This window comes from Paenibacillus sp. FSL M7-0802 (assembly GCF_038004945.1).
GTDB classification, from domain to species: Bacteria; Bacillota; Bacilli; order Paenibacillales; family Paenibacillaceae; genus Paenibacillus; species Paenibacillus polymyxa_B.
The window spans coordinates 1-230,686 of sequence record NZ_JBBOSD010000001.1 but is presented as its reverse complement, the minus strand read 5'-3'; the positions used below and the strand labels follow the sequence as shown (position 1 = coordinate 230,686).

Sequence of the window (230,686 nt, the reverse complement as noted above, 5' to 3'; positions counted from 1 at the left end):
TAATCAGCGTTCCACCTTTTTTTAAGACACGCGCCGCTTCTTGCAGTGCTTTTACTCGTTCCTTCTGTTCCGTTAAATGATATAAAGGTCCCATCAATAGCACGATGTCCGCGCTTTCATCTTTACGATCAAGATTTCTGGCATCCGCGGTTTCCAGCTTGCTGATGATGGGTTTATTCAGTTGCTGCTGACGAGCGAATTCAATGGCTTGGGAAGATAGATCAAATAGATGAACTTCGTATCCCAGCTCCGCCAGCCACGAAGAGTAGACCCCTACACCGCCGCCGATATCGTAAATAACATGAGTAGACTCCCTGAGATAACGTGAAATGATTTCTTTTGATCTTTCCAGTTCTATTTTTCCTATGCCTCGCTCTAACCTGCCTATTTCTGCACCGCCATCATAATAAGCCAGAATTTCATGCGTATCTTTTTCGAGCATAGCGCACCTCATCTCAAGTGATTGGAATAATATAACATTATCACTTACATCATGAACAAGTCTACCGTGTTTAGGATTAAGAAACCATCGGAAGCATTGGGAAAGAAAAAAGCTGTTCCCCAGTAGCTAAACCTACTTTTTGGGAACAGCCATATTTAAATGATGTTTGTTTCCAGCATGCCCTCGAGATCTTCTTTGGTAAGATGGTAGTGTGCGTTACAAAAGTGGCAATGAGCTTCAGCCTCTCCATCGGTATGGATCATATCTTCTATTTCCTTATTCCCTAAGCTGATAATGGCATTGGTAACGCGCTCTTCTGAGCAGGGACAATGAAATTGTACAGGCATGGTTTCCAGTATGTTTATGTTGCTTTCTCCTAAAATCTGACCCAGAATCTGCTCTGGTGTAAGACCTTCCATGACCATTGCGGAGATGCTTGGAATGCTCTCAATACGTCTCTCGATAAAACTGATAACCTCTTCTGGTGTATCTGGCATCAGCTGAATAATAAAACCTCCAGCCGCCTGTATAGAGTTATCCGGGTTAACAATAACTCCCGCTCCCACAGAAGAAGGAATTTGTTCGGATTGGACGAGATAAGATGTGAAGTCCTCGCCCAGTTCACCCGATATGAGAGGGACCTGTCCAACAAACGGGTGTTTTAAGCCGATATCTTTGGATACAATTAGCGCTCCATCTGTTCCTACAGCTCTGGCGACATCCAATTTCCCTATCTGATTAAGCTCAAAATGGGTTTGTGGATTTTTTACATAACCTCTAACTTCACCTTTGGAGTTGGTATCGACAAGAATGGTGCCGATAGGTCCGCCACCGTTGATTCTGATCGTCAGTTTATCCTCATCTTTAAGCATGGCTCCCAGCATGACGCCGACCGTCATAGAACGTCCCAATGCAGCCGATGCTGTGGGCCAGGTATAATGACGCCGTTGGGCTTCACTTACCGTTTCCGTTGTTCTCACGGCATAAGCCCGTACCTGATTGTTGTAGGCAAGAGCTTTTACTAAATAATCGTTCATGTTCATATTCCTTTCTGTTAATTAGAGTTCTTTACAAGACCATTTTTTCCTGAATCCAGTTCTCCAAAGAAGTAATTTTGTCATCATATCCTTCTTTAAAAAAGTCAGCGGATAGTGACGCGATGGTTTCTCTTTTCAGAACGGCCTTCCAGGAGGCTTCCGCTTCTTCCATCAAATTTGCCAGTAAACAACACTGATCGTCTTTCTTTAATTCAAGCATTTCGTTGTATATACCACTGGAAGAATAAAGGGTTTGTTGTCCCTCAATCGCTAGATAAATATCAAATACCCGTATATCCTCAGGTTTTTTCTTTAATTTGAACCCGCCCTTGACACCAGGTACAGAAGTAATCAAATCGGAGCTAACCAATTTTCGTAACAGTTTATGAAAATAAGTAGGTGAAGCACCTAACTGCTGGCTGATGGCCTCCCCAGGTAAAACGGCTTTGTCCGGCAGCATCGTGAGTAGAAGAAGAGCGTAGACAGATTGTTCGACACCTGTTTTCATATGCACTAGCAATCACCTCAATATTTATAACCAGGCTAACGTGGATAAATATTATCCACATATATTGCATAATAGATGAGCTTATTATAAAAGTAAACTGTTTTTTGATAAAAACTAAAAATTTAAATCATTTGCAATTCATAACGGAACACATTATCATAATTGACGTATCAATTGATGGGTCAAAGAATTAAGGCGTTGAGGGAAATATGTAAAATAATATTTTGACAGGGGGTTTATATATAATGACTACGCGTAACGTTGCACTATCTATATTAGATCTTGCACCTGTCATTGAAGGCGGCACTCCTGCCGATTCCTTCCGCGACACGGTGGATCTTGCCCAGCATGCTGAACAATGGGGGTACCATCGGTACTGGCTAACGGAGCATCATAATATGCAGGCGGTCGCCAGTGCGGCTACGTCCGTGATCATCGGGCATGTAGCTGCACATACAGACAAGATTCGGGTCGGTTCAGGCGGTATTATGCTGGCTAACCATGCTCCACTCATGATTGCAGAGCAGTTTGGAACCCTAGAGTCGCTCTATCCGGGACGAATTGATCTGGGACTTGGCCGGGCTCCAGGCACGGATCAACCCGCGATGAGGGCACTGCGGCGAGGGCTTCACAGTACTGGGGAAGATTTCCCCGAGCAATTGAATGAGTTGCGTTCTTACCTGAATCCAGCGCTAAACGGAGCCGTTCCGGGAGTAAGAGCGATTCCTGGAGAAGGGCTGAACATTCCCATCTGGTTACTGGGATCAAGCGGATTCAGCGCACAGCTGGCAGGTCAGCTTGGGTTGCCGTTCGCGTTCGCCAGCCACTTTGCCCCGACTCATTTGCTACAGGCTTTAGAGTTGTATCATCGCAATTTTCGGCCATCCAAAGCACTGGATAAGCCATATGTGATGGTCGGTGTTAATGTGCTTGTTGCAGATTCTGATGAGGAAGCAAAATGGCTCTTTACATCACAAGAACAACAGTTTCTAAATGTGCTGCGCGGGCACAGCGGAGGACTGAAGCCACCAGTGGATGACATGGAAAAGCTTTGGAGTGAGCACGAGAAGGAGATGGTTCGTGGTAATATGCTGGGGTATTCAGCCATCGGCAGTCCTGACACCGTCAAGCAAAAGATGGATTTGATAATCGACCAGACGAGAGCCAATGAGCTGATTACAACCTCTCAGGTATATGACCATCAAGCGCGCCTGCGCTCGTACGAGCTGCTAGCCAAAGTGATGCGTATAGTTGGGTAATTAGATGAGTTAAACAAATGAGGCTGTGCCAGAAAGGTTCTTATAACCGATTCTGACATGGCCTTTATTTTCTGCGTGGAAATGATCGTTTTACAATGAATATATCCGTTTTATAGATGGGTAAAAATTAAAATTTATTTTTGATTATTTTTGTATTACTTATTTTCAAATTAAAACAAAAGTGTTATAGTCTCCATAAACAAAGAATAACCACTGTAATAAAGCCTTTCAAAACTAAAACTAAACTTGGAGGTCTTTTTCCTATGGTACAAAGTCTGTGGATTTCTTCACAAGCATCTGAGCAGAAAAGCACGCTGGAACAGCTCGTATACCGTTCTAACCTGATTGGCACAGATAGGAGTGTGTGCAACTGGGGAGGCGGCAACACTTCGGCCAAAACGATGATACAAGATTTTCGTGGGCGTGAAGTAGAAGTGATGTACGTTAAGGGCAGCGGTTCCGATCTCGCAACAATGAAAGCGTATAACTTCACAGGGCTTCGTATGGAGGATATTCGTCCTTTATTTGAAAGGGAAGATATGTCTGACGAGGATATGGTCGCATATTTGGCGAACTGTATGATAGATGCCAAGCATCCACGGGCTTCAATTGAGACGCTATTGCATGCTTTTCTGCCTTTTAGACATGTGGATCATACACACCCGGACGCGATTATTAGCTTGTGCTGTGCGCACAACGGCAAGGAAATCGCTAAGGAAATTTTCGGTGACCGTTTTGTATGGGTGCCTTATATCCGTCCTGGCTTTAAGCTATCGAAAATGATTGCCCAAGGTGTACTCGATCATCCACAAGCTGAATTGGTATTGATGGAAAAGCATGGTCTGGTTACGTGGGGAGAGACATCCGAAGCGGCTTATGCGAAAACAATCGAAATCATTCAAGAAGCAGAAAGCTATATTAAAGCTCGTCAAGAGGAAAAGCAGGCATTTGGAGGCACAAAATATAAAGCGCTTACTTATAAAGAACGCCGTAGCATTGCATCCCAGGTCATGCCATCCGTCCGTGGTGCAGTCAGTGATGAGAAAAAGATGATCCTCACCTTTGATGACGCGGAGGATGTGTTGGAGTTTGTGAACGGCCGGGATTCTGCTGCTTTATCCCAGGTCGGGGCTGCGTGCCCGGATCATCTGGTCCATACCAAGATGAAGCCACTCTATGTAGATTGGACACCGGATGTGGAGGATGTAGAGGGCTTGAAAGTTAAGCTTGCCGAGGGTATAGCAGCCTATAAGGAGCAGTATCAAGCTTATTTCGAGCGCAATCGGCATGAGGGAGATGTTATGTTTGAGGCTGCGCCACGTGTAATTTTGATTCCGGGTATTGGTATGATCAACACAGGAAAAAGCTGGAGCAACGCGCAGGTAAGCGGCGCCTTGTATCATCGGGCTATTGCTGTCATGCGAGGAGCAACGGCGTTAGGAGAGTTTGTTTCACTCAGCGAGAACGAGTCATATAACGTGGAATATTGGCCGCTGGAGCTTTATAAGCTGTCACTCGCGCCAGCAGAAGCTGAATTTTCCCGTAAAATTGCGTTCATTACAGGCGGTGCAGGCGGAATTGGCAGTGCAACCGCACGTCGTTTGGTAGATGAAGGCGCACATGTCGTACTGGCAGATCTGAATCTGGAAGGCGCGCAAAAGGTAGCCGCAGAGATAAATAGTAGCTACGGAGAAAATCGTGCCATCGCCGTAAAAATGGATGTGACGCAGGAGGAGCAAATTCAGGCTGCCTATGCAGAAACGGCATTGACCTATGGCGGTGTAGATACCATCGTCAACAATGCAGGCCTTGCTACATCCAGTCCGTTCGATGAAACATCGTTAAAGGAATGGAATTTAAATGTGAATGTGCTGGGAACGGGTTATTTTCTGGTTGCACGAGAAGCGTTCAAGCTCATGAAGGAGCAGACACTTGGCGGCAGCATGGTGTTCGTCGGCTCCAAAAACTCGGTCTACGCAGGAAAAAATGTAACAGCCTACAGCTCGGTCAAGGCGCTGGAAGCGCATTTAGCCCGTTGTATTGCCGCAGAAGGCGGTGAATATGGTATCCGTGTGAACACCATTTTGCCGGATGCCATTCTGCAAGGCTCGGCAATCTGGAACTCCAATTGGCGCAACGAGCGCGCTGCCGCCTACGGGATTGAGCCCGACCAGCTGGAGGAACATTACCGCAAACGGACGACGCTGCTGGTCAACATTTACCCGCAGGATATCGCCGAGGGCATTGCCTTTTTCGCCTCATCCAAGGCAGAGAAAACGACAGGTTGTATGCTGACCATCGACGGTGGCGTTCCCGCAGCATTTACACGCTAGCCGAATTAAAATGAACCTATGTAAGCGATAGACTCATTTCAACGGCTCAACACTTAGGATTATAATGAACTAATTTAATGTACTAATCTATTTCACTAAACCAAGCCACATGACGATAGTTTCGAAGGGCTTATACACACTAACACTTTAAAAATAGAAGTGACTTTATGGGTGGTCAGCAGCAGAGCGGGCGGAATTGTTCTGAAGAAACGATGTGTTCGCCTTTGCAACGGGATTTTAACCTTATCATGTGTTATAAAATGAGAAATCCCGTTGCAACAGCGATCGGAAGAATAATCCGCACGCGAAGCGGCCTCCCGTAACTCACTTCATTTTCCAAGGAGGAACCACGATGAGTGACAAAGCGTACGCCTTATTCGAGGAGCAACAGCAACAACGGGGCATTGACCTGGAGCAAGTAAAGGCAAAGCTGAAAGCGCTTAGCATAGAAACACCATCCTGGGGATATGGCGACTCAGGTACACGGTTTAAAGTCTTTCAGAAAACAGGCGTGCCGCGTGATCCGTTCGAAAAGTTGGAGGATGCTGCGCAGGTTCATGCCGTGACAGGCCTATGTCCATCCGTTGCGATCCACATTCCGTGGGATACAGTAGACAATTACGGCAAGCTTCGCAGTCATGCCGAAAGCTTGGGACTACAGATTGGGGCCGTGAATCCCAACCTGTTTCAAGACGAGGACTACATGCTCGGCAGTGTCACCAATGTAGACCCGGCCATCCGCCGCAAGGCCATCAACCATTTGCTGGAATGCGTGGATATTGCGAAGGAAACGGGCTCTAACGATTTTAGCTTATGGTTCGCAGACGGAACGAATTATCCCGGCCAGGGGGACATTCGCAAACGGAAAAATTGGATGCTGGAAGCGCTCAGTGAAATGTATAAGGCGCTTACTCCTGACATGCGCATGTTGATTGAATACAAGGCGTTCGAGCCAGCCTTTTACCATACGGATATTGCCGATTGGGGTATGGCGTACAATTTCGCAACCAAGCTGGGGCCGCAGGCACAGGTGCTGGTGGATACAGGGCATCATCTGCCGGGAGCCAACGTGGAGCATATTGTCGCGTTTCTAATTGATGAGAAGCGATTAGGTGGTTTTCATTTTAATAGCTACAAATATGCGGATGATGATCTGATCGTGGGCTCCGCGAATCCGTATGAACTGTTCTTGATTTTTTATCAGATTTTGAATGCGGCTCAGGATGCGGATGCGGATATTCGCCATACCGTCGATAAAATTGCTTATTTGATCGACCAATCGCACAATATTGAACCCAAAATTCCGGCGATGATTCGCTCGGTGCTGAATGTGCAGACTCAATATGCGAAGGCACTTCTGATCAATCATGCAGAGGTGGAGGAAGCGGCGAGTCGCCAGGATGTGCTGGGTGCGGAGGATGCCGTGCGCCAAGCGTTTGAGTTCGATGTGGCACCATTGCTCAGAGCGATCCGTGAAGAGCAAGGGTTACCGGCAGACCCGATGAAAGCCTATTTAGCGTCTGAGTATGGCACGCAGATTTTGCAAAGAGGCAAGGGTGGTGCAAGCTGGTGAGCATCCTCGCTTATGATTTGGGGGCAAGCAGCGGCAGGGTTCTACTCGGAGAATTGACAGATTCACGTATAGTGGTGGAGGAAATTCACCGCTTTTCGAATGATCCGGTCAAGGTTGGGGAGCGTCTGCACTGGGATCTGTTGCGTCTGTATCACGAGGTTCAGCAAGGCTTGCTCAAAGCCAAGCATATGAGAGTGAATCCGTCCAGTCTTGCGATTGACTCCTGGGCGGTCGATTTTGGATTAATTGGGAAAACCGGAGAATTGCTGGGGAACCCTTATCATTATCGGGATTGGCACACCCACGGGGTGATGGAAGAAATACAGGAACGGCAGGGAAAAGACTTCATTTTTCAGCGTACAGGCATTCAGTTTTTGACGTTTAACACGATTTATCAGCTGGCTGCTATGCGAAATGCGAGTTCACCGTTGCTGGAGCAGGCAAAGCATTTCTTGATGATTCCAGATCTGCTGCGGTATTTTCTGACAGGTGAAATGTACAATGAGTTTTCGAATGCGACCAGCACGCAATTATATAATCCGTTGCAGCAAAAATGGGATGATGAGCTTTTGTCTGGAATCAATATTCCCCGTTCCTGGTTTGGTGAGGTACTGGAGCCAGGAAATGTTGCAGGAACTATCCGCTCGTCGGTCATGACCGATCTGGGTATTGGGGCGATTCCTGTAATTGCAGTAGCAGAGCACGATACGGGATCTGCTGTGGCTGCCGTGCCTGCGCTGGAGCACTCGTTTGCGTACTTGAGCTGCGGAACATGGTCCCTGATGGGAACGGAAACGGCACAGCCTGTAATCAATGACGATACGCTTCGTTTTAATTTTACGAACGAAGGTGGGGTCGGTCGAACTTACAGGCTGCTTAAAAACATTATGGGCTTGTGGATTTTACAGGAGGCGCGCAGAGAATGGGAGCGGCAGGGATACTCCTATTCCTTCCCCGAACTGGTTCATATGGCAGAACAGGCTCCAGCATTCACTTCTTTGATTGACCCGGACGATGAACTGTTTCTGCACGCCGGGGATATGAAAACACGTATTCGCCAATATTGCCGCAACACCGGGCAGCCATTGCCCGAGACGCCGGGAGAAATCACGCGCTGTGTTTTGGAGAGTCTGGCGTTAAAGTACCGTTACATTTTGGAGCTTACGGAGCAGGTGTCAGGACAACGGTTTAATGGTTTGCATATGGTCGGAGGAGGGATTCAAAATCGCTTGCTGTGCCAATGGACAGCTAATTCGATTCAAAAACCAGTGTGGGCGGGACCTGCAGAAGCGAGCGCAATCGGCAATCTTGCGGTACAATGGATGACACAGGGAAAGTTCGCCGATATATGGGAAGCACGCCGGGTCATCGCGGATTCTATTTCCGTGGAGGAATATGAACCTGCCGAGTCAGAAGCGTGGGAGGATGCCTACGGGCAATTCCGGCGGGTGCGGGACTTTTTGTACATTAAAGATGTGGAGTGAGATTGCCATGCTGGTCGCAGAAAGATATGAGATGATTGTGCAGCTCGTTAATGAAAAAGGAAGCATACGGGTGTCCGAATTGAGTGAGTTGTGCAAAGTAACGGAGGAAACGATCCGCCGTGATCTGGACCGCCTGGAGCAGGCGGGACGACTGCGCCGTTCGCATGGGGGAGCGGTCAGTGTCAAAAACGAGCAGCCTGAAACGCCCTATGCGGTACGGGAAATTATGAACGCAGAGGAAAAGCGTAGGATTGCCGAGGAAGCGGTCAAGCAGATTCAGCCGAATGATCGTATTTTGCTGGATGCCAGCACAACCGCCTGGTATATGGCGTCAAGTTTACCGGATATTCCTTTGACAATATTAACAAATTCAATTCGGGTAGCTACAGAGCTGGCGGGTAAGGAAAAAATCGAGGTCATTTCGACGGGCGGGCAGTTGCTTCAACGCTCGTTGTCATTTGTAGGCCCGCTCGCAGAGCGTTCACTAGAAACCTATTATGTGGATAAATTGTTTTTCTCCAGCCAGGGGGTTCATCTGGATCGCGGTATTAGCGAATCAAATGAACTGCAAGCTCGTTTGAAGCAGAAAATGGTCAGCATTGCAGACCGTGTGATTTTACTGGCGGATGCGAGCAAATTTGGGCAACAGGCGTTTACGCATGTCGTGAACCTGTCGCAGGTATCCGAGATTATTACGGATTCGCGGTTGTCGGACCCGATTCGCAGTCAACTTGCGGAGCTGGCTATTCCAGTCACGGTTGTGTGAAGCGGGGAGTTTCCAAGGTGAAGGCCGCTTTGCGTTTCATTTGGTCTTACGATCGCTATTGCAGTGGGATTCTTTGATGATGTAAAAAAGTTATAAGTGAGAATCCCACTGCAAGCTTCTAAAGTATCACTTCCCCCGGATTTTTAGCATTGAGTAAAGAATCTGGGGGCAACAGCGATGGGAAGCACCATCTGACTGCGCAGCGGCACTATAGGTAACCTTTCAGTTATAAAGTAATAGCTATTCCATGGACGGAAGGGTGTTCCGTATGAAGGTATCTTTATTTATTACCTGCCTAAGTGATGCGATTTATCCCAAGGTAGGGGAAGCGATGGCACGCTTGCTTGTCAGATATGGTGTTCAGCTGGATTTTCCGAAGATACAGACATGCTGCGGACAGCCATCCTATAACAGCGGCTATTGGGATGAAACGAGGGTTGCGGCTAAAACGATTTTGAAAGCGTTTAACGACAGCGATTTTGTCGTATCTCCTTCCGGCTCTTGCACATATATGATTCATCATTACCCGGAGTTGTTTAAGGATGAACCCGAATGGCTCGATTCGGCACGGAGGCTGGAGCAAAAGACGTATGAGTTTACGCAATTTATGGTGCAGGTGCTTGGCGTGACCGATGTGGGCGCGTCTTTTCCGCATACGGTAACCTACCATCCGTCTTGCCATGGCACACGTTTGCTCGGCGTGAAGGAGGAACCGATGAAGCTGCTTGGCAGTGTAAAGGGGCTGCAATTAGTACCACTTCCCTTTGCTGAGGACTGCTGTGGCTTTGGCGGGACTTTCGCGGTGAAAATGCCGGATATTTCGGGAGCGATGGTGACTGAAAAAGTGGACCACATCAGGGAGACCGAAGCCGAGGTACTGGTCGGACTAGATATGGCCTGCTTGATGAACATTGCTGGAAATCTTCGGTATCGGGAGGAGCCAGTTCGGGTGATGCATCTGGCTGAGCTGCTGTACGAAGGGGTGAAGCACGCATGACCGCCGTACACTCACATTCCATGAACCAAAAGGTCAAAAAACGCGCAGAGCTGGCCCTAAATGATGATTTTCTGCGGAATGCAGTTCGTTTCACTACGGAGCGGCTGCGCAACGGCAAGCGGGTGGCTTCAGAACAGCACGGAAATTGGGAGGAATGGCGGGAACGGGGCCGTCAAATTCGTCTGCATACCATTGCCCATCTGGACTATTACTTAAATCTATTTGTAGAAAATGCCCGTGCCAACGGGGTGCATATTCATTTTGCCGACACAGCAGCCGATGCTGTACGTATTACACTGGATATTGCTGCGCATAGCCAAGCCCGCTCCGTCGTCAAATCCAAGTCGATGGTGTCGGAGGAGCTGCATTTGAATCAGGCACTGGAAGGGGCGGATATCGAGACGATTGAAAGTGACCTCGGTGAATATATTATTCAACTGGCAGGAGAGCCCCCGTCTCATATCGTCATTCCGGCGATTCACAAAAACCGTTATCAGATTGCCGAGCTGTTATCCAAAGAAGCAGGGGAGAAATTGTCCGCGGATACGACGATTTTGGCGGGCTTTGTCCGCAAAAAGCTGCGTGAGAAGTTTCTAGAAGCGGATATTGGCATGACCGGGTGTAATTTTGCCATCGCCGAGACAGGCTCCATGGTCCTGTTTGAAAATGAAGGCAACGCACGAATGGTATCCACTTTGCCCAAAACGCAAATTACGCTGATGGGCATGGAACGGATTATTCCATCCTGGACGGATTTGGAGGTGATGGCTACATTACTGCCACGATCCGCTACTGGACAGAAGCTGACCATGTACATGTCTGGTATTTCAGGCCCTCGGCGCAGCCAAGATGCCGATGGGCCTGACGAAATGCACATCATCATCGTAGATAACGGACGTTCACTACAGCTAGGCAATCCCGAGTTTCAAGAGTTGCTGAATTGCATTCGCTGTGGGGCTTGCCTGAATGCCTGTCCAGTGTACCGACACATTGGCGGGCATGCGTATGGCGGGACATATAGTGGCCCTATCGGTGCAGTGCTTACGCCTGCCCTTCATGGCAACATCGAAGAGTGGAACGATATTGCGAGTGCATCCAGTCTGTGTGGTGCGTGTTATGAAGCCTGTCCGGTCAAAATACCGCTGCATGATATGCTGGTATATTTGCGTAGACGTAAGGTAGAGGCGGGACAAGGAGATAAGCTGGAAACAGTAGGAATGAAAGGTTTTGCGACCGTGGTTTCCAGCTCGAAGCGATTCGCAGCGGCGATTCGGCTAGGGCAGATTGCTCAGAAAGCGGTCGTTCGTAAGGGCGAAATTACCCTAAAGCTGGGCCCCCTAAAGGGATGGAATACGTACCGTGTGGCTCCCTCTTTGGCGAAAAAATCCTTCCGTCAGCAATGGAACACGCTGGAGCATAAGCTGGAGCAGGAACGCAATGTGATGCAGCCGGATGTTCTCAGTCGAATGGAGAAGATTTTGGCAGATAGAAGTAAAGGAGGGACGCAGCATGAGTGAACAGAGTAATCCTTCTGCGCAAGCAAAAGCGGCCCATGAAACGTGGCTTCATCAAATGGAAGCAGAATCCCGTGCCAAGCAGGTACGCTTTATGGACGACATCGCGACGCGGCTCAAGCGTCCACGACAAACGGAACCGCCAGTTCAGCCGTTTCGCGGGGCACCTGCATTTTGGCACGAATTCGAATGGAGCGCGGAGCAGCGCATCGAAGAGTTCACCGCCAACTTTACAAGTGTTGGCGGGCATGTCGTGCGTCTGTCGGATTTGGAGCAGACCGCAGACTGGATCGCGCACAAAGCGCGAGAGCTGGGAGCGGCCTATATCGTCCGGCAGAATGAGCCGGACCTGGATGCGCTCCAGCTGGAATTGGCGCTGCCGGAAGTCCGTTTATCGGTGTGGAACACCGATCCAGTCGAGGATTGGAAGGCCCGCGCCGCCGAGGCGGATATCGGCATCGTCATCGCCGACGAAGCGGCTGCTTACACCGGTTCGGTAGCGGTGCTATCCTCGCCGGAGAAAGGCCGTGCGGTCAGCCTTTTGCCAACTGTACTGATCATTCTTCTGCCAGTAGAGCGCTTGCGAACACGGCTGGGCGAAATTCTAAGCCATTTTGACGAAGCCGGGCGTGAGCAACTGCCCGCAGGCATTCATTTTATTACTGGACCGAGCCGCTCGTCGGATATTGAAAATGATCTGACGATCGGTGTACACGGGCCGGGTATCGTCTATACACTGTTGATTGGTTAGTTTGTAGATGGATTAGCAGGTAGACTGGCGGACCTTCAATTCAAAAGCAAGGGAGGCTGGCTCCAAAGGCTGCCCGTTCAATTGCTGATATAATGTACGGAACATTTCCTGTCCGATTCCCTGCAACGGGTTCGTAATATTGGTCAGTCCCATGGCGTCGGCTACCTGACTTTCGTCAGCTTCAAAGCCGACCACTGCCAAATCTCCTGGAACCTTCCACCCTTTACTACGAGCAGCTGAGATAATACCGCATGCCACCAAATCATTGGTTGTCATGATGGCATGGGGACGTTCCTTTAAAGACTCCAGCTTGGCGAACGCTCGCATTCCGTCCTGCACCGTATGGATACCACTGAGCAACCATTCCTCATTCACTGGCAGCTTCCTTGCCGCGAGCAGGTCATAATAGGCCTGGAGTCTTCTTTGGCTGTTTACGCTGTTTTTTCTGCCTACGGTGCAGGCGATTTTTTCAAATCCTAGCTCGGCCAAATGCTCTAATCCAATCCGAAATCCTTCATAATGGTCGAGATAAATGGATGAAATCTCTTTATTTTTTAATGGCTCGCAGGTCACAATCGGCCCATACTTGGTGTAATGCCTCACAGCAGACCAATCCAGCATACGCCGTAAAATGACGATCCCGTCCACTTTTTTCTGCCTCAAAAGCTCTAACGCCGCGCTTTCCAAATCCTGATTTTCCTCCGTCTGGTAGATCAAAACCTGATAATCTTGCTCTTTACCCGCATTGGATACTCCCTTGATGATTTGCATGTAATAATTATTAATCGTTGGGGTCATGATCCCAATAACCTTGGTACGGCCTACTTTCAACTGCACCGCATTAATATTCGGAATATAATCCAGTTCCCGAATGACTTCCATCACCCTGGTCCGCGTTGCTTCACTGACATATGGATGATGATTAAGCACACGAGACACGGTACTTGTCGATACCCCCGCAATTTCAGCAATTCTTTTTATATTATGCATGACATTCAACTCCAAAAATTTAGTTCTTGACCTGGAATGCATCCCAGATTGTAGCATGAAAGCATAAAGCGTATGCAGCAATCCGGGATGCATTTGAAGGACATGGGTTCCGCATACTTCTTCACAAATTATAACCTACTTGGAGGAATGCAACATGCAACAGGCAAAAGGTTTTCCCAAGAACTTTCTATGGGGCGGGGCAGCCGCTGCCATGCAGATTGAAGGGGCTTACAACGTAGATGGAAGAGGACTCTCGATTTCTGATGTATTTACCTTTGATCCAGCACTCGACAAAAAGCATTGGCTGGATCAGTGGCATATGATGACCCATGCGCAGGTCAAGGAAGCATTGGACCCAAACAGCACCAAAAATTATCCAAAACGTCGGGGAAATGATTTCTATCACCGTTATGAAGAAGATATTAATCTGCTGGCCGAAATGGGTTTTAAATGCTTCCGCACTTCCATTTCCTGGACACGTATTTTCCCGAATGGCGACGAGACAGAACCCAATGAGAAAGGGCTGCAATTCTATGACAAGGTTTTTGATGCCCTGCTGGCCAAAGGAATTGAACCTGTCATCTCGCTGACCCATTACGATATGCCTTTGTATCTTGTCACCGAATATGGTGGCTGGAAAAACCGGAAACTGATTGAATTTTTCGTCCGTTTTGCCGAGACTGTATTTACCCGTTACAAGGATAGAGTAAAGTACTGGATTACGTTTAACGAAATGAACTGTGTCAAACACCATCCGTTTGTCAGCGCGGGGATCATTGAAGAGAATCACCCGAATCTGGAGCAGGACAAGTATCAATCTGCCCATCATCAGTTTATAGCTAGCGCGCTGGCAGTCAAAGCCTGTCATGAGATTATACCGAACTCCCAGATTGGGTGTATGATCAGCTATCTGTTGCTTTATCCGAATACTTGCAATCCGGATGATGTGCTTGAATGCCAAAAGGAAGAACGAGTGTCCTTCTTTTTCAGTGATGTACAAGCTAGAGGGTATTATCCGTCCTATACCGCACGTATGTTCAAAGAAAAGGGTGTTGTTCTGCATAAAGAACCTGGCGACGATGAAATCTTGCGAGATAACCTCGTGGACTTCGTGTCCCTGAGCTACTATATGTCCAACAATGCCAGTGCCACTGCCGATCAGCATGCCAAAGCAAGCGGAAATCTGATTGGTGGCGTGAAGAATCCTTACCTCGAGCAGTCCGAGTGGGGATGGCAGATTGATCCTAAAGGATTACGTTATGCGCTTAATAACCTGTATGACCGCTATCAAAAGCCACTGTTCATCTCAGAAAACGGCGTGGGTGCGACAGATCAAATGAATCCTGACGGCACCATTAACGATGATTACCGTATCGACTATCTGAAAAAACATATCGAGCAAATGAGGAAAGCCATTGAGGATGGAGTGGACCTGTTCGGCTACACCGCCTGGGGTCCCATCGACATGATCAGTGCTTCGACCTCACAGGCATCCAAGAGATACGGCTTCGTCTACGTCGACCAGGATGATCTGGGCAACGGAACACTGAACCGCTACAAGAAAAAAAGCTTTGACTGGTATAAAAAAGTGATTGAATCGGGCGGAGAAGTGCTCTAAACGGAGGCGTATGATGCATGAAAGGCTTGAGCCTGCTCTTATGCCTGATCTGGGGCTTTAATTTTGTTATCATGAAATTGGGCAATGGAGCCTTTGAACCTGTTCAATTTGCGGCTCTCCGGTTTCTCACAGGGACGCTACTTCTGTTCGGAATTCTGATGTGGAAACGGGTTCCGAACCCTGACAGGCACACGATAAAATGGTATATACTCTGCGGGATTCTCCAGACTACCTATTTTAATATTGCGATTCAGATATCCCTGAACTACATTAATGCGGGCTTAACCTCCGTGCTTACGTACAGCATGCCGCTGTTTTTATCCATTATGGCTCATTTTATGATTCCAGGTGAGCGGCTGAATACACGCAAAACGATTGGAATTGCTACAGGGGTCCTGGGGCTATTATTTGCTATGGACATTCATTTGGGCGGCAATTTGTGGGCCATGCTGCTTGGGGTGAGTTCAGCGATTGCTTGGGCACTTTCGAACCTGATTATCAAGCTCAAGCTCCAGCATTGCGATAAAACCCAGTTCACGACCTGGCAGATGGCATTCGGTGCGCTCGGATTGTTATTGTACTCCCTGTTGTTTGAGCGATGGGAGCCGAACTTTAGCGCTGCGTCGATCTTTTATATCTTATTTTCCGGCATTGTGGCGTCTGCTCTTGCATTCCTGCTGTGGACTCATATTCTCACTAGAATGGAAGCTAGTAAAGCTTCTGTTACGCTGTTGCTGGTTCCTATCATCGGTGTTGTGTCCGGCTGGATCTTTCTTCACGAGGCGCTCAAAGCGGCTACCTTGCTTGGCATTTTCTTAGTACTGGTGGGCATCTGGATTGTGAATCGTTCAGGGACTCCGAAGCCGCAGTAAGCGGATGGAAGGCTTTTTTTAATAAAGGGTTGACAGAAAAAAAGAAACTCTATTATAATGAAGCCAAGAAAACGATTACAAAAATGAATTTCATAATTTTCAGGGTGTTACTATTTTAGGCATAACCTGAATGGAGTTCCGGTAAATGGGCGATAACGTCTATGAAGCGGTATTCTGTTCAGGTTTTTTAGTGTATGCACATTTTTTAACAGAGTCTCTTTAAAAAATGGCCTTCCAGTAAATAAAAGCAGGTGGTCGCATGATTTTGAAGAAAGCGCTTAACAACAATGTCGTTTTAGCAGAGGAAGAGGACGCCCAAGAGGTCATTGCGACAGGAAATGGAATCGCATTCAACCTGAAACCGGGGGATACCATTGATGAGCGGAAAATCACGAAGCTGTTTGTAGTCAAAACTCAGGATTTATCCGCGAAGCTGGCGGATTTGCTGAAAGATGTGAAGATGGAATGTATTGAAATCGCGGATGAAATCGTGGAGTATGCCAGACCGAGATTGGCTGGAGACATTAGTGACTATATTTACCTAGCCCTGATCGACCACATTTCATTCGCCATCCAAAGGCATGAACGGGGAACACCGATTGAAAACCGATTTCTTTGGGAGATCAAGCGGTTTTATCGCGAAGAATTCGCGATCGGAAAACACGCGCTGGAGATGATTCGTAACAGGATCAACATCACGTTCGATGAGAATGAAGCCGGGTTTATTGCCCTGCATTTCGTCAACGCCCGCCTGGATAACCAGAAGCTTGATCTGACGCTAAAAACGTCAAAAGTCATCAAGGATATTATGGATATTGTAAAATACCACTTCAATGTCGAGATTGATGAAGATTCATGGAATTACAACCGTTTTGTAACCCATCTTAAATTTTTTGCCCAGCGGCTTTTTGCCCACGAATCGGCAGACCCGCAGTACATGAATTTGTTCGAAGACCTGAAAATCAAATTTCCAGAAGAGCACAGATGTGTGCAAAAAATAGGGGTGTATGTGAATAAGCAGTTTGAGCAGAAATTAACCAATGATGAAATGATGTATCTTATGATTCACATTTCCAGATTGGTCAACAGAACTGAAAACTAACAGGGTGTTACCATTCGTGGGCATTACCTGAGTGATTTCGATACTAAATTGCATTTTGGTATCGGGGATTACTCAGGTTTTTTTTATATCAACCAGAGAGCATTGGAGGCAGGCATTATGAGCAAACATGATGAATTAGCGAAATTCATTGTAACTAATGTAGGCGGAGAAGAAAATATACGTGATCTGTACCATTGTATGACCCGTCTGAGATTTACACTTAAGGATAAGCAAAAAGCCAATAAACAGGCTTTGGAAAATTCCGACAGTGTCATTTCTGTGATAGAAAGCGGAGGGCAGTACCAGGTGGTGATCGGCAATCATGTTAACGAGGTTTATGATACGATTGCGAAGAACTATAACCTTCAGGTAAAAAGCGGCAACGAAAAGAAAGAGGATAATGCAAAGGAAGGTAATTTCATCAGTCGTGCTTTTACCGTCATGAGCTCTATCTTCCAGCCGATTGTACCTGCTTTGGCTGGTGCAGGGATGCTGAAAGCTATCCTGGTTATTCTTACACAGTTAGAGTGGTTGGACAGTGCCTCCAGTACCTATGCTATCCTTGCTGCCGCAGGCAACGGCGTATTTTTCTTCCTGCCACTGATGTTGGCGTTTTCAGCTTCGAGAACATTCAAGACCCAGCCTATCGTATCTGCTGCCATTATGGCCGCTCTGCTGGAGCCTAACTTCACCAAGCTGATGGAAAACACGGGGGATATTGCTTCCTTTATCCACATTCCCGTTGTCCTGATGAGTTATACGACATCCATTATTCCAGCAATTTTAGCCATTTGGCTGTATTCATATCTGGAACGGTTTCTGAAGCGGGTGGTTCCGAAAAGCATTGAATTGTTTATGGTCCCGCTTGTTTCCTTATTAATTATGGTTCCGCTTACCGCCATTGTGATCGGTCCACTGGGAGTGTACACCGGTAAAGGTATTGCGGATGGTATTGAATTTTTGAGTACGCAAAGCGGTCTCTTGACTGGAGCCATTCTGGGAGGCGGCTGGACCTTCCTAGTGATGTTTGGTTTACACTGGGGGATTGCACCTGCGATGATCAACAATCTTTCCCTCAAAGGGTTTGATACGATTCGACCTATGATGGCTTCTGCGACCTTCGCCCAATCCGGTGTCGCTCTTGGGGTCTTTCTGAAAGCCAAAGACAAAAAGCTGAAAGCTTACGCACTGTCATCTATTTTCCCTTCACTGTTCGCTGGTATTACAGAACCTATCGTTTACGGATTGTCCGTGAAGCTGAAAAGACCAATGATTGCCGCCGTCATCGGGGGAATGATCGGAGGGGCCATTGCCGGACATTTCCAAACGACCGTGCTTGCTTATGTGTTCCCGGCAATAACTACTATTCCGGCATTCTTTACGAATACAATTGCTTTTTATTTGATTAGTATCATCATTTCATTTGTGGTTACTACCTTATTGACTTATATTCTGGGCTTTAATGAAGGAAACGGGGCAACGGATGCGGAGACAGGAAAGACGGAAGCAGAAAAATCCGAGCCTGCCTTACAAACTGAACCTGGACATACCGAAGTCACCGAGAATGTCTATGCGCCTATCCATGGCCAAATTGTTCCGCTTCATGAGGTTCCTGATCCTGCGTTCTCTACAGAAGCGATGGGTCAAGGAATAGCCATTCTACCGAGTGAAGGAAAGGTATATTCACCGGTTTCCGGGGTTGTCTCGCTCGTATTTCGAACCGGCCATGCGATAGCCATCACCTCAGATAACCATCTGGATCTGTTAATTCATGTGGGACTAGATACGGTTAAGCTGAAAGGCAGCTATTTCACGAAGCATGTAGAACAAGGGCAACGGATTGAACGAGGCGATTTGCTGCTTGAATTTGATATTCCGAAAATCCAGGCAGCCGGTTATGACCTGACCACTCCAATTATTGTTACCAACAGCACTGCTTACCAAAAGGTTACCCAGACACAGCAAAAATCCGTAGATTTGCAAAGTATTTTGCTCACTGTACATTAAATAAAGGAGGAAATGAGTTATGACAGCACAAATAGCCAAAAGTTTTCCTGAGAATTTTCTATGGGGTGGTGCTATAGCAGCGAATCAAGCTGAAGGGGCATGGAACGAGGATGGTAAAGGGCCAGCAATCAGCGATGCATTTCGGGGAGGAATAGTAGGCGGGACGTTTGATGATACGATTGATGAAAACAAGTACTACGCCAGCCATGAAGCGATTGATTTTTACCATCGTTATAAAGAAGATATCGCCCTGTTCGCCGAAATGGGCATGAAGTGCTTTCGGACTTCCATTGCATGGTCCCGAATCTTTCCGAATGGGGATGATGCCGAACCAAATGAAAAAGGGCTGCAATTTTACGATGATCTGTTTGATGAGCTACTGAAGTATGGAATTGAGCCGGTCATCACCATTTCTCACTTTGAGCTACCTCTGAATCTGATTCGCAAATACGAAGGCTGGAAAAGCCGCGAGCTGATTGGATTCTATGTAAAGTATGCGGAAGTTGTCTTCAAACGTTATAAAAACAAAGTGAAATATTGGATGAACTTCAACGAAATCAACCATTTCCATACCATTCCTTTGGCGGCAGGAGGCATTGTTGTTCAAGACGATGAGCACAAACTGCCGACTATTTATCAGGCTAGTCACCATGTTTTCGTTGCCAGTGCCCTGGCTACTAAACTGTGTCATGAAATTATCCCAGGAGCGATGATGGGCGCTATGTTATCCCTGAGTCCGATCTATCCGAATACCTGTAATCCGGACGATGTGTTTGAAGCCTATGAGCTGAGAAGAAGATCCTTATTTTATTCCGATGTGATCCTTAGAGGCTATTATCCAAGCTATGCCAAACGGATCTGGAAAGAGCATAACATCATGGTCCAAATGGAGCCCGGAGATGAACAATTACTGCGGGAGCATACAGCGGATTATTTAGGATTTAGCTATTATCGAAGTACGACACATAAAGCAGGTATGCCCATCTTGGGCAACACAGGGGGAATTATGGGACTCGACAATCCCTATTTGGAAAAAACGCCGTGGGGATGGCCAATTGACCCGAAGGGCTTCCGCTATGTGTGTAATGAGATGTACGACCGATATCAGAAACCTCTGTTTGTTGTAGAGAACGGCTACGGCAGTCATGATGAAATTTTGGAAGACGGTTCAATTCATGATCCCGAGCGGGTAGACTATCTGAACAAGCATCTGATCCAGCTGCATGAAGCTATTGAGGATGGCTGCGAAGTGCTCGGCTATACCTGGTGGGGTCCAATCGACATTGTCAGTGCGGGAACGGGAGAAATGAAAAAAAGGTACGGCTTTATCTATGTAGACAAAAACAACGATGGTACGGGTACGCTGGAAAGAAGAAAAAAGAACAGCTTCTACTGGTACCAAAAGATTATTGAATCCAATGGGGAAGTATTATTTGAACAAAATAAAGGAAAATAGTCCTGTATTAAATAAAAGTCAGAAATGAACCGGCCAGAGATACAATCTTTGGCTGGTTCGTTTGTTTATGTGTAGGAGTAGAGGGGAAAACGGGTTTCAAAATCTGTTTGTCTGCGATTGCTCCTAACCGAAATGCGGCCATCATGCAGCTCGGTAATACTTTTTGTAATCGCAAGGCCCAGTCCGGTGCCTCCGGTTTCCTTGGAACGTGATTTGTCCACCCGGTAAAACCGCTCAAACAAGTGCGGGACATCTTCCGCAGGAATTGGGGTGCCGTAGTTAGTGCAGATTACCACCGCCTCGTCGTCTTCGCGTCCTATGGTGATATCGAGGCGTTTGCCGTCTTTTCCGTATCGAATAGCGTTGGAAAACAAATTTTCATACAGGCGTACCAGCTCGTCGGTATCGGCTAGAATCCGAACAGGCTCGACGATTCGGACACGGTAGGACATGTCCGCCTGTTCCAGCGAGGGTACAAATTCCTCAGCAAGCTGGGTAAGCAATTTGCCGAGATCTACAGGCTCCAGCTCCAGTGGCAGACTGCCACCGCTCACACGCGTGTATTCAAACAGCTCATCGATCAGCTTTTTAAGCGTCAATGACTTTTCATAAGCAATGTTCACATAATAGCGCAGCTCAATTTCATCCCGATAGCGGTCGGTTTCAATATATTCCAAAAAACCGATCACGGATGTTAGCGGGGTACGAAGATCATGAGATACGCCGGTGATCAGGTCGTTTTTGGCTTTGGCGGAAGCCCGTTCTTCTTCCAGTGAGAGACGGAGCTTGTCCGCCATGGTATTCATATTTTTCGCCAAGGTACCCAGCTCGTCCGCTGAAGAAACAGGAATCGAATAGGACAGATCTCCATCAGCAAACTCCTGCATCCCCGTCGTAATTTCGCGAAGATAGCCAATCGTATTTTTGGTAAAAAGGAAAAAGAAATAAATATATAAAGGCAGCCCTCCAATCAGCATGATGAGTGGGGACCCAATATGATTCACGGTCCAGCGAATTAGACGAGTGCCAAAAAATGAACGGGAAGGGTTCAGCCATAGTAGCAAAGATGCTCCATAATAAAACACCATCAAAATCAGTCCGGTTAAAGTGAAGGCGGCAAGAATAAGGGCTGCCAGCTTCCATCCCAATGTGTCATATCGTTTTGCCTTCAAGACGTGAATCCTCCATTAATCGAATTTTTCCATTTTGTAGCCGATTCCCCACACCGTTTTCAGGTATTTAGGTTTTCTCGGATCAGCCTCAATTTTCTCGCGAATTTTACGCACATGAACCATCAGCGTGTTGTTGGATTCCAGATATTGCTCCTTCCACACTTTTTCATAGATCTGCTCCATGCTCAGCACTTGACCACGATTACGTGCCAACAGCTCGACAATGGCAAATTCACGCGGGGTCTGCTTAATGGATTCTCCGGCGAGAGTGACCTCATGCGTAGCAGAATTAATGGAGAGTTCATCCAGTATCATTTCATGCTCCAATGCAGGGGAGGAGTGGGTGTATTTCCGTACTCTGCGCAGCTGGGATTTGATGCGTGCCACCAGCTCCAACGGGCTGAACGGCTTAGTGACATAATCATCGGCCCCAACGCTGAGTCCTGTGATTTTGTCCATATCTTGTCCCTTCGCAGACAACATAATAATCGGAAAATGCTCGGTTTCTCTGATCTTCATGCAAGCTTCAACCCCGTCCATATTGGGCATCATCACATCAAGCACCATCACATCTATCGATTCCCGACTGACTTGCTCCAGCGCTTCCAATCCGTCTCGTGCCATAAGCAGTCGATATCCTTCATTTTCCAAATAAATTTGCATCAGCTTAATAATTTCAGGTTCATCGTCTACTAATAAAATGGTTCCGTTATGCATGGTTGTGCACCCTTTCTGTTCTTTCCAGCAGTATACAATATGGGCGTATTATATACCTTTGATAAGATACTACACATTATATTATCTTAGAAACTCCTTATGTACCAACGTTTTTTCATGTTTTATGTGCTTAATAAACTCTATTGGTCACGCTTCTGGTCACAGAATTTATCTTCTATTTCTAGTGGATCATTTTCTTCATTTCCGTTTAATAGATTACTTAATCCAACTGCCGCATCTGATTGCATATTCTTGAGTAAATGTGAATAAGTATCCAATGTTATAACTACACTACTATGACCCAATCTTTCTGAAACTACCTTTGGATGTATTCCTATAGACAACATTAATGAAGCCGAAGTATGTCTGAGATCATGAAATCTAATATAAGGCAATCTTAATATTTTTATTCTTTTGCTCATTATTCTAGTTAAGGTATTATGGAAGATAGGCTTACCAATTTCAGTGCAACACACCAGATCATTGTCTACATACATTGACCCAGCCAATCTCTTTTCTTCATTAATTCTTGCCTCTTGTTCCTTTAGTACTTTAATCACATCATCTGATATGGTGATTGTGCGGACTCCAGATGAACTCTTTGCTCCTTGTTTAAATCCTTTTGTATCCTGTTCAAGTGTTTGGGTGACCACAATACATCTATTCTTATAATCAACATTGCTCCAAGGAAGTCCGAGTATTTCACCTTTTCTCATACCTGTATGGATTGCCAAAAAAAATGCAATGTAATGCCGATGATCCTCTAATGTACCCAAAAAAGTCTGTATTTGGTCTACTTCCCACACAATAAGCTTTTTTTTAGCAATCCTTGGGCGCTCTACTTTATTTGATGGGTTGTCTTTTATCAACTCACTTTTTACAGCATAATTCAAGGCGCATACCACAATATTGAAATTCATTTGAATAAATGAGTCAGAATACTCTTTATTCTTTTTTTTCTTTTTCCTTATTTCACTTATTAGTTTCTTTATATCATTTGAGTTCAATTCACCGAGTGTTTTATTTTTTAAAATCGGCTTAATATGATTTAATATTATTGAACGATATGAATCTGCCGTTAAACGAGTCATGCGTCTATTTTGAACTTTTTCTTTGATCCATACATCTAACATATAATCTGTAAATTTTATCTTGCTTGGTTCAATGTAGTCTCCACTATTTACCTCAGCTAGTACTTTCGTCATAGCTGCATGAGCATCTTTCTGCCGCTTAAATCCTCGTTTCTTTTTCTGCTTTCTGATTCCGTCCTTTCCAACATCCACAACGTAATAATATAATCCTGTTTTTTCATCAAGCTTTACAGAACCTTTCGCCATACATATCCTCCTCAAATAATTAAATATAATGAAAAAAATGAACAAAATAATCATATCATATATAGTTATTTTTGCAATAGTAAACGACAAGATGCTTGTTTGAATGATAGAACAACAACATGTAGAATAAGAATAACAACGTATTAAGGAGACTATAGATGTTTAGATCAAAGAAAAATGACATTTAAATATTATATTCTGTGTCGCTTTTTTATATGTACTTATCTATACTTTAGATTTCCAGCAGAAGGGAAGACTGTATTTGGATATATCGCGACTGAACCGTTTCAATGGCTATGGGAAAAGCTGATGTTATCGTTATAAGCTGCAAAACCAGTATTTAAAGTATATTGACATTGCAGATCCCAGTGAGCCTGACGCACTACACAACCCAGTCATATTGAGGGTTTTGTCAACTTGTTAAAAGCCAATTGAATATCATATAAAGTAAAAGAGGACTCCTTTTGATTTAGGAATCCTCTTTTTTGTCTGTGTATTGTTTAAACCGTTTTTCAATATCGTCAATTCTATCGTCGTATTCTTTCATCTGCTTCATAGTAGCTTTAATAAATTTATCAAAAGTATTCAAATCTCCTTCACTGGTTGTTTCAAACAAAAACCCTAGTTTCTCCTGTTCAAACGTTTTTAATTTTTTACCGTCATATTCAATCCCTCGTGCCAACCAATCAATAGAAACCCCCAAAATGTCACTTATAGCCGTAACAACATCAATAGAAGGACGTTGTTTGTTATTCTCAATAAGTGAAAGAGAAGTCTTTGTATAGTTCTTGTGAGTAACAACATTCCCATCCTTATCGAACACAGGAATCTTTATCATTTCAGCCAATTCGCCAATCTTAAGTCCACGTTTAGTTCTAATAAGGTTTATTCGTTCTCCAAGTGTTTCGTTCAACAATAATCAACCTCGCTTTGTACAGATAGGTAATAAAGCTTTTCCATATTAACAATATTATTATAATCGATAATAAATGAAAAGTATACTTACTGAAATCGATAAGTATACTTGACGGATAATAAAAAGGTATGTATAGTTAACCTCATAAACTAAACTATATGGAAACATATATATGACAACTATAGTTACTAGAAAGGAGTCTACAACTAAAATCTAAAATTCATCCTAAATTCATCCGCAATACAGCAAAAAACCACCCTGCAATTTAGGATGGCATTGTATGCTTTATATTAGTCATTGGTCAGAATTTCAATCATGTCGATAATTTTTCTTTTAGTGATAGTATCAATAAGTCGTCCTCTAAATGTTAGAAAGTCAGCATTTTCTATCATGTCTTCCAAGTCGTTGTTGGTATTCGTTTTTCTATTCAATTCATAATATGATTTTGATTCTTCAATTGTCATGTACCGGGTAGCACCAGGATTTTCCATATCAAAGGCAAGTTGATCACTAATGTAACCAGCATACATCAAAAGTTCTTCTTTGGGTACTCCGTAAGCAAAAGCAAACTTTTCTAAAATTTCTGGTGAAATCTTTGGAGGCTTTTCGGTGCTTGGATGAACACCTTTTTCAATTAAGCTGATATATGAAACGCTGACACCGACTTCTTCAGCAGCCTTTCGTAGCGACCAGCCTTTTTGTTCTCTGAGGTGTCGAAGATAAGTATAAATAGCACTATTCATAGAAACTCCTTTCATTTCTTGACATAACAAATAAAGCAGTGTACATTACTATTGTAGACACGTTCACTATTGTAATACAAGATGAAATTTAGAAAAAGGAAGAGCATATGCTGCCGCTTTATGTAGAGGGTAAAAATTGATCATTATTCATAACTCCTTCTTGGTAAGTATAACATGTCAACCGAATCTTATACACGATGAAGAACATAGTTCCATAAAAACAGATTTCTATTCACAAAATCAGATACACGTGTAAAAGAAGAGGATATCTCCACATATCACACAATAATTCATCTAATCTTCATACAGTCCCAAATATTTGAAACCACGTAGGTGTATCGTCGTATATCCATATATAACCTTTGACGCATGGAATTACATGCATTCAATGAATTAAACTTCGCAGATGCGAAAAGGAGACAGAATAATGACCATTATCTTGAGAAAAGAAGCAAAAAACTACCCGAAGAATAATATTTCTTATACATATACTACTGGAATCTCAGACAAATCACTCTATAATAATGAAATCACTTTCGAAAGTGTTTTAGAGAAGTTCGGAATTGGGTCTAATTGTACAATACTAATTAGCAAGATGAGGTTTTTTCTGAATACAGTTGAACAGTTGTATGAATTTATTGAGAGATTACCTTTGGAAACAGCCGACCTGCCTGAACAGTCTTTACTTACAAAAATGAGAAAAGAAAGAATTGATACCTGTAGCTACATTGATGTTAGCAGTTTTCTTTGTGATTTTTATCGCAACAAGAGACTAGCGTTAGAAAAATTGTTCCAAGAACCAATCAATCAATTCAAAATGAATAAGCTTGTATCAAAAGATCCTTCAGAAATTTATAATGCTCGCCAAGAAAAAGGGAAGTACTGTACTATGTTGGAGGTGTCACTACTTCTTATGTAAAACAAAAAGCCCTTTACAGGAGTACATTCTTGTAGAGGGCTAATCATTTTTAATCTGAGTGAAATTATCATTTTACTAGGTATCTTAAGCACATATATGAAAAGTATATGTTTTTGTTCCAAAAGATGGTACAATCAAAAACAATAAAACAAATGTATTTTACTACTTGTTTCATAATTATATAGTATATTTATCTGTGCATCATATAGTGAGTTCACGCTGAAAGGGTGGTTTATCCATGAAAATTACACCCACGATTAGAGCAGAATTGGAACAATATCTAAAACAAGAAGGCTTAAGCCTATCGCAATTTGGACAAATTACAGGGATGAATAGGGGAATAATAAGTAGTATTGTGACAGGCAATAAATCTATGTCTGTTAACCAGCTCGACCTAATTACTGAGGCTATGGGTTTACCTGAAGGTCACTTTTATGATCTATTTATAGAAAACTTTATCATCGACCATCCCCCGAATATGAGGCGAATCGAGCCATTTTTATTTCGCTGTGCGGAGTTGGACAAACTAGATGCGATCCGTCGAGTGGTGGGAGCCATCATGGACAATCTACTCTATTCGCCCAAGCTATTCGAAATTGCAGAAGGATTGTTGGCGCAGGGACGACTAGAAGCGGCATTGATACTCTATGAGGGGGTAGCTGAAACGGAGAGATATCAACATTCTGAACGTTTGGCCATCTGTCAATATCGCATATTTAAGATTCAGATTAGTGATGATCAAAGCCAAAATGTCGGGGTGGCAGCCGTATTTGAAGCTTTTGTCGAACGCCTAGATGAAATAGACCAACTTGACGCATTGAAGGATTTGGCGAACGTGTACAGGTCTTTGCGTAAATGGGATAAGGTTGACGAGATAGCGAGGAAAATGAGAGCTAAAGCCGAGATCCAATATACAATAAAACATCAACAGAACAGCCGAGAACAGACCGAATCTAGCGACAAGTTGAGTCGTCCCTTGTTTGTGTACATTGCTTATGCAGACTTGCTCTGTGCTAATGCATGTGAAGAGCAGGGTAATTATGAGCAGGCATTACACTATACATATGCCTACTCCAATTTAGATTGGGTTAGAGAGACCAATGAGGATACCCAGCACTGGATTGGTTTGTTTAAACATTGGTCACAAGCTAATATACTTGCTTATAGGCTTTTATCTGGTGATGTGAGTGTGCTTCATGAATATCTAAACTATATTGATGAATCATCAGATACGATTCAAGAAGATAGGGTTACTCAACTACTTAACATAATGATGGCAGCTAACCGTTATGAGCTTGATTTAAACGATATACTTAAACGATTCGAAACAGAGATTGGGTCTTTATCTCAACGACCATTATCAGATGATATGTATACCCAGCAAGTAATACCGGAATACTCGGCACTGTGCGGATATGAATTGGCCTATTACTATTTAAATCATGGGTTGCATTATGATGGCTTTAATCATTTGTTTTGTTCAATGGTAAAAGCACATATACTAAATAATGAGACATATTTTATAAATTGTATGGGGTTGTTTGTGCGTTTCAAAGCCCATGCGGTTCCTGAAACTAAAACAGAGTTTTACAATCTCATTGAAAAGGTGTGGTTAAACAATGTTGAAAAAAGTGGTAATGCTGATCGTTGCGAGTAGTTTTTTGTTTACCTTAGCTGTGCCTATTTATGTGGATAGTCATAATGGAGGATTTCAAGTCTTTGCAACACATGGAGGAGCTTAAATGCTAATTGATTTTAATAATTCGTTAAAACTGTATTCCTGAAATAGTTCTACTTACGAACCCAACAGCACATCGCGGTGAAATTTAATCTTTTCTAATATGGATCAATGGCAAACAGGGTAGCACACTAAAGTATATGATCAGTTTTGGAAGAGGTTAGATAGGATTGTCCGTCTAGCCTCTTTGATATGAAATAAAAATACAGTTTAAACCATTAATAAACTTCTTATTGAAATATATCGAAAAAATTACCTTTATTGTGAAACTTTTGGTTCGTATTATGAGTATAATTAGTGTGGTAACCAAAAATTACAAAAAGGAGATGGTACATAGCAATTTAATGGTATAAGGAGTTACCACATCAAACTATTTTCTGAAGGGAGTTTTCTGTTAATGAAAGGAAGTAAGTTTTTCGCATTAATGATATCGTCATTGTTATTGGTTATAGCTCCTCTTTCTGTTACTGCTGCTTCTGTTCAGTCTGAAGAAGAATCTGCTAAACAAGCCGTTGTAAATTATATCGATGCTATTAATAACAAGGATGCCGATGAGTTAGCCAAGTGGGTTGATGATTCAAGATTTACATCTCCAGATGAGCAAAAAAAGCAATATAAAGAACTCTTTCAAAATGATGAATTTTCATCATATTCTATCGGGGATTTCAAGCAAGACGGAAAAGAATATGATGTGACTATTGATTTAACACGTAAAGATAGTGGAGAAGTAAACACCGTAACATTGCCTGTGGTTAAATATGGAGACCAATGGAAATTGGTTGTGGTCGGTGAAGAAACTAAAAGCGAACAGGTGAAATTGCAAATTCAAAAAGATAGAGAAGAAAATGATAAAATTGAACTAGACAAAAACAAAATAATTAAGCCACAAGCAAGCGCTATTGCTAACTGGGACTTTTCATTGACAAAAAATGATGGAGGACTTTATTCAAGGACTACGGCATACAGCACTAGTTCATTCAATATGACGGGCAATTCAGTAACAATGAATGGATGGCAGGAACTACCTGGCACCACCAGTGGTGTGAGTCTTGTGTATCAAATTGTTAAAAAAGGTTTTGTAGGTGATGATGTATACGGAGAAAAAATGCTGTCGGGTAGATATCGTGAAAATGGTAGTTGGTATTCTTTCTCTTTAAGTAAAAGTGGGCTTGCACCTCAAACCGGGCTTTACATTAAAATTTCTAACTCAAGCGGTGAGCATGGCGCTATGGGCGCAGGAAATGCATATCAGTAATCTTAATTGGAAAATTTTAAATCTACCCTTTTTTGTGGGTAGATTTATTTTTATAATACACATAAATATTTTGAGCAATTTAATGAGGTGAAAGTATGACAGATATTCAAGAAAAAAATATAGAAGGCTTACAGGATGAATTTTTGAATGAATTAATGAAGCATAATGAAAATGAACAAAAAAAGATTTTAGTTAGAGCCATAGAAGATATTAAAAAAAAGAAATATTTGAAAAAAGAAACTGAAAGTTTAAGGGATATTCTTTCACTAAAGATGGTAGGAATAATTCTGATTGTTGGAATATCTCTTCCAGTTATTTTTTATGTTTTATTCATTTGGATTTCTCTGTTGGTTGAGGATTAATGCAGTTTTTACAACTTGTATGTAACAGTGACGAATCTAAAACTAGATAATACACCCCAAAGATTAAATAAACTATTAGAAAAATTTTAATACTTGTGACATTGTAGATGAAGCTGCTGCCTTTGAAGTGAAGGTGTTGGGAATAAATATTTCATTCAATAAATATAAGGCAACCGAAAGCCACTTCTCATACATGGAGGTTAAAGTAGGCAGTCTAATTTACGATTCACAACCTTTTTTCATAGTAGGATTAAAAGAAGGAGCGTAAATGCAGATACCACTATACTTAGTGACTACTTCAATCCGACCACTCGATGCTTTTAAGGTGTTGCTAAAATAATTGAAGAAAAACGGACGTAATAGTATCAATCTACACGATACATGCAGAACTTTCGTTTCCTTTATATGCATATCTCATCTAATAAACAAAAAAAGGGGGAACCCTCATTTAGTATTGAGAGTTCCCCTTAGTTATTATTTTGTAACTGGTGTTGCTGCTATCGATGTATTCATTAATCGAATACCTTCATGGACTAGAATTTTAATTAACTTTAATTCATTTTCAGTTGGGTTCACATTTAACTTGTTTAGCAATTCATCTACTGTATCAGAAGTTACCTTTTCTTTTTGTTCAAGTGTCAAAGCATCATTAGAGTAGTTATGTACATATTCAATTACTTCGGATGCTACATCTAACACAAAATTTGCTTTACCTTTATATTGTTCAGTAAGTGGAACCACTTCTAAAACTAACTTACTAATATCGACACTCTTCAGGATATTATCCGTTTCACTCAGTTTAATACCTCGCTTACGAAACCAAGTCATAACTAATACACTCAATAGAACAAACAACACTGTTCCACCAATAACATATATATCATTCATTAAAAATCATCCTTTGTTATTATATTTGCGTATTAATTGAAGAATCCCTTGCGGTACAACACAGTAATTAACCGATAAAAGTCATAACTGCCGCCAGAAGTCGTATCTACAGCACCAGCATTTTTAGCAGCGACACATGCTTCTGAAGCCCATGTTGGAATAGTATCCATTTGTAAGTTGACTGTTAATTCTTTTACTTGTGCTTGTAGTGCTTCAAATGCTACTTTTTCTTCTTTTGTCATAGGTTGATCTTCCTCACTTACTGTGGTTTTATTTTTATTTTTTAATTGATCTAACTCTGCTTGAATCTGAGGTAGAAAGTTTTTCTTCGCTGCTGCGACTGTATTACCGTCACCCCAAAATGCAGTACCCGGACATGTCTTACTTGATTCACCGGGAGTATAATCTGTCAGTCGTGTACCCCCATACGTAAACCATGCGTGATAGACTATATGATTTGTATCAATAAATAGATTAAACTTTTCAGCTAGACAGGCATAAACATGAACAATGGCGTTCTTTTGATTGTTGGTCATAATGTCATTGCCTTTGTCGAAGTAACCAATGATCTCAATACAAATGGCTCCACTGTTGGCATTACGAATCCCAGCAGGTGTTTTATTTAGGTTTCTGTCTAATGAAATAGCTACTTTTCCATCTTCAAATATGGTTATATTTTGACCTGTCCCAGACCATCCCTCACTTAAATGATATCTTCTCATTCCTTCAAGACACTCAAAATGATCTTGTTGAGCAACACCATTAACCATTCTGCGCGTTTTATAATTAGGCGAGGCTGTATGATGGACTTGAAGACGGTCAATGTTTCGAGTAACGGCTTGTTTGCTTAGCCATTCACGGAACTCATCCCGATCCATGAGTAAAAAGTTACCTAGTTGAATCATTTGAATCATTCCCTTCTGAGATGTCGTTGTCTTCCATAAACTCTTTTTTCTTCTTTTTAACTAAAATTAGAAACCAAGCCATATCTGTATGTCCTGCATCAATTAAGTTTTCGGCAATACTTTGTGTCTCTCTAAAAAACATGAATCCATAACAAATCGAAGTAATTGCGATAGCTATTTGTGGTAGAAACTCAGTGAATCTCATAAAAAGACCACAACAAATCATAACCATCAAAACACTTACAAGCTTTTTCTTTGTTCCTCTCCACATGGATTCAGAGGATATCTTTCTTGTTATAATTGCATTTCGAAAACCACCATTTTGCATTGAAATAGCATAATATTTCGTAGCTATATCTAAAATAAGTGCAACAAAGAGGCCAACAGTGGGAGCCACATATGCTTCATTGGGGAAAAGTAAATACGAAACAATGGTTGAAATAAACACAAAAACAGGTCTAACATACTCGACTGACTTATAGGCATACTCATAAGCACCAGTCATTATTTCTAAAAATTCATTCTCTTTCATTGGTTAAACCTACTTTTCAATAATATAAAAGACTCCTCATTAGAAGAGTCTTCGTAAAATGTCTCTTTTATAAAATGTACCAATACACACCAGATGAACGTCCCTTAACTATAATGAAGCTACTTAAGTCACTTACATCTCTTTTTCTGATCTGTGCTACAGCATTTAAATCATTTGTTCTCGCCAACCTTGGATACAGGAAGCCGCCCAAATCTGGTCTACTAATCATCACTTCAGATTCAATATTGTGAACATTCTTGATATCTACAATTGAATCCAAGTCACTCTTCTGGCGAATATCAATGGTTGCCTCTAAGTATTCACGATTCTTTACATATAGAGTACCGTCAACATCGTAAAAGATCTTAACCTCAATCCATGATCCCAAGTCTGGACGTGAAACAATTACATTAGCATCGCAATAATCAAAGAAAGGCACTTGAACAAATGAATCTAAATCATTGTTTCCAATAGCTCTGACAACAACACTACTACCCAAATCTGGTTTAGTTACAATTAAGCTGCTATCAATATCTGAAAATCTTACGCCTTGAATCATTACAGTGGATTCAATATCACTATTTATACGCTTATACTTAGACACCGTTAAACTTGCATTCATTTCTGGTCTAGATACAGTAATGAAGCTATCGATTGCAGATTCTCTTCTGTATGCTACGGTAAGTTCACTTTCAAGGCTCATGTTAGGATCAACTGTTAACCTTGCTCCTAAATCAGGTCTAGATATCATCATCGATGAGTCGGGAGCAGATGTTCCAAAGTTGGCAACACTAATAGATGCAGATAGGTCATTATCTTTGCGATATACAACTTTTAGTGAACTGTTTATGTCTGGTCTGGAGATTGCCAATGTTGAGTCGGTATCATGCTGCATAAAGTCTTTGTACTTGTGGACATATAAAGAAGCAGGGAGATAGTTAAACCCAAAATTACTTTTAACCGTAAGACTACCCGTCACTTCTTTTCTTCCTGCACCATAGACGAATAGAGTAGAATTTAAATCCCCTCGTCCAAAACTGTAGTTCTGTGACGTAATATATTTAAGCTGGAGAATAGGAGGTTTAAGTGATTCTCTTGTATTAAAATAGGTTGGATGTGAACTTTCCGATTTAATTATCAATCCGTAGTTGATTAGCGATTCATCCTGCCAACGTTTGACCAAATCAAACGCGTCAAATTCAATGTATCTGCTTGTCCTATTAACTGTGTAGGAATCTAATAATAATTCTGTTCCATATGGCTTGTTGGCATATGTAATACCATACTCTCTCCACAATGTATTGGGCTGATATACCTTAATGTCTGTATCATCGGCAAAGTTTCCACTATAGTAGAGACGCAATTTAGCTTCTTCGAGCTTATTTAAGTCAGGAACTACAACTTTCAGATCACCGAAATTAATGAAAGATTCAAACTGCTCAGTGTCTGATTGCCCAATCATCATGGATTGCGTATCGCCGTAGTTTACTGTTTGTAAATCTGAACGACTTCGTGTTGTGGCATCTTCGATAGGGTTTAGATCTTTGGTGACTCTAGGAGCTTCCATTAACTCAAACTTACCCAATAATCGATTATGTGGTCTGACTTCTAGTGTTCCAGCTAGATAGTTGACAGAGGTTGATTCCAATACTGAATTAATATCAGTATTACCTCTATATTTGATATCTAATTGACTGCTAACGTCTGCTGATCGCTGAACACGTATAGTAATCGTTGCATCTACAGTTGTTTCCCTGCGATAAGCAACCAGCATTTCCGAATTTACTTCAGATGCTTCCTGCCGATAGAGTACAAACTTACCCTCCATACGATTGGAGGGCGATTTTATAAATATTTCACCGCCTAAATCATTATATGTATCCAAATAGTCACTTCCTAACACCGCATTGTATTGCGATTATACCGCTGCTTTGTTTGAGTTAATCTTAAGTTCGAATATACCGTTGGGTACTGGTTTGGCTTCAATATCTGCAACAATCCTAACATAAAATTCCTGCGTCTCTAGTGGTTTAGTTAACCCGTATGTAATATAATCTGTTGCTAAAAATGGGGATTGTGCACGTGATAGTTCCACAGTTACACCTTCAGGCAACTTTTCTTTATTTACCTCAAGCAACAAATTGTCGATAAAATATCCCAATTGATTTTTGATTACAACTTTTTGATCAAGTGTAGTTTGACCTGCAAAAATCATACCAAAATCCAAGTACTTGAGGATTCCTCCAAATGTATCGGATAGATACTCTCCAGACTCATCCATAAACATTAGCCCTGTGTATGTTCCTGCAAAGGTTGTTTGCCAGTAATCTGTGTTGCCCCAATAATCCTTAAACTCTACACGAAGCTTGTTGTCTTTATCAAAGAACATATCTCGTTCGGATACATTGAGATTGATATCAACAGGTGATGGTGCTAAACGAGTAAATGAACCATCATTCGGGAAGTAGGGGAGATCGTTCAGTAATACACGGTATTGTACTTTACCCTTATCTTCGTCATTAATTTGTCCAAGAATCTTACCGCTGTTAAACGTAATTTGGATTGTCGCTTCAGTATTGAGAACATAAAAAGATAAGTTCTGAAATTTAGTGTCATCAACGTTTGATTTGATGACCAGTTGAGTGGCATCAATTTTTGTTGGGTTCAGTGATTCTTGTTTTTTGTCTTCTATGCAATATCCAAATCTAACTTTGTCACCTTGATTCTTAAAACTGCTTTCAACTAGCTGAGAGACTTCTTGGTATGACATTGCTTGCTTACTAATAGTGCTCATATTATCTACACTTACTTCATTCCATTTTCCATTACGATAAGCCTTCCAAGATTGTCCTGAATCAAATGAAAGTAAAAACTTTGCATTATTACTAGCGTTCTTGATTATAGTAATCGCCTGAAGAGATCCGGGTAGAGTGAAGTCGTTAGATTGCTTAATGAATTGACTGACGGGTAAAGCACCCAGTGAAAGCTTAAGTGGGTTATTTGATTCATCTGTCCACGTGACAACTTCAAAATTATTATGGATATCATCTAATGGGGAATAATTAGCATTATACTCTATAGAGGCTGCTGTCTTAGTTAATTCATCGGTGTAGTAGAGGACATCAACATTGTCACCAAGTTCGTCGTAAAGGATAAAAGATTCAGTTTCTAGTGAGATGGACGATTCGGTCTGTAGTGTATCATCTGTATATTCAACAATATTAATCTCTTTATCTTGCCATTCCTCAGCAAAAGTAAATGGGGTAGTCTCAATAATGAATTGAGTAGACGTTGTAGAAGGATCGTCTGAGTAATAACATAGTTCAACATCTCCTTGAAGTTGTTGCCAAGCTGATTCAGGAATAATTGAAACATCAATCATACCTTTGGTAATATAATCGCTTTCCGATGGAGATGTTCCAGAAATACTAACTTCAATAAAGTTAGAACCATCATAGACTTTATATTTGCTGTCATTGTAAACCATGCATCGCTTATCAAATACAACACCAAACATTTCAATCTCATAAATAAACAAATAATAAGTGTGTCCATTGTTTTGTGTTACATTTACTCGATAACTTGTAAATCGTTTATCATTGGAGATTGAATACTCTCTCGTCGTGACTGATCCCCATCCAGCCGAAGCCCAATCAGTCTGATTGATCTGTGTATCTAGCACAATCCAATTAGTACCATCATTTGAGCCTTCGAACGTCCAATTCTTTGGAGCTAATCTACCGTCTTCGCCCCCAGCTTTAATAGTATACTTTTTTATTATCTGCGAAGATGGAAATTCATAATAAATTCTTGCACTAATTACACCCCTAGAAGTAGACCAGTAAGTATTAGCTTTTCCATCAAATGCACACCACCCATCTGTAGAAGTGTTCTCAACAGAAGTGGCACTCACTTTTCCGCTTGGAGCGGTATTTGAGGTCATTGCTGGAATCAAATTCTTTAAGTACATAGGCTTCCTCCTTTCTGTTACGTGATAGACACATTTTTAATAGTATTTTTTTCACTAATGGAATGCTTAAAAACCTTTCCTGAGCCAACTGAACTATTTTTCGTTGTTTTTATAAGTATGTGACTATGCTTTTTTTCTAAGTCAATCTCATCTTCCTTGACGAAACCATAAGTCGAATAATCGTTTTCTTCAAGGGTCGGAGTAATGATTACTGGAGTGTGATCGTAGAATTGTACTGCATTGAATTGAATCCAATCGCGAACACTGGTCGCTTTTGTCGTCTCCAGCTTGTAGTAGTAATAGGGTGAAGCTTTCGGAACGATGTAAGATTGTACTGTAGTCATATTGACAGGAATGTTACTCCTTGTGTCTAGTGTGACCCACGAAACCCCATCATTTGAGGCCATCAATTTAAAATCTATTAATCCAACTAAAAATTCATATCTTTTTACTGTTGCGGGTGTGTTGAATTTATATCCCACATAGGCAGGTGCACCGACAGATGGAACGAAATTCGTTGTGTAAACTGTACTCTTATCCCCATCAAATGCAAACCAATTAGATGTATATGCACCTGAGCTAATGACAGACCCATTGCTGCCAGTAGCAGATGTGAGTATTGGAATTAACGGTAGCGAAGGGATTGCCCCATAAGCAATTTCATCTTTTAATATCAAAAACTTATCTACTTTTTCCCACGCATAGGGCAGATACCCTGTAGGCGGCGTATATTTAAAAGTTGATGCTCCAAAATTAGCGGTCATTACAGTAGCATCACCACTACTTTGTCCAGAAGAAACAAAAGGATATACTGCTCCCATAGTGAGAATATTAGTATGTGAAACGCCTTGGGTGATTCCATTTTTCCAAAATTCTAAGTTTCCGTTATCTAAATCAAGCAATACGGATATAGTGTCAGTTGAAATATATTTGGCTCCATAAGTTACCCATTCAGGACTTTTCCTACCATCCACATAATAACCACGTACATATGTAGAGCTAGTATCATTCGAGTTCAAATTAGAATAATCATTTAATATGCCGATAAGAGGGTTGCCAAAAGTGCCTGAGAAACTTATCTCCCAATACCATTTTCCGCTGGTTTTACCTACAGAACACCTTGCCTTAGCTGAAGAACTTGGCGTAGTTGCTGACAGGTTTCCATTGGAAAGGACTGTGGTGGAACCCTTATTAATTGAATCCCAAGTAATCATTGAATTGATTGCCATGATAACATCCTTTCTATTTGAATATAATCTTACCTACCCTTTTTTCGTTTAGATCTGCTTTGTGTTTAAAAACTTTACCCAGCCCAAAAGCTGCACTCGAACTCTGAATATCCGTATACCTATTTAAACGACTGCTGAGGTTTAATGCACTGTCAAAATTCATTCCGTATTTTTGAAATGAGGATTCATTATTATCAGTCATTGCAATTAGACTAGGGATACTCAACAACTCAAACATTTTTAACTCCCCAACACTGGTGTAATCTGTAGCGCCATTATTTGCTGTCCAATTGATTCTATAAGCCGTAAACGCCTTAATATTATCAATTTCAAAAACCTTGTCAGTTATAGGAGTATTCCAAGTTTGCTTAGATCGCCTATCAAGGACTTCCCATGTGCCATCAAGTCCATTAGTACTGTTATTTGAACCTTCAAATGTCCAATTCCTAGGTAAACGCTTAAAGCTAGTTAGAGTCCCATTTCGAACGACATATTTAGCAATGATTTTAGGTGCTGTGAATTTATAACCTAAAAACCCAACCCCACCTGAACTATTAGTTGAACAATAGCCTTCATTTTCGTCAATTTGGTTGAAAGCGAGATACGCTTCATTTGTGCCATATGCACCTTTTGAAAAGGCCAATCCAGACGGTGCGGCGTTGTTTGTCATCTTAGGGATGATTGTTGTATCGGAAATTTTACTTGGAGTAGTAGAATAAAACCTTTTATTCGATGAAAGTATTACTTTAATATACTTCATACTTCCCCAAGCAAATTCGCCGTTGTATACGCCGTTCGTAGTTGTTTGAGTAGTTGGATTATAGTCAGCATCAAAAGTAGTAACTATGTTTCCAACATCAGACGTGAAATTATTTGCTATTGCACAATTAATAAAGTCGCCTTGCGTTGTACGAGTATTAACATCTCTGTCTGAAAAGGTTGGAAGAATACAACAATTAACATATTCTAATTTTATAATGGTTGCGCCATTCGAATTGCCTGAATACATCAAATAGCTGGTAGGAGAATAAGGTGTTTTATCCCAAACGCAGTTTTTAAATGATAAATTTATCGTAGTTCCATCAAATAAATACTCAAATATTCGTGCATCGCCAGCACTGTTTTGTTTTTGAATAATTAGACCAATTATTCTATTTAACTTTTTCATAGCTATAGTTCCACCTGAAATACTAGTTAGGTTCAATATTACTCGTTTGGATTTATCTCTAAGAGTAATGGTGGCAATGGTTATTTCATAAGTTACATTAAATATTGCCGAAAGTTTAGTCTCTGTATAAACTCCTTCTTTTATAATATAAATCAAGGTATTATCCATAGTTACAGATGAAACGGCTTTACTTATTGTTTTAAATGGTGAAGCAACAGAGCCATTATTTATGTCATTGCCCGTTGTACCATCCACATATAAAACCTTTGCGAATGAATCAATAAAACTACCAAAACTGGCCATTTTTTATCACCACTTTCTCTATAAAATCGTTATTTTATTATGATGCTTGTAATGTCGAAGTACTTCTTCAGGTCAATTGTAGATTTAAATACTTTACCTGATACCAATGTCCCATCGTCGCTCATGGGTTGAGAAATTGTTTTGACACTACGATCCAATACACTTAAATCATCTATACCCTTTGTTATAAAGTTGTCTTTAGTGGGGGAGGATGTAGTTACTGTTTGCCATGCTCCATTTAGATAGGTCTTATACATTCCGTTGTCATTAATTAAATGTTTTTGCATTACGTAAAATCCTCCTAACTTTGAACACTTGATAGAGAGTCAATTTTCTTCCAAATAGACTTATCAATTGTTACTCTATGTAGTTGCCCATCTTCAGTCCAAGCCGAGTCCTTGACATAATCTAATATGTAGCTTCGTTTCATCTCCAAATAGTCTTGAGAAGTATTCAAAAATGCATTGTCGTAGTGATTGTCATTGAAGTCATCAACAGTGAAGATTAGATTCTCAGTGGGAGAGCTAAACAATTCAATCTTAATACGTGCATATGTATTTGTAGGTGATTGGACAGAACCATCAGTACCAACTTCAACATAGGGAGACCATTCGGTGCCATCAATAGATGATTGGGTAGATATCTTAAATGTTGAAGTTGTTCCACTAACAATTGTATTTTTTACAACCTTTTCAAAGGCTTTGATCTTGTCGGCAATGTAAATTATCTCAGATTGCCAAGAACCATTTGAAGCATAAACTATCTTACCCGTATCACTTTTCTGTAGTTCTACTAGCTGAAGCTTACCGTCTTTATAAATTGTGTTTTCGTATTTACCTTTTGTTAAATCTATAGGTATGCCAATCTCAGTTATAGCCATCTATCTCAACTCCCAATGAATGTTACCACTCATGTTGGCTTTAAGTGGAGCATGTATTTCTTCTGAAACAATCCCATTGCAACGGATAATGATCTTACCGTCCAAGTCTTTATTGGATGTAATTTTAATTTGAAAAAATGTAGTATTTCTCAATGGAATAGAACAGATACATTGGAAATTTATATTTACACCCTCCAAAAGCATTTCTTTTTTATAGCCGATATTATACTGCTCAATTTGACTATCAAATCTTCCGTATTCTTCTCTCAAAAGCAAATTAGCATCGCTTGAAGCATTCTTATATTGAATAATATCGTTATAGAGAAAAGTCCTCCCCGTTAACGGATATTCTTCTTCTTCAGTTTTATAGGAGATCATAAAACGATAACCGTTAACATTGAAGATGCCATTGGCTACATCGAAGTAGATCTGAGTTCCTTCTCCGATATACCCAAAAGCAAGCAACTTATTTTTTTCGATAGAGGCAAATTCATTATGTTTGTTGTTGCGTGTATCGTATTCAAGAAGAGATGTAGAATCCCAGTAGTCCGCAACCCAGATAAAATTTTGAAAGGGAATGGGAGAACGGTTATATTGCATGTTGCCTAGAATCATATGTAACCTCCCTAAAAATAGAAATAGACAGGGACATTATCCCTGCCTAGATGATTGATATAAATTTACTGTATTTTATACATAGCGATATGAAACACGTATCTTAAAGCTTTGTTTGCCACTTGAAGCATCCAAAGGTACAGCACATTGTAGTGTAACAGTTACATAATTACCTGCCGCATCTAATGGTGTACCGTTATTGGCTACACCAAGAATCTCTTTTGCTCCCGGCTTAAATGGTGTAGGATAAACTGTCCCATCCCAATTTTTTGTTGTACTTCCTGTTGTTCCAATGGGTTTGGACGCGATTTTGCCGATCTTTGAACTATCTTGATCAAGGTCAGTTTCATTCAGGGTGTCTACCTGAGCATGAAACCAACTATTTTTTACTACTTCTACTACATTGCCAACTGTATCACCTGTACCACCTGTCATGTCACGGGTGGTTATAGTACAGTCTTCCATTTTTGCTACATCGACTTTCCCTGTGCCTTTTGTAGCGTCATATCTGTTATTCCAAATATTAAAAGTAAAAGGTGAAGATTTTGTATCTGCATCTATCACACCGAAATCTTGTGTGATAATTTCGGCTGCATGCGTTGAATTTCGATATTCTATCACGGGTTGTAATGCCATTATGTATCACTCCTAAGTTCTAACTGTTATTGTTACTGTTAAATTCTGAATATTAATTCCATTCTTAATTGTGTTGACTCTGAACATATCTCCTGCGTTTACTGTCTTCGTTTTGACTTCTAATGTCTTGTCATCGAAATGCTTTAGTGCTTCAAAGTGAATCTTTTTATTCAAGATACTAGTCCAAGTATTTAAATCTCTTGATTTTTCAATATCTAGTTCTGTTTCTGTATCGCCCTCTACACCTAAATAAGCCTTGATTTCAACGATCTCACCATTAAAAGGAAAGGCTGCTAATCCAAATGGTTCTACAAATACATAAGAATCTTTGCATAAGACAATAACTCGATCTTGTACTTCTAATGGAATGTCATTTACCTTTTCAAGCAACGCTACCGTCATTAACCCATCCTTATCCTTGCTAACTGGCTGAAGATTGTCTCCAAACAGGTCAATTGCTATCCAGCGATTACCATCATAGCGATATCGAATACCATCTTTTGTGGTTTGAACTGTCCAACCAAGTTCAGGGTGAGGGTAAGTAGCGGTCAATTCTTGCATGTCTCTAACATAAGGTTTGAATGCAAGTCTTGTAGTATTGTATGCATCTATTGCATTGTTAGCTGCACTATTAGCTAAGTCTGCTGCTTGATTGGCATTGTCTGCTGCTTTTTCTGCTGTGCTTGTTGCTATTTGAGATTGCTTGATTATTTCTTCAAGTCTGCCAATTGCTAATTGAGTGTCGTTTAATCGTTGATATGCTTCATCTACAATATCTTGTAGAGTCTTCACAATGTCTGGATGACGTTGAATCATAGCATAGATACGTGATGCAGGTTGCATAACTAAGCCTTTGCCCATATAACGACAAAGTTTAGTTGTACCTTCAAGGGAAGGGTGGACTTGAATTGCTCCAGTTTGATATTGTACAAGGAATTCATTTTCATTCAGATAGGGTCGATTCTCAAATACTTGTTGACTAATTTCAGTCATACCTGCAATTGATACACCATGAGCAGATGAGGGGAGTTCAAGTAGTGTGATTAAACCATTGAGTACAGGTAAAGAGTCTGCACGATTAACAAAAGGATCTTCTGGTGTACCCTTGCGAGTAATCATTATAACTGGGTCATTTAATTCTAGATAAGTATGTAACTCTGGCAAAAATATTTCACCTCCTAACTTGATATATTTATCTTATCGTTTCCCGTTTCTATGTTCGTGTCTGTGTCTAGCATGGTTTTCACAGATGAACCAATTAAAGCAACAGCTTTACCATTATAAAAAACTTTTGCGCTACCTCCCGAAACTTCGCCTACGCCAGAACCCGATCTACCAGGAGTAACAGAAGTAATACTACCTCTTGGGGCAGAGGGGGAAGGATTAGCTTTCCAGTTTTCCTCCGTTTTGTCTCCTACCGTAGCCACAGAAACACCATTTAAATAGATTTGATTAGCACAAACAACTTTTCCCGTTACATCAGCATCAGTTGATCCACTACCAGTTTTAGTATGATAATCTCCATCATTATCTTTTTCACGCCACTCATATCTAAACTTAACATAGTCATTTTTTGTTGATAGATTTATTTCTGAACCATTCAAAGCTACACCAGCCATATATCCTCCTCCTTAAATCCGTTTAAACTGGTACCTAAATTTAATATCAGCATAACCATCAATCTTGAATACATTTTTCCCAACAGGTAGATTCAAGTAATTATCATTGAAATCTTTGTATCTATATGTGACAGCTAAAGTAGTCTCGATGTCTTGTCTCTCATTGTTTATATACACCGTTTCACCATCCACAAGTCCAGTAAACTTAAACTGCTCGTTGTTATGAGATGTATTGGTCATAGTAAAATCACCGCTACCAACTTTAGCGATCCATATTTCAGGCTGACAAGGGAGATCGCCTTTGTTGAGGAACACAAGAACTGGTTGAAAATGTAGGGTTATATTGGGGTCAAAGAAGGGACGAATACTGTAATCTGTAGTTTGGATGATTACACGAATACTCAATTTCGTATTATAGAGAGGAGTATCTTCATTTATTTCTGGTATTTCACCACCATTAACGCAGTTACGCCATTCAGACCAATTGTATCCATCGTCTGATTTACGAGACTGAACAACTATCGTTGATCCTTCAGGCATGATTTGATTCCAACTAATCTTGCTTAAGGCACCGTCTGTAACAACAGGTATAGTGACGGGAGGATATGTATAGATTCCATTTTTATTCGTAAGTGAATTCCAAGTAGCCATAGCTATTCAATCTTCCCATAAGGTCTAAAGTTAGATGCTACTCCAGCTTCTTTCCACTTCAACCTCTTATAGCTTACCCAAGAAGCATTTTTATCGTATATTGTTTGACCGTCAGCCAATCCCCACGTAGGTTCAACATCACCTGATTCACCAGCTTGGAGACAAACATAAAATCGACCATTATCAATAGTAGGAAGAACGATATCATCCTTTTTATATTGTGTGGTTGCTTGCCAAGTGTTACTACCACGAACATCACCAAATTCTATTTCTACTGATACTGGAAAAACAGGTTCAGTTAAGCCTGAGTATCCTGTTTGAATACATTTATAAATATGTCCATTATCTACAGTAGGAACGATTAAATCGCCATTGGTATATTGTTTGAGTTTTTGCCACGTTGGGGCGCTAGTACCAGTTCGAGTATTTACCCATCCGATATAGTCGCCAGATTTAGGTGTTTTCTTGTAAAATCGCTTTGCAATTGGATACGCCCCAGATAGGGGAAGGAAATCAACATAATCATCACTATCATCATCAAGCTTTTGAAAGTTGTCAGCTAATTCGTTTAATGTATTTTCGATATCATCTGTTGCAAAGTTGGGCTTTTTAAGACCAAGTTTTGTTGTCGTTGTTGACATAGAATTCTCCTTTCTTATTTAGTTTGAAATTTCATACCACTTCTTCCCACGAAATTCAGTCCACATTGTCTTGTTTGGGTTTAAGGTAAGTTTGCCATTCTCGATGATAACCTTGTGTTTATCTCCATTAGTATCGTTCACCTGTACATCAAAAGGTTGATAACGCCATTTATATACTGGTGGATTATAAATAGAAGAATAGGCGTAGGGAGCATCGCAACGGAAAGCGAGCGTAATATATCCCTGTCTTAAGCAGTTGTGTACGAGATTTATGTCATCAACACAAAGTGCATAATATATTTTCTCAGGATCTTCAGAAAAGAAGAGAGGTTGATAATAAGACTGTTCCGTTAGCCATATGGCGACTTCTCTAATTTTTACATCATCCCATTTATCTTCGAAAGCAAAGGAAACATTAAACTTAAGTGGTTCTTTTTTTGTGCTTTGAAAGTAGGGCTTATCTCTGCCTTTGATGGATACTTCGTTAATAGATCGTGATGCGGCGAAAACTTCTTCTTGCATCCCACTGGACATATTAACGTTTACGATTCCATAGAAATCGGATTGGATGCCAGCATATGAAAAGTAGAGGGATTCGCGTATTGTAATCTTGATCACCTCCATATTAAATTTGGACATAATAAAAAAGCCTTTATTTATAAGGCTTTTAATTGGGGAGAAACACTATAAAATTGGGATTTTACTGTAATACTAAAGATCAAATCTTATAAAAGTGATAAATCAATAGCAAAAACCAGAAAGATTTCGAAAATTTTAAAAGCAGTCTCTGCTCAAGATAGACTGCTTTTAAAGTTTAGGCTGGATTAGGAGATGAGTATGATATTATTTTCATGGTCAAATTCATGAGAACCGTCAATCTTAATCGACACACTTCCATCACTTTTAAGTTCCGAAGTGACGACTGTTCCATTTTCATATTTTACAATAAGAATCGCTCCATTATTTGATGGAGTCATTATTCTTTCAATTACTTTTAGATCATTCTTAGTTTTTATTGTCCAGCTAGTCATTTTTTATCCTCCAGTCATTTAATTTTTATATAGTTTTACACATACTTACAATATATATCGGATAGGAGAGGGTAGAAGTTTATAGGGAAATAAAATATTCAACCAAATATAAGGAGATATTCCATCTCCCTAAAAGAGACAGTTGTTAAAAGTTAAACACAAAAACAACATAAGTGGAATCGGTTTCGATACATTTTTATTAACTTTCCCGCATTGTCAATGCTGATAAAAATGTGATAAAATATTACCAAGAAGTATATAATAAAAAAGAGCAAGGATGCGACAACATCCCTACTCTTTTACAACAGCCGCTTATAAGGGCGGTGGCTGTGCAACATAGGTGTAGAAATAGATCCGCTACCTTAGTTGGGAGGGCGGTCTATTTCTTTTTGTTTTGGTTCAATGCAATAACAATTGTGACGATTAATCCGATCAACGCTACAATCAACGTACCGAACATCATCATTAATGTTAGAGCATCTTTAACCTCCACAGGCATCACCTCCTTTGCAGGAGACTAGCCGACCGCCCATCTAAGCCATTCTGTTGTTAGGGATATTATACCATATTGATAGATAAGTGAAAATGATACATAAGGTACGTTACTTAGTTGGAATTATTTGGATGAATTTAAAGAAGATTCATTGTAATCTTTCTGATTCTGTTCTTTTTTCCATTCCATAAACTGATTAAACTCTTTGTTGGTCATTTTGTCAATAGATTTTGAATCAGGAGCGCTATTGTCAATACACGAAGAAATTAGAGAGAATATCCCCAACACAAAAAGAATAGTCGCTAATAACAAAATCATTTTGAGAACAAATTTTTTATCTAAACTTAATTTAGGTTTTTCATAACCTATTGTGTCATTCCTCTGATCATATAGTAAACTTCCACAATTGGCACAATGAGTTGTACTATTTTTATACTCTTGTCCACATTTCAAACAACGAAACATAGTAATATTCCACCTCTCAAATAATACCAATAGTTTACCATGTCTCGGGTAATGGGTCTATAGTAGTACAAGAGAGGAGGAGAGGCTAGATGAACAAAGCAACCTGTAGAGATGCTGAATATTTACCTCTTGTCCATTTGTTTTATTTATTTGAATGCTTCTCTTGAAGCCATATATACATCAAGTGAAATGGCAACTCCCGAATTCTTATCTGTCACCAAATCATAAGCTCGTTGGCCGTTTTTGTTTTTAATCTTAGGATCAACTTTCATACTCTTAAGCTCCCCCATGTAAGTGGAATTATCATATTTTACCACATAATGTAAAGCCGTATTCCCTTCATTGTCCTGTAAATTCGGATTCAATGCGTTTTTATGAATGATTTGATATAATGCGTAGTCGTCTTTTTCAACTACGTACATCAGCAAGCTTTTCCCTGTAGCTGCATCCTGACTGTTAATCGTTAACTCTCCCGAAGCAATGGCTGCTGCAATCTTCTCCGAATCTAACTTATCTCCTTTTGTGTATTTATCCACGTTAAAGGTTTTTCCTCCTTGCTTAACCGCAGTTGTTTTCGTTGTTGAAGTTTGTTCCGTTGTTGTCGATTTACTCGACTGCAAATCTCCACCCTGAACTAATTCAATTTTATTGGTACTTGCACTTGCTACACTATAGCCCATTGCTGAAGCCGTATCACGTAAAGGCAAATAGCTGCGTCCATTAACCGAAATAGGCTGATCGTTCAATTTAGCTTCTGAACCGTTCACAATTACTTTTGTGTTCAACAATGTTGCTTTAACAAAGTTAGATGCACCTACAGAAACACTAGCTGTTACGAGTATTCCGACTCCAAGACCGAGAAGGAATGTTGGAATTCTTCTTTTCATAATATCTACCCCCATAAATTAGATAGTCTTTATACATTATTATCGGTCTTTGGAGTGGAAAATTTTAGATGCGACTACATAAAGTCGTAACGCTTACCATTGAATTTGAATTCTCCAGCAGCAGTAATTTCAAGTATTGCTCCAGACGTTGTTTTAAATGTAATATCGCGTCCTTGTACAATAACTGAACCACCATCGCTGTTTATAAAAACCCCTTCATCCATTAACTTCACAGATCTATCTTTTGCAGTATTAGAAGCAGCATAGCTCAATTCGAATGACTTCTTCTTTTTATCTAATCTCCCAATAGAGCCACCTGAGCCATCGCCTTCGCCACCTTGTAAATAGAACTCTGCATTTTCGCCGTCGCCTTCAAAACCAATCTTGCCTTTAACCTTTTGGTTCTGGCTCGTATCGTACACATACACAGGCCAAGGTGTTTCATTAATGGTATACTTGCCAGATTGAGCAGATGTTTCCCAATACAATAATCGACCATCAGGAAGCTTCTTTTGTTCGCCCTGAACAACTTTACCTGTAATCCATTTTGCTTCATTTCCTTGGATAGTAATATAGTTCGACCAATTGGTGATGGCAGCATTTGTCAAAGTAGATAACCTTCCTGCTGTGAGATCTGTAATCACTCCAGAATCTCCAGCAAATATATTAGCTGCCATTAACTGGGCATCTACCATCCCTGCGCCTATAATATTGTGATTATTGGCGTACCAGTCGCCATTAAATGAGTTTAGCAGCTTGGTTCCATCTGGTTTTGTAATCTCTACGTTTTTGAATCTAGCTGAACCGTCCATTCTGATTACTGCATTCGCTAAATTTTCATCAGCGCTCCCTAATCTCAACCCGTTCTGGTCGATAACAACAATTCTGTTTCCTGATCCAACTTGGAATTTACTATCGACAACTACAGAGTCACTAATATCAGCATTCACGGCATGGAGCATGTTCATCCATACATTACCAAGGTAATCTGCGTGGAACGGTGCTTCGCTCCATCGGGACGCTCCTAATGCTAGCCCGTCTTTATCTATTCTGAAAACTCTTTCACCTTCGCCAGCTTGAAAGTTGCCCTTCATAAACAAATCGCCATCGGGAGAAGTATACAATGTCTTTTCAAATGTACCGTTGCGATTACGCTCTAACTTAAAGCCATCTACATTATCGAACGTAAACTTATTCAAAATCTTCTCGTTACCACATACATTCGGTTCTTCAAATCGATTAATCGTCATACCGAACACATCAGGATTTGTACTTAGCAATCCAATACGTTGAACTTCACGATGACAGCGGTCGAATATCATGAATTTTGGGCCTGTTATTTCCAACAGACCATCAATATCACCCAATGTAAGTCGTTCACCAACAAAAAGTTTGCCCCATACATTATCTGCGACGATATGCGTTGGTGTTATAGCTGTGCGGTAAGACAAGCCGCCATTATCAGTTAATCCAATTATCCCGTTAGTCATTCTCACGAACTTCAACTGATCATCTGTCGAAGTCAAGGTAATTCCTTTTCTATCAATAGTCACAGTTTGATTATTTGCTATATTAATCTCATTAGTAACTTTATTACGGAAATCTTCGAATTGTTTCATAATGTCATTTGAATCTACAACAGCCTGACCCCATTTATTCTTCTTGGCGTCTACTGTGACAGAAGTCGTATTTGCATTCTTTAAATAGGTCTCTAATTTCTTGAATTCATCTGTAACTTTATTTACATTCGCTACAACTAAACTTATATTTGAATTAGAATAATCATATGTAATTTCTGTTATTTTAGCAGTTACATCAACACCTGTTGGTTCATACTTTACATTAGCATAGTCACCAAGATTCAACTTCTTCCAATCGAACTGGGCTTCTACAATTTCCATAAAGTTCACAATGTCAATTTCCATACTTAACTGCGGTCTTTGTAACTCTGCAAATTTTTCTTGTGTAGCTTTAAATAAATCGTCTTCGTCTATATACTTACTATCCGAAAACTCACGTTCTACTACGTATCGATTCAATTCATGAAGTTGTTCATTGGTAAAGTTGACACTTTCGCTTGTATCATGTTGTAGACTACTGATTCTTTTTTTTACATCTGTTATTTTATCTTCTACAGATTGTATTTCTTCTTTTTTAATTCTTATCTGATTTTCTTTATTGTCATAGTTATACTTATCAATTATTGTATCAGCATTATTTGAGGCTTCAAGTTCTTCGATGGGAATAAAAGCTACTTGCATAAATACTTGTGTATTGCCACCTGAGACGTTAATTGTACTGGAAGTTTTTGATCTAAACTTATCAAGCATTGCCCATTTACTTGATTTTACACTTTTGCCTGAACCGTCAATGCTAACACTCACGCCATTTGCATTATCAACCTTAATCATGACAGCATAGCCCAACTTTTCATTCAGGGGGAACGTTCGAGAACTATTACCGCTGTGCTGATATTTCTCAAAGTACATTTTCCCATCAAATTGTTGAGAAATTTGTAACTCGCCTAAAACAGAATTATCATTCAAAAGTTTATTTAATTCCACATTGAGCTGATTCAGTTGTTTTTCGTAAGCTCGACGTTCTTTTAGATAACCATCAAACAATCCTTTTTTGGATTTTAGCAATTCAGCATAATCGAGTAGGGCATGACATAAAGAATCAGACATATAGTAACTAGATTGAATTACATTCCTATTTACGTCACGTTTAAAAGGGTAAATCCAGTAAGTAAAATCTTCGATATAGTTTTGGCCTGTTGGATTTACATTTTGAATTCCCATATCATCTTGACCAAACGCTTTTAAGCGAGTGACTATATCTTTTACGTCAGACGTAATATTCATTGTTTTGAGGTATTTGTTATAGCTAAAAGTAAGCCCTCTGTTTACACCGAATTCTTCTGGTTTAATAAGGTCAATAGTTCTCTTATCTGTATCAAATCGCACTATCGCATTATAGGTCTCTGCTACAGAATAAATTGCATCTAATACAGATGTGCTATTAAAACTAAACGTTCTATATGTAAGTTGAAAATCTGCATCAATTGTACCAATATTCCAAATTGTATTAGCCAATAAATCGTCCATAACCTGTTTAGCATGATAAGCTTGGACTTCATAAATTTTGATTGCTTTATCTTTTAGTTCTGCACTTAAAGAATCGCATCTAACTGTCTTTGCGTCATAATCATCAGTCGATTCATCAATAACTTCCTTAATAATGAACCATTCAATATTGGAACCTTCAACAACTTTAATTAAGTATCTCTCAAATATTTTATCAATGTTCTTATTTCTAAGTTTTCTATGATTGACATCCATTGAAAAGGGAATTGTTAATTCTAACGTCGATACTTCGTTGATTTTTATTGTTTTTTTGTCGTTATACGCTTCACTAATTTTACTTATAATTTCTCCATTGGGTTTACATAGGAAATATTGAGGACGAATTGGTTTAATATTAAAGTCAATGTCACCTATCATATAGTTGTATCGAACACACCTTTCAAAAACAGAAGGGGCATAAGCCCCACAATTTATATTATGTTACTCTTAGGGTTACTCCATTACGCTCAAAACCTTCAATTAAAGTTTTAATTGATTTTTTATCAGTCTGTGCGTTTCCACTTGAACTCATATCAATATTCAAATAATTAGTGATAGTAGTTGTATCGTTTTTATTTGAATTAGAGATAGGAGAGACCTTTGCAAAATCAAATCCACCTTTAATCTTATCTATGATTCCCCTAGTTATATCGACTAACTTCAACATATTAGAAGTATCGCTTTTATTTAAGATCAATTCTTTCTCGTGAGCCAACAAAAATTTTCCTTTCGCACCCATATTGTTAGGTGTCATGCCGCCCGTTTCAGCAGAAAACGGCTTGATTCCTTTGAGATAGTCATAACTACCATCTGGGAAGCCCCACTTACTACGCATAGCATCGTTCTGTTGTTTAAGCGATTGGAATTGTGCTTGAAGGCTTTTTATTTTATTCGTATCAGGTTTCTTTTCACGCTGTAATTGGACAACTTGCTTTGAAATATTCTCAGCTTGTTGTTTATTGGATAGATATTTGGACCAATCTGCTTTCTGATTACTATTATCTTTTCCCTTGCCTGAACTGTTACCGTCACCGATCCCAATGCTAGAGCCATTACCTATTCCGCTGTCTAAATTCAGAAAGTCATCGAGCTTTCCTTGATCCATACTAATACTGTCCAGCATATTTTGGAGTTGCTTGCTAGTTTCTAACGATTGATCTTGTAAGAAAGTGAAGAAATTTAAATATTCTCCCTTGAGTTCATCTATAACAGATTTAACTTTACTTTTATCATCGCTCATAAGATTTTGTTTCATCTTATAATAGCGCTGCTCGTCTTCAAGGATGTCATCGTACTTCTGCTCAGTTAGTTCTTTTTCTTTTTCGATATTATCCGTAATAGAATCGTGAGTTTTATCTTCGGCGTCTTTAGATTTGTCTAAATACTTTTTGCGATCTTCAAGTTGATCTTGTAGATTTTCTTGTCGTAATTCTCGTTCACGATCTAATTTGAACTTATCAATTTCCTCATTTTTAGCATCAATTTGTTCTTGTAAATCTTTTCGTCTAGCTTTGGCTTCAAATGAATTATCCAACAGTTCTTTATTAAATCTATCCTGTAACTTTTGGCGTTCATCTAATTTTTTCTTAAGTTCCGTCTCATAGTCATCGGCTTCATTATTACGACTCAATGCTTTCAATCGAGCGTTGATCATGTCTTCAAAACGCTTTTCTTCGTCGTCTAAATTGCTAACAACTTGTTCATGCCGCTTATCTTCCGCATCCTTTTGCTTATCAATCGCTTTGAGAGCGATATCTTTCTGCTTTTCAACCATCTTCTTGTAAGCTTCAATAATCTTATCGGCTGCATCGGATTTAATGGCGTAGATAGCATTGTTATACTCAAGATTCTTCAGAGTTAAATCTTGTAGACGTTTAGATAATTCCTCTTTATTCTGTAGACTCAACTTTTCATTTTTCAATTGTCTCTCTACGGCTAAAATTTCTTTTTCTGTAGCAACACGCTGCTCATTAATCAGCCCAATCTGAGTAACAAGTTCCTTCTGATACTCCTTAGAATTTTCGTCCAACGATTCCATACGAGCCTTAGACAGAGATATCTTATCAGCAGCAGCATCAATCTTTTTCTCATATTCATCAAGATTGCTCACTATAACAGCATAATACTTTTCCTGTTTTTGCTGCTCAATCTCCCACCACTTGCTACTGTTTGAAGCCTTTTGCTTATCGAACTCACCAGATGTAATCTTGTTTTGCTTAACCAAGTTATCCAGATTAATATTCTGAGCAACTAACTCTTTTTGCTGTGCAGTTAATGACTTAATCTGAGCAGATTCTTCGTCACGCCAGTTTTTCGATACTTGATCATATTTCGCTTGTCTACCTTGCGACTTCGCTATTTCTGCATCTAAACTATCAAGCTTGTTTTGACCGATTGTTACATAGTTATCAATGTAATCAATTCTTGCTTTATAAATGTTGTCGTATGTAGTTGTTCTTTGTTCACGTGCATCAGCTTGAGCTTTATCCATATCAGAAGCAGAAGGGAGGGTGTACTTGTTTTTAGTTTTGCCACCTAAAACAGAGGAGGTATCACCATCATAGTATCTCAATACGTTGCCAACATAATTGACATCGCCATAAACCTTGCTTCCCGTCTTGCTTTTTTGCATAGCAGAGAATTTTTTCATATTCTCAACGCTGTATCCACCGTTTTTATTAAAATAGTCCAGTATTCCCGGCCCCATGTTGTACATAGCCAAAGCAACGTCTACATTACCCGTTTGATTGAGATACTTAGCAAACATTGAAGTTCCAGTTTTAATACTACTTTCAACACTAGTGTTTTTACCAAGGCTGCTCACCTGCATAACATTTTTGATGCCTTTAGCGCCATTACCTGACTCTTGTTGAATGATAGCTTTGATTAGTGCAGGATCTACACCGTTGGTTCCAGCATATTTATTAATCAGGTCAGCATTTTTACCAGTTACTTTTGTGGAAGTGGAAGTGGAGGGAGGTTGAACTTCTGGAATAGCATTTGCACCGGGAATACGTCTAGCACCACTGTATTTATCTGCCCAATACTTGTCGTTCAGGTTCCCTTGCTTTAAGCCAGAATTGCCCATCTGCATAAAGTTACCGTCACCCATATACACACCAACATGTGAATTAGCTTTACCTTTGACAGTGTTAAAGAATACAAGGTCGCCTTTTTGCAAATCCTTTTTATTGGTTACGGCTTGTCCTTGTTTAACTTGCTCCTGAGTAGTTCGAGGCAGTTTAATATCAAGGAACTCTTTGAACATTTGCTGTACAAACAGAGAACAGTCGGATACAGCAGTAGCTGTAAATTGATCGTAGCTAACATTAGATTTAGCAGCTTGACTATACTTAAATGTTTTAGACGATGACAAAGAAAGAGCTTCAGATATCATCGAGTCTAAGCCAGTTCCACCTTTTGTAGTAGTGGTAACTTTCGTGGATACCAATTTCGATGGATCTTTAATTCCTTCAGTTAGCAAAGCGGCTTGCTTTTCAAGAAGTTTAATTTCCTCTTTAAGAGCTTTACCGTATTCCTCAGATCCTTTTTTCAGACGACTCTTTTTACTATTCAAAGCATCTTGAGCAGCTTCGACAGCTTTAAGTTTCTTCTGAGTTTCAGTTAAAATCTCGTTTGTTTGAGACATAGAATCATTGTATTGATCATTTTTCTTTTTTGATTCTGTGCTAACACCATAATTCGGATCATCAAACAATTTCCCTAAATCATTTAACTGTTTATACAAATCAGAAACTGTTTCAACTTGGCTCTTGGTGTCGTCAATTAACTTATTATGTTCTTGGGCTAGCTTGGGTAGGTAGCCATCCATAATGGGATTCAAACCCGGTAGAATACTTGGAGCTTTAACATTCATCCCATCAGACGTGGGAATTTTTTTGGAATTAAGTTCGTCGATTGCCTTTTGCTTGTTCGCGATTTTATCTAAGGCATTGACTTCAATGTCATAAATTTTCAACCGATTCAGAGTGGCTTGGAGCAGTTGGGTAGTTTTTGTCTTCTCTTGTTCTAGAGTGTATTTAGTTTCGGTAATCTTAGCTTTTTGTAAAGCTTGTATTGCTGATTTCTCTATTGTCCACCCATCAGCAACTTTTTTGATGTGTCCAGCAAGAGAAGGGTACTTGACTATTAATTCAGCTACTTGATCAGCATTAAGGGCATTACCTTTGCTAATGTCTGCCATAACCTTGTTTAAATCTTTAATCTCGGAACTAGTATCCTTATACGCAGATTGAAGAGACTTTTGTAATGACTCAATTTGTCCCGATGTTTTAGCAAATTGTTGAGCGGCAACGTCTGCCATACTAAAAGCTGGGAACATGGCCATTACAGATTCTTTGTAATCTCCAAACATTGGAACGCCATTAGTTACAGTTTCCAATAGCGCAGAAATATCGTTGCGGACTTTCAATATCTCATTATTATTTTGAGTTGAGGGGTCAAGCTTAAAGGCATCGCTTAGTTTTTGATATTTTTGAATTAAGCCTTCAATATTACTGTTATTAAGACTATCAACTACTTGGCGAATTTGATTTTCTTGTACATTAAGACTCGAAGAGTTACCAGCAATGGATTTCACCATCTCTTGAACAAAGGCGCGCTGAGAATCAGATACTGTTTTACCTTTGTCGGTCAATTCAGATATATATTGAGTCGTGGAATCTTGGAGAACTTTTATTCTTCCACTTAATGCTTCATATAATTTTCCATTGGACTCAGACATTTTACCTTGCAATTCCGCGTCTGTCCGATTGTACTGCTCCAACAATCCTTTTGCTGAATACTGAAGTTGATCTAAGTCCTTACCAAAAATAGAATCAGAGGTAGCCAAATCGCCATATTTTTTAAGAATGTCCGATGTATTAATTTTAGTGTCAGGAGACAACTTTCCTGATTCTAAGTCCTTTTTAAGCAATTCGATTTGTTTCTTAGTTGTATCTATTTTCTTTTGGTACTCATCAACTTCTTCTTTGCTATCTTTTATTTTTGTTGTGCTTTCATTATCTTGACCAGCCAATTTGGATCGATTAAGCGAATTTTCCGCTTCGATTTGCTTCTGTAGTGCTTCAGTACGAGTATTAATTGCGTCTACTGAATCAGTATAAGCCTTACCTTCAGCATTTATTTTGTTAGCAGCAACACCATATTGCTCAACCAACATTACTTGAATTTCTAATAATCTTTTTTTCTGATCTGTATTGATTGTTTGATTGCTTTCAGCTTCTTGGAGTGTACTCATTTCTTGAGATAAATCTTCAATAGACTTCTTTTGCTCTCTATACGAGTTTACAGTGTCATAGTTAATCGTCCTAGCTTCTCTGGCGGCTTCGTTGGATTTTGTAATCCAAGAAAACAATTCGGTCAAAGCCCAAGTAACACCCGTAATAATTGCTAATGGAGCAATGGTTCTTCCTAAAGCAGCAAAAGAGGTTCCAAGTATTTTAAGGGAAGCGGAGGCGAGTCCATTGGTGGCAATAAGGGAACGCAGTTCAAGTTTAAATAGGTTCAATTTCAAAGGAATAGTAGTCAAGAGTGTGTAGAGTGGAGTAAGCCCAGTTTTTGAAAATAGCATAAATGCTAGTGTAGCAGCTCCTACAACTGTAGGAAGGAATCCAATTGTGCTAGACACTTTACCTAATACGTTAATAAGAGTAGTTCCTAAATCAACAACACCCTTTAGGAAACTAGCACTAATTGAGTGCTCCCAGAAAGCGCTGACTGCATTGGTAAAGGTGTGAATTCTTCCTTCCAATGATGCTAGATATGTATCATTTTCCTTAGAGGCCGAGCCGAATGAATTAATACCTGCTTCTAAAGAAGCTTGAGCATCTTTCCAGTTACTAATCATGGAAGCAGCAATATTACCTTGCATTTTACCAGCTACCAATTCAAGAACATCGGCTTGTTGAATATCGCTCAGGTTCTTCCATATCTTGGACAGGTCATCGAATATTTCATATGTACTCTTAAAAGTTTTATCATCTTTTTTTAAGGTTAATCCAAGCGATTGAAACTTTTTCTCAAGCTTGGGAACGAGTCCATCGATTGCTTCTCCATCTTCTCCCACACCACGTAGACGCATTGACAATGTTTTGAGTGCATTACCTACTTTAGCTGGATCTTGTACTGTACTGTTTGCTGCTGTAATTAGTGCTACAGATTGTTCTATTGTATTGCCAGCAGAGGAGAGGGAGGATGCTGATCTTTGTACAGCTTGACCAATACCTTCGGTAGAGATAGCAAATTTATTACCAACCTCATTATAAACATCCACGACATGTTGAATGTTTTTGCCTTCATTGTCTACCTCAATGCCAAAGCCTTTTATAGAAGAAATAAGCTGTTTAGATGCTTCTTGGGCATTTGTGATATCACCAACATTTTGGTAAACCAATGTTTGCTTGGCTAATTGCTGTGATTGCTGAATAGTGTAACCTAATCTAGCCCACTCAGTAGTGGAGTTGATTACATCTAGAGTCAAACCACCAATCTCATTAGCCGTTTTAGACGAATTTAAAATGACTTGCTGGTACATTTCGTTTGTTTCGTCTGTAACTTTTTTGAGATTGGTCATTGCTTTGTCTAGCTCATAGATATGTTGAATGCCTTCTTTAAAAGCGTTAATTGGAGCGTAGATCGCAGCAGTTACTGCTGACCACATGATCATACTTTTAAGTATGCCTTGAATAGAACTACCAAAAGTTTCAGAGCTTTTACTCGCTTCATTAAAACCTTGTACAGTTCTTTTTAAATCGTTGTTCAGATTTCCTAGAGGAGACTTAAAATCACCAATATTACGTATACCTTTTAATCTATTTTCTAATTCGGCTAAACTATTTTGAGCTTGAGCATTTCCGCTAAATTTACTTCTGGCATCATTAATCTTCTGTTGAGTATTTGCCACAGACTGAGCATATTGCTGATCTCTTTTAGTATTTTGCTGTAATGCTAGAGCATGTTGTTTTTCCTGTGCAATTTGTCTTTCACTATTACTCTTAAGAGCCTGATAGTGAGCACGATCCAGTGATTCAGCAGCTTTCAACGATTGTTCTTGACTTCGTCTGTCGATTTCTCTATTTCTTTGTAGCGCTTGATAATGTAACTTATCCATAGCTTCAATACGTTGCTTATTGGACTTCAGAGCATCATAGTGTGCTCTGTCCATAGTTTCAGCCGACTTAAGAGCAGTCTGTTGCTGTTTCAAAATCTCATTGATCTCGCTATAATTCTTAACATTACCTTGCTGATCTAACTTTACGGATATCTGCTGTCCAGAATCATTTTTATATGTATTAGTTGTGCTATTTGTTTCACCAAGTTTATTCTTGTTAGCTCTTGTTTTCGCTAAGGTATAGCCTTCTAGTTCTTTTTCTAATTGCTTAAGTGTACGAATCTGATCTTGTAGAGACTTGGATTCTGCATTTACTGCATTTTTATTAGCATCATGAACCGTTTTAGTCTTTTCGATTACTTCGCCATTTTTTAATACTTGTTGAGTAACCTGTTTTACTGTGCCGTCTAAATTCTTATACACATCTTGTGTTTCTTTTACAACTCTATTTTGCTGCTCCATTGCTACATTAAGTTTCTTTGTAGCATCAATAAATCCCTGAATTGACTTCACAAAACTTTGATCAACATTGATTTTTAGATCAAGCCTCTGAAGTGAAGGATGCTTGCTCAACGCTTTAATGGAAGCATTGACATCCCCAATTGATTTACCTACATTTAAGCCAGCACTTATTAATATACGCATATCTGCCATTATGTTTTAAGCCACTTCCTTTTTTTACTTTAGATAAAATAGAAAAAAGAAGAGACTTAATATCTCTTCTTACTCATCTTTATATTCAATTTGTTCAACAATTTCACAGAAACGAACGTACCAGTCTCCTTCGATACCAGTAAACTCGGTGGGGCCACGATTGATCACCGACTCTTTAATAGATAGGAGCATTGCTTTTCGTTCTTCTGTTTCATCAATCACGATTTTTTCATTATATAGCTTGTTTAATTCATCAATTCGCTCATTGTCTTTCTCGAAGATATACTTGCCGTTTTCAACAATGGGATTGCCTTCTGCATCTTTAATCACATAATCTAAGTTAATATCATTTGTATCATTTAAAAAATCTGTATAATGGTCAGCAAGCAAAACTTTGAATTTAACTCTATGTCTAGTATCAGTTCGGTCTGTTTTTAGTTTATCGAGATAAGCTATAAAATTTTCAAGTTCAAATTTGTATAGTTTCATTTTGACTCCCTTTAAATTAAGATATGTAATTGTGATAAAAGGATAGTTTTATCTGCGCTTTTTACCGAATGAACCATTCGAAGTTGTTTCGGGTTCTTGCGATTCATCCTTAGTGAATGTGGCATTTACATCGAATATCTTATTCTTTTCTTCTTCAAAATCCCGTAAATCATATATCTGAGTTGTTGAAATATCGTTGTGATGTGCAACATACTTAGAGACAAGGTGCATTGGGACACCCGATTCAAGTAGGTAAGTAATGCAAGAATTCTTAAATATATGCACGTTGATTCTACGTTCTAAGATATCTGACAAGATGTTGGTGCAAAAATCATTTGCCCAAGCTGAAGACATAGCTTTTATTTCATGATCATATTTAGTAGTGAACACATATTCACTTTCATATCCTCGTTCGTCGATCCATTTTTTCCAGTAGGGGAGAACTTCTAGGGGAATCATGTACTCCAATTTCTTACCGTCGAAACTAGCGCCTTTTCCTCGGACTACATGAGACATAACGTAGTTTTGACCATCTATCAATGGGTAGTCCAATATCTCTGTTTTAAATTGAACAATTTCTGCTCGTCTTGCACCAACCAAGAACGCGGTAGCTAACCAAGCCATTCCTAACCAGTTTTTGTCACCTTCGAGTACGCTCATCATCATATCAAATTCGTCTTTGGTAACTTTAACTTTCTCATATACACGATTTCGGGGAATAGGAGGGAGGCCACGAGTAAAGTTTCTAAATAACTTATAGTTTTTATCATCTTCGGCAACTACGTTTTCAATGTAATTACAAAGACTTGAAACTACAGATTTACGCATTCCTATAGCAGACGAAGACATCATTCTCTTGTCACGAATATAGCTCAGATAACGGATAAAGTCTCGCTTACTGATTTCGTAAAACTGCTTATTGTTCATGGAATTATACATATACCAACCAAACTGTCTTAAAACGCTTGTATACTGCTTTTTAGAAGCTGGACTCAAATCTTGTACAGTAAGAAACTCCTCGGCAAGTTCTCTATATTCGCTGTTTACCTTCGTCCACATTTCATCGGTAACATCGTCAAGCTTTTTTGCTGGTTCACGCAAAGTGTTCTTTTTTACTTCTTTTTTGCTCATTCACACATCAAATCCTTATGTATTATTAATGAGTAACTAAGTAAACTCATCACGAAAATTCATTTAAATGCACACCCCAAATTTTTATTGTTGTAGAGACGTTCCGTAAGAAATAACATCAACATTGTATTTGCCAAAATAATAATACATCTCTGCGAGGTCTTTTTTATTGTATAGAAATCCTTCATCTAAAATTACTTTATTAAGTTTGATTCCTCTCGTCTCAGCAATTGTGAAAATTCTATTCCTTAGGTTACGGGGGTAAAACTTAGTCATTTTTTTGTAAGGAACAATTAGAATTTGATTTAAATCTTCATTCATCAATTCAATTACTTTAGTTGTTTTACCTGAACCGCGCTCCATATCATGAATTTCAATCACTTACAACACTCCTTATAATTGATAAAATAGCTCTTTTACTTTATTTCTGTACATCTAATCCTTTTTTACGCAATCCCTTATAGAAAGCGGCTTCGATAGCACCATTATTCTCCAACTCTTCTCTGGTCGCTTCGGTAAAAGGTCTTGCCACTCCAGCAAAAGGGAAACTATACTGATATCCTTCGCCTGTCTCAACAATTTCACTTACATTTCTACCATCATCCATTCGGACACTTTCAATAGAAACCGTATCCTTGCCAATCATTTTTACTTCGATATTTTCGTCATCAGTTAATCCACCATGTTCGCCTTGGCGTTGATAAACGGTAGGAGTATATACGGAATACACTTCTTCTTTGATCTTCTCTTTCATTGTCTCTCGAACAGTTTTGCCTACATCAACCTCTAGTGACTCAGCAACCTGTTCATTCAGATGGTTCAGTAGATCCGTCAGGCTGTTGAAGTCCACTTTTATCACCATCCTGATTTAAAGCGTTGGCTAACATAATTTCTCCTACAACTGATTTAGCACTTTTTGCAGCCAGTTCAATCTTGTTGACAATCTTTTTATATTCACCTTCAGGAAACTTACTCAATAGTGCCTCTATAATACCTTTATCTGCAAGCAATTCAGACAGCCCAATAATATCCTTCAGTGTTGCCTTTTTTGGAACAGGAATATTAGTGAATTCTCGAAAAGCTAGCACAGGAACTATCTTCAATGTTCCTTTAATCAACTCATTGTCTAATTCATCATTTCTCGATGTTTCGCGTAACTCTTGAAGATAGCCAATGTAAGACATAGCAACATTCTCAATTAGAGAATCTCGGAATTCAACGCTTACAGCAACTTCGTATTCTTCGCCATCATTGGTTTTGATGTACTCATTTTTCTTTTTATTTAGACTTGATTTCAGTTTACCAAGCTCTGAAGCAGTAAGTTTCTTAGCCATCTAATTCGCTCCCTTAACGACAATAATAAGCATTAACTACTTGCGATGCTCTTATGTCGTAATTGTGATATTTATAAACAAATCTTTGTGCTTTTTTTGCTTTGATTTTTCGCTGTCTATCTGTCATATTAAGAACTTCGTTGACCATTTGAATCATTTCGTCAGTCGTTTTAGGAAGATAGACTAAATCATGAAATAGATATTCCTGAGCTTTAGTCCACGGGGACACAAATATCCCTCCACCTATGGCTACTGCCTCAAAGGGTCTCATTGAAGTTTGTGTAATAGAATGATCATCTAAATTTTGACCGATGACAATTTTAGATGAAGAGTAGAGTAGGGGGAGATATTCATATGCTTTGTACCCCTTATATACATGCGGGTGACTAACTAAATTTATCTCACGGTTTCGATCCATCCACCAGTCATTACCGTAGACAGACATATCAAATCCTTGTTCGATTAAAGGAACAATAAAATCTTTTGTTTGTTTAGATCTTCGTTCGTAGTTATTAGCTACTAGTGAAATATCATAACTTATCTCAGTAGATACTGTCTTGTGGAAAGAGGGATTACACCCAAATAGCATTAACTCTGCCTTTTTACCTTTGTTCCAGTAATTTGGTAAACATTCGGCGGTGGTGGTAAAGATATGGTCAGCATAGTTTGACCAGTAGTCGCCTATCCAGTGGTCATGAGGAGTATCTTCGATTGCCCAATAAGCATGGAAAATGCCTTTTTCTTTAGTGTGCTCAAATATATCTTCAGCAAAGTTCGCGAAGCATTCCGAAAAAACAATGTCGGGTTTATAATTTTCAACTACCTCTTTGAATAACTCACTCTGGATTTCCTTAGACTTATCCCACAGTTGGTACCTACCATCCATAATATAAGTGTCACATCCAAGGTTTTTAAAGCCTGAAGCAATACCATACTTGATTAACGCTGCATTATTTGTAAAAAGCACTTTCAATTTTTTAGTCAAGTATAACACCACTCTTTAAACAGTAATCATTAATGGCTTTAAGCATCTGTTCAGAACGTTTCTCCCATGTATTTTCTTTAGCGTGTTTAAGGCATATATCCTTATAGGTGTCCATTTTTCCAAGTTCGATTGCTTTGTCGACTTGGGCTAAAAATTCATCGTCATTATCAGCAACTAGAACAGCTTCATCATAAATCTCTGTTTCCATCCATTTGGTAGCTACAGTGATTTTACCCGCAGCCATATGTTCGAACATTTTAATAGCACATGCTGCTTGTGTAATTTCCAATTTAGTATTGAAGGGAAGGAGACATACATCAGCATGAGCATAATAGTTGTAAAGGTCGTCATGATCCTTGGTTCCCAATTTAATAACATTTGATGGGCATTCCTTGCCAAACTCTTGTCCCACAAGTACAGTAGTATATTTCTCTGCAACTTTACGAATCAGACGAGTATCCACCCAAGAGCCAATAGCACCTGAAAAGAGGGCGATTGGGCCATTTAATTTTTTATATTCATCAGGAATTTGTGAGGGTTTATTTATATATGATTCTGGACAAGCATTTCTGACTAAATATGTACTTTCACTGCTTTTGCTTCTAAGGTCATACAGAAACTGACTAGATGTTAACACAATGTCGGCTTTCTTAATGGCATCATCTTCATATTCATACCAATCACTAAAACTATCAACTGAATCATAAATATTAATCTTTGCTTTTATATCTTCGACATATTGAGCCGATTTTGCCCAAGTGTAATAAAATATATCTACTTTAATACTTCTATGCTTAATTAGTTTAAGTACTTCTTCGAAATTGTGATATACGAATAGATTGGTTTCAACTTCCTCCGGTGGCTTGTCTGATTGGGTGTTATTGCAGAAAACCACTGTCCAACCTCTTCTAGCAAACTGTTTTACGATTTGTTGAGGTCGTTGAGTGAGGAAATCCCAGTTAAGGGTGGGTGGATAAAGTATTATTTTTTGTTTCATTTAAGAACTCCCTTAAATATTCTGGACTCATAATATGATTCGAAAACACACTTAAATCACAAAAAAGCTCAAACCCTTTGTCCTGAGCCATTTTACAAAAATATGCGTCCTCGCCTTGTGGATGAAATCCGTATTTTACTGACTTGTAGACTTTACGACTTAGCAAAATTACCGCTCCCGTTAAATCAACCTCCATAAGAGTAGGAGAGGGGAGGGACGGGGCATTTTTGACGTAACTGTTAACTATATGTTTGTACATTCCTCGTTCAGTTATCTTCATGATGTTTGGATAAAGGTAAGGCTTATCTGCGCTGGCAATATATCCATTCCAAATCAAACCTGAAATAATATCCTTATCTGATTTGAGTAGATTATTAATGATATCAGGTTGAATGAGGATATCCGTGTCAATAAACATCAGATGATCAGTTTTAACTTTTGACATGATATAATTCCGTAATTTACTCAAGTGGTCATATATATAATTATTTCTTACATTCAAATCTCTTTTGTCTTCTGGAGCATTGCGATTATATACATCAATTCGTATATTCTTATATGTGTGTTTATTTTCTTTTTTGAAACTATTCAAAATATCCAACGAAATATCTTCAGAATCGTTTACTACGAATAATAATTCCATCTTTGCTTTTGGATAATCAATGTCCAGAATATGTTGTAAATAAGAAGGAAGAATCCAAGCTCTATTTCTAATTGGTGCAGCCATTGTAACTGTTGGTGTATTCAAAACTATCTCCTTTTATTGCATAGCCAAGCCCCGAAGGACTCAGCTATAATTTTATTGTTTAAATCATTTCATTCGCGTCATAAATGGTCATAGTATAAAGCTGTGTGCTATTTTGTGGTTTTAGAATTTCCAGTGGAATGTCAAATACCGAAGGATCACCATCGGCAGCCATATCAATTTTCCATCCATCTTCCATCTTGGCATTTGTTATATCAATCTGAGCTGCATAATCCTGTTTGTCTCCAACTGCGCGAACAATAACATCAAGTACAACTCTATATGTTCCAGCAAACTTATCAGAAGAGACGGTAATAGTCTTCGCAGATGCGCCTGATTGAGTTTTGTAATATGCAACGATTTCTGTGTTATCTTCAAACTCTCCATCGGAAAAGGTCAGTTCTTTACCAGTAATGGAATACGTACCTTTACTCAAGGTTCCCACGGCGAATTCAATCTCTTTTTCGTGAACACCTTCATTTGAAAGCAGATATATGCTATTCAATCCTTCGACTGGAGTTGCTGGAGTGTAGTTAAGTGTAGCTTTATTGTTAACGATTTTAATTTCATCACGTTGAATAATTGGTGCAACACCTTTTTGGATATCATTTCCTGTCATCATCGCAATTACTTCATTTGTAAATACCGCATCTTGCAAAGGAACCTTTGCACCTCTGTTACCAGAAAATCCAACAATTTTGTTGTTTCCTTCACCGCCTTGGGCATAAACAGTATCCGCGGAATTCTCAATTCCAGAGGTCTTTAAATTTTTAAGTTGAACTTTTGCTTTACCCGTTTTCAGGTCGTAAAATGTAGCTTTGGCAACTGCTCGAATTGCCCAAATATCTGGCGTTGACATTTTATAAATCTCTCCTATGTATAAGCTATTGTTTTAATTTGTTTGCCCAATGAATATCAGACAATTTAATATTTTTACCATCTATTGTTCCTGCATAGAGTGCGGTAATGGTATGACGGTAGTTATCAATATTATTTGTGACATACAATCCATTGTAAATTTGATATATATTTAACTTAAATAAATCAAAAAGGCTTAGTCCATTGTTTTTCCAAGCTAAACCAGCGACGATACTGTGCAAATCTACTTTTTCTTTTGGTTTTGGTCTCTTAGCGTCTTCTTTTAACATTTCTTCTATCATTTTGGCTGCTCGTGAATTTGCTGGATTAAACTCTGGCTCATTTTGTATCTCAACGTTATTCCCAAGCTTAATTACTGTTTGTATAGTATCAAAATTGTTGTGGTTTATCTGTCCTTGACCAATCCCAATAAACACATTATCTTCACCCTCTAGTAAAATAGCTTTTTCATTAAAAAATAATTCAATGGCTGCAAAGGCGTGATATTTAAATATTTCGTCTTGATAGCAATAAGCAAAGAAAATGTCGAAGTTAGAAAGTGATTTAGCCCAATCACTTTTTATGGTTTCTTTGTCAATTAACATAGCAGCCAGATAAGCATTGTATATCGACATATTTAACTCAGTTATGGTTTGAAGAGTAGGGATAGTTAACGTTCCAGCTTGATCAATTTCGATAGGCAAGCCACCCAACAATTTGAAATGTAAATCCATTTCATTCAAAAAACCACCTACTTAAATTCATACAACTTATATTGGATGTAATATCCAACATAGTTTGTATTTACAAACATTTCGTCCATTCGATAAAACTCCAGTTTACCAATACCTAAACTTTGCTCTTCATTAAAGAGTTCATCAATGGCAGCAATAATTTCATCGTATCTTAAGTTTTCATAGTCAGTTCTAATTAAATCTTTGTGTACTATCACTTGAAAATGAAGTAGGGCTGACTTAAATTCTAAATTGTTTGTTGGTTTATATTCTTTAAATGAAAAGGTGACATATGAAGAAGCATCGCTAGATAACTCTGGAATATGGTTGTAAGGGTATATTTTATTAAACAACAGAGATGAAGGATCATCGATATTGTCTCGATCTAAATAATTACTGTTGTCGTAATGTAGGGCTTTGCACAGTTCTTCTGAGCTAATCAATTTTTCTAAGACTTTTGTTCTAATAGAACCTAACTCTCTGAAACGAGACATATTAATTCACAATAAAATCTCTGGTCAATACATATTCCAGAAAACCGCTGGTGTTCATATCCCTTGTATCATCAAATGTAGCGACGACCTTATCTACCTGATCTAGAGTAAGTGGAGTAGTACGGTGAATTTCCTCGCCAAGACTATTTCGAACTTTAACCTTGTAGTAGTTACCGTTTGGTTGAAGATTGCCCAATTCATACGTAAGAGCAATACATTTTAGTGCTTCAAGTGCAGATCCTTTATCGGTATATGTTTCCTTAGCGAATGCCAATTTAAGTTTGTTATCAGTAGCAATCGAATAGGCGTATTTGAATTGTGGGTTAATGGCTACATCCAGATCAGCATCAATGATTTCAACTGTGGGTGTTGCACTGATAATTACAGAATTATCAATCCCAGATGAGTGCTGAATAGAGTAGGGAAGGGGAGAGAAGATGAGCCAATTATTCGTAGCTCCTTGCATAAATTGCTCAAGTTTAAGTTCTCCAAAACGGATGATGGCTTGCATGGATACACTCCTTATAGTAATGATTTAATTTCAATTGCTTTTGTTGTATAAGCTAATCTAGTAGAGTTTTCGACATGCAAAATAACTCTGCCTTTTTTGTTGTTAGCTTTAATTTTACAAACCTGTCCATCTTGTTCGATCAAGGTAGCCAAAGTAGTAGGTGTTACACTGTCTGTTTCAGTTAGCCAAAATCGAGCTTTTTCTTGTCGATCAATTCCATTATCCTTAAACGAGCAAGTGAAGGATTTAGTCATATTATATTTAATGAAGTCGTCGCCTATAATTTGAGCTGTATAATTATTTGTAGTAGAGGACGTAACATTAATTTGAATGGTTTGTGATATATTTCTGAATGAAATGGTTATTTTACTTGTTCCCTTTTTCAAAGGACTTACTAAACCCGTAGGGGAGACTGATATAATAGTTTCATCAGCGACAGAGTATGTAATTTGCTCATAAACTTCTATTACCTTTGAATTGTTCGTAAGTTCAACGTTTAATTGTAAAGTCTGATTTTCTTCTATAGCAACAATGTCCTTAACATTCAAAACCCTCAGTTGGTAGTCAGCAATGTTGCCCATAAAATCGGCAATACTCAAATCTAAATTGTCGGCAGGGATTAAATCCTGCTCTTCTAATGTCAAATTTATTAACCCATCAATTAAACGATTAATCCCCACAGTTTTCCAAGCACGACCATCAATAATAAAACGTCTATTTTTCTTTATTTTCTCGGTCTGATTATTCTTTTGAACCGTTATTTGTCTTCTTTCATTCGGCATCATCAAGATTCGTCCCTCTTGAATACCAAAACTAGAAGATGTATCGGATTTAAAGGAAAATGGAGTTTCTTGAATTTCTCCTTGATCGTCTAACCACTTAAGAGTCGAATAACAAATTAGAATCACGCCACGATGGTATATATCCATATCATCAACATGATTACATAGCCAAGTCTTATCTTTCCATATAACCAAATCACCCAATTTTAATGGACAATTTAATGTGACTATATTTTTCTGTTCTCGAACATCTCCATCATCAGTAATCCAAACTTCCTGATTTGATTCTCCATTTATATTCACTTGAAAATAACTAGGAGATTGCGAAAATGTAGAGCTCATAACTTGTTTCGAATGAACGGAGTTTCTATCTCTAACATTTATTTTAATGTTAGACAAATATGATTTGTATGCCTTGTAATCCATGCTAATTTACGCTCATATTTTTTAAATAGTATTGCATCATCAGCGAATCAGCACGTTCAATGGCTTTATCTCGCAATACAGCTTTTTCTTTAAAGTTTTGAGACTCGCTGTATCTTTTCCAGTCAGACGAAGATATCGCTAATCTCATATCTAGTATATTATTTACTTCTTTTTCAAACCATTCACCAAGCATGAGCTGTGATAGTATTTCTTGCTCTAATTCGGTTAAATCAGCAGCAAAGTATTTATTTTCTTCATCTCTGTCAAACAGATCACTTTTACTGTAGCTAAACTTAACCAAGCCTGATTTAAGAAATCCTGTAAGATAGTCTTCGTAATCTTCAATTGAGCTTAGAAACATTTCATCGATTGTATAATCCTGAATTTTACCTTGAAATCTCTCAAATATTTTTGAATATGGGGTCATAATTAATCCCCCTTTACACGTTATTCTTTACTTTAGCCAGTTCATACAGGTCTTGTTTGATCAATTTACCAATAGAGTCTATTTTGTATCTATCTTGGAATCTACTATCATTAGCCGCAATACCAACCACAATTCTTTCAATGATATTTTCTTTTAACGTTGGAGATACAGAATTCAATGTATCAATTATTTCTTCAATATCAAGAGAGATAATATTATCAATTGTTTCACGACTCACAAATTTCTGATAAACATCATCTAGATACAAGGCTTTAACCGCTTTTTCACTTTGAATCAAGAATGCCCCTTCATGAGCAAACTTAGTATGGTTGTCTACAATTGCCCGTACATCTTCAAAGGTAATCGTCTTAGAACTCCCAAAATCATTGAATCTAATAGTAGATGTAGTGCCTGTTAGATTTAACCCACCATTGGTTAAAGAGATAACTCTAATGTATTCACGGGGATCAATATCTAATTTATCCTCAACAGATTCGAACAGAGAGTTTACTTTTTTAGTTTCTGTTTTGATTTCCTCATGAGAAGTTTCAATTTTTTTATTTTTCTCCAGTAAGTCTTCAACTAAAGAAGTGAGTTTAGCAACTTGATCTTCTAATGCGATTTCTCTTACTGTTTTTTGAGTAGGTTCATTGTTTGTATTTTCAGTATTAGCTATCTCCATTTTCTTTGGTGCTGCCATCTATATGCCTCCCTATTATTTAATAAAAAAGGTCGATAAGAATGTACTTACCGACCAATGGAATTAAGAGAATTTATACAATCCATAAGCTGCTGCTGTAATCAACTGCACATCATAATTCTGTGATACAGAATATCCCATTGTTTGATCTGCATTATCTTCAGGTTTAGATTGAGTAATAATTGTGTTACCCTCAAAACCAATTTTGACCAGCTTATCAGAGCCAGAAGAGAGTACAACAGCGAAGTCACCATCGATAGCAAACTCATCGCTATTTGGCTTCAAACGTTGACCAATTTCAAAAAGCTCAGTGCCTTGGAAGTTACCCAGATGTCCGGTCTTATTAAATTCTTGTCCAAGACCAAATTGAAGGTACTGATTCTCTGGCAAGATACGAGCAAGTGCAGTTTTAGTGCCGAATACCACACTCTTGTCCGTATTGTTTGCAGCAGAAACACGTTGAACCAGATTGTTAAAAGCTGTAGAAGTAAAGGCAGCATTTTCTTTATATTTAGCACCCAGAGTAGTAAAAGAGTCATAAATCGAAGAGTAAATGCGAGTAGTGATATCAGTTTCAATTGCTTGAGCTACACGTGCAACCCATGCGCCCCAATTTGTTTTTCCTGCAAGCACACGATACAGTTCTTCATAAATTTCTACAGTACGGCGTTGAGGAGTAAGTGTTACATCTTTTCCGAACAGGCGTTGACGTTGATTGCCTCGTTGACCATTAGCTTTTGTGCTAACCACAAACAGATCAGGACTATCTACGTGAAACAGGAGTTGATCTCCCCAGTTTACATTTTTAACTTCTGCGAATTGGTAGAAACTATCCAAAACAGTTTCAGGAATTACAATATCCAGCGTTTGAGCCACCAAAGCAAAAGTTGCCCATTGAACATTTGGGTTAGATGCCATCATACCTTCAGTAAAATTAGTATCAGACGGAATGCCTGCTAGACGGTAAGCTTCTTTTTTCAAGCCTTTGGTGAATAGTTCTTGTTTTGCATCAAGGGTTACACCATCATTCGCATATTGAGCATACTTATTAAAACGACCATCTTTGTTACGGTTTTGATAACAATAGTGGTACCAAGCTTCTACACCAGCTTGTACAACATCTTTTTCATTTTGCGACATATTAAAAAACTTAAGATTACCATAGTTTTTCATACTAAATTAGTTCCTCCGATTATTATGTATTAGGCTTCTTTAATTACTTGCAGTTTAGTTGCTGGCACACGAGAACGACCAACAGAAATAGTTGTTTTTTCAAGAACCAACAGCGCCACTTTGGTTGTTCCAAGGGTTGCGCTAGCAATGCCTTTATATTTACCATCCTGTGGAATAACGTATTGATCAACAGCTGTTGTGCCATCGATACCGTCATCTGTAATAGTGAATGTGTCACCATTTTTAAGACGAAATGCACGAGCAGGGGTATTAGCTTTATTAGTGAATAGAGCGGGGTCACTTACATCAATTCGAAATCCGTTAACCTCTGGAATTTCTGGACTTGCAACCAACAACACTTCTTGAGCTGCTACATCGGTTGGAGTTGCAGCAATACGAACTTCTGGATTGCCAGCCAATACTCCCTTAAGAACCACAAAACTACCGTTATCAACCGCTACTGGCAGTTGAACAGACTGAATAAAGCTGTCTACTTTTGTACCAGCCATCAGATTAAGATTTACAATTGTACTCATTAAATATATTTCCTCCTATTAATTGTTTTGTTGAGAAAGTCTATCCCATACTGTCTTAGGGACATCTTTACTTCCTTCGTGATCATCTGGAAGTCCCATTGAAATAAAGTTGAAATTCTTCGATTTTGTAGTTTCGATAATACGATCACATACGTAAGATTTGACTTCCTTTTCAAATTCAGCAAAAGTAGTAAATGTGGAGCGCTTTTCTGTAAATTTAGCCTTCTCATCTTCTGTGAGTAGAGTAGGGTAAGAGTTGAATAGTTCATCGATTTTTTCTACATCTTCAGCTTCTTTAAACTTTGAAATTTCTTCTTGAAGTTCATTAATTTTCTCATCTTTAGCTGTAATTTGAGATTCTACTTCAGTGAATTTCTCTTGAATTTCAGTTAATTTTTGATTCAAAGAAAGAATGGCTTCATCTTTACCCTCGATTTTTTCAGTAAACTCTGCTACCACAGTTTCTTTCTCAGTTTTTTCTTTGTTCAACACTTCTGTTGCTTCGCTGTTAATTAAATCAATAGTGGATTTAAAGGTGTTGATCTCGTCATCAGTTTCTTCGCCATCTACCCAATCAACAGGGGAATATTTGATTCTTGTCAGAGTGTCGAAATCAATTACAACGTTATCTCCTTGCATACTGTAGGATGCTTTTTTATTTTTGTAACCGTCTTGAACATCGCAAAGATAGATGAAATTTTCATCAAAATCACTAAGATAATAAGAACATCTTTCTACTGAATCGCCATACCAATTTGTACCTATGTATGTTTTTTTACTAAGAGTATTTTCAATTTCCGAGTATAGTTGATTAGTAGTCAATTTAAAAAGAGCTGCAATTTCTTTTTTGTTTTTAAGCAATTGAACATTATCCTCCTTACTGTCATTTGTTTGTGCATTACCATCCTTAAAATGATGCAGAAACGAATTTAATTCTTTCATTTTTTTGTTAAAATCATCGTCCAAAGAAAAATGCTCGATTTTTGCATGAGCATCAATCATACCAGTGCCATATTTGTTCCCTAAAAGAGTAATACCAGTATATCTAAACGATTTGATATCCAATATTTTTGTCTCTTTGTCGTACTCAGACTCATCAATTACAATTTCGATTGACAGCTTTGTTTCTTCTTGGCTGCTGATGATAGCCATCTCATCTTGTGCATAGACATTCCATATGTATCCATCTACAACAGCATAATTTCTTCCATCGATTTCTTCATAATGATAGTTGTTATTAACGGCAGAAATTAACCCAATGGGCTTTTCAATATATGTAATTTTATCTTCGTCTTCGTCGTACTCCATTTCATGCTCACCAAAATCATTGCCTTCAATATGAGCAAGTATGGGAATATTGATTACAGATGACTCTGCGCTCTTTAACACATCAAAATCAATGTTGCTTTTATTGTTGTTAACACCGTCATGAGATATCCACATTCTTAATCTTGAAAATCTAGAATCATTAAGAGGTTCAATTTCGTAGTTTTCGACAAATAAAGTAACTTTTTTATTCTTATTTTTTATAATTATCACCTCCTCAAAAGAAACTAACGATTATTCAAATCTAAATCCCTTGTCTTTGCTCCATCGTCACTAATATTACTGTCAGACACTTTTGGACGACCGCCATCCTTATTACCGTTTTGTACATGAGAACTAGAAAGGGGAACGAGATACTTTTCAACAAGATCGATACTGTTTTCATAAGCGAGTAAATTTTGCATGTCTTCAGGATTGATTCCCATTGCAACTGATACTAATGTTTTAGAGTATCCAAATTGTGCAGCTTTAAGATACGCCTCCAGCTTTTCGTTCCAATTGAACACTGTGATATCTGGAAAAACAACTTTATGACGATACTTTCCTGTTTTACTTTTTAGATAGCTATTAATAAAACGTTCAAATTGGCGATACATATGAAGTACATAACCTTCATCTACCTTGATTGATGCTTGAAGACCAGAAGCATTTACAGTTCCCGAACCAAATAATATAGGAGTAGAACCAGCAGCTTGATAAAAATTATCCTGACTAAAACCAACTATGTTATTTTGAGTTTGTGATTGATTAAAATCTACCGTTTTCAATTCAAACGGGGTTGTGGCAACTTTTACTCCATTCGGAACACCAGCTTGGAGAATAGCGGTATACTGACCTGCAACATTTGGATCAATAGCAAAGTTATTAGCTACCGAAGCTCCTTTAGTGTCACTTTTCATTGGAATTTGCCCAACAATTATCTTCCAAGTTTCAAGCTCGGTTTTTGTTTTCAGTAAACCTTTATAATGTTCTATTTCAGCACTATCTAAAAATAACCCCATTAAAGGAGGAGTTAGTCCAGCTCTTGTTTCATCGAATTTAAATACTGGAGCTTTTATGGGATCAAGAGGTTGCCAATAAAAATAACGATCTTTCCTGTTTTTATCAACATTAACAAAGTCACTATAATATTCACTGAATTCAGGCGCAAAATCATTAATATTCACACCTGATTGTAAAAAGTAGTACATATTAAAAGCATATTGATATCCATATTCGGTTTTATTGATGATCTTGCAATATTTTGCTGGCATTTCTTGCAAAGCGACAGAATCACCAAACTCACGTACGTAATAGAATTTAGCATCTTCCAAGATTACACCTTTTAAAATATTTGGAAAGGTAGACTTGGGCGATAGTTTTTCAACAATGTCTACAGCTTTTCTTCTAGATTTTTTAAAAGCTGTAGATTTCATATCTTCATCATCAGCGTTAGTGGCAACTAGAAAAGAGTCAAAGGTAGGTATGGTAGAATAATAGTTAACCAGTCGATTAAACTGCATTACAACATTAAAAAGATACTGACTTAAATCCTTTAAAGCGTCTTCGTTAGCTTTTGGATTCTTAATCATTTCTTCAATCTTTTTTCGATCAAATGTAGTAGGGGACATATTTAATGATTTCAATAATTCATTTTGCCATAGGGGACTGAATAACGAACCACTCTGATAACTGTTAGAAAGGGCTTTTGCGAATTGCAATGCATAATCTTCACTATCGTCTATTTTAGGTGGATTTGTATTTGCGTTGGGTGTATCCTTATTACTTTTTCTGGTCATCGTTCACATCCTTTCTTATGAGTATTGATAATCCTAAGATATGTATAGATAATCAAGGACGTTGCTTACAAAAGCTGGTTGGATTTTGTTATTTTGCTCCTTTAAATGTATCCAAAATAATCCATACATTAAAGCGGAAAATTTATCTTTTTTAATTCTAGAAGAAACGCGTTCAACTTTAGTGTCATTTCCACTCTGTTTATATTTAAGATTCATTATCTCTTCGCAAAGTATATCTGTTAACACATAAGGAATTTGCAATCTTGATATCTCATCGCTGTCTTTGATCTTGTGTTTCGTCTTCTTTTCTAAATCTTTAATACCTTCGTGCGGAGATTTTAACAATCCAACATCCATTTTGGCGAATGTTTGCATGAAATGATTTATCATATCGCTTTCTCGTGTTTCTTTATTTTGGGATTTCAACGCAAACACCATAGGTATGCTATTTTCCGCTTGGTATTTATCGTATCTATCGTCGTTAACTACTGAGTACGGGGGGTTACCATCGTCTAAGTCAAGCACAAGATTATCAACCACAGAAACGCCTAAACCATTGGCGTCGATCACAAGTATACTTGCTTTAAATTCGTTCACTTTCTGCTTTAAAAACTTTGCCTGTAATTGGCTATGTTGTCCTTCCATTGAGAAGATATTAACCACTTCTTTAATGTAGTTACCATTGCTTTTGGGCGTAATCTTGTAAACTACAAGACATGACAGGGCATTTTCATCACCCTCATTACGACTGACATCGTACGCAAGGACATATTCAATATTTTCACTTCCGCAATGTTCCCATTCGGCTACGCCTACGATTCTCGTCTTATTTAGTTTTTCATCAGATACCAAACTATCAGATGAACTCCCTGTCCAAAGGGACTCGTACTCCCGCATAAAATCCATAATTGAATATGTAGGAGAGTCTTTGAGTGCCTCAACAAAATCAATGTCTAATTGTTCGTAAAGGCAAGGAAGTTCATAAGAATTTCCAATACAAAAGGCGGACTTTCCGTCCATCATTTCATTGTAAACTTCTCTTAGTTTCTCAAAAGCAAATTGCTGTTGAGTTCCTGCGGTTGTAATGTATATCTCAGATTTATGTAATTCATTTGGATCTATAGACCCACTCATAGATGTTCTGTTGTTAGCCATTAGAGGGATAATGACGCTGTTAAGAACATCTCCATTAAACTTTTTGTCAGCAATTTCTTCTATTGCTCCACCAAATCTTCGTCCGCCACGAGTTGCATCTGACATTTGAACAACATCGTATCTTGACCCATTATGAAAAATTACTCTAATATAATCTTTTTGCAAACTAATGTCTTTTACTTCACTTTTAAGCATTGGGTAGTGATCAAAAATTTCATCGAGTTTTTCAGAAACGATTTTTGTGGCTTGTTCCTTACCGGGGGCGCAAATGAACAATCTGGTTTTCGGATAAAAAATACATTTTAAGATATAAGCTAAATTTTGAAGATAGCTTTTCGAAGTCCCACGAGTAGCCGTGAGATATACTTTTCTGTAACGTAACATTATTCGCAAATAAATTCTTTGATAAAAATATAATTGGATTTTTGAATCGGGAGAAGAGGTGAAGTCTAAAAAGTGATCGGGGTAATGCCTAAAATAACTGCAATACTCTCTCCATTTATCTTTCATGTCGTCAAAACTCTTCAACATTAATTCATTGACGTTATTCGTTTCAAAGTTTTCTGGTGATTTGAACGCATCTGCGTCTAGGTGTTTTCTGTCTCGTTGACTGTAGTTTTTATGTGAAGCCATGTTTACTCCATCACATCCTCAGAATGTATCTTAGGAGTGTCAGATGGAGGCTCAGACATTCGATCTATCTTATTTAGTCTTAAAGTGAAATTTTCTATATGCATAATCGTTTTGTCAACCATATCTTGATCAATTCCCTTGATTTTACGATAATGCTCCCAAGGAGGAATGTGCCCGTCCTTTTCTACCTCCGCATAGATAGTACTGAAGTTTCTGATTCCACCTGTCTTATCTGCTTCCGTTTTGTCGGATGCACGAAACTTGCTGTCTGCCATGTATTTTGAAAATAAATCTCCAAGCTGTTTGACTTGTCCATATCTACCAGCCTCTAATTCCTTATCCATCTTCAAAGAGATAACAGATAGTTTTTTAAGATATGTTTCGTCACTAGGTGTTTCTATTTTATTGGAAGTTTTCATTTTTTGATAAAAGTCTTCTAATTTGATAAAGTCTTCTGCTTCATAGTTTGAACCCCACCGCAAAATTATTTCTGGGGTGATTTCAAAATCAAACTTATATTTTTTATTTTCATCGTCTTGGTAATTCTCAATATCCATATCATCTTCAAAAATAGAGTCTTTCCAAGTTAAATGTCTATTGTGAGCAAGTTGCACATTCTTCATATACACTCCAAAAATAGTCATTTTACGTCTTACAGCTTCCTCTTTTGAGGATTCCCATAAATTATAGACAAATGGACGATTTAGTTTCATAAGTTGGTCTTGAACTTCGCCTATATTTTCTGTGTTAACACTAGTTACTACACAGTTTTTGCAAACGGGGTATAACTTGTCCGCATATTCGTCTGATTCTGATTTATAGTATTTATCTACTGTTTGAGATTTATTGCATTTCAAACATACTTTCTTCAATCTATCCGATTTATCGGCCAATATTTCACCTTCTTTACTTAAAAGAACCTAATAAAATTCCCATTTGATTGTGAAAAAGCATGGGGTAGGAGGGAGTAGCCTGTTTAAAGACGGAAGTCTCCCCATGAGAAACAAATAATAAAAAGCCTGATAAGACTCAGGCATTTGATTTATGTATTCCTCAAACTCTTGGTTATTTCAATTTATTCACAATCTTCGTAATTTCCTCAGGAGTGACAATTTGTTTTGCTCTTTTGTCAGTTCGATTGCCATAAATAAATGCTGCTCCATCTTCGGCATAATAAACCACTGATTGTTTGTTAATCACTGGGTATCCGTGTTCTTCTTCAATATCTACTTCAACAATTTTCTTGTTTAGGGCGTACTCTTCAGCTACCTCAAAATCATTTACTACATGTAAAATTTGATATTTGTCTAAATATGCGTACATTTTTTCCTCCAATAGTATGTATGAATTTTATTTTATATCTTGTAAATTGATATCTATTTTGTACTCAATTCGTCCATCTTCATTAAAGATATGCATTTTTTGCATTGCGTCCGCATACATACGCTTACTGATTGCGTAAGAATCTGCGCCGCAAAGACTGCCGTTAGAAATTACGGTTGTCCTACCAAAATCCTTTACGGTGTCATGATGAATATGACCTTGGAAGAGATATTGAGGAATTACTCCGAGGAATTGAGGTAGTTGTCGAGCTGAGCTTGAAACATGATCTATATCGCCGTGAACATAGGCATGTGGCTTCGAAAATGTAGTATCTACATAATACCCATCTTCACCTTTTAGGATTTCAATATTTCTAAAATTACGTAAACGACTCTCCATAAACCAAGGAATTAGATTTTCAAAGTTTTCCTTAAGTAGAGAGTCGTTTTTATTTGCTATTGTTCTTGAGTGATTTCCGTTTAGGCAAATAACTCTGACTTTGGGAACATACTTAGATATTTCAACTACAGCTTCAGATAATCGCTCTGATATGTATTGAATTTGAGATATAACATCTTCGCTTTGTTCAATTCTTGATGTTAAATGGATAAAGCCAGCAATTTGGTCTCCAATAGAAGCGATTGTCAACTCATCAACATTGTGTTTTTGGCAGTAATGTATTGTTTTTGATACTAAATGACTAAAACGTATATCAAATATTTCTGGATTGTATTTATTTAAAGAATTATCAGATCCTTGCCCATAGTGAAAATCACTCCACAACACATTCGCCCTAATGAAAGAAGAACTCTCCTTGACTGGAGAGTAGGGGAGAGGCTTAACTTTTTCAAGTTGCTTTATGCTTGATGAAATTTCTTCTTTCAGATGCTCAAACTTAGCAATCATCTTAATTTTGTTATTTAATTCGCGCTTTTGATCTTGAAATTGATACTTTTGCTTTTGTAATTCAATAGTTTTATCTTGAATTTCACGTATATATTCATCGGTTGACGACTTTTTTAAGCCAATTGAGATGCCACGCGTAAGTAAATGAAACTCTTTGCGATATTTAGACTCTGTAAAATCTTCGTTAAGAAACTCATTCATATGCGTAGCAATTTTACTCCAAGACAAGCCCAACTCATCTTTATTGGAACCAATTCGTATAAGGTATTCCTCGTATGTTTCGTTATCTAATGATTGAAGAGGAGTCATTCATTTACTCCTCTTCGGTTTCTAGTCCAACTGGAATTTCATAATCCTCAATCGGAGCAACTTTGATTTTTTCACCATCAATTGTAATGGTGATCTTAGAGGCATTAGGGTATAGCCCAAAGGCTGCTTCCCGAATTCCATTCAAGCCAACCAATTTCTCTTTATTTGATTCCATATATATTTGCTCCCTATATTATGTATTTTTTGAGTCTAATCTAAATCTGCTTTTTGTAGCTCATCTTGTTTGGGTGAGATAGAGGGGGAGATTCTCCCCTCTTAAAGTATTACAGCTTGTTTTCATCAGTCATCAGTCTGCCATGTCTCATCTTGCGGGTTCCTTTGTTCAAGGCTTAGTTAAGAATGAAGTCAATGCAGGGCGGCGTATCCTGATCTCTGGTAACTTCCATATTTGCATATAGTAAGCGCGTAGATTACCTTTTCTACTTCATTGACTTATATCTGGCTTGCGCCAACTTTACCACTTACTCTTCTATGGTGGTGAAACACCGATTTTTCTGATCCTTGTATATTTTCATCTACCCACATGATCCAGTGAGTAGACGTTTTACTTTATGTATAATTAAAATAAAATTACTGTTTTACTGTATCTTTTAGCGCTTTAGCGGCTTTAAATGCAGGCTTTTTCGACGCAGCGATAGCAATAGTAGCTTGTGTTTTGGCTGTTTCGGTATCTACGCCTTGCTCTTTGAGTTCTGCTAGCAGTTTCGGATTAATGCCATTTCGAGCAGCGGTTTCACGCACCTCAAATGTACCAAAGCCAGCAATCTTAACTTCTTCGCCTTTGGCTAATTCACTTGTAATGGTAGCAATTGTAGATTCGACTACAACTTCAACGTCTTTTTTTGTGTAACCTGTAGTTTCTGCAATCACTTTTACCAATTCTGTTTTGTTCATAGTTATATAATCTCCCTTTATATTGTTTTTTTTGTTTGTTTAGTGGGGGAATGTAAAGATCTCTTCGCTTTGTATATCAGTCAAAACTTGTCCCCCTTAAAGACTATTAAGCGAACTGAATAAAAGTTCAAAAAATCCTTTTAAACATTGGGTTTTATGTATATTGTTATTTTTATGTCTCACGGGGACAATTTTTGCTTCTTTGCTTTCTCTTTTTATCTCGCTCTTTTTCCTTTCGCACTATTCTAAAACAGTCGTCACAATAAATTTGACGCTGTTTAGTTATAGTATAATTAACTCCACATCTTTCGCATGTTCCCAATTTATTTAGATTTCTCAATAAATTCTCTACAATAATATCACCGAATGACGACCATAAAGTTGTTTTGAAATTGCTTTTTTTGTTGTTATACAAGTACTCAACTAATATATCTACAATTTCTTTTTTATTCTTTTTACTACTTGAAAATATATTTTCTCTTATTAATGAATAATGAAATAAGTCATCATTTGACTTTGTGCCTCCATCATTAGAAAACATAAATTTCTTGTTCTTATCTAACTTTGTATAAGTGTCAATTACATTCTCATCGATTTGTACTGGCTTTGTAGGGTCACTCAGCAAAAGGTTATAGTTAAATTTACCAAGACCAGCATTTTTAAAACTAACCCTAGGATTGGGCACAAGGTTTGAAAGACGATTCATTACACTCTTATTAGAAACTTCAACTTTATTCTCATCTTTGTCTTTTGCATACATAAAAAATTTAGGTGCTTTTGTTTTAGTGTGATTTAAGATAATTTTCTTTATCTGTTCTGGACGTTCTGGTTTGTACAGTGTTTTTGCATAGTCGATTGTAAAGTTGTTTTCCATACACAGTATTTTAATAACATCAAGATCAATATTATCACTGTTCCAAATCTTAGTAATGTCGTTGCTAATAATTCCAATGTTCCCGCCCGTATAAGCAGCATTTAATCCATCAAATATACTTTTACTATTAATAAGTTCCGCTCCTGCTTTAGCCATCTCATAATATAAGGGGTATATATCTTGCATATTTCTTTTTGCGGCATTAACAAGCGTTTTGTCACAACATACTAATGCTTTGTCACCATCATTATCAAACATTAGAATCTTACTTATAGGATCATGAATGCTGGTATACAAGCTCTTAGTTACAAACCATCGTTTCATCTCTTTATTTTTGGTGTTTTTCCTTACAGCGTGCTCCCTATAAAGATGAGGACTTCTCAGGCAATCTAGTTCAAGAGCATTTTCGAATAAATCGCAAAATACTTCTGTATTCTTTAATAACCCTTTGGGTTGGTCAATTCCCAAGAAAAGATACTCACAAAAAGCATACAGGTCAGGACTTATAAAAGTATACTTGCCATTTACATCAATCTTTCCTGCTTTAGCATGTTTAATTAAGCTTTTTTTCACTTGTTTGATTGTTTCTTTGCTATAGGTATCGTTTAGTAGATCTGGATAAACTTCTAATGCTTTTTGAAAATTATTTTTATTCCTGTTGTAGCTTGTAACTCCCAAGGTTTTCAGCATTGTATTTTTGTCAGTTCCAATATTATAAATATCTTGTATAGTTTCAGAGCTTATGATTTTTAGTTCTTGATCTGTTATATCGGTTAACGTTTGCAACATTTGATAATTCAATTTTGCATTCCCAATAGTATCATCCTCTTCATTACACTTTCCAGCTTGACAGTTGTGATTCAGATATTTATCTATGTATTCTGACCAAGAATTATAGTATTTCCACATTTTAAATTGACTCTTTGTAAAAATAACCTCGATTTCCTCTTTTAATATGTCATGCTCTTTACCATAGATATCCTTGATAATTCCATACTTACTGCAACCTTGTTGTTTGTTTTTTTCTCTTAAAAATTTATCAAAGGGAAAGGGGACTAGTAACCCTTTGACCCAAGGAAGACGAATCATCATTGCTTTTTTACTTTTGCGCGGTAAAATCATTCCGCAACCATCTGTATGCTCAATGGGGACATCCATAGTTTTGCGTTCAATCTCATATGTTTTATCTGAAATGAAGTCAACGGTAGTTTTTAAAGTTGTAGTCATATCATCCACAACAATGGATTTATTAATATCAAAATCAAGCCATTGCTCAGTTGCACTATTACAAAGAGCTAGGTATGCCAAATACTTGTTAATGTTTACGCCACCAAGTTCATTGATTCTATCAATCGTTAGTCCACACATTAATGTGTGCTGATGCCTATGAAAAACCGATTCTTTTATAAAAACTGTTTTTTTTGTTCTAATTTGTCCAGCACTTGCTGTAAAACAAACATATTTCTCATCATTATAAAGGAATCCGTTAATAATAATATCCTCCAGTACATCGAAAAAGTATGTTTGAACTATAATTATATCTCTAAACAAACTATTTTCTTTGACTTGAAGCACTCTAGTCAGAGTTGAGTCAAATACAGATACAATATTCTTCAGATAATTGCTATCTGCTTCGCTTGGACGAAGAGACCTAATGGTTTTGTTGGATCTAAAAAGCATATAAAGCAATTCTTTTGATTTCTTTATTCGTCTATTGGTGTATTTTATGTAGCAGTTAACTTTATTTAATAAAAGTTCATCATTTGATTTCTTATTTTTTATTTCTTTTAATGTAGATCTAAATTTATAATTTCTTTTTTGTCTTCTATGTATTTTCATTTCTTCTTCATTATAAAACGCGCTAGTATCAACACTAAATACATGTACTTGTTTGTTCAAATTAATAGTTTATTCTCCTTTCCATTGATAGTAGTTGGCTCATATGGCTCTCTATAATACTTCTTTTGCGCTTCATTCTTTAACCAAATTACTTCATCATCCATATATGTATAATTTATTTCTTCAATATCTCTTTCTAGCGAAATATCTCTTTCATCATAATAATCTAACTCATATCCATCATAGTATAAATCCTCCCATGTAATAATTGAGTGATTTCCTTTATTCTTTTTGTGCATTATGTATTTTATTCCTCTCAAGATATATTTTCAGAGACAATCAATCTCTGTATAAACAATATAACACGATGGATTTATAATCGTCAACAAAATAATTATTTTCATTATATTTACTTGTATAATCATAAGATGTATAATAGATATAAAGATGAAAGGGGGTTGCGCGATATGAGCGTAGCATCGACTAATAATGTAGTAGGATTACATACTAATAGAGTATTTGAGAGTATTTCAGCCTATTTAATGAAGGTTGAGAGAAGAAGTGAACATACGCGTTATAACTATGAAGTTGCTATTCGCAGATTCTTTATGTGGCACGCAAAAAAAAGTATAGAGGACTTAGAAGTAAAAGACCTCGATATCTTAAATGAACAAATGATTAGGTATCAGGCTCATTTATTGGATGATTATGATTATGGTCATAACTATGTAAATGCACTGGCAGCTCCAATCGTTAAGCTGTATGAACATTTGTCTCGGAACAGATATAACGTAAAGGCAGAAGATGTTCGCTTAGACAAACTCCCAGACGATGGAGAGAGCTATGGCAAACTAACCGTAAAAGAAGCGGAGACAATGGCGAAGTTAGCAATGAAACAAAAAAAGGGACAAGAAAAAGCCACTCTCATTAGGGTTGCATATACAACTAGCTTCAGAAAATCTAGTTTGCTACATATAAAATGGTCAGATATATATTTAGACGCGAATAGCCAAAATTATATTGTGAAAATAATTGGTAAAAGAAATAAAAAACATTCTCGCCCTTTGTCTCCTGATCTATATAATGAAATGTTAAAAATAAAAGAACAGACGTATTATAAAAAGTATAATGATAACTATGTATTCCACCTGTCAGATAATACAATCCTAGCGATGATGAAAAATTTAAGAGCTGAAATGAACATTTCTGAAGATAGAAACATAGTTTTCCATAGTTTTAGAAACGTTGCGGCTAACTACATTAAAGAGACAGGGGGAGATATTGAGGAGATTAGAAGTCAACTTGGGCATTCAAACTATGCATCACTAAAACACTATATGTCTGATGACGAAGATTATGCGAATATGGCAGGTATTCGGATGCTAGAAGACATTGATGATAATATTTTAGAGAACCTAAACAAGGAAGAATTACTGCAAATCATTAATAAGCAAAGTGAATCCATTAAAACTATACTGCAAAGAGAAGCCAAAAAATTAATTAGTGAAAAGGAGGAAGGGTAGACAGATAAGATTAAATGCTTATCTGTGTAAATGATGGAAGATAAATATGAATGAAAACAAAAAATCAGTAAAACAGACCATTCTCATTAGAAACGATGTAGTAAGAGATCCCAATTTGAGCGTAAATGGATTTGCATTTGTATTGTACCTGAAATATTTATATTGGAAGACAGGGAGCAATTTCGAGTTTGAAGTATTTACTACTGAAGTAAAAGATTATCTTTGTATCTCAGATAATAAAACGATAAAAGCTATATTGAAAGAACTGTACAATCTGAAGTATTTATTGAAAGGAGTTGAAGAGTTAAAGCAAAATAAGCCCATATTACTTGCCTTGAACAAGGAAAAGTTTTTGACCGCTACCAGCAAAGAAGAGACGGAATACTTTACTCAATTACCCATAAATGTTCTATATGCCATGAGAGATCGAAAGTTAGACAGAAAAGAAGTAAGAATATTATATTATTTAAAAAGTTATATAAATCATACTGATAGCAAAAAGATGTATTGCTATCCGGGGATTGAAACGACTATGACTAGAGAGTTGAATATGAGCAAGAATACAATTCCTAAATATGCGAAGCAGCTTGAAAATAAGGGATTAATTAGTATTGAAAAGAATGTGATACATACCAGTTATCAATATGACGATCATGGCAATCTATTATTCAATAAATATAACAACCATTACTATTTGAATTACGATAGGCTAGAAACCCTATAAATACACCTAGTCCCAATTTATCCAAGAACTACTCCCAAATAATCCAACATCCACTCCCAATTTATCCAAGAACTACTCCCAAATCGTCCTGGAGAAATTGGGGGCTAGTAAGTTAGTAATAGATATATAGATATTAGATATGTATATACAGTATTTAGAGTATGTCTTCGCTAACGCTTATCCAACTCTCTGTTGTTGCTTTTTAGTTGTCGTTGGATTCATAATTAAATAAACAAATATAATGAATTATATTGATTGTAATACGATTGTGTGGTATTGTTGAATAGAAGTGAAAATAAAATTAGCAAAGGTGGATTAGATAGTTAGATGCAAATGATAGATATTCATAAATTACTTCCTCATCCAAGAAATCATGAATTCTTTGATGATATTGAAGGTAGTAAGTGGGAGGACTTTAAACAGTCTGTTGTTCGTAGAGGGATAGTTGAATCTATTGTAGTCACTCAAGACCTTATGATTGTTTCAGGACATCAACGTACAAAGGCGTGCAAAGAGTTGGGTATACTTGCTATACCGTGTAGAATTACACACTATCCAGATTTCGATTCTCAAACTAAAAACTCAAAAGAAGACCAAATTTTAGAAGACCTTATTTGTACTAATATCATGCAGCGTGGAGTAGGAAATGTTAATCCATTGAAGCTTGCGAAATGTATTGTTGAGTTGGAGAGAATTTATGGTGTCAAAAATGGAAATAATCAGCATACTGACCGGGAGTCAAATAATTTTAATCCCTATGCTAAAACACAAGCTGATATCGCTCAGGAACTTGGTATCACGAAGCAGCAGCTACATAACTACAAAAAACTTCTTGCGCTTATTCCTGAATTGCAGGATATGGTTGGGGATCAAAATTTAAAGGCAACCACTGCTACATTGATTGCCAAAAAATTAAAAAAGGAAGAGCAACAGAAGCTGTTGAAGGAGGTGGGAATTGACCAACTATCGGAAATGACACAGAAAGAAATATCGAAGAAAATCGATAAATACATCAAGGAAATTGATGAAATCAAAGAAGAGAAAAAAGCTTTGCTAGATACTATTGAATCTTTAAAAGAACAGAACCCAATTATTGAGACAGTAGAGAAAGAATTTATACCGGGACATATAACTGATGAATTAACCACTTTAAGAGAGCAAATTAAGGAAATCACTGAGGAGAAATTAAGTTTAGAAGAATACATAAAGTCAGACGAGTATGAAATTTTATCTAATGAAAGAAAAGAAGAACTTTTAAAGCAGCAAGAGAGACTAACAAAAACGAAGGCTCATATAGATGTTTTTGAATTGAAGATTAAAATTAACTCATTTATAAAAGAAGCTTCACCAGATATATATCTTCAAGGTGCTATGAGCATTTTAGATCAGAGTGTAAAAAAAGATATGTTAGAGGCATTAGCAGCTCTTAAAATTTATTATGTAAATTTAGAAAATGTTTTGTATGGGAATGTTAGAGAAGTTAAGAGTGTAATTGATTGTAATTAAAAAAATGACAAAAGGGAGATAATACAATGAAAAATATGAATAGCGTTGAAAATATGATGATTCTTAAAAATCTTCTGGATAATAATAAAAAACTAACTCAAGCCGTAGACAATCAAAATGAAGTCACTTCAAAAATACTCGCTAAAATGATAAATGAAGCCAATAGAGCTGAAAAATCTGAAACTGTTGCGGTTATAGCAGCGGAAATTGCACTGGACTCACTTAATGAGATAAAAAACCATGAATGTTTAAGTAATGCACAGTGTGCCTTGCTTTCACTGGCAATCAAAGATAAAACTACCGAAATTACAAATAAACTATACCCAAATTACGATGGTAAAGAATTCAGTAAAAAATGGGGATATGTGAATAGAGGTTTATGGACAATATTTAAAAATAACGTAAATGGAGGAAGTAAAGCTCCATATAGTACAACATTAAAAATAAAATTCAAAGCTGCAAAGACATATATCGAAAAGTTAAACGTTAAAGATTATCTTTCACATAGAAATGGCGAATTTTTTAAGATTCAAAAATTTCACTTTGAACTAGCGATAGAAGAAAAAGCTAAAACTATTCAAGATATCATTAATGAAAGACTAGATAATAAGATAAGTCAATTGAAACAGATCAATGAAAGTGAAAGTGAATTAAGATTAATAAATTAGAAAATATAATACATACCTGAGAAGGCATCCTCAATGTAGGATGTCTTTTTCATTGCTGGTAATGTATTGAGAGCATTTCCATGTTCAATCGTGATGAAAAAAAAGTTGAATCGTAAATTGAGGATATATGGATAAAAAACATATATGTTATAAGGGATATTGGAGTGTTTTGGTTCATTTTTAGTGATGTTGAATCGCAAAAGCATAGACAGTGAAAGGTAAATTTGATGTTGAAAGGGTAAAAATGATCAAAAAGGGCGTAGTTACAGAGTTGTAATGACAGATAAAACATAGGTAAGATAAGGAGTTTGACGATTCAAGTTACGATTGTGATGAGGTAAAAAAATGATGTAATAGTTACAAGTTTGTAATTAATGAAAACGATGACTTGGAAAAATGACTTGAGCGTGGGAGTTGAAGTGCTGAGGGTATATTTGTAAAAAATAGGTGTCTTCTGGATGTAAACTACCCCCCACCACCCTATTCTAAATGAGGTAAAACCATAGTTGTAGCCCATTTAGGTTTATCTATCAATCAAGCATTGAATAGCAATATCCATACTCTACCAGTTAAAATAAATGGAAATTATTTTCAGAAATATATTGAATCTCATTTTTAAATTTGAACTTTCACGCCATTGCCTATAGAGGGGAAAGCGCCTATACAGTAACTCAATCGAGCCGTAACGATAATAGCGTAAGATAAGACTTATATCCACAAACTATCAATCAACTCTAATCTATCTATTATATCTATATATTCGCCTCTACCTATAACTTACCATACATCTATAACTCATCCTATCATATTCCTCAATTATTCTACCCATCTATCAAATTTATATACACAAATATAATGAAATGTGTTATAATAATATATGTAAGGAGGTGATAACATGATTGAAACAATAAGTAAAATACTTGCAACGGTTGGGGCTGCTTTAACAACAACAATACTGGCAATGAACTTCTTCCCTGATAAGGCTAGAAAAATTGCTGATACTGAAAAGGTTAAAGCTGAAACAGAAAAGATAAAGGAGGAGACAAGAAGACTTAAACTAGAGAATGACAAACTAGAACGTGACAATCAGGCATAATACATACATCCTGTCTAGGTTGAAGGGGTCAATTGACTCCTTCAAGTCTCTAGGCTACAATAACAATAAGTTTGTTATGATACGGCATCAAGTGTGAAAGGAGACTTGTGTATGACTAACTCTAAAGCAATGTTGACACGTACATTATCGGTCATTGTATTTATAATTGGATGTGTCTTATTAGGCATTAACAATACATCATTACCTGGCTTTATTCCTTATGTATTTATCTTTATAAGTGTAATCACCTTTGTAGCTTCAATCAGAAAGTAATAGAAATTAATAGATATATGCGAGCCTAGACATAAATATCTAGGCTCTTTTTGTGCTTACTGATTATAGGATCATATAAGCGATCCACTTACTTACTGCCATTCTCATCCGATTCCTCTACTGTAAACAACTCTTCTACACTCACTCCTAACGCTTTAGCCACTGCAAATAAATTACTTATATTATGTTGCTCAGACTTATCAAACCTCGATATATAAGGTTGTGGGACTCCTGCATCTACTGCTAATTGCGATTGCTTTATGTCTCTATCCTTTAGTGTCTCTCTTAGTTTACCTTTGTATTTGAGCATTATAATATCTCCTTTAACGTGATTACTACAGTATACAATATTGAATAAATAATTGAAATTATATTGACTACTGAATATACAATACTGTATAATATAAATATAAGAGGTACACTAAAGGAGGGACAGCAAAATGAAGCATATACGAGTAGTTAAACAAAACGGCTCAACCATCATACATACACTAGGCACTGACATGGATATTCTTGAGCTATCTACAGCCTTTCAAATGGACAGAGTAGACTACCAAGGGAAATATGTATACATCCACCTGAAAGGATGAATAACATGAAGTCATGGAGACTTAAAGATAAGGTAACTATAGTAACAAGCTTATTACTTTGGCTTATAGTAATAATAAAGATTAAATATTAATCTTATACAAATGAATATAATGATTTGTTCCACGTGAAACAAAAATAATAACTAAGGACGTGAATACATATGAATCAATCTATTAAGATTACAAAACTTATAGCCAAAGCATTAAATGCCGTAGGATGTGCTATAGGAGTTACTTATAATGAGTATACATCATCGGAACTCAGAAGAGTCATGCTTGAACTAGCAGAAGAAGGAGCGTGTGGCAGTCAATATGAAGGTTGTGGCTATTTCAATCTTGGCTTAGTAGATAGTGTTCATATTGATGAAATGTCGGATGTTTTTATAGCTAAGAATCTAATTAGAAACTATAAATAATAATCTATGATAACCGTCAAATAGGTGGTTTATTTTATATAAATCTAACAAATGAATATAATGAAATACTATACAATATATAAATTTTATGATATAATTATATATGTAAGGGAGGGAGGTGAAACCACTTGGACAACTGGCAGAAAACAGCAGTCATCATATCCATTCTAACTTTCTTACGACTTGTGTATAAGGATATCACCGAATACATAGCATCAAGAAAGAAGAAGCGGAAAAAGAAAAAAGCACCTACGTCCCGCAACAGACGTAAGCGCTAATCCAAGTCGCTAAACTTGAAGACATTGCTAGGACGGAAACTAACACCGTCCTACCCTTTTCTCTTACAATTGTATTATAGGAGTTAAATAAAATCAACTTATATAAGGGAGGATTATAAATATGAAAACTGAAGCAGCCACAAGGCTATCTATTGCTATTATCATGTTTGTGCTTGCGTCATTCATGCCTAATTGGTGGTCAATAAGCATTGTTTCATTTGTAGGGTTGTATTCACTGATCACTGGTTTTATTAAGCTCAGAAAGGTTGATGAAGATAACTAAGATTAAAGTTGTAGATTCTATAATGGGTTCAGGTAAAACATCCGCAGCTATTCAAATGATGAATAAAGACGCAGACCATAAATATATTTTTATCACTCCGTTTTTAGATGAAATAGATCGTATTAAGCATGCCTGTCCTAACAAAAGATTTTTCGATCCTAAGAACTATGATGCAGAAGGGCATTTTACGAAAAAACAAGACTCTTTTCATGACTTACTGGCAAAAGGGGGAAATATTGCTTCTACTCATGCACTATTTAAACAATCAAACGAAGAGACGAGAGAACTTATACAGGCAGGTAATTATGTTTTAGTTCTTGATGAGGTTATGGATATAGTAGAATATCTAACTATTAAAAAATCTGACAAAGAACTTCTATTTGATAATAAACTAATTTATGTTGATAATGAGGGTTATGTTTGTTGGAACAATGAAGATAAGAAAGCAAAGGAGTATGATGGAAAGTTTAATGATGTAAAAAATATGGCCAATAATAGAAATCTGCTATTCTATCGTGGAGCTATATTAATATGGACATTCCCACATTCCATATTCAATGCTTTTAAAAAGGTATACATTCTCACATATAAATTTTCAGGGCAAATTCAAAAGTATTATTATGACTTAAATAATATAGAGTATGAATATTTCCATATCAACCATATTGATTCATCTTTTACTATTCATGAAGGAAAATCCAATGACAAAGAGGTTAGAAACAGGCTTAAAACATTGATTAATATATATGAAGGGACACTTAATGACATAGGTAAAGAAAAATATTCTCTGTCTAATAGTTGGTATGAAAAAAGGAATCAATCTTTGATTAGACTTAAAAATAATGTGTCTAATTATTTCAAACACAAGATGAAAGCAAAATCAAATCAAATTATATGGACAACTTTTAAGGATTATCAAAGTAAGATTAGTTCACCGGGTTATCAAAGATCATTTGTTTCGTGTAATATAAGAGCCACTAACCAATACAAAGATAGATCTTATTTGGCATACACAGCAAACCGATTTATGAATCCTATTGTAGAAGGATTTTTTAAAGAAAGAAAAATAGAGATTGATCAAGATACATGGGCAACGGGTGAACTAATTCAATGGATATGGAGAAGTGCAATTAGAGAGAATGGTCAAATACATATCTATATACCATCTCAGAGGATGCGTGATTTATTGTTAAGATGGTTAGAGGAATAATGATTGGGAGATTTTACATTCCAAAGCTAATAAAAAATACATTTAAATAAAGGGTTTTTTATACCTAAGTGTTAAAGGAAAAATAATAACATATACTTATATCGAACATAAAGGGAAACTCTCTCACCATCTCGATAAAGCACTGCGCTACGCTTAGTGAACGCATTATCGACCTGCCGCCGTTTCCCTCTTGCCTTTGGCAATTCACCCTATGCGGCTATTTTGTTTTTTTCATCTAACCATCTATTCATCTGATAGGTGGTTTATTTGTCGTTTACTCAAATTATATAATTAAATATAATGAAATATATTGTTTATAATATAAAACCGTGCTATAATAAGTACATAAAGAACATGAGATTAACGAGGTGAAAACACAATGAGTCAAACAAAATTAGCAGTATTAAAGAGCCAGTGGCAACGCAAGCAAGCTTTAAAGGCTCAAACAGTATACGGTCACTTAGTATTGAGATAAAACGAAAAATATAAATAAAAATAATGATAAAAAGGTGGTTATTATTATGTGGTACGGAGACAAACAAGAGGCAAGAGTTAAAATTGCAATGGCTTTAGTACAAAAAGGTTGGAAAATTTATGGATTTAAAAACGATGAATCAGACGCTATGATTGATTACTTTAGTCCTGCTGATTGGGATGGAATTGCTGAAAAAAATGGATTTGTTCTTTGTATCGATCAAAATAATTTGCGCTATAGCGGATATGAACAAAAAGAATACATATGTGGCAATGCTGTATATAAAACTAACGACCGCATTAAAAAACTTGAGGCTATGATGAATGATGCTGCGTCATCAGAAAATGAGAAAGCTTCTTGTGCTGTATTGATTGAAAAAGAAAAGGAAAAAGTTGGGGCAATTGAAAAGTATAAAGTTGTTGAAACGTATCCTAAATTCTCTTTTGCTAATCCACGTGGTACAAGCTGGCACATTGAAAAAGATGGTCAAATAATTGCGAAGGGCAAAGGTGTATTCGCAGTCAATGACTACGATTGGGAGAACAAAGAGAAGACCGAGAAGCAGCAAAAAGCTGAGAAAGTAGAAGCATTGATCAATAGATTTGAAAAAGTTATTAAGAATACTGATGCATTGCAAGCAGAAGTAATTCAGGTGCCTGTTACAGTCACAAAAGAAATTGAAAAGACAGTTACAGAGGTAACAGGAAGTGATATTAAAGACGGGTTCACTTTTATTATGAAAGTTGGATATACACATGGTAAGTACAAAGGAAATAAATATACCTTTTCCTATAAAGGTGAACACTATAACGCATTTGCACAATTAACCAAAAATAATAAACCATCTACGAGTATGGGAAAATCATGGAGTCTTACAGTTGACAGATTAAATGAATTACTTAAAAAGGGACACATTGTAGTAATTGAATTTGTTGAAGTGACAGAATATAAAGAAAAAACAGTATATAGAAAGACAGCTCGTAAACAAACTGTTTCTAATGTTCCTACAATTGCTACTGATATTATTATCAATGAAATTACTGAAGAGTTCGAGGTGACAACTCAAGGGGACAACACTAATGTGATTTATCATAGTTTTAAAACAAATGAAAAAGATACGGAGGACAAAGAAATGACTACCAATTCAATGGATAGTGTGTTTTCTAAATTCGATAGTTTTGAAATTTCAAATGATCAGAGAATTTCTTCTGAGGATATGGAGTTCTGTCAAGAGCAGGAACGTACTTACAAAGCCGTTCTGAATGCTTATGTAAATTTTAAAAAGGAACTTGATGGGGTTTCGCACAGTTCATTTTATGGAGTTATGAGTAATTACGACTATGAAAAAAGTTTGCTGGAGATTAGAAATAGTTTTATCAACAATATATGTTTTTATTTTCAAAAAAATTATAATGTCACAATCAACGGCGATAAAGTTATGAAAGGATTGGATTTTGATGTTACCCATAAGGATATCGTTGATATTATATTTATCCAGTTAGACGGATTTACTTTCAACGAAAAAGCCGAAAAAGAAATTAAAGACGCTACTAAAGAGATGTTTAAGCATGGAGACAAGATAACTTTAAAAAACGGAAAACTTGTTCTTGATGGTTATTTTGCTCATTTCGATTCGATATGGAGAGAATATAGACTAAGTGAAAAAGTAGAAAAAATATTTAAGTCGTTACAGCTTTTTGATAACGGATCACTTACCAGTAACGAAGAATTAAAATCGAAATATTGTGGATATGATAATTCAAAAAAAATAGATAACTATGAGCGCTATTCTCCTAGTACCTTAGATAAAGTAAAATCAATTAAATTTTTTAAAAATGGAAAAATGGAAATTGAGTTTGATACACACCAACAAGCGCGCGCATTTGCTACAGAATACTGTGGTTATAAAAAAGTAGCTGTATAATACGCAGATTAAAGAGGAGTGTAAATATAGATATGTCATATCAAATATCCAACATAATGATTCCGCAACATAAAAGAAAGGAAATTAACGATAAAATAATTCATCTTATAGATAACAACTTAACTGCTAAACATGGTATAACATCTCAGATAATCTATAACACATATACAGGCGATGGTGGTTTACATAGACTTTCCTTTAATGATTATGGTAATTTTCATTTATTTTCAGAAGCGAAAAAGGAATTAGAAAACGGGCAATTTTTTACGCCTCATCATGTATGTAATTTTATTATTGATTGTATTAAACCATCTAAACATGATTTGATAGCCGATCTGACCGCAGGTATAGGTAACTTCTTTAACTTTTTACCCAATCTTAGTAATGTCTATGCTAATGAAATAGATATTAAAGCTTATAAGGTTATGAAGTATCTATATCCAGCAATACATATATCAAAAGATGATATTAGAAATTATCACCCAGATATTTCCTTTGATTTAATTCTGGGGAATCCGCCTTTTAATCTTAAATGGACTGTAGAAAAAGACGAATATTTAAGTCAATTGTACTATTGTATCAAGGCTCATGAACTTTTAAAACCTGCTGGACTTCTTGGATTAATTGTTCCATGTTCCTTCTTATCTGACAACTTTACTGACGGTGGAATGATCAAAGAATTGAATAATAGATACAATTTTGTTTATCAAGTTGCCATGCCTTCAGATGCTTTTAAGTCCGTTGGAGTTGATAACTTTAAGACAAAAATAATGTTTTTTCAAAAAAAGAGCGAACACATTGTAGAGGAAAATTCCTACCATACTGATTTCTATATAGCAGAATTAAATTCAACAAGTAGTGACTATATATATAACAAATTCATTCAGCCTATCATATCTACTAAAGAAAAAATTAAACACAAACTATTCTTTGAACAAATTCATAGTAATAATGAAGATAAAAACTTTAGTTTCAAAGTAACAAAATATTTGTTTGATATTAAGCGAAATCCTAAGATTAATTTGAATTATGCAAAGTGTGTTGATTACGTCAATAGATATTATGCACAAATTAGACCCAATGAAATGAAATTCGATGAATGGGAACAAGTTAGAATTACAAAAAGGAAAGTGTTATCGTATTTAAAGCGTGTTTTAAAAAATCAACATATCATAGAAAAGGATTCCATAAAACTAGTAAAAACTAACTACGGTTTAAAGCTAAAAGGATATTCGCATAAAAACAAAATTTATCTATCTAAGTTTACGGAGACAAAAGAAGTATCTTTCAGTGACATGATTGTTAAAGGAGAATATCCTTTTGAAGACCAGTCATATAAAAAGTTTTTCGATAAAAAAGTAAGAGCATTTAATATGCAATCGAAGCAATTTAAGAATATAGAACTTGATGCAAAAATAACAACATTCTTAGATGATTTAGTTATTGTTGACTATGAAAACGATGAAGAAATTAGGCTAAATCCAATTCAAAAAGAAGATACAAATAAGATATTACAGAAGCAATATGGATTTTTACAATGGGGGCAAGGTGCTGGGAAATCAGTCTCGGGAATTGCAAATTTGCTTTACAGACTAAAATACAAAAATGTTCGAAATGTATTTATTGTTAGTACTGCGATTGCCATTAATAATACATGGCAAAGCATTTTAGAAGATTACAAAATCAGTTACATTCGAATTAACGAACTATCAGATATAAATAAAATCCAACAAGGCCAAATTGTTATAATAACTTTAAATATCTTATCAAAATATCAGAAGTTCATTAAGAAATATATTAAGATTCAATCTCAAAAAGTTGCTTTAATTTTAGATGAAGCTGACAATATCTCAAATCCTAATTCTAAACGCACCAAAGCCGTTCTAAGCGTTTTTCGCAGAGTGAAGTATAAAACACTTATGACTGGCACAATGACGCGTAATACAATTACTGAAGCTGCAACACAATTTGAATTACTTTACAATAATAGTATCAATATGTTGAGTGAGTCAGAATACATCTATAAGCCAGATAAAGACGATAAAACTAAACTTAATGAAACAAAAAACAAGTTATATTTAAAGCCTATACCTGCATATCATAAAGGCTACAAATTGTTTAATGAATCGCATATACCTGAGAAGATTACCGTTTTTGGGGTGGGTCAGCATACTCAAGATATTTTTAACAGTGAAGTGCTAAAAAGAATGATTGATAAAACGATCATTACACGTACTTTTGAAGAAGTAAGAGGACAGAAGATATATGAAATTTTCCAAAATACAAGCAGATTTTCGGCTAAAGAGAAAGATTTGTATAGAAAAGCAATTGAAGAATTTTATTCAATGAAACATCTCTTTAAAAGTACTGGCAATCTACGTAAAGACCGAATGATGGAAATACTAAACCAATTGATGTTGATGCTTAAAATTTGTGCAGCACCACAAGCATATAAAGAATATTTGGGGGACACGCCAAACAAATTCAAAGTTATATTATCTATGCTTAATAAATGGAATAATGAATATGTTGCCATTGGCGTACGACACATTAAAACAGTTAATGCTTACGTTGAAGCTATACGCGATAAATTCCCCAATAGGCCGCTTTTTGTGATTACAGGTGACAAAGTAAACCTAAACAAACGAAAAGAGATTGTGAACGAATTGCGGAAGTCCGGAAATGGAATTTTATTGAGTACACAACAAAGTTTAAGCAGTAGTATGAATATAGGATTTGTTAACAAAGTGATTATACCAGAGTTGTCATGGAATGAGGCTACAATGTCTCAGTACTACTTTAGATTCGTTCGTTATAATAGTAAGAATTTGAAGGAAATTCATTTTGTAACGTATGAGAACAGTATAGAAAGCAATTTACTAGGGTTGATCCTAACCAAAGAAAAGTTAAATCTCTTCATGAAAAATCAAGAGATTGATGATGATGAGCTATATGAGAAATACGGTGTTCATTTTGATTTGCTGGATATGTTAATGACCAAAGAAAAAGATAAAGAAGGAAAAACCTATATTCGATGGGGAAGACAAGATATTGTGTAAAACTGATATTTTACTTAAATATATTCGGTGATTTAAAATAAAAAAATAATTAAACTATTCAATATAATGAAATTACGTGATATAATAAATCCATAAGATAAATACATAGGAGGCGGTTAGAATGATAAATGAACAATTATCATTTGCTCCAGTTGCAACAAAGTGTAAATGTGAGAAGTGCGGATCTTTCCTGTATGAAGTAGATTATAGCGATGCGGATGACAACTATACTTTGCAGTGTACAAACTGTGGTATAGAAATTCGACTACACTACGCTGTTTATGATGGCTGGAGGGACGCTATCGAAAATGAGGAAATTTTTGAATCTACCGCAAAACCTATAATAAAATTTCTACATAAGTATTGTACTGTGCGTGTGAATAACCGGGATGATTTCAAAAATAATATTAGAAATAAAGGCACTCTTATTCAAAAAATAGACTCCATGGACGACACAGATGAATTTTATATGTTAGAAGGTCGATACTATAGGATTGGTTTCAACAGTGGAGAATTCCATCCTAACAGCGACAGTGATTTCAATAGCTTTGTAAGAGAATTAACGAATCTAAAAGAGTCGTCAGAGCGACAATAAACCGCATTAGGCTCTGAGCGTTAGCCAGTAAAAGCTGGCTAGGTTGCAACTGTAACAATGTATTGTAACGAGTAACGATGTACTGGAACTTAGATATAAATATGAAGTGGAGGAATTGACGATGCTAAAACTATTTAAAAGGCTAAAGGGAACTAAAAAATCGATTCAGTTGAATATAAAGTTAAATAATGAATTTATGTTTATCGATAACGAACAGGTCCTAAAAGTCGCAATGTCTCGTATGTAAAATACTCATTTCATCAGATTATTAGGAGGAATAAACAATGAAAACAAAAGAAGAATTGATTAAGTATTATGAGAAACAATTGGAAAAGGTCGTTGGTGCATATGGAAATGATTCTAGAAAAGAAGACTATATTAATCACGCGAAAGGAAATTTAGAAGCAGTGATAAACGGTAGAGGATGGTAGCTACAAGCGAATGAGTTACTCAATTTTATATAGGAAGTGAAATATGGAATTGTATAGAATTTACGAAGGAATTATAAAGGCAATGCAAAACACCCCTTGCAAAGTTGCTGTATTCACAGATGGTAAAAATATTAAGGTGTTCCAAAAAGCCTTCTATAAAAATAATTTAAATAGACCTAATTGGGTCAGGAACAACATCTTAGAGAGAAGCAATGTAAATTCGGTTGAAAGTGTACTTTTTTCTTCTGGTTACAAGAGCAAATAAAAGAGTGATTTCATAAAAACCCCAAGGGAGTTGTTAATGATGAAGAATATTCAGATCAAAGGAATTGTTACGGCGAAAGCTGATTTGTCGGCAAGTGAGCTTATGGATAAATTTATTCAATGGATCGAAGATAATGGTTTTGAATTCAATGGAGGAACAAGTGAAATTTCAACATTTGATTTTTATGAATCACGTCATTTTGAAACTGATCCAGAGGACAAATATGACATCGTAGATATCGAAGGTTGAATCTAAATAAAATTCTTGTTTTACATAGATGCAATTGTATGAATATTCAATATTGAAAGTATAACACTCGCAATTAACGATATTTTCATTCATAAATATGTATAATTATAAAAGCACTGAGATAGGAGCATGAAAATAATGAAGATTGATAAATTGGTGAAACAAATTACTAAGAAACTTGATGCCGAAGGATTGTATTATGAAGTGTCTGGTGATCAATATACATTCATCATCTCTCCTACATGTACAATACATACTAATCATTGCACAATTGAGATACACAAGAATAGTATTACGGTTAATGAGCGGCCTGTAGCAGATATTGAAGAAATGATGGAAGAAGTCATGGAAGTTGAAGGTGGGGTATATGTGGATTAAGTTTATGTAAAATGCTTATTTTATTCCTCAAATAATTGAGTGAAGTAGCAAAATAATATTTATTCCTAAGAGCGAAGTGTACTTATTGTAACCAATCTATTATTATTATTGATGTGGGGTGATAACGAGATGAGTGAAGGTACAAAGAATGATCGTTTAAAGAGCTATATAATCTTTAGATTAGAAAGCAGAGCATTGAGAAGATTATATTTGCTAACAGTGTATGCTTATGAAGGAACACAAAAATCGATAAAAGATGATTTAAGAGATGGAACAATTACAATGGCTTCAGAATTCTTTTATAATAACGAAATTATTGCTAGATCGCCGAATGAGATACAAAGAAAACTGAGTGATACATATAGAGGTTTCTTAAGAGAGTCTCTCCTTGTACGTTTAATTTCATCACTTGAGATTTTCTTTGGTGACACTTTAAGAGAGATATCAAACATCACAACCAAACCATTTGAATCACAAAAAGAGAAGACTTATAAAGTTAGTGAGTTACTTTCAATAGATAGTATTCTTCGAATACACGATGACATTCTAGCTAATGAAATAAGAGCAATTGTTTTGGGGGGATTCAAAAATATTAGAAAATTTTTCAGTCGAAATCTGAATGTTGAGTTTGGAAACTCTGGTTTAGAAATTAAGTTAATTGAACAAGTGTATGATATAAGGAATTTAATTGTACACAATAACGGTAATTTGGATGATCTGTATGTCAAAAAGTATTTAAATGGCATAAAGCCTTCGAAGAAAAAAATCACAATTGATGAAGACCAGTTTATTAAATTTATTGAATTGATTTTAGAACTGGCTACTTATGTTAATCGAGAAATAACTAAAAAGTTTGTTTTTCCAGAAAAGAACATAAGGCAAAAAGACAAATCGCAAAGAAATAATGAAGTACGTAATGTTAATTTCTCTGGAACCTTTAAAGAAGGACAGAGGGAGATCGTATTGGATGAAGATTTTCAATTTGGTTTTAACGAAAAGTTCTTATTTTCAGAAATTCAATCTAAAGTGAACTTTGAGAAAAAGCACAGTGCAAGTTGGACAGTTGAAGGACCGAGATATAAAGTTGGAACATATATAGGTTATATAAAACGTTTAGCAAAATTAGGTATAGTAGATAATCTTGTCATTGATTGATTATCTACTAATAGTTTTATACATTTAATAAAACCAGTCTTTTATATAGACTGTACATCATATTGAACCATATGTTATAATTAGGAAAAAGACATAGGTGAATTATATGAGAATGAACGCAAAAAACTGGTTTGCTCTATTGGGAGCTAGTTTATTTCTAGGGTATACTATTTATTCTTTTCAAAATCCAGATACTAGCTCGGAGAACGTTGCCAATATAACGTCTGCTGTTATGCAAAATCTTATTGGAGTTATTGCAACTGCGGCAAATGTAACGCATATAGTAATCAATTAGGCAGCCTTCAAGGTTGCTTTTTGTTTGTGTACCATGAAATGAGGGGACTTAAATATTTAATGAATAGAAGACTCACATACTATATAGATTTCTGCCTATCAACATTATTTTACGTAGTTGCATTAGTATATTTAGTTTTATCATTAGTTTCAATTTGGATTAACGTATTAACTGGTTTAACAATAACAACAGGATTTGTGTCAATACTACTAACAACTTTTGATTATTTTAAATCTTCTTACAAAATATCGAAAAGAGAACGGAATAAATTTGAGAAGGTGCTTTCAGGAATATCAATGATCATTGTAGTTTTGTTGATATTATTTATAACGATATATGTTCCAATAGAGCTTTATGATGTCCCAGAGAAGATATTGACCGAAAAATTTGGGAAATTGATGAATGCCATAACTTACGCAACTCTAACTATTGGATTTATAACTAAAGGATTAGAGGCAAGAACCAAATATTCATAGTAAAATGTTACTTTTACTAATAAGAAGCGCGAGAAAATATCTCTAGCGCTTTTTTTAATTATAGACGTTTATTTTAACAAATAAAAATAATGAAATGTATTGACTACATTGAAATGAAATGTTATAGTAAGTCCAAGAGATAATTAAAATAAATTTTAACGGAGGTGAGTGCATGACACTAAGAGAAAGAACGCTACAGTTAATTAGTGAAAGAGGAATTAAAAAATCATTTATTGCTAGTAAATTATCAATAAGTAATTCTTTATTCTCACTATTTATTAACGATAAGCAGCCATTACAAAAGCCTGAAATAATGAAACTTGAAAAATTGATTAAATCTTATAAATAAATGAAACTTGGAGGAGAATAAATATGGGAGCTTTGCTGAAGACAGATAACTTTGTTGAGGATAAGAATGTAAGAGATCAATACATAGATAGAACTGAAGTACTTGAAAAAGTGAAATCTCTTTCTATGTTGCCTGATAAGAAACATATGACTGTTAGAGCAGTTGCAGATTTTTATGAGGTAGAATACGCCGTAATAGGTAATATGTTTACCAGATACAAAAAAGAGTTTCAAACAGACGGTGTTCATACTTTAACAAGTAAGGATGAGGCTTTTAACAAGTTGACAAAAGCCTTGCCCAGCAAGCAATTTGTAGTGAAGTTACTTCCTAAAAGAGCGGTATTGCGAATAGGAATGCTATTAAGAGACAGCGAAGTAGCAGTCAAGGTAAGAGACTATCTCTTGAAAGTTGAAGAAACATCTACTATAGATCAAAAGAGAGGCGTTTGGACAGATGCCGATTTGATAACACTTAACGAGATAATGAAAGACGAAACTAATAAGGGGAATAGTAAATGGGGTGCTATTAGAAAGGCAGCCAAAGTCATTAAAAAGAATCCTCATGCAATTTATCAGAAGTATAAAAACGTCAATAAGAAACATGGAACATTAGAAAAATATATTGAGGGAAATAATCTGATCTATTTGAATAAGCAATCCAAGGAATCTCAAGAAGAAGTATTGTTAGTGACTAAATCAACAGCGCATGAAGAGCAGCAACAGAATATAGTAGTAGGAACTTTTCAAACAAAGATGAATAAAATGCTTAATGATATGAAAAATATAAGTGATTTGGAATCAACTATCCATGATTTAAAACTAGAAGTCAGAGATCTAAAACATCAATTAGAAATAAAAGAAATGGAATTATCAGCTAATACTGAAAGCATTACTAAGAAAGATAAGATGATTAGTAAGTACAAGAAAGAAAAGTTAACCTTAGAAGCAAGTATAAAAGCAATTCGAAAAATAGTTTTAAATGGTGTAAAAGTAAACAGTAGTGAGGTACAAGATACATTAGAATCAGAAGCTTCAGGTCGTAAGTTTACACAGGATAAGAGTGGACTAATACAACTAAAATAGCTATTGAGAACTGAGTCTGTTAAAAGGCTCAGTTTTTTGATTAGTTTAATAATTAAATATAATGAATATTGATTATAAAATAAAAGTGTGATATAATAACATTATCGAAAGAGTAACAATGTATTGGATCAGGAAACGCTGTATTGTAAAACAACGATTTCATAAGAAATAGATATGAACAGAAGCATACGATAAAATAACCGGTGTGGAAATTTAAGGAGGATAAATTTATGAATAATGAAAGCTTTGAAATCGGCTCTGGACAGTGGTTTGTACAACAAGCACCGAAAAAAGATCAAAATTATGATGAATACAGGGTTGAAGTCGTTGGGATTTGCAATGAAAGGTTCAAAAAATATGGTGTGCAGGTTGGAGATAATGTAAAGATTGAAGTCGTTGGAAGTAGATCATACAAAGGGGTTGTTGGATATATCTTCGATGATCCTTCAAGTAAAGAAACCATTGTTTCTATAAAACAAAACAAAGGCTACAAAGACATAAAGAGCACTCTTATGGGAAAAATCGAAAAATTGTAGGTAGATGTATGAAATTTTTATCTGAGTTTATCACTAGAGATTATGAATATACCACTGAAGAAGAGAGAGCATACCACAAGAAAGCAATGATTCGAAATGGATGGGATCAAGTGTATGACTATAAAACAATTAACAACGATACTAGATGGGTTTATTGCGCTAGATATGAAAGAGATAATTGAGTGTCTAAGTAAAAACAGTATTTGATAATCTTTTGAAGGGAGAAAATTACGTATGAAGCACTACTCAAAATACAAATATGTTTATAATAACTGGTATGTAGCTAGTTGCGAGAAGCATGGTGAAAAACCAATTGATTTGACATCTACTTTGAAATTGTTCCTGAATGTAAAATGGAAGAAATGAGACAGTTGTTGCATCGATGGAGTAACACCATAAAAGCAGGATTTTACATAGAAAATTAAAAGGAGAACAATTATGACCAACTATAAAGTGTTTATCCTCGACGACGAAGAATTTGCTGTAAAGAGTAACATACAAATTTACGAAAGTGATTGTTTTGTATTTAAAAATGAAAGCTATTTTGTTAATAAAAGAGAAGGAAACAATCTGTTCGTAAAATGCATAAACAAAACAGTAAATGTATTCGAATGAAACAGTTATTTTATCTGATTTTTCTCGTACATATGTTCTCTCTCTATTGGGTTACATGATATAATATAAACTAATTGCGCATAACAGGGGGAGATATATATTTCTTGGTCATTTAGTCGGCATCAAAATAAAAAAAGATTAGAACCTATTCTTATAAATCAAATTTTCGAAATATATAGGAATATCGAAGAGTATGGTATGCATCCTAGGGAAGGTCAAGAAAATATGTCATTGGACATAGCAGAAGCATTTATTGACGATAATAACCTGATAATTGAAGCAGGTGTTGGAATTGGAAAGTCATATGCCTATTTGATTCCTTCGTTATTAATCAACAAAATGATTGGTAGACCTATTGTTATAGCGACTTCCTCAATTCAGTTGTCTGAGCAAATTTTTGAAGACATAGATGATATCTCTCAGAAATTGGGTTTTGATAACATTAAAGCAGTTATTGGCAAGGGGATGGGGAATTATTCATGCCAAGAAAGAACGGAAAAGATAATTGAAATGGGTTTATTAAAAAATGAAGATCAATTATTTGAAACTTTAGTTTCTGCAATTTCTTCTGGAAAGGTAAAACAAAGAAGTGATTTATCTTTTAGTATACAAGATAAAGATTGGAATAGGGTTGCTGTACAAAAGTGTACTTATGAAAAATGCACTTATAGAAATACGTGTGAATTTTATGAGATGAGAACCTTAATAAAGTCTGATTCTTGGCAAATTGATTTTATTGTAGTAAATCAAGATTTGTTAATTAGAGATCTAATTCGAAAGTATGAAACAGGAAGAGGATTTATAACAAGCAATAATGCACTGACAGTAATTGATGAAGCTCATAATTTCGAAGAGAAGGTTAGAAGTGCATTAACTCTTACATTCAATTTATCAGAAGTAAAGTGGTCTATAGGGAATGTTTCGAGATTGCTTGATTCTAGAGGTGTTTATACACACATGAAGAATATAGCCCTTCTTTTAAAGGATGTGGATAATTTATTCGAATTAATTGAAAAACAAATTTCAGATTTTGGAGTAACAGAGTCTGAAAGGTATGCTATATCACCACTCACTACAATTGATTTTAAAAAGTTAACTGAATTTACGAAAGAATTAATTACCTCTACGTCTTTGCTTGATACAGGCAAAAAAGAAAGACAGATTGATGATTTGTTACAAGATCTGAGAAATTTCCATACTCTATTTGAAGTCTTAGGACATCTCAGGACAGACCATCTAATATGGTCTCAAAAATCAAATAAAAACAAGGTAGAAATTAGTTACTGTCCGAAAAATATAAAAGATGTTTTGAGTGATAGACTGTTTGCAGGTAGGAATTCAGTTACCTTAACATCGGCTACAATGTGTCAGTCGGGAGAGCTGCTTGAAGAAAAGTACGATTACATTTCAAAAGCATTGGGGTTTATGGGCGTATTTGGTGAGCAGCAGTTCTCTCCTTATAATTATCATGATAATGCTTTGATGTATATCGCTAATGATATGCCCTTGTATAGAATTAACGGGGAGGATAACAGGAGTAACTTCCTAAAAGCTGCTTTAGATAAAATTGTATATCTTTGTGATTTAACTAAGGGAAGAACGCTGGTTTTATTCTCTGCAAAAGAGGATCTTAGATATGTGACTGACAATTTATCTTCAATGGACGTTAATTGGAATATCCTTATACAAAAAGAAGGATCTTCGCAAGAATCAGTATTAAGTGAGTTTAAAGAAAGTAAAGGTGTACTGTTTGGAACGGGTATTTTTTGGGAAGGGATAAATATTTCTGGCCCAGATCTATCGCAAGTAATAATAGTAAGGCTTCCTTTCCCTGTTCCAAATGATCCAATTACCGAATATAAGATAAACAATTCAAAAGATCATATGAATGAAATTTTACTTCCTGAGATGCTGATAAAGTTACGTCAGGGTACGGGGAGGCTTATTAGATCAGAGGTAGATACAGGTATTATTAGTATTTTGGATTCTCGAATCAGTGAAAGTCACAAAAAGTCATATAGAGAGGCTGTACTTAGTTCTTTGCCATTTAAAAAACATACGGAAGACATTGAGTTGGTGGAGCAATTTGTAAGAGAAAAAGTAATACCAAGGTTTTGACAGGGTTGAATTTTAGGGCGTGACCACTAAATATTTGGTTGCGCCTCAAGATAAAAGTTGAATTTTACAATGTAAAAAACACATAAGGAGTGGCATATTTATGAACCCACAAGCAATGCAAGAAGCTATGACATTGATGGAAAAGGCAAGGAAGTATGACGAATTAATCGCTTTTCCAGAAAGAGACTATGAGTTGCGCTGTTCATTTTGTGGTAAGGGTCAATCTGAATTAGATAAAATGGTGACAGCGAAGAACGTGTGTATTTGCAATGAATGTATTGGAGTATGCGTAGAAATTATTGCTGAAGATGAGAATGAAGGAGTCAGTACTAATGAATAGGCAGTGGTTTGTAAAAAGGATCATTCCTATAAGCGTAGTAATCTATGCGATTCTGTCAATTGGAATAGCGTTAATGTCGAAGTAATTCAGAATACATAGAACACCTAGTAAAAGCTTGAACAAAAAACGTTGATTCGTTTCATGAATATTAGCTCTTTACAGTTAGGAAAACTTATGAGCTAATAAGAGAAGTGATTCGTCGCAAGATTTGGTATACACACTACACTGATAAACAGCTTAGAGGTGAACAGCATGACTTTACATAAGTGCAAGAATGAATTTTGTTCAGGAAACATTGTATCTGATTATAAAGAAGCTGAATATTGTCTTAAATGCTATATGGATATGTTGAAAATTCTTCCCTTGTTTCACATACCAGTTGGAATTATGCCATATAAATCGGCAGAACAGATGAGAAATAACCCAAGTCAATGTAAGATGAAATTTTGTAAGAATAAGGCGCGGTTGAGAGGTAGATGTTTTAAGTGTTATATCGAGTTTACCAAAAAGCAAGAATCTGAGATGAAAAAGCTATAAAAGATTAATTTGACCAAGATCGCTTAGGCGGTCTTTTTTATATAATTAAATATAATGAAATTATAGAAAACCTATATACAAAAATAATTAAATGAAGTATAATAAAAACATAGAAAAGAACAATACATATGAGGTGATAAGCATGTGCAAGGTAACCGTGTTTGAGAAGGTGCTAGGTAAATTAGAGGCGAATATATATTCGTTCGATGATAAAATAGAAATGGCTAAGTTTGCCGCTCTATGTGAAGCAAATGGTGCAATGGTTGTTATAAATATTGGTTCAAAACAAACGGTGTAAAACTATATTTTTATTGGGAGTTGAAAAAATGAAATATTCTGAAGTAATAGTTCAACAAGGTATCATGTATGGTTGTCCCTGCGTTCTGTTCAAACATGACGAAGGCTTTGCTTGGTCTTATGGGCAGGATACAAAGGACCTCGGCAATATTTCAAGGGAAGCTGCCATTCAACGTTTTAACAGCAACTTTGCTTTGGATATATAGATAAAATGATCCTTTTAGGAGAAGTGATTAAAAATGTCTCAAAGAAAACAATGGTTTGAAAAGTTCATTGGCTGCTGTTTTGGCATTGATGGTGAAGAGTACATATTTCAAGGAACATACTCTAACACCGAAACAAGCAACGGAAAGCCCTATCAATACGTTTTCGAAGCCGAGGGGAAGCCACAGGTATTAGTGACTTATAAAGAAGCCCGTTCAATTATGGGAGCGATGATTGATAATTATAGTAAGGGGAGATAGATATGTTTGTTGTAAAATCAGAAGATTGGTATGTAAAATTTGATCGTTGGAATAAAAGGGTTGAGAGAGTAGAAGAAGCGACTCAATTCAAAACAAAGAAGATCGCTGAACATGCAGTTAAAGAGCTTATTAGAAATAATTGGGCAGAGATTTCTATTGAAGAGCTTTCTGAGTAGATCAAATGAATAATTTACGAGGAGATGTAATTCATGAGTAAGAAGTACTTGAGTTATGAAGAACAATTTAATGAAGTTCTAAATCAGGAAGAAATAAATCGTATTGAAAACGCCGAACTTAGAGACATTAGAATGAAGTACTGGAAATTACAGCGAGACGTATTTCTTGATGAAAAAAATATATCAGACGAAGAATTAAATGAAGTTTCAAAAGAATTGCTACGTAAAGAGATGGAGGAAATACAACGATTCAGAAACAATAAGTGAGTGAGTTTATAAAAGGATTCTTTTATTAAAATAAGGAGATGAACTAATGAAGCGTTTATTCAAAGTAAATTGGAATATGCCTTATGCAAAATATGAGACCTATGTATATGGTGACGATTACGAAGAAGCTCTACTGATCTTTAATGAAGAGATTCAGAAAGAAGTCTCAACCTATGATTTTGATTATATTAACGAAGTACCAATGAGTGGAATTATAGTAACAAAGCATATTAAATAATTTGATGAAAGAAGTATTTCACAGGACGAGAAGGAGGAGTAATGAAATGAAGACTAAGGTTTTTATATGTTCTAATGGAAAAGAGTTAATTGTTAAACATAGAAAATCAGCAGTGATTTTTGAAATGAATCAAAATCAGATTAACAATAAATATAATGTTACATATAATTTTGAGCTAAAAAATTTCGTTGAGTTGTTCAATTACATTAAAATGATTTCAAATGAAGCTTGGACTAATTTATCTCCCAAAGAAGCTTACAGTTTAGGAGCAGACTATAATGAATACTATGACAAAGAATTCGACAATAATGGCTATCTTCGTATTCATTAAAACAAAGTTTCTATAGATAGACCAGTTTTAGATAGCTATAAATTATATCAATTCAATAAGAAAAAAATGGAGTCATTTATTTATGATTTCGAAAAGATTGTTGTTTCCTAATATTAAGAGTAGTTCTTATAAAATAAGTCTTTTAATAAATATAATTCATATAACAACGGAGGAATAACTATGTTTACTGTGATCAATACAGAAACCAAACAATACCTTAGAGCAGATTGGGAAGAACATCGCGGTCAACTATATACTCATGACATTGATCTAGCTGCAAAGTTCGAAAGTTGGCACGATGCTGAAGATATTATAGAAGTAACAGAACAAGTAGTACCTTTGTTCGATTAAAAAATAAATATAATTAAAGGAGTGTTTAAAATGGATACATATATGATAGTCGTAGACGGAAAAGTAAAAGAAGAGATCGAAACCGCTGGACGTTCCAATGAAGCAATGAGCTTTGTGTTAATTGATCGATTCTATCATTGGAAAGGTTTATCTGGTAATGTCAACATCTATAGCTCTTTGACAGGGAGTGAATATCGCTATGTTTAAAGCTGGGGCATTAAAAGATAATAAGCTGTATGTTAGGAATAATCAGGGCAAGTGGATTGAATTACATGAAGCAGCTAAACAATATGAACAGCACAGAAATTTGAAGCATACATAATAAAAATAGCCATAATGTGGTCTTTTTAATAAACAAAAATAATGAATACGTTGAATAACTAAAAGAAATGTGTTATGATTTATTTAACGATAGGTAAACATTGTAAAGGAACTAGTAACATAGTATTGTAGAGTTTGAAGAATATTGCACAGAGATGATAACAGAATGAGTCAGGATAAAAAGAAGCTATTCGTATACGACGAAGCAACTAAAAAGGAAATGGAAGTAGATGTTTCACGTATTGTCACTTTTCAAGCTAGGACTATTAAAAGGAAGTCAATGTTGGTGGCTTTCATGGATGATGGCAATCAATACATTATGTTGTAGTAAAAGGTTTATTTTATAAAGAAAAGTGGTGAACGATGTGTCGGAGATGACTTTTAGTTTAGAAAGATATTTAATAAATGATATTTACGATAAAGAAACTATAATAAAATATGTCATGACGATGACTGAACTTGAAGAAATAGATTTGTTACTACAACAGAATGAAAGGTACGTATTAATCAGCAAGTCACATGAGATCGTAACTTTATCAGATCTGCCGACTGAATATTTGGACACATTACTTGAAAAGACATCTAAAGACCCCAAGAACGCTATGGTTTTAACTGAGATCCATCGTATTATCAACGCAAGACAAGATTCTATCAAATAACTATTTTAGGGGGAAATAAGCCTAATGAATCTGATTAATGAACAAATTGAATTGCTAATTAAATTAAACCAATCAGAAACAGAGAAGAACCAATCTCTTCAAAATATCTACGGTGACGAAATAATTGAAGGCTTGAAGGCTCTTGAATTAATTGAATTTGAACAAGTATTGCGCCTAACTGAGAAAGGAAAGTCTATTGTCAATGAAGCTTAAAAGGGAGGATAAATATGTATACGGTCATAGTGGGATTCGATAATATTACAGAAGTGTATCAAGTTGAAAAATATAATGATGAGATTAAAAATGCAATCGAATATCTGAATACATATGGGGTCGATTCAATCGAGTTTGTATGTGAGGGTGAAATTGTCGAGAATGTTTATCAATTATATTCAATTGAATATATGATTAATAGGTTTGAGAAAAGTGATTTCTTTGAAAATTATTGTGACTTAAGTGAAAAACCATTGATGGAAAATTACAAAGAGTTACTAAGGAAAATGGCTGCAAGATAATTTGTCTTACATAAAAAAAGAAGAGGGAATATGGGTGTTGTGATCTTTATGATGAATCTCAATCGCTTCTAGAGTGGCAAGATCCATTTCAATTAGGAACTACAAACTTTTTTCATTGAGCTTTAGCCTCCAAGGGTATATTAAAGTATTTGTGTCGATAAAGAAGAGGAAAAGAAATGGGAGATGTTTTTATGACAAGAGAGGATATAATAAATGATCGCATTAAGAATATCACACAGGAGGTAGAATCAATTGATAAGAAAATAAAAGCAGAGGCTAAGAAGTTAATTGAATCCGTAACTCCAAAGAGCCTTGAAAAAATTGTTGAACTGAAATCAGAGAGAGAAAAACTTGTTAAAGCACAATATGAACTATATGTAATTATCGGGACGAGCATAAACTGATCAAATGACTGTTTTATCACAATTTATAGAAGGAAGGTGTTTAGATATGACAAAACATTTATGGGAAGTTGAGCATCCTTATTATTGCAATTTGAGCAATTATCGTACAAAAGGAGACGAAGGAGGTTACGAATATAGTTCGTTTGAAGAGTTTTTGAAAGAATGGGATGATGCCGATATGGATTACCATTTGCTCTTTAGATGGGATTGGAAAGTGTATGACGAAGGTAGCGATGAATTACATATGTTTTGGATGCTTCAGCGGAGAGGCGATTATCAATACTGTACAGTTAAAGTAGACAAAGAGGATGAGGATAAAGTAAAAGAGTTCTTGCAGCCAAGATGGGAGTATATGAAGACATTATGGGAACCTTTTATTTAAATCTCATGATGAAGAAGTGATTCATGCGAAGGAGCATTGCCATGACAAATAAGATTAACCTCTACGTAGATGACCTCAGAGACTGTCCAAAATGGATTTGTGGTCGCTCGTACATACTATGAAGCAATACATATCCTTGAAACCAGAAGTATTGGCATTCTTACGTTAGACCATTATTTAGGCGAAGATGTTGATGGTAAAGAGCTGCCTAATGGATATGATTTGGTGAAGTACTTCTGTGAGCATGGTTTGAGGGCTGATAAGATCTATTTACATACAGATAATCCTGTGGGACGTAAAAGCATGTATGAGACGTTGTTGGCTGCTCAAAGGAGAGGTTTTATTGAACAGGATATTGAAATTTACTATTATCCAATCACAGGAAATAAGTATTTAGGCTAACTCATGACAGGGAGAGGAGTGTTTGTCCATGGGTGAAGATAAAAATCGGGGGTTCCATATTGTCTGTGAAAATTGTAAGAGTGAAGACATTTCATTTAGTTGTAATCCGGGCGAATTTGAAAATGAAGTTTTTATAGAGTGTAATCAATGTGGGAATAGGCAAACAGAGTACTGTTAGTTGGTAAAAGGCATGTTTTATCCAAAAACAAAGGGAGTTGGACATATGAATATTAAAACGATCTCTAAAGAAATTCGTCAGGATCTTTATAATGTTGAATTGAGCGAAGAGGAAGTCGATGCTCTTTATCGCTATATCAATCTTGGTGATTATGGTATTGAATTAACTGAAGGAATAAATATCTTAGAAAAGGATACATTATGGTTAATTGTGGCTGAACTTAATAACAAGAAGGATTTTCCCAATATACTTTATATCAATATCTTAGCCCATCTTAAGAAGCTTTTGTATCCAATCGAATAGTAGCTAAGCTATTTCTAATGATCGAATGCAAGTTTGATCATCTCTTTTTTTTATTTTAAACGGAAGGGAGAAAGTAGGTTGGTATCAAATAGGCTAATAGACAACTTAAAATCTAAACAAAATAAATGGAGCTACAACCAACGTATATGGTTAAGAGGTGCTAGCATTGGATGGATAAAGGGCTATTGTGACATCAAAGATAAATATGCGGTTGAGAGATTGGTGAATGGAAAATTAGTATTAAGATTATATTTGTCAGAAAATATTCTCGAGTATGATCCTTGGGATGAAGAAAAGAAGAAACAAAATAAAGAGCGAATAGATAACATAAATAGACAAAAGCGTATAGAAGGTTAATTAAGATTTTTGATGGATGGCAGTGCGAAATGCAGATTTAACTAAGAGATAGGTGAATTGTAAAATGTATTGTGAGAAGTGTGGTAAGAAACTAGAGGATGTGTTGGAACACGTTAAGCACATCCTCCATGAGTGCAATGGATAAAATACATACAAGTAAGGGGAAGCAACAATAATGGATGAGAAGACTAGAGAAGCACTTAGGAAGGCTGTATGTCTAATTGGTATTGGAGAAGGGCTGAAGGCAAGTGAATTGATCAAAAAGTTATTGGTTCAACAAAATTGAAATATGAGTTGATTTCATGCTTAACGAAAAGTATAATTAAATTAACAAAGAACGAAGTCGTAGTGGCAAGACACACGGCTACCGTTTTATAAAATTATCCGTAGAAACAGCCTAGTCCCCGCCAAGAGATAGGCTATTTTCTTTTTTTACAGATAAAATATAATTTTTATTAAGAAACCTGCCAACTTACATGGCAGGTTCTTTGTGTTGAGGCATGTTTTTTTGTATTTGACCCGCTCTATGCAATATTTTTAATAAAGTGTCTAAATCATCACTGGCAATAGGCCGTCGATCTTCTTTATTGCTTTCTTGAATTTCTATAGTTAATTCAGTTATTTTATTATTCTGTGTACGTATTATCTCTTGCATGTTAAGATACTCAACTCGTAAATTGTTTAGAGCTTGAATTGCATTGTCTATTTCGTTCATAAAATTTATATCAGTCTTTTGAATTAGTGATGGAGTGCTAGCACTGTGTATTGAGCTTTTCTTATTGTTCATTCTTTCTTCTTTTGCTGCTTTTATTTCATTGTAGTACTTATGTCTTAGCGCGCTATTCCATCTAAATCCACAAGCTGCTGCTGTACGATTAAGTTCTTTCCCAACCTCCTGAAATGCAGTTAGTTGCGTTTTGTTAATACGTATATGGGTTAGCACTGTTTTAGTTAGTAGATCATCATCAAATTGAGTCCAAGCGTCTTGTCGCATCTATATTCCTCCAATATACTTTTTAGTAAGTATATCCAGTTGTCAAGTTTTCTATGCAGTAAAATTGCGAATATACACATGGTGTTTAATTTACTTGACAGAACAAACGTTCCGTATTGTATTTTATTATTTTTATTTGTATAATTACCAGTATAGAGAGCAAGAAAAGAGAAGTATTGTTAGAGTTAGAGTCAAAGTAGATGTTGTAGATATATATAATGAGAATAAATATGAAAATAAGAACAAGAAAAATAAGATTCAGTAATAAGGAGTGTGTACATAATGGCAGTAGCAATTGAAAACGTAACTAGAGAATTTAAGAGATTGGATGTATGGATTGCCAATCTAGGAGAAGTAAACGGAGGACGAACGAACGTACAAAAAGGACAAAGACCTGTGTTGGTTATAAGTAATAATGTAGGAAATAAGTATTCTTCGGTAGTGATGGTTGTACCTTTATCTGCTCAAACTCAAAAAGCAAATATGCCAACACATGTCTTATTAGACAAAGATAAATGTGGATTTGACAGACATTCTGTTGCGTTGTTTGAGCAAATGCGAGTGTTAGATAAAAGTGATTTAGTATGTAAAGTAGCAAGTGTGCCGTTGGAGTATGAAAAAAGTCTAAATAGTACATATAAAGTAGTAGCAGGAATTAGTTAAACTTAACAAAAATGAAATAAAAGAAGGAATCACCTTCTTTTATTTTTTATTTAAAGTAAGTAATTCTGAAATATCAATTCCTAGTTCATCGCATAGAATAGAAATATTCTTTAAAGAAATTTGTTTCACATCGTTGTTACACATATTGTTGATAGTGGCTTGTCTAATACCTGTTCTTCTAGCAATTTCTCTTTCACTAATTTCAAATTTTATAAGTATTGATTTGAGATTGATGTCAACCCAAGACATACACATTTCCTCCATTAATTACAAATAGGGGTTGACACGAAAACGGATAAATCCTATAATATAACACAGGTGATACGTTTTTCGTGTCACTAACATAATAAGACAAATACACTCCCTATGATTTGGGCGTAGGGTGTATTTGTCATTTTATTCTAGCAGAGTTTTCGGTGAAATAACAGTAAAAAAATACATCCTTAGAGGGCAGCTACCATGAAAAGATATCGTTTAATGAAATTAACAGCTTACGATAAAGAGCACAAATTGAAAACATGGAGATTTGTTAATATTGAAGCAGAAAAAGCGCATGAGTTAAATAATTTTATGGCTAATGGTTTTCGTATATGGGACTCAGACAGAAATAAAGTAGTAAAAACAAATCTTGATCTAGATAACTGGATAAAGAATCATCATGAGGAGTGAATGGAGAAATGCCCCAAATTCTAACAAGACATATGATTGAAACCGCTTATAAATACTCTAGAAAGGTGTATCATAATGAGTTGGAGCTTAGTTCTGCGCTCAGTCATATTTCACTGCTATCAGGTATGCATAGAGGGACAGCTTTGGCATACATCTCTGATTTTTGTTCAATGATGGAAGGCCAAGCATTTAAGAGAAAGATGACCGCAGATGCAACAAAATATTACTTGTTAAATATCTATAAAGATTATGGTATAGAAGCTTTAAATGGAGCTGTAGCAGCAGTCAAGTTACATATAAAATATTTTAAAGAAGAGAAAAGTTTGAATCTGGTTAGACTTACAATGGTCGTTAAAGAGTTTGACAAAGGGTTGGTTAATAATGAAATAGTAATTGAAGAATAATTAAAAGAAATACTAGAAAGCGGGCATAAATTATGCTACGCTTATTTTTTTACTCTTTGATAATAATTATCGCTTATAGTATATTTAAATGGGGGTGTATTATGGGAACTAATATTATGACCTACACGCTAAATAGCGGTATTAAAGGAACTATTAGCCTATCCACGAAGCAAATACAGGACTGGATAGAATCGTATCGTGTAGGCAGTAAATATGTAACCACAGTAGGCAAAGAGCATTTTGGATTGAATCCTGAGCTTGTAGCAGATTTTAAAGTACATAATGAATTTTCTGAGCAGCGGGAACATGTAGCAGCTATTCAACCTACAGTCGCAAGTAAGGCTAGCGAACAGTTATCGGAAGCATACAGCCAGTATAAAGCATTAATTCAGGTGGAATGTAAATGTGGAGCTTCTTATATAGAGGAGCCAGCGTATAAGAGGAACAAATGGGGGTGTAAAGAGTGTGGCGATATTGTGTTCCTGGATAGTAAGATGGGTATGGTTGATACAGTGAAGGGTAAGGCTTGGTATATGACTAATAGGTATTTTGTTGAGAGGTGAATTATAATATGAGTATGGAACTTGAAAATAAGTATATAGCTGAAGCAAAGCTGGCGGCAAAGCAAGCAGGAGGATACCTTACAGTTGAACTCTTTGACTTATATAGAGACAAAGAAAAAACTACTACATGGGATACCTACAATAGAAAAGCTAAAACAAATTTTAAAGATTTTTTGAAAAAAGCTGATATCCCAACAAAAGAAGAATATTTATTAGAAAAAAATAGGATTAAAGCAATTAGTAATTTCAAATTATTAAATGTATTAAATGGGTATGTAGATAAAATAGATTATGAAGAAGGTAATTTAGAGCCTGCTTGGGATTACATATCTGACCACTTTGGGATAGAGAAGATATGTAAAGCTGCTGAAGTGAATTTGAAAAACAAATATACAAACGTTGAATCGATGATTGTTGATTTAAAAAATTCTATAAAAAAAATAGGCTATATCCCAACAAAAGTAGAATATGATAGTTTGAAACTCAAGCCATCTTCTAGTGCTATGAACAATAAAGGGTTGAGCTGGACTGAAGCGATGAAAAAAGCAGAATTTTCTCCGAAGAAAGTTGGAGAAAAAGTGTGTGAATACGAAAGATGTTATTCGCAGTTTCCATATATTGAAGAGAAGAGATTCTGCATCACTTGTGAGAATAAAATAAAGAATGAAATTCTAAATAAAATCGAATTAATGAATACTAAAGACTTAAAAGATGTGACTAAAGTTCTGGTTTTGGAAGGTAATAATCACAATTTGTTAGATAAACTTAGGAAAAAATGATCGTGTATATTTATTATATTTATGTGTTATAATTCTTTAATAAAGGAGTGTATCACATTTGAAAACTGATCGTAGAGAAGTAGAAAAGATAATTACTGAAATACTTGACGAACATAAGACAAATAGAAAGAAGATACTTAGTGTAAATGACAGATTAAACTCACTAGGAGTTCCATATGGAACATTAAACGAGATTGTTTTGAAAAAGAAAAGTATTGAAGAGGTCAGCCTACCCTTATTATGTGTCTTTACTGACTGCATTAATAGTGTTTTTAGTGGTATAGATCCACTTGAGCATTTTACAGCGACTGAAATTAGAGAAGCCAAAGAAAGTGTAGCATCAGAATTTGTTAGTGAAACAATAAGTCTACCTTTGACTTTTAATGCAATACAAATTGACGAAAAAGCATATTCATCAAAAATATCAGCTAAACTTTTAAACAAGATGTTTGAATCACAAATGATAATATATGATCCAAGGTCTCAAAGAGGACTAAAATATAAAGGTAATCGTAATGAAGGGATTATTGAAACCCCAATTGTAAATCAGTCATCAGTTAGAACTATTGCCAATAAACTTGTTGCGAAAGACTATCTAACTGATACCATAAGGTTTAATGTTTATAACTTTGAATCAGAGCCAGTAACTTGGATTCCAAAAGAAGACGACTTTGGACAATTAGTAATAAACAAAGACGCTACAATAAGTATATTAGATGGTTTTCACCGTTTGCAGGCTACTGTCAAAGCAATGAATGAGAAGAATGATTTAGATTTTAATTTTGAATTATCGATTAGAACTTATGATCAACAGACCGCTTCTAAATTTTTTGGTCAGATAAACACAATCAACATTCTAAATAAAGACAGAAAGAAAGAATTGTCATCGGAAGGGCGTTCAGCTTCTGTCGTAAAAGAATTGCAAACAAACCAAGACAGCGAACTCAAGGGTATTCGAATTGCTTCTGCAACCAAGCCTAATACTGCTGTTGGACAGTTAACAACTTTCAGTATCTTAAATTTAGCGATTGAAAGAACCTTTAATCCTCAGACGTATCTTGATTATCAAAATGTATCTCACTATCTTGTGAAATATTTTGGTATTTTGATAAGTCTATATGTGGATGCTTTTTTGGAAAATAGAGAAAAGTATGATAAAAGCTATATAAATCACCCTTTAATGTTTTTTGGATACACGGTGATTGCTTATAGAATGTATCAAAAAGATAATCAAAACATCAGTCCTAAGGAGTTAAATAAAATAATTGATAATCTTGATTTAAGTAACGATAAAATACTGATAGATTTATTTGAGGCTAAAAGAGCTTATTCGTCTACTCGCATTCAAGTGGACATACTAAAACATTTCGAAAATTTAATTAAAGAGGTGTAACAAATTGAATAATATATATGGGGATAGCCTATATAATCCAGAAATCAAAAAAAGATTTTTAAGCGAATTCAGAGAAAACACTCGTAAAAACTATGAAGGAAAGCTAAAACGAGCAAGTAGAGTAGAAATGAGATTAGGTAAAGACCTCTACGATTTTACATTAAGCGAATTTGAAGAGGTTATTTACCTCTTGGCTCCCACAAAGTTAAGTAGTGCCATGAACTATGGGTCAATTCTCAGAAAATATGTTGAGTGGGCAAGTGGGCATGGTCTTAGAAAAGATAAAATGAATCCACTTGCTTCAATGAAAGGGAAAAGCGATTTTGAAAAATTTGTACCACAGCAAACATTAATTCGAAAAGATCACCTAGACGATGCTTTATCAGAGTTGGATAGCTATAGAGATATAGCGATAATACTATCAATATTTGAAGGTATACTGGGTAGAAACAGTTCTGAAATAAGAACTTTAAAAGTGGGAAATATCGATAAGGTCAATAATAAAATAAAACTAACAAATGTAGACCGCTATGAAACAACAGAAAGAGAAATCATTGTTAGTGATTTTTTAATTGATGCTCTTTTAGCAGCAGATCAAGAGGAAGTGTATAAATCTAATTTTGGTGAAGGCAGCAAAAGGAAAGACACTTCCAAATTAAAAGACAGTGATTATATAATAAAGAGCACAAGAGGAGAAGAAGTTAAGCAGTCATTAATAACATTTGTTATTACTAAATTTGGTGAAAAGCTGAATAGACCAAGTTTATCTCCAATCGATATAAGAAATTCAGGTATGTTAGAAATGGCAAGAAAAGAATATCTCCGTGAGAATAAAAAAACTTTAGATCGTTCAGATATTCATAAGATATGTAAACAATTTAATGTTGGTTTGCGTGATGGTGGCATAATCAACAGTACAATGTATACTCAAGATTTCCTCAATGAAGAAACCATAAAAAGAGTTTACCCTGAAGTAGAATAAGTTTTTCTTATTCTACTTTTTTTTATGGAAAATTGTGTTGACATCAACGAAAACGCATGATATATTTAGGGTACAAATTCATTATATTTAATTATAAGAACGTGAGGGCTAACATGGAAACGGCTAAATACATAATATTTTCAATGTTGGATGGTATGGCAATTTTTATTTTTGGATTTGGTATGTATTCTATAAAGCTAAGAGACTACTGGGTTCAATTTATCGTTTCAAGTCTGTGTATTTCTGTAGGTACCTTCTTGTATGTGGAATACGACCTTCCGACTAGAGTTGCACCGATTGCCAATTTATTATTATTGATAATATTTCTCGTGATTTTATTTAAACTATCTCCCCTTTCATCATTGAGGATATCGGGAATAAGTTTTTTAGTGCAGATGATTTTACAAACTTTAACTGCGCTTATACTTGCAAGTACACTTAATATTGATTTTTTTGAAACAACAAAAGAATATGGAATACTGATTCAATTCTTGGGTGACACAGTAATGGTCATCATAAGTTTGATATTAAGGAAACGATCTATCTTCTTTACAACATTACCATATCAATATACATTAAAATTCAAAATTAACACCTCGAATATAATACTTTTTATTGTGTCTCTGCTCGGTATAGCTTTAATGACAAAGCCTACTTTCAACAATATGACTTCAAGTGTAGTTTTCTGGATAGCAATATTCGTATTATTGATTCTAATAGAAAGAAGAAAGGAAATTAAAAATGAATATGATTGATCAAATAGCCGATAAGTGGAGTTGTGCAGCTAAAAGTAAATATCCTGATGAATTACCGTCACAACAAATAGTGAGATATACATTAAAATTTATAATCTCGAATACCATTCCCATATTTATAGTATTAATTGCATCGATGCTATTAGGCATTACTAAAGAAACAGTATTTGCATTAATAGGGTTTTCATCACTTAGAATGTTTTCAGGTGGTTTTCACTTTAAATCGGCAGATATGTGCATAGTTTTTTCATCGCTATTAATAATTTTAATAGCATTGGGAGGCAATTATTTCGAGAATTACTCTTTTGCTATGTATCTAGCCAGTGTAATATTGGTAATGATATATGCACCAAGTAAGATAGAACAGCAAACAAGAGTGAAACCGGAAAAATTTAAATGGTTTAAAATTATATCCTTAATAATAGTTTCGCTGATATATATAATAAATATTCCAGTAATGAATTTAGCTGTTTTAGTACAAAGTCTCCTCTTGATACGCTTGAGAGGAGGTGAAAAGTTATGAAATTGAACAAACTTATGCTGATTGTTGGTAGTTTTTGCTCTCTGTTGGCAGTAACAGTGGTAAGCACTGCTAGTTGGACATTGATCCATGGAGAAGCAGTGCCAGAAGAATTGAAATAATATATTTGGGGTCCCGCTCTTTCTTCTGGGTGGGGCGAGACCCCAAATGAATTAAGAGGTGATAATATTGAAGTCAACAGACACTATAAAAGTAGTAAAAAAAATAGGTGACAAAATAGATGAAGTAGCAATTATGTTACCAGTGTCAGAAGTTCAAGGATTTAGAACTGAAAAAAAGAGCGGAAAAACAGGACAAACACGGATTGTATACATAACAGATAATGGTGAGTTTATTGATGAAACAAGAACAGAACAGACAATGCGTTTATTTGAGAACATTGAAGGATTCGTAAGAGTTGGGAGAGGAAGTATGGCCGATGTGACTAAGATTGACGAAATCGATGAAAGGGTATATGAGATATATTTTGATAAGAGTAAAAAAAGCTTTGTGGAAATCGCAGCGGTACATTTGGCAACAGTAAAAAAAATGTTACAGAGACTAAGAAACAATAAAAAATAAATGTTATTTTTGGTTTACTATTGCTTATACCTTTTGGCAGTAGTATAATTTGAATAAACACGAACATAGGTTCCCTAAATAGCGATTCGACAAAAAGTGACACACTATATGGACATTTTTCCAGTATATTGATTAAGTCAATATATTTAGACATGGTGTGTAAAGTTGTTGCCTAATTATAGTAATCTCGTATAATAAAAGTATAGAATTCGACAGCAAGGAGATAATGCTATGCAGCAAGACGAACTAATATATCGGCTTGAGATACCACAAAGAGCCACAATAATAATAACAAAAATGAGTTTTCTTCTAAGAAGTGACTCTGACAGACAAAAAATGTTTACATTTTGCAATGATAATCCCGGCTCTGAGTATGTATTTCTCGCTGAGAAAAGAAAACAGTTGATTGACGAAGAAGGTTATAAAGACAAGAATGAATTTATTAGTGATTATAATGATAATAATATCAAGGCGCTTGAGAAATTATGTCAAGAAAAAGTTGATGGTTTTAAGTTGGCTAGATTAAAAGTAACAGATCCAGAAACATTATATAGCTTGTATGAAAAAAATAAATATTCAAATTTGCTGCATTTAGCCTTGTCTTAGATAACCTTTGCCGAGCGTATTGGTTCGGCTGATTACATACTCCACAGATAGAGATAGAAGTTGTAAGGATGAATTAAACAAATAAATATAATGAAGTGTTGACTTAACGAAAACATCGTGATATATTTAATTAGCAAGGTGATTGACCTCATAAAAGAATACTTTTATCATGAAAGTACAATTACCAAAAGGCAATACATAAGGGTCTTTCGTCTAAATGGTTAAGACACCAATCTCATAAATTGGCTGATGCCCGTTCAAGTCGGGTGAGACCCACCAAAAATAACACACTATAAAGTGTGATTATATAGATAAAGTACAATTGAAAGGAGATGCTGAAACATGAACAGATATTACGATAGTGGATTTACTTAGTCTCAATGAAGAAGCCAACAACAATTGTCAAAGAAGTACATACATAATAACGTGCCTAGCGCGATTATATAGATGCAACACATCTCACTTTACCAGGTGGTGATATCAATCAAAAACAAGCTAAGAAGCCCTCCCTTTTATGATTGGTCAGAGTCCGATTAATCAAATAAAAATAATTATACATAAAAGGGAGATATAAAATACATATGGCAGACTATAAGATTAAAGTAAACAAAAAACATGGCGGTAAAGAATTTAAAAATAACTTTAGATTTATCGGTAAAGTAAGCCAAGTAAATAAAAAGAATCAAGAAACTGAAAGTTGGGATAAACTACCTTACTTTGAAGAAAAGCTGACACGTTCAGAAAAACCGAAAGCGCGACGTGTTCTGCAATTTAATATTGAAACAGCATTAAGCAACAATCTCAAAGTGGAAATTGCTGGCATGGAGCAACAGTACGTTTATGCTTACAGTAAAAAACACAATAAAACAGCCAAACTTGGCTGGAACGTTCGATTTGATAAAGAGAAGTGGAAGGACTTGAACGAGAAGATTAAAGAAATTGATGAAACGTATCACCTAATTGAAGCTCCTTGGGATAAAGCGAAAGAACTATCTGATTATATCCAAGATGATGCATGGGTAGAAGTTAAAGGAGTATATGAGTTCGAAGAGATTGCAGGAGACAATGGTAGTGTAGAGTTTAAAAAGAGAACTATTACATCTGTTTTGCCAATTGTAGATGGAAAGATTGTCGATAAGGATGGAAACGCTGCTGCCATCAAGGTTGATAGAAAAGAAATTAATTATGTACAAGATTTGAAATCTTCGGAGTTTATTGAAGTTAACAATTTTAGTATGCAACTAGGAATTAAGAGTACTTATCAAGATGAAGCTACTGGAGACACTAAGATTAATGGAGTTTTTCTGAAGAACGGCAAGGAACGTTCAGAGCCTATGGATGTTGAGCTTATCGTTTATCAAGCAGAGGCGGCAGAAGGTAAAGTGTCGATGGCTAATGCATTTGCATCTCTTAATACATACGATTTCATTGAAGTAACAGGGCAAGATAATCAACGCGCAACATATGCGTATGTAGACATTGTAGAAGAGCTGCCATCCGATGACCCATTTAACGATGTTGATGACTCTCAAAAGGAAACAAGACAAGAGCGAGTTGTTAATGGAGACAAAAAGGGACTTGAAGTAATTAGCTATGTACAGGGAAGCCTTATGCGTGAACTGCTTACTGAAGAAGAGTTCAAGAAGTCTGCTGTTTTGACAAATGAAAACCCATTTAGTGGAAGTGTTGCAAGTGATGATCCGTTTAATCAAACAGCCAATCCATCCGATGATCCATTTACAGCAAATAACGACGATCCTTTCGCGTGAGAGTAGATTCTTACAATTTATTAGAAAACGGTCTGTGTGTAAAAGCGCAGACCAAACATAAATACATATAACAGGGAGAGATTCATTTAATGAGTTGGAGAAATAAAGTTGTAGGTAATACGCCTAAAGTTGAGCTGCATTCTATCACAAGTCTGGTTGCTGGTACGTATAAAACAGGAAAAACGCGACTTTGGAAAGAACTGACTGAAATGCACTACAAAAATCCAGTAGAAGAAACACTACTTATCGCGTGGGAACCAGGATTCGAGACTTGGGAATTGGAGAAAAATGTTCTACCCATTTTTGAAGAAGGGTCGGACGAAGATGCTTGGAAGCAATGGGAGTTTTTTAAAAAAGATGTGGTTCCCGGTCTCGTACAAGAAGCAAAAGAAAACAAAAAAGTTAAGTTGATCGGATTCGATACGGCAGATCGTTGTATTGATGCAGCAACGGCTTGGTTGCTAAAAGATAGAGCTAAAAAATATGGGGTTGCTCGACTTGTTTCATTGCAAGAACTAACTGAAGCTTCTAAGGGAGCAGAAAATGGATACACTGCACTTTATGATGAAATGAAAAAGCCCATTGACGCTCTTAAAGCAGCCAAATATGGAATTATGGCAATGGCATGGACTAAAGAAAAAGAAACTACTCTGTACAATGGTATGAAATATAATTCTGTTGAACTTATGATGCATCAAACAGGAAGAAAGATATTTGAATCTCAAGCAAGATTGATTTGCTGCCTATTTAATGAAGTTGTGGTCACAGATAAAGCAGGTAGTGAAGTTTCAGAAAATGTTAAGACTAAAGCAGGAAAAGAAAAAGGTCACAACTTTCATGAAACTCGTACGGTAATGGTCTTTAGACCAACTGAGTACATCTCTATTGCTGGGGGAAGCTACACAGATCTTCCCGAAGAGCCAGTAGAGTATAGTGCGGAAAATTTCATGAAGGTGTTTGAGGATGCTGTTAAGGGACAACTCAAAAAAACAAAGAAGAACATTGAAGAGCTGAAGGTCGAACAAGAACAAGAGCGTAACGAACGAGCTAAGGAATTTGCAACACAAGAAGTAGAAAAACTAAATGCGGAAGATTTGATAAATAAGATTAACCAACAAAAAGAAAGATACACTAACGATCAACTAGCAAAATACATTGTTCCAGAGTTCAAAACAATTCTTGGAACAGCGGCATATCCAACAGTTGCAGATGTGGATGCTCTTGCTAAAGCACTTAAAGTAATTACTGAGTTCCAGTTACCAGCTTAATACATATAGAGTGAGTAAAAGACAGATTTTATCATAATATAATGTCTATATGTAGTACGTATTAAGTGAAAAAATTTCTACATATAGACAATTGGAGGGATTTTTAATGGGGATTACTAGAGATACAGCCATCAATATTTTAAAACAAGAAAATGCAAAAGCAAAAAACAATTTAAGTATCCAGCCAATCACAAGATTGAAATTTATCAATACAACAGGTGATTTTGAAAGTGTTGATGATTTTTCCTTGATTGTTAAAAGAGGATCGATTAGCGAAGAATTACAGGACGCTCTTAAATTTGGGCAAACACTTACGACAAAGTTACAAGCTGAGTATGATTCGTATGTTATAGAGAAAATATATGCTGTTGTCAATCCAGCAGTCAATGAGACAGCGTTAAATAAACAACAAGTTGAAGACATTTTGAGAGTATTAGACTTTGTGAGAGGCAACAACAGGACTTCATTAACAGCATTAATAAACAATGAATCCGTTAAAAATAATAATAGTCAAAGTAACAAGACTATGAAATTTAGTGTTGAAACAATCAAAGGAGTAAAATATCTTTTTGACGTAAAAAATATGGAAGAAGTACTGAATGCTTTAAAAACTAAAGATAGAGATGAGTTTATTAAACTGGGAAGCGATGTAGTTATTAGAACTAGAGAAATAGCAGTTATTAGCAAGATTAATTAGATATTTTGGCCTCACTGCAATAGTGGGACTTCATATTAAATCAGGAGCGTGATACGTTGGGTGAGTTAATCCTCTCTCTGCTATTGACACTATCAGTATGGAACAACACTGGAGCGCAAAGTGTCAATCAAGTACGAGAAATGAAAAACACGACCATTAAGCAAGAAGTAAAGGTTGCTAAGTTGGATAAGATTAAACAGGTTAAGCATAAGAAAGATACATATAGATGGGATCGTTTTGAGTTAACTGCATACACAAACAATCAAGGTCGCAGCGTCAACGATAGGGATTATGGAAGAACTGCTTCGGGCAAGTTAACAAAAGAAGGAGTGACCATAGCTGCTGACTGGAGAGTGCTACCCAAGAATACTGTTGTATATATTGAAGGTGTAGGCAAAAGAGTGGTACAGGACAAAGGTGGAGCTATTAAAGGTCATAAAATTGATGTGTATGTAAGAACAGAAAGTGAAGCAAGACAGTTTGGTAGAAAGAAACATGTAAAAGTACGAGTAATTAAGTGGGGAGATAACAAATGAAAAAAGTATTTTTGCTAATGGGATATTCAGGTTCTGGCAAAACGGAGGTTGCTAAAGCATTGGAAGGACGAGGATATAATATCCTCCAGTCCTATACAACACGTCAACCAAGACATGAAGGTGAATGGGGGCATATCTTCGTTTCGAATGAAGTATATGAGCAACTAGATAGAGAAAACCAAGTTGCAGCTTACAGTTTTTTTGATGGTAATCATTATTTTAGTACGAAAGATCAGATTTATAATACTGATATTTATGTGGTAGATCCAGACGGAATTAAAGACCTAAAGGAAACTGTTAAAGACGTTGAATTTGTAGTTATTTATCTAAAAGTAGATAAGGAAACTCGCATGGAACGCATGAAAAATAGAGGGGATAGTGTTGATAAAATCCTCAAGCGTATTTCTGGAGATGGTCGTAAATTTAGAAAGAAACGCTTTGATTATCAAGTAATTAATTATGAATTTGCTAAAGCGGTAAATATCATCGATCTAATAATCCAGACAGAACAAGATTACTAAAGGAGGTATGCCAGTGCTACCACTTAACTTCGAACGACTATCAGAATTGTATGGTTATTTGGAAATTGACGACATTGATTATGGAGAACTCCAAGAATTACGAGATAAAATTGATGACTTGAAGCAGATTGTTGAAGATAAAATGGATGTATATTGATGAGCAGAACCAAGACGATTAAATACATAAATGAAAATTCTGTTGAGGAAATGATCAAGCAAGTAATGAATAGAGGTACAGAAATAGGTCGGGTTATTGAGGCAGCCAAGCAAAGTAGAACTGAATACGGATTAAAAGTTCAGGAGTTCATTGAACGGCTAGAAATTGCATCTATGTAAAACCTGTATTTGATCAAGAAAGGGACTTTAAAGCCCCTTTAATTTATTAAGTTCTTCGATTTTCTTGTCAGAGTTCAGTTTTACAAAAACCGTCGACATAGTGTTCTCTGGGTTATCGATCCTAATGTTTTGATTATTGAAATGTACATGATCAATGCCTAGACTGTGAAACATGAATTTCTTGCTTTGTTCAAGTCCTTCAAAAGAGAAATCGCCCATATAACGAAATACGTCATTTTCTTTAACCAATAGATCAACGTTTTTAGAGCTGACATGAACATTTAAAAGAATCATATCAGACAACTCAATTAAAAATGTCCCTTTTCTTATGCCTTGTTCTAGTCGATGCCAGTTGCCTGAAATAGCTTCATTTAGTGTGCTGCCATCGGGATAGTCGCTCATAATATACCTACCTTCTAGTTGAATTATCTATAGTATAGTAAATCTAACACATAAGTTGAAGCAAGAATATGTAAAATTGGAATAGATTTTAGTAAGGAGGAGCGATGTAATTGGATGTTATTGATTCTATCCAAAAGATCGTTGATGAGGTTTGCAAGAATGAATACATAAACGACAAATGCCCACCAGATTTTATAATAAGTTTACTGTATGAGGGAACTAATGTTCAAGAACTCGATGAACGAACGGATAAGGATCATAAAATCATTTTAACAGTAAGACATTTGGGATCGTGCTTCAGTAAAGTGATTTTTCCACAAGTAAATCGGGTATTTGGGTATGATTCCTTAAAAGAAGAAATGAAATATATGTATAACAGAACTATGTAAAATAAAGATTTGATCTAAAAAGGAGACAGAATAATGAAAAACACGGAAACAGTAACTATTTCTCAATCAGAATATACACGCTTATTAAATGATAGCGAGTTTTTAGGTTGTCTGGAGGCTTGTGGAGTGGATAATTGGGCAGGTTGGGATGATGCAATCGCTATGTCGGAGGAAATAAAGTGAGACAACATCTTAAGAGAAACTGGCTAATTTATTTACTTGCTGTACCAATTATTATGTTTTCAATTATTTTCCCCGATGTAAAGATTACGCTAACTGGGGGATTCGCTTGGGCATTAGCCTTTCTCTCATGGTTGTTTGGAATCGCCTTAGTGTGGACTGGTATTGTTGGAGGAGAATTATCTGTTAAATCAAAAGGCTTGGTGGGCTGGATTAAAGAATATAAGAAATCATCGCATTGAAGAGAGGATAATTAAAATGCAAAATAATGTATTATTGTCAGACGACGAGCTATCGGTTGTATTCGCATCTTTAATGATAGCAATTCAAGGATATGATAAATATAGGTTGGCAGGCATTAAATTAGATACCCAAACGGTTGAGGTTTTGGAGCAGATCGAGAAGTTATATCAGAGACTAATTAAAGAGTACTTTGATTTTAAGTAAAATTGATAATTTATCAGGAAAGGAGAATGAAGATGTTTAAGGATCTCAGAAAGAAGAAGAGTCCTAATTTAATCATTGAAGTAGACAATTACGAGTTGACTTGTAGTGGATGCCCCACTATTTATGATTTTGTTGATACAGAAGGAACCAATTATGATTTCTACCTTCGACATGGCTGGGCAACTATAGAGTGCAATGATACAGGGGAGAAGTTGATCTCGGGATACATGGATGGATTTGATGGAATTTGCAACTGGACAGACGTTAAGGATTGGGCTACATCTTTACAACTAGAGTTACGATAAAATCGATCATTTATCAAGAAGGAGATAATGAAAATAAAAATACTTGAATGTTCATCAAAAGGAGATAAACGATTTTCCGCTTTTTATGCGAAAGTAAAGGCATGGGGTAGGTTTAATTCAATAGAAAATCACTATCAGATGTGTAAGAGATTTGGGGATTATAAACCATCAAACTGGAAAGATGCAAAGGGAAAACAACCTACACATATTGAGTTGAACGGAAAACAATACGATCTTAATTATTTGTCACAATGGTACAAAATGCTTTGGGTAAATTATTTAGATAACCATCCTGATTTGGTAAGGTATGCAGAAGAGTTTGATGATTTTAATGACATTTTTAAAGGTAAAAGCTTGAACTGTCAAGCAGACGTAATTAGACAATACATAAAGCAAGGCAGACAATCTTTGGTGGACGAATATCAAGAACTAATGGATTTATTTAAATCGAAGTAAAATCAGCATTTGATCAGAAGGAGGTTTATAGTATGGGATTAACTGTATCGCATGGAGCATTTGACGGTGCATATTCGGCCTTCAATAGATTTAGGCAATTTGTAATGAAGTCAATTGGAGGGAATTATCCTCCACATAAGGATAAGAATCTTAGCGATGGTTATTGGTATTTTGGTGATGGATACGACACAGAAACACATCCGGGTCTTACAGAATTTTTCAAACATAGTGATTGTGATGGATATATAGAGTCTGAAATGTGTGGTGTAATTGCCAATGAATTGAAAAGCATTCTTCCGTTAGCCATTAAACTTGAGAAAATAGAAGGAACTGGTGGAGGACACATTGAGGCTCAAGGTGGCTTCGTTCAAGTGTTGAAGTACTTTATTGAAGGCTGCGAAGAGGCATGCACCAAGGGCGAACGATTAGTTTATAGGTAAAATGAAACTTTTACACTGAAAGGGGAATGTACAAATGAAATCAATTGTTATAGCAATAAGACACAAGAATGAATTTTACATGGGAACACAAGTTAGTTGGTATAGCGATTTTAAGAATGAAGGGGTATTGAAATATGATTGTGTATTAACTGACTTACCGGGAATTATGCGCACTAACACCAAGAAACTTGAGGATATTGTTATTAAAGAAACTTATGATTTTCATAGTTTATTAAAACTAGGTGATTTTATTGAAGTAGACGATAAAGAGTATAGCATTTCAAAGGTGAAACATGGTACTGATGGGACGATGTACTATTATGTGAATATTGAATATGAAGACGAGGAAAGCAAAAAAGAAGCAGATAAACAAATTGAATTGAGAAAGGCATATTTGAAAGGAAGAGAAGTTGAGAGACGGTATAGTCGAGAAGTCCAACACGCAAAAATATTCAGCAAAGATGATACAGTGTGTGAGGACGTGCAATCCACAAAACAAAAAATAGTACAAAAAATTCTCGATTCACTTAGAGACAAGAAGAGTGAGGTAAGAAAAATTACTTTTTAATTGTTTTTGTTTGATCCTGAAATGAAATTTTTGTAAACGGAAAGGAGAATGTATGGATTACAACGCGACAATGTTTACTATTAGCATATTGATTGTTGCAGGAAGCGTCTCTCTAAATAGATATCAATGGCGAAAAGCTTGGGAGGCGTATTATAAGAGACCGCATTTGACGTTTAAAGCCCCTAATGGCAAGTCCGAAGAAGAAACGGATCGTAACTAAAATAAGGAGGTCGAGTATGGCTACAGCAGAAGAACGTGAAACGGTATGTGTATGTAATGATGAAGACAATACGTGGGAAGTATATAGTTGCTCTCCTAAAACTATCACAAGAATTAAAAAAGCTGGTTTAGAGCTGCTTCGTGTAGATAGCGATGGTGGTCACTACTTTAAGGGTGATTACGGACAAGTATCGTTCCGATCCAAGAGTAATGGACGTAACTGGACACCTGAACAAAGGCAGGCTGCTGCTGATAGAATGAGAGCAATAGCAAGTAAGAGTGCGGGAGTGATCGAATGAAGAAATTGAAGGAATTTGTATTTGTACTTGAGAATTGCGAAGCGGTGACTATAGAAAGCAAATACATAGGAAACTTTAATGTCGAAAATATAAGAAGCACAATTGTTAAGCACTACAACGATATTTCTCATTATAAGATATGTGAGACTTTTTCAATAGCCATTAACAAGGAGGCTAGTAAAGATTATTATGTGTTTGGCATAAATGATGAAGAACATAAACAAAGTACTTTCAAACGACTTACTTATGGCGACATAGTTTCAATTGAAATTGTTTATGAAGATGACATCAAAGAAGACTTTTATGTTGATTGGCAAGGAGATTCTGAATATTTAAACGAAGCTCAAAAAACATACATAAGCAAGCGTGGAGATTTATTTATAGTAATATCCAAAGAAAAGTCGGTTGAATCGCAGTTTAAGCACTGGAACATCGATAGCGAAAAAGGAAGTATGAATACAATGTGGGAGATAAACTTGATCAAATAAGAATTTTACATAGAAACAACAATAAAGAGGAGAAATAATAATTGAGCGAAAATGAAAAAATTTTAACTGAGAGTAAAACAAAGAGAGATGAGTTGGTTTTTAAAGATGATGTATTGGATAAAATTAAGTTTGTAACAGTTCTCCCCGGAACATCCGAGATAACCGTAGATATGGCTGCGACTTATTATGAAGTTAGTATTGAAACTATAAAGCAGATTATCAAACGACACCGCGCTGAGTTCAATGAGTATAGTGAACTTAGATTGCTGAAGGGTAAGGCTCTGTCCGATTTTAAAAGTCAGGTACACGATGTACCCGAGTTAAAACAAGTTCCCTCTATAACTTTGATTTCGCGACGTGGCCTTTTGCGATTTGGCATGCTCCTAACTGAATCGGAAGTAGCAAAATCAATTCGAAACTATCTCCTTAATGTAGAGGAAATTTCATCTGATGAGCAGAAAAAGTGGGCTGTTGAGCGCGAAATATCGAAAAGAGAGCGAAGATACTTAACCGATGCAATAAAAGATTTCTATGAAGGAACGCTGAAAAAGGGATTTGAATATTCAACTTTTACAAATTTTGTTTATAGAGTTTTATTTGAAACAGATGCCAATGGTTTACTGAAACTATATGACCTAGATAAGAAAGACAACCTAAGAGACGCAATGAGTACTGAAGATTTAAGAAAGATAGTTGAAGTAGAACAGGTAATTAAGAATCTTATTAAATTGGGAAAGGACTACAAAGAAATTAAAGAAATTATTTTGTTAAATAAAACGAAATTTACATAAGGAAGAAGTGTGTGAACATTAGAGAGTTAATCGAAAAAATTTTAATTGCGTTTATAGTGAAAATTGTTTCATCAAGATTATGGAATATTTTTGTCAGCTTTATTTATAACAGAAAAATCAACAAAAAGATCAACAAAAAGATCAAAAGCAGCGATCCCTTTACTGAAGCTATAAAGGAATTATACAAAGATAAAGCTAAACCATACCATTATGCTTCAGAATTTGACATGATAAATAAAATAGTCATAGGAATGAGTACTAAACAGTACAAAAGTTTAAATAATATTGCTTCAAATGTGTCGCTCTTGAAGATATTAAATGAACACAAGAAACTACTATATGAGAAGCTGAAAAAGTATGACATCATACTCATGCAAGATGTTCAAGATATAAAAAAAAGAGAAGAACTGTTAAGAAACTATAGCAATTCGATAATATCAAAAGCTATTTGAGTTACATAAAAGAGGACTTTTACCGAAAGGAGGATTGTGATGACTATATACGAAGATATAGATAGGCTGCGTAGAGAAGTAGAGGAAAAAGCAGCTTTATTAAAAGCGATGGAATCAGAACATTATGATGTTAACGGCATATGGAAATTTTCAACCGAAGGTGACTGCGAAGGCCGAAGTAAAAAAGAACTTGGGACATACGAAGGCAATCTATTCGATGGTATTAGACTATATAACAGAAGCAGCTATTATTCTCTTACATGCGAAAGAGTTGGGTATCTATCGCCAACAAACAAAAGTCCTGCTAAAAAGAAGGCTCACTTTCAAGTGAGAGACAATGCAATTAGAAAAGATAATAATCAAGAAATAATTAAACAGTTGCTGCCAAGTGTACCAGATGGTTGTGCCTTAAGTAAAAGTAATTATTATGGTTGCATTGCTTTGGAATGGGAGGAATAGATTTGATATTTACTGAGCAGGACATGTTTGATAATTGCAGAGATGTGTTGCTGTTTAGGTCAACCTTTGATGGTCTTAGTAGAGGAGAAAAGATCGTAACGATTTTATTCTTTCCCGTAGGATATTTACTTGCAATGATTGGTTTAATTCTATTCTGGATAGCATTGAGACCAAATAAAATGTAAATTTTACTTAGGGAGGACTGAAAATGTTTAATAAAGAAGAAAGTAATGCTTGGTTTAGAACACGTCTTGAAAGTTTAAAGTTTATCAACGAAGGTTTCTTGTTGGATCTTAAAAATTATTCTGAAGGTAAAATCTCTCTGAACGAATTGAAAAAGATTAATGAAGATTATATTCAGAAAATATCCAAATATAGAAAAGAGTTTTATCTATTATACAACTATGTCTCTGACGATTTTTCACATTATGCTTCTCTGTTGAAAGAAGCTCTGGAAAATATATATCGTGTGATCGTAGAAGTAATACCAAACGCTCGAAACGATTTTTTCGCACGTTCTGAAATATCGACAAGACTTAAAAAAGCTGAAATTGTTTTCACGTCAATAAAGTAATTGAATTAATTTAAAAATTGAATACTAAGTATTGCACAGAGGAGAGATTGAATGAGTAATCAAACATGTACCATCAACAAGGAAGAAGTAGATGGCATCGTAAAAGACATCCTTCAAATTGAACGGTCTAAGTAAAACATAGATTTTACCATAATACATACAAAAGGATGATAAAGTATGAGTAAGTTATATGAGCTTGGGGAGCAGTATAGAGTATTTAACAATTTTGTAGATTCTGCGTGGGACAATGACGATTTAACGGAAGATGATTTGCAACTGTACATTGAGACACTAGAATCTATTGAAGATGAGATTAGTAATAAGGCAGAGAATATCGCTAAGTTCATGAAAAACATCGAGGGAGATATCAAAGCCTTAAAAGAAGAAGAGGATCGTTTGGCTAAAAAACGCAAATACCTTCAGAACAAAGTAGAAGGATTAAAGAGCTACACTCAAGCTGTGCTAGAAGTAAATAAAATTGACAAGATAGACGCGGGTCTATTTAAAGTTAGACTACAAAAGAATCCTCCATCCATTAATATTGTGAGTGAAAAAGCTATTCCAAATACATATAGAGTCCCACAACCCGATAAGATTGACACCAAGGGGTTGCTGGCTGCTGTAAAACAGGGTGTAGTTATTGATGGTGTTGAATTAGTAACAGATAAAAAGCATTTGCGTATTAGTTAGTGCAAATCCTCCAATTATGGAGGTTTTTTTATTTTAACAAACAAAAATAATGAAATATATTGATATAAAATAAGATGGATGCTATAATTGATTTATGGAAAGATATATAACAATTCAGAAAGGAGGTGAGTAAAATGTATCAATGTATTGGAGTACCCAAGAGACATTTATTCCATCTATCTCACTATGAAGGCTGTGGAGAGAAATGGGTAGTTGATTATGACAAATGTCCGATTTGCAGGGGATACTTAATTCCAGAGTCGATGGTCAACAAAGAAGCTAATCATTGTGAAGTTGCACAATTAAAATATGAAAGTATAGAGGAGGAAGGTATTTTGCCAAAACTTTTGTACGAAATTAAAAGTTATGAATATGAGAGTTATGAAGAATATCTTAATCATGCTCTAGAGATGACAAACAATGGATGGAAATTTCAATCTCAAAGTAATAACCACAAGGAAGTTGTTTGGACAATCAATCATAGGAATTAGCTAAAATCATGAATGGGGATAGCAATTATGAAGAAAAAGAAGCTAGAAAGACAATTAAGAGAGAGACGACAAAAAGAAGAAAAAGAAAAACAAGAGATTTTTAATAATCTACAAACAGTAAAAATGAAACCTAGAAATAATGAAGTCATTGAGTATTTAAAAGAATATAGTTGGAGTTGTCCCAATCATGAAGGTACGTATACATATTCAAAGAAAATTAATGAGCAATGGGGACATCCAACAAATCTTGTTTTTTGTGCTGTGTGCTGTACTTATCATAAGTTTGAGATTTTGAAGACATCTTAAAAGAGTTCTTTTATTAAGAAAGGAGCGATAAGACATGTTTAAAGAAATGTGTAGAGATGATCAAGAATTGGCTGAGTACATAGCAAGTCATTTACCCATTAGTACTGAGGATGCATCAAACTTTGTTGAGGGTGCGCTTATGGGTGGCATGTTCACCGATAAAATTAACTTTGCCATTGCATTGGGTAGTAGAGAGAGAAGAATTGAGCAGCTACAAAACCAAATATACAATTTGAAACAAAAAAATATTTAGTAAAAGGTCTGTTTCATCAAAATAACATTGAGAAAAGAGGAGTATTATGCCGACAGGATATACAAGTGCAATCTATGAAGGTGAAGAGGTTGGAGTTAGTGAATACATATTGAAATGTGCAAGAGCTTTCGGGGCTACCATTTCAATGAGAGATAAACCCTTAGATAAAGAAATTACTGAATTTAAACCGAGTACCTACAATTTGGATTCCATAAGTAGAGCCGAGAAAAGACTAAATGAAATTGAAGCAATGACTATTGACGAAGCAAATAAAAGAGCTGATGAAGCCTATCAGTCATCCTTGAGTGACTATCATGAAACTCTAAATAAAAAAAGATGCTTAAGATCTCGTTATGAATCATTGCTTCAAAAAGTAAAAGAATGGATTCCTCCTACCGAAGAACATATCAAACTGAAAGAGTTCAGTATTGAGCAGCTTACTAAAAGCATTGAATGGGATTGTAATGAAGAATACATGAATCCTCCTACTCGCTTTAGTGGTGAAGACTATATCGAGGCAGGTATTAATGGAGCTTTACAAGACATTGCTTATCATCAAAAAGCGCATTATGAAGAAGTAAAACGAATCAGCGAAAGAAACTTATGGGTTAAAAACCTTAAGGATTCACTGTAAAAGGCACGTTTCATAGGTAGGAGGAAATAGATGTATAAGAAGTATTGGAACGAAGATGGTAAACGATACATGATAAAAATTGATGAAGTCAGAGTTAATACGAGTAGAGAGCATGGGATGACTTACTACAAACTTGTTCAAAAACTTAAAATATTTCAGAAAAAGAAATACTTCTTGGGTTGGAAGTGTATTTATTTAAATCAATGGGACGAAGAAATTGGTTTGAATTTAATCAAAAGAATCCGTGAAAGTACTAATGATTGTTTCGGTAGATAAAGGAGAGAAAATTTTATGACTATAAGTGTGCCAATTGAAATTATTAAAAACAATAAAACTCAGGAATTTGTTGAGTTGCAATTAGTACATGAACGTTTAGACAATGAATTGAAAATATGCGCTATTAAGCTGGAAAATTTGTACGTCGAACTTAAAAAGATAATTAGTCCAACTGATCGTTATGGTCATTCATATACCTACAATTACGAGTACTTTAAAAAACGCAGGGCATGGAGAGAGGCATTGCTTATGCAAGATGCGATTAACGAAGTGGTTAACGTAGAAGGAGAAATTCAAGAAGTAAACGCGGCATACATAGAAGTCAGAGAGAAACTTAGAGTTATTTATAGGAAATGTGGTATGACAGATGTGGTTATTTAAGTGGTGGCTACAAGCAACTGTGGAGGAATCAGATGAACAAAACAATTAGAGTTAGTGGACTCATTTCAAAGGATGTAGAAGGAATTCTGCTTGGTTGTGAGGTTCTCGGTGAATATATAGTTAACGAATTAACACACGAAGAATTTCCTAAGTATGGTGAAAATCGTTACTGTGGTGAGGGTAACGATGGAATATGGAAAATTTACAATCACCCATTAGCTTTCATTCAAATCTATTTAAGCAGCAAAGAAATTACATATGAAGAGGCCATTGATCATCAAATTTTGAGTTCGATTGGTGAGCTGGATATTCAAGTGGATTGGGTGGGTTATTCAGAACTAACAATTTCTTATTTCAGCACAGAGCACCTAACAGTAGGTGGACACGATATAGAAAAGATCTTGTCTTCATACATTGGTAAGTATGCAATTGTTAATGTTGAAATAAAAGACGAACAATAAGTATCGGTAAAATGCGTGTTTTACAATGAGACTAAAAGAGCGATTTAATAGGTAAATATTAACACTGGAATGAAGGGAAGGATTTTAATGAAGATTAAAAAATGTGTCATTGAATTAGCAAACGGTAGATTTGCGAAATTTGAACAAGAGTCAGATACAGACATCAAAGTTTATTCTCGGGACTTTTATAACGCCGAATTTTTGTCTGAGGATTATGCAGAAACACAATTTTATGACTTAGTTAATCAGGATTGTGGATGGACTTATTTCGGAGAATGCATTGAACCAAAAGAAATTAGAAAAGTAGAGATCGAACTTATCTAATCATAGAGAGGTGAAAAATGAAGGTAAATACAGACAGTATCTGTTTAAAGTGTAATTACTTTTGGCATGAGTGTGGAGACACAATGCAACAAGAAGAATATGAATGTTTTGAGACATGTAGCAGCCCAGATGACAGCATTCAGCAAACTTTTGAAGACAGCTACGAGATTAATGAATGTAAAGGATTCTCAGCAGATAATTAATATAAAAAATACATATACATAGGAGAATTAAATAATGAACAAAGAACAGAAAGAGTTACCTATGAAAGAGGAAGAAGACTATAATTACCAATGTTTTAATACAATGATGAATTCCCTTTTTGATCTGGCAAACGAACTACCATGGCAGGTTGGAAGAGGACGAAGAATTGACTGATGCGGAAGTAGTATTTTTACGAAGCTTTGACACTTACATTGATTCAAGTTGTGAACTGGATGATGTAGAGGAGGCTACAGAAAATGTTTAAAGTGACACCTACCTACAATTTGACTTTGGTAAAAGAAGTTTATAGCGTACAACAGCTTGAAAATGGACTTACACAATTTCTTTTGTTTGATGAATATTCCAAAAGGTGGCTCTGGATGCCTTCGAGTGAGTATATCCCTTTCAATGATACTCAAATTAAGACGAGAAAAAATAAAAAAGCATCAGAGTTGGAGTGATTTCAGATCGAAAAAATAATTGAATGGGCAATCAATTACTCTAAAAACGCTAAGAAGGTCGTTGATGTACTTAACTATCATCAAATCATGCCTGAGGATTCTTATAGGGCTGAAGGCAGAATTCAGGCAATAGAAGATGTTTTAAAATTTATTGAAGACAAAGAATTAAAAGAAGATTGTAAATACTGTAGCGGCAAGCCATTCGTAGATAGAGAGCCTTTAATGAAGGCCCAATTAAGTGATTATAGTGTAACCATCAACAGTGTCAATTATTTGGAAGACAGCATTATCGGAGGAAGTGCTTCGCATTCTTTATATGGAGTGAAAATAAATCACTGTCCGATTTGTGGTAGGAAACTAAAGGTTTAAATGAAATACATATTTGATCAAGAGAAAAGGACAATTGATTATGGAATTAAATAATAGAGTAGTGATTGATAATATTAAAGAATGTCCCGAATCACATAAGAAATATCTGCAAAAAATTGGGCTAGTAAAAGTAATTGATGACATAACAATGGATGGTGTGACTATTGTAGGAGTCATATTTTTAAACGACGAATCATTAAATAATGATTATTATTTGCAATGTAAGAAAAGCAATATAATTCCGATGAAACCTCATATGGTGAAGTTCTATCGGCATAATTTACGAATTGAGCATTCCTGATGAAATGAACATTTTAATATAAAGGTGACAAAAATTCTAATTACTTATCTTAATACTGCTTTACGTATGTTGGCGGCGATGACAATACTATACCTACCTTGTCGCCTCATAAGTTTCACTAACAAGTCAAAATTCTCTCATAAAACATATTTTTATGTAATGATGGGGTCATTTATTTTAATTGCAGCGCAACAGGGATATTAGATTTTTAAGAAAGAGGTGATGCTAATGGTTGACTTCGCATGGCTTAATTCCCCTGAAGGAAGAGAAGAAATAAACAGAAGACGTGAAGAACGCAGAGTACAGGAGAAGCTAGAAAGTAAAACACTATCATTCACTGGACACCGTCCAAATAAATTAGGAAATTGCTACAGCCTTACGGATAAACAATCAATATACATAAAGAATAAAATTGAACCAGTACTAATTGATTTAATTAAGAACGAGGGAGTTGAGCGCTTTATATCCGGTGGAGCAATTGGGTTTGACCAAATAGCCTTTTGGACAGTTCAAGGACTTAAAAAGAAACACTGCCCCAACATCGTTAATATTGTTGCTGTACCATTTAAAAATCAGCCAATAAAATGGTCAGATAAGGAAACTCAATTGTGGTATAAGAAGATGCTTGATACAGCAGATGAAGTTGTTTGTGTAGACGAGCTACCTCTGTATGGAGTAGAGGGAGTGCCGATTGGTGAGTATCATGTAGCGAAAATGCAAAAGAGAAATGAATACATGGTAGATAAATCAAGGATTGTTGTTGCTGCTTGGGATGGAGCGAAGGGTGGCACTGGTAACTGTTGTAGATATGCAAGAAAAGTGGGGAGAACACTATATACGTTAAAGCCCCAGCATGATTTCAAGTTGGATGTTTTATATGGGATTAATGGATAGGAGGGGAGAAAATGAAATATAAAATTTGGGATTACCTCGAAGGAAGATTTTTGACTGAGACCGAGAGTCAAAAGTTTGGAATTGGTACGGATGGTAAACTGTACGAATTTAATTCAAAGCCTCACGACAGGTATGCTTGGGCAAGTAAAACGGTCGCCCCGATTACTATGAGAATGAGTTTGAATAAAATTGGGCTTTTACGATGACTTAAATAGGATAAGGAGGTAACTGTATATGAAGGTTGTTTACTCAAAATGGCACAATAATTATGATGAATTAGTACTTGGACAAGAATATAACGCTCAATATTATAAAAAAGGATGGTTGTTAATTGATACAGTTTTGTACAGAGAGGACTGTTTTCAGATAGTAAACAACTTAAACAATGCAATCTCAATTGCTGCAACTATGCATAATGGTCAAGTTGATAAAGGTGGTAATCCATATATCTTACATCCATTGCGTATAATGATGAAAATGCAATCAAATGAAGAACAAATTGTGGCTGTACTACATGACATCTTAGAAGACACAACCATGACTGAAGAAAAACTGTCAGAAGATTTCACGAGTCAAATTATTGATGCAGTTATTGCTTTAACAAGACAAGAGAACGAATCATATATGGATTTTATTCGTCGATGTAAGCAAAATGAACTGGCACGAAAAGTTAAGATTGCTGATATTGAAGACAACATGGATTTGAGTAGGATTGAGCAACCAACAAAGAAGGATTATGAGCGAATAAAGAAATATGAAAAGGCATTAAAGGAGCTAATGAGAATTGAAGAGTGATTTAGAATTGTTTCAGCAGATTTATAAAGTAGCAAGTGCTCTGGATCTTGAATTATGTACTGTATTGAATCGTGGCAAAAGTACTGTGAGTGGTGCAGAGTATTAAGAGTTAATGGAATTGATGATTGAAGTGGAAGATTATTTAGAGTTAAAAGCAAGTAAAAGCATCGTTTTACCAAGATAGGGGATTACATAAAATGGCAAAACAGAAGACTAATGTTCAATACCAGTTTCCACCCAAAACAGATAATGTATTTAGGATATACCTTAAAACAAATCACATGAACAGTCTAATTGTTGTTCGTTTTGAGTTGCCCACTGGAGAGGAGTTCACAAGGAACTATGGAAACATCCCTTCAAATGCACTCTTAATTGAATATAAGGGTAATGAATTCGAATTATACATAGATGGCGAATATGTCGGGCAAAGAGTTCTTATTGAGACAGATAGTAGTATGTTTAAATACGATACTATTGAATAGTTAATTAGTTAGTTGTACACTATAAGAACAAACGTTCTAGGAGTGTGTGCAGCCATGAGTAATCGTATAACATCTAATGAAGACACTCAGCTTGTAATTGATTTTATACAACTTCCATACGTGTTGGATGTACTGGAACTTAACTTAAAAAAGATTAAACAGTCTGACTTAAAAATGAAGGAATTGTTTGTATTGTATCTTGAAGGCTTGCAAAGTAGAGTATTGACGGATTTGAAAGTTGTCCGTCAAAAAATGAGGCAGCGAGGAATAAAGGTGTTTGATGGGGCTAGGTCAGACAAGGACTTAGTAACTGAGTATCTGTGCCGTGGATATACTCACACTATGCGATTTCTTTGGTCTAAAATCAGGAATGATGTAGAAGTAAGGATAGCAGCCTACATGGATGTTGACTTGAGTAAATTGGTCAGGCTGGATTGATTCAGCTTGACTTATATAAACAAATATAATAATATTATTTATGTAGTATACTGAATATTTAGAGCTTTACATAGGAAAATGCTGTATAATATTGATGTCACAATCTTGTAGGGAGGAAGTTAATTGGAAGTTCCAGAGTCAATAAAAGAAACGATCCGTGTAAACGCTAAAGCGAATTCAATAGCAAACGAAACGGATTTAAGAATTCGAAATTGGATGAGTGAGAATAATATACTTACGATAGCACAATCGACCAGTTAATTGATTGCTGCGATCTTGGCTCTGATCCCGAAGCATTCATTGAATTTCTTGAAAAAGGTGAATTCGACAGATCGAATGGTCGTGAATATGAGGGAAAAGAGTAAACAACTAGATAAGTAAAAAGATAATTTTATGAGGTGAAATTTATACATGAATTATAATGTTATATTGCAATATTTAGAGCATTACTTTCAAAAGAAAATACAGATAAACCACATTGTGGGTGTTTATGCCGACGGAATAACTTTGGAGTTTTTGAAAGAAAGTATTAAGGATAGCTATCTAGTTGATTTAAGTGATTTGAGCGATATTGAAAATATGAAAGTTGACCTTTTTATCAAAACAGTTGCTGAAAGAATGTAAAATTAAACGAAAGGGTGAAACAAGATGGCTAAAGTAGATACAAAACCATATCTAAACAAACTGATGCTTTTGGAGGAAGCAGCGACCGAAAAAGGAATCAGTGAAGAATGGCTAGTACAAGTAGGAGAAGGGTTGAAATTATATTTGGAACATTGTTTGCAAAATAACAATGACGCAACAATAGGCAGTCTCATACAATGGCTGGAAAAACGTTCAAAAGAATTTTTAGCAAAGTGAGTATAACGAATCTTTTATTAAGTCGTAAGATATTTTAAAAATAAAGGAGAGATTACAATAATCAGCATATACAATCAAATGCTCAAAGAGGGAGCCATCCCATATAATGCGGGTTCCCTTAATGGAGATATCAGTCTAGAGGAATTAGAAAGATATGCTCATTATTTTACTATGAGATGCTGGGGAGCACCTTTCAGTGGCAGGATTGAGCTTATCAATCGAGAATGGAAACGAAAATCAGCTTGCTTTTTACATAATGGACTAATAATACGATTCAGCTCTATAACAAACCAAAGTCAATCAATGAATGAAGTTCTTAAAGTTGTTACATGAATTAGTGCATTGGCGATTGTATACAACAGGAGAGTCATGTGAAGATGATACTAAAGAGTTTGTTGAAGAAGCATTGAGGGTTGGTGCATCATTTAGTGGAGCAAAGAAAGCACAAGAAGCGTTTCAAAAATATTTTTAATGAAATGTGAGATTTATCAGAAGCAAGGAGTTCAGTGAGAATAGTCTTCTATTGTTGTAATCATAAGGAAGTCTAAAATATTATTGAATTGGAGAGATGTTTTCATGAAGCATAATTTTGCAGTTGTATTTTATAATGGGGATCAGGAATATCTACTAATTATGAATAAAACATACGCGGAAGTATTGATTGACGGTGAAGTGGTGGCTGGTAAAGTTTCTTATATTGATTCTTTTGAGTTACAGCAGATCGGATTAGAAGATGAAGATGGTCTTAACACATATATTAATTGCGATGATATCACAGAAGTTTTGTCGGTAAAAAATGTGTAATTATATAAAGCAAGGATGCAACATAAATACTCAGGTGCTTTGAAGTTATGAGTATTTATAAAATATGACTTTTACAAGAGAGGATGAGTGCAATAAGTGATCTATATTACAGGAGACATTCATGGAACAATAAGTGTAAATAAGCGTCTTAATACTAGAAATTTCCCACAGCAAAAAGAAATGACCAAGAAAGACTATGTTATTATTGTTGGAGACTTTGGATTACTGTGGAATGGCGATAAAGAGGATCAGTATTGGCTGAAGTGGTTAGACAAGACGAAATCATTCACAACACTCTTTATTGATGGCAATCATGAGAACTTTGATTTGCTTGAGGAGTATCCAGTGAGCCAATGGAATGGTGGGAAAGTACATAAGGTCAACGATAGCGTAATTCATTTAATGCGCGGACAAGTGTTTAACATTGAGGGAAAGAAGTTCTTTACGTTTGGTGGAGCTGCGTCACATGATAAAGAATACCGCAAGGAAGGTAAATCATGGTGGAGTCGTGAGATGCCATCTCAAGAGGAATATGAAGAAGGATTAAAGAATTTAAAAAAGCATGATTGGAAAGTTGATTACATACTCACACACACCTGTTCAACAACAGCATTAGAGTATATTGAGCAGCGTTGTAATATACGAATGGATCGAGATGAAATGCATCCATACTTTTATGGTATTGAGCAGAAGGCAGAATATAAGCAGTGGTACTTTGGGCACTTTCATCATGATTTTGAATTACCAAATAAACAGAGATTGTTGTATACGGATATAGTTAAGATTTAATCAAACAAATATTTTATAAGAATGGAGAATCGAATTGTACGCTATTCATGTAAATAAAGTTTTGGAAAACGGTACTAAAACAGAGATTAGAGTTGAGTACGATGAGAAGGCAAAGAAATTCGAAATTGTGGGAGTCGGGGTTATTCCTAAAGGAAAACGTAAGATGATCTATATTGGAAGCAGTAAGATGACAGACAACTACGAGTATCGATGCTTGAGCATGGAGGATCGAGAAAAGGTGAAATTTAAGACTTACGTTGAAGCTGTTGGGATAGATGTACTGAATGAAGCCTTGCTTGAAGCCTGGGAAATAACTAAGCCTAAACCTCTTGAACAAGATATTTACAATATCGATTTCGATGTAAGCCGATTCGTGTAAAACTTACATTTTACGGGAAGAGTGATATAAAAAATGCCTTGGATTCAGGTTCTTATATTTCTAGTTGCTCTATTCTTTCTACGTGGCACCATTAGATTGGGAAGAGAAACATTGTTTATAAAATTTGTTTTTGTTGTTCTACTGATAGTCGTATTTGCTTTGCCTTTTAATTTTATCTATAACGTGTCTCCTTGGAAAGAAGGTCCAGTGTTGGCATGGATATGTTCTTTGTTTTATCTAGTATTGATTGTTTACCTTGCAAACATTAAACCAAAAGAAAAATAGAATCAAACTTAATCAAATTTTCCTTTTATAGAAATGGGGCGTAGTCTTGACCACAACCTTGTCCGTGAAGGTAAAGAGAGATGGAAGCATTGAATTGCTGGATTTATTTGATGCACTTTCACTAGAACAGATAAGCAGAGTCCCCGGCCTTTTGAAAGCAAATCCATTATTTGACGACAAGAGAAAGGATACATTATTGATCAAGGAAATAAACGAACTAATTTATAACAAGAAACTAGACGAACAATTCTCGCTGGCAAAAAACAGTTCCTTGGAATTTAAAATAATGCTTACTGATGTAATTGAAAAGTTGATTCGTTATGAGAACAGTTGAAATCTTTCTTTTACTAAAATCGAGGTGAGACATGCAGCACTATCATTTGTTCAAGAAACTCAAGTCAGAAACATGGCGTTGGTATAATGAGAAGGATAATGAACTTTGGGATTTGATTGGAAAAGAGTTCGACAATGAACGTTGGGAATCTATCATGCAGTTGTTAGTTAATCAAAACATGTTAAAGAAAAATAAGGATATGATTACTAAGAACTCGTATAAACTGACTGTAAAAATTAAAGAGGAAACTGGTATAGAAGTTTTTCCCGTAATCCTACAAATAAATTATGGAGCAATATCAAAAATGGAGAGGTATGGGTGGAAAATGTATTTGTTAGCCGAAGATCAGTTAAGATATGTATATTCCAATTGGACACCAAAGGACTTGCTACTAAAGAAATATGAAATAGAAGATGAGGTAATTGGTACATTGGATGTTGAACTTCACAGAAAGTTGAGATAAAAGTTTACTTGTGCTGAGAAAAGAGGAGTATAAATGGGCTGGAGTATTGATTTGATTCCAAATAAGATTGTAGATGAAGAAGAAATTGATGATATTATTAGTATATTACCTCAAGAATTATCCTTTTCGTTAGGGAACAGCAAGCAACCTTGGGGATGGTCTGCTGGAGTAGACGTAGCACTAAGAGATGATAATACAATTTGGCTAAGTGGTTCTTATGGAATATCTGGTGGTATAGCCGAACAATTTGTAGCTCATATGAAAAGTGAGTTAGAGAGTAAAGGGCATTTGATTAAGATTGTTGATAGACGCTAGTCCCTCCACCTGCTCTTAATAAGATATAAGAAGTACACAAAAGGTTGATTTGATTAAAATAGGGAGGTGATATTCTGAATGTATTTATTGTTGTAAAAAAAGATTCTTTCGATTATGAAACCAAATCATATCAAATCAGCATGATCGACAGTGTTTATTCAACTGAAGATGCAGCAAGAGAAAGGTTAAAAGAATTGGGTAGTTATCATGATTATATTAAAAGGGTTGTACGATAAGGAGGAAATACATATGGAACAGTTTAAAACGTGGACAAATTTGAAGAGCAAGTTAAACTACAAGTCGGAAAATGAGAAAAAAGAAATTGCAATGAAAGCAAAATTAACAAATGCAATCGTAAAAAAACGTAAAGACAATAATATAGACATTGAAGAGCTGGCTGATCTTGCAAGAGTAGAAGCTAATAAAATTACTCAGATGGAAGAAAACAAATATGTACCAAGCTTTGATTTTTTGATGAAGTTAGTTGTGGCTTTGGAAATGGAAGTAGTAATTAAATAATATTAAATATACAAAAATAACGAAAATGAGATAAGGATCAATATTAATACTAAATATATAGAGGAGAGATTGAATGAACATTAGAAGCATAAAAAGAAAACTACAAGAAGCTCATCGAAGCTTTATTGCGTCAATTAAAAATGAAGAAATTGCTAAGTTGGTTAATGAGAAATCATTTATTACAGGAGGCGCTATTGTTTCACTATTACTCGAAGAAGACCCTAATGATTATGATTATTACTTTATGGATCAAGAGTCATGTATACAAGTAGCAGAATATTATGTGAACAAATTTAATCGAAGTACAAATGATACATATGGAGCTACAGTTAAAAAAATTGAGGACAGAGTTAGTGTATTTGTACCAAGTCAAGGAGTAGCAAAAGCTAAATACAAAGAAGGTTTTAATCCAGTTTTTCTTTCAACAAACGCCATTACACTATCTGATAATGTGCAGTTAATTACTAGATTTTATGGAGATCCCGAAGAAGTTCACGAAAACTACGATTTTGTTCATTGTACTTGTTATTATATTCCACACAAGAATGAATTAGTTTTACCTCAGAAAGCTTTAGAGTCCCTTGTAACAAAAGACTTAAAATATGTAGGATCTAAATATCCAGTAGCTTCTATTGTGCGCGCGCGCAAGTACATTGAAAGAGGGTGGTCAATCAACGCAGGCCAATATCTGAAGATGATTCTACAATGTGGCGATCTCAATCTAAACGACCCGACAGTACTAGAGGAACAACTCACTGGTGTAGACTTGTCATTATTCAAAACGGTAATCGAAGCAATAAAAGATAAGAAAAAACAAGATAGTGATTTCACAGTATCATTAGAATGGGTATCAGAAGTGATAGATAAAGTATTCGACGAAGAAGAGCTGGATCAATACATACATAGTACAGACGAAGAGGTTTTTGAGTAAAAGTTCAATTTTACCAAAATACATAGCGGAGGAAAATAAATGGTGTACGAAGTAACTAAGGGAGCTAGATACAAACATTATAAAGGAAATTACTACACAATTGTCAGTATGGCTACACATACAGAAACAATGGATGGTTTGGTGATTTACAAAGATAAAAATAATAACATTTGGGCTAGACCAGTAGAAATGTTTTTTGGATATACAGATGATGGTGTGAAGAGATTTGTTTTAATTGATGAAGAGGAGGAAGCCAATGAGGATATTGACTAATTATGAAGATTTAACTGGTAAAACAATTTCTTTTGTTCATGCAGCGCAATTTGCTGAGGCAATCACCATTGCAACAACTGATAATGAGGTGATCATTATGAACAGAGAGATTGATGAAGACGAGGGAGAAGGTAATATTAGAGTCTTTCCAGAGTTTAGAGCACTTGAATACATAAAAAAAGAAGATAATAGATATGTGCGTAATAGTCTTGCTAAACATGCTGGATTTGACATTGATGAATATAACAAACTGAAGAAAGAAGAGTCATTGAAGAGACAAAATGAGTGGAACCTAGAACGCGAAAAGAGAGAAAGAGAAGAGTTTAATCGTTTGAGTAGAAAATACAATGTGTATAGTTACAAGTATTATAAGGAAGGTCAATGGTGTCCTCTTAATGGAAGTGAGAAAATCCATGAAACCCATGAGGTGGTTAAGACATTAAAAATAAATCAGTTGGCTTATGTTGTTAACCATGTTGGGTACAAAGCGCACATATCATTTAACTCAGAAAATGAACTGATTTGGATGTTGCCTGAAGTAGGCTATGAATCGGAATTTTATATTGATCCTAGTGACAACGAACTTAATAATGAATTGCTTTGGATTATTAAGTAAAATCTTCATTTTAAGCGATATACATAACTTACCGCAGAAATAGTATATACTCATTTGATATACTGTTAAATGGGTGATGAATATGTTTGTATCTCCAATGCTACTGCATAAGGCAGATAACAATGAACCATTTAACAGTAATTTGCATTTAACAGAGTTGAAGCTTGATGGAATAAGATTACTTGTAGATACTCAAGATGGAGTAAGACTTTATACACGGCATAATAATGAAGTAACTGGTAAGTTTCCTGAACTTGTTGATAACATTCCAATTGAAAGTGGAACAACTCTAGATGGAGAACTAATTGTTACTGATTCAGAAGGAAAACCAAGTTTTGAATCAGTTATGGAAAGATTCAAATCAAAAAAGAATAAACACAAAGTAACTTTTTGTGCCTTCGACATCATCAATTATAATGGGAAAAGTGTTGCCCACTTACCGCTAATTGAACGTAAAAAGATACTGGAGTCAGCATTTAAAGATAATGACTACTATACAAAGACAAAATTCATCTTGGGCCACGGAGTTGAGTACTTTAATCTAACTAAACAACAAAAGCTTGAAGGAACTGTTCAGAAAGAAATAAATTCGAAATATGAGATTGACAAAAGATCAGACAAGTGGCTTAAGGTAATTGCCTATGATGTTGGAGAGTACTACATTGCTGGTTACAAAAAAGATGAATTTGGTTGGCTATTATCTGATGGCGAACGAATAGTAGGTATTTTAAGTTTAGCAGTAGGGTCAAACGAGAGAAAAGCAGGTTATAAGGTGTTCCAGCAGCTTAAAGTAAAGGAAACAGAAAATACAGTCTACATTAAAGAAGTTATTAAGTGTGTGGTTAAACATAGAGGATTCACTAAAAACAATTTGTTGAGGCTACCTGAATTTGAATGTTTTAAATTCTGAAGGGGGTGATTGAACTGGCAAGACCAGTTAAGTGTCCGATTTGTAGTCAGTATGGACTTAGAGAAGATATGATTTTAGAAAACAGGAGATATTACCACAAAGAATACTGTTATGAGAGGTTTAAGAAAGAGCAAGAGGCGACTAGAATTGAAAATGAGCAATGGGATGAGCTATATCAATACATAATAAAGTTTCACGATTTAGTTACACTATCAGTAGCAAATATAACAAGATTAAAGCATCTACGGGCTGGCTTTGAGTATAAAAAAGGCAAAAAAATTCGAAAGTGGAGAACAGGGCCTGATTATGCTTTGATGCTTGAAGCATATAGGCTGTCTGAGAAGAATAACTTATATGCAATGTCTTCAAAGATTGGAGATTGGAATGATGTTAACCAGGTGAATTATACGATCTCTACTATGGTGGGTCATTTAAATGATGCTTGGAAAATAAGACAGAATAAAAAGAAGCAATTGGAAGCAGAAAAGCGAGTTGAAAGGCAAGAGTCAAAGAAAGACCAATCTCTACCAAACAAAAATACATATAATAAACGGGATGATTTAGACATTTCCGATTTTTTGTAAATTGCAAGGAGTGGTAACAATAGAATATATTAAAGCATTCGTAGATCCATCAAAGGTTCATGAGTCTATATTTATCGGATATTTATGGAATACACCCACTCTATACGGTAAGTATAAAACCCATAAAATTAGCAAAGAAACCTTCACAGAAGGAATATGGTGGTACTACTTTTATATAGGAAAAGAGATGTACGAAAGTGGCATTCGACTATTTGATGATGTAACCACATACTCATTTATTACGTCTAAGCCTTCTGAAAATGGTAAGAAATCATACTTTGATTATTATAACGATTATGGTGGCTTCTCAACAATTGATGAGGTCGTGTCTGAGTGTGATGGAGACAAAGGGAATGATGAATACCATTTTAGTGAAGTGCAAAAATATGAGTCGCTTCGAAACCTTCAAAAGCAAGGATTATTGGATACTAGCAATCCTAATTTGGTTTCGAAATTGGCTAATATGTCACTTAAACAGATGCAAAGTTTCTTTCAGTTTAAACATAAAGAATCGTTTTCTCATGTAAATAGCGGTGAAGTAATTGAATATAATCTTATAGATAATCTCGATGAGACCATCGAACAATTGGAGGCCGGAGAAGATGCAGGAATACCGTTATTTGAATCTCCTCGGTTAAATAAAAAGATTAATGGGCAAAAGCTTGGGAACTTAATGTATCTCGTTCTTCCTTCAGGTGTGGGGAAATCGAGCATATTAACTGAGAAGGGTGTATTGGGGCTTCTAGAAAGTGGAGAGAAAGGAATAGTCTTTGCCAATGAGGAAGGTGTGAAACGATGGAGGACTAGGCTCCTAGTCACCGTAGCAGCACGAATCTTAAAGAAACCTATTGCACGAGACACAGTTAACAGGGGCGGTTTCAGTCAGGAAATAAAACTAATACTCAAGGAAGCTGCTGAATGGCTTCAGACACACCGTCCAGACTTTATAAAGTTCGTCCAGCTCAAAAAGTACCGAATTGAAGATGTCATTAATAGGATTGAACTTTACAGGCCATTAGGTTATAAGCATATTTATTTTGATACGTTTAAACCTGACTTATCGCAGAATGTAGAACGCTGGCTTGCTTTCTCCAATTCAGCTCAAGAACTGTACGATTGCATCAAAGAAGAGTCAAATAATTGCGCCACAATAGCGACAGTCCAGCTTAAGATTGGTAAAGAGTTCAGATACATAGACTTAGATTGTATTGGAAAATCACCAGAAATTGTAGAAGTAGCTGCCGTTGTAATGGCAGGAAGATTGATTTTTGCAGACGAATATCCTACTGGTAAAAATGAATTACATCCTTATAACTGGGAAAAGGATAGTGGCTTTGGTGGATGGCACAAAAAACCGTATAAACTAGATCCAGAGAAAAAATATCTCATTCTCTTCTTGCCTAAAAATCGTGAAGGATCTGAGGACGAACAAATCGTGTTTGAAGTTAATTATGATTTTAATATTTGGAAAGAGGTTGCACTAGTAGTCGTACCTAATAACGGACGTTAAACTCCTTTGGAGGAGCAGCATGAGTAATGATCTAAAACTAATTAAGGAAAGAATAATCGAGGAATCAAGAGTCGGAGAACTTTTAGAAGCAATGGGTTGTGAACATGTCGATAAAAAGAACAATCGATATGAAGCACAACTCCCCATTAAATTTGAATCACCAAATAAAAGGTCGGTTCAAGTGTATTTAAACGAAAGTCTTTCTAGCAGAATCAGGACGCTCGGAGAGTCAGACATTGATATATATGGGTTAGTATCTTATATAGTTTTTGATCAAATATCGGAAGATGAAAGACAAAAAGGACTGCCTAAAGCTAAGAGATGGATATGTGAACAATTAGACTACAAAGAATTTTTAGACAACAACTATATACCTCCACCTAGTTTAATTCAGCTTGATTGGCTCAAGGATGTTAAACGGAAACGTAAGAAAAAAAGAGAGTTAAGTAACCTTGAAAATGACACCTATGATGATGAAATATTGAATCAATTTGTCATGTACCCTCATCAAACTTATTTAGATGAGGGGGTGTCATGCGAAATACAGAGAGAATTTCAAATAGGCTTTGACTTAAGAAGCCAACGTATAATTTTCCCCATACACAATCGCTTTGGGGGAATTGTATCTATAAAAGGAAGAACCATATTTAGTGATTATGAAGAGAAAAATATATATAAGTTCTTGTATCTTATCAACTTCAACAAGATGATAGAGCTTTACAATTGGCATCGAGCCTTGTATTACATATTAGAAAGAAAAGAGATATTGATATTTGAAGGTGAAAAAACTTGCTGGTTAATTAGTCAATACGGTTATCGAAACTGTGTTGCTATAAGTGGCGATGATCTAAGTGAGTGGCAGGTTAAGATGATAAAAGAATTAAGTCATGATGTAGAGATAATTATAGCGTTAGATAAAGATAAACCTATTGAGGCAATAAAAAAGCAAGCTGCAAAGTTCGGGAAAACCAGAAACTTATATGCACTATACGATAATGGAGATTTATTTGAAGACAAGGACAGCCCTTGCGATAAAGGAGAAGAGGTGTTCAATACGCTTTATACGAAGTGTAAATTCAAAATACCAGTCTGAGTAAAATATAGTTTTTATCTAATTGGAGGCGTAAGAACCTCCTTTTTTATACTTCAAAATACTTTACTATATATAAATGAAAATAATGAAATAAAACTGTTGACTTATATTAAACAAATAAATATAATGAAAATATGAAACAGAGAGGGATGGTCACATGTCAAGTCATCAACTTGCTGACTTAGAGCCGACAGAGGACTTAGGTTTAGCAACTCATGTTTTGGTAACAAAGAATTTATGTGGTGGATTAGATTTAACAGAGGGGGAGTTATATGTCTTAGGAAGGTGGGAATCTAGCATTAGCAGTATAGGTGAAGCTGAGTTGTTCATAGTAAATGATGCAGGGTTTGAATCGAGTTCGTTCATGATGTGCTCCAGAAAAGTATTCTATAGAATAAAATAACAATTCGATACATAGTAGAGGTTGATCGTAAAACCATTCATAGCTAACAACCTCTCAACTTGCTAATGTGACCATATAAAAGTTGGAATTTATAAGAATGGAGAGATGCTAAATGAGCAAAAAGGCAATGTGCATTAATAACAATCAGGCAACGAAGAGTAGAAAAGAGTTTGTTCAATATCTAATGTCGCTGGACGAGCTAAAAAAGTCAGATGGCAATCATGTTTACTACTTGACGCATACATACAACAACGATCCTAATAGGAAGCTTTACTTTAAGGCCCCCTATGATCTCGATACTATAAATGCAATTTGTGCCTATATTCAATTCGAATGTTCTGAAATTGAAATGTCTTATTCAATGGACGAGTCAGAGGTTATTGAGATCCTTGAGAAATTTTACAGTTGCAGTAGTACATTTTCTGCTGATAAAGGTGACGTTAAGACTGCTCAAAAGATTGATTTATATTTTAACTGGGAAACACATTGCGGTTCTAATGTTCAAACGGTGAGTTCATTGAAAAGAAAAGGAATGGATAAATATTTTAAAAGATATGTTGATGGCTTTTAAGTGAGGGTTTATAAAATTTGAATTTTACATAGAACGGAGGAAGTGATCCTTTGTGGAGAAAAATGTTTAAATTCTTTGGAGCAAAAGTTATATATACAGTTGATTATGATGGAGAGGTTAGAATTAGATTTGCTAATAAGCTCACTTATGATAGATGGGCCTGCTATGAGATAGACAAGAAAGTAGTTTTATTTAAAGACGGTTCATCTTCTGGGAACTATATAAAAAATTGGGGTTGGCTATAAAAGAAGAGTTTTACTTATAGGCACAAAAGAAAGGGGACAGCATGAGACTTAAATTAGAAGGACGCGAATTCGTAGAAACAGCAAAAGAATATTTTAAAAATGAATATAATTCTGATTTAAATGGCGTATCAGGAAATCTTGGGAATGATGTTTTATTAGAAGATTTTTATAAATGTGTGGAGTTAGATTATTCTAAACCGAACAATACACTATATAATATAAAACCCTGCTTGGAATATACTGCTTCTGATTGTAATCTCAGACGTAAGCTACGAACAGGAGATATAGTCGGTATACTGGATAAACATTTGAAAAGTATAGGTGTAAAGAGAGCTTCAATGCCCTCTTATGTATTTGTTCCAGATGAAAGAAGTAAGTTTTCATTTATGAATCCATGTTCATTTACTAGTGGAGTTCTTAGCGGAATCATACATATTGAATTTGATATTAAAAATTTGAACTGATAAAAATATACTTTTACATAGAGGAGAATAAAATATAATGACTAAAATTGCTATGGTCAAACATAATGGTAATTCAAAAGAGTATGCATTTAAAACAGACATCAATCTCAACATTGGCGACCTCGTGGTTTGCGATACTGCATATGGATACGAGACTGGAAGAGTACAAAATATTACTGACCAAGACTATTGGGCAGCTAGGAGATGGATTGTTTCTAGGATTGACACCAAAAGTCACGTAGAACGAGTAAAAAAAGAAAAGAAGATTAGTGAGATAAATCAGCAGATCGAGATGAGAAGAAATGAGTACGAAGGAAAAATTAATGATTTGATTGCTCAACATGACAAGGTAATGTTTGATCTGTTGGATGAACTCAACGAACTAACGAATACTAATAATCGTAGCAACGATATTGAACTAAAAGATTCATTTTATTTTGAAAATCAGAACGGCGATCAGCTTTTAGCAGTCAGAGAGAATAAACGATATGCTGTTTCTGTAGTAGGTCTTACAAAGGTATGGACATATTATTACCTCATTGAAAAAGTAAAAGAAATGATTTCTACAGGAGAATGGAAAGTGATTGACCAATGAAAGATCTAAACGAATTTTGGTTGAGTAGTAAACAGATAAATAAAAAAATTCAGAGAAACAAGATATTATATTTCTTGACTAGAAGAAAGAAGTACAAAAATGAAATTGAACGCTTGGCTGGGGCTAGTATGAGTAGTTATAAATTTAAAACTCGGTTTAGATACAAATATTGAAAAGTAAAAACAAGATTTTATTGAATGTAACCAATATAAAAAATGAGGAGACAGTAAAATGAATGAAATGAAATTTTTTAAAATCAAACAAGGAACAAAATATCATGAAGCAGTGAAACAACACTTAACCTTACTTCCAAAGTGGAAACCAATTTATGCTAAAGTAAGTGAATTACTCGATGAGAAAATCACTTTAATGGTTCAAGCCCCAAACTATCTTCAAATAGAATACTCAGAACTTAAAAAGGATGAAAATAAGAAGATTTTCAAAAAAGACGGTACTTTAAAAGCAAACTCAAAAAAGGCAAAAGAAATTGAAGCTGCCTACAAAGAGATTGTCAAAGAAGCTGGACTAGAGAAGTTTGAGAGTTTGGGACATATCAATTTCTGTTACTGTGTAATGCGTTATCATGGAGAAACATTAAAAACCTTTAAGACTAGTGACCATGAACTCTATTATAAAGCAGATTTTGACCTAGAAGAAAGAACTAAACAATCAACAGGAGATAGTTTTGTAATTCCGATTACAGAAATTGAGCATCAAGAAAAGTATCTTGAAGAAATCAAAAAACAGTCTGCTTAAAACTACTATTTTATAAGGTGGGATGATATCAATGACACAAGATTTAAAACAAATAACTACACTAAAAGAAAAAGCGGATATTGTGTTTATCAAGATAACTTCAGGTATTTATCGAATACATAAAGATAGAAAAGGAAGATTTTCAGGTAGAGTTTATGTAGGGACACAGGAAGTTTTGGATGCATTGAATTTTGAAAATGTTGTTATTTTAAGAAAACATAAACACGGGGTATCCTTGCATGATAATTTCAATGATTTTTGAAAAAGGAGAGGGGATAGAGAACAATGGATGAACTGGAATTAAAATTAGGCATTTACACAGACGTATTGTATTCAAAAGTGGAACTATTTCGAAAGCAAGGAAAAGAGGAAGTAGCGCATGAAATTATGAATGTAATTAATGAGCTACTTGATATTCAAGGGATGATCTAGGAGGGGAAATAGAAGAATGAATACAGGCGAAGTATTAACCGAGGAGCAACGACAAAACATGGTTAACTTCATAAAAAGAACTTTTGGTAAAAGTGTAAATGATGGTGAATTAACAAATGATGATCAGATTAAAAATATCCATAATGAGGCTGTAAATTATTCAGATTGGGGATTGTAGCGAAGCGACAGCCTAATAAAGTTATGTCCCTAGAGGGCGAGGAGAGAGATATGAAATATTTTCACATAGAAATTTATTTATCTGGCGGAAACATAATTGACATTCTGAAAGTAGATCAAGAACTGATGGATAAAATTGCAGACTTTGCAGTAATGGGTAGCGACGATAAATCATCGCCTGATTGGCTTGTTTTCGACCACAACAAAGCAGAGTATAACATAAATCGTAATTTAATATGTGCGGTAAAGAGCTGGGAAACGGAAGTCTAAACCATATAAAAGAAGTTATATAAAAAGTAGAAATATTGAATTATATGTCTTTAAACTAACCTGAACTGAGGAGTGATTAGATATGGCAAGTATCAAAGTCATAAACAAACAGACAGGAAGGGAGAACAGGCATCTCACCCACAACTTTATGAAAGCAATTGATAATAACCTTAAAATTACACTACCTGAAAAATTCAAAATAAGTATTCAATAAAGAAGTATCAAGGAGTGATTAAATCATAGTCTGGAAGCAAAAGCAATCCAAAATTCCGTTTGAGCCTTATGACAATACATACAGTAAACTCGCTAAGATTAACGGAATTGAAGATATAGATCAATTTCTAAATCCACTACCTAATGTTGTTCACAGTCCGTACTTGTTAAAGAACATCGATGCACTGGTATCGAGGATCATTAAAGCAATCAAAAACAATGAAAAGATAATTATTTATGCTGACGTGGATTATGATGGCATTACTTCGGCAGTTATTCTATATAAATGGCTAATTAATTTCACTAACAATGTTTTCATTAAACATGTTGAGAGGTCAGTTGGTCACGGTTCGGAGTATATAGTTGATAAAGTTGAAGATGATACAGATTTATACATAGCAGTAGACAGTAGTAGTAATGATGTAGAACCACTGAAGATGCTGGTAGATAAGGGTATTGATTGTCTAGTTATCGACCACCATACAGTCGATGTATACAATCCGTATTGCATCTTGGTTAATCCGCAGCAACCAGAATGCAAGTATCCAAATAAAAATGCTTCAGGTGGACTGCTAGTGTTCAAGGTGTGTCAAGTGTTAGATGACTATATGGACACATCATTTACCTTAGAACTAAGTGATTTACCGGGATTTGCTTTAATGGCAGATATGATGTCCATGATGGAAATGGAAAATAGGTATTATGCTAAGTTGTCACTTAAAGGGTTGCGTCATGAAGGATTAAAGCTTCTGTTCGAGTCTATGAATTCTGACTTGAAGACTCTAACTTCAACAGATTTTCTTTATGGTGCAAGTCCTGCCGTTACTGCTGCAACAAGAGCTGATAATATGAAATTAGCTATAGACTTTTTAATGAGCGATACTATTTCTTCAGACACAAAAAAATATGTAAAAGAATTAATTAAGTTGAACGAAAACAGGAAAATAGTTCAATCTGAAGCGCTAGAAGCCATGAAAACTGGGTTGTGTGAAAGCGATAAAGTAATAATTGTTTTTGATCCCACTCTAGGCAGAGGGATAAACGGATTAGTGGCACAAGAAATTTCAAAAAAATATAGTAGACCAGCAATCGTACTTGGATTTGGAGATGACAAAGATACATATTCGGGTAGCTTTAGAGGACTGGATGACTTTTCAATGTTAGAGTTGCTGAGTAGATGTGAGAATACTACATATGCAGCAGGACATGACGGTGCTGGTGGTGTAGGAGTGTTAGTAACCCATCTTGAACTACTGCGTCAGGAACTAAATTCTAAATTAAGAGATTTCGTACCAGACAACACAATTTATTATGATTTGGAGTTTAATGCGAACGATGTAGATGAAAGATTGATCAACCATCTAACAGAGTTCTATCGCTACTCAGGAAACAACTTTAAGCCGGGAACATTTCTAATTAAAGACCTATTTATTTCAGACAAGAAACTAATGGGCAAAGCGAATAATACAGTTAAGATTGATTGTGGAAAGCTACAATTAATGAAGTTCAAAACAGGCGAAGAGTATTATGAGAAAGTACCCGTGTTCACCGAGATCGAAGCATTAGGTTCATTGAATGTGAATATTTGGACTCAATATAGGCCAAAGAAGAAAGTCATTAAAACTTGCCAACTATTCATTGAAGATTATAAAGAAGTAAATCAAACAAAATAAAAATACATATAAGAACGGAGAAATATACATATGAAATTTTACGGAATCGCAGTAAACACGCTAAACAAACACGTGGTAATCAACAATCTACCAACTGACTGTTTTGCAGCAGTAAAAGAGGCAAAACGAATCGCGACTAAAGAAGGATTGAAGTTTCAATTTGTTAAGCCTGCCGTGAATGGACAAAAAGAAGGGGCTACACTCACGAAATTTGCAGCGCAACGCAAGAATCGTAAGTCTGTAAAACGGTGATTTTATGAGAATCAAGATCAGCGAACATGCGCGAGTTAGATGTGAGCAGAGCAACATTGGAGTGGGTCGCCTTATTAAAGAGGTGGCTTCACTCCCAAATGTTCAAGGTAAGATTAGATGGATGACTAGATACGGAGTAATTGTTCTAGAACGAGTAAATGATACTTTGATTCTTATTAAAACGTTTATAGCTAAATTTAAATATAAAGGCAAACAATATCATAAAGGATGTAGAACGTTTTAATTAATAAATAGAGGAGATTAAATAGTGACACAATTAACACCGTTTAATTATAAACCCCCATACGATGGCGCAAAAGAATACCTTGTATATTCAGTAAATTGTGCAGCTCCTGAAAAAATTAGTGGATGGATGCAAGGATATTTTCATTGTGTTATCTGTGGAGCTTGCAATCAATATAGATTTTATGATGAATCTCCACATCATTGTAAATGTCCAAACTGTAACGCAACATTTCAAGTTGAAGACGATACAGACTACGACGATTAGGCAAGTAAAATACAAGTTTCATCAAATAAAAGACGAGGTGTAAAAATGAAATCAATAGCACTTATTAGTTGTGGAAAAAACAAATTGCCTGAGAATGCAGCAGCCAAGGATTTGTACATTGGAGACTTATTTAAGAAAGCAAAAAAATACTCAGAGAAACACCATGATCAATATTATATTCTTAGCGCACTACATGAACTTCTTGGTCCAGAAACAAGCATCGATCCATATAATTACACCCTAAACGATCTCTCAAAAGAGCAAATTATTTCATGGTCAAACAATGTATATAAACAGATTATTGAGAGTATTGGGGAGAATGACAAAGTGGAAATCTCAATTTATGCAGGAGATAAATATAGAAAATACTTGGTTCCATTGCTTGAACAACATGGAATTAAGGTCAATATTCCTTTAAAGGGGTTGGGTATTGGTCAGCAGCTATCTTGGTTTAAAAACAACATTGGAGAGTGATTAGTTGAGACTATATTTATCAAAATGTAATGACAAGTTGAACACCAAAGAGTTAAACACTGAATTCATCACACAAAGTGTCTGTTTGAATCCAAAGTACAAAGGTATTACGATCAGGAACCCCAACGCGAAAATATTGATGGATAGTGGAGCGTTCCAGGACACAGACAAAGATAAGCGTATTCCAGTAGAAGAGGCACTAGAACGTCAACTGAAACTTGAACAAAAGATCGGTATGGTTAGTGAAAGAATTGTTGCATATGACCACATCGGAAATGTAGAAGATACAATTATGGCTAACAGATATTTGATTTCCAGACGTGAAGAATTGAAGCCAAGACAACTAGTGCTAATGATTCAGGGCGCAACAATTAAGGAGTATATTGAATGTTTAGTGAAGACATTAGAGATGTCCTCTCCCGAAGATTGCATCGGATTGGGTGGCGTTGCGATGTCTGGTAGGGTAAATGAGATTAAATTTAAATTGCTTGATGCAATCAAAATTGGCCTCCCTATCATCTGCAAATCTAAAGTTAAAGACGTTCACATATTCGGAGTTGGCACGTTCAACGTTTTGAAAGAAGTAGCATACATAAGAGAAGTTTTAGAAATCGTTGGAGTAAACACTGACCTACTGAATATAAGTTGTGATACTTCCTCTTTTGAAATTATGTCCACTATGGGCAGTGTTATTGATGAAGATCAAGAGAAGTGGATTAAGACTTATAACAAACAACAGAAATTTATAGATTATCATCCAGCAGACTTAACTATAGAAAATATGCATAAAGCAAAAAAAATAATTGAGGCAATTTAGGAGACAGCTATGATAAGAATTTTACTTTATATTGCAGCCATCATCGTTGCTAATGTAGTTACAGCAAGTTTCAATCCTATTATACTTTGGAAGTTTATTGTACCGATGGGAACAGTATTTATTGGGACTACCTTTATTCTTAGAGATTTAGTACAGCAAAAATATGGTCGTAAAAATACATACTACATCATCTTTATAGCATTATTGTTATCCGCATTAACTTCTTGGCTATTGGGTGACACTCTATGGATTGTATTTGCAAGTACAATTACATTTATTTTTTCAGAAACGTTTGATACTGAAGTATTTACTAGACTTAAATGCTCTTTTGAAAAGAGAGTTTTGTTAAGTGGGACTGTGGGAGGAATTATCGACTCTGGATTGTTTGTAATTATAGGTCTTTCACCAATCGGTGCCGGATTTATCCCTTGGGAAGCGGTGGGATACGCAATTATTGGTCAGGTAGTTGTTAAGACAATAATGCAATTTTTAGGGTATCTTACAATCAGAAAATTTATCAAGTTTAAGTAAAATAGTGGTTTTACATAAAAGGAGAGATTGAAATGGATAAGAGTGTGTTTCTTTATGTAAGAGGCGATGATTATTCAGCGATGCTTTTTGATCAAAACTTCAATGCTCAGGAGATTTATGAAGACATGATTCGAAACGGTGAATCCTCCAGAACAATTGATGGAGAAGATTATATGGATATTGATATTGTAGAATTTGAAAAAGTAGATACTAGATTTATGAAATGGATTAAGAGCAACCTTTGCGATTACGATTATCTAAAAGGAAGCGACATTTTTGAAGTAAAACCCGAGAAATAATGCTTTTATTGGGATGACAAATTAGGAGGATTGAGTTTGAAGTATATCCGTCTACCTAGGGGATCAGGAAAGCCAGACACCATTATGAATTTAATCAAAGAAAAGATAGAAAAAGGGGAACGTTTCATCGTGTTAAGTGATATGAATTATCTTGATATCACCAAAAGTTTGGAGAAGCTACGCAAGGATCGAGCAGAGATTGATCGGGAAATATACGACCTAGAAAATATGAAAAGTAGAAAACTATCTGAAGAATCAAGTGTCTGGAATCAAATTCAAAGAGTTAGGAAAGATTGCGAAAGAAGATATCCTACAACAATTAGATTTTAAAAGAATAATTAAAAAGGGGAAATAGAATACATATGATTTTTTGGACAATAGTGTTTTTCGTAATTAATTTTTATGGAATGATTAAGGGAAGTATTTTCTATACAGCATATAGAAATTTAGAATTGATCAGCATTAGAGAGGCACAAGGAGAAGATAAACAGAAGATTAATCTCGAATTTGCAAAAAAGGGATGCTTGCCGCTGTTTATTCTTTTCTTGTTAGCGGTTATTGAAATTATTTATTTGATTAATGCGATTGGATATGACATTTATAAATATCCAAGTATTTTGATTATTCTTTATTTGATTATTTCATTTATTACAAGCAAAAAGAAGAAATCTTATAAGAGCATGAGTGACAATGAGCTGCTTGAAGCAAAAGAAAATATGCAAAAAGAATATAAACAGACTCTAAAATCGTTTCTCAAAAACTTTGTATGGGTTGTATATTTCGGGTACATGTTCTACTGTCTTGTATTTTAGGTAAAAGATATATTTGACTGAGAAAGAAAGGAGTGTGAGGGATGTCTATTAATATGGGAGATCGATTTAAGTTGAAATCAACAGGACAGCGACTTGAGGTATCTGAGATAGTCACAATGTATAAGTTGTCTCCAATAGGTGCAAAAGCACTTAATACACCCGCAATGACAGAGGAAGAGTTGATTGAAATTTACGAACCCTATGCCGAAGAGGAGACAAACTAAATGGCTGAGAGAATTTATGGTTACAACCACAATAAAGATTACACTGGATTTGTATGTGAACTAACTTGGACACTTGAAAAGACAATGGATAAATTGAAGGAACTGGGCATTACCCCTCCAGACGGTTGGATTCCACATCCAGAAGGGTTTTCTGTAAAAGAGGATCATCAAGATGATATGTTGATTCAATTCTGTAATATTGATACTGGCGAGGATATCGAAGGAGAAACATTTTGGATTAAATTTGAGGATGCAGTGTCTTATTGGGCATAGGAGCAATTGAATGGATAAATATGAAGCTATAGATAAATATGAGCAGCGAGTAAATGAATTAGAAGTTCAACGAAAAATAATTTTATTGACTCTTGAGGACAGAGATGTGTTTAAACATAAAGAATTGGTTTTTAAAGAAGTCATAGACATTGATGTTCAAATTGCATTATACATAGACGTTATTGAAACGATTAATTCATTAACCTCTAAGTAAAAGTGAGATTTTATAAAGATAAGGAGAATGTAATCATGAAGAAATACGCAGATTGGTATTATGTGCGAGAGGCAGAGAACGAGGGATTGGTTGCTTCTATGGATAATATAATTGAAAGAAATCGGACAGACCTAAACAAAAAGCTTAGTGCCTACTTTATAAGCAAATTGCCCAATTATGATTCGGTTTTTAATGAGAATGAAAGTGAAGATGTTTTGTATGCTATCAATGAATATATCCAAGAAAATAATATTGATAAACGTGAAATTGATTTTCCTATTATGGAAGGCAGCGACGTTCATTTATTGAAGATCACAGACAACCTCCAATTAAAAATCATTGTTGCTGATGAATATTATGGTAGTGGAGATTACAGCAAATACATTGCTATTGATCGCTTTATTATCAATGAAAATACTACAGAGCAAGATGTAGATTCATTAATTGAGTTTATTAAAAAATACCTCAATAGCGTTCGGTAAAAGGCGTATTTTACATAGACGAAGGAGCAGAGAAATGAATCTGTATAAAATTATGTTTGAGCATTTTTCACAGAAAGATAGTCAAAAGGGTATTCTTACTTATCTCGCTGCAAATTCAGACAGCGAAGTGTATGAATGGTTAAAGTCAGAACCACCCTCTGAAGACTGGGGAAATATCTACAATAACTACAATCACAAAGAAAAAGACAATGAAGTCTTTGATATTTATGACAATGACTTTAGTATTGTAGATCAAGAGAGTTTCAGAGATAGGATGATTAGATTGCATGGAGATATGTACGATGAAGAGGTCGAGCTAAGTGATTTATATTATGGAGCAACACTGTATGGATGGAAAGCCGTAAAAGAAAATATAAGTTTCAATGATATAAAAATAATGAGGGACTTAGGAGTCAATATTGATATGGGGGAAACTAATTGAATCATAAGGAGTATGCACCAAAAGCAAAATTAGGGGATGAAGTGTGGATCTGTGACTATAGATTCAACGATATAGATAATCAGCCAATCCGTCACATTATTCCTAGAAAAGTCGTTGTTTTGAGTAATGATGAATTGCCTAAAAATAAACGTGTTTACTATTCTGATTTTCACTTTAGACCAGTCAACGAGAAAGGGAAAGTGCTATCGCAAATAATTGCTCCTTACGACAACTCTGGATATAGAGCCTATACAGGTGTATCGCTAAATATTTTCCACACGGAGGAAGAATGCAAACAGCATTATCTAAATCAGTGTATGGAAAATCTGAAACGGTTTGAACAAGCCAAGATTAACAAGGTCGAATATTATGATAAGAAGATTGACGAGATAAATAAGGAGATGATGGCTTTGTTGTAATAAAAGCTGCATTTTACAAAAAAAGAGACCTTCAGGGTCTCGAATGTTTTTACACAGAGCCATTTAGCTCATCTCGCAAGAGATTGTCTATGTCTTTGCATATAGAATTAATTTTATCTGAATGTGATACATGATTGTTATAAGCATCTTCTATTGCAATACTAAGTTGAAAATCGCTCATCTCATTACGACCTTCGTTTTTTAAATGATAAAAATTCTCTTTAACGTATATCGCAGTTTGTAAAATCAAAACCAACTCATCCAATAAATCATTAAACTGTGGCGATATATGTACTTTATTATTATCAAACATTTTTGTGAGGACATTTAACTCATCTAAACAGTCACGAATGCTGGAAGTTGTTGAATTATAAACTTTCAAGAATTTCCTTGTTTGGTCTCTAACCTCTAATGATTTTGGATAACTATCCTTTGAATACATATCAAACATTTGCTTACTCTTGGTTGCCTGTAGTTCGAGTTCTTTTAAGTAAAAATTCTTTTCTTTTTCAAGTTCAGATTTATACTTCTCAGTATCCTTAAATAATTCGGTTTTGAATGATTCTAACCTTTGATCGAAATGTTCTTTTAAATAAGCCTTTCCAATAAATTTTATTGCTCCAAAACATGTGGCTGCAATAACTGGGACTGATACAATTAGAGTTCCCCAGTCAATTGATAAATTCATATAACATCTCCCTTTCTGTTGTCATTATATGATATCGGACAATTTTGTAAATTAATTAATAGAAAAAGGAGCAATGAAAATGCAGGAAAAAGATGCTTTGATTAATAAGAAAAAAGAATTACAACAGAAGATAATTGAAATTGATAAAAAATTAACTGCAATTGAAAATTTAGAAAAACCTTATGTTGCCAATGTTTGTGCATATAGTGGTCATTATTCAATGAAGTTCGAAACGGAAGCAAAAGCAAGAAAGAAGCTTGATGAATACTTTAGCAAACAATATTTTAAAAATGGACTAAACTATGGGGTGTATCTATATAAGTATTCGGAAGATGGGAAGCCTACTTTGATGGATGTTAAGCCAAAAGGACAACCAGACTTCTTTCCGATGGAATTTAAGAGTAAGTAAAAGTCAAATTTTATCAAGAAATTAAAAATAAAATGTGGGGGATTTATGAGTATATTTAATAAATATAATCTGCACTACGGAGACGAAAGAAGGACGATTGTCGATATAAAAAGTATAAAAAGTGTATCTAATGAAGAAAACAGATACGATTTTTTCGAGCTAAATAACATCATTAAACACTCACTTGGATTTGATACGAGGGGTTGCGAAAAAGACCTTGTAAAACTGGGATTTAATATTCCAAAAAGATATTATCGCGAAGAAGAATTTGAGTATTGTGATTATTGGCATTATCAATTAGAAACGGTATTTAGAAGAGAAGTGCGTAACGACAGCGCCAACTCTATTTATGTTGGAACAGAACAAGGTATTGATTATAAAAAGTTGAAAATACAACCGAATGATTGGCAAAGAATGATTTTGGAAAAATGGAACGCTTTATTGCATCCGTTGGCAGATGAACATGGATGGATAAAAATAGTTATCTGGTGGTAAATAAAATGCACATTTTAAGAAAGGGTGAAATAATTGTCGGAGGTATACTTGTATAGCGTGAGTAGTGGACTTTGGGATATTGATTACGAAGATTATTACATAGTTTCAGATCAAGAATATTCCGAAGAAGAATTTGAGGGATTTTGTAAAACAATCATCAAAAAACACAACGAACTAGACAGCCCTGAAGCGTTGAGTATGTTGTTGGCTGAAGAGTATGGTTTCATTGTTCCAGTAAAAATAACAGAATTTCATCTGAAGGAGTATTCAACTAAGGCAATCGCAAAAGATGACGAATATAAAGAGTTACGAAGAATGGAATATGAATATGCTAAAAGACCGAAAGATTTCATTTTAGTTTCCATTGAAGAACTTTCAAATAAACTTAAAGAAGCAGGAATGGGTGAGTTTCAAGATTTTATGTTCAATGTAGTGGATGTGGCAGACTTCTATAATCACAACGATCACCAGTACATGAAAACTGATTTTGAAATCAAAACGAACAAGGATGTAATTAAATCAAACGTATTAGCTATGAAGCTCTTTGGTGGAACAAAAATATACCCTGTCATTGATGCATATAAGAATAATAAAATATATAAGGTAGCAATTGATTCGGATTCTGACAATTATCAAGTAGAAAAGAAAGGTGTATTGGTTGAAAGGTTGCTTTAAAATGTACCTTTTAAACAAAACGAGGATGGGAGATGTTCACTATAAACTATGGTCAACAAGTGTGGGGATCGATTGACATCAATACACCGATTTCCATCATAAGCAGCAACAACGAGCTTACATTTGCAATTGACGGAAAGACTTATACACTAACAATTCCAGTCGGCACATACAAAACAGTCAGAGAACAACACAGTTCAGAGCTTGTTTCTATTTTGAACACTCTAGCTAATGATGTAAATGCCCCTGTAGAGTTTAAATTGGGTGGAATGCATTACGATCAAAAATATAATGTCGTTGTAATTGAACACAATGATAAATCTGTGGGTCATGTAATTGATGGTTTTGGCGGTACAGCTAAAGACTTAATCTTTGGTGAAACTAAATTCAACTTATCACCAAGAGATTGAAAATAATCAGTTGACTTAAATTATATAAACAAATATAATGATATTATAAATAAAAAAAGAAGGTGATTATCGCATAGATTACATTTACTACTGGTGTGCAACAGAAAACTACTCTTTATTATTCATACTAAGATGATAATTTCGCACTGAAAGCGAGGACTCAATTATGAGCCAAGAGACAAATAAGTTACTTGTAAATGTTGCACTGTTAAAAGAGTCATTGGAAAGATTGAATAGAAATCTGGATTTACAAACAGAAGCCAGAATTAGACTGGAGAAGGCTCAAAGAGACAAAATAGACTTTATTAATGAAAGATTGGGACATATCAACATACAGAAGTGGAAGAAAGCAAATGACCGTAAGTTTTGAATTAGCCGAACATCTGATTAACTGTTTTATGGATGACGTTGGCACAGAAAGTGAAAGAAAGCTACACGAAGATAGTTATGTTAAGAAGAAACTTAAAAAACACTTAGGCAATAAAGATTTTGATAAGTACGATGCATTGAAAGAACATGTATGGAAAGATGCATGGAGAGAATTTGATAAAGTAGCAATAAACAAAAATACATAATGATTGGATAATTAAATATGAACGATGAGCTGAAGAGGTTTATTGTTGAGGATATGTTACCTCGTGAAGTCGAAGCTTTGACTATTGCCGCTGATTCATTGTATCTCAAGAGAGATAAGGATAGGGAGTATTTAGATGACTGGTGGCTAGTGGTTAGAGCATTACTAGGAGAAAGAGTAGAAGAATTTAGAAACTGTCGGATTGTAAATGAATTGTATAATTATTTAAATCATAGACAGGAAAATGAGGAGGCAAGGAAGCATGAATTATGGTATTAGAGATATCATTGAGCTGCATGTGTTTGATGAGACAGGAAAATTTGTTTCAACTATCACTACCCTGAAAAAAGGGAGCATAAGTGTAGCAAATAGAACGATCAGGGTAAAAGACGCTCTTTTGAATGGTGACATGCTTAAGTTTCTGAATAAATCAGTAACCGATGTGTCGGATTATGATAAGTTCTTTAGCACAACGCAAAATTACGAAACAATTGTATTTAATCGTAAAGTTGTCAATTGTAAACTGATTGCTGAAGGGTTCTATAGAAAACAAGAAAACCAAGAAGATGTATTAGTACAATATGAAATACCACAATGCAGTATTGTAAGTAATTATGATTTCAATCACTCCACTGTTGGCAATGCAGATGATTTTGATTATGTCTTCGAAATTAAGGAATACAATGGAGAAGGCGATTTGTTCAAGCTTCATATTGAAAAGTAATACATAGCATTTCAGATAAAACAGTTCTTTTACGCAGAATAAATGGAGATGATATATACGCAAGTTACTAAAAGAGATGGTTCAATTGTTGCGTTCAATCAACAAAAGATAGTTGAAGCTATATTCAAAGCAATGAATAGAACAAAAAAAGGTATCGATAAGCAATTAGCAGCCAATGCCACCAAAGAAGTTGTTGAAATGTTTAACAATGTATCTAATGTAGATATTGAAGTCATCCAAGATGCAGTAGTAGATGTTCTAATGCAAAGCGAGAGAAAAGATGTAGCCAAAGAATACATAGGGTATCGAGAAGTACGGAATCTGAAAAGAAGAGAAAGAAGCAGTCTTGATAAAAAAGTATCTGGATTGCTCGATATGTCCAATGAGGAAGTATTAAAAGAAAACTCAAACAAAGATGGACAGACAATTCCCACACAACGAGATCTTTTAGCAGGTATTATAGCAAAGGATTATGCTCAGGCTTATATGATGCCGAAACGAGTTGTTGAAGCTCACAATAGAGGAGATTTACATTTTCACGATCAAGATTATTCCCCCTATTTCCCTATGACAAACTGTATGCTAATTGATTTAAAGGGAATGTTGGAGAATGGATTTAAGCTTGGTAATGCTCAAATAGAAACTCCAAAGTCTATTACAACAGCAGCAGCCGTTACTGCACAAATTATTGCACAAGTAGCTAGTCATATTTACGGCGGTAACACAATTAATGAAATTGATAAGATTTTGGCTCCATATGTGAGAGCTTCATTTATCAAACATTTTAACGTGGGTATGAAATGGTTTGAGGGCAATCCAAATGATCATATACTCGAAAGCCAAGTCTATCCCGAGAATTCAATTCTCAAGACCAGATTTACAAAAGAATATAACTATGCAATTCAAATGACAGAAAAAGAAACAGTAGATGCGTTCCAATCCCTTGAGTATGAGATCAATACTTTGGTATCTGCAAACGGACAAACACCTTTCTCAACATTTGGATTTGGTAGAGGAACAAGTTGGGAAGAAAGACAGATTCAGATCGCCATTCTTAAAAATCGAATTAGAGGCTTAGGCAAAGAAGGCAGTACTCCTATATTTCCAAAATTGATTTTTGCACTAGAAGAAGGAGTTAACCTAAAGCCCAAAGATCCTAATTACGACATTAAACAATTGGCAATCAAATGTAGTACGTTGAGAATGTATCCTGATATCCTCTCAGTCCCGAAGGTTAAAGAAGTAACGGGTTCATTTAAGTTCCCAATGTCGTGCCGCAGCTTTTTAAGTAAATACATAGAAAATAATGAAGAATTACATGATGGACGATTTAATATGGGGGTAGTGACTCTTAACTTGCCACGGATTGCAATTCGTGCAAAGAATAGTGAAACAGAATTTTATAATCTATTGGATGATGAATTAGAGATTTGTAAGGAAGCGTTAATGTTTAGAATAAATCGCCTGAAGGGAGTCAAAGCAAAAGTTGCACCGATTCTCTATATGGAGGGAGCGGCAGGAGTCAGATTAAAGCCCGAAGTTACAATTGACCATCTATTGGAAAATGACAGAGCAAGTATTTCACTTGGATACATAGGTATTCATGAAACCATATTGGCGTTATTTGAGGAACCCATTTTTGATGACTCTATTATGCATCAAAAAGGATTGAATATTGTAAAATATCTTAGCGACAAAGCAAACAAATGGAAAAATGAAACTGGCTATGGGTTTAGTTTATATTCTACGCCAGCAGAATCGCTATGTTATCGTTTTTGTGAACTAGATAAGAACAAGTACGGTCTAATTAAAGGTGTTACTGACAAAGGATACTATACCAATTCGTTTCATTTAGATGTCAATAAAAAGGTAACGCCATTCGAAAAGATGGAGTTTGAAAAAGATTACCCTCAATACGCAAGTGGTGGATTCATTTCATACTGTGAATTTGATTCATTAGTGAAAAATCCAAAAGCATTAGAAGCTGTGTGGGATTTTGCTTATGAGAGAGTGCCTTACTTTGGAACAAACACTCCAGTTGACAAGTGTTATGAGTGTGGATATGAAGGAGAATTTAGGGCAACAAATCAAGGATTCAAATGTCCAAATTGCAATAACAACGATCCTAAAACTAGTTCAGTTATAAGACGCTGCTGCGGCTATCTTTCAGAGCCTTCACAAAGACCATTTAATAAAGGAAAGCAAAAAGAGGTTGTGTCGAGAGTGAAACATAACTAATGTACATAGCTGACTATAAAAGATTTGATGTAATAAACGGCATTGGTTTGAGACAGTCATTGTTTGTATCTGGATGCACTCACCATTGTAAAGGGTGCTTCAATGCTTCAGCATGGAATTCACACTATGGAATTAAATATACGGATGAATTAGAGAATAAGATTATCAGTGATTTGAAGATTGATTATGTACAAATAGCTGGATTATCAGTGTTAGGTGGTGAACCATTTCAAAGTATTGATGGACTGCTACCACTTTTGAAACGAGTAAAGAATGAGTGTAAAGATAAGACAATTTGGATATGGTCGGGTTATACGTTTGAAGAAATTCTAAAAGATAGCTCAAAGAAAGATATGTTATCTCTTTGTGATGTTTTAATTGATGGCAAATTTGAATTAAATAATAAAGACTTAACTCTAAAATGGCGTGGTTCCAGTAATCAAAGAGTTATCGATGTCCAAAAGAGCCTAATGAAAAGTAAAATAGTTTTATTTAATGAGGAGAATGCATATTGATTCCTATTGTTATGTTAGTTGTGTACTTTTTAATGGGTCATCTAATAGGAAAATGGTTGTTGAAAGAGTATAGTTCCATAAAGAATAAAAAGCCAGAAAATCAAGACGATTATGATATGCTATCTGAAAGTAGGAGTATTGAAAACTTGATCGGAGACAGCAATATTAAGAACATAATATATCTATTAATGTTATTTTTTTGGAGTATATATCTTGTACGAGTCTTAATAAGGTTCTTGAAAGGTAAGTTATTGTTTAAAAACAAAGTATAAAATAATGGGTGGGCGGTAGGGCATAAGGAGGTTAGAATGCGGGAGATCGAATGTTAGTTGTATATGACTCACTAACAGGCAACGTGGAACGATTTATAAAGAAACTAGGAATGAGAAATATTAAAATCAATGATGGATTACTCGTTGATGAACCTTTCGTTTTAATTACGTATACAACTGGATTTGGAGAAGTACCCAAAAGAGTTGCAGAGTTTGTTAAAAATAATGAGTATTATATGAAAGGCGTTATCTCTAGTGGTAACCGTAACTGGGGACTAAAGTTTGGCAAAGCAGCAGAAATTATATCACATGAATATTGTATTCCTTTGATTCACAAATTTGAACTCTCAGGTAACCAAATGGACATTGAAATTATAAACGAAAGGATTAAAAATATTTGAAATACTTAGAATTGAACAACCTAATCATGAAGAAAAAAGACGGATTCTTTGATCTTGAAAAAGATTATGAAGCAATCAAAGAGTTTGAAAAAGAAGTCATTAAAAATATGGTGCATTTCAATAATAACGAAGAACGAATGAAGCATCTAATTGAAAATGACTATTACATAGATTTTTACGAGTTTTATAGCAAGGAAGAAGTAAGTAAGTTGCATGAAATTGCTTATAGCTACAAGTTTAAATTTGCTTCATATATGGCTATTCAAAAGTTTTATAACGATTATGCATTGAAAACGAACGATAAAAACAGTTATCTTGAGGACATCGAACAACACAATTGTGTGGTCGCAATGTATTTGGCACAAGGACATTATGAAGTGGCAGTGAACATTCTAAAAGGATTAATGGAGCAACGAATTCAACCCAGCACTCCTACATATTTGAATGCTGGACGTAGCAGAAGAGGAGAAATGGTGTCTTGTTTCTTGCTTGAGATGGATGATTCTTTAAACTCCATTAACTATGTACTTAATACTTGTATGCAGCTCTCTAAGATTGGTGGAGGTGTTGCAGTAAACCTTTCTAAGTTGCGTGGACGAGGCGAACCAATTAAAGGAGTTGAGGGGGCTGCTAAAGGAATAAGTCCTGTTTTGAAGCTTATGGAAGATGCTTTTTCCTATGCTGATCAAATGGGGCAACGCAAAGGCTCAGGAGCTGGATACTATAATATCTTTGGATGGGATGTTCAAGAATTCTTAGACAGTAAAAAAATTAATGCCGATGAAAAGTCCCGACTTAAGACACTCTCTATCGGTCTCATAGTGCCTCGAAAATTTTATGAACTTGCCGAACAAGATAAACCTTTATATGTATTTGCACCATATTCAGTATACAAAGCTTATGGAATTCATCTTGATGACATGAATATGGACGAGATGTATGAAGAACTGCTGAAGAACGAAGCAGTTAAAAAGAAGCGCCTAGATGCAAGAGATATGATTACTAAAATTGCTGTATCGCAACTTGAATCTGGCTATCCATACATTGTAAATAGAGATAACGCTAACAGTACACATGCTTTAAAAGGAATTGGAAATATCAAGATGTCAAATCTATGTACTGAAATTTTTCAGCTACAAGAAACTTCAGAAATTAACGATTATGGACAAGACGACATAATCCGTAAGGACATTAGCTGCAATTTGGCTTCATTGAACATTGTGAACGTTATGGAATCTAAAAACATCAAGGAATCTGTATTCACAGGAATTTATGCAATCGACTCTGTGTCAAGATTGACCAACATCGGTAATGCTCCCGGTGTGAAATTAGCCAATGATGAGTTGCATTCAATTGGACTTGGAGCAATGAACCTGCATGGGTTTTTAGCGAAAAACCGTATTGCCTATGAAAGTAATGAAGCCATTGAATTCGTTAGAGCGTTTTTTGCTGCTATGAATTTTCACTCTCTTGAAGCAAGTATGGAACTTTCTAAGAAGTATGGCTCATTTAAAGGGTTTGGACTTTCCGAATATGCAAATGGAAATTACTTTACAATGTACGAAAAAGAAGACTTCAATCCAGTCAGTGATAAGATCAAAAAGCTATTTGAAGGGATTAATCTCCCATCTAAAAAAGATTGGACGAAACTGAAAGCGCAAGTTGCTGAATTTGGTTTGGCTAATGCATACAGACTCACAATTGCTCCAACGCAATCTATAAGCTATGTGCAAAATTCAACTTCAAGTGTTATGCCAATCGTTGAACCAATTGAAACTAGAACTTACGCTAATTCAACAACGTATTATCCTATGCCGTTTTTGGCACGAGACAACTTCTTCTTTTATAAATCAGCATACAATATGGATATGTTCAAGATGATTGATTTGATTTCAGAAATTCAGAGACATATCGATCAAGGTGTATCAACAATCTTGTATGTAAACAGTGATGTGTCCACCAAAGAATTGGGAAGATACTATGTATATGCTAATAAAAAAGGTCTCAAATCTTTGTATTATACACGTACTAAAAAATTATCCGTAGAAGAATGTACAAGTTGTGCTATTTAAACGAACAGGAGAGTCGCTAGATGACATTAAAAGCTGTAAATTGGAACAGAGAAGACGATGGGTTTACTCAGACATTTTGGAAGCAGAATATTGAACAATTTTGGACAGATGATGAGATTCCACTATCCGATGACAAAATGAGCTGGGTTGATTTAATGCCGACTGAACAAGATGTATATAAAAGGGTGTTGGGTGGTTTGACGTTGCTTGATACTCTTCAGGGAGGGGTAGGGATGCCCCAAATTTTAGAGAGAGTCGAAGGCCTTCAGCGAAAAGCAGTATTCGGTTTTATGGGTATGATGGAGCAAATTCATGCCAAATCGTACAGCAGCATCTTTACAACATTGGCTACTACCGAAGAAATAGATGAAATTTTCGAATGGGTGGAACAAAATAAACATCTTCAACAAAAGGCTAAAACAATTCAGCAATATTACATTAATATTAGAACCAAAAGAGATTTTTACATGGCTATGGCTGCTTCTGTTCTTTTAGAAAGCTATTTGTTTTATAGCGGATTCTTTTATCCTCTGTATTTAGCTGGACAAGGCAAGTTAACAGCAAGTGGAGAGATTATTGATCTTATTTTAAGGGACGAAGCTATACACGGTTTATATACAGGTTTAATTGCTCAAGAAGTGTACGAATCCATGAATAAACGTGAAAAGGATAGAGTAAGGGAAGAAGTACTAGATCTCGTGGTAGAGCTGTATAAAAACGAAGCAGAATATACCGACGAACTGTATACCGTCATTGGCCTTGAAGAAGAAGTTAAAAAGTATGTACGTTATAATGCAAATCGTGCCTTGCAGAATCTAGGCTTCGATAACCACTTTCCCGTAGAAGATATCAATCCAATTGTTCAGAATGGGATTAGCACAAACACCAAGCAACATGACTTCTTTTCGAAAAAAGGGAATGGCTATGTCAGAACAACAAATATTGAAAGAATGACAGACGAAGATTTTAAGTTTGATTTTAATAAGTAGAACTAAAAAAGTGATATAAGGGAGCCAAAATACATATGACAGTTCAAAATAACAAGCAAGTAAAACAACCATTTTATAATATTGGTGACCAAGTTTACATCAAACCACTCAAGGTAAAAGGTGTTGTTAAGGGACATCTAAATGGTACTACTGTAGTTACATATTTCATTAAAAATAAAAGACGCACGAATAAGTTTGAAACTAAAATGCTTAGAAAGTATAAAAACAAGAATACTACCAATGATGGGTATATTAAGATTGATCTAGACGGAAACCTCCATCTTAAGAATGTGAAGATTCAGTATTATAATCAGGGTAGTGATTTCTTCAAGGTACGTGAATTCCAAAAGACATTTAATTGCCCTGCTCCAGACGTGCCAACTGTACTAAGTGACAAACTTGCGATTAATCGTGCTTCATTTTTGCTTGAGGAAGTGATTGAACTTTTGTATGCAACGAGTGGGAACAAAGAGAGATTCGATAAATTTTTTGCTGAATTGATCTTGAACGCCGAAGAAACATATAAAAAACAACTCACCAAACCCTTTCCAGAAGATCGTTTGATTGGTCAGGTCGATGCATTGATTGATATTAAATACTTTGCTGAAGGCGGACTTGTTGAGACATCCGTTGTACCAGATCGGATTTTTGATTTAGTACATCGAGCTAATATGTCTAAAATCTTCCCTGATGGGAAGCCACACTATGATAAAGTAGGTAAGGTGATTAAGCCTGAAGGATGGGAAGCTCCAGAACCTAAGATTGAAGAAGAAGTAAAACGACAAATCGAACTTGGTGCTAAACGTTTTAACTAAAACAAAAAAGCTTTGGGCGGTGGTAATTCCACTGCCTTTATTTATGAAAAGGAGAGGATAAAATGTCATCCGTTGATAATCAATATTTAGCTCTTGTAAGAGATATTCTAGAGAATGGATACGAAGATACCAATAGAACAGCAGATCGTAGCAAAAAAGTGTTTGGAAAAGTATTACGTTTTAATCTTGCCGAAGAGTTCCCTCTTCTAACACTTAAATTCACTGGCTATAAAACACTAACTAAAGAAATGCTATGGATTTATCAGCAGGGATCGAATGATGTACAGTGGTTAAATGATAGAGGTATTAAAATTTGGGATGAATGGAAGTTGCCCGATGGTACTATAGGCGAAGCTTATGGCGCTCAAATCAAAAAGCACAATCAAATCAATAAGTTGATTAACGAACTTAAAAATAATCCCCAATCTAGAAGAATGGTTATTGATTTGTGGGCTGTTGCCGATTTGGATAAAATGTCGTTAACTCCTTGTATGTTCAATCATATTGCCGATGTGAATGACGGTAAGTTGAACTGGCATACAACTATTAGATCCTCTGATGTTGCTTTAGGCTTGCCCTACAATATAGCTCAAACAGCCATTTTGGTGCATATGATTGCCCAAGTAGCAGGTTTACAAGTTGGAGAATTGATGATAGCTATAACTAATGCTCATCTGTATGAACAGCACTATGAGCCTATTAAGGAAATCTTTAACCGTACATCGTATCCTGCCCCTAAGTTGTGGCTTGATCCAACAGTAACAGACTTCCATGAATTCGATGTGGATAAACACGTAAAAATGCTTGATTATCAATCGCACCCATCCATTAAAATGCGAGTATCGGTATGAGTATTATAATTATAGCTGCGCTTGATAAGAATGGGTTAATAGGTAACGGTAGTAGACTCCCGTGGAAGATTAAAGCCGATATGGACTTTTTTAAAGCACAAACTACAGGAAATAACGTTGTAATGGGAAGAAAAACATATGAGAGTATTGGAAAACCACTTAAAAACAGAGTTAACATTATACTCACAAGAAATATGGGATATAAAGCAGATGGCTGTGAAGTATTTAACAATATAGATGATATCTTGAATTTCGTAAAAGAATCTTCTGAGGAAACATTTATTATAGGCGGCAAAGAAGTCTATGAGTTATTTATTCCTTATTCGGATAAATTGATACTAACTCATATCGATGGAGAATTTAGTGGGGATACTTATTTCCCGCCTTATGATCGTCACAGATGGAGAGAGATCAATTGTATTGAGGTTGAAGCAGAAGAATCTAGTGACCATTCGATAAGAATTGTCCATTATGATTTAAATAAATAAAAATAATGAAATACCTATATACAAAAATAATTAAATATGATAATATGAGTACAGGTTAAACAAAGCCTGTACTTTTTTTATTAGGAGGTGGTTGAAATGAAAAACATCCACGACAAAGGGAGTGACGATATACGCTTTCCCTCATTGTAAATATAGCCCCAACAATAATTCTGGGATTAATACTGAAATACGGCAAGTATTGGTTCAGAGAAGATTACGAGCAAATCAATACTAAAATAAACAGAGAATCAATATTTAATTCATTTTGTTTCGCCATTATGGGATTCTCTGCTCTAACCAAAATTTCATCATTGTTTATTATTCAGCAGCCAGCAACACATCTTCAAACACCAATTATGTACATATACGCAATAATCTTTAGTCCAATAGTAGAAGAATTAATTTGTAGAAAGTATTTATTCACGAAACTAAATAAGAAATATAACTTTTGGATCGCTTCCATATTAAGTTCTGTACTATTTGCAATACCACATTGGAATCTAGCAGGCTCCCTTGGTTACGTATTTATTGGAATGGTATGGAGCTACTATTATAAAAAGACAAATAACATACTGGTTCCAATTTGCAGTCACCTATTGTTCAATTACTTTGTCATTTTATTTATGTCACTGAGAGGATGAAAAAACATGCAATTAAGTCATGAAGCACAAACACTACTGGATATCTGTTGGGTTGATGGTGATCCTAGATCAACAACATTTATTATTGGAGAAAAGACAAATTTTAAAGGCACAGAAATTAAGCCTAACGAAGAAACCTATAATGAATTATTGGAATATCAGTCCAGCTCTCCAAGGCCATATAAGATTGAGAAGTTTGGCAAGTTCGTTAATCTCACGGGAAGGAAGGTGAAATAAATTTGATTCAAAACATTATACATAAAATATTCTGGAGTAAAGCATTTGAGGAAGTCAGAGAAGGACATAGGAAAATGTGTTATGAGTTAGGCATTAAAGATGGACAGGATGAATTGGATAAAAATAATAAATTCTATAAAGAGTTTGCTGAAACATATAACAATGAATCAATCATATTAAATTAAATAATACATAGGAGAACAGTTGAATGAAAGTGAGTAACAGAGTTATTGAGCAATATAAAGAATGTTGCCCAGTTAGTTTTCTAAAATGCGATTCAATCACTGATGTTGAATACAAAATTAAAAGGGCGGTTGCATTAGGAAGAAAGTACGCTGAACATGAAGACAGAAAATATATTCAGTACTATCATCTCCAGTTTACGGTACAAAACGGCAAAGTGATTGGTTTGACTAAGGATTATGATAAATACATAGAAGTTAGTGAAAGTGTTAAATATGCATATGATCGACTTGAAGGAAAGTTGCTTGTGTAATTCTTCGTAAAAGCCGTCTTTTATCAAAATATATACTACATATAACAATGGATTAATTACACAATAGGGGAGCAGTAAATGATCAGACCACCTTAAGGAACACAGATTACATATAAGATTTAATAAAAAATAAAACCATATAGGGAGAATTTAATATGAAAATCAAAGAACTGAAAGTGTTATTGCAAGAGAACTTCAACAAACTGTCTCAAGAAGCCACTAAATTATATGAGGTAGATTTGGACAAAGACTCATTCTGGAATCTATATTTGGATAGCTTTCCAGAAGGGACAAACGAAATTTTCAGAGAGCGTAGAGAATATGATTGCAGTTGTTGCCGACAATTTATTAAGAACATTGGAAATGTAGTATTTATTAAGAACAACGAAATGAAAACAATTTGGGATTTCGAAACAAACGATGCAACTTTTCAACCAGTTATTAATACACTATCCGATTATGTTAAGTCTCATGCTGTTTCTGATGTTTATGTGAGCAAAATTAAAAAGATTGGTACAGATAAAAACTTTGAAAACACAGGCATCAAAGTAATTGAATGGGATCACTTATATATGGAGTTACCCGATCAGTTTATTGACAGAAGTCACAAATCGGAAGCGGAAATCAAAGGAGCGTATCGAGATACAAGAAATGTATTCAAACGTTCCCTAGAGGAAATCACAGAAGATAGTCTTGTCACAGTTTTGGAACTCATTTCTCAAAATTCTTTATATAAAGGTGATGAGTGGAGAGGTGTACTGACTGAATTTCTCAAATTGAAGAAAGCATACGATAAGTTACAAACTGAAGAAGAAAAAGAAAACTACACATGGGAACAATCCGTAAATGTCGGTGCTGCAATTGGTCGTATCAGAAACCACAGCATTGGAACATTGCTCATTAATATTAGCGATGGGCTGGATTTAGACATGGCAGTTAAGAAATACGAAGCAATTGTCGCTCCATCCAACTATAAACGTCCAAAGGCAATCTTTACTCAAAAAATGCTTGATAACGCCAAAAAGACTATTGAGGAATTAGGGTATGTTGAATCTTTAAGTCGTAGACATGCTACTTTAGATGACATTACTGTGAACAATATTCTCTTCTCGAATAAGGATTCAGCAAAACGAATTCAAGGCGCCGCCAATATTTTTGATGAAATGTCTAATGAAATCACTGTCAATCCTAAGAAGTTCTCAAGAGTTGAAGAAGTTTCTATTGAGTCTTTCTTAGAAAACATTCTGCCAACTGTGAATGAACTTGATGTGTACTTGGAGAATAAACATTCAAGCAATATGGTTTCATTGATTGCACCAGAAAACAAAGACGCTAAAACTATGTTCAAGTGGAATAATGCTTTTAGTTGGGCTTATTCAGGAAATATTGCCGATAGTGCAATAAAAGAACGAGTAAAATCTGCTGGAGGTAATGTAGAAGGGGTACTAAGATTTTCTATCCAATGGAATGATGGACAACATGATCGGAACGACTTGGATGCTCACTGCTACGAGCCTAATGGAAACTGGATTTATTACGGAGAAAAAACAAATCGATATACTACTGGACAATTAGATGTTGATATTATCAACCCAGAACGAGGTGTTCCTGCTGTAGAGAATATCACATGGACTGATAGAGACAGAATGTTAGAAGGAACCTACAAGTTTTTGGTACATAACTTCTCGCACCGGGGAGGCAAGAATGGTTTTAAAGCAGAGATTGAGTTTGATGGTCAAATTTACTCCTTTGAATACAATAAGGAACTGAGAAATGGTGAAAAGGTTGAAGTAGCAGAAGTTACTTTTAATAGAAACACTGGTTTCACTATCAAAGAAAAAATTCCTTTTAATGTATCATCGAAAGAAGTATGGGGATTGAAGACCAATCAATTTGTTCCTGTGTCTGTCGTATGTCATTCTCCAAATTACTGGGATGAGCAGCAAGGAATCGGGCATCGTCATTACATGTTTATGTTGAAAGAATGTATCAATACAGAGCAGCCCAATGCTTTTTACAACGAGTTTCTTAATGAAGAATTGATGCAACATAAACGCGTACTCGAAGCACTCGGAAGTAAGATGGCGGTAAATACGGTCGATGATCAACTGTCAGGATTGGGATTCAGTTCAACTAAACGTAATGATTTATTAGTTAAAGTAAAGGGTCAATCAGAAAGAGTTATAAAAGTAAAATTCTAAAATAATACTAATGAATACTAAGGAGAGATTAATTATGACAAACGAACAAATGTTTGAGGTTGCATTGAAAAACAAATTCCGATTCCCTTTCAAAGGTTTAGTATCCACAGAAGATTTGTTTGATTTAAAAGTAGAGGATTTGGATTCAATTTTTAAGACGTTGAATTCTCATCTTAAGCAAGTTAAAGAAGAGAGTCTTCTTGGCACAAAAACAAAAGAAGATAAAGAACTAGATGTAAAAATTGAAATTGTGAAATATATTGTGTCCACTAAATTGGCAGAAAAAGAACTACATCTTAAAGCGCAAGAACAAAAAGAACAAAGACAGAAGATTCTTGCCATTCTGTCAGTTAAGCAAAATGAAGATTTACAGAACAAATCAGTTGAAGAACTTGAAGCAATGCTTAATGAATTGAAAAACTAATATTTAAAATATGAGCAATGGGCGAAGTGAATACTCAAAAAATCTCCCCGTTGCTCTCCCTTTACAGTATAATATGAAGTCCGAAATATACATAATAATGTATTAATAACATTAAAAGGAGTTGATTTACATGATAGAGGCTAAAAAGATAGAGTTGCAGACCATTTGAAATAACCAGATAAAAATCTAATTTTATCAGGAGGTAAATATATTGAAACAAATTAATGTGAGATGTACAGAGTCGTTTCAAGAATTTAATCGCGGCAATCTAATTTGTGAAGTTTACGAAGGTGAAGTATTGTTGGCTGACTTGTACATAGAATCAGAGGAGTACTTTGCGACAGACTCAAAAGGAAGAGAAGTATATGTAGGTAAGATAAATTTTAACAGAAAAATTGAGTTAGAAGATTGCTTTGAATTAATTGGGGGAGTAACAGATGGACAATAAACATCGCGGCAAGGATATTGAAACAGGTGAATGGATTTATGGATACTTAATTGGTGACAATACCACTAAGAATTACATTGTAGATTGGCACGATATATATTTTAACACAGGATTCTGGTATGAAGTTGATCCAACTACAGTTAGTAAGTCTTTAGGATTACCTGATAAAAATGGAGTAGAAGCATATGACAAAGATATCCTAAAAGCACCTGATCTATATGAAACACCAGAAAATACATATCCAACTTATCATAATGAAGTGATTGAATATAGAGAATATGCATGGCATCTGGGAGATCAGCCATTATGCTACGACTATAATTATGTATCAGATGAATGCGAAATTATAGGAAATATCTACGACAATCCCGAACTATTGGAGGTATGAAAATGAGAGAGAAAACAATCGAATTTACAGGTTATCCAAGTGGGGATCACGAAGCGTTTTGTTTTGATGTAGACAAGGACGACTTCAGACTAATCACAGGAAGAAAACCTAATAAGTTTGATAGAGCTGTATTCAGTAAAGGAATGTACATGATTTATCCAAGTGATTTATTGGAAGGGTTAACTGAGGCAGATAAAAAGTATAAATTTGAAATCTCTATAAAGATAATTGAAGAAGGTGGTGCTTCATAGTATGAATGAAATACTAACAATCATCAAAAAGCTGAAAAAAGGCAAAAAGGTTATGTTTAAAGAAATCAGCAAGAAGAATGCTGTATGTGCTTTGTTAAATGAATATAAAATAACTACATATATTGATGGAGCTTTTGTGCAAATTGCTTATCAACACACAGATGAATACGAGAAGGAGAATATAGACCAATGAATGAGTTAGAAAAGACTATAGCAGCCATACAAGGATTGTCTAATATATTCCCAAACACAGATAAAGGGAAAAAGGGGACTTATACTGAAACATACTATAATCCACTCAGAGTACCCAATGATTCAACAAATGAAAATCTATGGTCTGTGGGTGAATTCGATTCAAATGAATCATTAATTTGTGATTTTGGTATTCAAGTTACTTATGAAACTGCATGTAAAATCACTGAGATAGTCACAGAAATTTACCACGAAGGGTATAGTGATGGGCAAGCAAGTTGCTATTGATCGTAAAAGTCTAGTTTTATCAGAAACAAAGAAAGGGTGAAAGAATGGGAGTATTTATGAGTGGGACTATTTTTGTGAATACAGAAAAGAGAAGCGTTGTGTCTGGAAGTTATGTAGTATCTTTTCATCCAAAAATGTCGGGTAAAAATATCACAACAATTAATGGAAAATGTTACATAGATGGATATGAGTTAGTTGAAGGTAAATGGAAAAGAACTTTTTGGTCGTTATGGCACAGAATATTTTAATGAAGATGATCAAATACCTGTTTTAATTAGATAGGAGTAAATACATTGAATGATTTTAAATTCAAGATGAGGGAAGAAGAATTCATAGAGATATTGAGACGATTAAAAGAAAGATCATCGTGGTGGTACATAGACGGTGAATTGGTACATTGTAATAGTTGGGAATTAGAACATATGAGAAAAATGATAGAAGAGAAGAAATGTAAACAAAAAATCGATGGGAGCAGTTAATAGTGACATTGGAAAATAATCTTAAAGACATTTTAACTAATACATATTGTTGTAAAACACTTGTTTTATAAAAAGGAGAGTAAATTTTGAAGTGGTTGATTTGGTCAATTAGGTCTTGGTCATGTGAACATGAATGGATATATGATGAGAGCATTTTTAAAACATATCATCCAGATTACAATTTTACTACATCCAAGACTAGAGTTTCAGCAACATGCACTAAATGTGGTTGGCATCGTAAATATGATAAATTCTAAATACATAAAAAAGAGGGGGAAATATATATCAGAACATTGGCAGTTAGTGATCCGCATGGCTGTTATGACGAATATAATTCATTATTGAAAAAAGCAAAGTACAATCCTTCTCAGGATAAACTCATTCTACTTGGTGATTATGTTGATCGAGGACAGAAGAGTAGGCAGATGGTTGAACAAGTAATGCTGCTTCATAATGAATGGGGTGTTGTTGCCCTTAAAGGAAACCATGACGATATGTTTGTTTCTGCCATAAACAATGATACAGAAGAATTAGATGCTCAATGGTTGAATAATGGTGGATTTCAAACGGTAGAAAGTTATTGTGGAATAAGTTTTTTCGAAGAAGGATTTGAGTGGAACCAATACATAAAAGCAAAAGAGTTTATTCGGGAACATTATCAACACCACATTGATTTCTTAGGTCAACTACCTTTATATTACGAAGATATGTCGCACATCTATGTTCATGCAGGTATCAATCCGTTTCATAAAGATTGGAAAAATACATCTGACTCAGAGTTTATTTGGATTAGAGAGCCTTTCTTTACTAATAAGACTGGACTAGATAAAACTGTTGTATTTGGTCATACTCCTTGCATTTATTTACATGATTCTGAGGATATTTGGTTCAGTCCAGATGAAGACAAAATAGGCATTGATGGAGCTTGTGCATACGGTCTACAGCTTAATGCACTTGAGATAAAAGAAGATGGGACATATGGGGAATATTTTGTTCGCAGAGGAACCATAAATGAATAAAAAAGAAAAATTAAAATTTACTATGAATCTAATGTTTCTGCTTGGCTGCGTTGGTTTGGGTGCTGCTATGTATGGAATGATTTACCCCAAGACAACAACCTTGTGGTTTTGGTTTGGATTTTCAGGAGTTTGCTTTTTAGGCGCTATTGTAGATTATATAGACTACAGAAAAATAAAAAAGTAAAACTCATATTTTATAAGGAAAGAGGGTTTAGATGAGTATCCAAAAAGAAATTCATTATTTCGATCATGGTAACAAGAAATATAAAATCATCCATAAGAATAAAACAACATATTGGGAAAGGGCTGGAGCTATTGTTGAGTTTAACGTAAATATAAAAATGAAAGTTTTTTGGATATTCTACAGAACTGTATTTAATAAGGATTACCTTTTTCCAAATTTATCTGACAATAGGGTCGAACTTGCCAAATCTGAGTATTTTTACGGAGGACGTACAGATGAAAATAACGCTCAATTTACAAACTGATAGCCACAACTCATATTCAACAGAAACAATTGATATTCAATCTTGTCGTGATTCTTCGGAAGTGACAATAAAACTAGGAGACAGAGAGGTCAGTGTTGATAAGCTAGAATTAATTAAGTCAATTGAAGCACTATGTAAGTAAAAAATGCATTTTACGAAGATTGGAGAGAGAAACATGGAAGGTACTGTATTGGGCGACTTGTTTGATGAATTAGATAAAAAACTGTGTATATTAGCAGCAACGGATTCTGCTATAGAATATTCTCCACACATGAAGGAACCATTTGGAGATACTATAAGAATGCTAAATGAGATCAAAATGTATCTAGGTGGAAATTCCAAAAAGGTTCAAAGTTATTTTGAATCACAATAAAAGGCGACTTTTATAACGAGAAGGGGATACGACGATGAAGATTGAACGCGAAGAAGTAATATATACATATGAAACAGAAGAAGAAGGCATTAATCACCAAAAACTGATGGAGTCACAAGGTTGGAAAATTAGAGATGTTCACCCTTTTTTATTGAAAGTAACTTATGTTAAATAATTTGGCTTGAATAGGGGGTACAACTTGATTCAAAACTACATGGAAATATTGAACAGCAAGAAAGACTCAAAACAAATTACAGATCAGCAGTATGCTAAATACATAAGTAAGCTATGGCAATGGCAAATAAATAGCGGTACAGAATATTATCAATCGGAGGACGATCATTTTTAATGATCTATAATACATATGAAATTCTTAAACCAAGATGATATTTTTGAGATTTTGAAGAAGTCCCTAAAAAAGCATTATGGCTATTTCACTAGTGAACCCAAGATTGAAATCGATGTCGATGTAATGGCAAGTAATTACGATTTTATTATAAGAAGGTTGGATTTTAGTGGCAAGATTGTTTCATTCAAATATAAGGAAGAACTATTAAAACGAAGACTTACGCTAAAAGAGATTAAAGGAATGTTAGAATTAGAGTTTGGTGGAAAAGTGGACGTAGCAGCATACATAAATGAGATCGATCAAGTGGAAGAAAGAGTGAGCAGTTATAACGCGAATACTGTATTGGTGGCTACTGTTATCAAAGAAGAACCTGAACTAGACAGAGAATGTGTTATGACTTTAATCGATATGGCTATTGATATGAACGATAAAGAGTGGTTTGTAGAGCTAGCAAATAAATATAAGCAATTTGTGTAAAACATAAATTTGATCAGGAAAGGAGTATTAAATGAAGGTCGATATTAGAAAGTCACTGATTGAAGCTGGATCAATTGTTGAAATAGAAGGAAATTATTATATCGTAAATGAATTGCCGAGCTGTGTTTATTACGAAACAAGACCCCATTGGAGGTTTTACCTACATAATTTAAATGGGACAGGATTTTATAATTATCCAGTCACAATAGAAATGCTGTCTCAAACTATACATAATGAAGGTTGGAAGGTTTATAGTAGTAAACATTTTAAACTCATTATTGAAGATACTGATTGATGAGTCTTGGAGCAATAACTACGTTTTATATAAATTTAAAACAAAGGAGATAAGTTTTATGACTTTTAAAAACGGACAGTGGATGTTTAACGATGTATCAGATGGAGTTTGGGGGATCGGTGAGTATTTTGATTTAAAAGCGCAAGCAATTGAAGCAGCAAAGGAATACTATTCGCCAGAAGAACAAAAAGAATTCTATGTTGGTCAACTTTGCGAAATTAGTAATAGCATTACTGTTGATTCTGAGGGAGTTTTGGATGATATTGCGTCATCTATTTATGATGAAGTTGGTGAAGCAGCAGAAGACTACCTGTATTATGTGAAGCGGGAAGAAAGAGAGATTTTAGATGAAAGGCTAACTCAAGTTGTTCGGGAGTGGATGAGGGAGTTCGGTTATGAGCCTTCGTTTTTTAGGATCGAAAATACAGAAAAAATAAGACGGATATAGATTTGTCCGATAAATCAATATAAGAAAATCAAAAAACTTAATGTTTATAGGGATTTTATGATAGTGATTTCTACGTAAAATCCTGATTTTATTCATTGAGCGATACTACTCATGTAGGATTAAAACATTATATAAATAAATATAATGAAATTATATACAAAACAATAAAGCCGTGATATAATCATCTTATAGAATGTATTACATTGTACGACACTGTTGAGCTATTGTCATACTTTGATACTCATTGTATTTGGAGGTAATATCATGGCTTTAACTGTAGTGAAAAATTTAAGTGTGATTGATCTCGGATTTAGCTACACAAAGGGAAAAAATGGAAATACAATGTATCTTCAGCCTTCTATCTCTGGTGATGTCCAACCAATGTTTGAAGAAAACATCAAGCCGAATGATTTTTTCTATAACGATGAATTATTTGTAGGGAATGTCGCCCTAAGGCACAGTGAGATTAAATATTTCACACTTAAAAATAATAAGAGTGAAGCGATGACTTCTGACGTTTTGTTGAAAACTGGATTAGGATATTTAAATAAAAACAATCCCTTTAACTTGGTAACCGGGCTACCTGTGTTATTCTATTTTAATCAAAAGAGTGATATGGAAAAGATGTTAGATAGAATAAATACAGAGGATACTTATAGCCTTAAGAAAGGAAGGGGAAATTATTCAGAAGTTAAACTTCATATAAATAAATATAAACTTGTTCCACAGGGATATGGAATAGCAATGGACTATCTGCTAGACAATAAAGGAAAGATTCAAAAAGTACATATTGCAAATAAAAAGGTTTTAGTAATTGACTTAGGATTCTACACGTTAAACCTTTTGGGTTTAGATAAACTAGAAATAATGAAAGAGTCAACAAGTCTTCTATTGGGTGTTGAAAAGGCATATCAGTTATTGCGTAAGTACTTAATGAATGCCATAGGTAAGGCTCCAGCTATTTATGAACTGGACAAGTATGTGATAAGCGGTATATACGAAGGACGAAATATAAAGCCATTAATAGCAAAAGCATTTAAATCATTAGCGATCCAAATTCAAAATGAGGTTGACGGACTAAATATAAATTTTGATTATTATCTAATTGGTGGAGGTGCAGCATATCAGGTTTTTAACACGCTTAACTTCAAGAATAAAATACTTTTCGATCAGCTTTCGCAAATAAGAGGATATGAAAAAATTGGAGTCAGAGCATGGGGAAGAAATTAGTTAGCGCAAGACTCAGAAGCGGAAAGGATGATGACCTCAAAATAGCACTAAGTAAACTTCCTGTATATTATGATGAAAGCGACATTGTTAGAGAAGCTCTAAGACAATTCTTATTTGGACACAAGGGTAGAAAACCTGAAATATTAGGGAGCAAAGTTGTAATTGATGATGAACTTGTTGTAAATAAAGAAGAATTAGAAGAGGTTGATTTTATATCTCAATCAGATCTAGATAAAAGCTTAGATGATTTTATAGGGACTTGAGTAGGCTTCGGCCTACAATACATACAGAATTATGAAAAATTGATTCATTGAAGGAGGTGGGAAAATTGAAATTCTATCTTGAAGAAAGTACACAATAGACTATTGAAATCAATATTTGATTAGAAACAAATTTGGAGGTGCTTCACACAGTTGTGTAATCAGTGCAATTCAATACTACTTCATAATCACAGCGACAGGGGTTCTAATCTAAAACTTAGAGATACTACTAATAGAGTTGAGGAATTAATTCAAACAGTTAACAATATGGGCCACAAAGGAGTTGCTTTTACAGAACACGAATCAGTTTCATCTCATGTTAAAGCACTCCAAGCAACTGAGAAGTTAAAAGAAACAGGCAAGATAGATAAAGATTTCAAATTAATACTCGGTAACGAAATTTACCTTGTGGAGAGTCTAGAAGAGGTTAGAGACAACTATAAATCCGGTGGTCTAACTAAGTTTCCTCATTTTATACTATTGGCTAAAGACGAAATAGGTCACGAACAGATTAGATTTATGAGTTCAGTGGCTTGGAGTCAATCATACTTCACTGGCCCAATGTTGCGTACACCGACCGTAAAGGATTTTTTAAAGTCAGTGGTAGAGAAAAATCCCGGTCACTTGATCGCATCGAGTGCGTGTCTTGGCTCACCCCACTGTCTCGGACTTCTTGAGATGAAACAGCACATTGAAAAAAATGATCAGGTTAAAGCAGAAGAAAGTTACAATAAGGTCAGTGAATTTACAGAATGGTGTATCAATGTGTTCGGTAAAGATGACTTCTATCTAGAGATCCAACCAGCCTATAGTGAAGAGCAAATTTACTGTAATAAAGAATTATTAAAGCTAGCTGAAAAGTTTGGTCTCAAATACATAGTTACAACTGACAGTCACTACTTACGTCCAGAAGATCGCATCGTCCATAAAGCATTTCTCAACTCCAAAGAAGGGGAAAGAGAGGTTGATGCTTTTTATGAGGCCACATTTGTTCAGAATCATGAAGAAATCAATGAGCGATTAAGTTACTTGAGTCACGATATCGTTAAGAAAGCTTTAGACAATACAATGGAAATAGGCAACAAGATCAAGGAATATACAATCATAAAACCAACAGTTATACCCAAAATAGAAATACCTGACTTTGAACTACGGGGTTTGTTTAGATCGATCTACAGTAAATATGAATTTATCAATAAAATGGCCCATGCTCCAAACCCCCAAGACAAATATATAGTTAAACTAATTGAAGATGGGTTTTATGAACATTTGCCCTACAATACATATAGCAAGACCAAGTTACATGAAGTAGCAAATAGGATTGATACTGAACTTGGAGAGCTTTGGAGAATTTCAGAAAATCTAAATCAGTCTGTTGCAAGTTATTACATTACGGTACGAGAAATTGTTAATGTAATTTGGGATGATGAATGCGGAAATAGCCTTGTTGGGCCTGCTCGTGGATCTGCTGCTGGATACTTGATTTGTTTCTTGTTGGGAATTACTCAAATTAATCCTCTTGAATATGGTATTGAGATGCCCCACTGGCGACATCTGACTTCAGAGCGTCCAGAATTCCCGGATATCGATATAGATACAGAAGCAGCAAAGCGAAATCAGATTTTTAGACAACTTAAGAAATATTTTGGTGATGATCGAGTATTGCAGGTATGTACCTTTGGAACCGAGGCATCTAAATCAGCCGTTCAAACTGCCGCAAGAGGTTTGGGAATCGATAATGATACAGCAATGTATGTTTCTGGGCTTATCCCATTTGAACGTGGAAGTAGTTGGACTTTAAATGAATGTGTCAATGGAGACGAAGAGAAAGAAAGAAAGCCAGTAACTGAATTTATTACTCAAATTAATAAACATGAAAATTGGCTTGAAGTCTCAATGAAAATTGAGGGTCTTATCAATAAACGTAGTATTCATGCGAGTGGTGTAATTGTATTTAATGAAGAATTCTATAAGACCAATGCAATGATGACTGCACCAAATGGAACACATGTTACTCAGTTCAGTCTTGAGGATTGTGAAGCAGTATCTAATATGAAATTTGATCTTTTGACAATTGAGGGTCTTGATAAAATTAGGGTTTCACTGGATAAGTTGCTTGAGAACAATCTAATGGAATGGCAAGGAAACTTAAGATCTACTTATAATAAATATCTACATCCAACAAACATTGATATTAAGAGTCCAAAAGTGTATGAGTTAATTGGTCAAGACAGTATTACCGACTTATTTCAGTTTTCTACAGAGATAGGAATTCAGACAGTTAAAAGAACAAAACCTTCAAATTTAATTGAGTTAGCTTCAGCCAATTCTCTTATGAGACTTATGGGCGGTGGTCATGGCAAAGAAACTCCAATTGACAGTTTTATTCGTTTTAAAAACAACATAAGTGAGTGGTATGACGAGCTCCGTAAACACTGTTTGAACGATGATGAAATTAAAATAATGGAAAGTCATCTACTTAAGTTAAATGGTGTTGCTGACACACAGGAATCCATCATGCTGCTCTCTATGGATAAGCGTGTGGCAGGGTTTACAATTAAGGACGCAAACAAACTGAGAAAAGTAATTGCAAAGAAAAAAGCAGATGAAATTGAAGATATTAAAAATACCTTCTATAGGAAGGGTGCCGAACTTGGAAATCGTAAAGAAATAATTGACTATGTATGGAATGTTCAGATAGTAAGACAGCTTGGATATTCTTTCTCAGTACTCCATACACTTGCATATTCAATAATTGCTCTACAAGAAGCTAATCTTAATATTAACTATGATCCTATCTATTGGAGAACTGCTTGTCTAACAGTAAACTCAGCTTCGATTGATGATGATAGTGATGAAGGAGAAAACCACAAGGCACAGTCCACCAACTACGGTAAGATTGCAGCAGCAATTGGTAATATGCAGAGTCGTGGTGTATTGATCGGTTTGCCAAGTATCAATAAAGCAGGTTTTGGATTTGAACCCGATATCCAGAACAATCAGATTATTTTCGGGCTGAAGGGAATCAATGGAATAGGCGACGATGTTGTTCAGAACATTATTAAAAACCGTCCATACAAGAGCTTCAATGATTTCTTAGTCAGAATGCATGATTCATCAATAATCAAAAAGTCACAAGTATTGCAGCTTGTTAAGGCGGGATGTTTCGAAGAGTTTGGAAATCGAAATAAAATTATGACTGAATTTATTACCAAGTTATATGTACCAAAAACTAAACTGAATCTTCAGAATCTAAATGCAGTTATTGAGAGCAAGATCATTCCAAATGAAATGAGCAAGTATGCTAAATTATTCAACTTTAGAAAGTATGTTATGAAACATATTCATAAAAAAGATGGTAAAGATAAACTGTATGCGCTAGATAAAACTTCGACTCCATTTTATTATGAACACTTTTCTGGGGAAGGTATCGTTGACTATCAGAAGAACTTTCCGATTATTAGAGAGTCGACTTTCAAAAAAGAATATGACAAGAAAATGGATGGCATTAAAGAGTGGCTTTCTACTCAAGAGGTCTTGGAGTTATTCAACACAAAGCAATATGAGAAAGAATGGAATACATATGCAGAAGGAACGATTAGTAAATGGGAAATGGATTCACTTTCATTTTATTACACAGAACATGAATTGAAAGATATCAATAAAGAAAGATATGGGATTGTTGATTATAGTAGTCTTCCAGAAGAACCCGTAGTAACAGAAATGATGCAATTTAGAAATGGTTCAAGACCTAAGTATAAGTTGAGCTTAATAGCTGGAACAGTACTCGACAAAGATAAAAATAAAAATACAGTAACCGTACTTACAGTGGATGGTGTGGTAACTGTTAAATACTATGATGGAGCTTTTGCTCATTATAATAAACAGATATCAAAACCAAAGCCTGATGGATCTAAAGAAGTTGTTGAAAAAACATGGTTTGGAAGGGGGAATAAGTTGGTTCTTTATGGATACAGAAGGGGTTCACAGTTCAGACCTTACAGGTATAAAGACTCACCTGTAAATCACACAACGATGTTAATCAACAAAATAGACTCAAATGGTAATTTAAAAGTAACAAGCGAGAGAGCCAAAATATAGGATAGGGGATAGCATAGATGAAAAACAACTTTAGCAAATCAAAGATTGAACAGATTATCGGACGTAAGCTGACTGATGAAGAATACAAGGAAGTTGCAGGTACAGTGCTCAATCAATTGCTTAACGAAAATGACTCCAAGACAAATGGATAGATTCGATAGCAACTATCATTGTATGCACTTCCCTGACGCACAAGATAAGGAGGTGAATAAGTTTTCAACTTGTGCAGGATGTAATGAAGATATCTTAGTTGGAGAGGAAATATTGATCTTGTTCGACGGTCTGAACGTTCACGACAACTATGACTGTTTAAAGAAAGCGAATGGAGCAAAAATAATTATTGCAGGAGAGGAATGGTAGTTTGAATTTAGTTGGTCATAATATTGAATTGATTAAAGAGTTGAAGACACATACTTTGAATAGACTTAAAATTTACAAAAAATTGGGGTATATTGTTGATGAAAAATATGAGGAACTGGTTAATCTAGAAACTGATTATTTAGACAGCAGAATCAGAACTATGGAGAGTTTCCTATGAGGTTGAATTTAACATTGCCTCTTCCTGTTTCAATTAATGTTCTATACATAAATCAATATGTGTGGGATGCAAGGATTAGAAAAAGAGTACCCACTGGAAAAAGAATTTTAAGTAAGGAGGGAGAGAAGGTAAAAAAACAAATTATCGTCGCAGCCTCAAACCAAATCAAAACTCAAGAGTGGGACTACGAGTTTACAAAGGTACATTATCTCTATATGGATACACTAATTTATTTTAACAGAAAGGGCAGAGACGATAATAATATTTATAAATTGAACAACGATGCCCTAGAGAAGATTGTTTATGACAATGACAGTAGGGTATTGACCCGAACACAGCGTATCCTTTATGACAAAAAGAACCCTAGAGTTGAGCTTACGTTTACACCCGTTGAATATATAGGAATATTTGATAACGAGGAAACATACATAGAATTTTTAGAAAATTGTAAAACATGTAGTAGGTATAAACGGAATTGTTCCATTTTGAAGGCTGCAACCGAGGGATACGTTCAAGATGAAATCGATGAAGGGAACTGCTTCAAATACAAGCAAACAAAGATTAACGAGTGAGTAAAAGTAGTATTTCATTAGAGAGGAACAAAATTATGGAAGAAGAAATGTTAAAAGCACTAGAAGCATACCCTCCACTTTTAGACATAAATCATATCAGAGAGATACTCATGATTGGTGAAAATGTAGCATACCAAGAAATGAAATCAGGAAAGTTCCCGGTTATGAAAGTAGGCAAGCAATTAAGAGTAGCCAAGCCATTATTCGCAAAATACATAATCGATTCCTCCATCAGTGACAATGCATAAATAATACATAAAGACGAACATGATTGACTGTATTTTTCAGTTATTATGTTCGTCTTTTTTTGTTCCATTGGTCACATGTTGGTCACGGAACATTAAGAGATGACTAAAACCAATTAAAGTGGGATAAGAAAAAAACAAAGAAATGTATGAAAAAACGTTGGTAGATTAAGGTTTTCTAAGGTTGTTTAATGTAGAATAAAAAGTATATAATTATATACCTTTTTAAAGATGGAGGCTATGGACACTCATCTCAGTTCGCTTGCTTGGGGTCGTCAGCCTTTGGATAGTGCTGTTTCAGTTGAAGAAATACGGTTTTCTTGCTTGAATTGTCTTTTTTCTATTTCTGGTAGTTGACCGAACAAGATCCAAGCAAATGGCAGGAAACGGGAGATGATCGACACGACGAGCCAAGAGCAAAGAAGTGCAAAGAAAAAACCTCCGGCATACCACGCATGAATAAGCTGCGGAGAACCGATATGTGGTGAAAACTGCCGATACAGGAGCAGGAAGAACGGATGAATCAGATACACACCAAAGGACAGTGTGCCCAGACGTTCCAGTTTGCGAGTGACAAAGGAATCTTGTCGTCTGTACATTAAAAAGGAAATCTGTAGTATTACCAGAGTGCTAGACAGGCTGTACATATTATACATAAGTTCAAAAACTAGCGAATTGTACGAGATTCCGTACATTCTATTTTCGTACCACATATAGACATGCATGGTGGCTGAAATCAGCCATAAAGCCCAAATTGCGATCCATGTCAGCACTCCGGCAACACTTCGTTCCCCCTTACGCATCAGAAACCACGTTCTCAGCTGTGGGTAGTAGTAACCGAGAGCAGCACCCAGCATGTAGCAGGCTATATAAGACAGTGCCCAACTGCCCTTATTTTGAACCTGAAATAGAAATTTATTTCCAATAACAAATGACCACTGTACCAACAGCCCAAGGACAATAGACCATTGTGGAAGTTGCCGACAACGCTGGAACAGCCACAGTACGAATGGAAATGCAAGATAGAATTGCATCATGATAAAAATATAATATAAATGAGTATACGCTTTGCCTGTGGCCAGCTTCAGAGCAAAGCTTTTCGCAAGTGTGATTATATTCCATGGTTCGGAGCTGCCAGCCATAAGGGACAGGATGAAATAAAATAGAGAGAACATGACGTAAGGTAAGAGGATGTACAGCAACCTCTGCTTATAAAAGCGGCTTAAGAGCTGTCGTCCCATCGGACGATCCTTGTAGTTGTAGAACAGTACCATGCTGCTAAGCGCGATAAATACGGGGGTTCCATACTTCATCAACACATTGAGCGCATTGTATACAACATAAAGACTGGAATTTGTAAGCTGAACCGTTGCATAAGAAGTGGCATGTACCATCAAGACGGCTAAAATCGCCATGGCTCTGACCAACTGCAATTCGGGAATTTTTTCTTTGGTCTTAGGCTTCATAAGCTTCATTTCCTTTCAGGAGTGAACTGTATCTTGTTGAACTCTTTCTATTAAAAGATAAAGTTCTTAACAACCCTGAAGGGAAGGGCTTAAGAAACGCTTATGAACTTCTTAACTTTTGTTAAGAATTGAGGATTTTGCAAAAATCCCATAAGCGACTTCCAATGAACAAGATATAGATTGAAATGGTTTAGTCCGTCTATATATGCACTTCGGAGCGACTGGAATCGAATTTTGCAAAATCCTGAATTAAAAAGAACTTCCATAGCCTCAAAATGAGTGGCATGGAAGTTCTTTTTTATACTCATGATCATTCGTTATTTGCAGCGTTTGATAGGTGCGCGTCTAATTTGTCCACGAATGGCACCGTTCGGATGACGGATGGTGTGGACATTGACGTAAGCATTGCCCTCTCTGATTTGGCACACCAAATCATAAATGGTTCTGCCTCTGAGCGGACCGGTAAGATCACATGCACGGAGCACGCCGCTAACGACGCCTCTTCTAACGGTTATCCCAAACTTCGAAGGACCAAACAGTGTAGCAACAACAGGGCCATTTTCACCTCTTCGTCCCAGATGAATATGCGCTTCGGTTACCCGTGAGATATTGCGTACAGTCAGTTCAAAGCTTAATTGTTGGCTCGTTGGACGGTAACGAAATTCGGCTGTTCCCGTCGCATTTGTTCTGACAGGAGGCACTTCATTAGCCCCCCTTAAGGTGGCTCTAAACTTATTAGACATGACATCCCTCCTTTCCCAGTGTTGGTTTAGTGTATTCACAGGGCCAGGGAAAGGGCTGCACATTAGCCTATTCATCAGAAGTTGTGTGTTTTACAAGATATTCAGTCCAAGCACAAAACAAACTTTTTCATAGTCTATGAGTATCTGGTAGAGAGAGGAGGGGAAACCATGGGAACATTTATTGATGGGAGAACATCCCAAAACGCTTCGACAGCTAACTCTATTGCCATTCCGATCACTCTTTTAAATACGCCTCAATTGTTTGGGCAGATCGGATTAAACACACTGGGAGCTACAGGTACGCCACGGGTTCTGCTTAAAGGAACCATATCGCTTCAACTTCCGCTTGCTTTAGTAGGAATTACTATCACTATTGTAAGAGGTACTGTGGTAACTGACCCTGTTGTTTATTCGGCTACATCCACTTTTAGTTTGAGTTTATTAGCTCCACAGGTTATTGCGTTCTCAGCAGATGATTTCAATCCGCCGATTACGCCACAACTGGTGTACACTGCTTTTGTTTCTGCTAACCTGCTGGGTACAATACGTGTAGGTCCAGAGAGCTTTGACGGAATTTTGGTTGCGGATTAATGTAGTGATTTTGATATGAAGAAATATTGCTTCATAAAGCTTCGCAGTTGTAACTGCGAGGCTTTTTTGTGTACAAGTACAAGTTTTAGCTTAACGAATAAACTACTTTTCTTTTGCATAATAATCACATAGGCATAACCCTGCAACAATTGGTAGAATTTTATGTATGCGCTTACAAAAATAAAATATTCTTTGCTTCGTACAATTAAAAATCTGAAGGAGGAATGAAGAATGAAATGGAAAAAAGGATTGACTGGTATGCTTTTAGCAGCTTTTTTATGTGGTGCACCAGGTATGGGCATAGCTACGCCGGCACATGCATCCGCTGGCGAGTACAAGTTTGATTTTGGCGGAGGTACGGTCGAAACGGGTTATACCGGTGTGAGTGCTTCGCTGTCCTATGACTCGGCACGTGGATATGGCTTTCGTACCCCTGAGAATATGCGTAATGTCAGCGCTTCGGGAACTGGAGTGGCAAGTGATGCGGTACGGTTCCTGGCTACAGGTACGAAAAGCGAGAATACTTTTGACGTTGATCTTCCTCCTGGTTTGTATGAGGTGTCGGTTACTTTAGGAGATACCTCTCGTTCGAGTATTGCGGCTGAAGGGGTGTATCAGGTCATTAATATGACAGGGAATGGGGCCAAGGATCGTTTTCAAATTCCAGTGACAGATGGACAGCTAAATCTGCTGGTTACTGAAGGCAAAGAGGGCGCGGTTTTCACACTCAGTGCATTGGAAATCAGGCAATTATCTAGCAATCCGGTTACGAATCGAACGATTTATATGGGTGGAGATTCTACGGTTTGTAACTATTATCCGCTAGATAGCAGCGTACAGGCGGGATGGGGTCAACTGCTGCCAGAGTTTGTGAACACGAATACTTTTCAAATTCGCAATATGGCGTCAGGAGGCCAAATTGCTAGAGGCTTCCACCAGGACGGTCAGTTGGAGGCCATCGTCCAATATATTAAGCCGGGGGATTATTTTATTCTCCAATTGGGCATCAATGACACCAATCCAAAGCATAACGAAAGCGAAGCCGAGTTTAAGGACTGGATGAAGGATATGATTCGGCAGGTTAAGGCTAAAGGGGCGATGGTAATCCTGTCAACTCCGCAAGGACGAGCGACTGACTTTAATGCTAACAATGTACACAACGCAGAAAATAGATGGTATAGAAGCGCTATTTTGGCACTGGCTCAAGAGGAACAAACGCCTTTAGTCGACCTGAATGTTCTTAGCTCAGCTTATTTCACTTCTATTGGTAAAGACGCTACACTGGCCTTGTATATGAACGGCGATACACTCCATCCAAACTATGAAGGTGCAAGGGAACTGGCCCGATTGGTAGCACAGGATTTAAAAAGGCAGGGTCTGAGCGGATTCTAAATTTAAACGATGGGTTTTCCCCTGCTTCTTACATTCGTAGGAGCAGGGGTTTTTAGCCTCTGTTCAGGGTGCTATAATTATTGAAAAAGCAATAGTAATACGGAGGAATTAGAACATGCAGCCTTTCACTGCCCGTGTGCTTCAAATTATACTGTTGATCCCTGAGGGAAAAGTAATGACTTACGGTCAAATTGCGGCAGAGGCCGGAAGCCCAAGAGGTGCCAGACAGGTGGTGCGAATTTTGCATACATTGAGCCAAAAACACCGACTTCCTTGGCATAGAGTAGTCAACCGTTTGGGGGAGATTGCTTTGCAGGAGGATGAGTCCGCATCCCTGCAGCGTCTGTACTTGGAGGAGGAAGGCATACGTTTTAATGAAAGCGGGCGTATTCCACTCGATCAATATCTCTATGATCCGCAGGCGGAGATGGAAGAATAGGAACGGAACAAGCTATGCGGTTTTATATTAGATTTGATGATCACAAAAATCCGGGACAAATCAATTATCGATTTGTCCCGGATTTTTTTCATCTAGCATACGAAGCGGATAACTAGAGGTAATCTGTTATTTATAGCATAAGATTCACTTGTCATTTTATCCGATAAGATGCTGCTGATCCCGTTGGGCAAGGTGAAAAGAAATGCTATTCATCAGCGGTATATCGTTATTTTTCCGGGCTTCCCGGATCAGTTGTTTCTTTTTTTGTTCTGATTCACGTAAAAAGCGGGTCATCCACAAATCAGACGGTTCGTTAGTGGTTGTCATGCGAGATTCTTTTATCATCTATTAACCCTCCCAGTGAGCGGCTGTAATTCTTTCTCTAGTATATGTTCCAAACCTTAATAGATGCTGTTGGTTTCCTTAAAATTAGCTGAAAATTAGGTAAAGTTCAGGTAAAAATAGGTTGAATCAATATCTCATTGGACGAAAAGTAGTATAAAGCGAGTATTCAGGAAGTAAAGGTTACAAAAATGTATTGTTTTGACACCTTGTACCAACATAAACCTGAAAGTACAATTAGAATGCAAAGAGTTCGTGGAAGTTTATGTCGAAAAAAATGGAAAAGATTCGGGGAATGAACCGAAAGGGGAGAGATTCATCTATGAAGCAAAAAGCGGCTGTCGTGCTGCTTGTATTGTCCTTATCATCAGGATTGGCCTCCACTGTACAGTCTGAGAGTTTATCAGGAAATGTAGCATCAAGTACGTCGGTTAGTCCATCTACTGCGGCTACATCGAAGACATCATCCGTAACGGGTCAGGCTTTACCTACATTAACACTCAAGCAGGCCGTGGAATGGGCACAGACGAACAGTTACAATACGCGTACCGCCGAACGGGATGTAGAGCGTCGCAGAATCGAACTGAAAAATGCAGAAAAGGAGCTAGGTTATACACCTGTTGATTCGTTTATAGAGGATGAGTTTTTTGATGATGAAACGTCATGGAGGAATTACAGTTCCTCTACGTTATCCTATCTAGCCAGTAAAAAGCAGGCGCAGTTCGCCAAAGACCAGATTTATTTTAATGTGATGAAAAGCTACCAAAGTGTGTTTATAGCAGAGAATCAGGTGAAAAATGATCTGGAAGCGCTTGAAATCGCCCAAGCGGAGGAAAAGATTGCACTTGCCAAATTTGCACGCGGCAAGCTTTCTGAGTATGCGAAAAACGAGAGTACACAGACCAGAAGCCAGGCTCAGCAAACAGTAGAGCAGGGGAAAATTGCGTTGCAAAAATCTAGGGATGCTCTGAACTTCCTCATGGGACAACCTAACGGAACAGCCTATGAATTGGTTGATCGGCCCGTGTACAAGGAACCGAAGAAGCTGGATATCGAAATACATATACAACAGCTGACAGACATGAATCCAAATTTATGGAAGCTGGAGGATAGTATCAAAACTTCGGAACTTAATGTGAGATACTTCGATTTTAACAGCGGCGCAGGTGCTTATGATCTAGCTAAAATGGATGTCGATACGGCTAAAGAGGAGCTCGACAAAGGTCAAAAGGATTTTGCCGAATCACTCCGTAATTTGTATGCCACGGTTAAGGAAAACCAAAAAAAATATGTACAACTGGAAGAAAGCTTGCGTACGGCAAAAGAGGCCTTGGAGTTATCACGCAAAAAGTGGGACAGAGGTCTAATTATCGAGATGGAATTGAAAAATAATCAGTTGAAAGTGAACCAGATTGAACGGCAAATGGAAGAACTGGCGATCGAGTTGGATCAAAATGAGTATACGTTGAACAAGCCATGGAGCACATAGGGAGGAAAAGGCGTTGGCAGAAACGGTTTTAAATGATGCTTTAATCAAGTTACGGAAAAAACGGAGAAAAAAGTGGATATGGACTGCAATTGTTCTACTGGTTGTAGGTGGAGGCGGAACAGCAGTATATCTGAGTCTGCCCAAGGAGCAGGCGGCACCTTTGGTTCAGGATGAGACGCTTAAAGTAGAGCGCGGCGATGTGAGTGAGAAGCTGGACACGTCCGGTACCGTGCAAGCGTCCAAGGAAGTGAAGTTAAACTTCACGAGTGCAGGTGATAACAAGCTGGCAGTGGTAAATGTGAAAGCCGGGGACAAGGTGAAAAAAGGACAGGTGCTGGCTCTTTTGGACAGTTCAGAAATTAAAATGCAAATTCAGACTGCGTCTGATACTTTGGAAATATCCAAATCCAAGCTGGCTGAATTGGAGAAAGGTCCGAAGGCAGAGGATATTGAAATTCAGAAAACAAATGTACTTCGGGCCAAAGTGGCTATCGATACAGCGCAAGAATCATTTGAGCTGGAAGAAGCCGAAAGTCAGAAGAAAACTTCCCAAAAACAGTTGGAACAGGCGCGAAAGGCATATGAAGACCAAAAGTTTTTACATGATGCCGGTGCGGTGTCCAACAGTGAATTGGAGCAGGCAGAGCAAGCACTGGATAAAGCACAGACGGACTATGATGGTCTGGATCTGCAGTTCCGCAAAATCATGTCGCAAAAACGTCGCACCATTTCAGAAGCTGAAATCGGATATCGTACGGCAATGGCAGAGCTTCGCAAAATTCAGGTTCCGGCTGATGCATCCAATATTCAAGCCTCACGGATAGAGGTTCGAAGACAGGCGACGGAACTGGAGCAGAAGAAAAATGAACTGAACAAGCTTCAGGTCACAGCACCTTGGGACGGGGTAATCTTAAAGGTGAACGGGGATGTAGGGACCAGTCCGACGGCTCCATTCATTGTCATGAATAACTCGGATTCCAACGATCTTAAGGTGGTTGTGAAGGTAAGTCAGACCGACATTGTCAAAGTAAAGAAGGGTCTTTCAGCCGTGTTGACTACCAATGCATATCCGGGTGAATCATTTCCAGGGAAGGTGCAATTCGTCTCACCGGAAGCCTCTACGGATGAAGGGATGACGACGTATCTGATGGAATTGTCTGTTCATGACCCGAAAGGCAAGCTCAAAACGGGCATGATTATGAATGTGGCCGTTATTTTGGGAGTACACAAAAATGTATTGTTCGTACCTGCTACTGCGCTGAGATCGGAAGGGGGACAGGATGGCGTGTATGTTTCCGCTAATAACGCTGCGAATCCAGGGGCGCGCACATTCAAGCCCGTAGAACTCGGATTTTACACGCCAGATCGAGTCGAGCTCAAGTCAGGTGTAAAGGAGGGTGACACGCTTATTGTGCCTGCTCCTGAACCTCCGCCGGACCCTTCTGCTATGGGCGGCATGCAGGGAGGTTTTTAAACGGGTATGAGATACGTCATTCAGATTGAGGATTTGAAAAAAGTGTATCAGGTCGGAGATCAGGAAATTCATGCCCTGCGTGAGGTACAACTTGATATTGCTGACGGTGATTTTGTCGCGATCATGGGACCGTCTGGATCAGGCAAGTCCACGATGATGAATGTCATCGGCTGTCTGGATTTACCTACATCGGGACAATTTTATTTGGATGGCTATTCGATATTAGATGCCCGCGAGGATGAACTGGCTATTATACGTAATCAGAAAATCGGATTTGTATTTCAAAAATTCCATTTGCTCCCGCGAGCAACGGCTTTGGAGAATGTGGAACTGCCTATGATCTATGCGGGTATTCCTGCCAAGGAGCGTCGTTTGCGGGCAATGGAGGCTCTTACTAGCGTAGGTCTAGGCGATCGGATGAACAATAGGCCAAACGAATTGTCAGGCGGTCAGCAGCAGCGGGTGTCTATTGCGCGCGCACTTGTGAACAATCCGGTCATTCTCTTGGCGGATGAACCGACAGGCGCATTGGACTCCAAAACAAGTGTTGAAATAATGGGGATTTTTCAGCGTCTGAATGATCAGGGGAAAACGGTTGTATTGGTTACTCATGATCAGGAGGTTGCGGAATACGCCAAGCGTCTGATTCATTTTCGGGATGGGCGGATTGAAGAGGATCAGCCTGTTGGGAAACGAAGAATGGCGGCAGAGGAAGTGAAGGCATGAAGTTTAAGGAAATTATCCGTGTATCGCTCAACAGTTTGCGAACCAATATGCTGCGATCTTTGCTGACCATGGTGGGCATTATTATCGGAGTGGCCGCTGTGATTATGATTGTAGCCATTGGTAAAGGATCAACGGCTACGATTACATCTCAGATCAACAGTATGGGAAATAATCTGCTGATGATCTATCCTTATGCTCCATATGATGGCTCCAGCTCCATGTCGTTCAGTCAGACGAAAGGAATATCTCTGGAAGATATCGATGCGCTAGAGGAGCAAAAAGCAGTAGCAGAGGTAGCGCCAAGTGCCATGACCAATGCAGATATTACGTGGAGTCGCAATAAGGTCAGCGCGCAAATTGAGGGGACTTCGCTGGCATTCGTTCATGTGAGAAAGCTGTCACTAGCTCAAGGCAGGTCGTTTACCCACTATGAAGTGGATAAACAAATGAATGTGGCCGTGCTTGGGAGTGATGCGGCCCGTAATATTTTTGGTCAGGATGCCTCAAGAGCGGTCGGTGAGACGATCATGATTAAACAGCTTCCTTTTAAGGTGGTTGGTGTGCTGGCAAATTCCAATTCCAATATGAGTAACAGTGGTCAGCAGGTATATGTACCGATTACAACGGGGATGGAACGGCTAGGCAATATGAGTATTCAGCAGGTGAACGCCTCTGCAACAACAGAGGAGAAGATTAATCAGGCAAGTGCTGAAATTCGGCAGGTGCTACGTGCCAGACATGAGCTAAAGCCATCAGAGGGCGATGACTTTCAGATCATGACCCAGACGGAAATCTTAAAAACAGTGTCCGGGGTTGATCGGATTATGAATATGCTGCTGGCCGGTGTAGCTGCAATTGCGCTTGGCGTTGGAGGTGTCGGCATTATGAATATTATGCTGGTGTCCGTCACGGAACGTACGAGGGAGATCGGGATTCGTAAAGCGATTGGTGCGCAACGCAGTGATATTATGCTGCAGTTTGTGGCTGAGGCTGTTTTTCTCAGTCTGATGGGTGGACTGGTTGGCGTAATGGTGGGTCTCGGAGGTGCAAAGCTGCTCGAGAAATTCGTCCAAATGCCGATTGTGTATTCGATAGAGCCCGTGCTTTACTCTTTTCTGTGCTGTATGGGGGTTGGAGTGTTGTTCGGAGTATATCCGGCGCGAAAGGCGTCGAAGCTGCGTCCAATTGATGCTTTAAGATACGAATAAGGGAGCGGGTACTTCGCCTTACTCGAAAGAGCAGGGTGCAAAGTACCCGTTTTTTGTGTTAAATAAGTGTTTTAAATGATAAAAAGACATGAATAACTGCCTTAATTTTATATATGTGATGTTTTATATGCTTTTTAAGGTTGATTTATTGTTATATATGACGTATTATATTCAATATTAGATCGCAAGAAAAAAGGAGTGACGTTCATCATCGACCTTACGGCAAGACAAGTAGAAATTTTAAACATCGTACAAAAGCATGCCCCGATTACCGGGGATCAGATTGCGGAAATGCTTAATCTCAGCAAGGCGACCATTCGGACCGACCTATCCAAATTGGGCATTCTGAATTACATAGATGCAAAGCCCAAGGTCGGATATTTTGTTGGAAAGCGGGGCACGCCGAACCGGGAGGAAAAATTCCGACTGTTGCAAATGAAGGTCGGCGATCTTCATGGGGTTCCAGTCATCGTACGAGAAACAACCACGATTCAGGAAGCTGTCGTAGCTCTCTTTTTGGAAAATGTGAGCAATTTGATCGTCACCGATGAAGACGGAGATTTGGCAGGGGTAGCTTCCCGCAAGGATTTGCTTAAGGTAACGTTAGGGAATCCCAATGCAGCAACCATTCCTGTCAGCCTTGTGATGACCCGACAGGCGAATGTTGTCACCGTTTCCCCAGAGGATACGGTATTAGAGGCAGCGCGCAAAATTATTGCCCGTCAAATCGACAGCCTGCCTGTTGTCGTCCCTTCCGACTCCGACAAGCCAGGGGAGCACTGGAAAGTCGTGGGACGCATTACAAAAACGAATATTATTAAAATGTTGCTCGATATGGTAGCAGAGGATTAATGGGAGGAATCGAATGGTTCAGGTGAGCAGTCATTTTATAGCGATCTGTTCAGACTCGATTGGCGAGACGGCAGAAGCTGTCGTACAGGCGACCATGCGCCAATTTGAGTTACCGGACACAGAGATCAAAAGATTTATGAACGTGAGGGATGAAGACGAACTGAGCCGGGTGATGGAGGAAGTTGCCGAGCGTAAAGGCTTCGTAGCTTATACGCTGGTACAGCCAGAATTGAGAGAAGCGATGAAAGAGGAGGCTGTCCGGCTGAATGTGCGGGCTGTCGACATTATGGGACCGATGATGCAGGCGTTTGCTGATACGTTCCATAACGATCCCAAAGAGAAGCCTGGTCTGCTGCACCGACTGGACGATAACTATTTTCGCCGTGTAGAGGCCTTGGATTTTGCGGTTCAATATGATGATGGCAAAGATGTGAGCGCCATTCTCAAAGCGGATATTGTATTGCTTGGAGTATCCCGTATTTCCAAAACCCCTTTATCCATGTTTCTCGCGCATAAAGGTTATAAAACGGTCAACATACCGATTGTACCGGAGCTGACACCGCCTGTTCAGTTGAAGGATGTTCAGCGTGGTCGAGTGTTCGGATTAACGATCGAGCCAGAGTTACTGTTGAAAATACGCAGTGAGCGACTAAAGGTTATGGGGCTTCCTAATAATGTGCAGTATGCTACAGCGATGAGGGTAGAAGAGGAAATAGCGTATGCACAGTCTTTGTTTAAAGAGCTGAATTGTCCGGTTATTGATGTTACAGATAAGGCGATTGAAGAGACGGCAGGTTTAATTATCAGAATGTTATAGAGCCTAGTAGCTGCTCATATAACTAAAAATTAAAATCGTAGGATACAGGAGTTTAATAGATAAATAGAAAGATTGCAGCAAAGTTGCCCTAAATAGTTCATTTGCTTAAGGGTAACAATTAATTTTTAGGAGAGGTGGAGGGATAGGTATGGAGAGTCAAATGGCATTGGAATTCGTTCGGGTAACAGAGGCAGCGGCACTGCAATCAGCACAATGGACAGGGCGTGGAGATAAGAATAGCGCAGACGAGGCGGCTACGGTAGCCATCCGCACTCATTTTAATGCGGTATCCATGGACGGCACAGTCGTCATTGGCGAAGGCGAAATGGATGAGGCTCCCATGCTGTATATCGGGGAAAGAGTAGGCAATCGCAGAGGACCGGCTATGGACATCGCTGTCGATCCACTAGAGGGAACCGAAACAGTAGCAAATGGTTTGAATAACGCTCTGTCGGTCATTGCTGCTGCACCTCGTGGTAGTCTACTCCACGCTCCGGATATGTACATGCAAAAAATGGCCGTTGGCCCGGCATTGGCTGGAAAGCTATCACTTGAGGACCCAATTCCAACTACATTGTCAAAAGCTGCACGAGTACTCGGTAAATCCTTGTCTGATCTTACCGTGTCCATTCTTGATCGTACACGGCACGCCGGGATCATCAAGCTTCTGCGGGAAAGCGGCGTTCGAATCAAACTGCTTGGCCATGGGGATGTGATGGGCGCGATTGAAACATGCCTGGATAGCGGTGTAGATTTGCATATCGGTTCTGGTGGCGCTCCTGAGGGTGTATTGGCCGCTGCAGCGCTGAAATGTATGGGCGGAGAAATCCAGGGTCGCCTGCTGCCTCATGGTGAAGAAGAGATTGAGCGTTGCAAGCGTATGGGCATTACTGATCCCGGTGCGTTGCTCTCCATGGATGATATGGTCGGACGCCAAGGCGTGATGTTTGTGGCTACAGGTGTGACACCTGGAGAGTGGTTGCAGGGGGTTCGTTCTCTTCCTGGTCACAGAGCGGAAACTCATTCAGTCGTAATGCACTCAGAAACAAAAACGATTCGCTTCGTGCGGAGTATTCATCATACAGCGGATTCTTCCGGTACGCTTGCGGTAGCGGCATCCTCTTGAACATTGAAGTCATGGCTTCCTAAATCTGTTCCCACAGTAGGCGAAAGGTTCTTCTTCACCTTGCATCGTCCAGAGGTGAATTCAAAGCAGAAGTTTCGTATGCTGTAAACACAATACGGAGATTAAGTTTATCGTTTAACAAACAAGGAACGATAGTTCAAAAAAACAGCGGTATCTAGGACTCATCCAAGGATACCGCTGTTTTTCATATTACGGGGTCAATCTAACTGTCATGGAACAGATGAAGTTATCAACTCCATGGAATACGCATCGAGTATAACCTCACTTTCATTGAGTGACGTAAGCATAATTATTTTTGCCGTTTTTTGGTCCGTATTAGAAATGTGGTTTTCATTTACGTGCTTTTTTTATTAAACACACAGTCAGATAACCTAGTGCTACTACTCCTGTGCTTATAAAGCAAACTCTTAAACCATCTATTTCTACTTTTCGAGTAAGTAAATAAATAGCGAAGAGGCCAGTGAAAAATGTAAGGATTAAATTCATAATAAATTTCTTCATAATTATCAACTTCTTCTGAGAAAAATGCATCCAAAAAGAATATAAATAGTATTACTAGCATCAAAATCAAATGAAATACAAGATGCATCAACCTTAGAAAACATCTAAGAACTAATTGACAAAGCAAATCTTTATGGAAATTAGAATAACGTAGATTTAAGCAAAATTTCCACCTATTAGGATTATGAACCACTTTGGTGTATTATCTATAGTTGTTTATCAAAAGGAATTAATTTCAAGTAGAATTAATTTGGTATGCGTGTTAAATTACTAGTCCAGCCGATAGAACAAGATCAAAGATTTTTAATAAGTTCGAACAAGCTGGGAATTTTTACAGGTAGACTTGATCGGTTTAAATTGATATATTATTATTCCAGCCCGAAAGTGATTGTTAACTAAATAAGGTTTGGATAACTCACCTGGAATTATTTACAGGTTGATTAAATTAGATGAAAATGTTATATTATTTTTCTGGCTCAAAAAGCCGCATGAAAATTTGATCTTTGAAAACTGAACAACGAGTGAGTACGGATTTTGTTTACAAAATCCAACGCTGAAATTTTGGTACATGCCATCGGGCTGTATAAAATGGAAGCAAACAAGAGATATTTTTATCTCGTCAGTTTCAAAATGAGCTTATCGCTCTTTTCTATAAACCAACTTCGGTTGGTCTTTAATGGAGAGTTTGATCCTGGCTCAGGACGAACGCTGGCGGCGTGCCTAATACATGCAAGTCGAGCGGGGTTGTTTAGAAGCTTGCTTCTAAACAACCTAGCGGCGGACGGGTGAGTAACACGTAGGCAACCTGCCCACAAGACAGGGATAACTACCGGAAACGGTAGCTAATACCCGATACATCCTTTTCCTGCATGGGAGAAGGAGGAAAGACGGAGCAATCTGTCACTTGTGGATGGGCCTGCGGCGCATTAGCTAGTTGGTGGGGTAAAGGCCTACCAAGGCGACGATGCGTAGCCGACCTGAGAGGGTGATCGGCCACACTGGGACTGAGACACGGCCCAGACTCCTACGGGAGGCAGCAGTAGGGAATCTTCCGCAATGGGCGAAAGCCTGACGGAGCAACGCCGCGTGAGTGATGAAGGTTTTCGGATCGTAAAGCTCTGTTGCCAGGGAAGAACGTCTTGTAGAGTAACTGCTACAAGAGTGACGGTACCTGAGAAGAAAGCCCCGGCTAACTACGTGCCAGCAGCCGCGGTAATACGTAGGGGGCAAGCGTTGTCCGGAATTATTGGGCGTAAAGCGCGCGCAGGCGGCTCTTTAAGTCTGGTGTTTAATCCCGAGGCTCAACTTCGGGTCGCACTGGAAACTGGGGAGCTTGAGTGCAGAAGAGGAGAGTGGAATTCCACGTGTAGCGGTGAAATGCGTAGATATGTGGAGGAACACCAGTGGCGAAGGCGACTCTCTGGGCTGTAACTGACGCTGAGGCGCGAAAGCGTGGGGAGCAAACAGGATTAGATACCCTGGTAGTCCACGCCGTAAACGATGAATGCTAGGTGTTAGGGGTTTCGATACCCTTGGTGCCGAAGTTAACACATTAAGCATTCCGCCTGGGGAGTACGGTCGCAAGACTGAAACTCAAAGGAATTGACGGGGACCCGCACAAGCAGTGGAGTATGTGGTTTAATTCGAAGCAACGCGAAGAACCTTACCAGGTCTTGACATCCCTCTGACCGGTCTAGAGATAGACCTTTCCTTCGGGACAGAGGAGACAGGTGGTGCATGGTTGTCGTCAGCTCGTGTCGTGAGATGTTGGGTTAAGTCCCGCAACGAGCGCAACCCTTATGCTTAGTTGCCAGCAGGTCAAGCTGGGCACTCTAAGCAGACTGCCGGTGACAAACCGGAGGAAGGTGGGGATGACGTCAAATCATCATGCCCCTTATGACCTGGGCTACACACGTACTACAATGGCCGGTACAACGGGAAGCGAAATCGCGAGGTGGAGCCAATCCTAGAAAAGCCGGTCTCAGTTCGGATTGTAGGCTGCAACTCGCCTACATGAAGTCGGAATTGCTAGTAATCGCGGATCAGCATGCCGCGGTGAATACGTTCCCGGGTCTTGTACACACCGCCCGTCACACCACGAGAGTTTACAACACCCGAAGTCGGTGGGGTAACCCGCAAGGGAGCCAGCCGCCGAAGGTGGGGTAGATGATTGGGGTGAAGTCGTAACAAGGTAGCCGTATCGGAAGGTGCGGCTGGATCACCTCCTTTCTATGGAGAATCGTTTCCTGCAACGGAAACATTCAAATAAGTAGGTACAATGTACCTGCGACCGGATATTCAATTCGGTTCATCACGTTTGTGTGAATGAAATGAATATCCTTAACTTACTCACTCGTTGCTCAGTTTTGAGAGCTCAAACTCTCAAGCTTCGACGAATGTTTCATTCACACATCCGTGTGGAACCGAAATATTCATCGGGTTTCGCTTCAATGAAGCGAATTGCACCTTGAAAACTGGATACCGAAACGAAATTGCGTTTTAGAATATTCCTTTAAGCTGATCTTGTGTAAACAAGTGAAATAAAGGTAGCAGGTAAGGAAAGATCTTTTGCCTTTGGCAAAAATCATTCTTTATCGAACATCGACATTTTCTTTCTTTGAAAGAAAAGTCTAGGTTAAGCTACAAAGAGCACACGGAGGATGCCTAGGCGCCAGGAGCCGACGAAGGACGTGGCGAACAACGATAAGGCCTCGGGGAGCTGTAAGCAAGCTTTGATCCGGGGATGTCCGAATGGGGAAACCCGGCTGTCTTCATCGACAGTCACTTTCTGCTGAATACATAGGCAGAATAGAGGCAGACCAGGGGAACTGAAACATCTAAGTACCCTGAGGAAGAGAAAACAATAGTGATTCCGTCAGTAGCGGCGAGCGAACGCGGATTAGCCCAAACCAAGGAGCTTGCTCCTTGGGGTTGTGGGACGTCTCACATGGAGTTACAAAGGAACCGGTTAGATGAAGAGGTCTGGAAAGGCCCGCCAGAGAAGGTAAAAGCCCTGTAGTTCAAAACTTGTTCTCTCCGAGACGGATCCCGAGTAGTGCGGGGCACGTGAAACCCCGTATGAATCCGGCAGGACCATCTGCCAAGGCTAAATACTCCCTGGCGACCGATAGTGAAGCAGTACCGTGAGGGAAAGGTGAAAAGCACCCCGGAAGGGGAGTGAAATAGATCCTGAAACCGTGTGCTTACAAGAAGTCAGAGCCCGATCTATGGGTGATGGCGTGCCTTTTGTAGAATGAACCGGCGAGTTACGTTCCCGTGCAAGGTTAAGGTGAAGAGCTGAAGCCGCAGCGAAAGCGAGTCTGAATAGGGCGAATGAGTACGTGGACGTAGACCCGAAACCGGGTGATCTACCCCTGTCCAGGGTGAAGGTGCGGTAACACGCACTGGAGGCCCGAACCCACGCATGTTGAAAAATGCGGGGATGAGGTGGGGGTAGCGGAGAAATTCCAATCGAACCCGGAGATAGCTGGTTCTCCCCGAAATAGCTTTAGGGCTAGCCTCGGAAAAAAGAATCGTGGAGGTAGAGCACTGATTGGGTGCGGGGCCCGCAAGGGTTACCAAGCTCAGTCAAACTCCGAATGCCATAGATTTAGTTCCGGGAGTCAGACAGTGAGTGCTAAGATCCATTGTCGAAAGGGAAACAGCCCAGACCATCAGCTAAGGTCCCCAAGTGTGTGTTAAGTGGGAAAGGATGTGGAGTTGCACAGACAACCAGGATGTTGGCTTAGAAGCAGCCACCATTGAAAGAGTGCGTAATAGCTCACTGGTCGAGTGACTCTGCGCCGAAAATGTAACGGGGCTAAACACACCACCGAAGCTATGGCTTGATGCTTGCATCAGGGGTAGGGGAGCGTTGAATGCGGGTTGAAGGTGTACCGTAAGGAGCGCTGGACTGCATTCAAGTGAGAATGCCGGTATGAGTAACGAAAAGATCTGTGAGAATCAGATCCGCCGAAAGCCTAAGGGTTCCTGAGGAAGGTTCGTCCGCTCAGGGTAAGTCGGGACCTAAGGCGAGGCCGATAGGCGTAGTCGAAGGACAACAGGTCGAAATTCCTGTACCACCGTAATCCGTTATGAGCGATGGGGTGACGCAGTAGGGTAGTGACGCGGACTGATGGATGTCCGTCTAAGCAGTGAGGCTGGTGTGTAGGCAAATCCGCACATCGTTAAGGCTGGGCTGTGATGGGGAGCGAAAATTATAGTAGCGAAGGTCATGATCTCAGACTGCCAAGAAAAGCCTCTAGCCAGGAGAAGGTGCCCGTACCGCAAACCGACACAGGTAGGCGAGAAGAGAATTCTAAGGCGCGCGGAAGAACTCTCGTTAAGGAACTCGGCAAAATGACCCCGTAACTTCGGGAGAAGGGGTGCCTCGGTAGGGTGAATAGCCCGAGGGGGCCGCAGTGAAAAGGCCCAAGCGACTGTTTAGCAAAAACACAGGTCTGTGCGAAGCCGCAAGGCGAAGTATACGGGCTGACGCCTGCCCGGTGCTGGAAGGTTAAGGGGAGTGGTAAGCCTTCGGGCGAAGCTATGAACCGAAGCCCCAGTAAACGGCGGCCGTAACTATAACGGTCCTAAGGTAGCGAAATTCCTTGTCAGGTAAATTCTGACCCGCACGAATGGCGTAACGACTTGGGCGCTGTCTCAACGAGAGATCCGGTGAAATTTTAATACCTGTGAAGATGCAGGTTACCCGCGACAAGACGGAAAGACCCCATGGAGCTTTACTGCAGCTTGATATTGAATTTGGGTACGATCTGTACAGGATAGGTGGGAGCCGTAGAACTTTGAGCGCCAGCTTGAAGGGAGGCATCCTTGGGATACCACCCTGATCGTATCTAGGTTCTAACTTGGTACCGTGATCCGGTGCGAGGACAGTGTCAGGTGGGCAGTTTGACTGGGGCGGTCGCCTCCTAAAGAGTAACGGAGGCGCCCCAAGGTTCCCTCAGAATGGTTGGAAATCATTCGAAGAGTGCAAAGGCAGAAGGGAGCTTGACTGCGAGACCTACAAGTCGAGCAGGGACGAAAGTCGGGCTTAGTGATCCGGTGGTACCGCATGGAAGGGCCATCGCTCAACGGATAAAAGCTACCCTGGGGATAACAGGCTTATCTCCCCCAAGAGTCCACATCGACGGGGAGGTTTGGCACCTCGATGTCGGCTCATCGCATCCTGGGGCTGAAGTAGGTCCCAAGGGTTGGGCTGTTCGCCCATTAAAGCGGTACGCGAGCTGGGTTCAGAACGTCGTGAGACAGTTCGGTCCCTATCTGTCGTGGGCGTAGGAAATTTGAGAGGAGCTGTCCTTAGTACGAGAGGACCGGGATGGACGTACCGCTGGTGTACCAGTTGTTCCGCCAGGAGCACCGCTGGGTAGCTATGTACGGAAGGGATAAGCGCTGAAAGCATCTAAGCGTGAAGCCCCCCTCAAGATGAGATTTCCCAATTAGTAAGACCCCTTGAAGACGACGAGGTAGATAGGTTGGGGGTGGAAGTGCAGTAATGCATGGAGCTGACCAATACTAATCGGTCGAGGGCTTATCCTAAGAATAAAACGCAAATAAGTTTCGGATCCAGTTTTCAGGGTGTAACCTTGAAAGTATGTACAAGTGACATATGATAAGCGCATGGCTATTCATTCACACGATAAGTGATGAACCGAATAACCGTACGATAGAATTTGCACAGCAAATTCATGTTTGGTGGCGATAGCGGAGGGGTTCCACACGTACCCATCCCGAACACGACCGTTAAGCCCTCCAGCGCCGATGGTACTTGGACCGCAGGGTCCTGGGAGAGTAGGACGTCGCCAAGCAAGATTAAAGAGCACAGCCTTAATGGGCTGTGCTCTTTTTGTATACCATAAGGCTTTCGCGTTTTGGAAAATATACAAGAAACCCATACATATACTCCATTCCACTAAATTAATATGATTGGGGGATAACTACAATAAAGCTTACAACACTCTGCATATCGACCGATAGTGAAGTCAAACATAATGAAATTTATAAAGCAGCAAGTCTCCAACAACAGGGAGCCTTGCTGTTTGCCGTTACTGTTTTTTGAGGGGGAAGATTAAAAGTAAGGCTATAAATTTCTAGAGAACAGGTACTTTTGAAGCGAGATAGAAACGTTTCTATTAGAGTTTGAAAAGAAAATTCATAGCTTCGGGAGAGAAAAACTCAATCCGAACTGAATTTTTTAGACGAAGAGTCAGAAAAAAATATGCAAAATATGATCCTTTAGGACTATGAAATAACAATATTTATTACAAAATTAAAGAGTTATTAATTTTGGCTTATGTGAGCTTGATACAAATTCAATCCATTATTTAGGAGGTTAAAGAGGGTTGCGGAAAAAGGCGGAATTTGTCGGATGATATCAGGTTGAATTTGTTACATTTATGTTAATGGCATGTAAAGATAAAATTGTTGTAGGATAAGGGGTTGGAGCTTCAATGTAAATCATAATGAGTTTAGTTTTACAAAATTCGTGAAAACCAAAAATTTCGTTTTAAACTAAATTAACAGATCATGATTGACAGATAACTAATACAAAAAGTGAAATTGTTGCTTTTGAAATTTGGAAACAAATAACATAATATGGATTTTGTTTTATTTTTATGAGCTCCATCAATTTAGCCCTTTTGTCCCATGCCAAGCGGTTTTAAAGTTTGTATATTTAAAAACAGTTAGAAAGTGTTGGAAGAAAAAAAGAGATATAAGGATTTACTGTAAAATTATGAACTGCATAGAGGATGGAGGAATTCATTTGACAACTCGATCACAATCTTGGTTCGCAAAAACAGAGGTCCAACCGACTGCGAAGCTCCAACTATTTTGCTTCCCCTACGCTGGTGGTGGCGCTTACATATTTAACTCTTGGAAGTCTAGGTTCGCGCCTGATATTAACGTGTTGCCTATACAACTTCCAGGACGTGAAAGCCGCTCAACAGAAGCTCCAATGGATACTCTTCAGGACATCGTTCAATCGTTGATTCCCGCTATGGCCCCATACATGCATAAGCCGTTCGCTTTTTTTGGGCACAGTATGGGTGCACTGATTGCATTTGAAACAGCACGACAGTTGTACAGCAAAACTGGAAAGCTACCTGTGCATATCATCATATCTGGTAAATCCGCACCACATCTTCCATACTCCAAAAAACGACTCCATGATTTAGCAGACGATTCTTTCACCGAAGAGCTTCGTTTGATGCAGGGAACACCTGAAGAGGTGCTGCAAAATGCAGAATTGATGCAAATTATTATGCCTCGTCTGCGTGCAGATTTTAAGGTATGTGAAACTTATGTTTATCAGCCGGGAAATCCACTGGTATGTCCGATGACCGTTTTAGGCGGAATGAAGGATTTTGAGGTTAGCACAGATTCACTCCATGCCTGGCAACAGCATACGACATCACCTATGGATGTTCAGATGTTCGAAGGTAATCACTTTTTCATCCATGAACAAGAACAAGAAGTTATGAGCGCAGTCGAGAACATTCTTTCTACATCCTCGCCGATGGCCCACGCGGCGGCAGCTCATACAGCTTACAACACAAGCACCATACAACCACGATTCAGACAGAGTTGAATGTCCCACACATCACGATACACTTCGTTATTACCATCTCAGCAACAATCGACAACCAACCCACAACCAAGATGCAAATTCCAGCATAGTTCAAAATCGCATTTTATTCTGTACGGATACTCATGCATCCAAACCCAGAGTTTATCTCAACGACGTCCACAGCCAATATAAAAAGTTCGCACTGAAAAAGTGTGGGCAACGAAAAGAGGGATGCCCTTGTTTCGATCAAATTCTGCTTTTCGGAGACTCGCACGTTATGTAAGGCCGTATAATCTATGGGTTTTCATAACGGTGATCGCCTCCTTGTGTTTGGCAGCTATTGACATTATTTTGGGTAAGGCTATTGAGCAAATGGCACAGGGGACATTCTCCTCTACCCAGAACATGATCTATCTGGTTGTTGGTATGACGCTAATTGGAATGCCCTGTAAGTTTGTGATGAGGTACGCTTCAGCGCGTTTTAGTGTTAGTGCTCTGCGCGACTTGAGAGGCGATCTCGTACATAAGTTTTGCGATTTACCGGTTTCCAGCGTGGAAAGGAAATTTACCGGAGATTTGGTATCCCGTCTAACCAATAATACGGCAGTATTACAGAACTTTTTTATCCAGCAGTTTTCCAATCTGTTTTATTTACCGCTTGTGTTTACGGCATCACTCATATTGCTTTTACTGACAAGCTGGAAACTGATATTGGCAAGTCTTGCGCTCATGCCAATAGGAATGATCATAACATCACTAATGAGCAAGCCGATTGAAAAATATTCCGCAGATCTTCAGGAGAAAATTGCTCATTTGAACGCTGTGGGGCAAGATGCAATCGGAGGAATCCCTATCGTCAAGGCATTCAATATGCAAGCTGTGCTGTTGAAGAAGTATATGGTGATTATGGAGGAGGTCGTCAAGCGCGGCTTAAGGCTAGAAAAGCGCTATGCAGCCATTACTCCAGTAGGTGTGATGATGCTGGCAACACCAATTATTTTGGTCATTGTATACGGAGGATACCTGATACAACAAGGAGAGCTGAATGCTGGAGGCATTGTACTTTTTTTATACCTGATTTCGTTCATATTACAGCCTATTGCCATGCTGCCGACAATCATTTCGCAAATGAAGGAAGCGGGTGGAGCCGCAAAGCATTTGTTTGAGGTGCTGGATTGGCAGAATGAACGTCAGGACGGCGAAATGACCTTGGTAGATCAGAGGCGAGAGAATAGGGCGCCTCATTTGGAAGACGATGCAGATGGGGAAGCCAACCGAATGAGTGAAGGCGGAGCAGAAAGCGATGATGGCGTTGATGGTGTTGCTGTAGTCAGTTTTGAGCATTTGACCTTTGGCTACGATGAAGGGAACACAGTGCTGAAGGATATCAGCTTCCAGGCAGGGCAAGGGGATATGGTGGCGATTGTCGGTGCCAGCGGTGGCGGTAAAAGCACGATTTTCAAGCTGCTTTGCGGATTTAATGAACCTGGAGAGCATGCCGGAACCATTCAACTATTTGGAAAGAGTTTGACAGATTGGAATTTAACAAGCCTGCGCAGTCATATTTCGATGGTATCTCAGGAGTCGTCGCTTTTTCCGGCCACCATTGCAGAAAATATCGGATATGGACGTCTGGAGGCGACTCGGGAAGAAATTGTCGAGGCGGCGAAAGCGGCACATGCGCATGATTTTATTGTTCAACTTCCCGAGGGCTATGAAACCCTGTTGAGCGAGCGGGGAGGCGGATTGTCTGGCGGTCAAAAACAGCGTATTTCTATAGCAAGAGCATTACTGAAAAATGCTCCGCTGCTTCTATTGGACGAGCCGACTTCAGCACTCGATAGTCAGTCGGAGGCTCAGGTGCAGAATGCGATGAATGCGGTAATGCAAAACCGGACGGTACTGGTCATTGCTCATCGACTGTCAACCGTACGTCAGGCGAACCGTATTATTGTACTCGATCAGGGGAGCATTGTGGAATCGGGTTCTCATGAGGAATTACTAGGTCGTGATGGTGTGTACCGAAAGCTGTATTTGAAAAATTTTGAAGAAGAACAGCATACGGCGGAAAACGGTAATTCGTTGCCTGAGGAAAGGAGTGAGCGTCGTGACCTTCAAGCAGGGGTTTTATGAATTTAAGCAGTTGATGTCCCTGATGAAGCCGCATCGAAAATGGTATTTTACCGGGCTGGTTGGCAATAGTCTGACCAATGCCAGCATCACGATTTTACTTTCTTTCGTGGTGCATTATTTGCTGAATTTTGCGGTTAATGGCGATGTACAGGAGCTATACCGAGCGGTCTATTTGGTCAGTGGTACATTTTTGGCATTAAGTCTTATTTCCCCCCTGTGCAGCTATATGTATAAACGGTGTGTAAAGCTGGCGATTGCCGATGTACGAATGAAACTATTTGGCCACATTGTCAAGCTATCGTACGAAAAAGCCGAAAAACACCATTCGGGTGATCTTGTATCCCGTATGACGAACGATGTACAGGCGCTGGAGCAGGCTTACACCGTTCATATCCGCTCGATTATACTAGAAATTTCGCTTTTCTTGGGCTCGTTGGTCATTTTGATGGTTCTGGATTGGCGATTTGGGATTATGACGGTTTTACTTGGGCTGGCTTCAGCCTGGATAAACGCTCATTTCGCGAAGAAAATGCGAAAGACGAGTGAAGAGTTACAGGGACGGATGAGCAGGTTCACGGAACGATTGAGTGATTTGCTTTCCGGTTTGCAGACGGTGAAGTTGTTTGGGTTGAGGACAAAGGTAGGTGGACTTTGTAACGATGCAAGCGAGGACATAAACCGCATCAGCATTCGGCAGGGACGTCATATGGGCTTGCAGGATATGTGCAATTTTGTCATAGAGTTCATCACGCTGGGCGGTGTGCTTGTCGCCGGATTGATTCTGGTATCGCAGAAGCAAATGGAACTGGGGGTATTGGGACAGATTGTGCAGCTGCAAACCGGTATTTCAACGGTGTTTTTGGAGCTAGGGGCGGCTGTAACACTGTTACAAAACTCCTTGGCAGGCTTGGCGCGTATTCGCGAAATTCTGGATGAGTCGAAGGAAGAGGAGCAGTTCCCCGCGGCTAAAAAGAAGGGACCGCTGACTAGGCTTATCGATCCCGAGACGGCAGCTTTATCAGCCTGTGAATCTGGGGAATTCTATGGCGATGTTGAGACTTTGCGTTCAGACCACGCCATTGAACAGACTCCGGCTGCGCTGGAGCTGCACGACATCACCTTTGGCTATCAGCCTGACCATCCAACGCTGCAAAGGTTAAACTTGGTCGTGCCAGAAGGGCAGGTAACCGCGCTTGTCGGCCCGAGTGGTGGTGGCAAAAGCACAGTCATGAAGCTGTTGCTGGGATTTTACCCACCGGACGAAGGTGTGCTGCGGGTTCGTGGTCGCTTGGCAGAAGAATTTCCGTTGGATGAGGTCAGGGATTTAATGGCCTATGTACCACAGGAGGCTACGCTGTTCCACGGTACAGTAGCGGATAATATCCGTTTTGGCTCACCGGCTGCCACGGATGAAGAAGTAGAGGCTGCGGCCAAAACAGCCTATGCCAGCGGCTTCATAGGCGAGCTGCCAGAGGGGTACGACACGATTGTCGGTGAACGCGGAGCCAATTTGTCCGGCGGTCAAAGACAGCGGATCGCAATTGCCCGTGCTTTGCTCAAAAATGCACCGATTTTGCTGTTGGATGAAGCGACCTCGGCTTTGGATGCAGAATCGGAATATGAAGTCCAGCAGGGCTTAAATGAGCTGATGAAGGATCGTACGACATTAGTTATTGCCCATCGATTGTCTACGATTGAACGGGCGGATACGATCTGTGTCCTTGCCGATGGCGAACTGAAAGAGCAGGGTACCCATGATCAGCTCCTTGCCGAGGGAGGTCATTATGCAGAGCTGTATGAGCTTCAATTTCGAAAGCATCCCGAGGAACAAACCGCATAAATATGCGAATGTCCTTTTTACCAATATCTATTTTGCGAGGAGAGAGACGGATGACACAGCAAGATGTTCAATTATTTTCGCTAAGCCAGCCACAGCAACGGATTTGGTATACGGAGCTTCTGTATCCTAATCGGAACACATCAACAATTATTGCAACAGTAAAAATCAGGGGAACTGTTCGTATAGATGCCTTGCAACAAGCAATGAACCGGGTGATTGCCCAAAATGATTCTTTCCGTATCAAGATCACTGCTCAGGATGGGATTCCATATCAATATGTAGAGCCGTTTACGGCGGAAAGTATAGAAACACTCCAAGTTACCCCGGAAGAAGCAAAGGAATGGTTAAAGCGCCATAATCCACAGCCATTCTCATTGTTGGATTCGCAGCTGTACCGATTTGTTATCTTGCAGCTCGCAGCAGAAGAAACATGGTTTAATTTTAAAATGCATCATATTATTTCAGACGGCGTGTCCATGAATCAGGCCATTAATGAAATCACCGGACATTATATGGATATTGTGCATGGTACAGGTCAAGATGCACCGACCAAAGGCAATCCATATCTGGATTTTATCCAGGTAGAGCAAAGTTATGAGCAATCAGACCGTTACCAAAAGGATAAAACGTACTGGACAGAAAAGTTTGCCGATTTGCCAGAGACTACAGGTTTGAAATCATATAACCCGCTGACACTGAGCACAGCTGCACGCCGGGAGAGCTTTATACTGGAACATCAGTTGTATCGTGGTGTTACGGCTTTTTGCGAGGAACATAAAATTAGTATTTTCACGTTCTTCCTGGCGGCTCTGTATATTTATTTGCATAAAGTGACGGGAGAGCAGGACCTAACCGTGGGGACACTCTATGCCAACCGTACGTCTAAGAAGGAAAAGGATACCATCGGTATGTTCGTCAGCACCGTGGCTACGCGTCTGTTGGTCGAACCAGAATCCGAACTGCTGACCTTCCTGCAAGGTGTAGGGAAGGAGCAGGCGTCCATTTTGCGGCATCAGCGTTACCCATACAACAAAATTATTCAGGATTTGCGTGAACAGCAAAGCAGTCTGGACATTCAGCGTCTGTTTGGTGCTTCCATCCAGTATCGTACATTGAGTTTCTCCCGGTTTGATGAAGCCATTCAGCAGGTAGATAACGATTTCTGCGGAGATACGGTGAACGACTTCGATATTCACATGGTTGAAATGCTGGATGACGATAGACTCGTGCTGTACCTAGATTATCGTACCGAGCTGTTTAGTGAACAGGAAATTGCTCGAATTATTCGACAATTTTTGAGTGTGGCGGAGCATATGGTGCAGGGCCCACACAAGCGGATACAGGAATTGTCGCTGATCAGTGAGGAAGAACGGGCACAAATCGTCGACGTATTCAATGCTACTGCGGTGGAATATCCACACGAAGCAGGCATTCATGAGTTGTTTGAGGAACAGGCTGAACGTACACCGAATCAGACAGCAGTCGTGTTCGGAAATGCCCGTTTAACTTATGGCGAACTGAATGTAAAAGCAAATCGACTGGCTCACACGTTGCGCGGACACGGTGTTACCGCCGAGCAAACTGTAGGTATCGTTGCTGAGCGTTCCACCGATATGATTGTCGGCATGTTGGCGATTCTCAAAGCGGGCGGCGCATATGTGCCGATTGACCCTGATTATCCGGCTGAACGTGTCCGTTACCTGCTGGAAGATTCGGGGGCGAAGTTGCTGCTGGTGCAGCATGCAGAACAGCAACTGGAGGAATACACCGGAATCGTACTGGATCTGAGCGATGCTAAGGTGTACGGGGCAGAGAATGACCAAGGCTTGAATACCGTACATTGGGAGCAAAACGAGGCTTATCATGCGGATTATACCGATTATACTAATCTGAAAAATGAGATTTTAAATGAATCATCCTCGTCTGTCGTAGACAGCACTGCTGGAGAACAAGAACGTAAATTTGGAAACCGACTAGCTTATTTGATGTACACTTCGGGCACGACCGGACAGCCCAAAGGGGTTATGGTAGAACATCGCAATGTCGTGCGTTTGGTGAAAAGTACAAACTATGCGCAATTAGATGCTGATACACGCATTTTGCAAACTGGCGCCGTTGTCTTTGACGCGTCCACCTTCGAAATTTGGGGTGCGCTATTGAATGGTGGACAGCTCGTGCTGGTAAGTCAGGATGTCATTTTGGACGCTCCAAAGCTCAAGGCAGCCGTGCGCAACCATGGTATCACGACAATGTGGCTGACTGCGCCGCTCTTTAACCAGCTATCTCAGCAGGACTTGGAGCTGTTCGAGGGGGTACAAGAACTGCTGGTCGGTGGTGATGTGCTGTCCGTACCGCACATTAACCGGGTGCTGGAGGCTCATCCGTCCCTGCGGATCATTAACGGCTATGGGCCGACAGAAAATACAACTTTTTCTACAACTCATGCGATTGCCAGCGTGCAATTGGAAGCGGTGCCGATTGGGCGTCCGATTCACAACTCCACAGCGTATGTCGTAGACCGTTCCATGCAGCTTCAGCCTGTCGGGGCATGGGGGGAGTTGATCGTCGGCGGCGACGGGGTGGCACGTGGCTACCGGAACCGTCCGGATTTAACGGCTGAAAAGTTTGTAGACAGCCCGTTCCGCAGCGGAGAGCGCTGCTACCGCACAGGCGATTTGGTGCGCTGGAATGAGGACGGGACGTTGGAATACAAAGGACGGATTGACGCACAGGTGAAAATCCGGGGCTACCGGATTGAGTTGGGCGAGGTGGAAGCACAGCTGCTGAAGCTGGAGGCGGTGCAAGAAGCCGTCGTCATTGCACGTGAGAATGAGCAGGGGCAAAAGCAGCTCTGTGCATATGTAGTCACCCTTGCGAATATCGCGGCTAGCGAGCTGCGAAGTGCCTTGAGCCAAGAATTGCCGGGTTACATGGTACCGTCATATTTTGTGCAGCTGGAGCAATTGCCGTTGACACCAAATGGCAAAGTGGATCGTCGGGCATTGCCGCAACCAGAAGGAAGCGTGGATTCCGGTGAGGATTACGTAGCGGCACGTAATGAGGTAGAACGTACGCTAGTGTCTGTGTGGCAATCTGTACTTGGTATTGAGCATATTGGTGTGCTGGATAACTTTTTCCATCTGGGGGGCGACTCGATTAAGGCCATCCAGGTGTCTTCAAGACTGCTGCAAAATGGTTACAAGCTGGAAATGAGGGAGTTATTTCAGTATCCGACGATTGCTGAGCTGAATGAACGAGTGCAGCGGGTGAGCCGTGTTTCCGATCAAGGAGAAGTCAGTGGAAACGTGGCATTGACACCGATTCAACACTGGTTCATTGAACAGCAGCCATCCAATCCTGAACACTATAACCAGGCTCTGATGCTGCATCGTGAGGATCGATTGGACGAAACGGCGCTTCGTCAGGCACTGCAACGCATTGTCGAGCACCATGATGCTTTGCGCATCGTATTCCGCCAAAATGCGGACGGTGGGTATGAAGCATGGAACCGTGGCGTGCAAGAAGGAGAACTGTACAGCCTCGAAGTAGTTGATTTTACAAATGAGTCTGACTTTGCTCATTTGCTGGAGAACAAAGCCAGCGAAATTCAAAGCAGTATCCGTCTAGATGAAGGCCCTTTGGTGAAGCTGGGTCTGTTCCGTTGCACCGATGGAGACCATTTGTTGGTAGCGATCCACCATTTTGTGGTCGACGGCGTGTCTTGGCGTATTTTGCTAGAGGATTTGGCATCCGGTTATGAGCAGGCTTTACAGGGCGAGTCTGTCCGTTTACCCAACAAAACGGATTCCTTCCGTCTGTGGGCAGATCAGCTATCCGCTTATGCGAACAGTGGAGCGTTGGAGAATGAGCGTGCGTATTGGGAGCAGATTGAGCAAGCAGGGAAGAGTCAGGCATCCTTGCCTAAAGATTACACTCGTAAATCTCAGGCTAAGCCACAGCTTCGCGATGATCGGACACTGACAGTAGCGTGGACGGTAGAAGAAACGGAACAATTCTTGAAACAAGCTCATCGTGCCTACAATACGGAAGCAAACGACCTGTTGCTGACAGCTTTGGGCACTGCAATTCAGGAGTGGGCAGGCATCCGTCAGGTGCTTGTAAATCTGGAGGGGCACGGACGGGAAGCCATTTTGCCGGATGTAGACATTACGCGTACGATCGGTTGGTTTACCAGCCAATTCCCGGTTGTACTCGATATGGGCGAGGAACAGAATGTGGGACGGCGTGTCAAGAACGTCAAAGAAGGACTGCGCCGTTTGCCGCATAAAGGGATTGGATACGGGATTTTGAGATATCTTGCTGACAGGGAAGGGGAAGCACCTTTTATCAGCGAGCCGGAAATCAGCTTTAACTATCTCGGACAATTCGATCAGGATTTAAAGAATAATGCCTTTCGCATGTCTCCTTATTCCATCGGAGCTTCCATTAGTGACACGTTAACCAAGCGGTATGCTCTGGATATCAACGGCATGATCACGGACGGTGCACTGGAGCTGACGATCAGCTACAGCAACAAAATGTTCATGAAAAAGTCAATCAAAAAGCTGGCTGATCTGCTTCAGGAGAGCTTGCGTGAGGTATTGGCTCACTGTGTGGAAAAAGAGTTGCCAGAGCTGACGCCAAGCGATTTGTCCTTCCAAGGACTGACGGCTGGTGAGCTGGATCATATTGTAGAGCAGACGGCTGCTGCGGGAGAACTGGAAAATATTTATTCGCTCACACCAATGCAAAAAGGCATCCTGTTCCACGGCTTAATGGAGCCGAAATCCGGGGCGTACTTTGAGCAGGCGACATTTGATCTGCAAGGCAGCTTTCAAGTGGAGGCTTTTGCCGAAAGCTTAAATCAACTGGTGGATCGACATCAAATATTCAGAACGAATTTTTATAGCGGCTGGAATGAGCAGCCTTTACAGGTGGTGTACCGCCACAAACATGCCGGGTTCCGTTTTGAAGATGTGCGTTCAATGGGACAAGAAGAGCAGGGCGCATACATTGCTGATTTTGCTGAGCGTGACAAAGTCGAAGGCTTTAATTTCAGCTCAGGCGAGCTGATGCGGGTGTCTGTTTTGCGTACAGGCGAGGAGTCGTACCGTTTTGTATGGAGCTTCCACCATATTTTGATGGACGGCTGGTGCTTGTTCCTGGTTGTGGGGGAAGCATTTAATACGTACTTTGCCATCCTCGAAGACCGCAAGCCGGAGCTTGTCCCGATAACGCCATACAGCGAATATATTGAATGGCTGGAGCGACAGGACAACGCGGAGGCTGAACGGTTCTGGAGTGATTACTTTGCTGGTTTCGAGCAGCAGACGGTATTGCCGCAGGCAAAACAGCTGGACGGTCACGCTAAAGAATATGAAGCGGACAAGCTTTCGTTTACACTGGGCCGCGAAGTGACGGAACGGATGAACAAGCTGGTTAAGCAAAAGCAAGTGACGGTCAACACCCTTCTGCAAGCAGCATGGGGCGTTGTGCTGCAACGGTATAACAACAGTCGGGATGTTGTATTTGGCAGTGTCGTATCCGGCAGATCAGCGGATATTCCGGGCATAGACAAAATGATTGGTTTGTTCATTAATACGGTTCCTGTACGGATTCACAGTGAGAAAGATATTACGTTTGCTGCGTTAATGAAGCAGATACAGGAGCAGGCACTGGCTTCCCGTGCTTATGAAACCTATCCGTTGTATGAAATTCAGGCCCTGACAGAGCAAAAACAGGACCTGGTGAACCATATTATGGTGTTTGAAAACTACCCAGTGGAACAGCGTATGGAGCAAATGGGTAGCCGTGGTGAGAATGGTTTTACGATTACAAATGCTTCCGTATCGGAGCAAACGAACTATGATTTCAACATTACGGTTGTGCCGGGTGATGAAATTCATGTCCATTTAGAGTACAACGCGCGAGTATTGGAACGTACAGCTATAGAGCAAATCCGCGGGCATTTGCTGCATATTATTGAAGAAGCGATTAACAGACCAGATGCGCTGGTAGATGAGCTTGAGTTGGTGACTGCTTCGGAAAAAGCGAAAATCATCGACGGTTTTGGATCAGTGGGCGTATCTGCATGGAGTGATGAAAAGCAATCAGAAGGGTTGTTCCACGCCTATGTGGAAGAACAAGCGCAGCTTGTGCCGAATCACGTGGCAGTTGTATACGAGGAGCGGCAGCTTACGTATCGCGAGCTGAACGAGCGTGGGAACCAACTTGCTCGTAGATTGCGGAATGAAGGCATTGGGCGCGAATCCATTGTTGGTATTTTGAGCGAGCGCTCGGTGGACATGCTGGTCGGCGTATTGGCGGTATGGAAAGCCGGAGGTGCATATGTACCTTTAGATGCGGATTATCCGTCTGACCGTATCCGCTTTATGCTGGAGGACAGCGGCGCTAGGGTGCTACTGACTCAAACAGGTTTGCAGGAGCGTGCCCAAGCATGGCTGAATGAAAGCCGATGGGCTTTGGCCGAAGGAAAGGCTGAGGGTGAGCTGGAAACGGCGGTTAGCATTGAAACGATGGAAAGAGACAGCCTTAATGAGGGATTAAGCTTGAAATCAGATTCGGAGTCTGATAGCGAAGCAGCATCCGAATCCGCAGCGAACTTGCGTCTGCACACCGTACTGGCGCTGGACGATGAGTCGTTGTACACCGGGGATGCCACGGATGTGGAACATATCAATGAGCCGCAGGATCTGGCGTATGTGATCTACACGTCCGGTACAACGGGGCGTCCAAAAGGGGTCATGATTGAGCATCGCAGCTTGGTGAATACGGCTGCGGCCTATCGCCGGGATTACCGTCTGAACCAGTTCCCGGTACGCCTGTTACAGCTGGCGAGCTTCTCCTTCGACGTGTTCGTCGGCGATATCGCGCGGGCGCTCTATAACGGTGGCACGATGGTCATCTGTCCGAAAGATGATCGCATTGACCCAAGCCGTCTATACGGCTGGATTCGCGACTATCAGATTACGGTGTTCGAATCAACCCCGGCCTTGATTGTACCGTTTATGCAGCATGTGCATGAACACGGGCTGGACATGAGCGGTCTGGAATTGCTGATCACCAGCTCGGATAGCTGCAGCGTGACGGATTACCGAGTGCTGCAAGAACGATTTGGTGCGGATATTCGCATTATGAACAGCTATGGCGTCACGGAAGCGGCAATCGACTCCAGCTTCTACGACGAAGAACTGTCGAAGCTGCCGGACAGCGGCAGTGTGCCGATTGGTCAGGCGTGGCTGAACGCACGATTTTACATCGTGGACAGCCAGTTGAATCCGGTGCCGATCGGCGTACTGGGCGAGCTGTGCATTGGCGGTGCCGGGGTGGCACGGGGATACCTGAACCGTGCGGATCTGACGGCCGAGAAATTCGTAGCGAACCCGTACGTAGCGGGTGAACGATTGTATCGCACAGGTGACCTCGCGCGGTGGATGCCGGACGGCAATGTGGACTTTATCGGCCGGATGGACTATCAAGTGAAAATTCGGGGCTACCGGATCGAGCTGGGCGAGATTGAAACGGCAATTCAGCGGGTGCCAGGTGTGCGTCAAGCGGTAGTCATTGACCGGACGGACGAACGTGGACACAAGTACTTGTGCGGATATATCACAGGAGAATCCGAGCTGCGGATCGAGGAGGTACAGGCCGAGCTGGAAGCAGGGCTGCCAGCACATATGGTACCTGCACGCTTGATGCGTCTGGAGACCTTGCCACTGACCCACAATGGAAAAATCGACCGCAAGGCCTTGCCGGAACCGGAAGGAAGCATCTATACCGGGGCAGCCTATGTGGCTCCACGTACTACGGTAGAACAGGTTTTAGCTTCAGTGTGGGCCGGGGTGCTGGGTGCCGAAACGGTAGGCACGCAGGATAACTTCTTTGAACTGGGCGGCGATTCGATCAAAGCGCTGCAAGTATCGTCCCGCTTGCTGCAAGCAGGTTATCGACTGGACATGAAGGATTTGTTCAGCAATCCGACGGTAGCGTCACTCAGTCCTTTGCTTCGTACAGATGGCAAGATTGCCAGTCAGGAAGAGGCAGTAGGCAAGGTAGATCTGACACCCATTCAACGGTGGTTCTTCGAGCAACAGCCGGTAGACCTGCACCACAGCAACCAGGCGATGATGCTGTATCGAGCTGGGCGCTTTGACGTCGACGCGCTGCGCTGTACGATGGAACGTATTGTCCAGCATCATGACGCATTGCGCACTGTATTCCGTGAGACGGAGCAAGGCTATGCCGCCTGGAACCGCAGTGTGGTGGAAGGCGAGCTATACACGCTGGACATCGTAGATTTTAGCGGAGTTGAAGATGAATCCACCGCAGTAGAAGCCAAGGCGAGTGAAATTCAAGCGAGCATTCACTTGAGCGAGGGTCCACTTGTGAAGCTCGGTCTGTTCCATTGCGCTGGAGGCGACCATTTGCTAATCGTGATTCATCATCTGGTTGTGGACGGTGTATCATGGCGCATTTTGCTGGAGGACTTGGCAGCCGGATATGAGCAGGCCGTTGCAGGTAAAACGGGTAAAGCTATTCAACTGCCGCATAAAACAGATTCCTACCAGGTATGGGCCAAACAGCTGTCAGCCTACGCAAATAGTGTGACGATGGAGCGGGAGTTTGCATACTGGCAGCATATCGAACAGGCGGAAGCCAGCCTCGCGAAGCCTTTGCCGAAGGATTTTGCGAATGACAATGCACTGCTCGGAGACAGCGAGGTTGTGACGGTCCGCTGGACGAAGCAGGAAACCGAGCAGCTACTCAAACAAGCTCATCGCGCGTACAACACGGAAATGAACGACCTGTTGCTGGCTGCGCTCGGAAAAGCCGTCTATGACTGGTCTGGTTCCGAACGAGTGCTGGTCAACCTGGAAGGCCACGGACGGGAAGCCGTTGTACCCGACGTGGATATTACGCGCACAGTCGGCTGGTTTACGAGCCAATTTCCGGTTGTACTGGATGGAAGTCTGGGACAAGGTGGAAATACCGCTCGGCTGATTAAACGGGTCAAGGAAGGGCTGCGTCATATTCCGCAAAAAGGCATCGGCTATGGTATTTTGCGATACCTGTCAGATATGAATGTTCTGGAGAAAGCAGGCGTGCAGTTAAAGACTCAGCCTGAGATCAGTTTTAACTATCTGGGCCAATTCGATCAGGATTATAAAGGTAACGATCTGAAGCCTTCCTCCTATTCCATTGGTGTGCCTGTTAGCACGAACGCGGCTATGGATTTTGCACTAGATATCAATGGATTAATCGAGGATGGCGAGCTGATGTTCACTATTCGCTACGGTACCACACAATTCCGGCACGAAACGATTGCACGGCTTGGAGAACTACTGGCATCCGGCTTGCGTGAGGTGATTAGCCATTGCATTGCGCAGGAAAGAACGGTGTTGACCCCAAGTGATGTCTTGTTAAAACATGTAACGCTGGACGAGCTGGAGCAATTGGTGAAAGATACACAAGATATGGGTGAACTAGAAAATGTGTATGCTTTGACGCCGATGCAAAATGGCATGCTCTTCTTCAGTCTAATGGATGAGAGTTCGGCAGCTTATTTTGAGCAGGCAACCTTTGAATTGAATGGACGTTTTGATGTGGTTGCTTTCAGCAAAAGCTTTGATTTGCTCGTACAGCGTCATGAGGCGTTACGGACGAACTTTATCAGTTCATGGAAGGATGAACCTGTGCAGGTCGTCTTCCGTAATCGTAGCGGGCAATTATATTATGAAGACTTGCGCGGACTAGAAAAAGAGGAACGAGAAGCTTGTGTTGAAGCTTTTGTCATCGAGGATAAAGCGAAAGGATTCAATCTTGCAGAGGATGCACTCATTCGTGTCTCCATTTTGCAAACCGGGGATGATACGTACCACTTTGTTTGGAGCTTCCATCACATTTTGATGGATGGCTGGTGCTTGTCCTTTATGACACAGGAGGTATTCGGTAGCTATCTGGCACTGCGTGCGGGTCATGAGCCAACGCTGGAGTCTGTCACGCCGTTTAGTCGATTTATTGAATGGTTGGAGCGTCAGGACCGTGAGGCAGCCTTGCAATACTGGCGTGGATATCTGGCAGACTACGAGCAGCAAATTACGCTTCCTCAGCAAAAAACACAGCCTAAATCGATGCAAGATGGGGAATATGTTGCTGAAGATCTGGAATGTGACTTCCAGCCGGAGCTGGTTGCTCAGATCGAACGGGTGGCGAAGCAAAATCAGGTGACGGTCAACACGTTGATTCAGACCGTATGGGGCGTTCTGTTGCAAAAATATAACAACAGTTCGGATGTCGTGTTCGGTAGCGTAGTGTCTGGTCGTCCAGGCGATATTCCAGGTGTGGAGCACATGATCGGGCTATTTATTAATACGATTCCAGTGCGTGTGCAGTCTGAAGAGGGCGAAGCCTTTAACGAGCTGATGAAACGAACACAGCAGCAAGCACTGGCTTCCAATGCCTATGATGCCTTCCCGCTGTATGAAATTCAAGCACTCACCGAGCAGAAGCAGGATTTAATCAATCATATTATGATATTTGAAAATTATCCGGTGGAGCAGCAGGTAGAGCAGCTGGGAGGTAAAGGACAGGAACCATTCACGATTTCGAATGTGGTGGCTACAGAGCAAACCAACTACGATCTGAACGTAGCTGTTATGCCGGGAGAAGGTATTAAGATTCGGTTTATGTATAATACGCTCTGCTTTGATCAAGCAGGCATTGAGCGTCTGTATGGACATTTTACCCGCCTCCTGGAGCAAATTTCGCTCAACCCAAATGTTCGGGTTGAAGAGTTGGAATTGGTCACAGCAGCGGAAAAGCAACAGATTACAGCAGCATTTAATGACACTGCTTGTGCATTTCCGTCCAAACAGACGATCCATCAGCTGTTCGAGGATCAGGTGGAGTGTACGCCAGACCAAGTGGCATTGGTGTTTGGAAATCAGAGTCTGACTTATCGGGAGCTGAATGAACGGGCAAATTCATTGGCCCGAATGCTTCAAGCCCAGGGAGTAGGACCTGACAAGCTGGTCGGTCTGATGGTGCAGCGCTCAGTGGAAATGATCGTAGGTCTGCTGGCCGTTCTCAAAGCAGGTGGTGCTTATGTGCCAATCGATCCCGAATTTCCGTCCTCTCGTATTGAATACATGCTGGAAGACAGCGAGGCCGCAGTGCTTCTGACCCGTCGTGAGCTGGCAGAAGAGCACCATTGCCATGCCAATACCATGTTTCTTGAGGATGCCGCATTGTATCAGGGAGAAAGTAGCAACCTGGAGACGATTGCCCGCCCAGAGCATTTGGCTTACGTCATCTATACCTCGGGTTCGACTGGAAATCCGAAAGGAGTTATGCTCCAGCATCGCTCGGTACTCAACTTTATTACCGGGATGCGCGAAGCCATTGACTTTGAAACGAGCCAAACCATTTTGTCACTCACGACCATTTCATTCGATATTTTCGTCTTGGAAACCATCCTGCCCCTGCTGGGTGGAATGTCTGTTGTGCTTGGCGACCGCCAGCATCAGGTGAATCCGCAGGCGCTTGGTGAGTTGATTACTCAACATTCTATTGAGATGTTGCAAATGACCCCATCCCGGCTGCAAATGCTGCTGGGTCATGAAGCAGGTTCCCGCGCGCTGCGAAACGTGAAGGTCATTATGGTCGGGGGTGAAGCCCTTCCGTCCAAGCTGCTCGCAGCACTGCAAGAAATAAACGGTCCCCGCATTTATAACATGTACGGACCTACAGAAACGACGGTGTGGTCGGCCGTACAGGAACTGACCCATGCTCAAGACATTAATATCGGACGTCCCATCGCGAATACCCAAATCTATATCATGAATGCGAGTGGAGAGTTGCAGCCCGTCGGTGTGCCGGGCGAGTTATGTATTGCAGGGGAAGGATTAGCCCGTGGGTATTGGAAACGTGAAGAACTGACGGCTGAGAAATTTGTAAATAATCCGTTTGCTGGTGGCAAGGCAGGCCATGAGCGGATGTACCATACAGGCGATTTGGCGAGATGGACGCCGGACGGTAACATTGAATATTTGGGGCGGATGGACCATCAGGTGAAAATTCGGGGCTACCGGATCGAACTGGGTGAGATCGAATCGCAGCTGTTGCAGGTGGATTCGGTACAAGAAGTGGTCATCATGGCCCGTGGGGACGAAACGGGTCAAACGCAGCTCGTGGCGTACTACGTCGCGAGTCAAGAGCTTGGAGCCGGTGAACTGAGACATGAGCTGGGGCGGGAGCTGCCAAGCTATATGATGCCGTCGTATTTCATTCAGTTGGAGCAGATGCCGCTGACACCAAACGGTAAAACCGACCGCAAGTCCCTGCCAGCACCGGAAGGCAGCCTGCAAAGCGGAGCGGATTATGTAGAGCCGCGCACTGCACCGGAACGGGCACTCGTAGCGGTCTGGCAATACGTCCTAGGCGTGCCAACCGTCGGAATGTTGGACAATTTCTTTGACCTGGGTGGCGATTCGATCAAGGCGATTCAAATCGTGTCCCGTGCGTTCCAGGCAGGCTACAAGCTGGACATGAAGGATTTGTTCCGCTATCCCATCGTCGCAACCCTGGCACCGCATATGCACGAGGTCAGTCGTATGGCAGATCAGGGAGAAGTGAGCGGAGAGACGGCGTTGCTTCCGATCCAGCACGGGTTCTTTGCACAGGAGCAAGTGGATGCGCATCACTTTAATCAGGCCGTTATGCTGCACCGGGAGCAGGGCTTTGACGAAGCTGCTTTGCGTCAGGCGCTTGGCAAGCTGACGGAGCACCACGATGCTCTGCGGATGGTGTTCAGCAAGACCGAGCAAGGCTATAAAGCGTGGAACCGCAGAATACAGGAAGGCGAGCTGTATCACCTGGACGTGCTGGACTTTAGAAATTTGACGGATGAAGCCATGCTCAGCGCGGCAATTGAAGCGAAATCCACCGAAATTCAAAGCAGTATCCAGCTTCAAGAAGGACCGCTGTTAAAGGCTGGTTTGTTCCACTGTGCCGATGGGGATCATCTGCTGATAGTGATTCACCATTTGGCGGTGGACGGGGTATCCTGGCGTATTTTGTTTGAGGATTTGGCTACTGCCTATGAACAGGCTGTTCATCAGGAAGTGCTTCAGCTGCCGGACAAAACGGATTCCTTCCGTTCCTGGTCACAAAAACTTTCCACCTATGCGAATAGCACAGCTATGGACAGTGAACACACCTACTGGGAGCAACTGAACGCAGCCGCTTGGGCTGACCAAGTGCGTTTGCCTGAGGATCAAGCGCAGGCTGAGCCATTTACCTTGGCTGACACGGATACAGTGGTCGTCCAGCTTACGGAAGAAGAGACTGAACGGCTGTTGAAGCAAGCACACCGCGCATATAACACGGAAGTGAATGATCTGCTTCTGACTGCTTTGGGCATGATGCTGTACACATGGACCGGCCATGAACGCAGCCTGATCAACCTGGAGGGACACGGACGTGAGGACATTTTGCCGGATATGGACATTTCTCGTACGGTAGGCTGGTTTACGAGTCAATATCCTGTATTGCTGGACATCGGTCGTGATCACGCCTTGTCGGGACGCATCAAACAGGTCAAAGAGAGTCTGCGTCATATTCCGAATAAAGGAATGGGCTACGGAATCTGGAGATATTTGAGTGAATCCGGCCAAGCCGTTGGTCAGCAAGCAGATGCACAGCACCTTGGTCAACATCAAGTTTTTGCCGAGCCACAAGTAAGCTTTAACTATCTCGGCCAGTTTGATCAGGACTTGCAAAATAGCGATATGCGTATGTCTCCTTACTCGATTGGATCGGTCGTTAGTGACCGGACGAAGATGAAATATGCTCTGGATGTGAGCGGAATCGTAACGAACGGCATCCTGGAACTGGGCATTCGGTATAACGGCAAAGCCTTTCGTAAGGACACCGTCCACATGCTGGCTAATCTGTTAAAATCCAATCTGCTTGAAATGATCGAGCATTGTGTTACGCAGGAGCGGACCGAATTGACTCCAAGTGATGTATTGCTAAAAGGTCTGACCCTGGAGCAATTAGATACGATTAAGGAGCAGACCAAGACGGTTGGGGAATTGGAAAATATGTATCCGTTAACCCCCATGCAAAAGGGGATGCTGTTCCATAGTCTGATGAATGCAGAAACAGGCGTGTATTTTGAGCAGGCGACCTTTGATCTGGAGGGCCACTTGGAGCCGTCCCTATTCGAGGAAAGCTTGAAGCTGCTGGTTAGCCGGCATGCTATATTACGGACGAATTTCTACAGCGGCTGGTATGGTCAACCGTTGCAGATCGTCTATCGTCATAAAAATCCGAGCTTCCGTTATGAGGATGTCCGAGGCCGTGAGCACGCTATAGCTGAATTTGTGGCCCAGGATAAAGCTCAAAACTTTGATTTAGGCAAGGATGCGCTCATGCGCGTAACCGTCTTCCGCACGGGTGATAGCTCCTACCGTTTTGTATGGAGCTTCCATCATATTGTGATGGACGGTTGGTGCCTGTCGCTGGTGACGGATGAAGTGTTTGGTGCCTATGTTGCCCTGCTGGAGCACAAGCAGCCAGAGCTCGCACCTGTCAAGCCGTATAGTGACTATATCGAATGGTTGGAAGATCAGGATGCACAGGAAGCGACCCGTTATTGGAGTGAGTATTTGGCGGGTTATGAGCAGCAAACCTTGTTGCCTGGTGAGAACGCACAAGCTTCTGTAGTCGCACGGGATGAAGAACCAGACGGAAGCGGTGCGGGTTCCCGTTCCGGCTATGTTTCAGAAAAGCTGCCATTTATGTTGGGTAAAGAACGGACCGCGGCATTGAACCAAATGGCCAAGCAACAACATGTCACGATTAACACCTTGCTGCAAAGCGTGTGGGGCGTTATTTTACAGCAATACAATAATCATCAGGATGTTGTATTTGGTGGTGTGGTATCCGGTCGTCCGGCAGACATTCCGGGTGTGGAGAATATGATCGGGTTGTTTATCAACACGATTCCGGTACGCATTTGCAGTGCACCGGATGCTACATTTGCAGAAGTATTGCAGCGCACACAGGAGCAGGCTTTGGCCTCTGGTGTCTATGACACGTTCCCGTTATACGACATTCAGGCACTGACTGCACAAAAACAAGACCTGATTCATCACATTATGGTCTTTGAAAACTACCCGATCGGGCAACAGATGAAGCAGATGGGCGGTTCCGGTGAGACAAGAGCACAAAATGGCTTCTCTATTGCCAATGTGGCACTTGCCGAGCAAACCAACTACGATTTCAACCTGATTGTCGTGCCTGACGAGGATATCTCCATCCTGCTTGAATACAATGCTCTGGTGTATAGTCGGTCTGCCATGGAGCGTATCCAGGGGCATATCGACCATGTCATCGGACAAATTGTGGACAATCCGAATATCCGTTTGAATGAGCTGGAATTGGTAACACCGGTAGAACAGGCACAGATCGTTCAGGTCTGGGGGGATACGGCGGCAGCCTATCCGCAGGATCAGACGTTAAGTGTGCTGTTCGAGCAGCAGGTAGCGAACACACCGGAGCAAGTGGCGGTACTATGCGGAGCGGAGTCGTTGACCTACGCGGAGCTGAATGAGCGAGCCAACCGTTTGGCTCGGACGCTACGTGAGGAAGGTGTTGAACCAGATCAGCCTGTAGGCATACTGGTTCACCGTTCGCTGGACATGATCGTAGGCATCTACGCGATCCTCAAAGCAGGCGGAGCCTACGTGCCCATCGATCCAGACTATCCGGCGGATCGTATCCGCTTTATGCTGGAGGACTCGGGCGCGAAGCTAGTTCTGACGCAATCGCATCTGGCGGAGCAAGCATCACTGAGTTTCGACGGCAAGGTGCTGGTGCTGGATCGCGAGGACATTTACCACGAAGATGGCTCGAATCTGGAGCCACTGGCCGGACCACACCATGTAGCCTATGTCATCTATACGTCCGGTTCCACGGGGAAACCGAAGGGCGTGATGGTGGAGCACCATTCTGTGCTAAATCGGATTTTGTGGATGCATGATCGTTACGGCTTGAGTGCGGAAGATACGATTCTGCAAAAGACGGCCTTCACGTTCGACGTGTCGGTGTGGGAGCTGTTCTGGTGGTCGCTGGTCGGCTCGAAGGTAAGCCTGCTGTCAGTCGGCGGGGAAAAGAACCCGGAAGACATCGTCGACACGATTGCCCGCGATGGC

At 37.8% G+C, this 230,686-nt stretch carries 267 protein-coding genes, 1 tRNA gene and 3 rRNA genes (1 of these 271 cut by a window edge); 205 read left to right on the top strand and 66 right to left on the bottom strand.

Annotated elements, in window-relative coordinates:
* From MHB54_RS01350 to MHB54_RS01340, 3 genes are all read right to left on the bottom strand, one after another.
* On the bottom strand, positions 1–442 hold the 5' portion of the coding sequence (locus MHB54_RS01350) for a class I SAM-dependent methyltransferase (RefSeq protein ID WP_068940803.1). The gene continues 392 nt to the left of window position 1, outside the view; only the first 442 of its 834 coding nucleotides appear in the window; the start codon lies at positions 440–442; its stop codon lies beyond the left edge, outside the window.
* A gap of 155 nt (positions 443–597) precedes the next feature.
* Positions 598–1,479, bottom strand: coding sequence for an Hsp33 family molecular chaperone HslO (gene hslO / locus MHB54_RS01345; protein WP_053325343.1), 882 nt, complete (start codon positions 1,477–1,479; stop codon positions 598–600).
* A 31-nt stretch (positions 1,480–1,510) separates the two neighbouring features.
* Positions 1,511–1,987, bottom strand: coding sequence for an RrF2 family transcriptional regulator (locus MHB54_RS01340; RefSeq protein WP_013310143.1), 477 nt, complete (start codon positions 1,985–1,987; stop codon positions 1,511–1,513).
* 245 nt (positions 1,988–2,232) lie between these two features.
* Here MHB54_RS01340 and MHB54_RS01335 point away from each other — a divergent pair, with 245 nt between their 5' ends.
* The 8 genes from MHB54_RS01335 to MHB54_RS01300 all read left to right on the top strand — a co-directional run bounded on the left by MHB54_RS01335 (position 2,233) and on the right by MHB54_RS01300 (position 12,664).
* On the top strand, positions 2,233–3,246 hold the full coding sequence (locus tag MHB54_RS01335) for an LLM class flavin-dependent oxidoreductase (protein WP_264453839.1): 1,014 nt from the start codon (positions 2,233–2,235) through the stop codon (positions 3,244–3,246).
* A 263-nt stretch (positions 3,247–3,509) separates the two neighbouring features.
* A complete protein-coding gene (locus tag MHB54_RS01330) occupies positions 3,510–5,579 on the top strand; it encodes a bifunctional aldolase/short-chain dehydrogenase (RefSeq protein ID WP_264453838.1) in 2,070 nt (689 codons plus the stop codon).
* Between the two features lie 352 nt (positions 5,580–5,931).
* Positions 5,932–7,152, top strand: a complete 1,221-nt coding sequence (gene rhaI, locus MHB54_RS01325; protein ID WP_028542339.1) for an L-rhamnose isomerase — start codon at positions 5,932–5,934, stop codon at positions 7,150–7,152.
* Positions 7,149–8,636 (top strand): rhamnulokinase, encoded by a 1,488-nt coding sequence (rhaB, locus tag MHB54_RS01320; protein WP_340981353.1) that lies wholly within the window; start codon positions 7,149–7,151, stop codon positions 8,634–8,636. Before rhaI ends, rhaB begins: the two co-directional genes overlap by 4 nt.
* A gap of 7 nt (positions 8,637–8,643) precedes the next feature.
* On the top strand, positions 8,644–9,402 hold the full coding sequence (locus MHB54_RS01315; RefSeq protein WP_023988422.1) for a DeoR/GlpR family DNA-binding transcription regulator: 759 nt from the start codon (positions 8,644–8,646) through the stop codon (positions 9,400–9,402).
* A gap of 268 nt (positions 9,403–9,670) precedes the next feature.
* A complete protein-coding gene (locus tag MHB54_RS01310) occupies positions 9,671–10,399 on the top strand; it encodes a (Fe-S)-binding protein (RefSeq protein WP_025724218.1) in 729 nt (242 codons plus the stop codon).
* A complete protein-coding gene (locus MHB54_RS01305) occupies positions 10,396–11,916 on the top strand; it encodes a LutB/LldF family L-lactate oxidation iron-sulfur protein (protein WP_028542337.1) in 1,521 nt (506 codons plus the stop codon). The genes MHB54_RS01310 and MHB54_RS01305 overlap by 4 nt, the downstream gene beginning before the upstream one ends.
* The gene (locus tag MHB54_RS01300) at positions 11,909–12,664 is read left to right on the top strand and encodes a LutC/YkgG family protein (protein WP_028542336.1); all 756 of its coding nucleotides are present in this window, start codon (positions 11,909–11,911) and stop codon (positions 12,662–12,664) included. The genes MHB54_RS01305 and MHB54_RS01300 overlap by 8 nt, the downstream gene beginning before the upstream one ends.
* A gap of 12 nt (positions 12,665–12,676) precedes the next feature.
* On the opposite strand, the gene MHB54_RS01295 is transcribed toward MHB54_RS01300, so the two are convergent.
* Positions 12,677–13,654: a LacI family DNA-binding transcriptional regulator gene (locus tag MHB54_RS01295; RefSeq protein ID WP_028542335.1), complete on the bottom strand. Its 978-nt coding sequence runs from the start codon at positions 13,652–13,654 to the stop codon at positions 12,677–12,679.
* Between the two features lie 154 nt (positions 13,655–13,808).
* Here MHB54_RS01295 and MHB54_RS01290 point away from each other — a divergent pair, with 154 nt between their 5' ends.
* The 5 genes from MHB54_RS01290 to MHB54_RS01270 all read left to right on the top strand — a co-directional run bounded on the left by MHB54_RS01290 (position 13,809) and on the right by MHB54_RS01270 (position 20,709).
* On the top strand, positions 13,809–15,272 hold the full coding sequence (locus MHB54_RS01290) for a glycoside hydrolase family 1 protein (RefSeq protein ID WP_264453836.1): 1,464 nt from the start codon (positions 13,809–13,811) through the stop codon (positions 15,270–15,272).
* A 17-nt stretch (positions 15,273–15,289) separates the two neighbouring features.
* Complete coding sequence (locus tag MHB54_RS01285; RefSeq protein ID WP_264453835.1) at positions 15,290–16,144, top strand: DMT family transporter; 855 nt, start codon at positions 15,290–15,292, stop codon at positions 16,142–16,144.
* A gap of 259 nt (positions 16,145–16,403) precedes the next feature.
* Positions 16,404–17,246, top strand: coding sequence for a BglG family transcription antiterminator LicT (gene licT / locus MHB54_RS01280; RefSeq protein ID WP_023988429.1), 843 nt, complete (start codon positions 16,404–16,406; stop codon positions 17,244–17,246).
* A 117-nt stretch (positions 17,247–17,363) separates the two neighbouring features.
* On the top strand, positions 17,364–19,253 hold the full coding sequence (locus tag MHB54_RS01275) for a beta-glucoside-specific PTS transporter subunit IIABC (RefSeq protein WP_069079676.1): 1,890 nt from the start codon (positions 17,364–17,366) through the stop codon (positions 19,251–19,253).
* A gap of 19 nt (positions 19,254–19,272) precedes the next feature.
* Entirely contained in the window at positions 19,273–20,709 is a 1,437-nt protein-coding gene (locus MHB54_RS01270; RefSeq protein ID WP_034095026.1) for a glycoside hydrolase family 1 protein, read from the top strand.
* Between the two features lie 65 nt (positions 20,710–20,774).
* On the opposite strand, the gene MHB54_RS01265 is transcribed toward MHB54_RS01270, so the two are convergent.
* From MHB54_RS01265 to MHB54_RS01245, 5 genes are all read right to left on the bottom strand, one after another.
* Complete coding sequence (locus MHB54_RS01265; RefSeq protein WP_340981351.1) at positions 20,775–21,881, bottom strand: sensor histidine kinase; 1,107 nt, start codon at positions 21,879–21,881, stop codon at positions 20,775–20,777.
* 15 nt (positions 21,882–21,896) lie between these two features.
* Complete coding sequence (locus tag MHB54_RS01260) at positions 21,897–22,598, bottom strand: response regulator transcription factor (RefSeq protein WP_340981350.1); 702 nt, start codon at positions 22,596–22,598, stop codon at positions 21,897–21,899.
* A gap of 140 nt (positions 22,599–22,738) precedes the next feature.
* Positions 22,739–23,935 carry a site-specific integrase gene (locus MHB54_RS01255; protein WP_068940828.1) on the bottom strand — a complete coding sequence of 399 codons (1,197 nt, stop codon included), beginning with the start codon at positions 23,933–23,935 and terminating at the stop codon, positions 22,739–22,741.
* A 469-nt stretch (positions 23,936–24,404) separates the two neighbouring features.
* Positions 24,405–24,848, bottom strand: coding sequence for a helix-turn-helix domain-containing protein (locus MHB54_RS01250; RefSeq protein WP_175405267.1), 444 nt, complete (start codon positions 24,846–24,848; stop codon positions 24,405–24,407).
* A 293-nt stretch (positions 24,849–25,141) separates the two neighbouring features.
* On the bottom strand, positions 25,142–25,594 hold the full coding sequence (locus MHB54_RS01245) for a helix-turn-helix domain-containing protein (RefSeq protein WP_340981348.1): 453 nt from the start codon (positions 25,592–25,594) through the stop codon (positions 25,142–25,144).
* Positions 25,595–26,021: 427 nt separating this feature from the next.
* On the opposite strand from MHB54_RS01245, the gene MHB54_RS01240 reads away from it, so the two are divergent.
* The 4 genes from MHB54_RS01240 (at position 26,022) to MHB54_RS01225 (ending at position 29,868) form a co-directional block, all read left to right on the top strand.
* A complete protein-coding gene (locus MHB54_RS01240) occupies positions 26,022–26,513 on the top strand; it encodes a hypothetical protein (protein ID WP_340981347.1) in 492 nt (163 codons plus the stop codon).
* A 238-nt stretch (positions 26,514–26,751) separates the two neighbouring features.
* The gene (locus tag MHB54_RS01235) at positions 26,752–28,170 is read left to right on the top strand and encodes a helix-turn-helix domain-containing protein (RefSeq protein WP_340981346.1); all 1,419 of its coding nucleotides are present in this window, start codon (positions 26,752–26,754) and stop codon (positions 28,168–28,170) included.
* A gap of 478 nt (positions 28,171–28,648) precedes the next feature.
* Complete coding sequence (locus MHB54_RS01230) at positions 28,649–29,506, top strand: DUF4878 domain-containing protein (RefSeq protein ID WP_068940836.1); 858 nt, start codon at positions 28,649–28,651, stop codon at positions 29,504–29,506.
* Between the two features lie 95 nt (positions 29,507–29,601).
* On the top strand, positions 29,602–29,868 hold the full coding sequence (locus MHB54_RS01225) for a hypothetical protein (protein WP_068940838.1): 267 nt from the start codon (positions 29,602–29,604) through the stop codon (positions 29,866–29,868).
* 474 nt (positions 29,869–30,342) lie between these two features.
* Here the strand turns inward: MHB54_RS01225 and MHB54_RS01220 are convergent, their stop codons facing one another.
* The 49 genes from MHB54_RS01220 to MHB54_RS00980 all read right to left on the bottom strand — a co-directional run bounded on the left by MHB54_RS01220 (position 30,343) and on the right by MHB54_RS00980 (position 81,371).
* The gene (locus MHB54_RS01220; protein ID WP_068940840.1) at positions 30,343–30,756 is read right to left on the bottom strand and encodes a hypothetical protein; all 414 of its coding nucleotides are present in this window, start codon (positions 30,754–30,756) and stop codon (positions 30,343–30,345) included.
* Positions 30,757–30,788: 32 nt separating this feature from the next.
* Complete coding sequence (locus tag MHB54_RS01215; protein ID WP_340981345.1) at positions 30,789–31,661, bottom strand: peptidoglycan recognition protein family protein; 873 nt, start codon at positions 31,659–31,661, stop codon at positions 30,789–30,791.
* On the bottom strand, positions 31,645–32,193 hold the full coding sequence (locus tag MHB54_RS01210; protein ID WP_310168633.1) for a phage holin family protein: 549 nt from the start codon (positions 32,191–32,193) through the stop codon (positions 31,645–31,647). The genes MHB54_RS01215 and MHB54_RS01210 overlap by 17 nt, the downstream gene beginning before the upstream one ends.
* Before the next feature lie 67 nt (positions 32,194–32,260).
* On the bottom strand, positions 32,261–34,078 hold the full coding sequence (locus tag MHB54_RS01205) for a DNRLRE domain-containing protein (protein WP_340981343.1): 1,818 nt from the start codon (positions 34,076–34,078) through the stop codon (positions 32,261–32,263).
* A gap of 33 nt (positions 34,079–34,111) precedes the next feature.
* Positions 34,112–36,163, bottom strand: a complete 2,052-nt coding sequence (locus MHB54_RS01200) for a discoidin domain-containing protein (protein ID WP_340981342.1) — start codon at positions 36,161–36,163, stop codon at positions 34,112–34,114.
* A 17-nt stretch (positions 36,164–36,180) separates the two neighbouring features.
* Entirely contained in the window at positions 36,181–37,392 is a 1,212-nt protein-coding gene (locus tag MHB54_RS01195; RefSeq protein ID WP_340981341.1) for an SPRY domain-containing protein, read from the bottom strand.
* Between the two features lie 13 nt (positions 37,393–37,405).
* Positions 37,406–38,863, bottom strand: coding sequence for a hypothetical protein (locus tag MHB54_RS01190; RefSeq protein ID WP_340981340.1), 1,458 nt, complete (start codon positions 38,861–38,863; stop codon positions 37,406–37,408).
* A 29-nt stretch (positions 38,864–38,892) separates the two neighbouring features.
* Positions 38,893–39,150 (bottom strand): hypothetical protein, encoded by a 258-nt coding sequence (locus MHB54_RS01185; RefSeq protein WP_068940853.1) that lies wholly within the window; start codon positions 39,148–39,150, stop codon positions 38,893–38,895.
* Between the two features lie 14 nt (positions 39,151–39,164).
* Positions 39,165–39,743 carry a hypothetical protein gene (locus tag MHB54_RS01180; protein WP_340981339.1) on the bottom strand — a complete coding sequence of 193 codons (579 nt, stop codon included), beginning with the start codon at positions 39,741–39,743 and terminating at the stop codon, positions 39,165–39,167.
* The gene (locus tag MHB54_RS01175; RefSeq protein WP_340981338.1) at positions 39,744–40,358 is read right to left on the bottom strand and encodes a hypothetical protein; all 615 of its coding nucleotides are present in this window, start codon (positions 40,356–40,358) and stop codon (positions 39,744–39,746) included.
* Between the two features lie 75 nt (positions 40,359–40,433).
* Positions 40,434–40,994, bottom strand: a complete 561-nt coding sequence (locus tag MHB54_RS01170) for a hypothetical protein (RefSeq protein ID WP_340981337.1) — start codon at positions 40,992–40,994, stop codon at positions 40,434–40,436.
* Between the two features lie 12 nt (positions 40,995–41,006).
* The gene (locus MHB54_RS01165) at positions 41,007–42,158 is read right to left on the bottom strand and encodes a hypothetical protein (RefSeq protein ID WP_340981336.1); all 1,152 of its coding nucleotides are present in this window, start codon (positions 42,156–42,158) and stop codon (positions 41,007–41,009) included.
* Between the two features lie 14 nt (positions 42,159–42,172).
* Positions 42,173–42,613 carry a hypothetical protein gene (locus MHB54_RS01160; RefSeq protein ID WP_340981335.1) on the bottom strand — a complete coding sequence of 147 codons (441 nt, stop codon included), beginning with the start codon at positions 42,611–42,613 and terminating at the stop codon, positions 42,173–42,175.
* Positions 42,614–42,625: 12 nt separating this feature from the next.
* Positions 42,626–43,264, bottom strand: coding sequence for a hypothetical protein (locus tag MHB54_RS01155; RefSeq protein ID WP_340981334.1), 639 nt, complete (start codon positions 43,262–43,264; stop codon positions 42,626–42,628).
* Between the two features lie 2 nt (positions 43,265–43,266).
* Positions 43,267–43,905 carry a hypothetical protein gene (locus tag MHB54_RS01150; RefSeq protein WP_310168635.1) on the bottom strand — a complete coding sequence of 213 codons (639 nt, stop codon included), beginning with the start codon at positions 43,903–43,905 and terminating at the stop codon, positions 43,267–43,269.
* 18 nt (positions 43,906–43,923) lie between these two features.
* Positions 43,924–44,544, bottom strand: a complete 621-nt coding sequence (locus tag MHB54_RS01145) for a distal tail protein Dit (protein ID WP_068940867.1) — start codon at positions 44,542–44,544, stop codon at positions 43,924–43,926.
* A 185-nt stretch (positions 44,545–44,729) separates the two neighbouring features.
* Positions 44,730–44,936 carry a hypothetical protein gene (locus MHB54_RS01140; protein WP_340981333.1) on the bottom strand — a complete coding sequence of 69 codons (207 nt, stop codon included), beginning with the start codon at positions 44,934–44,936 and terminating at the stop codon, positions 44,730–44,732.
* A gap of 379 nt (positions 44,937–45,315) precedes the next feature.
* A complete protein-coding gene (locus MHB54_RS01135; protein WP_013370228.1) occupies positions 45,316–45,429 on the bottom strand; it encodes a putative holin-like toxin in 114 nt (37 codons plus the stop codon).
* A 123-nt stretch (positions 45,430–45,552) separates the two neighbouring features.
* The gene (locus tag MHB54_RS01130) at positions 45,553–45,894 is read right to left on the bottom strand and encodes a hypothetical protein (protein WP_340981332.1); all 342 of its coding nucleotides are present in this window, start codon (positions 45,892–45,894) and stop codon (positions 45,553–45,555) included.
* Positions 45,895–46,040: 146 nt separating this feature from the next.
* Positions 46,041–46,781, bottom strand: coding sequence for a stalk domain-containing protein (locus MHB54_RS01125; protein ID WP_340981330.1), 741 nt, complete (start codon positions 46,779–46,781; stop codon positions 46,041–46,043).
* A gap of 74 nt (positions 46,782–46,855) precedes the next feature.
* Positions 46,856–50,284 carry a phage tail spike protein gene (locus tag MHB54_RS01120; protein WP_340981329.1) on the bottom strand — a complete coding sequence of 1,143 codons (3,429 nt, stop codon included), beginning with the start codon at positions 50,282–50,284 and terminating at the stop codon, positions 46,856–46,858.
* Positions 50,285–50,342: 58 nt separating this feature from the next.
* Positions 50,343–57,692 carry a phage tail tape measure protein gene (locus tag MHB54_RS01115; protein WP_340981328.1) on the bottom strand — a complete coding sequence of 2,450 codons (7,350 nt, stop codon included), beginning with the start codon at positions 57,690–57,692 and terminating at the stop codon, positions 50,343–50,345.
* A 69-nt stretch (positions 57,693–57,761) separates the two neighbouring features.
* Positions 57,762–58,181, bottom strand: coding sequence for a DUF1617 family protein (locus MHB54_RS01110; RefSeq protein ID WP_068940878.1), 420 nt, complete (start codon positions 58,179–58,181; stop codon positions 57,762–57,764).
* A gap of 48 nt (positions 58,182–58,229) precedes the next feature.
* The gene (locus MHB54_RS01105; RefSeq protein ID WP_340981327.1) at positions 58,230–59,312 is read right to left on the bottom strand and encodes a tyrosine-type recombinase/integrase; all 1,083 of its coding nucleotides are present in this window, start codon (positions 59,310–59,312) and stop codon (positions 58,230–58,232) included.
* Positions 59,313–59,396: 84 nt separating this feature from the next.
* Positions 59,397–59,693 carry a hypothetical protein gene (locus tag MHB54_RS01100; protein ID WP_340981326.1) on the bottom strand — a complete coding sequence of 99 codons (297 nt, stop codon included), beginning with the start codon at positions 59,691–59,693 and terminating at the stop codon, positions 59,397–59,399.
* 40 nt (positions 59,694–59,733) lie between these two features.
* Complete coding sequence (locus MHB54_RS01095; protein ID WP_340981325.1) at positions 59,734–60,162, bottom strand: hypothetical protein; 429 nt, start codon at positions 60,160–60,162, stop codon at positions 59,734–59,736.
* Positions 60,119–60,646 carry a hypothetical protein gene (locus MHB54_RS01090; RefSeq protein WP_340981324.1) on the bottom strand — a complete coding sequence of 176 codons (528 nt, stop codon included), beginning with the start codon at positions 60,644–60,646 and terminating at the stop codon, positions 60,119–60,121. The genes MHB54_RS01095 and MHB54_RS01090 overlap by 44 nt, the downstream gene beginning before the upstream one ends.
* Before the next feature lie 13 nt (positions 60,647–60,659).
* Positions 60,660–61,631 (bottom strand): CgeB family protein, encoded by a 972-nt coding sequence (locus MHB54_RS01085; protein ID WP_340981323.1) that lies wholly within the window; start codon positions 61,629–61,631, stop codon positions 60,660–60,662.
* Positions 61,624–62,628 (bottom strand): glycosyltransferase family protein, encoded by a 1,005-nt coding sequence (locus MHB54_RS01080; RefSeq protein WP_340981322.1) that lies wholly within the window; start codon positions 62,626–62,628, stop codon positions 61,624–61,626. The genes MHB54_RS01085 and MHB54_RS01080 overlap by 8 nt, the downstream gene beginning before the upstream one ends.
* Positions 62,591–63,376, bottom strand: a complete 786-nt coding sequence (locus MHB54_RS01075) for a glycosyltransferase (RefSeq protein ID WP_340981321.1) — start codon at positions 63,374–63,376, stop codon at positions 62,591–62,593. The genes MHB54_RS01080 and MHB54_RS01075 overlap by 38 nt, the downstream gene beginning before the upstream one ends.
* 58 nt (positions 63,377–63,434) lie before the next feature.
* Positions 63,435–64,232: a hypothetical protein gene (locus MHB54_RS01070; RefSeq protein ID WP_340981320.1), complete on the bottom strand. Its 798-nt coding sequence runs from the start codon at positions 64,230–64,232 to the stop codon at positions 63,435–63,437.
* Positions 64,233–64,257: 25 nt separating this feature from the next.
* Entirely contained in the window at positions 64,258–64,974 is a 717-nt protein-coding gene (locus tag MHB54_RS01065; protein WP_340981319.1) for a hypothetical protein, read from the bottom strand.
* An 8-nt stretch (positions 64,975–64,982) separates the two neighbouring features.
* Positions 64,983–65,459, bottom strand: coding sequence for a hypothetical protein (locus MHB54_RS01060; RefSeq protein ID WP_340981318.1), 477 nt, complete (start codon positions 65,457–65,459; stop codon positions 64,983–64,985).
* Position 65,460: 1 nt separating this feature from the next.
* A complete protein-coding gene (locus tag MHB54_RS01055) occupies positions 65,461–65,970 on the bottom strand; it encodes a hypothetical protein (protein ID WP_340981317.1) in 510 nt (169 codons plus the stop codon).
* 11 nt (positions 65,971–65,981) lie between these two features.
* Positions 65,982–67,178, bottom strand: coding sequence for an Ig-like domain-containing protein (locus MHB54_RS01050; protein WP_340981315.1), 1,197 nt, complete (start codon positions 67,176–67,178; stop codon positions 65,982–65,984).
* 1 nt (position 67,179) lies between these two features.
* Positions 67,180–67,605, bottom strand: a complete 426-nt coding sequence (locus MHB54_RS01045; protein WP_029518064.1) for a hypothetical protein — start codon at positions 67,603–67,605, stop codon at positions 67,180–67,182.
* Between the two features lie 13 nt (positions 67,606–67,618).
* Positions 67,619–68,305 carry a hypothetical protein gene (locus MHB54_RS01040; protein WP_340981314.1) on the bottom strand — a complete coding sequence of 229 codons (687 nt, stop codon included), beginning with the start codon at positions 68,303–68,305 and terminating at the stop codon, positions 67,619–67,621.
* A 63-nt stretch (positions 68,306–68,368) separates the two neighbouring features.
* Positions 68,369–69,478 (bottom strand): hypothetical protein, encoded by a 1,110-nt coding sequence (locus MHB54_RS01035; protein ID WP_340981313.1) that lies wholly within the window; start codon positions 69,476–69,478, stop codon positions 68,369–68,371.
* A 29-nt stretch (positions 69,479–69,507) separates the two neighbouring features.
* Positions 69,508–70,014 (bottom strand): hypothetical protein, encoded by a 507-nt coding sequence (locus MHB54_RS01030; RefSeq protein ID WP_340981312.1) that lies wholly within the window; start codon positions 70,012–70,014, stop codon positions 69,508–69,510.
* A gap of 18 nt (positions 70,015–70,032) precedes the next feature.
* On the bottom strand, positions 70,033–71,553 hold the full coding sequence (locus MHB54_RS01025; protein ID WP_340981311.1) for a coiled-coil domain-containing protein: 1,521 nt from the start codon (positions 71,551–71,553) through the stop codon (positions 70,033–70,035).
* A 14-nt stretch (positions 71,554–71,567) separates the two neighbouring features.
* A complete protein-coding gene (locus MHB54_RS01020) occupies positions 71,568–73,118 on the bottom strand; it encodes a hypothetical protein (RefSeq protein WP_340981310.1) in 1,551 nt (516 codons plus the stop codon).
* A gap of 33 nt (positions 73,119–73,151) precedes the next feature.
* Positions 73,152–74,906, bottom strand: coding sequence for a DNA-packaging protein (locus tag MHB54_RS01015; RefSeq protein WP_340981309.1), 1,755 nt, complete (start codon positions 74,904–74,906; stop codon positions 73,152–73,154).
* A gap of 2 nt (positions 74,907–74,908) precedes the next feature.
* Positions 74,909–75,799, bottom strand: a complete 891-nt coding sequence (locus tag MHB54_RS01010; protein WP_340981308.1) for a hypothetical protein — start codon at positions 75,797–75,799, stop codon at positions 74,909–74,911.
* Positions 75,800–75,971: 172 nt separating this feature from the next.
* The gene (locus tag MHB54_RS01005) at positions 75,972–76,229 is read right to left on the bottom strand and encodes a hypothetical protein (protein ID WP_068940915.1); all 258 of its coding nucleotides are present in this window, start codon (positions 76,227–76,229) and stop codon (positions 75,972–75,974) included.
* Between the two features lie 27 nt (positions 76,230–76,256).
* Positions 76,257–77,444, bottom strand: a complete 1,188-nt coding sequence (locus tag MHB54_RS01000; RefSeq protein WP_340981307.1) for a hypothetical protein — start codon at positions 77,442–77,444, stop codon at positions 76,257–76,259.
* 4 nt (positions 77,445–77,448) lie between these two features.
* Complete coding sequence (locus tag MHB54_RS00995; protein WP_337683221.1) at positions 77,449–77,619, bottom strand: hypothetical protein; 171 nt, start codon at positions 77,617–77,619, stop codon at positions 77,449–77,451.
* A 416-nt stretch (positions 77,620–78,035) separates the two neighbouring features.
* Positions 78,036–78,359 carry an HU family DNA-binding protein gene (locus MHB54_RS00990; RefSeq protein ID WP_340981306.1) on the bottom strand — a complete coding sequence of 108 codons (324 nt, stop codon included), beginning with the start codon at positions 78,357–78,359 and terminating at the stop codon, positions 78,036–78,038.
* 172 nt (positions 78,360–78,531) lie between these two features.
* Positions 78,532–81,132 carry a hypothetical protein gene (locus MHB54_RS00985; RefSeq protein WP_340981305.1) on the bottom strand — a complete coding sequence of 867 codons (2,601 nt, stop codon included), beginning with the start codon at positions 81,130–81,132 and terminating at the stop codon, positions 78,532–78,534.
* Positions 81,129–81,371: a hypothetical protein gene (locus tag MHB54_RS00980; RefSeq protein ID WP_340981304.1), complete on the bottom strand. Its 243-nt coding sequence runs from the start codon at positions 81,369–81,371 to the stop codon at positions 81,129–81,131. The genes MHB54_RS00985 and MHB54_RS00980 overlap by 4 nt, the downstream gene beginning before the upstream one ends.
* A 168-nt stretch (positions 81,372–81,539) precedes the next feature.
* Between MHB54_RS00980 and MHB54_RS00975 the strand changes: the two genes are divergently transcribed.
* The 5 genes from MHB54_RS00975 (at position 81,540) to MHB54_RS00955 (ending at position 86,589) form a co-directional block, all read left to right on the top strand.
* Positions 81,540–82,595: a tyrosine-type recombinase/integrase gene (locus MHB54_RS00975; RefSeq protein WP_340981302.1), complete on the top strand. Its 1,056-nt coding sequence runs from the start codon at positions 81,540–81,542 to the stop codon at positions 82,593–82,595.
* A gap of 46 nt (positions 82,596–82,641) precedes the next feature.
* The gene (locus MHB54_RS00970; RefSeq protein ID WP_340981300.1) at positions 82,642–83,319 is read left to right on the top strand and encodes a hypothetical protein; all 678 of its coding nucleotides are present in this window, start codon (positions 82,642–82,644) and stop codon (positions 83,317–83,319) included.
* A gap of 327 nt (positions 83,320–83,646) precedes the next feature.
* Positions 83,647–84,825 (top strand): ParB/RepB/Spo0J family partition protein, encoded by a 1,179-nt coding sequence (locus MHB54_RS00965; protein ID WP_340981297.1) that lies wholly within the window; start codon positions 83,647–83,649, stop codon positions 84,823–84,825.
* A 26-nt stretch (positions 84,826–84,851) separates the two neighbouring features.
* On the top strand, positions 84,852–85,493 hold the full coding sequence (locus tag MHB54_RS00960; RefSeq protein WP_340981295.1) for a hypothetical protein: 642 nt from the start codon (positions 84,852–84,854) through the stop codon (positions 85,491–85,493).
* A gap of 895 nt (positions 85,494–86,388) precedes the next feature.
* The gene (locus MHB54_RS00955; RefSeq protein ID WP_019687729.1) at positions 86,389–86,589 is read left to right on the top strand and encodes a hypothetical protein; all 201 of its coding nucleotides are present in this window, start codon (positions 86,389–86,391) and stop codon (positions 86,587–86,589) included.
* 361 nt (positions 86,590–86,950) lie between these two features.
* Here the strand turns inward: MHB54_RS00955 and MHB54_RS00950 are convergent, their stop codons facing one another.
* A complete protein-coding gene (locus MHB54_RS00950; protein ID WP_068940993.1) occupies positions 86,951–87,172 on the bottom strand; it encodes a helix-turn-helix domain-containing protein in 222 nt (73 codons plus the stop codon).
* A 130-nt stretch (positions 87,173–87,302) separates the two neighbouring features.
* On the opposite strand from MHB54_RS00950, the gene MHB54_RS00945 reads away from it, so the two are divergent.
* From MHB54_RS00945 to MHB54_RS00780, 34 genes are all read left to right on the top strand, one after another.
* Positions 87,303–87,452, top strand: a complete 150-nt coding sequence (locus MHB54_RS00945) for a hypothetical protein (protein ID WP_175405274.1) — start codon at positions 87,303–87,305, stop codon at positions 87,450–87,452.
* Positions 87,453–87,613: 161 nt separating this feature from the next.
* Entirely contained in the window at positions 87,614–87,868 is a 255-nt protein-coding gene (locus tag MHB54_RS00940; protein WP_340981292.1) for a hypothetical protein, read from the top strand.
* A 399-nt stretch (positions 87,869–88,267) separates the two neighbouring features.
* A complete protein-coding gene (locus MHB54_RS00935) occupies positions 88,268–88,429 on the top strand; it encodes a hypothetical protein (protein ID WP_340981290.1) in 162 nt (53 codons plus the stop codon).
* Positions 88,416–89,639: a hypothetical protein gene (locus MHB54_RS00930; protein WP_340981288.1), complete on the top strand. Its 1,224-nt coding sequence runs from the start codon at positions 88,416–88,418 to the stop codon at positions 89,637–89,639. Before MHB54_RS00935 ends, MHB54_RS00930 begins: the two co-directional genes overlap by 14 nt.
* A gap of 521 nt (positions 89,640–90,160) precedes the next feature.
* Entirely contained in the window at positions 90,161–92,038 is a 1,878-nt protein-coding gene (locus MHB54_RS00925) for a hypothetical protein (RefSeq protein WP_340981286.1), read from the top strand.
* A gap of 32 nt (positions 92,039–92,070) precedes the next feature.
* Complete coding sequence (locus MHB54_RS00920; protein WP_340981284.1) at positions 92,071–95,097, top strand: N-6 DNA methylase; 3,027 nt, start codon at positions 92,071–92,073, stop codon at positions 95,095–95,097.
* A gap of 121 nt (positions 95,098–95,218) precedes the next feature.
* Positions 95,219–95,692, top strand: a complete 474-nt coding sequence (locus tag MHB54_RS00915; RefSeq protein WP_068940969.1) for a hypothetical protein — start codon at positions 95,219–95,221, stop codon at positions 95,690–95,692.
* A 284-nt stretch (positions 95,693–95,976) separates the two neighbouring features.
* Positions 95,977–96,123: a hypothetical protein gene (locus MHB54_RS00910; RefSeq protein ID WP_340981281.1), complete on the top strand. Its 147-nt coding sequence runs from the start codon at positions 95,977–95,979 to the stop codon at positions 96,121–96,123.
* Positions 96,124–96,166: 43 nt separating this feature from the next.
* Positions 96,167–96,388 (top strand): hypothetical protein, encoded by a 222-nt coding sequence (locus tag MHB54_RS00905; protein WP_340981279.1) that lies wholly within the window; start codon positions 96,167–96,169, stop codon positions 96,386–96,388.
* Positions 96,389–96,424: 36 nt separating this feature from the next.
* Positions 96,425–96,637, top strand: a complete 213-nt coding sequence (locus MHB54_RS00900) for a hypothetical protein (RefSeq protein ID WP_340981277.1) — start codon at positions 96,425–96,427, stop codon at positions 96,635–96,637.
* A gap of 138 nt (positions 96,638–96,775) precedes the next feature.
* The gene (locus MHB54_RS00895; protein ID WP_340981275.1) at positions 96,776–97,015 is read left to right on the top strand and encodes a hypothetical protein; all 240 of its coding nucleotides are present in this window, start codon (positions 96,776–96,778) and stop codon (positions 97,013–97,015) included.
* Positions 97,016–97,144: 129 nt separating this feature from the next.
* Complete coding sequence (locus tag MHB54_RS00890; RefSeq protein ID WP_340981273.1) at positions 97,145–98,170, top strand: hypothetical protein; 1,026 nt, start codon at positions 97,145–97,147, stop codon at positions 98,168–98,170.
* Between the two features lie 354 nt (positions 98,171–98,524).
* Positions 98,525–98,941 carry a hypothetical protein gene (locus MHB54_RS00885; RefSeq protein ID WP_340981272.1) on the top strand — a complete coding sequence of 139 codons (417 nt, stop codon included), beginning with the start codon at positions 98,525–98,527 and terminating at the stop codon, positions 98,939–98,941.
* A gap of 172 nt (positions 98,942–99,113) precedes the next feature.
* The gene (locus tag MHB54_RS00880) at positions 99,114–99,290 is read left to right on the top strand and encodes a hypothetical protein (protein ID WP_340981270.1); all 177 of its coding nucleotides are present in this window, start codon (positions 99,114–99,116) and stop codon (positions 99,288–99,290) included.
* 23 nt (positions 99,291–99,313) lie between these two features.
* Positions 99,314–100,372 (top strand): hypothetical protein, encoded by a 1,059-nt coding sequence (locus MHB54_RS00875; protein ID WP_340981268.1) that lies wholly within the window; start codon positions 99,314–99,316, stop codon positions 100,370–100,372.
* A gap of 230 nt (positions 100,373–100,602) precedes the next feature.
* Positions 100,603–100,908: a hypothetical protein gene (locus tag MHB54_RS00870; protein WP_340981266.1), complete on the top strand. Its 306-nt coding sequence runs from the start codon at positions 100,603–100,605 to the stop codon at positions 100,906–100,908.
* Between the two features lie 840 nt (positions 100,909–101,748).
* Positions 101,749–103,641: an ATP-dependent DNA helicase gene (locus tag MHB54_RS00865; RefSeq protein ID WP_340981264.1), complete on the top strand. Its 1,893-nt coding sequence runs from the start codon at positions 101,749–101,751 to the stop codon at positions 103,639–103,641.
* Positions 103,642–103,741: 100 nt separating this feature from the next.
* The gene (locus MHB54_RS00860) at positions 103,742–103,981 is read left to right on the top strand and encodes a ClpX C4-type zinc finger protein (protein ID WP_068940337.1); all 240 of its coding nucleotides are present in this window, start codon (positions 103,742–103,744) and stop codon (positions 103,979–103,981) included.
* 679 nt (positions 103,982–104,660) lie between these two features.
* Complete coding sequence (locus tag MHB54_RS00855) at positions 104,661–104,816, top strand: hypothetical protein (RefSeq protein WP_340981261.1); 156 nt, start codon at positions 104,661–104,663, stop codon at positions 104,814–104,816.
* A gap of 28 nt (positions 104,817–104,844) precedes the next feature.
* On the top strand, positions 104,845–105,021 hold the full coding sequence (locus MHB54_RS00850) for a hypothetical protein (protein WP_175405258.1): 177 nt from the start codon (positions 104,845–104,847) through the stop codon (positions 105,019–105,021).
* 33 nt (positions 105,022–105,054) lie between these two features.
* Positions 105,055–105,279 (top strand): hypothetical protein, encoded by a 225-nt coding sequence (locus MHB54_RS00845; RefSeq protein WP_340981259.1) that lies wholly within the window; start codon positions 105,055–105,057, stop codon positions 105,277–105,279.
* A gap of 2 nt (positions 105,280–105,281) precedes the next feature.
* Positions 105,282–105,455 carry a hypothetical protein gene (locus MHB54_RS00840; protein ID WP_340981258.1) on the top strand — a complete coding sequence of 58 codons (174 nt, stop codon included), beginning with the start codon at positions 105,282–105,284 and terminating at the stop codon, positions 105,453–105,455.
* 33 nt (positions 105,456–105,488) lie between these two features.
* Positions 105,489–105,722 carry a hypothetical protein gene (locus tag MHB54_RS00835; RefSeq protein WP_340981257.1) on the top strand — a complete coding sequence of 78 codons (234 nt, stop codon included), beginning with the start codon at positions 105,489–105,491 and terminating at the stop codon, positions 105,720–105,722.
* 46 nt (positions 105,723–105,768) lie between these two features.
* On the top strand, positions 105,769–105,960 hold the full coding sequence (locus tag MHB54_RS00830) for a hypothetical protein (RefSeq protein ID WP_340981255.1): 192 nt from the start codon (positions 105,769–105,771) through the stop codon (positions 105,958–105,960).
* A gap of 46 nt (positions 105,961–106,006) precedes the next feature.
* Positions 106,007–106,291, top strand: coding sequence for a hypothetical protein (locus MHB54_RS00825; RefSeq protein WP_340981253.1), 285 nt, complete (start codon positions 106,007–106,009; stop codon positions 106,289–106,291).
* 180 nt (positions 106,292–106,471) lie between these two features.
* The gene (locus MHB54_RS00820) at positions 106,472–106,642 is read left to right on the top strand and encodes a hypothetical protein (RefSeq protein WP_175405259.1); all 171 of its coding nucleotides are present in this window, start codon (positions 106,472–106,474) and stop codon (positions 106,640–106,642) included.
* Positions 106,643–106,672: 30 nt separating this feature from the next.
* Positions 106,673–106,849, top strand: a complete 177-nt coding sequence (locus tag MHB54_RS00815; RefSeq protein WP_340981250.1) for a hypothetical protein — start codon at positions 106,673–106,675, stop codon at positions 106,847–106,849.
* Between the two features lie 797 nt (positions 106,850–107,646).
* A complete protein-coding gene (locus tag MHB54_RS00810) occupies positions 107,647–107,835 on the top strand; it encodes a hypothetical protein (protein WP_340981248.1) in 189 nt (62 codons plus the stop codon).
* 14 nt (positions 107,836–107,849) lie between these two features.
* Positions 107,850–108,137, top strand: coding sequence for a hypothetical protein (locus tag MHB54_RS00805; protein ID WP_068940367.1), 288 nt, complete (start codon positions 107,850–107,852; stop codon positions 108,135–108,137).
* Positions 108,138–108,313: 176 nt separating this feature from the next.
* Positions 108,314–108,541, top strand: a complete 228-nt coding sequence (locus tag MHB54_RS00800; RefSeq protein ID WP_068940369.1) for a hypothetical protein — start codon at positions 108,314–108,316, stop codon at positions 108,539–108,541.
* Between the two features lie 46 nt (positions 108,542–108,587).
* The gene (locus tag MHB54_RS00795; RefSeq protein WP_340981244.1) at positions 108,588–108,923 is read left to right on the top strand and encodes a hypothetical protein; all 336 of its coding nucleotides are present in this window, start codon (positions 108,588–108,590) and stop codon (positions 108,921–108,923) included.
* A gap of 69 nt (positions 108,924–108,992) precedes the next feature.
* Entirely contained in the window at positions 108,993–109,325 is a 333-nt protein-coding gene (locus MHB54_RS00790) for a cyclic-phosphate processing receiver domain-containing protein (RefSeq protein WP_340981243.1), read from the top strand.
* Between the two features lie 223 nt (positions 109,326–109,548).
* Positions 109,549–109,806 (top strand): hypothetical protein, encoded by a 258-nt coding sequence (locus tag MHB54_RS00785; protein WP_340981241.1) that lies wholly within the window; start codon positions 109,549–109,551, stop codon positions 109,804–109,806.
* 78 nt (positions 109,807–109,884) lie between these two features.
* Positions 109,885–110,163 (top strand): hypothetical protein, encoded by a 279-nt coding sequence (locus MHB54_RS00780; RefSeq protein ID WP_340981239.1) that lies wholly within the window; start codon positions 109,885–109,887, stop codon positions 110,161–110,163.
* 472 nt (positions 110,164–110,635) lie between these two features.
* Here the strand turns inward: MHB54_RS00780 and MHB54_RS00775 are convergent, their stop codons facing one another.
* Positions 110,636–111,157 carry an RsfA family transcriptional regulator gene (locus tag MHB54_RS00775; protein ID WP_340981238.1) on the bottom strand — a complete coding sequence of 174 codons (522 nt, stop codon included), beginning with the start codon at positions 111,155–111,157 and terminating at the stop codon, positions 110,636–110,638.
* Between the two features lie 282 nt (positions 111,158–111,439).
* Here MHB54_RS00775 and MHB54_RS00770 point away from each other — a divergent pair, with 282 nt between their 5' ends.
* Positions 111,440–111,820 carry a type II toxin-antitoxin system PemK/MazF family toxin gene (locus MHB54_RS00770; protein ID WP_340981236.1) on the top strand — a complete coding sequence of 127 codons (381 nt, stop codon included), beginning with the start codon at positions 111,440–111,442 and terminating at the stop codon, positions 111,818–111,820.
* A gap of 39 nt (positions 111,821–111,859) precedes the next feature.
* Here MHB54_RS00770 and MHB54_RS00765 read toward each other — a convergent pair whose 3' ends face one another.
* The gene (locus tag MHB54_RS00765; protein ID WP_068940387.1) at positions 111,860–112,069 is read right to left on the bottom strand and encodes a helix-turn-helix domain-containing protein; all 210 of its coding nucleotides are present in this window, start codon (positions 112,067–112,069) and stop codon (positions 111,860–111,862) included.
* A gap of 210 nt (positions 112,070–112,279) precedes the next feature.
* Between MHB54_RS00765 and MHB54_RS00760 the strand changes: the two genes are divergently transcribed.
* The 19 genes from MHB54_RS00760 to MHB54_RS00670 all read left to right on the top strand — a co-directional run bounded on the left by MHB54_RS00760 (position 112,280) and on the right by MHB54_RS00670 (position 124,200).
* Positions 112,280–112,489: a hypothetical protein gene (locus MHB54_RS00760; RefSeq protein WP_340981234.1), complete on the top strand. Its 210-nt coding sequence runs from the start codon at positions 112,280–112,282 to the stop codon at positions 112,487–112,489.
* A gap of 8 nt (positions 112,490–112,497) precedes the next feature.
* Positions 112,498–112,893, top strand: a complete 396-nt coding sequence (locus MHB54_RS00755; RefSeq protein WP_068940389.1) for a hypothetical protein — start codon at positions 112,498–112,500, stop codon at positions 112,891–112,893.
* Between the two features lie 101 nt (positions 112,894–112,994).
* The gene (locus MHB54_RS00750) at positions 112,995–113,456 is read left to right on the top strand and encodes a hypothetical protein (RefSeq protein ID WP_340981233.1); all 462 of its coding nucleotides are present in this window, start codon (positions 112,995–112,997) and stop codon (positions 113,454–113,456) included.
* A gap of 8 nt (positions 113,457–113,464) precedes the next feature.
* Positions 113,465–114,235 carry a hypothetical protein gene (locus MHB54_RS00745; protein WP_340981232.1) on the top strand — a complete coding sequence of 257 codons (771 nt, stop codon included), beginning with the start codon at positions 113,465–113,467 and terminating at the stop codon, positions 114,233–114,235.
* A gap of 58 nt (positions 114,236–114,293) precedes the next feature.
* A complete protein-coding gene (locus MHB54_RS00740) occupies positions 114,294–115,628 on the top strand; it encodes a DNA sulfur modification protein DndB (protein ID WP_340981230.1) in 1,335 nt (444 codons plus the stop codon).
* 4 nt (positions 115,629–115,632) lie between these two features.
* Positions 115,633–116,610, top strand: coding sequence for a phage lytic cycle repressor MrpR family protein (locus MHB54_RS00735; RefSeq protein WP_310168692.1), 978 nt, complete (start codon positions 115,633–115,635; stop codon positions 116,608–116,610).
* A gap of 113 nt (positions 116,611–116,723) precedes the next feature.
* Positions 116,724–117,365: a hypothetical protein gene (locus MHB54_RS00730; RefSeq protein WP_340981227.1), complete on the top strand. Its 642-nt coding sequence runs from the start codon at positions 116,724–116,726 to the stop codon at positions 117,363–117,365.
* Positions 117,352–117,888 (top strand): accessory gene regulator ArgB-like protein, encoded by a 537-nt coding sequence (locus tag MHB54_RS00725; RefSeq protein WP_340981225.1) that lies wholly within the window; start codon positions 117,352–117,354, stop codon positions 117,886–117,888. Before MHB54_RS00730 ends, MHB54_RS00725 begins: the two co-directional genes overlap by 14 nt.
* Entirely contained in the window at positions 117,885–118,007 is a 123-nt protein-coding gene (locus tag MHB54_RS00720; RefSeq protein WP_019687660.1) for a hypothetical protein, read from the top strand. Before MHB54_RS00725 ends, MHB54_RS00720 begins: the two co-directional genes overlap by 4 nt.
* Before the next feature lie 67 nt (positions 118,008–118,074).
* Positions 118,075–118,467 carry a hypothetical protein gene (locus MHB54_RS00715; RefSeq protein WP_068940502.1) on the top strand — a complete coding sequence of 131 codons (393 nt, stop codon included), beginning with the start codon at positions 118,075–118,077 and terminating at the stop codon, positions 118,465–118,467.
* A gap of 231 nt (positions 118,468–118,698) precedes the next feature.
* Positions 118,699–119,073, top strand: a complete 375-nt coding sequence (locus MHB54_RS00710) for a hypothetical protein (protein ID WP_068940504.1) — start codon at positions 118,699–118,701, stop codon at positions 119,071–119,073.
* 202 nt (positions 119,074–119,275) lie between these two features.
* Positions 119,276–119,352: transfer RNA gene (locus tag MHB54_RS00705), tRNA-Ile, on the top strand.
* A 302-nt stretch (positions 119,353–119,654) separates the two neighbouring features.
* The gene (locus tag MHB54_RS00700; protein WP_068940506.1) at positions 119,655–120,842 is read left to right on the top strand and encodes a hypothetical protein; all 1,188 of its coding nucleotides are present in this window, start codon (positions 119,655–119,657) and stop codon (positions 120,840–120,842) included.
* A gap of 89 nt (positions 120,843–120,931) precedes the next feature.
* On the top strand, positions 120,932–122,110 hold the full coding sequence (locus MHB54_RS00695; RefSeq protein ID WP_068940508.1) for an AAA family ATPase: 1,179 nt from the start codon (positions 120,932–120,934) through the stop codon (positions 122,108–122,110).
* Between the two features lie 106 nt (positions 122,111–122,216).
* Complete coding sequence (locus MHB54_RS00690) at positions 122,217–122,807, top strand: hypothetical protein (RefSeq protein ID WP_340981221.1); 591 nt, start codon at positions 122,217–122,219, stop codon at positions 122,805–122,807.
* Positions 122,808–122,863: 56 nt separating this feature from the next.
* Positions 122,864–123,343, top strand: a complete 480-nt coding sequence (locus MHB54_RS00685; protein WP_340981220.1) for a 3D domain-containing protein — start codon at positions 122,864–122,866, stop codon at positions 123,341–123,343.
* Positions 123,340–123,864, top strand: a complete 525-nt coding sequence (locus MHB54_RS00680) for an AAA family ATPase (protein WP_340981219.1) — start codon at positions 123,340–123,342, stop codon at positions 123,862–123,864. The genes MHB54_RS00685 and MHB54_RS00680 overlap by 4 nt, the downstream gene beginning before the upstream one ends.
* Before the next feature lie 13 nt (positions 123,865–123,877).
* Positions 123,878–124,021 (top strand): hypothetical protein, encoded by a 144-nt coding sequence (locus tag MHB54_RS00675; protein ID WP_311078179.1) that lies wholly within the window; start codon positions 123,878–123,880, stop codon positions 124,019–124,021.
* Entirely contained in the window at positions 124,021–124,200 is a 180-nt protein-coding gene (locus MHB54_RS00670) for a hypothetical protein (RefSeq protein ID WP_340981217.1), read from the top strand. Before MHB54_RS00675 ends, MHB54_RS00670 begins: the two co-directional genes overlap by 1 nt.
* Positions 124,201–124,227: 27 nt before the next feature.
* Here the strand turns inward: MHB54_RS00670 and MHB54_RS00665 are convergent, their stop codons facing one another.
* On the bottom strand, positions 124,228–124,602 hold the full coding sequence (locus MHB54_RS00665) for a hypothetical protein (protein ID WP_340981216.1): 375 nt from the start codon (positions 124,600–124,602) through the stop codon (positions 124,228–124,230).
* 110 nt (positions 124,603–124,712) lie between these two features.
* On the opposite strand from MHB54_RS00665, the gene MHB54_RS00660 reads away from it, so the two are divergent.
* From MHB54_RS00660 to MHB54_RS00315, 70 genes are all read left to right on the top strand, one after another.
* Entirely contained in the window at positions 124,713–124,991 is a 279-nt protein-coding gene (locus tag MHB54_RS00660) for a hypothetical protein (RefSeq protein WP_340981213.1), read from the top strand.
* Between the two features lie 33 nt (positions 124,992–125,024).
* Positions 125,025–125,174, top strand: coding sequence for a hypothetical protein (locus MHB54_RS00655; RefSeq protein WP_340981211.1), 150 nt, complete (start codon positions 125,025–125,027; stop codon positions 125,172–125,174).
* A complete protein-coding gene (locus MHB54_RS00650; protein ID WP_340981210.1) occupies positions 125,171–125,413 on the top strand; it encodes a hypothetical protein in 243 nt (80 codons plus the stop codon). The genes MHB54_RS00655 and MHB54_RS00650 overlap by 4 nt, the downstream gene beginning before the upstream one ends.
* 237 nt (positions 125,414–125,650) lie before the next feature.
* Positions 125,651–125,923: a hypothetical protein gene (locus MHB54_RS00645; protein WP_340981209.1), complete on the top strand. Its 273-nt coding sequence runs from the start codon at positions 125,651–125,653 to the stop codon at positions 125,921–125,923.
* 27 nt (positions 125,924–125,950) lie between these two features.
* Positions 125,951–126,379, top strand: a complete 429-nt coding sequence (locus MHB54_RS00640; RefSeq protein ID WP_340981208.1) for a DarT1-associated NADAR antitoxin family protein — start codon at positions 125,951–125,953, stop codon at positions 126,377–126,379.
* A gap of 32 nt (positions 126,380–126,411) precedes the next feature.
* Positions 126,412–126,819: a hypothetical protein gene (locus MHB54_RS00635; protein WP_068940982.1), complete on the top strand. Its 408-nt coding sequence runs from the start codon at positions 126,412–126,414 to the stop codon at positions 126,817–126,819.
* Positions 126,820–126,853: 34 nt separating this feature from the next.
* The gene (locus MHB54_RS00630; protein ID WP_340981204.1) at positions 126,854–127,387 is read left to right on the top strand and encodes a hypothetical protein; all 534 of its coding nucleotides are present in this window, start codon (positions 126,854–126,856) and stop codon (positions 127,385–127,387) included.
* A 236-nt stretch (positions 127,388–127,623) separates the two neighbouring features.
* On the top strand, positions 127,624–127,905 hold the full coding sequence (locus tag MHB54_RS00625) for a hypothetical protein (RefSeq protein ID WP_340981203.1): 282 nt from the start codon (positions 127,624–127,626) through the stop codon (positions 127,903–127,905).
* Positions 127,902–128,393: a hypothetical protein gene (locus MHB54_RS00620; protein WP_340981202.1), complete on the top strand. Its 492-nt coding sequence runs from the start codon at positions 127,902–127,904 to the stop codon at positions 128,391–128,393. Before MHB54_RS00625 ends, MHB54_RS00620 begins: the two co-directional genes overlap by 4 nt.
* A 41-nt stretch (positions 128,394–128,434) precedes the next feature.
* Positions 128,435–129,184, top strand: coding sequence for a hypothetical protein (locus MHB54_RS00615; protein WP_340981201.1), 750 nt, complete (start codon positions 128,435–128,437; stop codon positions 129,182–129,184).
* A gap of 11 nt (positions 129,185–129,195) precedes the next feature.
* On the top strand, positions 129,196–129,636 hold the full coding sequence (locus MHB54_RS00610; RefSeq protein ID WP_340981199.1) for a hypothetical protein: 441 nt from the start codon (positions 129,196–129,198) through the stop codon (positions 129,634–129,636).
* 39 nt (positions 129,637–129,675) lie between these two features.
* The gene (locus MHB54_RS00605) at positions 129,676–130,095 is read left to right on the top strand and encodes a hypothetical protein (protein WP_340981198.1); all 420 of its coding nucleotides are present in this window, start codon (positions 129,676–129,678) and stop codon (positions 130,093–130,095) included.
* A 208-nt stretch (positions 130,096–130,303) separates the two neighbouring features.
* Positions 130,304–130,669, top strand: a complete 366-nt coding sequence (locus MHB54_RS00600; protein WP_340981197.1) for a hypothetical protein — start codon at positions 130,304–130,306, stop codon at positions 130,667–130,669.
* Positions 130,670–130,846: 177 nt separating this feature from the next.
* Positions 130,847–131,359, top strand: coding sequence for a siphovirus Gp157 family protein (locus MHB54_RS00595; RefSeq protein WP_340981196.1), 513 nt, complete (start codon positions 130,847–130,849; stop codon positions 131,357–131,359).
* A 134-nt stretch (positions 131,360–131,493) separates the two neighbouring features.
* Entirely contained in the window at positions 131,494–131,850 is a 357-nt protein-coding gene (locus MHB54_RS00590) for a hypothetical protein (RefSeq protein WP_340981195.1), read from the top strand.
* A gap of 27 nt (positions 131,851–131,877) precedes the next feature.
* Positions 131,878–132,156, top strand: coding sequence for a hypothetical protein (locus MHB54_RS00585; protein ID WP_340981194.1), 279 nt, complete (start codon positions 131,878–131,880; stop codon positions 132,154–132,156).
* Between the two features lie 34 nt (positions 132,157–132,190).
* Entirely contained in the window at positions 132,191–132,409 is a 219-nt protein-coding gene (locus MHB54_RS00580) for a hypothetical protein (RefSeq protein ID WP_340981192.1), read from the top strand.
* A 46-nt stretch (positions 132,410–132,455) separates the two neighbouring features.
* The gene (locus MHB54_RS00575; RefSeq protein ID WP_340981191.1) at positions 132,456–133,043 is read left to right on the top strand and encodes a hypothetical protein; all 588 of its coding nucleotides are present in this window, start codon (positions 132,456–132,458) and stop codon (positions 133,041–133,043) included.
* 30 nt (positions 133,044–133,073) lie between these two features.
* Positions 133,074–133,319 (top strand): hypothetical protein, encoded by a 246-nt coding sequence (locus MHB54_RS00570; RefSeq protein ID WP_340981190.1) that lies wholly within the window; start codon positions 133,074–133,076, stop codon positions 133,317–133,319.
* A 15-nt stretch (positions 133,320–133,334) separates the two neighbouring features.
* On the top strand, positions 133,335–133,700 hold the full coding sequence (locus tag MHB54_RS00565; protein ID WP_340981189.1) for a hypothetical protein: 366 nt from the start codon (positions 133,335–133,337) through the stop codon (positions 133,698–133,700).
* Between the two features lie 32 nt (positions 133,701–133,732).
* Positions 133,733–134,161 carry a hypothetical protein gene (locus tag MHB54_RS00560; protein WP_340981188.1) on the top strand — a complete coding sequence of 143 codons (429 nt, stop codon included), beginning with the start codon at positions 133,733–133,735 and terminating at the stop codon, positions 134,159–134,161.
* 87 nt (positions 134,162–134,248) lie between these two features.
* The gene (locus MHB54_RS00555) at positions 134,249–134,485 is read left to right on the top strand and encodes a hypothetical protein (protein ID WP_068940416.1); all 237 of its coding nucleotides are present in this window, start codon (positions 134,249–134,251) and stop codon (positions 134,483–134,485) included.
* Positions 134,486–134,722: 237 nt separating this feature from the next.
* Positions 134,723–134,863 (top strand): hypothetical protein, encoded by a 141-nt coding sequence (locus tag MHB54_RS00550; protein ID WP_340981187.1) that lies wholly within the window; start codon positions 134,723–134,725, stop codon positions 134,861–134,863.
* A gap of 83 nt (positions 134,864–134,946) precedes the next feature.
* Positions 134,947–135,150 (top strand): hypothetical protein, encoded by a 204-nt coding sequence (locus tag MHB54_RS00545; RefSeq protein ID WP_340981186.1) that lies wholly within the window; start codon positions 134,947–134,949, stop codon positions 135,148–135,150.
* Between the two features lie 898 nt (positions 135,151–136,048).
* A complete protein-coding gene (locus tag MHB54_RS00540) occupies positions 136,049–136,714 on the top strand; it encodes an SLOG family protein (RefSeq protein ID WP_340981184.1) in 666 nt (221 codons plus the stop codon).
* Positions 136,715–136,725: 11 nt separating this feature from the next.
* On the top strand, positions 136,726–136,920 hold the full coding sequence (locus MHB54_RS00535) for a hypothetical protein (RefSeq protein WP_340981183.1): 195 nt from the start codon (positions 136,726–136,728) through the stop codon (positions 136,918–136,920).
* A 28-nt stretch (positions 136,921–136,948) separates the two neighbouring features.
* On the top strand, positions 136,949–137,509 hold the full coding sequence (locus tag MHB54_RS00530; RefSeq protein ID WP_340981181.1) for an HD domain-containing protein: 561 nt from the start codon (positions 136,949–136,951) through the stop codon (positions 137,507–137,509).
* Positions 137,510–137,706: 197 nt separating this feature from the next.
* Positions 137,707–137,991 (top strand): hypothetical protein, encoded by a 285-nt coding sequence (locus MHB54_RS00525; RefSeq protein WP_340981180.1) that lies wholly within the window; start codon positions 137,707–137,709, stop codon positions 137,989–137,991.
* A 54-nt stretch (positions 137,992–138,045) separates the two neighbouring features.
* Positions 138,046–138,429: a hypothetical protein gene (locus MHB54_RS00520; RefSeq protein WP_340981179.1), complete on the top strand. Its 384-nt coding sequence runs from the start codon at positions 138,046–138,048 to the stop codon at positions 138,427–138,429.
* 411 nt (positions 138,430–138,840) lie between these two features.
* A complete protein-coding gene (locus MHB54_RS00515; RefSeq protein ID WP_340981177.1) occupies positions 138,841–139,053 on the top strand; it encodes a hypothetical protein in 213 nt (70 codons plus the stop codon).
* A gap of 24 nt (positions 139,054–139,077) precedes the next feature.
* Complete coding sequence (locus MHB54_RS00510; RefSeq protein WP_340981175.1) at positions 139,078–139,290, top strand: hypothetical protein; 213 nt, start codon at positions 139,078–139,080, stop codon at positions 139,288–139,290.
* Between the two features lie 322 nt (positions 139,291–139,612).
* The gene (locus tag MHB54_RS00505) at positions 139,613–139,762 is read left to right on the top strand and encodes a hypothetical protein (RefSeq protein WP_340981173.1); all 150 of its coding nucleotides are present in this window, start codon (positions 139,613–139,615) and stop codon (positions 139,760–139,762) included.
* A gap of 104 nt (positions 139,763–139,866) precedes the next feature.
* A complete protein-coding gene (locus tag MHB54_RS00500; protein WP_340981172.1) occupies positions 139,867–140,094 on the top strand; it encodes a hypothetical protein in 228 nt (75 codons plus the stop codon).
* Positions 140,095–140,190: 96 nt separating this feature from the next.
* Positions 140,191–140,883, top strand: a complete 693-nt coding sequence (locus tag MHB54_RS00495) for a metallophosphoesterase family protein (RefSeq protein WP_340981171.1) — start codon at positions 140,191–140,193, stop codon at positions 140,881–140,883.
* Positions 140,884–140,917: 34 nt separating this feature from the next.
* Positions 140,918–141,262: a hypothetical protein gene (locus MHB54_RS00490; protein ID WP_340981169.1), complete on the top strand. Its 345-nt coding sequence runs from the start codon at positions 140,918–140,920 to the stop codon at positions 141,260–141,262.
* Between the two features lie 331 nt (positions 141,263–141,593).
* The gene (locus MHB54_RS00485; RefSeq protein ID WP_340981168.1) at positions 141,594–141,881 is read left to right on the top strand and encodes a hypothetical protein; all 288 of its coding nucleotides are present in this window, start codon (positions 141,594–141,596) and stop codon (positions 141,879–141,881) included.
* A gap of 31 nt (positions 141,882–141,912) precedes the next feature.
* Positions 141,913–142,344, top strand: coding sequence for a hypothetical protein (locus MHB54_RS00480; RefSeq protein ID WP_340981167.1), 432 nt, complete (start codon positions 141,913–141,915; stop codon positions 142,342–142,344).
* A gap of 33 nt (positions 142,345–142,377) precedes the next feature.
* Positions 142,378–142,659, top strand: a complete 282-nt coding sequence (locus MHB54_RS00475; protein ID WP_340981166.1) for a hypothetical protein — start codon at positions 142,378–142,380, stop codon at positions 142,657–142,659.
* A 249-nt stretch (positions 142,660–142,908) separates the two neighbouring features.
* Positions 142,909–143,178: a helix-turn-helix domain-containing protein gene (locus tag MHB54_RS00470; RefSeq protein WP_068940456.1), complete on the top strand. Its 270-nt coding sequence runs from the start codon at positions 142,909–142,911 to the stop codon at positions 143,176–143,178.
* A 73-nt stretch (positions 143,179–143,251) separates the two neighbouring features.
* Positions 143,252–144,109, top strand: coding sequence for a hypothetical protein (locus MHB54_RS00465; RefSeq protein WP_340981164.1), 858 nt, complete (start codon positions 143,252–143,254; stop codon positions 144,107–144,109).
* A gap of 39 nt (positions 144,110–144,148) precedes the next feature.
* Complete coding sequence (locus tag MHB54_RS00460) at positions 144,149–144,382, top strand: DUF1653 domain-containing protein (protein ID WP_340981163.1); 234 nt, start codon at positions 144,149–144,151, stop codon at positions 144,380–144,382.
* Positions 144,366–144,998, top strand: coding sequence for a hypothetical protein (locus MHB54_RS00455; protein ID WP_310168732.1), 633 nt, complete (start codon positions 144,366–144,368; stop codon positions 144,996–144,998). Before MHB54_RS00460 ends, MHB54_RS00455 begins: the two co-directional genes overlap by 17 nt.
* A gap of 82 nt (positions 144,999–145,080) precedes the next feature.
* Positions 145,081–145,908, top strand: a complete 828-nt coding sequence (locus MHB54_RS00450; RefSeq protein WP_340981162.1) for an ATP-dependent DNA ligase — start codon at positions 145,081–145,083, stop codon at positions 145,906–145,908.
* 5 nt (positions 145,909–145,913) lie between these two features.
* Positions 145,914–146,492, top strand: coding sequence for a hypothetical protein (locus MHB54_RS00445; protein ID WP_340981161.1), 579 nt, complete (start codon positions 145,914–145,916; stop codon positions 146,490–146,492).
* A 10-nt stretch (positions 146,493–146,502) separates the two neighbouring features.
* Positions 146,503–148,002 (top strand): replication protein, encoded by a 1,500-nt coding sequence (locus tag MHB54_RS00440; protein WP_340982131.1) that lies wholly within the window; start codon positions 146,503–146,505, stop codon positions 148,000–148,002.
* Positions 148,003–148,021: 19 nt separating this feature from the next.
* Positions 148,022–149,095, top strand: a complete 1,074-nt coding sequence (locus MHB54_RS00435; protein ID WP_340981160.1) for a toprim domain-containing protein — start codon at positions 148,022–148,024, stop codon at positions 149,093–149,095.
* A 515-nt stretch (positions 149,096–149,610) separates the two neighbouring features.
* Complete coding sequence (locus MHB54_RS00430; protein WP_068940480.1) at positions 149,611–150,069, top strand: hypothetical protein; 459 nt, start codon at positions 149,611–149,613, stop codon at positions 150,067–150,069.
* 50 nt (positions 150,070–150,119) lie between these two features.
* Complete coding sequence (locus tag MHB54_RS00425) at positions 150,120–150,314, top strand: hypothetical protein (RefSeq protein ID WP_340981158.1); 195 nt, start codon at positions 150,120–150,122, stop codon at positions 150,312–150,314.
* Positions 150,315–150,355: 41 nt separating this feature from the next.
* Positions 150,356–150,778, top strand: coding sequence for a hypothetical protein (locus MHB54_RS00420; protein ID WP_340981156.1), 423 nt, complete (start codon positions 150,356–150,358; stop codon positions 150,776–150,778).
* A 37-nt stretch (positions 150,779–150,815) separates the two neighbouring features.
* Entirely contained in the window at positions 150,816–151,373 is a 558-nt protein-coding gene (locus MHB54_RS00415; protein WP_340981155.1) for a hypothetical protein, read from the top strand.
* A gap of 231 nt (positions 151,374–151,604) precedes the next feature.
* Positions 151,605–152,129: a hypothetical protein gene (locus MHB54_RS00410; RefSeq protein ID WP_190297296.1), complete on the top strand. Its 525-nt coding sequence runs from the start codon at positions 151,605–151,607 to the stop codon at positions 152,127–152,129.
* Between the two features lie 31 nt (positions 152,130–152,160).
* Positions 152,161–152,391 carry a hypothetical protein gene (locus MHB54_RS00405; protein WP_340981152.1) on the top strand — a complete coding sequence of 77 codons (231 nt, stop codon included), beginning with the start codon at positions 152,161–152,163 and terminating at the stop codon, positions 152,389–152,391.
* Between the two features lie 23 nt (positions 152,392–152,414).
* Positions 152,415–152,561, top strand: a complete 147-nt coding sequence (locus MHB54_RS00400; RefSeq protein WP_340981150.1) for a hypothetical protein — start codon at positions 152,415–152,417, stop codon at positions 152,559–152,561.
* A gap of 16 nt (positions 152,562–152,577) precedes the next feature.
* The gene (locus MHB54_RS00395; RefSeq protein ID WP_340981149.1) at positions 152,578–152,739 is read left to right on the top strand and encodes a hypothetical protein; all 162 of its coding nucleotides are present in this window, start codon (positions 152,578–152,580) and stop codon (positions 152,737–152,739) included.
* A gap of 50 nt (positions 152,740–152,789) precedes the next feature.
* Entirely contained in the window at positions 152,790–153,008 is a 219-nt protein-coding gene (locus MHB54_RS00390) for a hypothetical protein (protein WP_340981148.1), read from the top strand.
* A 377-nt stretch (positions 153,009–153,385) separates the two neighbouring features.
* Entirely contained in the window at positions 153,386–154,894 is a 1,509-nt protein-coding gene (locus MHB54_RS00385) for a DHH family phosphoesterase (protein WP_340981147.1), read from the top strand.
* Positions 154,895–154,924: 30 nt separating this feature from the next.
* Complete coding sequence (locus MHB54_RS00380) at positions 154,925–155,146, top strand: hypothetical protein (protein WP_340981146.1); 222 nt, start codon at positions 154,925–154,927, stop codon at positions 155,144–155,146.
* A 268-nt stretch (positions 155,147–155,414) separates the two neighbouring features.
* Entirely contained in the window at positions 155,415–155,657 is a 243-nt protein-coding gene (locus MHB54_RS00375) for a hypothetical protein (RefSeq protein ID WP_340981144.1), read from the top strand.
* A gap of 45 nt (positions 155,658–155,702) precedes the next feature.
* The gene (locus MHB54_RS00370) at positions 155,703–156,131 is read left to right on the top strand and encodes a DUF6884 domain-containing protein (RefSeq protein WP_340981143.1); all 429 of its coding nucleotides are present in this window, start codon (positions 155,703–155,705) and stop codon (positions 156,129–156,131) included.
* A gap of 4 nt (positions 156,132–156,135) precedes the next feature.
* On the top strand, positions 156,136–156,948 hold the full coding sequence (locus tag MHB54_RS00365; RefSeq protein ID WP_340981141.1) for a hypothetical protein: 813 nt from the start codon (positions 156,136–156,138) through the stop codon (positions 156,946–156,948).
* Positions 156,949–156,960: 12 nt separating this feature from the next.
* Positions 156,961–157,479 carry a VUT family protein gene (locus tag MHB54_RS00360; protein ID WP_340982130.1) on the top strand — a complete coding sequence of 173 codons (519 nt, stop codon included), beginning with the start codon at positions 156,961–156,963 and terminating at the stop codon, positions 157,477–157,479.
* Positions 157,480–157,511: 32 nt separating this feature from the next.
* Complete coding sequence (locus tag MHB54_RS00355; protein ID WP_340981139.1) at positions 157,512–157,778, top strand: hypothetical protein; 267 nt, start codon at positions 157,512–157,514, stop codon at positions 157,776–157,778.
* Between the two features lie 36 nt (positions 157,779–157,814).
* Positions 157,815–158,108 carry a hypothetical protein gene (locus tag MHB54_RS00350; RefSeq protein ID WP_340981138.1) on the top strand — a complete coding sequence of 98 codons (294 nt, stop codon included), beginning with the start codon at positions 157,815–157,817 and terminating at the stop codon, positions 158,106–158,108.
* Between the two features lie 32 nt (positions 158,109–158,140).
* Positions 158,141–158,590 (top strand): hypothetical protein, encoded by a 450-nt coding sequence (locus tag MHB54_RS00345; protein ID WP_340981136.1) that lies wholly within the window; start codon positions 158,141–158,143, stop codon positions 158,588–158,590.
* A 41-nt stretch (positions 158,591–158,631) separates the two neighbouring features.
* On the top strand, positions 158,632–158,814 hold the full coding sequence (locus tag MHB54_RS00340; RefSeq protein ID WP_340981135.1) for a hypothetical protein: 183 nt from the start codon (positions 158,632–158,634) through the stop codon (positions 158,812–158,814).
* Positions 158,815–159,087, top strand: a complete 273-nt coding sequence (locus MHB54_RS00335) for a hypothetical protein (protein ID WP_340981134.1) — start codon at positions 158,815–158,817, stop codon at positions 159,085–159,087.
* Between the two features lie 10 nt (positions 159,088–159,097).
* Positions 159,098–159,301, top strand: coding sequence for a hypothetical protein (locus tag MHB54_RS00330; RefSeq protein WP_340981132.1), 204 nt, complete (start codon positions 159,098–159,100; stop codon positions 159,299–159,301).
* A 35-nt stretch (positions 159,302–159,336) separates the two neighbouring features.
* Positions 159,337–159,783 (top strand): hypothetical protein, encoded by a 447-nt coding sequence (locus MHB54_RS00325; RefSeq protein WP_340981129.1) that lies wholly within the window; start codon positions 159,337–159,339, stop codon positions 159,781–159,783.
* Between the two features lie 34 nt (positions 159,784–159,817).
* Positions 159,818–160,225, top strand: coding sequence for a hypothetical protein (locus MHB54_RS00320; RefSeq protein WP_340981127.1), 408 nt, complete (start codon positions 159,818–159,820; stop codon positions 160,223–160,225).
* Positions 160,222–160,644 (top strand): hypothetical protein, encoded by a 423-nt coding sequence (locus tag MHB54_RS00315; protein ID WP_340981125.1) that lies wholly within the window; start codon positions 160,222–160,224, stop codon positions 160,642–160,644. The genes MHB54_RS00320 and MHB54_RS00315 overlap by 4 nt, the downstream gene beginning before the upstream one ends.
* A 49-nt stretch (positions 160,645–160,693) precedes the next feature.
* Here MHB54_RS00315 and MHB54_RS00310 read toward each other — a convergent pair whose 3' ends face one another.
* Positions 160,694–161,332 (bottom strand): hypothetical protein, encoded by a 639-nt coding sequence (locus MHB54_RS00310; RefSeq protein ID WP_340981123.1) that lies wholly within the window; start codon positions 161,330–161,332, stop codon positions 160,694–160,696.
* A 79-nt stretch (positions 161,333–161,411) separates the two neighbouring features.
* Here MHB54_RS00310 and MHB54_RS00305 point away from each other — a divergent pair, with 79 nt between their 5' ends.
* The 42 genes from MHB54_RS00305 (at position 161,412) to MHB54_RS00105 (ending at position 189,703) form a co-directional block, all read left to right on the top strand.
* Positions 161,412–161,741 carry a hypothetical protein gene (locus MHB54_RS00305; protein ID WP_340981122.1) on the top strand — a complete coding sequence of 110 codons (330 nt, stop codon included), beginning with the start codon at positions 161,412–161,414 and terminating at the stop codon, positions 161,739–161,741.
* Between the two features lie 45 nt (positions 161,742–161,786).
* Complete coding sequence (locus MHB54_RS00300; protein WP_340981120.1) at positions 161,787–162,236, top strand: hypothetical protein; 450 nt, start codon at positions 161,787–161,789, stop codon at positions 162,234–162,236.
* Between the two features lie 57 nt (positions 162,237–162,293).
* Positions 162,294–162,911: a hypothetical protein gene (locus tag MHB54_RS00295; RefSeq protein WP_340981118.1), complete on the top strand. Its 618-nt coding sequence runs from the start codon at positions 162,294–162,296 to the stop codon at positions 162,909–162,911.
* A gap of 32 nt (positions 162,912–162,943) precedes the next feature.
* Positions 162,944–163,321 (top strand): hypothetical protein, encoded by a 378-nt coding sequence (locus tag MHB54_RS00290; protein ID WP_340981117.1) that lies wholly within the window; start codon positions 162,944–162,946, stop codon positions 163,319–163,321.
* A 166-nt stretch (positions 163,322–163,487) separates the two neighbouring features.
* Positions 163,488–163,691 (top strand): hypothetical protein, encoded by a 204-nt coding sequence (locus MHB54_RS00285; RefSeq protein WP_223821892.1) that lies wholly within the window; start codon positions 163,488–163,490, stop codon positions 163,689–163,691.
* The gene (locus MHB54_RS00280) at positions 163,675–163,896 is read left to right on the top strand and encodes a hypothetical protein (protein ID WP_340981114.1); all 222 of its coding nucleotides are present in this window, start codon (positions 163,675–163,677) and stop codon (positions 163,894–163,896) included. Before MHB54_RS00285 ends, MHB54_RS00280 begins: the two co-directional genes overlap by 17 nt.
* A gap of 17 nt (positions 163,897–163,913) precedes the next feature.
* On the top strand, positions 163,914–164,174 hold the full coding sequence (locus tag MHB54_RS00275; RefSeq protein ID WP_340981113.1) for a hypothetical protein: 261 nt from the start codon (positions 163,914–163,916) through the stop codon (positions 164,172–164,174).
* Positions 164,158–164,619, top strand: a complete 462-nt coding sequence (locus MHB54_RS00270) for a hypothetical protein (protein ID WP_340981112.1) — start codon at positions 164,158–164,160, stop codon at positions 164,617–164,619. The genes MHB54_RS00275 and MHB54_RS00270 overlap by 17 nt, the downstream gene beginning before the upstream one ends.
* Before the next feature lie 48 nt (positions 164,620–164,667).
* Positions 164,668–166,857 (top strand): anaerobic ribonucleoside-triphosphate reductase, encoded by a 2,190-nt coding sequence (nrdD, locus tag MHB54_RS00265; RefSeq protein ID WP_340981111.1) that lies wholly within the window; start codon positions 164,668–164,670, stop codon positions 166,855–166,857.
* Positions 166,857–167,372, top strand: a complete 516-nt coding sequence (gene nrdG, locus MHB54_RS00260; RefSeq protein WP_340981109.1) for an anaerobic ribonucleoside-triphosphate reductase activating protein — start codon at positions 166,857–166,859, stop codon at positions 167,370–167,372. The genes nrdD and nrdG overlap by 1 nt, the downstream gene beginning before the upstream one ends.
* 322 nt (positions 167,373–167,694) lie before the next feature.
* Positions 167,695–168,045, top strand: coding sequence for a class Ib ribonucleoside-diphosphate reductase assembly flavoprotein NrdI (gene nrdI / locus MHB54_RS00255; RefSeq protein WP_340981107.1), 351 nt, complete (start codon positions 167,695–167,697; stop codon positions 168,043–168,045).
* The gene (gene nrdE, locus MHB54_RS00250) at positions 168,042–170,117 is read left to right on the top strand and encodes a class 1b ribonucleoside-diphosphate reductase subunit alpha (RefSeq protein WP_340981106.1); all 2,076 of its coding nucleotides are present in this window, start codon (positions 168,042–168,044) and stop codon (positions 170,115–170,117) included. Before nrdI ends, nrdE begins: the two co-directional genes overlap by 4 nt.
* 20 nt (positions 170,118–170,137) lie before the next feature.
* Positions 170,138–171,106 (top strand): class 1b ribonucleoside-diphosphate reductase subunit beta, encoded by a 969-nt coding sequence (gene nrdF, locus MHB54_RS00245; RefSeq protein ID WP_310168751.1) that lies wholly within the window; start codon positions 170,138–170,140, stop codon positions 171,104–171,106.
* Positions 171,107–171,141: 35 nt separating this feature from the next.
* Complete coding sequence (locus MHB54_RS00240) at positions 171,142–171,921, top strand: hypothetical protein (protein ID WP_340981105.1); 780 nt, start codon at positions 171,142–171,144, stop codon at positions 171,919–171,921.
* Positions 171,922–171,983: 62 nt separating this feature from the next.
* Positions 171,984–172,772 carry a thymidylate synthase gene (thyA, locus tag MHB54_RS00235; RefSeq protein WP_340981104.1) on the top strand — a complete coding sequence of 263 codons (789 nt, stop codon included), beginning with the start codon at positions 171,984–171,986 and terminating at the stop codon, positions 172,770–172,772.
* Positions 172,769–173,260, top strand: a complete 492-nt coding sequence (locus MHB54_RS00230) for a dihydrofolate reductase (protein ID WP_340981102.1) — start codon at positions 172,769–172,771, stop codon at positions 173,258–173,260. Before thyA ends, MHB54_RS00230 begins: the two co-directional genes overlap by 4 nt.
* A 278-nt stretch (positions 173,261–173,538) precedes the next feature.
* Entirely contained in the window at positions 173,539–173,901 is a 363-nt protein-coding gene (locus MHB54_RS28670; RefSeq protein ID WP_445671133.1) for a lysostaphin resistance A-like protein, read from the top strand.
* Between the two features lie 6 nt (positions 173,902–173,907).
* A complete protein-coding gene (locus MHB54_RS00225) occupies positions 173,908–174,138 on the top strand; it encodes a hypothetical protein (protein ID WP_340981101.1) in 231 nt (76 codons plus the stop codon).
* Positions 174,139–174,140: 2 nt separating this feature from the next.
* The gene (locus tag MHB54_RS00220; protein ID WP_340981100.1) at positions 174,141–174,323 is read left to right on the top strand and encodes a hypothetical protein; all 183 of its coding nucleotides are present in this window, start codon (positions 174,141–174,143) and stop codon (positions 174,321–174,323) included.
* 23 nt (positions 174,324–174,346) lie between these two features.
* Positions 174,347–174,634 carry a hypothetical protein gene (locus MHB54_RS00215; RefSeq protein ID WP_340981099.1) on the top strand — a complete coding sequence of 96 codons (288 nt, stop codon included), beginning with the start codon at positions 174,347–174,349 and terminating at the stop codon, positions 174,632–174,634.
* Between the two features lie 155 nt (positions 174,635–174,789).
* The gene (locus MHB54_RS00210; RefSeq protein ID WP_340981097.1) at positions 174,790–176,835 is read left to right on the top strand and encodes a hypothetical protein; all 2,046 of its coding nucleotides are present in this window, start codon (positions 174,790–174,792) and stop codon (positions 176,833–176,835) included.
* Between the two features lie 34 nt (positions 176,836–176,869).
* Complete coding sequence (locus MHB54_RS00205) at positions 176,870–177,259, top strand: hypothetical protein (protein ID WP_340981095.1); 390 nt, start codon at positions 176,870–176,872, stop codon at positions 177,257–177,259.
* A gap of 211 nt (positions 177,260–177,470) precedes the next feature.
* Positions 177,471–177,707: a hypothetical protein gene (locus tag MHB54_RS00200; protein ID WP_340981093.1), complete on the top strand. Its 237-nt coding sequence runs from the start codon at positions 177,471–177,473 to the stop codon at positions 177,705–177,707.
* Positions 177,697–178,095 carry a YopX family protein gene (locus tag MHB54_RS00195; RefSeq protein WP_340981092.1) on the top strand — a complete coding sequence of 133 codons (399 nt, stop codon included), beginning with the start codon at positions 177,697–177,699 and terminating at the stop codon, positions 178,093–178,095. The genes MHB54_RS00200 and MHB54_RS00195 overlap by 11 nt, the downstream gene beginning before the upstream one ends.
* A gap of 2 nt (positions 178,096–178,097) precedes the next feature.
* Positions 178,098–178,346 (top strand): hypothetical protein, encoded by a 249-nt coding sequence (locus tag MHB54_RS00190; RefSeq protein WP_340981091.1) that lies wholly within the window; start codon positions 178,098–178,100, stop codon positions 178,344–178,346.
* Position 178,347: 1 nt separating this feature from the next.
* Positions 178,348–178,539 (top strand): hypothetical protein, encoded by a 192-nt coding sequence (locus MHB54_RS00185; protein WP_340981090.1) that lies wholly within the window; start codon positions 178,348–178,350, stop codon positions 178,537–178,539.
* Positions 178,536–178,826, top strand: a complete 291-nt coding sequence (locus MHB54_RS00180) for a hypothetical protein (protein ID WP_340981087.1) — start codon at positions 178,536–178,538, stop codon at positions 178,824–178,826. The genes MHB54_RS00185 and MHB54_RS00180 overlap by 4 nt, the downstream gene beginning before the upstream one ends.
* 44 nt (positions 178,827–178,870) lie before the next feature.
* Positions 178,871–179,074, top strand: coding sequence for a hypothetical protein (locus MHB54_RS00175; RefSeq protein ID WP_340981085.1), 204 nt, complete (start codon positions 178,871–178,873; stop codon positions 179,072–179,074).
* A gap of 524 nt (positions 179,075–179,598) precedes the next feature.
* On the top strand, positions 179,599–180,324 hold the full coding sequence (locus MHB54_RS00170) for a metallophosphoesterase family protein (protein ID WP_340981083.1): 726 nt from the start codon (positions 179,599–179,601) through the stop codon (positions 180,322–180,324).
* A complete protein-coding gene (locus MHB54_RS00165; protein WP_340981081.1) occupies positions 180,317–180,508 on the top strand; it encodes a hypothetical protein in 192 nt (63 codons plus the stop codon). Before MHB54_RS00170 ends, MHB54_RS00165 begins: the two co-directional genes overlap by 8 nt.
* Before the next feature lie 31 nt (positions 180,509–180,539).
* Positions 180,540–180,812, top strand: a complete 273-nt coding sequence (locus tag MHB54_RS00160) for a hypothetical protein (RefSeq protein WP_068939678.1) — start codon at positions 180,540–180,542, stop codon at positions 180,810–180,812.
* A gap of 175 nt (positions 180,813–180,987) precedes the next feature.
* Positions 180,988–181,185: a hypothetical protein gene (locus tag MHB54_RS00155; RefSeq protein ID WP_068939680.1), complete on the top strand. Its 198-nt coding sequence runs from the start codon at positions 180,988–180,990 to the stop codon at positions 181,183–181,185.
* Between the two features lie 34 nt (positions 181,186–181,219).
* Positions 181,220–181,360 (top strand): hypothetical protein, encoded by a 141-nt coding sequence (locus MHB54_RS00150; protein WP_340981079.1) that lies wholly within the window; start codon positions 181,220–181,222, stop codon positions 181,358–181,360.
* 189 nt (positions 181,361–181,549) lie between these two features.
* The gene (locus MHB54_RS00145; protein WP_340981078.1) at positions 181,550–182,011 is read left to right on the top strand and encodes an IDEAL domain-containing protein; all 462 of its coding nucleotides are present in this window, start codon (positions 181,550–181,552) and stop codon (positions 182,009–182,011) included.
* A 31-nt stretch (positions 182,012–182,042) separates the two neighbouring features.
* Positions 182,043–182,306 (top strand): hypothetical protein, encoded by a 264-nt coding sequence (locus MHB54_RS00140; RefSeq protein ID WP_340981077.1) that lies wholly within the window; start codon positions 182,043–182,045, stop codon positions 182,304–182,306.
* 58 nt (positions 182,307–182,364) lie between these two features.
* Positions 182,365–182,754: a hypothetical protein gene (locus MHB54_RS00135; RefSeq protein ID WP_340981076.1), complete on the top strand. Its 390-nt coding sequence runs from the start codon at positions 182,365–182,367 to the stop codon at positions 182,752–182,754.
* Positions 182,755–183,018: 264 nt separating this feature from the next.
* The gene (locus MHB54_RS00130; protein ID WP_340981073.1) at positions 183,019–183,984 is read left to right on the top strand and encodes a ParM/StbA family protein; all 966 of its coding nucleotides are present in this window, start codon (positions 183,019–183,021) and stop codon (positions 183,982–183,984) included.
* The gene (locus tag MHB54_RS00125) at positions 183,969–184,247 is read left to right on the top strand and encodes a hypothetical protein (RefSeq protein ID WP_340981071.1); all 279 of its coding nucleotides are present in this window, start codon (positions 183,969–183,971) and stop codon (positions 184,245–184,247) included. The genes MHB54_RS00130 and MHB54_RS00125 overlap by 16 nt, the downstream gene beginning before the upstream one ends.
* Positions 184,248–184,397: 150 nt before the next feature.
* A complete protein-coding gene (locus tag MHB54_RS00120; RefSeq protein ID WP_340981070.1) occupies positions 184,398–188,345 on the top strand; it encodes a PHP domain-containing protein in 3,948 nt (1,315 codons plus the stop codon).
* Positions 188,346–188,362: 17 nt separating this feature from the next.
* A complete protein-coding gene (locus tag MHB54_RS00115; RefSeq protein WP_340981068.1) occupies positions 188,363–188,497 on the top strand; it encodes a hypothetical protein in 135 nt (44 codons plus the stop codon).
* 382 nt (positions 188,498–188,879) lie between these two features.
* Positions 188,880–189,455, top strand: a complete 576-nt coding sequence (locus MHB54_RS00110; protein ID WP_340981066.1) for a RusA family crossover junction endodeoxyribonuclease — start codon at positions 188,880–188,882, stop codon at positions 189,453–189,455.
* Between the two features lie 35 nt (positions 189,456–189,490).
* A complete protein-coding gene (locus tag MHB54_RS00105) occupies positions 189,491–189,703 on the top strand; it encodes a helix-turn-helix domain-containing protein (RefSeq protein WP_068939697.1) in 213 nt (70 codons plus the stop codon).
* A gap of 272 nt (positions 189,704–189,975) precedes the next feature.
* Here the strand turns inward: MHB54_RS00105 and MHB54_RS00100 are convergent, their stop codons facing one another.
* Both MHB54_RS00100 and MHB54_RS00095 read right to left on the bottom strand, forming a co-directional pair.
* Entirely contained in the window at positions 189,976–191,166 is a 1,191-nt protein-coding gene (locus MHB54_RS00100) for an acyltransferase (protein WP_034095027.1), read from the bottom strand.
* 317 nt (positions 191,167–191,483) lie between these two features.
* A complete protein-coding gene (locus MHB54_RS00095) occupies positions 191,484–191,909 on the bottom strand; it encodes a CHRD domain-containing protein (protein WP_023988435.1) in 426 nt (141 codons plus the stop codon).
* 168 nt (positions 191,910–192,077) lie between these two features.
* On the opposite strand from MHB54_RS00095, the gene MHB54_RS00090 reads away from it, so the two are divergent.
* The 3 genes from MHB54_RS00090 (at position 192,078) to MHB54_RS00080 (ending at position 194,331) form a co-directional block, all read left to right on the top strand.
* Positions 192,078–192,500 (top strand): hypothetical protein, encoded by a 423-nt coding sequence (locus tag MHB54_RS00090; protein ID WP_165175389.1) that lies wholly within the window; start codon positions 192,078–192,080, stop codon positions 192,498–192,500.
* A 231-nt stretch (positions 192,501–192,731) separates the two neighbouring features.
* Positions 192,732–193,892, top strand: a complete 1,161-nt coding sequence (locus tag MHB54_RS00085) for a rhamnogalacturonan acetylesterase (protein ID WP_413630576.1) — start codon at positions 192,732–192,734, stop codon at positions 193,890–193,892.
* A gap of 115 nt (positions 193,893–194,007) precedes the next feature.
* A complete protein-coding gene (locus MHB54_RS00080; RefSeq protein ID WP_023988438.1) occupies positions 194,008–194,331 on the top strand; it encodes an MGMT family protein in 324 nt (107 codons plus the stop codon).
* Positions 194,332–194,487: 156 nt separating this feature from the next.
* Here the strand turns inward: MHB54_RS00080 and MHB54_RS00075 are convergent, their stop codons facing one another.
* A complete protein-coding gene (locus MHB54_RS00075) occupies positions 194,488–194,676 on the bottom strand; it encodes a hypothetical protein (protein WP_013370989.1) in 189 nt (62 codons plus the stop codon).
* A gap of 319 nt (positions 194,677–194,995) precedes the next feature.
* Between MHB54_RS00075 and MHB54_RS00070 the strand changes: the two genes are divergently transcribed.
* From MHB54_RS00070 to MHB54_RS00005, 14 genes are all read left to right on the top strand, one after another.
* A complete protein-coding gene (locus tag MHB54_RS00070) occupies positions 194,996–196,162 on the top strand; it encodes a TolC family protein (RefSeq protein ID WP_053325355.1) in 1,167 nt (388 codons plus the stop codon).
* A 13-nt stretch (positions 196,163–196,175) separates the two neighbouring features.
* Positions 196,176–197,636, top strand: a complete 1,461-nt coding sequence (locus MHB54_RS00065) for an efflux RND transporter periplasmic adaptor subunit (protein WP_340981064.1) — start codon at positions 196,176–196,178, stop codon at positions 197,634–197,636.
* 6 nt (positions 197,637–197,642) lie between these two features.
* Complete coding sequence (locus MHB54_RS00060; RefSeq protein WP_023988440.1) at positions 197,643–198,362, top strand: ABC transporter ATP-binding protein; 720 nt, start codon at positions 197,643–197,645, stop codon at positions 198,360–198,362.
* Positions 198,359–199,570: an ABC transporter permease gene (locus MHB54_RS00055; protein ID WP_264453834.1), complete on the top strand. Its 1,212-nt coding sequence runs from the start codon at positions 198,359–198,361 to the stop codon at positions 199,568–199,570. Before MHB54_RS00060 ends, MHB54_RS00055 begins: the two co-directional genes overlap by 4 nt.
* A gap of 237 nt (positions 199,571–199,807) precedes the next feature.
* Positions 199,808–200,422 (top strand): helix-turn-helix transcriptional regulator, encoded by a 615-nt coding sequence (locus MHB54_RS00050; RefSeq protein ID WP_223822107.1) that lies wholly within the window; start codon positions 199,808–199,810, stop codon positions 200,420–200,422.
* Positions 200,423–200,435: 13 nt separating this feature from the next.
* The gene (locus tag MHB54_RS00045; protein ID WP_025723337.1) at positions 200,436–201,239 is read left to right on the top strand and encodes a pyruvate, water dikinase regulatory protein; all 804 of its coding nucleotides are present in this window, start codon (positions 200,436–200,438) and stop codon (positions 201,237–201,239) included.
* A gap of 148 nt (positions 201,240–201,387) precedes the next feature.
* Positions 201,388–202,365 (top strand): class II fructose-bisphosphatase, encoded by a 978-nt coding sequence (glpX, locus tag MHB54_RS00040; RefSeq protein ID WP_013310165.1) that lies wholly within the window; start codon positions 201,388–201,390, stop codon positions 202,363–202,365.
* 1,195 nt (positions 202,366–203,560) lie between these two features.
* Positions 203,561–205,116 (top strand): 16S ribosomal RNA (locus MHB54_RS00035).
* Positions 205,117–205,520: 404 nt separating this feature from the next.
* A 23S ribosomal RNA gene (locus MHB54_RS00030) occupies positions 205,521–208,446 on the top strand.
* A 152-nt stretch (positions 208,447–208,598) separates the two neighbouring features.
* Positions 208,599–208,715 (top strand): 5S ribosomal RNA (gene rrf, locus MHB54_RS00025).
* The 16S, 23S and 5S rRNA genes sit together here, the layout of an rRNA operon.
* A 956-nt stretch (positions 208,716–209,671) precedes the next feature.
* The gene (locus MHB54_RS00020) at positions 209,672–210,496 is read left to right on the top strand and encodes a thioesterase II family protein (RefSeq protein WP_053325357.1); all 825 of its coding nucleotides are present in this window, start codon (positions 209,672–209,674) and stop codon (positions 210,494–210,496) included.
* Between the two features lie 216 nt (positions 210,497–210,712).
* Positions 210,713–212,608 carry an ABC transporter ATP-binding protein gene (locus MHB54_RS00015; protein ID WP_264453832.1) on the top strand — a complete coding sequence of 632 codons (1,896 nt, stop codon included), beginning with the start codon at positions 210,713–210,715 and terminating at the stop codon, positions 212,606–212,608.
* Positions 212,583–214,448, top strand: coding sequence for an ABC transporter ATP-binding protein (locus tag MHB54_RS00010; protein ID WP_264453831.1), 1,866 nt, complete (start codon positions 212,583–212,585; stop codon positions 214,446–214,448). Before MHB54_RS00015 ends, MHB54_RS00010 begins: the two co-directional genes overlap by 26 nt.
* A gap of 50 nt (positions 214,449–214,498) precedes the next feature.
* Positions 214,499–230,686: amino acid adenylation domain-containing protein (locus MHB54_RS00005; protein WP_340981061.1), on the top strand; the 16,188-nt coding region annotated here is incomplete at its 3' end.

Coding starts and splice junctions, on each gene's coding strand:
- MHB54_RS00690 (WP_340981221.1), top strand. CDS start 122,217: ATGGGGATTACTAGAGATACAGCCATCAATATTTTAAAACAAGAAAAT.
- MHB54_RS00815 (WP_340981250.1), top strand. CDS start 106,673: ATGGATACATATATGATAGTCGTAGACGGAAAAGTAAAAGAAGAGATC.
- MHB54_RS00210 (WP_340981097.1), top strand. CDS start 174,790: ATGAAAATCAAAGAACTGAAAGTGTTATTGCAAGAGAACTTCAACAAA.
- MHB54_RS00110 (WP_340981066.1), top strand. CDS start 188,880: ATGAGGTTGAATTTAACATTGCCTCTTCCTGTTTCAATTAATGTTCTA.
- MHB54_RS01040 (WP_340981314.1), bottom strand. CDS start 68,305: ATGGCAGCACCAAAGAAAATGGAGATAGCTAATACTGAAAATACAAAC.
- MHB54_RS01235 (WP_340981346.1), top strand. CDS start 26,752: ATGAAAATTACACCCACGATTAGAGCAGAATTGGAACAATATCTAAAA.
- MHB54_RS01130 (WP_340981332.1), bottom strand. CDS start 45,894: ATGTTTCGTTGTTTGAAATGTGGACAAGAGTATAAAAATAGTACAACT.
- MHB54_RS00925 (WP_340981286.1), top strand. CDS start 90,161: ATGTGGTACGGAGACAAACAAGAGGCAAGAGTTAAAATTGCAATGGCT.
- MHB54_RS01185 (WP_068940853.1), bottom strand. CDS start 39,150: ATGCAAAAACATTTAATTAATGACAACGGAATGTATAAGACCTATCTA.
- MHB54_RS00325 (WP_340981129.1), top strand. CDS start 159,337: ATGAAGAAATACGCAGATTGGTATTATGTGCGAGAGGCAGAGAACGAG.
- MHB54_RS01155 (WP_340981334.1), bottom strand. CDS start 43,264: ATGGCTACTTGGAATTCACTTACGAATAAAAATGGAATCTATACATAT.
- MHB54_RS00225 (WP_340981101.1), top strand. CDS start 173,908: ATGCAATTAAGTCATGAAGCACAAACACTACTGGATATCTGTTGGGTT.
- MHB54_RS00510 (WP_340981175.1), top strand. CDS start 139,078: ATGGCTAAAGTAGATACAAAACCATATCTAAACAAACTGATGCTTTTG.
- MHB54_RS00180 (WP_340981087.1), top strand. CDS start 178,536: ATGAATGAGTTAGAAAAGACTATAGCAGCCATACAAGGATTGTCTAAT.
- MHB54_RS00535 (WP_340981183.1), top strand. CDS start 136,726: ATGAAATATAAAATTTGGGATTACCTCGAAGGAAGATTTTTGACTGAG.
- MHB54_RS00855 (WP_340981261.1), top strand. CDS start 104,661: ATGTGCAAGGTAACCGTGTTTGAGAAGGTGCTAGGTAAATTAGAGGCG.
- MHB54_RS00575 (WP_340981191.1), top strand. CDS start 132,456: ATGCCGACAGGATATACAAGTGCAATCTATGAAGGTGAAGAGGTTGGA.
- MHB54_RS00630 (WP_340981204.1), top strand. CDS start 126,854: ATGAAATCAATTGTTATAGCAATAAGACACAAGAATGAATTTTACATG.
- MHB54_RS01270 (WP_034095026.1), top strand. CDS start 19,273: ATGACAGCACAAATAGCCAAAAGTTTTCCTGAGAATTTTCTATGGGGT.
- MHB54_RS00725 (WP_340981225.1), top strand. CDS start 117,352: ATGAATATGATTGATCAAATAGCCGATAAGTGGAGTTGTGCAGCTAAA.
- MHB54_RS00895 (WP_340981275.1), top strand. CDS start 96,776: ATGAAGATTGATAAATTGGTGAAACAAATTACTAAGAAACTTGATGCC.
- nrdF (WP_310168751.1), top strand. CDS start 170,138: ATGACATTAAAAGCTGTAAATTGGAACAGAGAAGACGATGGGTTTACT.
- MHB54_RS00215 (WP_340981099.1), top strand. CDS start 174,347: ATGAAAGTGAGTAACAGAGTTATTGAGCAATATAAAGAATGTTGCCCA.
- MHB54_RS00955 (WP_019687729.1), top strand. CDS start 86,389: ATGATTGAAACAATAAGTAAAATACTTGCAACGGTTGGGGCTGCTTTA.
- MHB54_RS01060 (WP_340981318.1), bottom strand. CDS start 65,459: ATGTCTCGTTTCAGAGAGTTAGGTTCTATTAGAACAAAAGTCTTAGAA.
- MHB54_RS00595 (WP_340981196.1), top strand. CDS start 130,847: ATGAGTAAGTTATATGAGCTTGGGGAGCAGTATAGAGTATTTAACAAT.
- MHB54_RS00890 (WP_340981273.1), top strand. CDS start 97,145: ATGAGTGAAGGTACAAAGAATGATCGTTTAAAGAGCTATATAATCTTT.
- MHB54_RS01220 (WP_068940840.1), bottom strand. CDS start 30,756: ATGAATGATATATATGTTATTGGTGGAACAGTGTTGTTTGTTCTATTG.
- MHB54_RS00240 (WP_340981105.1), top strand. CDS start 171,142: ATGACAGTTCAAAATAACAAGCAAGTAAAACAACCATTTTATAATATT.
- MHB54_RS00165 (WP_340981081.1), top strand. CDS start 180,317: ATGAATAAAAAAGAAAAATTAAAATTTACTATGAATCTAATGTTTCTG.
- MHB54_RS01245 (WP_340981348.1), bottom strand. CDS start 25,594: ATGAATAGTGCTATTTATACTTATCTTCGACACCTCAGAGAACAAAAA.
- MHB54_RS01255 (WP_068940828.1), bottom strand. CDS start 23,935: ATGGCGAAAGGTTCTGTAAAGCTTGATGAAAAAACAGGATTATATTAT.
- MHB54_RS01145 (WP_068940867.1), bottom strand. CDS start 44,544: ATGTCCAAATTTAATATGGAGGTGATCAAGATTACAATACGCGAATCC.
- MHB54_RS00570 (WP_340981190.1), top strand. CDS start 133,074: ATGTATAAGAAGTATTGGAACGAAGATGGTAAACGATACATGATAAAA.
- MHB54_RS00370 (WP_340981143.1), top strand. CDS start 155,703: ATGAAATCAATAGCACTTATTAGTTGTGGAAAAAACAAATTGCCTGAG.
- MHB54_RS01125 (WP_340981330.1), bottom strand. CDS start 46,781: ATGAAAAGAAGAATTCCAACATTCCTTCTCGGTCTTGGAGTCGGAATA.
- MHB54_RS01090 (WP_340981324.1), bottom strand. CDS start 60,646: ATGGCTAAGAAACTTACTGCTTCAGAGCTTGGTAAACTGAAATCAAGT.
- MHB54_RS00995 (WP_337683221.1), bottom strand. CDS start 77,619: ATGGAATCAAATAAAGAGAAATTGGTTGGCTTGAATGGAATTCGGGAA.
- MHB54_RS01115 (WP_340981328.1), bottom strand. CDS start 57,692: ATGGCAGATATGCGTATATTAATAAGTGCTGGCTTAAATGTAGGTAAA.
- MHB54_RS00150 (WP_340981079.1), top strand. CDS start 181,220: ATGAAGATTGAACGCGAAGAAGTAATATATACATATGAAACAGAAGAA.
- MHB54_RS00580 (WP_340981192.1), top strand. CDS start 132,191: ATGTTTAAAGAAATGTGTAGAGATGATCAAGAATTGGCTGAGTACATA.
- MHB54_RS01045 (WP_029518064.1), bottom strand. CDS start 67,605: ATGACCCCATATTCAAAAATATTTGAGAGATTTCAAGGTAAAATTCAG.
- MHB54_RS00400 (WP_340981150.1), top strand. CDS start 152,415: ATGGATGAACTGGAATTAAAATTAGGCATTTACACAGACGTATTGTAT.
- MHB54_RS00645 (WP_340981209.1), top strand. CDS start 125,651: ATGTTTAAGGATCTCAGAAAGAAGAAGAGTCCTAATTTAATCATTGAA.
- MHB54_RS00905 (WP_340981279.1), top strand. CDS start 96,167: ATGGAATTGTATAGAATTTACGAAGGAATTATAAAGGCAATGCAAAAC.
- MHB54_RS00320 (WP_340981127.1), top strand. CDS start 159,818: ATGAATCTGTATAAAATTATGTTTGAGCATTTTTCACAGAAAGATAGT.
- MHB54_RS00515 (WP_340981177.1), top strand. CDS start 138,841: ATGAATTATAATGTTATATTGCAATATTTAGAGCATTACTTTCAAAAG.
- MHB54_RS01190 (WP_340981340.1), bottom strand. CDS start 38,863: ATGGCCAGTTTTGGTAGTTTTATTGATTCATTCGCAAAGGTTTTATAT.
- MHB54_RS00415 (WP_340981155.1), top strand. CDS start 150,816: ATGACTAAAATTGCTATGGTCAAACATAATGGTAATTCAAAAGAGTAT.
- MHB54_RS01260 (WP_340981350.1), bottom strand. CDS start 22,598: ATGCATAACGGAACCATTTTATTAGTAGACGATGAACCTGAAATTATT.
- thyA (WP_340981104.1), top strand. CDS start 171,984: ATGTCATCCGTTGATAATCAATATTTAGCTCTTGTAAGAGATATTCTA.
- MHB54_RS00390 (WP_340981148.1), top strand. CDS start 152,790: ATGAAATATTTTCACATAGAAATTTATTTATCTGGCGGAAACATAATT.
- MHB54_RS00865 (WP_340981264.1), top strand. CDS start 101,749: ATGTCATTGGACATAGCAGAAGCATTTATTGACGATAATAACCTGATA.
- MHB54_RS00335 (WP_340981134.1), top strand. CDS start 158,815: ATGGCTGAGAGAATTTATGGTTACAACCACAATAAAGATTACACTGGA.
- MHB54_RS00460 (WP_340981163.1), top strand. CDS start 144,149: ATGGTGTACGAAGTAACTAAGGGAGCTAGATACAAACATTATAAAGGA.
- MHB54_RS00455 (WP_310168732.1), top strand. CDS start 144,366: ATGAGGATATTGACTAATTATGAAGATTTAACTGGTAAAACAATTTCT.
- nrdG (WP_340981109.1), top strand. CDS start 166,857: ATGTACATAGCTGACTATAAAAGATTTGATGTAATAAACGGCATTGGT.
- MHB54_RS28670 (WP_445671133.1), top strand. CDS start 173,539: ATGGGATTCTCTGCTCTAACCAAAATTTCATCATTGTTTATTATTCAG.
- MHB54_RS01310 (WP_025724218.1), top strand. CDS start 9,671: ATGAAGGTATCTTTATTTATTACCTGCCTAAGTGATGCGATTTATCCC.
- MHB54_RS00750 (WP_340981233.1), top strand. CDS start 112,995: ATGGGAACTAATATTATGACCTACACGCTAAATAGCGGTATTAAAGGA.
- MHB54_RS00980 (WP_340981304.1), bottom strand. CDS start 81,371: ATGCACAAAAAGAATAAAGGAAATCACTCAATTATTACATGGGAGGAT.
- MHB54_RS00960 (WP_340981295.1), top strand. CDS start 84,852: ATGAAAAATATGAATAGCGTTGAAAATATGATGATTCTTAAAAATCTT.
- MHB54_RS00190 (WP_340981091.1), top strand. CDS start 178,098: ATGAGAGAGAAAACAATCGAATTTACAGGTTATCCAAGTGGGGATCAC.
- MHB54_RS01000 (WP_340981307.1), bottom strand. CDS start 77,444: ATGACTCCTCTTCAATCATTAGATAACGAAACATACGAGGAATACCTT.
- MHB54_RS01290 (WP_264453836.1), top strand. CDS start 13,809: ATGCAACAGGCAAAAGGTTTTCCCAAGAACTTTCTATGGGGCGGGGCA.
- MHB54_RS00940 (WP_340981292.1), top strand. CDS start 87,614: ATGAATCAATCTATTAAGATTACAAAACTTATAGCCAAAGCATTAAAT.
- MHB54_RS00435 (WP_340981160.1), top strand. CDS start 148,022: ATGAGTAATGATCTAAAACTAATTAAGGAAAGAATAATCGAGGAATCA.
- MHB54_RS01195 (WP_340981341.1), bottom strand. CDS start 37,392: ATGGCAATCAATTCAATGATTACTTGGGATTCAATTAATAAGGGTTCC.
- MHB54_RS00810 (WP_340981248.1), top strand. CDS start 107,647: ATGAATCTGATTAATGAACAAATTGAATTGCTAATTAAATTAAACCAA.
- MHB54_RS00270 (WP_340981112.1), top strand. CDS start 164,158: ATGAATTATGGTATTAGAGATATCATTGAGCTGCATGTGTTTGATGAG.
- MHB54_RS00090 (WP_165175389.1), top strand. CDS start 192,078: ATGGGAACATTTATTGATGGGAGAACATCCCAAAACGCTTCGACAGCT.
- MHB54_RS00145 (WP_340981078.1), top strand. CDS start 181,550: ATGAAATTCTTAAACCAAGATGATATTTTTGAGATTTTGAAGAAGTCC.
- MHB54_RS01150 (WP_310168635.1), bottom strand. CDS start 43,905: ATGTCAACAACGACAACAAAACTTGGTCTTAAAAAGCCCAACTTTGCA.
- MHB54_RS00500 (WP_340981172.1), top strand. CDS start 139,867: ATGAAGCATAATTTTGCAGTTGTATTTTATAATGGGGATCAGGAATAT.
- MHB54_RS01305 (WP_028542337.1), top strand. CDS start 10,396: ATGACCGCCGTACACTCACATTCCATGAACCAAAAGGTCAAAAAACGC.
- MHB54_RS00695 (WP_068940508.1), top strand. CDS start 120,932: ATGAGTTGGAGAAATAAAGTTGTAGGTAATACGCCTAAAGTTGAGCTG.
- hslO (WP_053325343.1), bottom strand. CDS start 1,479: ATGAACGATTATTTAGTAAAAGCTCTTGCCTACAACAATCAGGTACGG.
- MHB54_RS00105 (WP_068939697.1), top strand. CDS start 189,491: ATGGAAGAAGAAATGTTAAAAGCACTAGAAGCATACCCTCCACTTTTA.
- MHB54_RS00140 (WP_340981077.1), top strand. CDS start 182,043: ATGAAGGTCGATATTAGAAAGTCACTGATTGAAGCTGGATCAATTGTT.
- MHB54_RS01295 (WP_028542335.1), bottom strand. CDS start 13,654: ATGCATAATATAAAAAGAATTGCTGAAATTGCGGGGGTATCGACAAGT.
- MHB54_RS00790 (WP_340981243.1), top strand. CDS start 108,993: ATGACCTCAGAGACTGTCCAAAATGGATTTGTGGTCGCTCGTACATAC.
- MHB54_RS00745 (WP_340981232.1), top strand. CDS start 113,465: ATGAGTATGGAACTTGAAAATAAGTATATAGCTGAAGCAAAGCTGGCG.
- MHB54_RS01330 (WP_264453838.1), top strand. CDS start 3,510: ATGGTACAAAGTCTGTGGATTTCTTCACAAGCATCTGAGCAGAAAAGC.
- MHB54_RS00915 (WP_068940969.1), top strand. CDS start 95,219: ATGATAAATGAACAATTATCATTTGCTCCAGTTGCAACAAAGTGTAAA.
- MHB54_RS01275 (WP_069079676.1), top strand. CDS start 17,364: ATGAGCAAACATGATGAATTAGCGAAATTCATTGTAACTAATGTAGGC.
- MHB54_RS01110 (WP_068940878.1), bottom strand. CDS start 58,181: ATGAAACTATACAAATTTGAACTTGAAAATTTTATAGCTTATCTCGAT.
- MHB54_RS00410 (WP_190297296.1), top strand. CDS start 151,605: ATGAATGAAATGAAATTTTTTAAAATCAAACAAGGAACAAAATATCAT.
- MHB54_RS00970 (WP_340981300.1), top strand. CDS start 82,642: ATGAATGAAAACAAAAAATCAGTAAAACAGACCATTCTCATTAGAAAC.
- MHB54_RS00775 (WP_340981238.1), bottom strand. CDS start 111,157: ATGCGACAAGACGCTTGGACTCAATTTGATGATGATCTACTAACTAAA.
- nrdI (WP_340981107.1), top strand. CDS start 167,695: ATGTTAGTTGTATATGACTCACTAACAGGCAACGTGGAACGATTTATA.
- MHB54_RS00060 (WP_023988440.1), top strand. CDS start 197,643: ATGAGATACGTCATTCAGATTGAGGATTTGAAAAAAGTGTATCAGGTC.
- MHB54_RS01225 (WP_068940838.1), top strand. CDS start 29,602: ATGACAGATATTCAAGAAAAAAATATAGAAGGCTTACAGGATGAATTT.
- MHB54_RS00680 (WP_340981219.1), top strand. CDS start 123,340: ATGAAAAAAGTATTTTTGCTAATGGGATATTCAGGTTCTGGCAAAACG.
- MHB54_RS00625 (WP_340981203.1), top strand. CDS start 127,624: ATGGCTACAGCAGAAGAACGTGAAACGGTATGTGTATGTAATGATGAA.
- MHB54_RS00345 (WP_340981136.1), top strand. CDS start 158,141: ATGATTTTTTGGACAATAGTGTTTTTCGTAATTAATTTTTATGGAATG.
- MHB54_RS00380 (WP_340981146.1), top strand. CDS start 154,925: ATGAAATTTTACGGAATCGCAGTAAACACGCTAAACAAACACGTGGTA.
- MHB54_RS00310 (WP_340981123.1), bottom strand. CDS start 161,332: ATGAATTTATCAATTGACTGGGGAACTCTAATTGTATCAGTCCCAGTT.
- MHB54_RS00355 (WP_340981139.1), top strand. CDS start 157,512: ATGGATAAGAGTGTGTTTCTTTATGTAAGAGGCGATGATTATTCAGCG.
- MHB54_RS00205 (WP_340981095.1), top strand. CDS start 176,870: ATGACAAACGAACAAATGTTTGAGGTTGCATTGAAAAACAAATTCCGA.
- MHB54_RS00330 (WP_340981132.1), top strand. CDS start 159,098: ATGGATAAATATGAAGCTATAGATAAATATGAGCAGCGAGTAAATGAA.
- MHB54_RS01175 (WP_340981338.1), bottom strand. CDS start 40,358: ATGATTCTAGGCAACATGCAATATAACCGTTCTCCCATTCCCTTTCAA.
- MHB54_RS00135 (WP_340981076.1), top strand. CDS start 182,365: ATGACTTTTAAAAACGGACAGTGGATGTTTAACGATGTATCAGATGGA.
- MHB54_RS00155 (WP_068939680.1), top strand. CDS start 180,988: ATGGAAGGTACTGTATTGGGCGACTTGTTTGATGAATTAGATAAAAAA.
- MHB54_RS00085 (WP_413630576.1), top strand. CDS start 192,732: ATGAAATGGAAAAAAGGATTGACTGGTATGCTTTTAGCAGCTTTTTTA.
- MHB54_RS00160 (WP_068939678.1), top strand. CDS start 180,540: ATGAGTATCCAAAAAGAAATTCATTATTTCGATCATGGTAACAAGAAA.
- MHB54_RS00195 (WP_340981092.1), top strand. CDS start 177,697: ATGGACAATAAACATCGCGGCAAGGATATTGAAACAGGTGAATGGATT.
- MHB54_RS01020 (WP_340981310.1), bottom strand. CDS start 73,118: ATGACCAGAAAAAGTAATAAGGATACACCCAACGCAAATACAAATCCA.
- MHB54_RS00475 (WP_340981166.1), top strand. CDS start 142,378: ATGGGCTGGAGTATTGATTTGATTCCAAATAAGATTGTAGATGAAGAA.
- MHB54_RS00420 (WP_340981156.1), top strand. CDS start 150,356: ATGAGACTTAAATTAGAAGGACGCGAATTCGTAGAAACAGCAAAAGAA.
- MHB54_RS01160 (WP_340981335.1), bottom strand. CDS start 42,613: ATGGCTGGTGTAGCTTTGAATGGTTCAGAAATAAATCTATCAACAAAA.
- MHB54_RS00845 (WP_340981259.1), top strand. CDS start 105,055: ATGTCTCAAAGAAAACAATGGTTTGAAAAGTTCATTGGCTGCTGTTTT.
- MHB54_RS00290 (WP_340981117.1), top strand. CDS start 162,944: ATGTTCACTATAAACTATGGTCAACAAGTGTGGGGATCGATTGACATC.
- MHB54_RS00805 (WP_068940367.1), top strand. CDS start 107,850: ATGTATACGGTCATAGTGGGATTCGATAATATTACAGAAGTGTATCAA.
- MHB54_RS00930 (WP_340981288.1), top strand. CDS start 88,416: ATGAAGATAACTAAGATTAAAGTTGTAGATTCTATAATGGGTTCAGGT.
- MHB54_RS00670 (WP_340981217.1), top strand. CDS start 124,021: ATGAGCAGAACCAAGACGATTAAATACATAAATGAAAATTCTGTTGAG.
- MHB54_RS00055 (WP_264453834.1), top strand. CDS start 198,359: ATGAAGTTTAAGGAAATTATCCGTGTATCGCTCAACAGTTTGCGAACC.
- MHB54_RS00770 (WP_340981236.1), top strand. CDS start 111,440: ATGGCAGTAGCAATTGAAAACGTAACTAGAGAATTTAAGAGATTGGAT.
- MHB54_RS01180 (WP_340981339.1), bottom strand. CDS start 39,743: ATGGCTATAACTGAGATTGGCATACCTATAGATTTAACAAAAGGTAAA.
- MHB54_RS01240 (WP_340981347.1), top strand. CDS start 26,022: ATGACCATTATCTTGAGAAAAGAAGCAAAAAACTACCCGAAGAATAAT.
- MHB54_RS00840 (WP_340981258.1), top strand. CDS start 105,282: ATGTTTGTTGTAAAATCAGAAGATTGGTATGTAAAATTTGATCGTTGG.
- MHB54_RS00870 (WP_340981266.1), top strand. CDS start 100,603: ATGAATAATGAAAGCTTTGAAATCGGCTCTGGACAGTGGTTTGTACAA.
- MHB54_RS00545 (WP_340981186.1), top strand. CDS start 134,947: ATGTTTAAAGTGACACCTACCTACAATTTGACTTTGGTAAAAGAAGTT.
- MHB54_RS00605 (WP_340981198.1), top strand. CDS start 129,676: ATGACTATATACGAAGATATAGATAGGCTGCGTAGAGAAGTAGAGGAA.
- MHB54_RS01340 (WP_013310143.1), bottom strand. CDS start 1,987: ATGAAAACAGGTGTCGAACAATCTGTCTACGCTCTTCTTCTACTCACG.
- MHB54_RS00885 (WP_340981272.1), top strand. CDS start 98,525: ATGAATAGAAGACTCACATACTATATAGATTTCTGCCTATCAACATTA.
- MHB54_RS00045 (WP_025723337.1), top strand. CDS start 200,436: ATGGTTCAGGTGAGCAGTCATTTTATAGCGATCTGTTCAGACTCGATT.
- MHB54_RS01070 (WP_340981320.1), bottom strand. CDS start 64,232: ATGTCAACGCCAGATATTTGGGCAATTCGAGCAGTTGCCAAAGCTACA.
- MHB54_RS00900 (WP_340981277.1), top strand. CDS start 96,425: ATGATGAAGAATATTCAGATCAAAGGAATTGTTACGGCGAAAGCTGAT.
- MHB54_RS01215 (WP_340981345.1), bottom strand. CDS start 31,661: ATGATTCAACTAGGTAACTTTTTACTCATGGATCGGGATGAGTTCCGT.
- MHB54_RS00935 (WP_340981290.1), top strand. CDS start 88,268: ATGAAAACTGAAGCAGCCACAAGGCTATCTATTGCTATTATCATGTTT.
- MHB54_RS01210 (WP_310168633.1), bottom strand. CDS start 32,193: ATGAAAGAGAATGAATTTTTAGAAATAATGACTGGTGCTTATGAGTAT.
- MHB54_RS00785 (WP_340981241.1), top strand. CDS start 109,549: ATGAATATTAAAACGATCTCTAAAGAAATTCGTCAGGATCTTTATAAT.
- MHB54_RS00975 (WP_340981302.1), top strand. CDS start 81,540: ATGAGCGTAGCATCGACTAATAATGTAGTAGGATTACATACTAATAGA.
- MHB54_RS00100 (WP_034095027.1), bottom strand. CDS start 191,166: ATGAAGCCTAAGACCAAAGAAAAAATTCCCGAATTGCAGTTGGTCAGA.
- nrdD (WP_340981111.1), top strand. CDS start 164,668: ATGATATATACGCAAGTTACTAAAAGAGATGGTTCAATTGTTGCGTTC.
- MHB54_RS00700 (WP_068940506.1), top strand. CDS start 119,655: ATGGCAGACTATAAGATTAAAGTAAACAAAAAACATGGCGGTAAAGAA.
- MHB54_RS01140 (WP_340981333.1), bottom strand. CDS start 44,936: ATGACTAGCTGGACAATAAAAACTAAGAATGATCTAAAAGTAATTGAA.
- MHB54_RS00965 (WP_340981297.1), top strand. CDS start 83,647: ATGCAAATGATAGATATTCATAAATTACTTCCTCATCCAAGAAATCAT.
- MHB54_RS00640 (WP_340981208.1), top strand. CDS start 125,951: ATGAAAATAAAAATACTTGAATGTTCATCAAAAGGAGATAAACGATTT.
- MHB54_RS00430 (WP_068940480.1), top strand. CDS start 149,611: ATGAGCAAAAAGGCAATGTGCATTAATAACAATCAGGCAACGAAGAGT.
- MHB54_RS00125 (WP_340981071.1), top strand. CDS start 183,969: ATGGGGAAGAAATTAGTTAGCGCAAGACTCAGAAGCGGAAAGGATGAT.
- MHB54_RS00910 (WP_340981281.1), top strand. CDS start 95,977: ATGAAAACAAAAGAAGAATTGATTAAGTATTATGAGAAACAATTGGAA.
- MHB54_RS00450 (WP_340981162.1), top strand. CDS start 145,081: ATGTTTGTATCTCCAATGCTACTGCATAAGGCAGATAACAATGAACCA.
- MHB54_RS00465 (WP_340981164.1), top strand. CDS start 143,252: ATGAACATTAGAAGCATAAAAAGAAAACTACAAGAAGCTCATCGAAGC.
- MHB54_RS01050 (WP_340981315.1), bottom strand. CDS start 67,178: ATGGATTACAAGGCATACAAATCATATTTGTCTAACATTAAAATAAAT.
- MHB54_RS00800 (WP_068940369.1), top strand. CDS start 108,314: ATGGGAGATGTTTTTATGACAAGAGAGGATATAATAAATGATCGCATT.
- MHB54_RS00825 (WP_340981253.1), top strand. CDS start 106,007: ATGAAGACTAAGGTTTTTATATGTTCTAATGGAAAAGAGTTAATTGTT.
- MHB54_RS00795 (WP_340981244.1), top strand. CDS start 108,588: ATGACAAAACATTTATGGGAAGTTGAGCATCCTTATTATTGCAATTTG.
- MHB54_RS00230 (WP_340981102.1), top strand. CDS start 172,769: ATGAGTATTATAATTATAGCTGCGCTTGATAAGAATGGGTTAATAGGT.
- MHB54_RS00860 (WP_068940337.1), top strand. CDS start 103,742: ATGAACCCACAAGCAATGCAAGAAGCTATGACATTGATGGAAAAGGCA.
- MHB54_RS00185 (WP_340981090.1), top strand. CDS start 178,348: ATGAATGAAATACTAACAATCATCAAAAAGCTGAAAAAAGGCAAAAAG.
- MHB54_RS00080 (WP_023988438.1), top strand. CDS start 194,008: ATGCAGCCTTTCACTGCCCGTGTGCTTCAAATTATACTGTTGATCCCT.
- MHB54_RS00760 (WP_340981234.1), top strand. CDS start 112,280: ATGAAAAGATATCGTTTAATGAAATTAACAGCTTACGATAAAGAGCAC.
- MHB54_RS00530 (WP_340981181.1), top strand. CDS start 136,949: ATGAAGGTTGTTTACTCAAAATGGCACAATAATTATGATGAATTAGTA.
- MHB54_RS00565 (WP_340981189.1), top strand. CDS start 133,335: ATGACTATAAGTGTGCCAATTGAAATTATTAAAAACAATAAAACTCAG.
- MHB54_RS00710 (WP_068940504.1), top strand. CDS start 118,699: ATGCAGCAAGACGAACTAATATATCGGCTTGAGATACCACAAAGAGCC.
- MHB54_RS00340 (WP_340981135.1), top strand. CDS start 158,632: ATGTCTATTAATATGGGAGATCGATTTAAGTTGAAATCAACAGGACAG.
- MHB54_RS01120 (WP_340981329.1), bottom strand. CDS start 50,284: ATGATAGGTGACATTGACTTTAATATTAAACCAATTCGTCCTCAATAT.
- licT (WP_023988429.1), top strand. CDS start 16,404: ATGATTTTGAAGAAAGCGCTTAACAACAATGTCGTTTTAGCAGAGGAA.
- MHB54_RS01005 (WP_068940915.1), bottom strand. CDS start 76,229: ATGTACGCATATTTAGACAAATATCAAATTTTACATGTAGTAAATGAT.
- MHB54_RS01055 (WP_340981317.1), bottom strand. CDS start 65,970: ATGCAAGCCATCATCCGTTTTGGAGAACTTAAACTTGAGCAATTTATG.
- MHB54_RS00275 (WP_340981113.1), top strand. CDS start 163,914: ATGAACGATGAGCTGAAGAGGTTTATTGTTGAGGATATGTTACCTCGT.
- MHB54_RS00730 (WP_340981227.1), top strand. CDS start 116,724: ATGGAAACGGCTAAATACATAATATTTTCAATGTTGGATGGTATGGCA.
- MHB54_RS00285 (WP_223821892.1), top strand. CDS start 163,488: ATGAGCCAAGAGACAAATAAGTTACTTGTAAATGTTGCACTGTTAAAA.
- MHB54_RS00130 (WP_340981073.1), top strand. CDS start 183,019: ATGGCTTTAACTGTAGTGAAAAATTTAAGTGTGATTGATCTCGGATTT.
- MHB54_RS00480 (WP_340981167.1), top strand. CDS start 141,913: ATGCAGCACTATCATTTGTTCAAGAAACTCAAGTCAGAAACATGGCGT.
- MHB54_RS01285 (WP_264453835.1), top strand. CDS start 15,290: ATGAAAGGCTTGAGCCTGCTCTTATGCCTGATCTGGGGCTTTAATTTT.
- MHB54_RS01300 (WP_028542336.1), top strand. CDS start 11,909: ATGAGTGAACAGAGTAATCCTTCTGCGCAAGCAAAAGCGGCCCATGAA.
- MHB54_RS00875 (WP_340981268.1), top strand. CDS start 99,314: ATGGGAGCTTTGCTGAAGACAGATAACTTTGTTGAGGATAAGAATGTA.
- MHB54_RS00560 (WP_340981188.1), top strand. CDS start 133,733: ATGAACAAAACAATTAGAGTTAGTGGACTCATTTCAAAGGATGTAGAA.
- MHB54_RS00520 (WP_340981179.1), top strand. CDS start 138,046: ATGAGTAATCGTATAACATCTAATGAAGACACTCAGCTTGTAATTGAT.
- glpX (WP_013310165.1), top strand. CDS start 201,388: ATGGAGAGTCAAATGGCATTGGAATTCGTTCGGGTAACAGAGGCAGCG.
- MHB54_RS00405 (WP_340981152.1), top strand. CDS start 152,161: ATGACACAAGATTTAAAACAAATAACTACACTAAAAGAAAAAGCGGAT.
- MHB54_RS00755 (WP_068940389.1), top strand. CDS start 112,498: ATGCCCCAAATTCTAACAAGACATATGATTGAAACCGCTTATAAATAC.
- MHB54_RS00095 (WP_023988435.1), bottom strand. CDS start 191,909: ATGTCTAATAAGTTTAGAGCCACCTTAAGGGGGGCTAATGAAGTGCCT.
- MHB54_RS00585 (WP_340981194.1), top strand. CDS start 131,878: ATGAAGAAAAAGAAGCTAGAAAGACAATTAAGAGAGAGACGACAAAAA.
- MHB54_RS00990 (WP_340981306.1), bottom strand. CDS start 78,359: ATGAACAAAACAGAATTGGTAAAAGTGATTGCAGAAACTACAGGTTAC.
- MHB54_RS00920 (WP_340981284.1), top strand. CDS start 92,071: ATGTCATATCAAATATCCAACATAATGATTCCGCAACATAAAAGAAAG.
- MHB54_RS00280 (WP_340981114.1), top strand. CDS start 163,675: ATGACCGTAAGTTTTGAATTAGCCGAACATCTGATTAACTGTTTTATG.
- MHB54_RS00655 (WP_340981211.1), top strand. CDS start 125,025: ATGAAAAACACGGAAACAGTAACTATTTCTCAATCAGAATATACACGC.
- MHB54_RS00555 (WP_068940416.1), top strand. CDS start 134,249: ATGAAGATTAAAAAATGTGTCATTGAATTAGCAAACGGTAGATTTGCG.
- MHB54_RS00395 (WP_340981149.1), top strand. CDS start 152,578: ATGAATACAGGCGAAGTATTAACCGAGGAGCAACGACAAAACATGGTT.
- MHB54_RS00305 (WP_340981122.1), top strand. CDS start 161,412: ATGCAGGAAAAAGATGCTTTGATTAATAAGAAAAAAGAATTACAACAG.
- MHB54_RS01315 (WP_023988422.1), top strand. CDS start 8,644: ATGCTGGTCGCAGAAAGATATGAGATGATTGTGCAGCTCGTTAATGAA.
- MHB54_RS01015 (WP_340981309.1), bottom strand. CDS start 74,906: ATGGCTTCACATAAAAACTACAGTCAACGAGACAGAAAACACCTAGAC.
- MHB54_RS01105 (WP_340981327.1), bottom strand. CDS start 59,312: ATGAGCAAAAAAGAAGTAAAAAAGAACACTTTGCGTGAACCAGCAAAA.
- MHB54_RS00765 (WP_068940387.1), bottom strand. CDS start 112,069: ATGTCTTGGGTTGACATCAATCTCAAATCAATACTTATAAAATTTGAA.
- MHB54_RS00070 (WP_053325355.1), top strand. CDS start 194,996: ATGAAGCAAAAAGCGGCTGTCGTGCTGCTTGTATTGTCCTTATCATCA.
- MHB54_RS00830 (WP_340981255.1), top strand. CDS start 105,769: ATGAAGCGTTTATTCAAAGTAAATTGGAATATGCCTTATGCAAAATAT.
- MHB54_RS00175 (WP_340981085.1), top strand. CDS start 178,871: ATGGGAGTATTTATGAGTGGGACTATTTTTGTGAATACAGAAAAGAGA.
- MHB54_RS00945 (WP_175405274.1), top strand. CDS start 87,303: ATGAAGCATATACGAGTAGTTAAACAAAACGGCTCAACCATCATACAT.
- rhaI (WP_028542339.1), top strand. CDS start 5,932: ATGAGTGACAAAGCGTACGCCTTATTCGAGGAGCAACAGCAACAACGG.
- MHB54_RS00820 (WP_175405259.1), top strand. CDS start 106,472: ATGTTTACTGTGATCAATACAGAAACCAAACAATACCTTAGAGCAGAT.
- MHB54_RS00850 (WP_175405258.1), top strand. CDS start 104,845: ATGAAATATTCTGAAGTAATAGTTCAACAAGGTATCATGTATGGTTGT.
- MHB54_RS00635 (WP_068940982.1), top strand. CDS start 126,412: ATGGGATTAACTGTATCGCATGGAGCATTTGACGGTGCATATTCGGCC.
- MHB54_RS00720 (WP_019687660.1), top strand. CDS start 117,885: ATGAAATTGAACAAACTTATGCTGATTGTTGGTAGTTTTTGCTCTCTG.
- MHB54_RS00075 (WP_013370989.1), bottom strand. CDS start 194,676: ATGATAAAAGAATCTCGCATGACAACCACTAACGAACCGTCTGATTTG.
- MHB54_RS00540 (WP_340981184.1), top strand. CDS start 136,049: ATGGTTGACTTCGCATGGCTTAATTCCCCTGAAGGAAGAGAAGAAATA.
- MHB54_RS00950 (WP_068940993.1), bottom strand. CDS start 87,172: ATGCTCAAATACAAAGGTAAACTAAGAGAGACACTAAAGGATAGAGAC.
- MHB54_RS01230 (WP_068940836.1), top strand. CDS start 28,649: ATGAAAGGAAGTAAGTTTTTCGCATTAATGATATCGTCATTGTTATTG.
- MHB54_RS01170 (WP_340981337.1), bottom strand. CDS start 40,994: ATGGCATTACAACCCGTGATAGAATATCGAAATTCAACGCATGCAGCC.
- MHB54_RS00620 (WP_340981202.1), top strand. CDS start 127,902: ATGAAGAAATTGAAGGAATTTGTATTTGTACTTGAGAATTGCGAAGCG.
- MHB54_RS00590 (WP_340981195.1), top strand. CDS start 131,494: ATGTATCAATGTATTGGAGTACCCAAGAGACATTTATTCCATCTATCT.
- MHB54_RS00470 (WP_068940456.1), top strand. CDS start 142,909: ATGGAACAGTTTAAAACGTGGACAAATTTGAAGAGCAAGTTAAACTAC.
- MHB54_RS01035 (WP_340981313.1), bottom strand. CDS start 69,478: ATGAAAAACTATGGTAATCTTAAGTTTTTTAATATGTCGCAAAATGAA.
- MHB54_RS01200 (WP_340981342.1), bottom strand. CDS start 36,163: ATGTACTTAAAGAATTTGATTCCAGCAATGACCTCAAATACCGCTCCA.
- MHB54_RS01080 (WP_340981322.1), bottom strand. CDS start 62,628: ATGAAACAAAAAATAATACTTTATCCACCCACCCTTAACTGGGATTTC.
- MHB54_RS00550 (WP_340981187.1), top strand. CDS start 134,723: ATGAACAAAGAACAGAAAGAGTTACCTATGAAAGAGGAAGAAGACTAT.
- MHB54_RS01030 (WP_340981312.1), bottom strand. CDS start 70,014: ATGAGTACAATTGTAAATCTTAATCTGATGGCTGGTACAAAAGTAGAC.
- MHB54_RS00600 (WP_340981197.1), top strand. CDS start 130,304: ATGTTTAATAAAGAAGAAAGTAATGCTTGGTTTAGAACACGTCTTGAA.
- MHB54_RS00665 (WP_340981216.1), bottom strand. CDS start 124,602: ATGAGCGACTATCCCGATGGCAGCACACTAAATGAAGCTATTTCAGGC.
- MHB54_RS00300 (WP_340981120.1), top strand. CDS start 161,787: ATGAGTATATTTAATAAATATAATCTGCACTACGGAGACGAAAGAAGG.
- MHB54_RS00525 (WP_340981180.1), top strand. CDS start 137,707: ATGGCAAAACAGAAGACTAATGTTCAATACCAGTTTCCACCCAAAACA.
- MHB54_RS01335 (WP_264453839.1), top strand. CDS start 2,233: ATGACTACGCGTAACGTTGCACTATCTATATTAGATCTTGCACCTGTC.
- MHB54_RS00115 (WP_340981068.1), top strand. CDS start 188,363: ATGAAAAACAACTTTAGCAAATCAAAGATTGAACAGATTATCGGACGT.
- MHB54_RS00880 (WP_340981270.1), top strand. CDS start 99,114: ATGACACTAAGAGAAAGAACGCTACAGTTAATTAGTGAAAGAGGAATT.
- MHB54_RS00835 (WP_340981257.1), top strand. CDS start 105,489: ATGAGTAAGAAGTACTTGAGTTATGAAGAACAATTTAATGAAGTTCTA.